218 protein-coding genes, 7 tRNA genes and 1 other RNA gene (2 of these 226 cut by a window edge) are annotated in these 226,525 nt (G+C 70.3%); 132 read left to right on the top strand and 94 right to left on the bottom strand.

Features of this window, described 5'->3' with window-relative positions:
* On the top strand, positions 1–612 hold the 3' portion of the coding sequence (locus tag KV394_RS14555) for a helix-turn-helix transcriptional regulator (RefSeq protein ID WP_136030234.1). 225 nt of this gene lie to the left of the window's left edge; only the last 612 of its 837 coding nucleotides appear in the window; its start codon lies beyond the left edge, outside the window; the stop codon is at positions 610–612.
* Between the two features lie 12 nt (positions 613–624).
* Here the strand turns inward: KV394_RS14555 and KV394_RS14550 are convergent, their stop codons facing one another.
* Positions 625–1,464: an aldo/keto reductase gene (locus tag KV394_RS14550; RefSeq protein WP_136036160.1), complete on the bottom strand. Its 840-nt coding sequence runs from the start codon at positions 1,462–1,464 to the stop codon at positions 625–627.
* 71 nt (positions 1,465–1,535) lie between these two features.
* Here KV394_RS14550 and KV394_RS14545 point away from each other — a divergent pair, with 71 nt between their 5' ends.
* From KV394_RS14545 to rnpB, 6 genes are all read left to right on the top strand, one after another.
* Positions 1,536–2,060 carry a PadR family transcriptional regulator gene (locus KV394_RS14545; protein ID WP_247981756.1) on the top strand — a complete coding sequence of 175 codons (525 nt, stop codon included), beginning with the start codon at positions 1,536–1,538 and terminating at the stop codon, positions 2,058–2,060.
* A gap of 25 nt (positions 2,061–2,085) precedes the next feature.
* The gene (locus tag KV394_RS14540) at positions 2,086–2,463 is read left to right on the top strand and encodes a hypothetical protein (RefSeq protein WP_136036158.1); all 378 of its coding nucleotides are present in this window, start codon (positions 2,086–2,088) and stop codon (positions 2,461–2,463) included.
* Positions 2,463–2,843, top strand: a complete 381-nt coding sequence (locus KV394_RS14535) for a YchJ family protein (RefSeq protein WP_247981755.1) — start codon at positions 2,463–2,465, stop codon at positions 2,841–2,843. Before KV394_RS14540 ends, KV394_RS14535 begins: the two co-directional genes overlap by 1 nt.
* Positions 2,844–2,879: 36 nt before the next feature.
* The gene (locus KV394_RS14530; RefSeq protein ID WP_136030244.1) at positions 2,880–3,614 is read left to right on the top strand and encodes a zinc ribbon domain-containing protein; all 735 of its coding nucleotides are present in this window, start codon (positions 2,880–2,882) and stop codon (positions 3,612–3,614) included.
* 22 nt (positions 3,615–3,636) lie between these two features.
* Complete coding sequence (locus KV394_RS14525) at positions 3,637–5,337, top strand: bifunctional 3'-5' exonuclease/DNA polymerase (protein ID WP_247981754.1); 1,701 nt, start codon at positions 3,637–3,639, stop codon at positions 5,335–5,337.
* A gap of 23 nt (positions 5,338–5,360) precedes the next feature.
* Positions 5,361–5,727: RNase P RNA component class A (gene rnpB, locus KV394_RS14520), an RNA gene on the top strand.
* A 56-nt stretch (positions 5,728–5,783) separates the two neighbouring features.
* On the opposite strand, the gene ppgK is transcribed toward rnpB, so the two are convergent.
* Positions 5,784–6,530: a polyphosphate--glucose phosphotransferase gene (ppgK, locus tag KV394_RS14515; RefSeq protein ID WP_136036155.1), complete on the bottom strand. Its 747-nt coding sequence runs from the start codon at positions 6,528–6,530 to the stop codon at positions 5,784–5,786.
* A gap of 81 nt (positions 6,531–6,611) precedes the next feature.
* Between ppgK and KV394_RS14510 the strand changes: the two genes are divergently transcribed.
* Genes KV394_RS14510 through KV394_RS14495 form a run of 4 tightly spaced genes read left to right on the top strand, consistent with a single transcriptional unit; the run spans position 6,612 to position 12,146 of the window.
* Complete coding sequence (locus KV394_RS14510; protein WP_136030250.1) at positions 6,612–6,854, top strand: SPOR domain-containing protein; 243 nt, start codon at positions 6,612–6,614, stop codon at positions 6,852–6,854.
* Between the two features lie 2 nt (positions 6,855–6,856).
* Positions 6,857–8,194: a type I glutamate--ammonia ligase gene (gene glnA / locus KV394_RS14505; protein ID WP_136030252.1), complete on the top strand. Its 1,338-nt coding sequence runs from the start codon at positions 6,857–6,859 to the stop codon at positions 8,192–8,194.
* An 8-nt stretch (positions 8,195–8,202) separates the two neighbouring features.
* Entirely contained in the window at positions 8,203–11,178 is a 2,976-nt protein-coding gene (locus KV394_RS14500; protein WP_247981753.1) for a bifunctional [glutamine synthetase] adenylyltransferase/[glutamine synthetase]-adenylyl-L-tyrosine phosphorylase, read from the top strand.
* Positions 11,179–11,225: 47 nt separating this feature from the next.
* Complete coding sequence (locus tag KV394_RS14495; RefSeq protein WP_247981752.1) at positions 11,226–12,146, top strand: diacylglycerol/lipid kinase family protein; 921 nt, start codon at positions 11,226–11,228, stop codon at positions 12,144–12,146.
* On the opposite strand, the gene KV394_RS14490 is transcribed toward KV394_RS14495, so the two are convergent.
* The 3 genes from KV394_RS14490 to glnA (KV394_RS14480) all read right to left on the bottom strand — a co-directional run bounded on the left by KV394_RS14490 (position 12,147) and on the right by glnA (KV394_RS14480) (position 16,582).
* A complete protein-coding gene (locus KV394_RS14490; protein ID WP_247981751.1) occupies positions 12,147–13,292 on the bottom strand; it encodes an AI-2E family transporter in 1,146 nt (381 codons plus the stop codon).
* Positions 13,293–13,388: 96 nt separating this feature from the next.
* Positions 13,389–14,978, bottom strand: a complete 1,590-nt coding sequence (locus KV394_RS14485; RefSeq protein WP_247981750.1) for a serine/threonine-protein kinase — start codon at positions 14,976–14,978, stop codon at positions 13,389–13,391.
* A gap of 179 nt (positions 14,979–15,157) precedes the next feature.
* Entirely contained in the window at positions 15,158–16,582 is a 1,425-nt protein-coding gene (gene glnA, locus KV394_RS14480; RefSeq protein ID WP_136030300.1) for a type I glutamate--ammonia ligase, read from the bottom strand.
* Positions 16,583–16,730: 148 nt separating this feature from the next.
* Between glnA (KV394_RS14480) and KV394_RS14475 the strand changes: the two genes are divergently transcribed.
* Positions 16,731–17,159 carry an RDD family protein gene (locus tag KV394_RS14475; protein WP_407665448.1) on the top strand — a complete coding sequence of 143 codons (429 nt, stop codon included), beginning with the start codon at positions 16,731–16,733 and terminating at the stop codon, positions 17,157–17,159.
* A gap of 24 nt (positions 17,160–17,183) precedes the next feature.
* Here the strand turns inward: KV394_RS14475 and KV394_RS14470 are convergent, their stop codons facing one another.
* Entirely contained in the window at positions 17,184–17,672 is a 489-nt protein-coding gene (locus tag KV394_RS14470; protein ID WP_136030302.1) for an ATP-dependent zinc protease family protein, read from the bottom strand.
* 18 nt (positions 17,673–17,690) lie between these two features.
* Between KV394_RS14470 and KV394_RS14465 the strand changes: the two genes are divergently transcribed.
* Entirely contained in the window at positions 17,691–18,878 is a 1,188-nt protein-coding gene (locus KV394_RS14465; RefSeq protein WP_247981748.1) for a RimK family alpha-L-glutamate ligase, read from the top strand.
* A gap of 57 nt (positions 18,879–18,935) precedes the next feature.
* Here the strand turns inward: KV394_RS14465 and KV394_RS14460 are convergent, their stop codons facing one another.
* A complete protein-coding gene (locus KV394_RS14460) occupies positions 18,936–19,646 on the bottom strand; it encodes a DUF4191 domain-containing protein (RefSeq protein ID WP_136030306.1) in 711 nt (236 codons plus the stop codon).
* Between the two features lie 160 nt (positions 19,647–19,806).
* Here KV394_RS14460 and KV394_RS14455 point away from each other — a divergent pair, with 160 nt between their 5' ends.
* A complete protein-coding gene (locus tag KV394_RS14455; RefSeq protein ID WP_247981747.1) occupies positions 19,807–21,243 on the top strand; it encodes a hypothetical protein in 1,437 nt (478 codons plus the stop codon).
* An 8-nt stretch (positions 21,244–21,251) separates the two neighbouring features.
* Here KV394_RS14455 and sucB read toward each other — a convergent pair whose 3' ends face one another.
* The 3 genes from sucB to KV394_RS14440 all read right to left on the bottom strand — a co-directional run bounded on the left by sucB (position 21,252) and on the right by KV394_RS14440 (position 25,948).
* Positions 21,252–23,027: a 2-oxoglutarate dehydrogenase, E2 component, dihydrolipoamide succinyltransferase gene (sucB, locus tag KV394_RS14450; RefSeq protein WP_247981746.1), complete on the bottom strand. Its 1,776-nt coding sequence runs from the start codon at positions 23,025–23,027 to the stop codon at positions 21,252–21,254.
* A 66-nt stretch (positions 23,028–23,093) separates the two neighbouring features.
* A complete protein-coding gene (gene lpdA, locus KV394_RS14445; protein WP_247981745.1) occupies positions 23,094–24,467 on the bottom strand; it encodes a dihydrolipoyl dehydrogenase in 1,374 nt (457 codons plus the stop codon).
* A 5-nt stretch (positions 24,468–24,472) separates the two neighbouring features.
* Positions 24,473–25,948, bottom strand: a complete 1,476-nt coding sequence (locus KV394_RS14440; protein ID WP_136036090.1) for a leucyl aminopeptidase — start codon at positions 25,946–25,948, stop codon at positions 24,473–24,475.
* 114 nt (positions 25,949–26,062) lie between these two features.
* On the opposite strand from KV394_RS14440, the gene KV394_RS14435 reads away from it, so the two are divergent.
* The 3 genes from KV394_RS14435 to KV394_RS14425 all read left to right on the top strand — a co-directional run bounded on the left by KV394_RS14435 (position 26,063) and on the right by KV394_RS14425 (position 29,103).
* Positions 26,063–27,004, top strand: a complete 942-nt coding sequence (locus KV394_RS14435) for a proteasome assembly chaperone family protein (RefSeq protein ID WP_247981744.1) — start codon at positions 26,063–26,065, stop codon at positions 27,002–27,004.
* A 168-nt stretch (positions 27,005–27,172) separates the two neighbouring features.
* On the top strand, positions 27,173–28,411 hold the full coding sequence (locus tag KV394_RS14430) for an RNA polymerase sigma factor (RefSeq protein WP_136036091.1): 1,239 nt from the start codon (positions 27,173–27,175) through the stop codon (positions 28,409–28,411).
* The gene (locus tag KV394_RS14425; protein WP_205812673.1) at positions 28,411–29,103 is read left to right on the top strand and encodes a coenzyme F420-0:L-glutamate ligase; all 693 of its coding nucleotides are present in this window, start codon (positions 28,411–28,413) and stop codon (positions 29,101–29,103) included. Before KV394_RS14430 ends, KV394_RS14425 begins: the two co-directional genes overlap by 1 nt.
* Positions 29,104–29,160: 57 nt before the next feature.
* Here the strand turns inward: KV394_RS14425 and KV394_RS14420 are convergent, their stop codons facing one another.
* Positions 29,161–30,177, bottom strand: a complete 1,017-nt coding sequence (locus KV394_RS14420) for a sugar-transfer associated ATP-grasp domain-containing protein (protein ID WP_247981743.1) — start codon at positions 30,175–30,177, stop codon at positions 29,161–29,163.
* An 82-nt stretch (positions 30,178–30,259) separates the two neighbouring features.
* Here KV394_RS14420 and KV394_RS14415 point away from each other — a divergent pair, with 82 nt between their 5' ends.
* Together KV394_RS14415 and KV394_RS14410 are read left to right on the top strand one after the other, a co-directional pair.
* Positions 30,260–30,958 (top strand): alanine racemase, encoded by a 699-nt coding sequence (locus tag KV394_RS14415; protein WP_247981742.1) that lies wholly within the window; start codon positions 30,260–30,262, stop codon positions 30,956–30,958.
* A complete protein-coding gene (locus tag KV394_RS14410; protein WP_247981741.1) occupies positions 30,955–31,995 on the top strand; it encodes an alanine racemase in 1,041 nt (346 codons plus the stop codon). Before KV394_RS14415 ends, KV394_RS14410 begins: the two co-directional genes overlap by 4 nt.
* Before the next feature lie 32 nt (positions 31,996–32,027).
* On the opposite strand, the gene KV394_RS14405 is transcribed toward KV394_RS14410, so the two are convergent.
* Positions 32,028–32,246 (bottom strand): DUF7455 domain-containing protein, encoded by a 219-nt coding sequence (locus tag KV394_RS14405; RefSeq protein ID WP_136033021.1) that lies wholly within the window; start codon positions 32,244–32,246, stop codon positions 32,028–32,030.
* A 180-nt stretch (positions 32,247–32,426) separates the two neighbouring features.
* Between KV394_RS14405 and KV394_RS14400 the strand changes: the two genes are divergently transcribed.
* Positions 32,427–34,538 (top strand): DNA gyrase/topoisomerase IV subunit B, encoded by a 2,112-nt coding sequence (locus KV394_RS14400; protein ID WP_372490596.1) that lies wholly within the window; start codon positions 32,427–32,429, stop codon positions 34,536–34,538.
* A gap of 54 nt (positions 34,539–34,592) precedes the next feature.
* Here the strand turns inward: KV394_RS14400 and KV394_RS14395 are convergent, their stop codons facing one another.
* Complete coding sequence (locus tag KV394_RS14395) at positions 34,593–37,034, bottom strand: DNA gyrase/topoisomerase IV subunit A (protein WP_247981740.1); 2,442 nt, start codon at positions 37,032–37,034, stop codon at positions 34,593–34,595.
* A 44-nt stretch (positions 37,035–37,078) separates the two neighbouring features.
* On the opposite strand from KV394_RS14395, the gene KV394_RS14390 reads away from it, so the two are divergent.
* Entirely contained in the window at positions 37,079–38,200 is a 1,122-nt protein-coding gene (locus tag KV394_RS14390) for an alkaline phosphatase family protein (RefSeq protein ID WP_247981739.1), read from the top strand.
* Positions 38,201–38,227: 27 nt separating this feature from the next.
* On the opposite strand, the gene sepH is transcribed toward KV394_RS14390, so the two are convergent.
* The gene (gene sepH, locus KV394_RS14385; RefSeq protein ID WP_247981738.1) at positions 38,228–39,271 is read right to left on the bottom strand and encodes a septation protein SepH; all 1,044 of its coding nucleotides are present in this window, start codon (positions 39,269–39,271) and stop codon (positions 38,228–38,230) included.
* 199 nt (positions 39,272–39,470) lie between these two features.
* Here sepH and KV394_RS14380 point away from each other — a divergent pair, with 199 nt between their 5' ends.
* A complete protein-coding gene (locus KV394_RS14380) occupies positions 39,471–39,764 on the top strand; it encodes a DUF4193 domain-containing protein (RefSeq protein WP_025103572.1) in 294 nt (97 codons plus the stop codon).
* A gap of 71 nt (positions 39,765–39,835) precedes the next feature.
* Here KV394_RS14380 and KV394_RS14375 read toward each other — a convergent pair whose 3' ends face one another.
* Positions 39,836–40,300 (bottom strand): DUF3093 domain-containing protein, encoded by a 465-nt coding sequence (locus tag KV394_RS14375; protein WP_136036097.1) that lies wholly within the window; start codon positions 40,298–40,300, stop codon positions 39,836–39,838.
* Positions 40,301–40,312: 12 nt separating this feature from the next.
* Between KV394_RS14375 and dut the strand changes: the two genes are divergently transcribed.
* The 5 genes from dut to dxs all read left to right on the top strand — a co-directional run bounded on the left by dut (position 40,313) and on the right by dxs (position 47,186).
* The gene (gene dut / locus KV394_RS14370) at positions 40,313–40,783 is read left to right on the top strand and encodes a dUTP diphosphatase (protein WP_136033032.1); all 471 of its coding nucleotides are present in this window, start codon (positions 40,313–40,315) and stop codon (positions 40,781–40,783) included.
* Entirely contained in the window at positions 40,780–41,367 is a 588-nt protein-coding gene (locus tag KV394_RS14365; protein ID WP_136033035.1) for a DUF3710 domain-containing protein, read from the top strand. The genes dut and KV394_RS14365 overlap by 4 nt, the downstream gene beginning before the upstream one ends.
* On the top strand, positions 41,364–42,101 hold the full coding sequence (locus KV394_RS14360) for a DUF3159 domain-containing protein (protein ID WP_247981737.1): 738 nt from the start codon (positions 41,364–41,366) through the stop codon (positions 42,099–42,101). The genes KV394_RS14365 and KV394_RS14360 overlap by 4 nt, the downstream gene beginning before the upstream one ends.
* 153 nt (positions 42,102–42,254) lie before the next feature.
* Positions 42,255–45,089 carry an aconitate hydratase gene (locus KV394_RS14355; protein WP_407665447.1) on the top strand — a complete coding sequence of 945 codons (2,835 nt, stop codon included), beginning with the start codon at positions 42,255–42,257 and terminating at the stop codon, positions 45,087–45,089.
* 156 nt (positions 45,090–45,245) lie between these two features.
* Positions 45,246–47,186, top strand: a complete 1,941-nt coding sequence (dxs, locus tag KV394_RS14350) for a 1-deoxy-D-xylulose-5-phosphate synthase (RefSeq protein WP_247981735.1) — start codon at positions 45,246–45,248, stop codon at positions 47,184–47,186.
* A 19-nt stretch (positions 47,187–47,205) separates the two neighbouring features.
* Here the strand turns inward: dxs and KV394_RS14345 are convergent, their stop codons facing one another.
* A complete protein-coding gene (locus KV394_RS14345) occupies positions 47,206–48,663 on the bottom strand; it encodes a glycerol-3-phosphate dehydrogenase/oxidase (RefSeq protein ID WP_247981734.1) in 1,458 nt (485 codons plus the stop codon).
* Complete coding sequence (locus tag KV394_RS14340; protein ID WP_247638827.1) at positions 48,660–49,220, bottom strand: TetR/AcrR family transcriptional regulator; 561 nt, start codon at positions 49,218–49,220, stop codon at positions 48,660–48,662. The genes KV394_RS14345 and KV394_RS14340 overlap by 4 nt, the downstream gene beginning before the upstream one ends.
* A 53-nt stretch (positions 49,221–49,273) precedes the next feature.
* Between KV394_RS14340 and KV394_RS14335 the strand changes: the two genes are divergently transcribed.
* The 3 genes from KV394_RS14335 to KV394_RS14325 are packed head-to-tail and all read left to right on the top strand — an operon-like array spanning position 49,274 to position 53,472.
* On the top strand, positions 49,274–50,902 hold the full coding sequence (locus KV394_RS14335) for an FAD-binding oxidoreductase (protein ID WP_247981733.1): 1,629 nt from the start codon (positions 49,274–49,276) through the stop codon (positions 50,900–50,902).
* A gap of 1 nt (position 50,903) precedes the next feature.
* Positions 50,904–51,818 carry a diacylglycerol/lipid kinase family protein gene (locus tag KV394_RS14330; RefSeq protein ID WP_247981732.1) on the top strand — a complete coding sequence of 305 codons (915 nt, stop codon included), beginning with the start codon at positions 50,904–50,906 and terminating at the stop codon, positions 51,816–51,818.
* Positions 51,808–53,472, top strand: a complete 1,665-nt coding sequence (locus KV394_RS14325; protein WP_247981731.1) for a GMC oxidoreductase — start codon at positions 51,808–51,810, stop codon at positions 53,470–53,472. The genes KV394_RS14330 and KV394_RS14325 overlap by 11 nt, the downstream gene beginning before the upstream one ends.
* Here the strand turns inward: KV394_RS14325 and KV394_RS14320 are convergent, their stop codons facing one another.
* From KV394_RS14320 to KV394_RS14305, 4 genes are all read right to left on the bottom strand, one after another.
* Positions 53,473–55,614 carry a 3-hydroxyacyl-CoA dehydrogenase NAD-binding domain-containing protein gene (locus tag KV394_RS14320; RefSeq protein ID WP_247981730.1) on the bottom strand — a complete coding sequence of 714 codons (2,142 nt, stop codon included), beginning with the start codon at positions 55,612–55,614 and terminating at the stop codon, positions 53,473–53,475.
* Entirely contained in the window at positions 55,611–56,816 is a 1,206-nt protein-coding gene (locus KV394_RS14315) for a thiolase family protein (protein WP_136036104.1), read from the bottom strand. The genes KV394_RS14320 and KV394_RS14315 overlap by 4 nt, the downstream gene beginning before the upstream one ends.
* Positions 56,817–56,891: 75 nt before the next feature.
* Positions 56,892–58,085 (bottom strand): ribonuclease D, encoded by a 1,194-nt coding sequence (locus KV394_RS14310; protein ID WP_136033058.1) that lies wholly within the window; start codon positions 58,083–58,085, stop codon positions 56,892–56,894.
* Entirely contained in the window at positions 58,078–58,659 is a 582-nt protein-coding gene (locus tag KV394_RS14305; RefSeq protein ID WP_136033060.1) for a DUF3000 domain-containing protein, read from the bottom strand. The genes KV394_RS14310 and KV394_RS14305 overlap by 8 nt, the downstream gene beginning before the upstream one ends.
* 25 nt (positions 58,660–58,684) lie before the next feature.
* On the opposite strand from KV394_RS14305, the gene KV394_RS14300 reads away from it, so the two are divergent.
* A complete protein-coding gene (locus KV394_RS14300) occupies positions 58,685–59,839 on the top strand; it encodes an alpha/beta hydrolase family protein (protein WP_247981729.1) in 1,155 nt (384 codons plus the stop codon).
* Here the strand turns inward: KV394_RS14300 and KV394_RS14295 are convergent.
* Positions 59,823–60,254, bottom strand: coding sequence for a SufE family protein (locus KV394_RS14295; protein ID WP_136033064.1), 432 nt, complete (start codon positions 60,252–60,254; stop codon positions 59,823–59,825). The genes KV394_RS14300 and KV394_RS14295 overlap by 17 nt on opposite strands.
* A gap of 19 nt (positions 60,255–60,273) precedes the next feature.
* Positions 60,274–61,167: a sulfurtransferase gene (locus KV394_RS14290; RefSeq protein WP_247638821.1), complete on the bottom strand. Its 894-nt coding sequence runs from the start codon at positions 61,165–61,167 to the stop codon at positions 60,274–60,276.
* Positions 61,168–61,313: 146 nt separating this feature from the next.
* Between KV394_RS14290 and zapE the strand changes: the two genes are divergently transcribed.
* The 4 genes from zapE to KV394_RS14270 all read left to right on the top strand — a co-directional run bounded on the left by zapE (position 61,314) and on the right by KV394_RS14270 (position 64,819).
* The gene (zapE, locus tag KV394_RS14285; protein WP_136045995.1) at positions 61,314–62,345 is read left to right on the top strand and encodes a cell division protein ZapE; all 1,032 of its coding nucleotides are present in this window, start codon (positions 61,314–61,316) and stop codon (positions 62,343–62,345) included.
* A gap of 135 nt (positions 62,346–62,480) precedes the next feature.
* The gene (locus tag KV394_RS14280; RefSeq protein ID WP_136033071.1) at positions 62,481–63,719 is read left to right on the top strand and encodes an ammonium transporter; all 1,239 of its coding nucleotides are present in this window, start codon (positions 62,481–62,483) and stop codon (positions 63,717–63,719) included.
* Between the two features lie 19 nt (positions 63,720–63,738).
* Positions 63,739–64,338, top strand: coding sequence for a type II toxin-antitoxin system PemK/MazF family toxin (locus tag KV394_RS14275; protein WP_136033073.1), 600 nt, complete (start codon positions 63,739–63,741; stop codon positions 64,336–64,338).
* A gap of 94 nt (positions 64,339–64,432) precedes the next feature.
* The gene (locus KV394_RS14270) at positions 64,433–64,819 is read left to right on the top strand and encodes an SPW repeat domain-containing protein (RefSeq protein WP_136045997.1); all 387 of its coding nucleotides are present in this window, start codon (positions 64,433–64,435) and stop codon (positions 64,817–64,819) included.
* 74 nt (positions 64,820–64,893) lie between these two features.
* Here KV394_RS14270 and KV394_RS14265 read toward each other — a convergent pair whose 3' ends face one another.
* From KV394_RS14265 to KV394_RS14255, 3 genes are all read right to left on the bottom strand, one after another.
* On the bottom strand, positions 64,894–65,451 hold the full coding sequence (locus KV394_RS14265; protein WP_136045998.1) for a dihydrofolate reductase family protein: 558 nt from the start codon (positions 65,449–65,451) through the stop codon (positions 64,894–64,896).
* 17 nt (positions 65,452–65,468) lie between these two features.
* Positions 65,469–65,642 (bottom strand): hypothetical protein, encoded by a 174-nt coding sequence (locus KV394_RS14260; protein WP_168387310.1) that lies wholly within the window; start codon positions 65,640–65,642, stop codon positions 65,469–65,471.
* A 110-nt stretch (positions 65,643–65,752) separates the two neighbouring features.
* Complete coding sequence (locus tag KV394_RS14255; protein WP_136033078.1) at positions 65,753–66,178, bottom strand: GIY-YIG nuclease family protein; 426 nt, start codon at positions 66,176–66,178, stop codon at positions 65,753–65,755.
* Positions 66,179–66,319: 141 nt separating this feature from the next.
* On the opposite strand from KV394_RS14255, the gene KV394_RS14250 reads away from it, so the two are divergent.
* Both KV394_RS14250 and KV394_RS14245 read left to right on the top strand, forming a co-directional pair.
* The gene (locus KV394_RS14250) at positions 66,320–67,285 is read left to right on the top strand and encodes a TIGR03885 family FMN-dependent LLM class oxidoreductase (RefSeq protein WP_247981728.1); all 966 of its coding nucleotides are present in this window, start codon (positions 66,320–66,322) and stop codon (positions 67,283–67,285) included.
* Positions 67,282–68,946: an alpha-amylase family protein gene (locus tag KV394_RS14245; protein WP_247981727.1), complete on the top strand. Its 1,665-nt coding sequence runs from the start codon at positions 67,282–67,284 to the stop codon at positions 68,944–68,946. The genes KV394_RS14250 and KV394_RS14245 overlap by 4 nt, the downstream gene beginning before the upstream one ends.
* 27 nt (positions 68,947–68,973) lie before the next feature.
* Here the strand turns inward: KV394_RS14245 and KV394_RS14240 are convergent.
* Positions 68,974–69,049: transfer RNA gene (locus tag KV394_RS14240), tRNA-Val, on the bottom strand.
* Positions 69,050–69,200: 151 nt separating this feature from the next.
* Between KV394_RS14240 and KV394_RS14235 the strand changes: the two genes are divergently transcribed.
* The 3 genes from KV394_RS14235 (at position 69,201) to KV394_RS14225 (ending at position 69,494) form a co-directional block, all read left to right on the top strand.
* Positions 69,201–69,273: transfer RNA gene (locus tag KV394_RS14235), tRNA-Gly, on the top strand.
* 52 nt (positions 69,274–69,325) lie between these two features.
* A tRNA-Cys gene (locus tag KV394_RS14230) sits at positions 69,326–69,396 on the top strand.
* Positions 69,397–69,422: 26 nt separating this feature from the next.
* Positions 69,423–69,494, top strand: a tRNA-Val gene (locus KV394_RS14225).
* Between the two features lie 126 nt (positions 69,495–69,620).
* Here the strand turns inward: KV394_RS14225 and KV394_RS14220 are convergent.
* From KV394_RS14220 to KV394_RS14170, 11 genes are all read right to left on the bottom strand, one after another.
* A complete protein-coding gene (locus tag KV394_RS14220; protein WP_247981726.1) occupies positions 69,621–70,076 on the bottom strand; it encodes a hypothetical protein in 456 nt (151 codons plus the stop codon).
* Between the two features lie 46 nt (positions 70,077–70,122).
* Complete coding sequence (locus tag KV394_RS14215; RefSeq protein ID WP_247981725.1) at positions 70,123–70,278, bottom strand: hypothetical protein; 156 nt, start codon at positions 70,276–70,278, stop codon at positions 70,123–70,125.
* Positions 70,279–70,324: 46 nt separating this feature from the next.
* Complete coding sequence (locus KV394_RS14210; protein ID WP_247981724.1) at positions 70,325–71,203, bottom strand: hypothetical protein; 879 nt, start codon at positions 71,201–71,203, stop codon at positions 70,325–70,327.
* Positions 71,187–71,483: a hypothetical protein gene (locus tag KV394_RS14205; protein WP_247981723.1), complete on the bottom strand. Its 297-nt coding sequence runs from the start codon at positions 71,481–71,483 to the stop codon at positions 71,187–71,189. Before KV394_RS14205 ends, KV394_RS14210 begins: the two co-directional genes overlap by 17 nt.
* Entirely contained in the window at positions 71,480–71,821 is a 342-nt protein-coding gene (locus KV394_RS14200) for a hypothetical protein (RefSeq protein WP_247981722.1), read from the bottom strand. The genes KV394_RS14205 and KV394_RS14200 overlap by 4 nt, the downstream gene beginning before the upstream one ends.
* A complete protein-coding gene (locus tag KV394_RS14195; RefSeq protein WP_247981721.1) occupies positions 71,818–72,129 on the bottom strand; it encodes a hypothetical protein in 312 nt (103 codons plus the stop codon). The genes KV394_RS14200 and KV394_RS14195 overlap by 4 nt, the downstream gene beginning before the upstream one ends.
* On the bottom strand, positions 72,122–72,592 hold the full coding sequence (locus KV394_RS14190) for a helix-turn-helix domain-containing protein (RefSeq protein ID WP_247981720.1): 471 nt from the start codon (positions 72,590–72,592) through the stop codon (positions 72,122–72,124). Before KV394_RS14190 ends, KV394_RS14195 begins: the two co-directional genes overlap by 8 nt.
* Positions 72,589–72,852 (bottom strand): hypothetical protein, encoded by a 264-nt coding sequence (locus KV394_RS14185; protein WP_247981719.1) that lies wholly within the window; start codon positions 72,850–72,852, stop codon positions 72,589–72,591. Before KV394_RS14185 ends, KV394_RS14190 begins: the two co-directional genes overlap by 4 nt.
* Complete coding sequence (locus KV394_RS14180; RefSeq protein ID WP_247981718.1) at positions 72,830–73,216, bottom strand: hypothetical protein; 387 nt, start codon at positions 73,214–73,216, stop codon at positions 72,830–72,832. The genes KV394_RS14185 and KV394_RS14180 overlap by 23 nt, the downstream gene beginning before the upstream one ends.
* Positions 73,217–73,540: 324 nt before the next feature.
* Complete coding sequence (locus KV394_RS14175; protein ID WP_247981717.1) at positions 73,541–73,978, bottom strand: hypothetical protein; 438 nt, start codon at positions 73,976–73,978, stop codon at positions 73,541–73,543.
* Between the two features lie 326 nt (positions 73,979–74,304).
* The gene (locus KV394_RS14170) at positions 74,305–75,000 is read right to left on the bottom strand and encodes a hypothetical protein (RefSeq protein WP_247981716.1); all 696 of its coding nucleotides are present in this window, start codon (positions 74,998–75,000) and stop codon (positions 74,305–74,307) included.
* 226 nt (positions 75,001–75,226) lie between these two features.
* On the opposite strand from KV394_RS14170, the gene KV394_RS14165 reads away from it, so the two are divergent.
* Positions 75,227–75,700, top strand: a complete 474-nt coding sequence (locus KV394_RS14165) for a hypothetical protein (protein ID WP_247981715.1) — start codon at positions 75,227–75,229, stop codon at positions 75,698–75,700.
* A gap of 8 nt (positions 75,701–75,708) precedes the next feature.
* Positions 75,709–76,275, top strand: coding sequence for a hypothetical protein (locus tag KV394_RS14160; protein ID WP_247981714.1), 567 nt, complete (start codon positions 75,709–75,711; stop codon positions 76,273–76,275).
* A 282-nt stretch (positions 76,276–76,557) separates the two neighbouring features.
* On the opposite strand, the gene KV394_RS14155 is transcribed toward KV394_RS14160, so the two are convergent.
* From KV394_RS14155 to KV394_RS14120, 8 genes are all read right to left on the bottom strand, one after another.
* On the bottom strand, positions 76,558–77,382 hold the full coding sequence (locus KV394_RS14155) for a hypothetical protein (RefSeq protein WP_247981713.1): 825 nt from the start codon (positions 77,380–77,382) through the stop codon (positions 76,558–76,560).
* Positions 77,383–77,709: 327 nt separating this feature from the next.
* Positions 77,710–78,426: a hypothetical protein gene (locus KV394_RS14150; RefSeq protein ID WP_247981712.1), complete on the bottom strand. Its 717-nt coding sequence runs from the start codon at positions 78,424–78,426 to the stop codon at positions 77,710–77,712.
* On the bottom strand, positions 78,423–78,650 hold the full coding sequence (locus KV394_RS14145) for a helix-turn-helix domain-containing protein (protein ID WP_247981711.1): 228 nt from the start codon (positions 78,648–78,650) through the stop codon (positions 78,423–78,425). Before KV394_RS14145 ends, KV394_RS14150 begins: the two co-directional genes overlap by 4 nt.
* A 201-nt stretch (positions 78,651–78,851) precedes the next feature.
* Positions 78,852–80,015 carry a tyrosine-type recombinase/integrase gene (locus KV394_RS14140; protein ID WP_247981710.1) on the bottom strand — a complete coding sequence of 388 codons (1,164 nt, stop codon included), beginning with the start codon at positions 80,013–80,015 and terminating at the stop codon, positions 78,852–78,854.
* Between the two features lie 376 nt (positions 80,016–80,391).
* Positions 80,392–80,958 (bottom strand): hypothetical protein, encoded by a 567-nt coding sequence (locus tag KV394_RS14135; RefSeq protein ID WP_247981709.1) that lies wholly within the window; start codon positions 80,956–80,958, stop codon positions 80,392–80,394.
* A gap of 3 nt (positions 80,959–80,961) precedes the next feature.
* Complete coding sequence (locus tag KV394_RS14130; protein WP_247981708.1) at positions 80,962–82,110, bottom strand: zinc-dependent alcohol dehydrogenase; 1,149 nt, start codon at positions 82,108–82,110, stop codon at positions 80,962–80,964.
* A gap of 174 nt (positions 82,111–82,284) precedes the next feature.
* Positions 82,285–83,625 carry a cryptochrome/photolyase family protein gene (locus KV394_RS14125; protein ID WP_247981707.1) on the bottom strand — a complete coding sequence of 447 codons (1,341 nt, stop codon included), beginning with the start codon at positions 83,623–83,625 and terminating at the stop codon, positions 82,285–82,287.
* Positions 83,622–83,999 carry a DoxX family protein gene (locus KV394_RS14120; RefSeq protein ID WP_136033611.1) on the bottom strand — a complete coding sequence of 126 codons (378 nt, stop codon included), beginning with the start codon at positions 83,997–83,999 and terminating at the stop codon, positions 83,622–83,624. Before KV394_RS14120 ends, KV394_RS14125 begins: the two co-directional genes overlap by 4 nt.
* 82 nt (positions 84,000–84,081) lie before the next feature.
* Between KV394_RS14120 and KV394_RS14115 the strand changes: the two genes are divergently transcribed.
* The 3 genes from KV394_RS14115 to KV394_RS14105 all read left to right on the top strand — a co-directional run bounded on the left by KV394_RS14115 (position 84,082) and on the right by KV394_RS14105 (position 87,030).
* Positions 84,082–84,441: a YnfA family protein gene (locus KV394_RS14115; protein ID WP_247981706.1), complete on the top strand. Its 360-nt coding sequence runs from the start codon at positions 84,082–84,084 to the stop codon at positions 84,439–84,441.
* A 121-nt stretch (positions 84,442–84,562) separates the two neighbouring features.
* Complete coding sequence (gene thrS, locus KV394_RS14110) at positions 84,563–86,488, top strand: threonine--tRNA ligase (RefSeq protein WP_240744640.1); 1,926 nt, start codon at positions 84,563–84,565, stop codon at positions 86,486–86,488.
* Positions 86,485–87,030, top strand: a complete 546-nt coding sequence (locus tag KV394_RS14105) for an HIT family protein (RefSeq protein ID WP_247981705.1) — start codon at positions 86,485–86,487, stop codon at positions 87,028–87,030. The genes thrS and KV394_RS14105 overlap by 4 nt, the downstream gene beginning before the upstream one ends.
* Before the next feature lie 3 nt (positions 87,031–87,033).
* Here KV394_RS14105 and pdxY read toward each other — a convergent pair whose 3' ends face one another.
* Positions 87,034–87,885: a pyridoxal kinase PdxY gene (gene pdxY, locus KV394_RS14100; protein ID WP_136033620.1), complete on the bottom strand. Its 852-nt coding sequence runs from the start codon at positions 87,883–87,885 to the stop codon at positions 87,034–87,036.
* A gap of 46 nt (positions 87,886–87,931) precedes the next feature.
* The gene (locus KV394_RS14095) at positions 87,932–89,239 is read right to left on the bottom strand and encodes an aminotransferase class I/II-fold pyridoxal phosphate-dependent enzyme (RefSeq protein WP_168387311.1); all 1,308 of its coding nucleotides are present in this window, start codon (positions 89,237–89,239) and stop codon (positions 87,932–87,934) included.
* Positions 89,240–89,329: 90 nt separating this feature from the next.
* On the opposite strand from KV394_RS14095, the gene pdxS reads away from it, so the two are divergent.
* Complete coding sequence (gene pdxS / locus KV394_RS14090; protein ID WP_247981704.1) at positions 89,330–90,223, top strand: pyridoxal 5'-phosphate synthase lyase subunit PdxS; 894 nt, start codon at positions 89,330–89,332, stop codon at positions 90,221–90,223.
* Positions 90,213–90,824, top strand: coding sequence for a pyridoxal 5'-phosphate synthase glutaminase subunit PdxT (pdxT, locus tag KV394_RS14085; RefSeq protein ID WP_136033626.1), 612 nt, complete (start codon positions 90,213–90,215; stop codon positions 90,822–90,824). Before pdxS ends, pdxT begins: the two co-directional genes overlap by 11 nt.
* 15 nt (positions 90,825–90,839) lie before the next feature.
* On the opposite strand, the gene KV394_RS14080 is transcribed toward pdxT, so the two are convergent.
* Entirely contained in the window at positions 90,840–91,763 is a 924-nt protein-coding gene (locus KV394_RS14080) for a phosphotransferase (RefSeq protein ID WP_247981703.1), read from the bottom strand.
* 61 nt (positions 91,764–91,824) lie between these two features.
* Entirely contained in the window at positions 91,825–93,186 is a 1,362-nt protein-coding gene (locus KV394_RS14075; RefSeq protein WP_247981702.1) for a pyridoxal phosphate-dependent decarboxylase family protein, read from the bottom strand.
* A 125-nt stretch (positions 93,187–93,311) separates the two neighbouring features.
* On the opposite strand from KV394_RS14075, the gene KV394_RS14070 reads away from it, so the two are divergent.
* From KV394_RS14070 to KV394_RS14035, 8 genes are all read left to right on the top strand, one after another.
* Complete coding sequence (locus KV394_RS14070) at positions 93,312–94,073, top strand: YebC/PmpR family DNA-binding transcriptional regulator (RefSeq protein WP_136033632.1); 762 nt, start codon at positions 93,312–93,314, stop codon at positions 94,071–94,073.
* Positions 94,074–94,118: 45 nt separating this feature from the next.
* On the top strand, positions 94,119–94,703 hold the full coding sequence (ruvC, locus tag KV394_RS14065) for a crossover junction endodeoxyribonuclease RuvC (RefSeq protein ID WP_247981701.1): 585 nt from the start codon (positions 94,119–94,121) through the stop codon (positions 94,701–94,703).
* Positions 94,704–94,712: 9 nt separating this feature from the next.
* On the top strand, positions 94,713–95,333 hold the full coding sequence (ruvA, locus tag KV394_RS14060) for a Holliday junction branch migration protein RuvA (RefSeq protein ID WP_136033636.1): 621 nt from the start codon (positions 94,713–94,715) through the stop codon (positions 95,331–95,333).
* Positions 95,326–96,351, top strand: a complete 1,026-nt coding sequence (gene ruvB, locus KV394_RS14055; RefSeq protein WP_136033639.1) for a Holliday junction branch migration DNA helicase RuvB — start codon at positions 95,326–95,328, stop codon at positions 96,349–96,351. The genes ruvA and ruvB overlap by 8 nt, the downstream gene beginning before the upstream one ends.
* Positions 96,352–96,429: 78 nt before the next feature.
* Positions 96,430–96,825, top strand: a complete 396-nt coding sequence (locus KV394_RS14050; protein ID WP_136035854.1) for a preprotein translocase subunit YajC — start codon at positions 96,430–96,432, stop codon at positions 96,823–96,825.
* A 55-nt stretch (positions 96,826–96,880) separates the two neighbouring features.
* On the top strand, positions 96,881–98,611 hold the full coding sequence (gene secD, locus KV394_RS14045; RefSeq protein ID WP_136033641.1) for a protein translocase subunit SecD: 1,731 nt from the start codon (positions 96,881–96,883) through the stop codon (positions 98,609–98,611).
* Complete coding sequence (secF, locus tag KV394_RS14040) at positions 98,611–99,600, top strand: protein translocase subunit SecF (protein ID WP_136033643.1); 990 nt, start codon at positions 98,611–98,613, stop codon at positions 99,598–99,600. The genes secD and secF overlap by 1 nt, the downstream gene beginning before the upstream one ends.
* Before the next feature lie 67 nt (positions 99,601–99,667).
* The gene (locus KV394_RS14035; protein ID WP_136033645.1) at positions 99,668–101,920 is read left to right on the top strand and encodes a RelA/SpoT family protein; all 2,253 of its coding nucleotides are present in this window, start codon (positions 99,668–99,670) and stop codon (positions 101,918–101,920) included.
* Here KV394_RS14035 and KV394_RS14030 read toward each other — a convergent pair.
* Together KV394_RS14030 and KV394_RS14025 are read right to left on the bottom strand one after the other, a co-directional pair.
* Positions 101,907–102,458, bottom strand: a complete 552-nt coding sequence (locus KV394_RS14030) for a type IV toxin-antitoxin system AbiEi family antitoxin (protein WP_136033647.1) — start codon at positions 102,456–102,458, stop codon at positions 101,907–101,909. The genes KV394_RS14035 and KV394_RS14030 overlap by 14 nt on opposite strands.
* A 61-nt stretch (positions 102,459–102,519) precedes the next feature.
* Positions 102,520–103,875, bottom strand: coding sequence for a DUF349 domain-containing protein (locus tag KV394_RS14025; protein WP_247981700.1), 1,356 nt, complete (start codon positions 103,873–103,875; stop codon positions 102,520–102,522).
* A 204-nt stretch (positions 103,876–104,079) separates the two neighbouring features.
* On the opposite strand from KV394_RS14025, the gene KV394_RS14020 reads away from it, so the two are divergent.
* Together KV394_RS14020 and KV394_RS14015 are read left to right on the top strand one after the other, a co-directional pair.
* Positions 104,080–105,822: an NAD(P)/FAD-dependent oxidoreductase gene (locus KV394_RS14020; protein ID WP_247981699.1), complete on the top strand. Its 1,743-nt coding sequence runs from the start codon at positions 104,080–104,082 to the stop codon at positions 105,820–105,822.
* Entirely contained in the window at positions 105,819–106,580 is a 762-nt protein-coding gene (locus KV394_RS14015; protein ID WP_247981698.1) for a winged helix-turn-helix domain-containing protein, read from the top strand. Before KV394_RS14020 ends, KV394_RS14015 begins: the two co-directional genes overlap by 4 nt.
* A gap of 15 nt (positions 106,581–106,595) precedes the next feature.
* Here the strand turns inward: KV394_RS14015 and KV394_RS14010 are convergent, their stop codons facing one another.
* Positions 106,596–106,916, bottom strand: a complete 321-nt coding sequence (locus KV394_RS14010) for a hypothetical protein (RefSeq protein WP_206251221.1) — start codon at positions 106,914–106,916, stop codon at positions 106,596–106,598.
* Between the two features lie 110 nt (positions 106,917–107,026).
* On the opposite strand from KV394_RS14010, the gene KV394_RS14005 reads away from it, so the two are divergent.
* The 45 genes from KV394_RS14005 (at position 107,027) to KV394_RS13785 (ending at position 157,187) form a co-directional block, all read left to right on the top strand.
* A complete protein-coding gene (locus KV394_RS14005) occupies positions 107,027–108,385 on the top strand; it encodes a replication-associated recombination protein A (protein WP_247981697.1) in 1,359 nt (452 codons plus the stop codon).
* A 181-nt stretch (positions 108,386–108,566) separates the two neighbouring features.
* The gene (rpsD, locus tag KV394_RS14000; protein WP_136033656.1) at positions 108,567–109,196 is read left to right on the top strand and encodes a 30S ribosomal protein S4; all 630 of its coding nucleotides are present in this window, start codon (positions 108,567–108,569) and stop codon (positions 109,194–109,196) included.
* 111 nt (positions 109,197–109,307) lie between these two features.
* Positions 109,308–109,496, top strand: coding sequence for a hypothetical protein (locus tag KV394_RS13995; RefSeq protein WP_136033658.1), 189 nt, complete (start codon positions 109,308–109,310; stop codon positions 109,494–109,496).
* A gap of 53 nt (positions 109,497–109,549) precedes the next feature.
* Positions 109,550–112,210 carry an alanine--tRNA ligase gene (alaS, locus tag KV394_RS13990; RefSeq protein WP_247981696.1) on the top strand — a complete coding sequence of 887 codons (2,661 nt, stop codon included), beginning with the start codon at positions 109,550–109,552 and terminating at the stop codon, positions 112,208–112,210.
* Entirely contained in the window at positions 112,207–112,680 is a 474-nt protein-coding gene (gene ruvX / locus KV394_RS13985; RefSeq protein ID WP_136033661.1) for a Holliday junction resolvase RuvX, read from the top strand. The genes alaS and ruvX overlap by 4 nt, the downstream gene beginning before the upstream one ends.
* Before the next feature lie 2 nt (positions 112,681–112,682).
* The gene (gene mltG / locus KV394_RS13980; RefSeq protein ID WP_247981695.1) at positions 112,683–114,302 is read left to right on the top strand and encodes an endolytic transglycosylase MltG; all 1,620 of its coding nucleotides are present in this window, start codon (positions 112,683–112,685) and stop codon (positions 114,300–114,302) included.
* A gap of 4 nt (positions 114,303–114,306) precedes the next feature.
* The gene (locus KV394_RS13975) at positions 114,307–115,134 is read left to right on the top strand and encodes a shikimate dehydrogenase family protein (RefSeq protein WP_247981694.1); all 828 of its coding nucleotides are present in this window, start codon (positions 114,307–114,309) and stop codon (positions 115,132–115,134) included.
* Positions 115,135–115,186: 52 nt separating this feature from the next.
* Positions 115,187–116,416: a chorismate synthase gene (aroC, locus tag KV394_RS13970; RefSeq protein ID WP_247981693.1), complete on the top strand. Its 1,230-nt coding sequence runs from the start codon at positions 115,187–115,189 to the stop codon at positions 116,414–116,416.
* The gene (locus KV394_RS13965) at positions 116,400–116,918 is read left to right on the top strand and encodes a shikimate kinase (RefSeq protein ID WP_247981692.1); all 519 of its coding nucleotides are present in this window, start codon (positions 116,400–116,402) and stop codon (positions 116,916–116,918) included. The genes aroC and KV394_RS13965 overlap by 17 nt, the downstream gene beginning before the upstream one ends.
* Entirely contained in the window at positions 116,915–118,003 is a 1,089-nt protein-coding gene (aroB, locus tag KV394_RS13960; RefSeq protein ID WP_136044808.1) for a 3-dehydroquinate synthase, read from the top strand. Before KV394_RS13965 ends, aroB begins: the two co-directional genes overlap by 4 nt.
* Positions 118,000–118,524, top strand: coding sequence for a GNAT family N-acetyltransferase (locus KV394_RS13955; protein WP_247981691.1), 525 nt, complete (start codon positions 118,000–118,002; stop codon positions 118,522–118,524). Before aroB ends, KV394_RS13955 begins: the two co-directional genes overlap by 4 nt.
* A complete protein-coding gene (locus KV394_RS13950) occupies positions 118,521–118,961 on the top strand; it encodes a type II 3-dehydroquinate dehydratase (RefSeq protein ID WP_247981690.1) in 441 nt (146 codons plus the stop codon). Before KV394_RS13955 ends, KV394_RS13950 begins: the two co-directional genes overlap by 4 nt.
* Before the next feature lie 104 nt (positions 118,962–119,065).
* Positions 119,066–119,626, top strand: coding sequence for an elongation factor P (gene efp / locus KV394_RS13945; RefSeq protein ID WP_136033676.1), 561 nt, complete (start codon positions 119,066–119,068; stop codon positions 119,624–119,626).
* Between the two features lie 3 nt (positions 119,627–119,629).
* Positions 119,630–120,040 (top strand): transcription antitermination factor NusB, encoded by a 411-nt coding sequence (gene nusB, locus KV394_RS13940; protein WP_136033679.1) that lies wholly within the window; start codon positions 119,630–119,632, stop codon positions 120,038–120,040.
* A 43-nt stretch (positions 120,041–120,083) separates the two neighbouring features.
* On the top strand, positions 120,084–123,044 hold the full coding sequence (locus KV394_RS13935; protein ID WP_247981689.1) for a DEAD/DEAH box helicase: 2,961 nt from the start codon (positions 120,084–120,086) through the stop codon (positions 123,042–123,044).
* 79 nt (positions 123,045–123,123) lie between these two features.
* Positions 123,124–124,701: a Rieske 2Fe-2S domain-containing protein gene (locus tag KV394_RS13930; RefSeq protein ID WP_136033683.1), complete on the top strand. Its 1,578-nt coding sequence runs from the start codon at positions 123,124–123,126 to the stop codon at positions 124,699–124,701.
* Positions 124,702–124,784: 83 nt separating this feature from the next.
* The gene (gene pyrR / locus KV394_RS13925) at positions 124,785–125,315 is read left to right on the top strand and encodes a bifunctional pyr operon transcriptional regulator/uracil phosphoribosyltransferase PyrR (RefSeq protein WP_136036228.1); all 531 of its coding nucleotides are present in this window, start codon (positions 124,785–124,787) and stop codon (positions 125,313–125,315) included.
* The gene (locus tag KV394_RS13920; RefSeq protein WP_136033687.1) at positions 125,312–126,277 is read left to right on the top strand and encodes an aspartate carbamoyltransferase catalytic subunit; all 966 of its coding nucleotides are present in this window, start codon (positions 125,312–125,314) and stop codon (positions 126,275–126,277) included. The genes pyrR and KV394_RS13920 overlap by 4 nt, the downstream gene beginning before the upstream one ends.
* Entirely contained in the window at positions 126,274–127,578 is a 1,305-nt protein-coding gene (locus tag KV394_RS13915; protein WP_247981688.1) for a dihydroorotase, read from the top strand. The genes KV394_RS13920 and KV394_RS13915 overlap by 4 nt, the downstream gene beginning before the upstream one ends.
* Positions 127,575–128,087 (top strand): PH-like domain-containing protein, encoded by a 513-nt coding sequence (locus KV394_RS13910; protein WP_136033690.1) that lies wholly within the window; start codon positions 127,575–127,577, stop codon positions 128,085–128,087. Before KV394_RS13915 ends, KV394_RS13910 begins: the two co-directional genes overlap by 4 nt.
* Positions 128,084–129,262: a glutamine-hydrolyzing carbamoyl-phosphate synthase small subunit gene (gene carA, locus KV394_RS13905; protein WP_136033692.1), complete on the top strand. Its 1,179-nt coding sequence runs from the start codon at positions 128,084–128,086 to the stop codon at positions 129,260–129,262. The genes KV394_RS13910 and carA overlap by 4 nt, the downstream gene beginning before the upstream one ends.
* Positions 129,262–132,549: a carbamoyl-phosphate synthase large subunit gene (gene carB / locus KV394_RS13900; protein WP_247981687.1), complete on the top strand. Its 3,288-nt coding sequence runs from the start codon at positions 129,262–129,264 to the stop codon at positions 132,547–132,549. Before carA ends, carB begins: the two co-directional genes overlap by 1 nt.
* Positions 132,546–133,391, top strand: coding sequence for an orotidine-5'-phosphate decarboxylase (gene pyrF / locus KV394_RS13895; protein ID WP_206251229.1), 846 nt, complete (start codon positions 132,546–132,548; stop codon positions 133,389–133,391). Before carB ends, pyrF begins: the two co-directional genes overlap by 4 nt.
* Positions 133,384–134,295 (top strand): guanylate kinase, encoded by a 912-nt coding sequence (gmk, locus tag KV394_RS13890; protein ID WP_247981686.1) that lies wholly within the window; start codon positions 133,384–133,386, stop codon positions 134,293–134,295. The genes pyrF and gmk overlap by 8 nt, the downstream gene beginning before the upstream one ends.
* Positions 134,296–134,363: 68 nt before the next feature.
* On the top strand, positions 134,364–134,618 hold the full coding sequence (gene rpoZ, locus KV394_RS13885; protein WP_025103490.1) for a DNA-directed RNA polymerase subunit omega: 255 nt from the start codon (positions 134,364–134,366) through the stop codon (positions 134,616–134,618).
* 89 nt (positions 134,619–134,707) lie between these two features.
* Positions 134,708–135,901: a methionine adenosyltransferase gene (metK, locus tag KV394_RS13880; protein WP_136033699.1), complete on the top strand. Its 1,194-nt coding sequence runs from the start codon at positions 134,708–134,710 to the stop codon at positions 135,899–135,901.
* A 16-nt stretch (positions 135,902–135,917) separates the two neighbouring features.
* Positions 135,918–137,876, top strand: a complete 1,959-nt coding sequence (locus KV394_RS13875; protein ID WP_247981685.1) for a primosomal protein N' family DNA-binding protein — start codon at positions 135,918–135,920, stop codon at positions 137,874–137,876.
* A gap of 19 nt (positions 137,877–137,895) precedes the next feature.
* A complete protein-coding gene (gene fmt, locus KV394_RS13870) occupies positions 137,896–138,813 on the top strand; it encodes a methionyl-tRNA formyltransferase (RefSeq protein WP_247981684.1) in 918 nt (305 codons plus the stop codon).
* 83 nt (positions 138,814–138,896) lie between these two features.
* On the top strand, positions 138,897–140,267 hold the full coding sequence (locus tag KV394_RS13865) for an RsmB/NOP family class I SAM-dependent RNA methyltransferase (RefSeq protein ID WP_247982873.1): 1,371 nt from the start codon (positions 138,897–138,899) through the stop codon (positions 140,265–140,267).
* A 10-nt stretch (positions 140,268–140,277) separates the two neighbouring features.
* Positions 140,278–140,958 (top strand): ribulose-phosphate 3-epimerase, encoded by a 681-nt coding sequence (rpe, locus tag KV394_RS13860; RefSeq protein ID WP_136037333.1) that lies wholly within the window; start codon positions 140,278–140,280, stop codon positions 140,956–140,958.
* Positions 140,955–141,218 (top strand): phosphoribosyl-ATP diphosphatase, encoded by a 264-nt coding sequence (locus KV394_RS13855; protein WP_136032435.1) that lies wholly within the window; start codon positions 140,955–140,957, stop codon positions 141,216–141,218. Before rpe ends, KV394_RS13855 begins: the two co-directional genes overlap by 4 nt.
* A 38-nt stretch (positions 141,219–141,256) precedes the next feature.
* Positions 141,257–142,096, top strand: coding sequence for an ATP phosphoribosyltransferase (gene hisG, locus KV394_RS13850; protein WP_136032433.1), 840 nt, complete (start codon positions 141,257–141,259; stop codon positions 142,094–142,096).
* Positions 142,096–142,857, top strand: a complete 762-nt coding sequence (gene hisF, locus KV394_RS13845) for an imidazole glycerol phosphate synthase subunit HisF (protein ID WP_136032431.1) — start codon at positions 142,096–142,098, stop codon at positions 142,855–142,857. Before hisG ends, hisF begins: the two co-directional genes overlap by 1 nt.
* Positions 142,854–143,240: a phosphoribosyl-AMP cyclohydrolase gene (gene hisI, locus KV394_RS13840; RefSeq protein WP_136037335.1), complete on the top strand. Its 387-nt coding sequence runs from the start codon at positions 142,854–142,856 to the stop codon at positions 143,238–143,240. Before hisF ends, hisI begins: the two co-directional genes overlap by 4 nt.
* Positions 143,237–143,827 (top strand): Trp biosynthesis-associated membrane protein, encoded by a 591-nt coding sequence (locus KV394_RS13835; protein ID WP_136032427.1) that lies wholly within the window; start codon positions 143,237–143,239, stop codon positions 143,825–143,827. Before hisI ends, KV394_RS13835 begins: the two co-directional genes overlap by 4 nt.
* Before the next feature lie 44 nt (positions 143,828–143,871).
* Positions 143,872–144,102: an HGxxPAAW family protein gene (locus KV394_RS13830; RefSeq protein WP_136032424.1), complete on the top strand. Its 231-nt coding sequence runs from the start codon at positions 143,872–143,874 to the stop codon at positions 144,100–144,102.
* On the top strand, positions 144,102–144,878 hold the full coding sequence (trpC, locus tag KV394_RS13825) for an indole-3-glycerol phosphate synthase TrpC (RefSeq protein WP_247981683.1): 777 nt from the start codon (positions 144,102–144,104) through the stop codon (positions 144,876–144,878). Before KV394_RS13830 ends, trpC begins: the two co-directional genes overlap by 1 nt.
* The gene (trpB, locus tag KV394_RS13820) at positions 144,875–146,143 is read left to right on the top strand and encodes a tryptophan synthase subunit beta (protein ID WP_247981682.1); all 1,269 of its coding nucleotides are present in this window, start codon (positions 144,875–144,877) and stop codon (positions 146,141–146,143) included. Before trpC ends, trpB begins: the two co-directional genes overlap by 4 nt.
* Complete coding sequence (gene trpA, locus KV394_RS13815; RefSeq protein WP_247981681.1) at positions 146,140–146,943, top strand: tryptophan synthase subunit alpha; 804 nt, start codon at positions 146,140–146,142, stop codon at positions 146,941–146,943. The genes trpB and trpA overlap by 4 nt, the downstream gene beginning before the upstream one ends.
* Positions 146,944–146,953: 10 nt before the next feature.
* On the top strand, positions 146,954–147,979 hold the full coding sequence (lgt, locus tag KV394_RS13810) for a prolipoprotein diacylglyceryl transferase (protein WP_136032416.1): 1,026 nt from the start codon (positions 146,954–146,956) through the stop codon (positions 147,977–147,979).
* Positions 147,980–148,123: 144 nt separating this feature from the next.
* Positions 148,124–152,647 carry a glutamate synthase large subunit gene (gltB, locus tag KV394_RS13805; RefSeq protein WP_247982872.1) on the top strand — a complete coding sequence of 1,508 codons (4,524 nt, stop codon included), beginning with the start codon at positions 148,124–148,126 and terminating at the stop codon, positions 152,645–152,647.
* A complete protein-coding gene (locus tag KV394_RS13800) occupies positions 152,640–154,106 on the top strand; it encodes a glutamate synthase subunit beta (protein ID WP_136032414.1) in 1,467 nt (488 codons plus the stop codon). The genes gltB and KV394_RS13800 overlap by 8 nt, the downstream gene beginning before the upstream one ends.
* Positions 154,107–154,164: 58 nt before the next feature.
* Complete coding sequence (gene pyk, locus KV394_RS13795; protein WP_136032411.1) at positions 154,165–155,613, top strand: pyruvate kinase; 1,449 nt, start codon at positions 154,165–154,167, stop codon at positions 155,611–155,613.
* Positions 155,614–155,721: 108 nt separating this feature from the next.
* On the top strand, positions 155,722–156,534 hold the full coding sequence (locus KV394_RS13790; protein WP_247981680.1) for an alpha/beta fold hydrolase: 813 nt from the start codon (positions 155,722–155,724) through the stop codon (positions 156,532–156,534).
* Complete coding sequence (locus KV394_RS13785; RefSeq protein ID WP_247981679.1) at positions 156,531–157,187, top strand: esterase/lipase family protein; 657 nt, start codon at positions 156,531–156,533, stop codon at positions 157,185–157,187. Before KV394_RS13790 ends, KV394_RS13785 begins: the two co-directional genes overlap by 4 nt.
* Positions 157,188–157,191: 4 nt before the next feature.
* Here the strand turns inward: KV394_RS13785 and KV394_RS13780 are convergent, their stop codons facing one another.
* Positions 157,192–158,448 (bottom strand): alpha/beta fold hydrolase, encoded by a 1,257-nt coding sequence (locus tag KV394_RS13780; protein WP_247981678.1) that lies wholly within the window; start codon positions 158,446–158,448, stop codon positions 157,192–157,194.
* 22 nt (positions 158,449–158,470) lie between these two features.
* A tRNA-Leu gene (locus KV394_RS13775) sits at positions 158,471–158,553 on the bottom strand.
* Between the two features lie 92 nt (positions 158,554–158,645).
* On the opposite strand from KV394_RS13775, the gene KV394_RS13770 reads away from it, so the two are divergent.
* Both KV394_RS13770 and KV394_RS13765 read left to right on the top strand, forming a co-directional pair.
* Positions 158,646–159,272 (top strand): ANTAR domain-containing response regulator, encoded by a 627-nt coding sequence (locus KV394_RS13770; RefSeq protein WP_206253382.1) that lies wholly within the window; start codon positions 158,646–158,648, stop codon positions 159,270–159,272.
* A gap of 8 nt (positions 159,273–159,280) precedes the next feature.
* The gene (locus KV394_RS13765; protein ID WP_136032404.1) at positions 159,281–159,844 is read left to right on the top strand and encodes a GNAT family N-acetyltransferase; all 564 of its coding nucleotides are present in this window, start codon (positions 159,281–159,283) and stop codon (positions 159,842–159,844) included.
* Here the strand turns inward: KV394_RS13765 and KV394_RS13760 are convergent.
* The gene (locus tag KV394_RS13760) at positions 159,819–160,247 is read right to left on the bottom strand and encodes a hotdog fold thioesterase (protein WP_136044694.1); all 429 of its coding nucleotides are present in this window, start codon (positions 160,245–160,247) and stop codon (positions 159,819–159,821) included. The genes KV394_RS13765 and KV394_RS13760 overlap by 26 nt on opposite strands.
* Before the next feature lie 45 nt (positions 160,248–160,292).
* On the opposite strand from KV394_RS13760, the gene polA reads away from it, so the two are divergent.
* The 7 genes from polA to KV394_RS13725 are packed head-to-tail and all read left to right on the top strand — an operon-like array spanning position 160,293 to position 169,524.
* Positions 160,293–162,926, top strand: coding sequence for a DNA polymerase I (gene polA / locus KV394_RS13755; RefSeq protein WP_247981677.1), 2,634 nt, complete (start codon positions 160,293–160,295; stop codon positions 162,924–162,926).
* A 37-nt stretch (positions 162,927–162,963) separates the two neighbouring features.
* Positions 162,964–164,640 (top strand): DUF885 domain-containing protein, encoded by a 1,677-nt coding sequence (locus KV394_RS13750; protein ID WP_136032400.1) that lies wholly within the window; start codon positions 162,964–162,966, stop codon positions 164,638–164,640.
* 59 nt (positions 164,641–164,699) lie between these two features.
* On the top strand, positions 164,700–165,734 hold the full coding sequence (locus KV394_RS13745) for an LLM class flavin-dependent oxidoreductase (protein ID WP_241115011.1): 1,035 nt from the start codon (positions 164,700–164,702) through the stop codon (positions 165,732–165,734).
* Between the two features lie 50 nt (positions 165,735–165,784).
* Positions 165,785–167,137, top strand: coding sequence for an MFS transporter (locus KV394_RS13740; protein ID WP_247981676.1), 1,353 nt, complete (start codon positions 165,785–165,787; stop codon positions 167,135–167,137).
* A gap of 43 nt (positions 167,138–167,180) precedes the next feature.
* On the top strand, positions 167,181–167,927 hold the full coding sequence (locus KV394_RS13735; RefSeq protein WP_136037408.1) for an SGNH/GDSL hydrolase family protein: 747 nt from the start codon (positions 167,181–167,183) through the stop codon (positions 167,925–167,927).
* A complete protein-coding gene (locus tag KV394_RS13730) occupies positions 167,924–168,670 on the top strand; it encodes a formylglycine-generating enzyme family protein (RefSeq protein WP_247981675.1) in 747 nt (248 codons plus the stop codon). Before KV394_RS13735 ends, KV394_RS13730 begins: the two co-directional genes overlap by 4 nt.
* Before the next feature lie 41 nt (positions 168,671–168,711).
* Positions 168,712–169,524 (top strand): arginase family protein, encoded by an 813-nt coding sequence (locus KV394_RS13725; RefSeq protein ID WP_136045223.1) that lies wholly within the window; start codon positions 168,712–168,714, stop codon positions 169,522–169,524.
* Positions 169,525–169,542: 18 nt separating this feature from the next.
* Here the strand turns inward: KV394_RS13725 and KV394_RS13720 are convergent, their stop codons facing one another.
* On the bottom strand, positions 169,543–170,721 hold the full coding sequence (locus KV394_RS13720) for a DUF4232 domain-containing protein (protein WP_247981674.1): 1,179 nt from the start codon (positions 170,719–170,721) through the stop codon (positions 169,543–169,545).
* Positions 170,722–170,725: 4 nt separating this feature from the next.
* Entirely contained in the window at positions 170,726–172,063 is a 1,338-nt protein-coding gene (locus KV394_RS13715) for an MFS transporter (protein ID WP_136045225.1), read from the bottom strand.
* Between the two features lie 73 nt (positions 172,064–172,136).
* On the opposite strand from KV394_RS13715, the gene KV394_RS13710 reads away from it, so the two are divergent.
* Positions 172,137–172,505, top strand: coding sequence for a VOC family protein (locus KV394_RS13710; RefSeq protein ID WP_136037347.1), 369 nt, complete (start codon positions 172,137–172,139; stop codon positions 172,503–172,505).
* 30 nt (positions 172,506–172,535) lie between these two features.
* Positions 172,536–172,964 carry a pyridoxamine 5'-phosphate oxidase family protein gene (locus tag KV394_RS13705; RefSeq protein ID WP_247981673.1) on the top strand — a complete coding sequence of 143 codons (429 nt, stop codon included), beginning with the start codon at positions 172,536–172,538 and terminating at the stop codon, positions 172,962–172,964.
* Between the two features lie 535 nt (positions 172,965–173,499).
* On the opposite strand, the gene KV394_RS13700 is transcribed toward KV394_RS13705, so the two are convergent.
* From KV394_RS13700 to KV394_RS13690, 3 genes are read right to left on the bottom strand one after another with little or no spacing between them, the layout of a single operon-like run.
* Positions 173,500–175,860, bottom strand: coding sequence for an ATP-binding cassette domain-containing protein (locus KV394_RS13700; RefSeq protein ID WP_247981672.1), 2,361 nt, complete (start codon positions 175,858–175,860; stop codon positions 173,500–173,502).
* Positions 175,861–175,897: 37 nt separating this feature from the next.
* Positions 175,898–176,308 (bottom strand): VOC family protein, encoded by a 411-nt coding sequence (locus KV394_RS13695; RefSeq protein WP_136032376.1) that lies wholly within the window; start codon positions 176,306–176,308, stop codon positions 175,898–175,900.
* Positions 176,309–176,313: 5 nt separating this feature from the next.
* The gene (locus KV394_RS13690; RefSeq protein WP_136032445.1) at positions 176,314–176,751 is read right to left on the bottom strand and encodes a helix-turn-helix transcriptional regulator; all 438 of its coding nucleotides are present in this window, start codon (positions 176,749–176,751) and stop codon (positions 176,314–176,316) included.
* Positions 176,752–176,891: 140 nt separating this feature from the next.
* Here KV394_RS13690 and KV394_RS13685 point away from each other — a divergent pair, with 140 nt between their 5' ends.
* The gene (locus KV394_RS13685) at positions 176,892–177,488 is read left to right on the top strand and encodes an HdeD family acid-resistance protein (RefSeq protein WP_136032374.1); all 597 of its coding nucleotides are present in this window, start codon (positions 176,892–176,894) and stop codon (positions 177,486–177,488) included.
* Positions 177,489–177,551: 63 nt separating this feature from the next.
* Here the strand turns inward: KV394_RS13685 and KV394_RS13680 are convergent, their stop codons facing one another.
* Positions 177,552–178,316 carry an SDR family oxidoreductase gene (locus KV394_RS13680; RefSeq protein ID WP_136032372.1) on the bottom strand — a complete coding sequence of 255 codons (765 nt, stop codon included), beginning with the start codon at positions 178,314–178,316 and terminating at the stop codon, positions 177,552–177,554.
* Between the two features lie 121 nt (positions 178,317–178,437).
* Between KV394_RS13680 and KV394_RS13675 the strand changes: the two genes are divergently transcribed.
* From KV394_RS13675 to KV394_RS13660, 4 genes are all read left to right on the top strand, one after another.
* Complete coding sequence (locus KV394_RS13675; RefSeq protein ID WP_136032370.1) at positions 178,438–178,911, top strand: NfeD family protein; 474 nt, start codon at positions 178,438–178,440, stop codon at positions 178,909–178,911.
* A gap of 8 nt (positions 178,912–178,919) precedes the next feature.
* Positions 178,920–179,849, top strand: coding sequence for an SPFH domain-containing protein (locus tag KV394_RS13670; protein WP_247981671.1), 930 nt, complete (start codon positions 178,920–178,922; stop codon positions 179,847–179,849).
* Entirely contained in the window at positions 179,846–180,622 is a 777-nt protein-coding gene (locus tag KV394_RS13665; protein WP_247981670.1) for a glycerophosphodiester phosphodiesterase family protein, read from the top strand. Before KV394_RS13670 ends, KV394_RS13665 begins: the two co-directional genes overlap by 4 nt.
* Before the next feature lie 119 nt (positions 180,623–180,741).
* Positions 180,742–181,125: an RNA polymerase-binding protein RbpA gene (locus KV394_RS13660; protein WP_136032364.1), complete on the top strand. Its 384-nt coding sequence runs from the start codon at positions 180,742–180,744 to the stop codon at positions 181,123–181,125.
* Here the strand turns inward: KV394_RS13660 and lnt are convergent.
* The 9 genes from lnt to KV394_RS13615 form a co-directional block, all read right to left on the bottom strand.
* Positions 181,122–182,564, bottom strand: coding sequence for an apolipoprotein N-acyltransferase (gene lnt / locus KV394_RS13655; protein ID WP_407665469.1), 1,443 nt, complete (start codon positions 182,562–182,564; stop codon positions 181,122–181,124). The two genes, KV394_RS13660 and lnt, sit on opposite strands and share 4 nt — an antisense overlap.
* A 98-nt stretch (positions 182,565–182,662) precedes the next feature.
* Positions 182,663–185,137: a DEAD/DEAH box helicase gene (locus KV394_RS13650; RefSeq protein WP_247981668.1), complete on the bottom strand. Its 2,475-nt coding sequence runs from the start codon at positions 185,135–185,137 to the stop codon at positions 182,663–182,665.
* Positions 185,134–185,892: a twin-arginine translocase subunit TatC gene (tatC, locus tag KV394_RS13645; protein WP_136032443.1), complete on the bottom strand. Its 759-nt coding sequence runs from the start codon at positions 185,890–185,892 to the stop codon at positions 185,134–185,136. Before tatC ends, KV394_RS13650 begins: the two co-directional genes overlap by 4 nt.
* A gap of 57 nt (positions 185,893–185,949) precedes the next feature.
* The gene (gene tatA / locus KV394_RS13640; RefSeq protein ID WP_136032358.1) at positions 185,950–186,186 is read right to left on the bottom strand and encodes a Sec-independent protein translocase subunit TatA; all 237 of its coding nucleotides are present in this window, start codon (positions 186,184–186,186) and stop codon (positions 185,950–185,952) included.
* 45 nt (positions 186,187–186,231) lie between these two features.
* Positions 186,232–187,215 carry a helix-turn-helix transcriptional regulator gene (locus KV394_RS13635; protein WP_136045232.1) on the bottom strand — a complete coding sequence of 328 codons (984 nt, stop codon included), beginning with the start codon at positions 187,213–187,215 and terminating at the stop codon, positions 186,232–186,234.
* Positions 187,212–188,204: a helix-turn-helix transcriptional regulator gene (locus tag KV394_RS13630; RefSeq protein ID WP_136037354.1), complete on the bottom strand. Its 993-nt coding sequence runs from the start codon at positions 188,202–188,204 to the stop codon at positions 187,212–187,214. Before KV394_RS13630 ends, KV394_RS13635 begins: the two co-directional genes overlap by 4 nt.
* Complete coding sequence (locus KV394_RS13625; RefSeq protein ID WP_247981667.1) at positions 188,204–189,136, bottom strand: FKBP-type peptidyl-prolyl cis-trans isomerase; 933 nt, start codon at positions 189,134–189,136, stop codon at positions 188,204–188,206. The genes KV394_RS13630 and KV394_RS13625 overlap by 1 nt, the downstream gene beginning before the upstream one ends.
* A 10-nt stretch (positions 189,137–189,146) precedes the next feature.
* Complete coding sequence (locus KV394_RS13620) at positions 189,147–190,160, bottom strand: tRNA (adenine-N1)-methyltransferase (protein ID WP_247981666.1); 1,014 nt, start codon at positions 190,158–190,160, stop codon at positions 189,147–189,149.
* Positions 190,157–190,837: an HAD family hydrolase gene (locus tag KV394_RS13615; protein WP_206251255.1), complete on the bottom strand. Its 681-nt coding sequence runs from the start codon at positions 190,835–190,837 to the stop codon at positions 190,157–190,159. The genes KV394_RS13620 and KV394_RS13615 overlap by 4 nt, the downstream gene beginning before the upstream one ends.
* An 89-nt stretch (positions 190,838–190,926) precedes the next feature.
* Between KV394_RS13615 and KV394_RS13610 the strand changes: the two genes are divergently transcribed.
* Positions 190,927–191,775 carry a PAC2 family protein gene (locus KV394_RS13610; protein ID WP_136032441.1) on the top strand — a complete coding sequence of 283 codons (849 nt, stop codon included), beginning with the start codon at positions 190,927–190,929 and terminating at the stop codon, positions 191,773–191,775.
* A 16-nt stretch (positions 191,776–191,791) separates the two neighbouring features.
* Here the strand turns inward: KV394_RS13610 and KV394_RS13605 are convergent, their stop codons facing one another.
* Both KV394_RS13605 and KV394_RS13600 read right to left on the bottom strand, forming a co-directional pair.
* Positions 191,792–192,616, bottom strand: coding sequence for an undecaprenyl-diphosphate phosphatase (locus KV394_RS13605; RefSeq protein WP_136032346.1), 825 nt, complete (start codon positions 192,614–192,616; stop codon positions 191,792–191,794).
* 47 nt (positions 192,617–192,663) lie between these two features.
* Complete coding sequence (locus tag KV394_RS13600; protein ID WP_247981665.1) at positions 192,664–193,959, bottom strand: M20/M25/M40 family metallo-hydrolase; 1,296 nt, start codon at positions 193,957–193,959, stop codon at positions 192,664–192,666.
* A gap of 113 nt (positions 193,960–194,072) precedes the next feature.
* Here KV394_RS13600 and KV394_RS13595 point away from each other — a divergent pair.
* Positions 194,073–194,155, top strand: a tRNA-Leu gene (locus KV394_RS13595).
* A gap of 58 nt (positions 194,156–194,213) precedes the next feature.
* Here KV394_RS13595 and KV394_RS13590 read toward each other — a convergent pair.
* Both KV394_RS13590 and KV394_RS13585 read right to left on the bottom strand, forming a co-directional pair.
* Positions 194,214–195,311, bottom strand: a complete 1,098-nt coding sequence (locus tag KV394_RS13590) for a VIT1/CCC1 transporter family protein (protein WP_136045237.1) — start codon at positions 195,309–195,311, stop codon at positions 194,214–194,216.
* A 134-nt stretch (positions 195,312–195,445) separates the two neighbouring features.
* Positions 195,446–197,188, bottom strand: a complete 1,743-nt coding sequence (locus KV394_RS13585; protein ID WP_136032340.1) for a DEAD/DEAH box helicase — start codon at positions 197,186–197,188, stop codon at positions 195,446–195,448.
* Between the two features lie 146 nt (positions 197,189–197,334).
* Between KV394_RS13585 and KV394_RS13580 the strand changes: the two genes are divergently transcribed.
* Complete coding sequence (locus KV394_RS13580) at positions 197,335–198,162, top strand: SGNH/GDSL hydrolase family protein (protein WP_136032337.1); 828 nt, start codon at positions 197,335–197,337, stop codon at positions 198,160–198,162.
* Between the two features lie 4 nt (positions 198,163–198,166).
* Here KV394_RS13580 and KV394_RS13575 read toward each other — a convergent pair whose 3' ends face one another.
* Positions 198,167–198,967 (bottom strand): TrmH family RNA methyltransferase, encoded by an 801-nt coding sequence (locus tag KV394_RS13575; protein ID WP_247981664.1) that lies wholly within the window; start codon positions 198,965–198,967, stop codon positions 198,167–198,169.
* 65 nt (positions 198,968–199,032) lie between these two features.
* On the opposite strand from KV394_RS13575, the gene KV394_RS13570 reads away from it, so the two are divergent.
* Together KV394_RS13570 and KV394_RS13565 are read left to right on the top strand one after the other, a co-directional pair.
* Entirely contained in the window at positions 199,033–199,872 is an 840-nt protein-coding gene (locus tag KV394_RS13570; protein ID WP_136032333.1) for a Sir2 family NAD-dependent protein deacetylase, read from the top strand.
* Positions 199,869–200,456 carry a histidine phosphatase family protein gene (locus KV394_RS13565; protein ID WP_247981663.1) on the top strand — a complete coding sequence of 196 codons (588 nt, stop codon included), beginning with the start codon at positions 199,869–199,871 and terminating at the stop codon, positions 200,454–200,456. Before KV394_RS13570 ends, KV394_RS13565 begins: the two co-directional genes overlap by 4 nt.
* 38 nt (positions 200,457–200,494) lie before the next feature.
* Here the strand turns inward: KV394_RS13565 and KV394_RS13560 are convergent, their stop codons facing one another.
* The 5 genes from KV394_RS13560 to KV394_RS13540 are packed head-to-tail and all read right to left on the bottom strand — an operon-like array spanning position 200,495 to position 206,425.
* Positions 200,495–201,301 (bottom strand): HpcH/HpaI aldolase/citrate lyase family protein, encoded by an 807-nt coding sequence (locus KV394_RS13560; protein ID WP_247981662.1) that lies wholly within the window; start codon positions 201,299–201,301, stop codon positions 200,495–200,497.
* Positions 201,298–201,783, bottom strand: coding sequence for a MaoC family dehydratase (locus KV394_RS13555; protein WP_136045241.1), 486 nt, complete (start codon positions 201,781–201,783; stop codon positions 201,298–201,300). The genes KV394_RS13560 and KV394_RS13555 overlap by 4 nt, the downstream gene beginning before the upstream one ends.
* 9 nt (positions 201,784–201,792) lie before the next feature.
* Positions 201,793–202,944 carry an acyl-CoA dehydrogenase family protein gene (locus KV394_RS13550; RefSeq protein ID WP_136045242.1) on the bottom strand — a complete coding sequence of 384 codons (1,152 nt, stop codon included), beginning with the start codon at positions 202,942–202,944 and terminating at the stop codon, positions 201,793–201,795.
* Complete coding sequence (locus KV394_RS13545) at positions 202,941–204,866, bottom strand: acetyl/propionyl/methylcrotonyl-CoA carboxylase subunit alpha (RefSeq protein ID WP_247981661.1); 1,926 nt, start codon at positions 204,864–204,866, stop codon at positions 202,941–202,943. The genes KV394_RS13550 and KV394_RS13545 overlap by 4 nt, the downstream gene beginning before the upstream one ends.
* Positions 204,867–204,871: 5 nt before the next feature.
* A complete protein-coding gene (locus tag KV394_RS13540) occupies positions 204,872–206,425 on the bottom strand; it encodes a carboxyl transferase domain-containing protein (protein ID WP_247981660.1) in 1,554 nt (517 codons plus the stop codon).
* Positions 206,426–206,537: 112 nt separating this feature from the next.
* Between KV394_RS13540 and KV394_RS13535 the strand changes: the two genes are divergently transcribed.
* Positions 206,538–207,140 carry a TetR/AcrR family transcriptional regulator gene (locus KV394_RS13535; protein WP_247981659.1) on the top strand — a complete coding sequence of 201 codons (603 nt, stop codon included), beginning with the start codon at positions 206,538–206,540 and terminating at the stop codon, positions 207,138–207,140.
* On the opposite strand, the gene KV394_RS13530 is transcribed toward KV394_RS13535, so the two are convergent.
* Genes KV394_RS13530 through pdhA form a run of 3 tightly spaced genes read right to left on the bottom strand, consistent with a single transcriptional unit; the run spans position 207,133 to position 210,627 of the window.
* The gene (locus KV394_RS13530; protein ID WP_247981658.1) at positions 207,133–208,503 is read right to left on the bottom strand and encodes a dihydrolipoamide acetyltransferase family protein; all 1,371 of its coding nucleotides are present in this window, start codon (positions 208,501–208,503) and stop codon (positions 207,133–207,135) included. The two genes, KV394_RS13535 and KV394_RS13530, sit on opposite strands and share 8 nt — an antisense overlap.
* The gene (locus KV394_RS13525) at positions 208,500–209,510 is read right to left on the bottom strand and encodes an alpha-ketoacid dehydrogenase subunit beta (RefSeq protein WP_247981657.1); all 1,011 of its coding nucleotides are present in this window, start codon (positions 209,508–209,510) and stop codon (positions 208,500–208,502) included. The genes KV394_RS13530 and KV394_RS13525 overlap by 4 nt, the downstream gene beginning before the upstream one ends.
* Position 209,511: 1 nt before the next feature.
* Positions 209,512–210,627: a pyruvate dehydrogenase (acetyl-transferring) E1 component subunit alpha gene (gene pdhA, locus KV394_RS13520; RefSeq protein ID WP_247981656.1), complete on the bottom strand. Its 1,116-nt coding sequence runs from the start codon at positions 210,625–210,627 to the stop codon at positions 209,512–209,514.
* Between the two features lie 169 nt (positions 210,628–210,796).
* On the opposite strand from pdhA, the gene KV394_RS13515 reads away from it, so the two are divergent.
* A complete protein-coding gene (locus KV394_RS13515) occupies positions 210,797–211,282 on the top strand; it encodes an Lrp/AsnC family transcriptional regulator (protein WP_136032312.1) in 486 nt (161 codons plus the stop codon).
* Here KV394_RS13515 and KV394_RS13510 read toward each other — a convergent pair.
* Complete coding sequence (locus KV394_RS13510) at positions 211,242–212,141, bottom strand: alpha/beta fold hydrolase (protein WP_206251279.1); 900 nt, start codon at positions 212,139–212,141, stop codon at positions 211,242–211,244. The genes KV394_RS13515 and KV394_RS13510 overlap by 41 nt on opposite strands.
* Before the next feature lie 111 nt (positions 212,142–212,252).
* On the opposite strand from KV394_RS13510, the gene KV394_RS13505 reads away from it, so the two are divergent.
* Positions 212,253–213,170 (top strand): helix-turn-helix transcriptional regulator, encoded by a 918-nt coding sequence (locus KV394_RS13505; RefSeq protein WP_247981655.1) that lies wholly within the window; start codon positions 212,253–212,255, stop codon positions 213,168–213,170.
* 172 nt (positions 213,171–213,342) lie between these two features.
* The gene (locus KV394_RS13500; RefSeq protein ID WP_136037366.1) at positions 213,343–213,660 is read left to right on the top strand and encodes a DUF7882 family protein; all 318 of its coding nucleotides are present in this window, start codon (positions 213,343–213,345) and stop codon (positions 213,658–213,660) included.
* 50 nt (positions 213,661–213,710) lie between these two features.
* Here KV394_RS13500 and KV394_RS13495 read toward each other — a convergent pair whose 3' ends face one another.
* The 4 genes from KV394_RS13495 to KV394_RS13480 form a co-directional block, all read right to left on the bottom strand.
* Positions 213,711–213,971, bottom strand: coding sequence for a DUF6458 family protein (locus tag KV394_RS13495; protein ID WP_136031905.1), 261 nt, complete (start codon positions 213,969–213,971; stop codon positions 213,711–213,713).
* 143 nt (positions 213,972–214,114) lie between these two features.
* The gene (locus KV394_RS13490; protein ID WP_407665446.1) at positions 214,115–215,377 is read right to left on the bottom strand and encodes a globin domain-containing protein; all 1,263 of its coding nucleotides are present in this window, start codon (positions 215,375–215,377) and stop codon (positions 214,115–214,117) included.
* A gap of 45 nt (positions 215,378–215,422) precedes the next feature.
* Positions 215,423–215,496: transfer RNA gene (locus tag KV394_RS13485), tRNA-Ile, on the bottom strand.
* A 13-nt stretch (positions 215,497–215,509) separates the two neighbouring features.
* Positions 215,510–216,076 carry a gamma carbonic anhydrase family protein gene (locus tag KV394_RS13480; RefSeq protein WP_247981653.1) on the bottom strand — a complete coding sequence of 189 codons (567 nt, stop codon included), beginning with the start codon at positions 216,074–216,076 and terminating at the stop codon, positions 215,510–215,512.
* 132 nt (positions 216,077–216,208) lie between these two features.
* Between KV394_RS13480 and KV394_RS13475 the strand changes: the two genes are divergently transcribed.
* Positions 216,209–216,694, top strand: a complete 486-nt coding sequence (locus KV394_RS13475) for a Dps family protein (RefSeq protein WP_136031899.1) — start codon at positions 216,209–216,211, stop codon at positions 216,692–216,694.
* Positions 216,695–216,760: 66 nt separating this feature from the next.
* On the opposite strand, the gene KV394_RS13470 is transcribed toward KV394_RS13475, so the two are convergent.
* The 5 genes from KV394_RS13470 to KV394_RS13450 are packed head-to-tail and all read right to left on the bottom strand — an operon-like array spanning position 216,761 to position 221,644.
* Positions 216,761–218,257 (bottom strand): amidohydrolase, encoded by a 1,497-nt coding sequence (locus KV394_RS13470; RefSeq protein WP_247981652.1) that lies wholly within the window; start codon positions 218,255–218,257, stop codon positions 216,761–216,763.
* Positions 218,254–218,895, bottom strand: a complete 642-nt coding sequence (locus KV394_RS13465) for an FMN-binding negative transcriptional regulator (protein WP_136031895.1) — start codon at positions 218,893–218,895, stop codon at positions 218,254–218,256. The genes KV394_RS13470 and KV394_RS13465 overlap by 4 nt, the downstream gene beginning before the upstream one ends.
* Before the next feature lie 39 nt (positions 218,896–218,934).
* Positions 218,935–219,933: an Fpg/Nei family DNA glycosylase gene (locus KV394_RS13460; RefSeq protein WP_247981651.1), complete on the bottom strand. Its 999-nt coding sequence runs from the start codon at positions 219,931–219,933 to the stop codon at positions 218,935–218,937.
* Between the two features lies 1 nt (position 219,934).
* Positions 219,935–220,420, bottom strand: a complete 486-nt coding sequence (locus tag KV394_RS13455) for a ribose-5-phosphate isomerase (RefSeq protein ID WP_136037371.1) — start codon at positions 220,418–220,420, stop codon at positions 219,935–219,937.
* Between the two features lie 39 nt (positions 220,421–220,459).
* Entirely contained in the window at positions 220,460–221,644 is a 1,185-nt protein-coding gene (locus KV394_RS13450) for a ferrochelatase (RefSeq protein ID WP_136037372.1), read from the bottom strand.
* A 164-nt stretch (positions 221,645–221,808) separates the two neighbouring features.
* Here KV394_RS13450 and pepN point away from each other — a divergent pair, with 164 nt between their 5' ends.
* The 4 genes from pepN to KV394_RS13430 all read left to right on the top strand — a co-directional run.
* Complete coding sequence (gene pepN / locus KV394_RS13445) at positions 221,809–224,361, top strand: aminopeptidase N (protein WP_247981650.1); 2,553 nt, start codon at positions 221,809–221,811, stop codon at positions 224,359–224,361.
* 78 nt (positions 224,362–224,439) lie between these two features.
* Positions 224,440–225,513: a mechanosensitive ion channel family protein gene (locus tag KV394_RS13440; protein WP_247981649.1), complete on the top strand. Its 1,074-nt coding sequence runs from the start codon at positions 224,440–224,442 to the stop codon at positions 225,511–225,513.
* Complete coding sequence (locus KV394_RS13435; protein WP_136037375.1) at positions 225,510–225,959, top strand: globin; 450 nt, start codon at positions 225,510–225,512, stop codon at positions 225,957–225,959. The genes KV394_RS13440 and KV394_RS13435 overlap by 4 nt, the downstream gene beginning before the upstream one ends.
* Positions 225,956–226,525, top strand: partial view of an FAD-binding dehydrogenase gene (locus KV394_RS13430; RefSeq protein ID WP_247981648.1) — the beginning only. Its footprint extends 1,098 nt past the window's final position; only the first 570 of its 1,668 coding nucleotides appear in the window; the start codon lies at positions 225,956–225,958; its stop codon lies off the right edge, out of view. Before KV394_RS13435 ends, KV394_RS13430 begins: the two co-directional genes overlap by 4 nt.

Here is a 226,525-nt window from a genome sequence, read left to right as displayed (position 1 = left end):
CTGACCGAGGACGAGCGCGACTACCTGTTCCGGTTGAGCGGCCACAGCGCCCCGGATCGCGTCACGGCGACCGACTACGTGCGGCCGGGGATCCTCCGGGTGCTGGACCGGCTGCACGACACGCCGGCGTTCGTGGTGTCGGTGCTCGACGAGGTGCTCGTGCAGAACGACGCCTCCCGGGCGCTGATCGGCGATGCGGGAAGCCTGACCGGGATGGATCGCAGCGGGATCTACCGCTGGTTCGCCTCCCCGGAGACGGAGCGCCTCCGCTATCGGGAGGTCGATCACGTGCGGCAGTCGCGGTCTCTCGTGGCGACGCTCAGGGCCGCGCACGCGGTCCCCGGTGCGCGCTCCCGCGCCTGCGAGATGGTCACGGCCCTCTCGGCCATGAGCGACGAGTTCGTGCGGTTGTGGGAGGCGCACGAGGTGAGCCGTCGCTTCGAGCAGCACAAGGTGATGGTGCACCCGGAGCTCGGCGAGATCGAGGTCGACTGCCAGGCGCTGTTCACGGAGGACGAGTCGCAGGCGCTGATCGTGCTGACCGCGCCGCGGGGGAGCGAGGCGGCCGGCAAGCTGGAGTTCCTGCGGGTGCTGGGGACGCAGACCGTCTGAGCGCTCCCGCGGTCAGGACTCCTCGTGGACGGCGGGGTCCGCGTCGAAGAGCCGTCCGTCGGGGCGACCGAGCGCGGTGATCGCGGCCACCTCGGCGTCGTCGAGCACGATCTCCGCCGCGGCGAGGTTGTCGAGCTGGTGAGCGAGCGACGAGGCCTTGGGGATCGCCACGGTCCCCCGGGCGACGTGCCAGGCCAGCACCGCCTGCGCCGGTGCGATGTCGTGTGCGGCGGCGACCTCCCTGATCACGGGCTCGTCGAGCAGCGCCTTCGCCCGACCGATCGGACTCCACGCCTCGGTGATGATCCCCTGGGCGCGGTGGTGGGCGAGCTGCTCCTCCTGCGGGAAGTACGGGTGCACCTCGATCTGGTTGACCACGGGGCGGACGCCGGTCTCCCTCTCGATGCGCTCCAGGTGCTCCGGCAGGAAGTTCGACACGCCGATCTGCCGCACGACGCCGCGGGACTGGGCCTCGACGAGCGCGGTCCATGCGGGGACGTACTCGTCCTGGTGCGGGTTCGGCCAGTGGATCAGATGGAGATCGGTCGCATCGAGCCCGAGCCGGGAGCGGCTCTCCTCGATGCTGATCCGCGCCCGGTCGGCGGGGTGGTGTCGGCCGGGCAGCTTGGTGGTGACGATGATCTCGGCGCGGTCGACGTCGGCGGCGGCGACACCGCGCCCGACGGACCCCTCGTTCTCGTAGTTGAAGGCCGTGTCGATGAGGCGGTAGCCCGCGCCGATGGCCGCGGCGACGGCGTCGGCTCCCGCATCGCCGTCGAGGCGATAGGTGCCCAGCCCGATCGCGGGGAGGGTGAAGCCGTTGTGGGCGGTGACGGTGGGGATGGCGGGCATCGGTGCTCCTTCGGTGGCTTGTGTTCAGCGTAGGCCTTGTCCGCAATATCCCTAAGGGGTATATCTGGAGCATGCAGTTCCTCATCCTCGGGATCCTTCTGGACGCTCCGCTCACGCTCTACGACGTGCACAAGCGGTTCCGCGCCGGGATCTCGCTCTTCTACGCCGCGAGCTTCGGAAGCATCCAGCGCGCCCTCCGTCAGCTCGAGTCGCAGGGCTGGGCACGCGTGGACGAGGCGGCCGCGAACGGTCGGGGAAGGAAGCTGTACCGCGTGACGGCGGAGGGGCGTCGGTCCTGGCACACGTGGATGACGTCGCCGCTCACCGGATCCGACCCCGAGCCCCTGATGCTCGCGCGGATCCACCTCCTGGGACACCTTCCGCCCGCGGAGCGTGCGCTGTGCGTCGAGGTCATCCGCACACGGATCGCGGAGGACCAGTCCCGGCTCGCCGCCCTGGCGGAGGAGCTCGATGCGACCGACGTGCCTGAGGCCGTGCGCGAGCTGTACCGCTTCCGTCGCGCGACCCTCGACTACGGTCTCCGCTCGCACGGGCTCGCGCTCTCCTGGCTCGACGATCTCGACCTGTCCGCATGACTCCCGACACCCTGGAGGTCTCCGCATGCTCGCCGTCGCTCTGACGGGCGCCCTCGTCCTTCTCGCGGCTCTGACGCTGTTCCAGGTCGCCCTCATCTTCGGCGCGCCGCTCGGCCGCTTCGCCTGGGGCGGTGCGCACCGCGTTCTGCCCGTGCGGCTCCGCGTCGGCAGCATCGTCTCGGTCGTCCTCTACGCCGGGTTCGCCGCACTGCTGCTGAGCCGTGCGGGAGTCATCGCCGGGGGTGAGCTGCCCGTCGTCGTCGTGTTGTGCTGGGTGCTGTTCGCGTACTTCGTGATCGGGATCCTGCTCAATGCGATCTCGCGGAGTCCCGCGGAACGGTGGACCATGACCCCGGTGTGCGTGATGCTGGCAGGCATGACCCTGATCGTCGCGCTCTCGTGATGTCGTCCGCACGCTGCCCCTGCGGCTCCGGCAACCCGTTCGACGAGTGCTGCGCGCCCCTTCTCGGAGGTGCGCCCGCTCCGACCGCTGAGCGGCTCATGCGCTCCCGCTACACCGCTTTCTCCCGGGAGGACGCCGCGTACCTGCTGCGCACCTGGCATCCGAGCACGCGGCCCCGCGACGTCGAGTTCGACCGGGGTCTGGAGTGGCGTCGGCTGCTGATCGTCGACCGCGTGGCCGGGGGACCGCTCGACCGCGACGGCGTCGTGGAGTTCGAGGCGTTCTGGCGGCACGGCGCCGAGCGCGGCTCCCTGCGCGAGCGCAGCCGATTCGTCCGCGAGGGCCGCACGTGGCTCTACGTCGACGGCGTCATCGGCTGAGGCCCGGACGACGGCCGACCGACTAGATTTGAGAGCGTGAACGCCACCCCGGAGAACCAGCGCACCCTGCTCGACATCGCGGACCTCGACCGGCGCATCGCGCAGGCCGAGCGCGCCCGCACCCAGCCGAGTCAGGCGGCGCGGATCACCGAGCTCGTCGCCGTCCGCCAGGAGCAGCTCCGCGAGCTCACGGTTCTCACCGGCGCGCGGGACGATGCGCGGGCCGAGCTCGCGCGGCTGGAGTCCGACGTGTCCCTGGCCGAACAGCGCCGGGACCGCGACACCGCGCGTCTGGCGGCGGCGACCAACGCGAAGGAGGCGCAGGCGCTCGAGCACGAGCTCGCCAGCCTGGCCAAGCGCCTGAGCGATCTGGAAGACGCGGAGCTCGACGTGATGGGGCGCGTGGAAGAGGCCGATGCCGCCGTCGCCGCTCAGCAGGCGCTGCTCGACACGACCACGACCGAGGGCACGGCCCTGACCGCGCAGGCGAAGGCCGACGTGGCGGCGGCCACCGAGCTCGGCGCTCAGCTGACGCGTGACCGGGAGGCCGTCGCCGGCTCGATCCCCGCCCCGCTGCTGGCGGAGTACGACCGCCGCGCGCAGAACAGCGCGGGGGCGGCGCTCCTCACCCGCGGCACCTGCGAGGGCTGCCGCATGATGCTCCCTGGCACCGACCTCAACGAGATCCGCCGAGCCCCGGAGGACGCCGTGGTCTCCTGCCCCGAGTGCGGCTGCATCCTCGTCCGCACCGAGGAGTCGGGGCTCTCGTGAGCGCATCCGTCGTGCACCGCCGATGACGGTGCCGGCGTCGGGCACGGAGCGCCGCATCGCCCTGATCGCGCTCGGGGCGGCCGAGTACGCGGCGGTCGAGCTCGACGAGCACGACCGGGAGAGCGGTCGGACGCTCGTGCCCGCGGGCGAACTCGCCTCCTGGGTCGCCGCGACGGAGGCGGAGGACGGCCCCCGGTGGATCCTGCGCTCGGCCGCCGAGGTGTACGCACTGCTGCTGCGGGAGGGAGTCCGCATCGGCCGCAGTCACGACCTGGTCCTGTGCCATGCGATCTTGCGGGACACCGCGACGGTGCCCGCGCCGCTGCCTCCGTCTGCCGCCTGGGAGCCGCGGCAGCCCGCCGACGCGACGCCCTCCCTGTTCGACGTGTTCGACGAGGAATCGGGGGAGCCCGCGGTCGTCGCGGCCCTGGAGCAGTACCGCGCGCAACGCCGGGTGATCGCCGCCGCGCGGGACGGGCGGCTGACGCTCCTGTGCGCCGCCGAGTCCGCAGGTGGCCTGATCGCCGAGGAGATGCGCGCCGCCGGGTTGCCCTGGGACACGGCGGTGCACGACGCGATCCTCACCGAGACCCTCGGCGCCCGGCCCGCGGGCGGCGGTCTTCCCCGGCACATGGTGGAGCGTGCGGACGAGGTGCGAGCGCTCCTCGGCGATGCGACTCTCCACCTGGACAGCCAGCCCAAGCTGCTGCGCGCCCTGCATCGCGTCGGAGTGCAGGTCGAGTCCACGAGCAAGTGGGAGCTGTCGACGCAGGACCATCCCGTCGTCGAGCCGCTGCTGGCGTACAAGAAGCTGTCCCGGCTGCTGAGCGCGAACGGGTGGACGTGGCTGTCCGAGTGGGTGCACGAGGGGCGGTTCCGTCCGGTCTACATCCCCGGTGGCGTGGTCACGGGGCGCTGGGCCTCGGCCGGCGGGGGAGCGCTGCAGCTGCCGCGGAACCTGCGACCCGCCGTGCGGGCCGACCCCGGATGGACGCTGGTGGTCGCGGATGTCGCGCAGCTGGAGCCGCGGATGCTGGCGGCCATGGCGGCGGATGAAGCGATGGCCGAGGCGGCGCGCGGTGGCGACCTCTACGCGGGTGTCGTGGCGTCGGGCGCGGTCGCGACCCGTGAAGAGGCGAAGTACGCGGTGCTCGGGGCCATGTACGGCGCGACGAGCGGCGACAGCGGCCGTCTGGTGCCACGGTTGCGCCGCGTCTACCCGCGCGCCATGGCCCTCGTCGACGAGGCGGCGCGCACGGGCGAGGACGGCGGGATCGTCTCGACGTGGCTGGGCCGGTCCTCGCCGCGGCCGTCGGACGAGTGGATGCGGTTGCAGTCGGATGCGACGGCCGCGGAGGCTGATCCCGCCGTGGTGGCCCTCGCTCGTCGGCGAGCCCGGGACTGGGGACGCTTCACCCGCAACTTCGTGGTGCAGGGCACGGCGGCCGAGTGGTCGCTCATCTGGCTCGCCGAGATCCGACACCGGCTGCAGCAGCTGCCGCCCGTGTTCGGGGCCGCCGAGGCCTCCGGCCCGTTCGCCCGCGAGCCGCATCTGGCGTTCTTCCTGCACGACGAGATCATCGTGCATACCCCGCGCGAGCACGCCGAGGCTGCTGCGGCTGCGGTGCGGGAGGCGGCGGAGGTCGCGACGACCCGCCTGTTCGGCACGTTCCCGATCGAGGTGCCGCTCGACCTGCGCATCGCGGATTCCGCGGAGAAGTGAGCGCCGTAGACTGGTGGGGCGAATGGGTCGGCTGGACGGTCGCGTGGCGGGTGACCGCACCGAGGAACGTCCGGGCTCCACAGGGCAGGGCGGTGGGTAACACCCACCCGGAGTGATCCGCGAGAAAGTGCCACAGAGAGCAGACCGCCCGTGATCCTCGGATCGCGGGTAAGGGTGAAAGGGTGGTGTAAGAGACCACCGGGGGCCGTGGTGACACGGCCCGCCAGGTAAACCTCGCCCGGAGCAAGGTCAGACAGAGGATGTTGACGCGGCCCGCCGAGTCCTCGGGTAGACCGCTGGAGCGGCACGGCAACGTGTCGCCGAGAGAGATGGCCGTCGAAGGGGCGAAGAACCCCGGAACAGAACCCGGCGTACAGGCCGGCCCATTCGCCCCACGAGGAAAGGCCCCGCAGATGCTCTGCGGGGCCTTCCACGTGTCGCTGGTGTCAGTCGCCGGCGAGTGACGCGGCGCCGATGATGCCCGAGTTGTTGCGGTGGATCGCCGGGACGATCGGGGTCTTGAGGTCGAGCAGCGGGAGGAAGTCGCCCGCGTTCTTCGACACCCCGCCGCCGACCACGAAGAGGTCGGGGCTGAAGATGAACTCGATGTGGGAGTAGAACTCCTGCAGCCGCTCCGCCCACTCGGCCCAGCTGAGCCCTTCGCGCTCGCGGGCGGAGGTGGCCGCCCAGGTCTCCACCGACTCGAAGCCGCGGAAGTTGAGGTGGCCGAGCTCGGTGTTGGGCAGCAGCACGCCGTCGTAGAGGAAGGCCGAGCCGATCCCGGTTCCGAGAGTGGTGAGCAGCGTGAAGCCGATCACGTCGCGCGCGGCACCGTGGCGAGCCTCGGCCACACCCGCCGCGTCGGCGTCGTTCACGAACACGATGTTGCGGCCGAGCCCGTCGCGGAAGAACCGCTCCGCGTCGAAGTCGATCCACTTCTTCGACACGTTGGCGGCGGACAGGGTCTTGCCGCGCTTGACGATCGCCGGGAAGGCCACGCCGAGGGGGAGCGTCGACTCGTGCACGTCGAGGGTCTTGAGCACGGTCTGCACGGCGAGGAGCACGTCCTCCGGCGCCGCACCCTCCGGGGTGGGCACGCGTACCCGATCCGAGGCCATGGTGCCGTGTTCGAGGTCGACGATTCCCGCTTTGATACCCGTGCCGCCGATGTCGACGCCGATCGCTTTTGCCATGGCCGATAGCTTAGCGACCGCTGTGTGCGCCAGTAGGATCGATGACATCACCCGAACGACTCGCGGGAAGAAGGAGAAGCCATGACCGACGGCGATCACAAGTACTGGTACAACTCCGCCACGGGCGAGGTCGAGTTCGGCATGCTGTCGCCCTCGATCGACCGCGTCGGCCCCTTCGACACCGAGGCCGAGGCGCGTCGTGCTCCCGAGGTCCTCCAGGAGCGGTCGCGTGCCTGGGCCGAGGAGGAGGCCGCGGAGCAGGGCTGGGACGCGAAGCCGTCGAGCGGCTTCGGCTCCGACGCGAAGGGCCAGGGCGCAGAGTAGCCATGGACAAGCAGAGGGACTTCGTGCTTCGCACGATCGAGGAGCGCGGCGTCAAGTTCGTGCGGCTGTGGTTCACCGACGTGATCGGCACGCTGAAGTCGGTCGCGATCGCGCCGGCCGAGGTCGAGGGGGCGTTCGCCGAGGGCATCGGCTTCGACGGCTCGGCCATCGAGGGCCTCACCCGCACGTACGAGTCCGATCTGCTGGCGCAGCCCGACCCGACCACGTTCCAGACGCTGCCGTGGCGCGGGGAGATCGACCCGACGGCGCGCATGTTCTGCGACCTCACCACCCCGGACGGGCAGCCGGCGGTGGCGGATCCGCGTCACGTGCTCAAGCGCGCGCTCGCGAAGGCCGCTGACGCGGGCTTCACGTTCTACACGCACCCGGAGATCGAGTTCTACCTGCTCAAGTCCTCGTCGTTCGGGCCGGAGGGTCCGGTCCCGGTCGACTCCGCCGGGTACTTCGACAACGTGCCGGGCGGTACAGCCCATGACTTCCGGCGCCGCTCGGTGCGCATGCTCGAAGACCTCGGCATCTCGGTGGAGTTCAGCCACCACGAGGGCGGTCCCGGTCAGAACGAGATCGACCTGCGCTACGCCGACGCCCTCACCACGGCCGACAATGTCATGACGTTCCGCACCGTGATCAAGGAGGTGGCCATCGAGCAGGGCGTGTACGCCACGTTCATGCCGAAGCCGCTCAGCGGTCAGCCCGGCAGCGGCATGCACACGCACATGTCGCTGTTCGAGGGCGATCAGAACGCGTTCTACGAGGAGGGGGCGAAGTACCAGCTGTCCAAGACCGGCCGTCACTTCATCGCCGGGCTCCTGCGGCACGCGAACGAGATCTCCGCCGTGACCAACCAGTTCGTCAACTCGTACAAGCGGCTGTGGGGCGGCGACGAGGCCCCCAGCTTCATCACGTGGGGTCACAACAACCGTTCGGCGCTCGTCCGGGTGCCGATGTACAAGCCGAACAAGGGGCAGTCGTCGCGCGTGGAGTACCGCGCGCTCGACTCGGCCGCGAACCCCTACCTGGCTTACGCGCTCATGCTCGCCGCCGGCCTCAAGGGCATCGAGGAGGGGTACGAGCTGCCGCCGGAGGCCGAGGACAACGTGTGGGCGCTGAGCGACGCCGAGCGCCGTGCGCTGGGCTACTCCGCCCTGCCCGCCAGCCTCGACCACGCGCTGGAGTACATGGAGGAGTCCGAGCTCGTGGCCGAGACGCTGGGCGAGCAGGTGTTCAACTACGTGCTGCTCAACAAGCGCAAGGAGTGGGAGGCGTACCGCGGGCAGGTCACGCCGCTGGAGCTGAAGAACAACCTCGAGCTCCTCTGAGGCGCGGCATGGCCCGACCCGACGCCTCCGTCTCGCTCTCCGCGCTCGCACGGATCGGTTTCTCCGAGCTGTCCGAGGCCGCCGCGTCGCTGGCAGAGCTGGAGTCGTTGCTGGGCCGACCCCGTGCGGGGCTGCTCGACGGCATGGGCGCCGCAGACCCGGATGCCGCGGTGCGCGGTCTGCTCCGGGTGGCGCGCCGTGACCCGGAGGCGGTGCGGCCGCTCGTCGACGATGCGGAGGCCCGCCCCACGGTGTGGCGGGTGTTCGGCGCCTCGACCGGGCTCGCCGAGTTCTTCCTGCGCCACCCCGCACAGCTCTCCGTGCTCAGCGAGCCCGTGTCGGCGCTGTCATCGGCCGACGCGCTGCGCAGCCGCCTCCTCGCCGCCGTGGACGCCAGCGACGGTGTCGCGGCGGCGGGCGACGACGACGCGGTCGTGGCGGTGCGCGTGGCGTATCGGCGTGAGCTCGCCGCGATCGCCGCGTTCGACCTCGCGCACGAGCGCCCGGAGGACGCGGTGCCCGCGGTCGCCGCGGCGCTTGCCGACCTCGCCGGTGCGGCGCTGGAGGCGGCGCTGGCGGTAGCGCGGGCGCGGCTGCGCGCGAGCACCGGCCACGACGAGCTCGCCGCGACCCGGCTCGCGATCATCGGCATGGGCAAGGCCGGCGCGCGGGAGCTGAACTACGTCAGCGACGTCGACGTCATCTTCGTCGCGGGAACCGCCGATGACGCGGTCGTGTCGGAGGCACGGGCCATCGACATCGCGACGCGACTGGCGCGCGAGACGATGCGTGCCCTCAGCGCGATCGAGGTCGAGCCGCCCCTGTGGGAGGTCGATGCGGCGCTGCGGCCCGAGGGCAAGCAGGGGGCCCTGGTGCGCTCACTCGCCTCGCACGCCGCCTACTACGACCGCTGGGCGAAGGGGTGGGAGTTCCAGGCGCTGCTGAAGGCACGGCCGCTCGCGGGCGACCCCGTGCTGGGTGCGGAGTACATCGCGGCCGTGCAGCCCCTCGTGTGGTCGAGCGCCGCGCGCGAGGAGTTCGTCGAGAACGTGCAGCGCATGCGCGAACGGGTCATGGAGCACATCGATCCGGAGGACGCGCCGTACCAGCTCAAGCTCGGCGCGGGCGGTCTGCGCGACATCGAGTTCACGGTGCAGCTCCTGCAGCTCGTGCACGGGCTGACCGACGAGACGCTGCGCACCCGCGGCACGCTGGAGAGCCTCGACGCCCTCGTCGACGGCGGGTACATCGGCCGGGCGGACGCGGCGACCTTCGCCGCCGACTACCGCGTGCTGCGGCTCATGGAGCACCGGCTGCAGCTGCGCGAGCTCTCCCGCACGCACCTGATGCCCCGCACGCCGGCCGGACGACGGTTCCTCGCCCGCGCGACCGGACTGGCCGACAGCGGCGACGCCATCTGGGCGCGCTGGGAGGCCGTGCGCCGCGAGGTGCGCGAGATCCACACGCGCCTGTTCTACCGCCCGCTGCTGAGCGCGGTCGCCGGTCTGCCGGAGGAGGAGCGCACGCTGTCGCTGGAGCAGGCGCACGACCGGCTCGCGGCGATCGGGTTCCGCGACCCGGCCGGGGCGCTGCGCCACATCGGTGCCCTGACGCGGGGGTTGAGCCGCAAGGCCACGATCCAGCGGCACCTGATGCCGATCATGGTGCGCTGGTTCGCCGACGGCAGCGACCCGGACTACGCGCTCCTGGCGTTCCGTCGCATCAGCGAGCGGCTGGGCGACACCTCGTGGTTCCTGCGGATGCTGCGGGATTCCTCCGGCGCGGCCGAGAGTCTCACGCGGCTGCTGTCGTCGTCGCGCTACATCGGGGAGCTGCTCGAGTGGATCCCGGAGTCCGTGGCCTGGCTCGACAGCACGGAGCGCCTGCGACCACGTGGCGCGGAGGCGCTGGACGAGGAGGCGCGGGCGATCCAGACGCGGCACGAGACGGTCGCGGACGCGCTGCGGGCGGTCAGGGCCCTGCGGCGGCGCGAGCTGCTGCGCACGGCCATGGGCGCGGTGCTCGACGTGCTCACGATCGAGGAGGTGGCGACGGCCCTCACCGACATCACCGCCGCGACGATCCAGGCCGGGCTGCGCGCGGTGATGCGTGAGGTCGTGCCGCCGGAGGACGCGCCGCTCGACTTCGCCGTGATCGCGATGGGCCGGTTCGGCGGTGGCGAGCTCGGGTTCGGCTCCGACGCGGACGTGCTGTACGTGTACGACGCGAACGGCGTGGATCCGCAGCGCGCCGAGAAGCTCGCCACGAAGATCGTGGCGGGTCTGCGCGAGCACCTCACCGACCACCGGCTGCCGCTGGAGCTCGACGCCGGACTGCGTCCGGAGGGGCGCAACGGTCCGCTGGTGCGCTCGTTCGACGCGTACACGGCGTACTACCGTCGCTGGTCGCTGTCGTGGGAGGCGCAGGCGCTGCTGCGCGCGCAGGGCGTCGCGGGGAGCGTCAAGCTGATCGCGCGGTTCACGGAGCTCGCCGATTCGATCCGCTACCCCGACACGGTCGACCTCCAGGGGCTGAGGGAGATCAAGCGCATCAAGGCGCGGGTCGAGGGGGAGCGGCTGCCGCAGGGCACGGATCCGCGACGGCACCTCAAGCTCGGGCCGGGAACCCTGAGCGACGTGGAGTGGCTCGTGCAACTGCTGCAGTTGCAGCATGCGGCGGAGGTGCCGGGACTCCGCACCACCTCGACACTGCGGGCGCTGGACGCCGCGGTGGCTGCCGGGCTCGTGGAGGAGGAGGACGCGGAGCGTCTGCGCGCCGCCTGGCTGCTGTCGAGCCGGCTCCGGTCGGCCATCACCCTGCTCACCGGACAGACCAGCGACGTGCTCCCGGCCGACCGCCGGCAGCTCGACGCGCTGGCGCGGCTGCTGGGCTACCCGAACCGCGCGGCCACGCAGCTCGAGGAGGACTACCTGGGTGTCACGCGCCGGGCTCGGCGGACCTTCGAGCACCTGTTCTACGGGTGACTGTCAACCGAGTTGCGGGAACGGCTCCGGTCGCCCAGGCTGAGCGCATGACGTCTTCTCCTCTGGCAGTGATCTGGAACCCCACGAAGTCGGACAGGGCGGTTCTCGAGGAGGCCGTCCGGCTCGCGTTCGGCGATGATGCGGAGGTCCGCTGGTGGGAGACCACCCCGGAGGACGCGGGCCGTGGCATGGCGGCGGAGGCGGTCGCGAAGGGCTGTGACCCGGTCATCGCGGTGGGCGGAGACGGGACCATCCGAGCGGTCGCGGAGGCCCTCGCGGAGACCGGGGTCGCCCTCGGCATCGTGCCGCAGGGCACCGGCAACCTCCTGGCCCGCAACCTCGGCATCCCCCTGGAGGGCGTCCTTCCCGCGCTGGAGCACGTCCGCGACAGCGAGCCGCGGAACATCGACCTCGGATGGGTCGAGATCGACGGGGAGGAGCACGCGTTCTCGGTCATGGTGGGCTTCGGCGTCGATGCCCAGATGCTGGTGGAGACCAATGACGACCTCAAGGACCGCGCGGGATGGCTCGCGTACGTCGAGGCGATGGGCCGGGCACTCGCCGGCACGGAGATGACCGACATCACGCTGCAGTTGGACGACGGTGAGCCGCAGGAGCTGCGTGGGCACACCCTCCTGATCGGAAACTGCGGCATGTTGCAGGGCGGTATCCGGCTGCTGCCCGACGCCCTCGTCGACGACGGGCTCCTCGACATGCTGCTGATCAGCGCCGACGGACCCCTCCAGTGGCTCGACACCGTCCGCTCCGTGGTGTGGGACAACGGCATCCGACGGATTCTCGGGAGTGTCGATCAGGCGGTGAGCACGGACTCCACCACGCACGTCTCCGCCGAGCGCATCGAGGTGCGCCTTGCGGCTCCGCAGATGTTCGAGATCGACGGCGAGGAGGTCGGGGAGATCTCGTCGTTCGCGGTGCGCGTGCAGGCGGGCGCCGTCACCGTCCGCTGATCACGCGACCGTCACGGCCGGTGGTGCCTTCTTCCGGTCCTGTGTCGGGAACACCACCTTCTGCATGATGATGATGATGCTCGCCGCGATCGGGATGGCCACCAGCGCGCCGAGGATCCCGCCGAGCGCACCACCCGCGACGGCCGCGATCACCACGAGAGCCCCCGGAACGGCGACCGCGCGGCTCATGATGCGGGGCGACAGCACGTATGCCTCGATCTGCATGTACACGAGGTAGTAGATGATCGCGATGAGCGCGGTCGTGGGCGACTCGAACAGGCAGATCAGCGAGATGATGATCGATGCCGACAGGGTTCCGACGAGCGGGATCATCGAGCCGATGAAGGCGATGAGGGCCAGCAGCGCCGGCACCGGTGCGCCGATGATGCTGAGGAAGATCAGGCTGAGCACGCCGTTGGTCAGGGCGAGGCTCGCCTGACCGATCACGTAGCGACCGACCGCGCTCGAGACGTCCTCCAGGAGTTCGCTGAACGTGTCGCGCTGGTAGGCGGGCACGAAGCGAGCGGCGACACGCTTCATGCTGCGCAGCGACGCCATGAAGTACAGCGTCAGGATCAGGACGATGGTGACGCCGGTGATGCCTCCGGCGATCCCGGCGCCGACCGCGAAGACACCGCCGCCGATGTCGAAGAAGTTGTCGGGGTCCTGCACGAAGCCGAGCACGCCGTTGACGGCATCGGTGATGGTCGAGCCGAACTGGGCGCTCATGTCCTTGTACCAGTCCGTCTTCATGAAGTCCTCGATCATCTTCGGACCGTCTTTGATCAGGTTGGTGATCTGTTCGACGAGGATCGGGACGATGGCGAGGATGATCCCGGCGAACGCGAGGACGACGCCGGCGACGACGATCGCGACGGCGGCGGGACGGGGGAGCTTGCGCTCGATGCTGGTGACGATGGGGTCGAGTCCGAGCGCGAGGAAGATCGCGACGCCGATGTAGACCAGTACGGTCGCGAGCTGATTGACGATGCCGCCGATCGCGAGAGCGACCAGGACGCCCAGGGCTCCCAGCAGCCCGAACATGAACGGGTTCGCTCTCGCCCCTGCGACCACCGAGGTGGGGGAGCGGCGCTGGGCCGATACGGTCTGCGCCTCGTCGGTCGCGATGATTCTCCTGCGGCGCATGTCCCCTCCAACTGTGCGTGCTCGCACTCGATCTTGCTCCACACCGGGGCCCGGCGCGCTCAGCGACACCCGAGGGCGTGCGGCTGAACGCCGGGCCTAGTCGTCCGAGCCCTTGCCCTGCGAGCCCTTGCCCTTGTCACCCTTGCCCGGCGTCTCGACCGCGGCTCCATCATCCGTGGCCGGTGAGGCGGGCTGCTCGACAACCGTCGACGTGTCGACCTTCGTCTGGCTTGCGGAGCCCGGCTTTCCACCCGGGCCCGTCTCCTCGCCCTTGCCCTTCGCGCCCTCGTTCTGGTTACCCTTGCCCTTGTTCTGCTTCTCCGCCCCGTTCTGCGTCTCCTTGTCCGCTTGCTCGGTCGAGTGCTCGTCGTCGACAGACTCGACGGTGACGGACTCGGCGGGGGCCGGGGCGACAGCGGCGGGCATTTCGACCACGGAAGGCGGGGTGCTCTCCGTCGCGGTGGGCGCTTCGAAGGACGAGGCCCCGCGCAGCACGGCGCCGGAGCTCGCCACGGCTTGCGTGCCCTGGCCCGACAGCGACACCGCGATCGTGGTGACGGCTCCGATGGCGACGACGGCGGCGAAGAGCAGACTGTCGCGTCGCCGCGGTGTCCGGCGCGGTGCAGCGACCGCACGGGCGGCGAGCCGCCGCCGGGCCTGGGCACGGGTGAGCGGCCGAGCCGGAGCCGCGGGGGCGGGGAGCGGCGGCACGGGAGGGATGACCAGCGGGGCCACGGGCGCCGAGGATGCGGCGGGCGAGGGGATGCCGGGAACGGGCAGGACGCGCGTGGCGGCGGGCGCGACGACGGCTGGAAGGGGAGCGGTGGCGCGCTCGTCGGCCTCCGCGAGTGCTGCGCTCAACCGCCGCAGCTCGACCGCGACCTCGGCGGCGTGCGGCCGTTCGGCCGGATCGATGCTCGTCATCGCGGTGAGCAGCCGCCCCCAGTCCTGTCCGAGCGACGCGGGAACGTCCGGCGCCAGGTGCAGGCGGGCGAGGGCGGTCTCGACGCTCAGGGTGGGCGCGAAGCCGGGTGTGCCGGTCAGTGCCTCCAGGAGCACAAGGCCCAGCGCGTAGATGTCGACCGACGGCCGTACCTCGCCGTTGCGCAGCTGCTCGGGCGCCATGTACGTGAGGGTGCCGAGGACGATGCCCGGCGCGGTGACCCGCGACGTGTCGATCATGCACGCGATCCCGAAATCCGCGAGCTTCGCCGTCCACCGGTCACTGCCCGACGCCGGCGGGGTGAGGAGAACGTTGGAGGGCTTGACGTCACGGTGCACGATGCCCGCCGCGTGAGCGGCATGGAGGGCGGAGGCGACGTCGGCACCGATGGTCGCGACCTCCTGGGGGGTCACGGCGGAGCGGGAGAGGCGGCTGCTGAGCGTGGGGCCGGGAACGAACTCCATCACCAGGTACATCGCCCGGCCGGGGTCGAGGCGGGCGTCGAGGAGCGTGACCAGGTTGGGGTGGTTGAGGGAGGCGAGCAGCGCCTTCTCGGAGTGCGCACGGTCCGTCGAGGTCACGGCATCGTCCGAGGTGCGGAAGATCTTGACCGCGACCGCGCGCTCCAGCGCGATGTCCTCGGCGCGGTACACGGTCGCCATGCCGCCGACGCCCACGGCATCGCCCAGCCGGTATCGGCTGTCGAGCAGAGCCTCGGTCGGCGTCGCCTCCTGCGTCCACATGGTGCAGCCTCCCCGTCGCCGGGTCGGGTAGCCCGGCGACTTTCTCACGCTAGGGCCCTGCACGATTCCCGTCTTCGGGCTTGACTCCGGGGCAGGGACCTGCAAGAGGGTGTGTGGAATGACCCCCGGACACGCGGAAGCGCCCGCCAGGAATCCCGGCGGGCGCTTCGCGGTGCGGGTCAGACCCCGAAGTACAGCTCGTACTCGAACGGGTGCGGACGCTGCGCGATCGGCAGGATCTCGTTCTCGTACTTGTAGGAGATCCAGGTCTCGATGAGCTCCTCGGTGAACACGCCGCCCTCGAGGAGGAACTGGTGGTCGTTGCGGAGCGCCTCGAGCGAGTCGAGCAGCGAGTTCGGCACCTGCGGGATGTTCTTGGCCTCCTCGGGCGGAAGCTCGTAGAGGTCCTTATCGACCGGCTCGTGCGGCTCGATGCGGTTCTTGATGCCGTCGAGACCCGCCATGAGCTGCGCCGCGAAGGCGAGGTACGGGTTGCCGGAGGCGTCGGGAGCGCGGAACTCGATGCGCTTGGCCTTCGGGTTGGAGCCCGTGATCGGGATGCGGATCGCGGCGGAGCGGTTGCCGGCCGAGTACACCAGGTTGACCGGAGCCTCGAAGCCCTTCACCAGACGGTGGTAGCTGTTCAGCGTCGGGTTCGTGAAGGCGAGCAGCGCGGGAGCGTGCGCCAGGATGCCGCCGATGTACCAGCGGGCGATGTCGCTGAGCTGGCCGTAGCCGGCCTCGTCGTAGAACAGCGGCTTGCCGTCGTTCCACAGCGACTGGTGCGTGTGCATGCCGGAGCCGTTGTCACCGTAGAGCGGCTTGGGCATGAAGGTGGCGACCTTGCCCCACTCCTCGGCCGTGTTCTTCACGATGTACTTGAACTTCAGGATGTCGTCCGCCGAGTGCACCATCGTGTCGAAGCGGTAGTTGATCTCCTGCTGGCCCGCCGTGCCGACCTCGTGGTGCGAGCGCTCGAGGATGAAGCCGGCCTCGATCAGCTTGAGCGTGATGTCGTCGCGCAGGTCGGCCGTCTTGTCGACCGGGCTCACGGGGAAGTAGCCGCCCTTGTACGGGGTCTTGTTGGCGAGGTTGCCGCCCTCCTCCTCGCGACCGGTGTTCCACGCGGCCTCCTCGGAGTCGACCTTGTAGAAGCTCTCGCCCGCCGTGACGGAGTAGCGCACGTCGTCGAAGATGTAGAACTCGGCCTCGGGCGCGAAGTACGCGGTGTCGGCGATGCCGGTCGACGCGAGGTACTTCTCGGCCTTCTTGGCGACCTGACGCGGGTCCTTCGAGTAGATCTCGCCGGTGCGCGGGTTGTAGATGTCGAAGATCATCACGAGGGTGCTCGCCTCGCGGAACGGGTCCATGTAGGCCGTCGTCACGTCGGGGATGAGCTGCATGTCCGACTCGTGGATGCTCGCGAAGCCGCGGATCGAGGAGCCGTCGAACAGCTGCCCGTCCGTGAAGAAGGCCTCGTCGACCGTCGCCGCAGGGATGTTGAAGTGCTGCTGCACGCCAGGGAGATCGGTGAACCGGATGTCAAGGAATTTGACGTCGTTCTCCTTGATGTAGGCCAGTACCTCGGACGAATCTTTGAACATGTAACGACTCCTGTGATGCGGATCGATGGCTTCGGGGCCACTCTGCACAGTACGGACGGGGGATTTCTCCACGGTATCCGCTTTGTTTCGAGCGTGTTACAGCGTGAGGGCGGAAGGGGCTGTTCCGACGGCTCGGTAGGCTGGTGTGGTGACGGATGCGGTGAACAGGTACCCCGGTGAACGACTCGGACTCCCGGAGTCGGGAACGGGAAGCATCGCCCGTCCCGGACGACGCATCGGCGCTCTCGTGATCGACTACGCGGCCGCCACGATCATCGCCACCGGCTTCCTCGGCTTCGACCAGTTCGCGCTGCCGTCCGAGGCGGGTCTGACGCAGTTCGCCCCGCTGCTGGTGTTCGCGGTCCTGCAGATCCTGTTCATCCCCACCGCGGGGGGTAGCCCGGGTCACCGCATCCTCGGCATGCGCCTGGTGCGTCTCGACGGCGCCTGGATCGGGCTGTGGCGGCCGGTCGTTCGCGCGCTGCTGCTGCTCGTCGTGATCCCGGCGGTCGTCTGGGACGCGGATCAGCGCGGCCTGCACGACAAGGCGGTCGGCACCGTCCTCATCCGCGCCTGAGCCGCGTCGGGTCGCCCGCTTCCCTCAGGCGCGTCCCCGGTTGCGGCGGCGTGCCTCGCGCGGTGCCCTTCCACCGAGGAACGAGCGCGCGGGGTCCACGACGTAGCCGTGACGCAGGGCCTCGCGACCGATGAGCATGCGGAACCCCATCTCGTCCCGGTTGCTGAGGGTGACCTCGGCCAGCACCTCGCGGTCGACCAGGCGGATGATCAGTTGCACCACCAGACGCTCCTGCGCGTGCCCGGACGAGCTGCGCACGGCGCGGCGATCGTGCACAGGGCACTCGACGACGACCGCGTCGTCCTGGCTGTCCTGCCACGGGTTCACTCGGAAGCGGACCCACGCCTCGCCCTCGCGCTCGAACTCGTGCACGTCGAACGCGTGCAGCGATGAGGTGCGCGCGCCGGTGTCGATCTTCGCCTTGATCCAGTCGACGCCGAGATCGGGCAGGCTGACCCACTCTCGCCACCCCGTGAGGGTGTTTGAATGGGTAGACCTACTCACCTGATACATCCTGGCAGGAAATCCCCCGTGAAGATCGCAGTGCTGTCCCGTGCGCCGCAGGCGTACTCCACCCAGCGCCTCCGGGCCGCCGCGCTGCAGCGGGGGCACAACGTCAAGGTGCTGAACACCCTTCGCTTCGCGATCGACCTCACCTCCGATGAACCCGACCTGCACTACCGGGGACGCCAGCTGAGCGACTACGACGCGATCCTGCCGCGCATCGGGAACTCGATCACCTACTTCGGTACGGCGGTGGTCCGCCAGTTCGAGCAGATGGACGTGTACACCCCGAACACCGCCAACGGCATCTCGAGCGCGCGCGACAAGCTCCGCGCCAACCAGATCCTCTCCCGGCACAACATCGCGATGCCGCCCACCGCTTTCGTGCGCAACCGCGCCGATGTGCGCCCGGCGATCGAGCGCGTCGGCGGTGCCCCCGTCGTGATCAAGCTGCTCGAAGGCACGCAGGGGATCGGCGTGATCCTCGCCCCACAGGTCAAGGTCGCCGAGGCGATCATCGAGACCCTGCACTCCACGAAGCAGAACGTGCTGATCCAGAAGTTCATCTCCGAGAGTCGTGGGCGCGACATCCGTGCGCTGGTCGTGGGCGACCGCGTCGTCGCGGCGATGCGGCGCTCGGCGGCCGGCGACGAGTTCCGCTCGAACGTGCACCGCGGCGGATCGGTGGAGGCGATCGAGCTCGACCCGGTGTACGAGCGGGCGGCCGTCCGTTCGGCGCAGATCATGGGGCTGCGGGTGGCGGGAGTGGACATGCTCGAGGGCGACGAGGGACCGCTCGTCATGGAGGTGAACTCCTCGCCGGGACTGCAGGGCATCGAGACGGCCACGAAGCTCGACGTCGCCGGCGCCATCATCGACTACATCGCCGGGCAGGTGGCGTTCCCCGAGATCGACGTGCGACAGCGTCTGACGGTGTCGACGGGGTACGGCGTGGCGGAGCTGATGGTGCACGGCGCCGCCGACCTGGTGGGGAAGACCCTGGGTGACGCCGGACTGTGGGAGCGTGACATCACCGTGCTCACGCTGCACCGCGGGGTGAGCGTGATCCCGAACCCGCGCAAGCACGTCGTGCTGGAGGCGGACGACCGGTTGTTCTGCTTCGGCAAGCTCGAAGAGATGCGCTCGATGATCCCGGAGCGTCGTCGTCGCCGGGCGAAGGTGCGGCGCCTGCCGAAGCAGCCGCTGTCGGAGTGACGACGCGCGGCCGCCCTCCGAGGAGGACGGCCGCGCGTCGATCGTGCGGTGTGCGGGTCAGCGCGGACGCTGCGGGCGCACCTTGGTGGGGTCGATGCCCTTCGGGATCGGCAGCGACGAGAGCGACTGCGACACGGAGTCGACGCGACGGATCACCGCGGCCATGGTGGCCTTGTCGATGGCCTTGGGAAGCTTCTTGATGGTCTTGGCGAGGTCGGCGATGGGTACCTCGTCCTCGCCGTGCCCGACGTAGAGCACGGTCACGGGGACACCGTGCGCGACGCGCTGCGCCTTGCTCCGCTCCTCGTTGACCAGGCGCGTGAGGCGGCCGCGGGCACCTTCGCCGACCACCACGATGCCGCCGCGACCGATCGTTCGGTACACGGCCTCCTGGGTCTTCGGGTTGATCCCCACCGGGGTCTCCGATGCCTGCCAGCGACGCCCGAGACTGGTGCTCAGCACGTGACCGGTCGCGCCGGGCATGCCGTCGATCTTGGTGTACATCGCCGAGGTCGACAGTCGCGTCATGAGGAACAGAGCGCCGAGCACGCCCAGCATGAGGCCGGTGATGCCCCAGAGCACGAGGGTCCACACCTGGAACGGCGGGATGAGGTAGCCGGCGACGAGGCCGAGCAGGATGCCGCCGACGAGGATGCCGGCCTGCGCCCAGGGGAGCCACGGGTAGGCCTCGCGCGTGAACCGGAAGAGGGACTTGATCTGGGAGAAGAACCCAGGACGCTTCTCGGGTTCGGGAGCACGCTTTGCCATGACATCCAGCCTACCGAGTCCCAGACCCTGACGATGTCGTCGTTCGCGCGGAGCGGAGCAGCACGAGGACTCGCTCTGCACAGCCAGCCGCAGCCTGCGGACCTTTCCGCTCACGCCGTGGATGGCTCCGGGCGCACGGTCCCTCGGGTGAGATGGGCGCATGACCGACGCCCAGACGATCGAGACGGCTCCACCGCCCCTGCTGGCACGAGCGCACCGCACGCTGCGGATGCTGTCATCACCGGACACCCCCTTCGCGGGGGCGCTCGTCACCAGCGGCGACGGCGTGGCGGTGCGGTGTCCGAGCGAGGAGCTCGCGGGATGGGCGGGCTGGCACTTCGCGGGCGCACAGCACGTCGCCGGACCGCTGGACATCGTCCGACGTGCGGACGGCCACGATGTGCTGCTGCCCTGGTGCACCGATCGGTTGCAGGCGTTCATCGACCGACGGTCCGCCTCGGGGCAGCGGTTGCGTCAGGGTGAGGTGTGCACGGTGGCGGTGAGTCTGCTGCGCGGCATCGGTGAACTGGCGCGCGTGGGCAGCGGCGTCGAGGGTACGTGGTGGCTCACCGACGGCGGGCGACCCCTGTTCGTCATCGGTGAGGGGAGTGGGATCCGGTCCGCGGCGGCGTCGATCGTCGAGACGCTCAGGGACGGCGAGACCGATCGAGCGCTGAGGCGTGTTCTCGACCGGGTGGGGGATGGACTGCGCGAACGACTGGAGCACCCCCGGGTCCCGCGGCGGCTTCTCGACGAGTGGGAGTGCGAGCTTCTCGCCCTCGTGTCCCCACGTCCCCTGGAGCATCAGACGACGAAGCCGGTGCGGGCGCGAGACCTCTCCCGCGTCGTCGAGCCCGCTGTGGGCGGCGTCGCCCCGACCCGGAGGAGCCTCGCGACGCGGAGGTCCGCCGTTCGTACCCCACGGACCACCCGGGCGAGAGTCCGCAGCGCCGTGCGGATGCTGCGGGAGGACATCGCGTCGCGGATCGCCGACGCCAGGGAGGCCGTCCGCGTGCGGCGGGCGACGAGCGGTAGGGGGCGGGATCGGGCCGCGGCTCCCCGCGCACCCCGTCGCCGACTGCTGTTGATCGCGGCAGCGGGTGCGGCCGTCGTGCTCGTGGGCGGGCTGATGTGGCCGAGCGGCGACGGCGAGAGCAACGCCCGAGGTGCCTCCACCGCCGCGGGGACAGCGCCGACGCCGACGTCGACCGCGGATGGTCGGGCGAAAGGCGGGTCATCGACGACAGGAGCCGAGCACGCGTCTGCTGCCCCCACGCCGCCCGTCGCGGAGGCGGGCGACCCCGCCGCCGCCGTCCCGACGCTCGTCTCCGCCGCTGAAGCCTGTCACTCCGCCGGGGACACGGAGTGCGTCGCCGCGATCGCGCCCGGTTCCGCAGGAACCGTCGACGCCGTGCGCGCGCTCAGCGGTGAGCTCACGGTCGAGCTGGTCGACGAGTACGGCGACGTCGCGGTCACCCGCGTCGCTCGGCCGGCGGAGGCGGACGCCGCGAGTCCCACCGCGATGGTCGTACTCGTGCGGCAGGACGACAAATGGCTGGTCCGCGACGTGTACGACGTCGCGGACCAGCCAGAATGATCGTTCGGTCAGGCGCCCAGCTGCGGGGCGAACTGCGCCGCTTCGAGGCGCGCCTTCACCGCACCGAGGAAGCGCGCCGCGTCGGCGCCGTCGATGATGCGGTGATCGTACGACAGAGCGAGGTACACATACGAACGGACCGCGATCGCGTCGGTTCCGCCGACCTTGACGAGACCCGGACGCTTGACGACCGTGCCGGTGCCGAGGATGGCGGACTGCGGAAGGAACACGACGGGCGTGTCGAACAGCGCACCGCGGGAACCGGTGTTGGTCAGCGTGAAGGTCCCGCCGGCCAGCTCGTCCGGCTTCAGCTTGTTGTCGCGCGTGCGGGCCGCGAGGTCGGCGATCTCGTGAGCGATCTGAGCGATGTTCTTCGACGCGGCGTCGCGCAGCACCGGAGTCAGCAGCCCGCGCTCGGTGTCGACCGCGATCGAGACGTTCTCGGTGGCCGGGTAGACGATCTGCTCACCGTCGACCGTCGCGTTCACGATCGGGAAGGCCTGCAGCGCCTCGGCGGCGGCCAGCGCGAAGAACGGCAGGAACGAGAGCTTGTCGCCGGTCTTCTCGAGGAACGAGCCCTTGACGCTGTCGCGGTACTCCGCCAGCGCGGTGACGTCGACCTCCACAACCGTGGTGAGCTGCGCCGTCTGCTGCATGGACTCGACCGCGCGCTTGGCGAGCACCTTGCGCAGACGCGACATCGGCTGGGTCGTACCCCGCAGCGGGGAGACCTCGAGCGGTGCGGGAGCCGGAGCCGCATTCGTGGCGGCCGGAGCCTGCGATGCGGACTCGGCAGCCTTGAGCACATCCTCCTTGCGGATGCGCCCGCCGACACCGGTACCCGTCACGGAAGCGAGATCCACGCCCTGCTGTGCGGCCAGACGGCGCACCAGCGGGGTGACGTAGAGGTTGTCGTTCTCCGTCGGCAGCGAGAGCTTCGGAGCGGGCGCCTCGGTCGCTGCGGGAGCCGGTGCGGCCTGCGCCGGAGCAGGGGCAGCCGGTGCAGGGGCCGCGGCCGGAGCCTGGGGCTGGGCGGGAGCCGCCTGCGGTGCGGCCGGAGCCTCAGCGGGTGCCGGGGTGGCGGGCGCCTCGGGCGCGGCCTGCGGCGCGGCAGGTGCCTCGGTGGCGGCAGGCTGGGCAGCGCCGGAACCGACGCGGGCCAGGACGGCGCCGACCGCGATGGTCTCGTCCTCGGCCGCGACGATCTCCTGGAGCACGCCGGCGACGGGCGAGGGGATCTCCGTGTCGACCTTGTCCGTCGAGATCTCCAGAAGAGCCTCGTCGACCTCGACCGAGTCACCGACCTGCTTGAGCCAGCGGGTGACCGTTCCCTCGGTGACGCTCTCGCCGAGCTCGGGGAGCACGATGTCGGTGGCGTCACCGGACGGCGCAGCCTCGGCGGCGGGAGCGGGAGTCTCGGCCGCAGGAGCCTCGGCCGGAGCCGGCGCTTCAGCAGGAGTCTCGGTCGCGGCAGGGGCCTCGGCAGGGGCGGCCTCCGCTTCGGGGGTGGCCGCAGCGGGCGCGTCGCCCGCCGGGGCTGCGGCGCTGCCGTCGCCGATGCGAGCGAGCAGGGCACCGACCTCGACGGTCTCGTCCTCGGCGACGAGGATCTCCTCGATCACGCCGGTGACCGGGGAGGGGATCTCGGTGTCGACCTTGTCGGTCGAGATCTCGAGCAGGCCCTCGTCCGCCTGGACGGTGTCTCCCACCTGCTTGAGCCAGCGGGTGACCGTACCCTCTGTGACGCTCTCACCGAGAGCGGGGAGGACCACGGATGTGCTCATGACTGAGTCTCCTTCAGAAGTTGTATGACGCTTGTCTAGCTTAGTGACTCAGGCACCGGTTGGTGCTCAGAGGGCGTGCAGGGGCTTTCCGGCCAGCGCGAGGAAGGCCTCGCCGAGCGCTTCGCTCTGCGTGGGGTGCGCATGGATGAGCGGAGCGATGTCCTCGGGGTGCGCCTCCCAGGCCACAGCGAGCTGACCCTCGGTGATGAGCTCGCCGACGCGGTCACCGATCAGATGCACGCCGAGCACCGGGCCGTTTTTCTGGCGGACGACCTTGACGAGGCCGCCCGTTCCGATGATCTCGCTCTTGCCGTTGCCGGCGAGGTTGTACTCGTAGGACGACACCGCGTCGGCGCCGTGCGCGGCCACGGCCGCCTCCTCGGTCAGCCCGACCGAGGCGACCTCGGGGCTGGAGTACGTGACCTTCGGGATCTGCACGTCGGGGACCGTCGCGGGGGAGAGGCCGGCGATGCGCTCGGCCACCGCGATGCCCTGCTGGAAGCCCCGGTGGGCGAGCTGGAGTCCTGGGATGATGTCGCCGACGGCCCACACCCCGGGAACCCCGGTGCGCAGTTCCTCGTCGACCGTGACGAATCCGCGGTCGAGGACGACGCCCGCCTCCTCGAAGCCCAGATCGGCCGTGGCGGGACCGCGACCGACTGCGACGAGCAGGTAGTCCGCGGTGAGCTCCGTGCCGTTCTCGAGGGTCACGCTGACGGACGTGTCGTCCTGGGTGGCCTGCTGGAACCGCACTCCGAGCGAGTACTGAATGCCGCGGCGCCGGAACGCGCGCTCGAGCCCCTTGCTCATCGCGATGTCCTCGTTCGGCACGAGGTGCGGCAGCGCCTCGACGATCGTGACCTCGACACCGAAGGAGCGCCAGACGCTCGCGAACTCCACGCCGATCACACCGCCGCCGAGCACGATGACGCGCTCGGGGATCACATCGAGCGCGAGCGCCTGCTCGCTGGTCAGGATGCGGCCGCCGATGTCGAGCCCTGGAAGCGTGCGGCTGTACGAGCCGGTGGCGAGCACGACGTCCGTCCCGACGTACACGTCGTCGCCGACGCTGACGCTCCGGTCTGCGTTGAGCCGTCCCGTCCCGGTGACCGTGGTGATGCCACGCGCCTTGACGAGGCCCTCGAGCCCCTTGTACTTCTTCGCGACGATGCCCTCGCGGTATGCCCGCACGCCCGCCGCGTCGATGCCGTCGAGGGTGGCCGAGATCCCCACCGCTGCGGCGTCGCGCACATGCTCCGCCACCTCCGCCGCGTGCAGCAGCGCTTTGGTCGGGATGCAGCCGCGGTGCAGACAGGTGCCTCCGACCTTGTCCTTCTCGATCAGCGCGACCGACTTGCCGAGTTCGCTGGCGCGCAGCGCGGCCGCGTAGCCGCCGCTGCCACCGCCGAGCACGACGATGTCGAAGGTGTGGGTTGTCATCGGTGTTATGCCTCCGTGTGGGATGCTGCTTCGGCGAAGGCGACGATCGATCGGACCATCGCCCCCGTTGGACCCTTCTCCGTGAAGCCGTACGGCGCACCGGCGTGTTCGCCAGAGCCCGCGATGTCGAGGTGCACCCAGGGGATGCGGGCGGCGTCCTCGGCGTCCGAGACCGGTCCGACGAAGCGTCGCAGGAACAGACCGGCGAACGAGGCGCCGCCCATCCGGTCGCCCATGTTCGCGTTCTGCAGGTCGGCGATCGGCGACTCGAGGGACTCCTCCATGTACGAGGGCAGCGGCATGTGCCAGGCGGGCTCTCCGGTCTGCTCCGCCGCGGCGAGGAACCGCGTCACCGTCTCGTCGTCGCCGAACACGCCCGTGTGCCGGTGTCCGAGGGCGGCGACGATCGCACCGGTCAGCGTCGCGACGTCGATGATGACGTCGGGGTGCTCTCGGCTGGCGGCGACCAGGCCGTCGGCGAGGACCAGGCGCCCCTCGGCGTCGGTGTTCTGCACCTCGACCGTCGTGCCGTCGAGGATGCGGATGACATCACCGGGGCGCAGGGCCCGGCCGGACGGCATGTTGTCGGTGATGCAGAGCCAGGCGGTGACGCGCACCGGGAGCCCGAGCCGGGCGATGGCGCGAAGGGCGGCCAGGGACGTCGCGGCCCCGGCCATGTCGAACTTCATGCCCACCATCGAGGCGGCCGGCTTGAGGGAGAGGCCACCGGTGTCGAACGTGATGCCCTTGCCGACCAGGGCGAGGTGCCGCACGGCGTCTGCGGGGGAGTAGTCGAGGCGGACCAGACGCGGCGGCCGGTCGGACCCCTGCCCGACCCCGAGGATTCCGCCGAAGCCCTGCTCCGCCAGCGCGGCCTCGTCGAAGATGTCGACGGTGACGTCGAGCTCGGCGACGCTGTCGGCCGCGCTCTGCGCGAGCTGCGCGGGGCTCTGCCACTCCGCGGGGACGTTCACCAGATCCTTGATCAGCGCGACGGCTTCGCCCAGGGTCTGCGCTCGGGTGATCGTCTCGTCGTCGAGGTCGGCGTGGACGGTGATCCGTTCGGCGCGCGCCTTGCCCTTCTCGGTGCGGTAGCCGTCGAAGCGGTGACCGCCGAGCACGGCCCCCTCGGCGGCGGCGGCGGCGTGGCCGTCGAGGCCGGAGGCGAGCCCGAGCGCGACGTGCGGGAACCCGGTCAGCGAGCGGAGGGCGACACCGGCGGCGCTGCGGATCGCGGCGTCGTCGATGCTCTTCCCTGCACCGACGACGGCGAACGGCAGGGTGGAGACGTCGGGCGCGTACACGCGGGCGAACGATCCGGCGGCACCGGTGAACCCGATGCCTTCGAGGACCTCGGCGAGGCCGGGGTAGGCCCCCAGCGACTCGGCCGAATCCGAGAGATCGGGAACGACGAGCACTGCGGCATCGGCAGCGCTTCCGGGGAACTGATCGGTGGTGTGCGAGAGCACGGGAAGCGTCATGCTCTCCATCCTAGGAGGACCTCTGCGACCGGGCGGCCCCGCGTGCCCCCGCGTGTTCGCTCTCAGCGAGACGGCCCGGGGCCCCTCGTCGGGACCTGCTCGTAGCATGGAGTCATGCCCTTCTCCGGAGAGATCCACGAACGCGTCGCGAACGCGCCGACGGTGTCGCACGGACTGCCCCTCGTCGTGCTCCTGACCGGCTTCACGGATGCCGGGAGCGCGGTGTCCGGACTGATCGACCACCTCCGCGAGTCCACATCGCCGCAGCCGCTCGTGATCTTCGACAACGATGTGCTCCTCGACTACCGGGCCCGCCGTCCGGTGATCTCCTTCGATCAGGACCACCTCACCGAGTTCCGGCCGCCTCGGCTGGAGCTCTCGCTCGCGACGGACGCCCTCGGTCGCCCGTTCCTCCTCCTCGCGGGCTACGAACCGGACTTCGCGTGGAACGCCTTCGCCGAGACCGTGCTCGACCTCGCCGCGGAGTACGAGGCATCCGGACTGCACTGGGTGCATTCGATCGCCATGCCCGTGCCGCATACCCGCCCCATCGGCACGACGGTGAGCGGCAACCGTCGTGACCTCGTGGTCTCGCACTCGGTGTGGCGCCCGCGTACGCAGGTGCCGGCGACCGCGGGGCATCTGCTGGAGTTCCGTTTCGCCGAGCGCGGCGAACGAGTGGTGGGCTTCGTGCTGCTCGTGCCTCATTACCTCGCCGAGACGGAGAACCCCGACGCGGTCAGCGCCGCGGCCGAGAAGCTCATGGCATCCACGGGACTGGTGCTCATGCTCGACGCCGTGCGCGAGCGCCGGGAGGACTACATCGCCAGGGTGGACGAGCAGGTCGCGGCGAACGACGAGCTGCAGCAGATGGTCCACAACCTGGAGCGCCGCTACGACGCCTACATGGCAGGCCGCGACCCCGAGGACGACAGCTACGACGAGGGCGGGTTCAGCGAGCGCGACCTGCCGAGCGCGGACGAGCTGGCGGCGGAGCTCGAGCGCTACCTGGCCACGCGACCGTCGGGCGACGAGGACAAGCCCGGCCGCGGCTGAGCCGGATCGACGCGAACTTCGCCGGATTGCATCCGGAGCGCCACACGTGTGCGATACTAGGAGTCCGACCCGTTGTCAATCGGCGTTTTCGAACTCCGGACTTGACAAGGGTCTTACTAGTGTCCGAAATGTCCCGGGGCCCGTGATCGGCTCCGTGAAAGGCGAAACGTGACTCCTGCCACGACGAAGAACACACGGACGAAGAAGGCCGCCGAAGAACCCACGCCCGACGAGGAGATCGAGGTCGAGAACCTCGACGAGGCAGCGCCCGCCAAGCGCGGTGCCGCCAAGCGCGGCGCGGCGAAGAAGAAGAAGTCGGAGGAGGTCGTCGAGGAAGACGACGCCGCGACCGATTCCGCCGAGGAGAGCGCGGGGGACGACGAGGAGGAGGACGCCAAGCCGGCGTTCACCGAGCCGCTGCCCACCGGCGCGATCGTCATCTCGTCGAACGACGACGAGGACGTCCCCGTCTACTCGACGCAGATCACCGGCGCCACGGCCGACCCCGTCAAGGACTACCTGAAGCAGATCGGAAAGGTCGCGCTGCTGAACGCGGCCGAAGAGGTCGAGCTCGCGATGCGCATCGAGGCGGGTCTGTTCGCCGAGGAGAAGCTGTCCGCGATGACCCCGGCCGAGAAGTCGAGTCAGCTGGGTCTCGACCTCCAGTGGGTCGCCCGCGACGGCCAGCGAGCCAAGAGCCACCTGCTCGGCGCGAACCTGCGGCTCGTCGTCTCGCTCGCCAAGCGGTACACCGGTCGCGGCATGCAGTTCCTCGACCTGATCCAGGAGGGCAACCTCGGTCTGATCCGCGCCGTCGAGAAGTTCGACTACACCAAGGGCTTCAAGTTCTCGACCTATGCGACCTGGTGGATCCGTCAGGCGATCACGCGCGCCATGGCCGACCAGGCCCGCACGATCCGCATCCCCGTGCACATGGTCGAGGTCATCAACAAGCTCGCCCGCGTGCAGCGGCAGATGCTGCAGGACCTGGGTCGTGAGCCCACCCCGGAGGAGCTGAGCCGCGAGCTCGACATGACCCCGGAGAAGGTCGTGGAGGTGCAGAAGTACGGCCGTGAGCCCATCTCCCTGCACACTCCGCTCGGTGAAGACGGCGACAGCGAGTTCGGTGACCTGATCGAGGACACCGAGGCGGTCGTCCCCGCCGATGCCGTGGGCTTCACGATGCTGCAGCGCCAGCTCGAGCAGCTGCTCGACTCGCTCTCGGAGCGGGAGGCGGGCGTGATCCGCATGCGCTTCGGCCTGGGCGACGGTCAGCCCAAGACGCTCGACCAGATCGGTGACACGTTCGGCGTGACGCGTGAGCGGATCCGTCAGATCGAGTCGAAGACGATGGCCAAGCTGCGCCACCCGAGCCGCTCGCAGTCGCTGCGGGACTACCTCGAGTGATGCAGGCGAACGAGGGCAAGGCGCTCGAGACCAGCGTCGACGGCACGAGCTACGCGCGCATCCCGTTGCGCACCCGCGTGGTGATGCCGGACGACGACCTCGACGCGGTCATCACCGAATACGCGAAGGACGCCGTGCAGCCGGGAGACCTGCTGTTCGTCACGGAGAAGATCGTGGCGATCACGCAGGGTCGGTCGTACCGCCTGGACGAGATCACGCCGCGCAAGCTCGCGCTGTTCCTCTCGAAGTACGTCACGCGCACGCCCTACGGCATCGGGCTCGGCATGCCCGAGACCATGGAGATGGCCCTGCGGGAGTGCGGCACGCCGCGTATCCTGTTCGCCGCCGCCGTCTCGGCGGTCACCAAGGCGTTCGGACGAAAGGGTGACTTCTATCGCATCGCCGGGGACAAGGCGCGCGCGATCGATGGCCCCACCAAGCACACGATCCCGCCATACAACCAGGCCGTGGTGCTCGGCCCGAAGGACCCGGACGGCGTCGCAGCACGGCTCAAGGGCCTGCTCGGTGGGCAGGTGGAGGTCGCGGTGGTGGACATCAACGACCTCGGCGGCAACATCCTCGGATCGACGCTCGACAAGGCCGGCGAAGCCCGGCTGGTGAAGATCCTCGGCGACAATCCGCTCGGCCAGGGACTGGAGTCCACGCCGCTCGGCATCGTCCGCGCGGTCTGATCCGCTGGTTCGACGAGAACGCCCCCGGAGGAATCCGGGGGCGTTCTGTCGTGGTGGTCAGAACCCGATGACCTCGCGGTAGCGCGGCTTGTGGCCGGTGCGGATCCCGGTGACGCTGGGCTTGTTCTCGTACACGCCGGCGCCCCAGTTGCCCTCGACGAGCACGGGACCGTCCGGCGTGACGACGACGTCCCAGCCGACGTACTGCACCTCGGGCACGACCCTGGCCACGCGGTCGATGAAGGCTCGCACCTCGTCCATGAAGGGCAGCTGGAAGTCCGCGATGCGGAAGCCCGAGTCCGGGTGCGTCTCGTGCACGTGGCCGTGCGAGTCGTACCCCGCGCCGACCGCGTGTCCGTTCTCGTCGAGCATCGTGTAGAAGCCCCCGAAAGTCATCTGATCACTCACGGCGCCCCGCCCGAACTTCTGAGCCATCGCGAGGATGTGCGCCTTCTCGCCGTCGAAGAACGCGGTGATGCGGGTCGTGTTCACGGTGCCAGGGCAGACGGCGGCGAGGTCGTCGTGCTGTCGGATGACCTCTTCGATGAGGAGCTCGCCGCGACTCAGCAGCCCGCGGTGGAAGGCATCCCAGTCGTCGATATCGGCCGCGTGGTACCGGTGCACACCGGTGCCCGCCTGACCGATCGGCTCCTTGGTGACGATGGTCCCCAGGCGTTCCGTGAGCGCGCGCACCTCGGCGGCGTTGCCCTCTTCGACCACCAGCCACTCGCGATGGAGGTGCTCGGAGAACTTCCGGTTGAACTCGATCTTGTCCTGGAAGATCCACCGGAAGTCCGGGCGGTCGTACTTCTGGGAGAGCTGGTTCGACACGGGGTGCGTCATGTAGGTGTCGCGCTCGGCACGGGTGAGCATCGCGAAGTCGTAGTCGATGTAGTCCTGGAACCCCACGTTGTGCCGCGCGGCGGACCACAGCATGTCCACGACGATCGTCGGGACGGGCTTGTGGTGCTGTGCAGAGGCCTCCTTCGCTCGCTCGACGACGGAGCCGACGTCGATGCGACGGGCGCGGCCGAGGAGGTAGCGGATGCGGGGCGCGAGAGAAAGACGAGTCATGGAGCTCCGGGGGTTGGGGATGCCGTCCAGTCTACGGGGGAGTCACACCGGGATCCCGGAACACGAAGCTAGGCTGGATCACGTGTGTGACACGACCTCGAGTGCGCTTCCGCGGGCGCTGATCTCCCGCTCCGCCCTCACCGCCGCAGCGGTTGCGGCCGTCCGCGAGGGGGGAGTGCGAGCAGACCTGCGCCGCGACGCCTGGGGTCACGGGCTGCTCGCCGTGGCCCACGCCGTGACGGTGGCCGGTGCCCGCGAGGTGCGCGTGGACAGCGAGGGCGAGGTGGAGATGCTGCGGCTGGAGGGCATCGCGGGGGTCACCACGGGGGAACCGGACATCGACCCGTCGATCCTCTACGGCCTCCCCGGCAGCAATCACGACGCGACACCGGTCCTGCGGCTGACGGGACGCGTGATGTCGACCAAGCCGCTGCGCGCGGGCGACGCCGTCTCTTACGGCTACACGTTCCGCGCGTCGGGCGACACCACGGTCGCGCTCGTGACCGGAGGGTACGCCCAGGGCATCGTGCGCGCGCTCGGCAACATCGCCCTGGTCGAGGTGGACGGCATCCTCCGCCCGATCGTCGGCCGCGTGGCCATGGACGTCTGCGTCGTCGATCTGGAGGGCACGGAGGCCCCGGTCGGCGCCGAGGTGACGTACTTCGGTGGCACCGGACCCGCCCGAGACGAGATCGTCCGATGGTCCTCGGCGACGGACATGTCCGCCGCGGAGCTGGTCGCGGTCGCCGGTTCGCATGCCGTGCGGGGGTGGGAGGCATGAGCCGCCCCGAGCTGCGGCTGAGCGCGCGGACGCTCCGCGACAACATCGCGGCGGTCACCTCCCGCCTCGACGGATGCGAGCTCATGCTCGTGCTCAAGGACGACGCCTACGGCCACGGCCTCACCTGGACCGTGGAGACGGCCGTACAGGCGGGGGTGACGTCGTTCGGAAGCTACGACGTGCGGGGCGGCCTCGACGTGCGACGGCTCGTGGGCCCTGAGGCGAGGGTGTTCGCGTGGGCCACCTCGACGGATGCGGAGATCGACGAGGCGCTGCTCCAGGGGATCGACCTCGGCGTGGGCACTGTGGAGTACCTGCACCGCATCATCGCGCGCGCCGAGGCGCTCGGGGCTGTTGCGCGCGTGCACCTGAAGATCGACACGGGCCTGCACCGCAACGGCGTGCTCCCGGAGGACTGGCCCGGGGCGATCGCGCAGGCTCGGGCTGCAGAGGCTGCCGGACACCTGTCCCTGGAGGGGATCTGGAGCCACATCGCGGAGGCGAGCGATCGCGAGGACGATGACGCGCAGGCCGTGTTCCTCGATGCGGTCCGCGCCGCCGGGGGGACGGGCCCGACACCGGCCGCCCTTCACCTCACCGCGTCCGCCGCGTCGTGGTGGCGTCCCGAGCTGCGGGGCACCGTCGCCCGCATCGGTGCGTTCTGCTACGGGATCCGCTCCGCGGACGGGCCCGAGCTGGAGGGTGTGCGCCCGGTCGCGCGACTGGTGGCGCCGGTCGCACGCGTGGAGGAGGGCCGCGCGGTGATCGAGGTCGGCGCCTTCGACGGATTGCCATCGACGCTCGTCGGGGCCCGGGTCGGCACGCCGGCCGGAGCACGCGTGCTCGAAAGGATCGAACCGTTCTTCGCGCAGATCGAGGGATGGGCGGGACTGTCCGTCGGGGACGAGGTGACGATTTTCGGTCCCGGAGAGGCGGGCGAGTCCTCGGCCACGACGCTCGCGGAACGGATCGACACGGTCGGAGAGGAGATCCTCACGCGGCTGAGCCCGCGGATCCGTCGCGTGCCGGTGGACTGAGCCGGCGGGTCCGGCTCACTCCACCCGCGCGATCAGACCGTCTCGACGAGGCGAGCGGTCTCGTCGTGCCAGCTGGTGGCGACGCTGCGGAGCTTCTCCTCGTACTTGCGGCCGTGGTGGGCGCAGAACAGGAGCTCGGAGCCGTTGACCTCGGCGGCGATGTAGGCCTGCGCACCGCAGGAGTCGCACCGGTCCATCGCGGTCAGCCGGAACTCGACAGCGGAGGTCTCACGTTCGGTCGTTGCATTCATCTCGGGGCCTCCTCGGGTGTCGGCGTCCTTGTTGGTCGTGCTCAATACAACCACGCCCCGCCTGTGGGCATGCCCGGTTGTCGGCGTGTTTCGCTCAGCGCGTACGGGCCCGCGCCGACTGCCGACGCGTGGGGAGTGTCGGCCGAGTCCACGGCGCCCGCGCGAATAGACTCGGAGATTGTGAATGCCGAGTACTCCGCCCATCATCTCCAGGTGCTCGAAGGACTCGAGGCGGTCCGCAAACGACCGGGCATGTACATCGGCTCGAACGGTTCGCCCGGGCTCATGCACTGCCTGTGGGAGATCATCGACAACTCCGTCGACGAGGCCGTCGCCGGCAACGGGTCGCGCATCGACATCATCCTGCACGAGGACGGCAGCGTCGAGGTGCACGACCGAGGCCGCGGCATCCCGGTCGACGTCGAACCGCGCACCGGGCTGTCCGGCGTCGAGGTCGTCTACACCAAGCTGCACGCCGGCGGGAAGTTCGGCGGCGGCTCGTACGCCGCGTCCGGTGGACTGCACGGCGTCGGCGCCTCGGTGGTCAACGCCCTCTCCGAGCGTCTCGACGTCGAGGTCGATCGCGGCGGCAAGACCTATGCGATGTCGTTCCACCGCGGCGAGCCTGGCGTGTTCCGCGACTCCGGCGAGAAGCGGCCCGACGCGCCGTTCACGCCGTTCGAGGAGAAGAGCGAGCTGCGGGTGATCGGCAAGGCGCCGCGCGGCGTCACCGGCACGCGCGTGCGCTACTGGGCCGACCGGCAGATCTTCACGAAGGATGCCGCGTTCCAGCTGGCGGAGCTGGAGACGCGTGCGCGACAGACGGCGTTCCTGGTCCCGGGCCTCGAGATCGTGGTGCGCGACGAGCGCGCCGGCACGGCGCCCGTCGGCGACGACGGCGCTCCCGCCGGGCCGATCGAGACGTCGTACCTGTACGAGGGCGGCATCTCCGAGTTCGTCGACTACCTCGCCATCGATCCGCCGGTGACGGACACGTGGCGCATCCAGGGCGAGGGCACGTTCCGCGAGACGGTGCCCGTGCTGCAGGCGGACGGCCACATGGTCGCGACCGAGGTGGAGCGCGTCTGCGAAGTAGATGTCGCGCTGCGCTGGGGCACGGGCTACGACACCCGCATCCGCTCGTTCGTCAACATCATCTCCACGCCCAAGGGCGGCACGCACCAGCAGGGCTTCGAGCAGGAGCTGCTGAAGGTTCTCCGCGCGCAGGTCGAGCAGAACGCCCGCCGGCTGAAGGTCGGCAACGACAAGCTGGAGAAGGACGACGTGCTGGCCGGGCTCACGGCCGTGCTCACCGTCAACGTGCCCGAGCCGCAGTTCGAGGGCCAGACCAAGGAGGTGCTCGGCACGCCGGCGGTGCGGCAGATCGTCGCCCAGGTCATGCGCAAGGAGCTCCTGCAGCGCTTCACGTCGACCAAGCGCGACGACAAGAGCCAGGCCACGCAGCTCCTCGACAAGATCGTGTCCGAGATGAAGGCCAGGGTGTCCGCGCGGGCGCACAAGGAGACACAGCGTCGCAAGAACGCGCTGGAGTCGTCCACGCTCCCCACGAAGCTCGTCGACTGCCGCACCAACGACGTCGAACGCAGCGAGCTGTTCATCGTGGAGGGCGACTCCGCTCTCGGCACGGCCAAGAACGCGCGCAACAGCGAGTTCCAGGCACTCCTGCCCATCCGCGGAAAGATCCTCAACGTGCAGAAGGCCTCGGTCGGGGACATGCTCTCCAATGCGGAGTGCGCGTCGATCATCCAGGTGATCGGAGCGGGCTCCGGTCGCACGTTCGACATCGAGGCGGCGCGCTACGGGAAGATCATCCTGATGAGCGACGCCGACGTCGACGGCGCCCACATCCGCACCCTGCTGCTCACGCTGTTCTTCCGGTACATGCGACCACTGATCGAGCACGGCCGCGTGTTCGCCGCCGTTCCTCCGCTGCACCGCATCATCGTGATCAACCCGGGGTCCAAGCCGAACGAGACGATCTACACGTACACCGAGCAGGAGATGCACGCGCTGCTGGCGAAGCTCCGCAAGGCGGGCAAGCGGTGGCACGAGCCGATCCAGCGCTATAAGGGTCTCGGGGAGATGGACGCCGAGCAGCTGGCGAACACGACCATGGACCGCTCCGGGCGTCTGCTCCGTCGCGTCCGCATGGAGGACGCGGAGGCCGCCGGTCGCGTGTTCGAGCTGCTGATGGGCAACGAGGTCGCTCCTCGGCGCGAGTTCATCATCGACTCGGCCGACCGGCTGTCGCGCGAGTCCATCGACGCCTGACACGCAGCGGGGAGCCCGAAGCCCGGGCACCCCGCTCGACGGCTCTCCGCGCGCTCAGACGATCGTGCGCCCGATGCTGCCGATCACGCCGTCGATGGGCTGACCGGAGGCATCGCGACGTGCGCCGGACTCCGGAAGCTTGCGGACGGCGCCGGTCGGGTCGACCGCGAGCGGCGGGTTCGGGCCGACCCACGCGACCGTCAGCCGGTCCTCGCCCTTCAGGAAGGCGTGGGCGCGCACCCCGCCGGTCGCTCGTCCCTTCGCGGGGTACTCCGCGAACGACGAGACCTTCGCGCGTCCTGGATCGGTTCCGGGCAGAATGCTCTCGGCGCCCGACACGGTCGCCACCACCGCGTCGACCCCCGGTGCGACCGCCCCGAAGAACAGCACCGTGGCGCCGGCCCCGAGCTTGATGCCGGCCATACCTCCGGCGGCAGCGCCCTGCGGTCGCACGCTCGCGGCCGCGAAGCGGAGCAGCTGCGCATCGGAGGTGAGGAACACGAGCTCGGCGTCGTCGGGGGACTCCGCCGCACCCACGACCGTGTCGCCGGGCTTGAGGCCGATCACCTCGAGCTCCGGGCGGACGGGGAGCGTCGACGGCACGATGCGCTTCACCACCCCCTGCGCGGTGCCCAGGGCGATCGGCGTGTCGCTGTCGAAGCGGACGAACCCGAGGATGCGCTCGCCCTTCGTGGTGATGCCGAGGTAATCGCGCAGCGGGGCGCCGGCCGCCAGCTGGACCGAGCTCGCCGGAACCGACGGAAGGTCGACGGGGGAGAAGCGCACGACCCGTCCGCTGCTCGTGAGCGCACCGAGCTCTGCGCGCACCGTGGTCTCGACCGTGGCGAGGATGGCGTCGTGTTTGCTCCGGCGGGTGGGGGCCGTGAGCTCCTGGCCGTCGCCCAGGTCGACCCGGACGGCACGACCGGTGGTGGACAGCACGAGCGTGGTCGGCGCGTCGGCGATCTGCAGGTCAGCGGCCCCCTTGGCGGCGCGGGGCTTCGGCGGAGCCGCGTTGAGCAGCAGCGTGCGTCGCGGGGTCCCGTATGCGTCGGCCACGGCGTCGAGCTCGCGGGCGACGGCGGCGCGGAGCAGCGCTGGACTGCCGAGCAGCTCTCGCAGGTCCGCGATCTCGGCGAGCAGCGCGTCGCGCTCGGTCTCCAGCTCGATGCGGGAGAACTTGGTCAGGCGCCGTAGCCGCAGCTCGAGGATGTACTCGGCCTGCGGCTCGCTGAGATCGAAGACCGAGCGCAGGCGGGTGCGCGCCTGTTCCGAGTCGTCGGAGGAGCGGATGACCTGGATGACCTCGTCGATGTCGAGGATCGCGATGAGGAGGCCCTCGACGAGGTGCAGTCGCTCCTCGCGCCGGGCGAGGCGGTAGCGGCTGCGGCGGGTGATGACCTCGATGCGATGCCCGACGTAGACGCTCAGCATCTCCTTGAGGCCGAGGGTTCGCGGCTGCCCGTCCACCAGGGCGACGTTGTTGATGCTGAACGAGTCTTCCAGCGGTGTCAGCCGATACAGCTGTTCCAGGACCGCGTTCGGATCGAACCCGGTCTTCACGCCGATGGCCACGCGCAGTCCGTGGTTGCGGTCGGTGAGGTCGGTGACGTCGCTGATGCCCTGCAGCTTCTTGGCCTGGACGGCGTCGCGGATCTTCTCGATCAGTCGCTCGGGGCCGACCATGTAGGGCAGCTCGGAGACGATGATGCCCGTGCGGCGGGGGCCGAGCGGCTCGATCGATGTCTTGCCGCGGACCTTCAGGGCGCCGCGACCCGTGGTGTACGCGTCCTTCACGCCGTCGAGGCCCATCAGGATGCCGCCCGAGGGGAAGTCGGGGCCGGGCACGTACTCCATCAGCTCTTCCGTGGTGGCGTCCGGGTGCTCGAGGAGGTGCACGGCTGCGGCGACGACCTCGATGAGGTTGTGCGGGGCCATGTTCGTCGCCATGCCGACGGCGATACCGCTGGCGCCGTTCACCAGCAGGTTCGGGAAGGCCGCGGGCAGCACGGCGGGCTGCTGGAATTGGCCGTCGTAGTTGGGGATGAAGTCGACGACGTCCTCGTCGAGGTTCTCCGTGAGGGAGAGTGCGGCGGCCGCGAGTCGCGCCTCGGTGTACCGGGCGGCCGCCGGGCCGTCGTCGAGTGAGCCGAAGTTGCCATGCCCGTCGACGAGCGGCACGCGCAGCGCCCACTCCTGGGCGAGCCGCACGAGCGCGTCGTAGATGGCCGAGTCGCCGTGGGGGTGCAGCTTTCCCATCACCTCGCCGACGACGCGCGCGCTCTTGACGTGACCGCGGTCGGGGCGCAGACCCATCTCGGCCATCTGGAACAGAATGCGGCGCTGCACCGGCTTGAGCCCGTCCCGCGCGTCCGGAAGGGCGCGGGAGTAGATGACGGAGTACGCGTATTCGAGGAAGGAGCCCTGCATCTCGTGAGAGAGATCGATGTCCTGGATGCGTTCGTCGACGGGCTCGGACGGCGGGGTTTTCGGCATGGACTTCCTGGGGGCGTACGGGAGCCTGTGTCAGACTGGCTCGGATGTCCCTCATGCTACCGTCCGCCTCGCCCAGCGCCCGGAGCGTCGTCGGGGTGGCGGGCGACCTGAGCGCCGCTCTCCGCGGCGAGTCGGAGCTGCTCCCGCGCGCGGAGTCGGTCGTGCTGGTGGTGGTCGACGGGCTGGGGGCGCTCGGTCTCCGCGGCCACTCCGGTCATGCGCGTACGCTCAGCGGGGCGATGACGAAGCGGGATGTCGCGCACAGCGTGTTCCCGTCGACGACGGCTGCCGCGCTGACCAGCATCGTGACGGGCGCCTGGCCCGGCGAGCACGGGCTGGTGGGGTACCGCGTCCTCGACCGCGAGCGTGACGTGCTCGTGAACCAGCTCAGCGGGTGGGAGAGCGACGGGCTCGACCCGCTCGCGTGGCAGCCGGTGCCGACCGTCTTCGAGGGGGAGGCTGCCGCGGGCCGAGAGACGTTCGCCGTGGGGCTCGCCGCGTACGCCACGAGCGGGTTCACGCGCGCGACGCTGCGCGGCGCGACCTTCGTCCCCGCGCTGACCCCGGAGGATCGGGTCGAGGCGGCCTTCGCTCTCGCCCACGACCATCCGGGCTCCTTCGTCTACTGCTATCTGCCCGAGGTCGACAAGGCGGGGCACCGCTACGGGATCGCCTCCGCGGAGTGGGTCGCGGCGCTGGAGCGCATCGATGCCGCCCTGAGCGTTCGTGTGCCTGCGGGCGTCGGCGTCCTGGTGACCTCCGACCACGGCATGGTCGATGTCCCCGTCCATCGGCAGGCGGTCCTCGATGAATCGCACCTGCGCGGGGTGCGGCACCTGGGCGGCGAGCCGCGCATGCTGCACGTGTACCTGGAGCCGGCCGCCGACGAGAGCGCGGTGCTCTCCCGGCTGCGCACCGACCTGGAGGGCGCCGCCGATGTCGTGACGCGCGACGACGCCATCAGGGCCGGCCTGTTCGGTCCCGCGGTGACGGAGGCCGCGGCTGCCCGGGTGGGGGACGTGCTCGTGATCGCGCGCGCGTCCTGGGCGGTGTACGACGGCACCGCAGCGGATCAGCGCAATCGCGGCATGATCGGACAGCACGGTGCCATGACCGATGAGGAGACGCGGGTGCCGCTCATCCGTCTCGGTGCCTTCGCGCGGTGACGCCGACGCCACCGCGGAGAGCGCGACTCACTCGTCGGTGCGCGCTCCGAAGACGATCTCGTCCCACGACGGCATGGCGTTGCGCCGACGACGACGGCCGCCGCTCTCCGCCGGTTCGGCAGGGCTGCGCGGCGACTCCGGTTCCGTCGTCTCCGGCTCGCTGACATCGTCGAAGGCCTCGAAGAGAGAGATCGGGCTCGACTCCTCGCGGCTCTCCTCGTGCTCCTCGAGCAGCGGTGACGACTCACGCTGACCCCGACGCCGTCGCAGGGCCTCCAGCAGGTCGGCGGTCTCGGCGCTCGGGGCGCTGGAGTCGGGGGCGCGGTTGATCGCCGCGTCCTGGACGGCGGGGGCGGAGCGCTCCGGCAGCGACGGCTCTTCGACCTCCGCCTCCGGGGTGGGCACGAGGCGCGGTCCGAAGGCACCGGAGTCGAAACGGCTGTCGTCCTTGTACGGCGACGTCGTCCGGTCGGCTTCCACCGCGCGGAGCCGGGGGATCAGTCCCTCGGGGAGCGAGCCCTGGCGGGAGAGCTGAGTGGCGTCGGCGTTGAGGGGCGAGAGCGCGCTGCGCCGGGGGTCGAAGCTCCACCGGGCGTCGTGATCGACGTCGTTGGCTGTGAACTCGAGCTTCACGATCCAGCCGGTGTCCTCCTTCCAGCTCGCCCAGCGCTCGGATGTCGCCGCGACCTCTGCGAGCTTGGCGCGCACGGCCGCGCCGAACGTCGGCTGGGCGTCCGGTTCGACCTCGCTGCCGATGAGCACGGGCACGGCGAGAGCCTGGCCGATGATGTGCTCGCGCTCGGCGAGCACCGGCCCCTCGAAGCGGACCACGTCGTCGACCGCGATAGCGAGCAGCTCGGCGACCTCCGGTGCGGTGAGACCGGCGCGGATCTGCGCCTGGATGTCGCGCGGGCTCGCGGCGAGCTTCTGGGCGGTCGGTTCGGCCTGTCGGGTGGCGCGGCGGATCTCCCGCTGCAGCACGTCGTCGATGGGCAGCGCGAAGCGTTCGCCCGACTCGGTCGCGAGCACGAGGACTCCTGCTTCAGTGCCGACGATGGTGACGTTTTCCATGCGAATGCCCCTCTGATGGGTGTGCGTTCATGGTGTCACGGGGGAGGGGGCGGAACAGGGAATATCGCGGGCGTGCCGTGAGTTTGCCCTGTCGCATGCGGAGGCATTTGCGAAATGCCCCACCGTCATGCAAACTATGGCCGCCGATTACCCGACGGCACACCCGCCCACTCGCACCATGAAAGTGGAGATTCACCGCATGGCAACCGATTACGACGCTCCCCGAAAGAGTGAAGACGACTCCGAGTCGATCGAAGCCCTGAAGGAGCGTGTGCCGGACAAGCTGTCCGGCACGACGGGGGACGAGGACTCCGACAACCCCTCGAACTTCGACCTGCCGGGCGCGGACCTCTCCGACCTCGAGCTCGACGTCGTCGTGCTGCCCGCGCAGCAGGACGAGTTCACGTGCATGAGCTGCTTCCTCGTGAAGCACCGTTCGCAGCTCGACCACGAGGGACCCGACGGCCCCATCTGCAAGGAGTGCGCTGCCTGAGCAGTCCTCCGAGCGACGCATGACGCGCCCCCGACCATCCGGTCAGGGGCGCGCTGTCGTTGGCGGGTGGCTCAGCCTTTCGCGGCGCGGATCGCCGCAGCGAGGCGGTCGGGGGTGCGGGTCGAGATGGTCCACGCCACGACCGGATCCGCGTCGTCGAGGTTGGGCACCACGACCAGGCCGTCGATGCCGCCGCGGATGAGGTGCCACCCGCGGGCGGGGAGTCCGGGTCCTCTGGCGTGACGTGCGTCTGCTCCATCGAGCGCGAGCGGCTCGCCGAGGTGGGTCACGTCGATGTGCGCGCGACCGGCGCGGAGCACGCCGTCCTCGACCGAGACGACCGGGGCAAGACCGATGACCGCGAGGACGAGCGCGGCGGAGACCAGCGCGCCGAGGACGAGGGCGACCGTCGATCCGACCGGGACGAAGATGAGCGAGACCATCGGTCCGGCGAGAGCGACGGTGACGAGGAGCCAGAGGCTCGGTGCGAGCCGCTCCCGGTAGCGGGGACGTGCGGCGGTGGCGGGGTTCTGCATTAGCCTCATGGGGTGACCGATTCCGTTGATGTCCCCATTATCGCCGCAGTGGTCCCCGGCTATGCGCACCCGGGTGACGCGGGCGCCGATCTGGTCGCCGCGGAGGCCGTGCACCTGGAGCCGGGGGAGCGGGCTCTCGTCCCGACCGGCGTGCGCATCGCCCTCCCGGACGGCTACGCGGCCTTCGTCGTTCCGCGCAGTGGTCTCGCGGCGAAGCACGGGATCTCCATCGTCAATGCACCGGGCACCGTCGACGCCGGCTACCGGGGTGAGATCAAGGTGAGCCTGATCAACACGGACATCCACAGCGCGTACGATGTGGCCGTCGGCGATCGCATCGCCCAGCTCATCGTGATGCCCGTGACCCGCGCCCGGTTCCTGCCGGTCGAGGAGCTCCCGGACAGCGTCAGGGGCGACGGGGGATTCGGATCGACCGGCTACCAGGCACAGGCCACCGCGAACGAAGCAGGACAGGCGAGATGAGCGACAACAACGCGACCCCCTCCAAGTCGGCGCCGGAGAACCGCGCCACGGAGGGTCCTTTCGACGACTCCGAGGCGAACCCGGTCCGCCCGTACATCGACCTCGGCGGGATCAAGATCCTTCCGCGCGAGGGTCTGAACCTGCGCCTCGAGGTCGAGGAGCAGTCCAAGCGCATCGTCGCCGTCGGACTCGACTACGCGGAGTCCTCGTTGCAGGTGCAGCCGTTCGCGGCACCCCGGTCGGGCGGTCTGTGGGACGAGACCCGCGTGCAGCTACGTGATCAGGTGAAGGCGCAGGGCGGACGGGTCGAGGAGCGGGAGGGCCCGCTGGGCAAGGAGCTGCTCGCCGAGGTCCCGGCCACGGCGGCCGAGGGCTCCGGCCTGCGTCTGGCACGCTTCATCGGCATCGACGGCCCGCGGTGGTTCCTGCGCGGTGTGATCGGCGGGGCGGCGGCGTCCGATCCCGAGGCGGCCGCGAAGGTGGAGGACCTGTTCCGTTCCATCGTCGTCGTGCGTGGCGGCGCCCCCATGCCCCCGCGTGACCTCATCCCCCTGAAGATGCCGGCGACCCCGGGCTCGGCGTGAGCTCCCCGGTTCCCGAGGAGCCGGAGCGCCCGCAGACCGCGTCGGAGATCCTGGGTGCCGCGCTGGGGGGAGCGGCCAGGAAGGCGGGCCTCGATCCCGCGCAGAGCGCGAGCACGCACACGGTCGTGTGGTCGGCGATGGGCGGCTGGCGCGGCATCGTCGAATCGGTGCTCCCGAGCCTTGCGTTCGTCATCCTCTTCACCCTCCGCCCGCAGCCGCTGATCCTTCCGCTCGGTGTCTCCGTCGGGCTTGCCGCGATGTTCACGATCGTGCGCCTGGTCCAGAAGTCGCCACCGTCCGCGGCGCTCGGCGGCCTGATCGCCGCGGTCGCCGCCGCAGGACTGGCGCTCTGGACCGGGCGCGGCGAGGACAACTTCGTCCCCGGGCTCATCACCAACGCCGTGTACGGGTCGGCCATCCTCGTGTCGGCGCTCATCGGGTGGTCGGTCATCGGTCTGGCCGCCGGCTTCCTCATGGGCGAGGGCACCGCGTGGCGGACGGACCGCCGCAAGCGTCGCGCCTTCTTCTGGCTCGGCATCGCGTGGGCGGCCCTCTTCTTCGCGCGACTGGCCGTGCAGTTCCCCCTGTATCTCGCGGGCGACGTGACAGCGCTCGGAACGTTCAAGCTGGTGATGGGGCTGCCGTTGTTCGCGCCGCTCATCGCGGTCACCTGGCTGGTGGTCCGAGCGCTCTATCCCCGCGCGCCTTCGCGCGAGGATGCCGCCGCGGCGTGATAGATTTATCTCGACATCAAGATAAATCGCAGGCTTTCGCCCACGTGTCGCGGGGAGCAGACTGGTTAGGTCCGCCTTCCTAGCCGCCGGGGTGCGCGGGCGAGCAAGATGGAGGCGCCTGTCGCTCCCATCCGAATAGAAGGAGACGGATTCGTGTCCACGGTGAACAGCTTCGGTGCAAAGAGCACCCTGACGGTCGGCAGCACCGACTACGAGATCTTCCGCATCGACACGGTGCCCGGTTTCGACAAGCTTCCCTTCAGCCTCAAGGTCCTGCTGGAGAACCTGCTTCGCACCGAGGATGGCGCGAACGTGACGAAGGCGCAGATCGAGGCGCTCGGCTCGTGGGATGCCACCGCCGAGCCGAACACCGAGATCCAGTTCACGCCGGCGCGCGTGGTCATGCAGGACTTCACCGGCGTGCCCTGCATCGTTGACCTCGCCACGATGCGCGAGGCAGTCACGGCGCTCGGCGGCGACGCCAACAAGATCAACCCGCTCTCGCCCGCCGAGATGGTGATCGACCACTCCGTCATCGCCGACCTCTTCGGGACCGAGAACGCGCTCGAGCGCAACGTCGAGATCGAGTACGAGCGCAACGGCGAGCGGTACCAGTTCCTGCGCTGGGGCCAGACGGCGTTCAGCGACTTCAAGGTCGTCCCGCCCGGCACCGGCATCGTCCACCAGGTGAACATCGAGCACCTGGCCAAGGTCATCTACGACCGCGAGGTCGGCGGCGTGCTGCGCGCGTACCCCGACACCTGCGTCGGCACCGATTCGCACACCACGATGGTGAACGGTCTCGGCGTGCTCGGCTGGGGCGTCGGCGGCATCGAGGCCGAGGCCGCGATGCTCGGCCAGCCCGTGTCGATGCTCATCCCGCGCGTCGTGGGCTTCAAGCTCTCGGGCGAGATCCCCGCCGGTGTGACCGCGACCGACGTCGTGCTCACCATCACCGACATGCTGCGCAAGCACGGCGTGGTCGGCAAGTTCGTCGAGTTCTACGGCGAGGGCGTCGCCTCGGTGCCGCTCGCGAACCGCGCCACGATCGGCAACATGTCGCCGGAGTTCGGCTCCACCGCCGCGATCTTCCCGATCGACGACGTCACGCTCGACTACCTGCGCCTCACCGGCCGCAGCGAGGAAGCCGTCGCGCTCGTCGAGGCGTACGCCAAGGAGCAGCAGCTCTGGCACGACGCGTCGCGCGAGCCCGTGTTCAGCGAGTACCTCGAGCTGGACCTCGGCACGGTCGTCCCGTCGATCGCCGGCCCGAAGCGTCCGCAGGACCGCATCCTGCTGTCCGAGGCCAAGTCGCAGTTCGAGCAGGACATCCTGGCCTACGCCTCGCCCTCGACCAGCGAGGACATCGTCGACCTCGAGTCGAAGCACTCGTTCCCCGCGTCCGACCCCGGGCAGGTCCCCGGCGAGGAGGAGCCGACCACGCGTCCGGTGCACATCAGCAGCGGCGCCCCGGTCAACGCCTCCAACCCGGTGCCGGTCACCACCCCGGACGGCGAGAAGTACATCCTCGACAACGGCGCTGTGACCCTCGCCGCCATCACGTCGTGCACGAACACGTCGAACCCGTCGGTCATGATCGCGGCCGGTCTGCTCGCACGCAAGGCGCGCGAGAAGGGCCTGAAGCAGAAGCCCTGGGTCAAGACGACGCTCGGCCCCGGATCGAAGGTCGTCACCGACTACTACGAGAAGTCCGGCCTCGACAAGGATCTCGAGGGCCTCGGCTTCTACACCGTCGGCTACGGCTGCACGATCTGCATCGGAAACTCCGGCCCGCTGATCGAGGAGGTGTCGGAGGCGATCAACTCGCACGACCTCGCCGTGACGGCCGTCCTCTCCGGCAACCGCAACTTCGAGGGCCGGATCAGCCCCGACGTGAAGATGAACTACCTGGCCAGCCCGCCGCTGGTCATCGCGTACGCCCTCGCCGGATCGATGCACTTCGACTTCGACACCGACGCGCTGGGTCAGGACGCCGACGGCAACGACGTGTACCTCAAGGACATCTGGCCGTCGCCGGAGGAGGTGCAGGAGATCGTCGACTCGTCGATCTCGCGCGACCAGTTCATCAAGCAGTACGCCACGGTGTTCGACGGCGACGAGCGCTGGCGCAACCTGCCGACGCCCGACGACGACACGTTCCAGTGGGACGAGAACTCGACCTACGTGCGCAAGGCGCCGTACTTCGACGGCATGACGATGGAGCTCACCCCGGTGCAGGACATCCAGGGCGCGCGCGTCATGGCGACCCTGGGCGACTCGGTCACGACCGACCACATCTCGCCCGCCGGCAACATCAAGCCGGGCACCCCGGCGGCGCAGTACCTCACCGAGCACGGCGTGGACCGCAAGGACTTCAACTCCTTCGGCTCGCGCCGAGGCAACCACGAGGTGATGATCCGCGGCACGTTCGCGAACATCCGCCTGAAGAACCTCATGGTCTCGGCCGTCAACGACGGCCAGGTCGTCGAGGGCGGGTTCACGCGCGACTTCACCCAGCCGGGCGGTCCGCAGTCGTACATCTACGACGCGTGCATGAACTACGCCGAGCAGGGCACCCCGCTCGTCGTGTTCGGCGGCAAGGAGTACGGCTCCGGCTCGTCGCGCGACTGGGCGGCCAAGGGCACGAGCCTGCTGGGCGTCAAGGCCGTGATCACGGAGAGCTTCGAGCGCATCCACCGCTCCAACCTCATCGGCATGGGCGTCGTCCCGCTGCAGTTCCCGGCCGGCGAGAGCTGGGAGTCGCTGGGCCTCGACGGTACCGAGATCGTCTCGATCACGGGCCTCGAGGAGCTCAACAACGGCGTCACCCCGAAGACGGTCAAGGTCACCGCCACCCCGAGCGAGCACTCGCCCGAGGGCAAGCAGCCGATCGAGTTCGACGCGGTCGTCCGCATCGACACCCCCGGTGAGGCGGACTACTACCGCAACGGCGGCATCCTGCAGTACGTGCTGCGCTCGCTCGTCTGACGCGTCTCACGGAGGGGCCCGGGTCTACGGACACGGGCCCCTTCGCCGTGTCAAGGGGGCGTCGTCCTCGGCAGCTTCTCCGACTCCGCGAGGTAGGATCGGTAGGCGCTCGCACCCGTGACGGGCGTCTCTGTCGAAGCCTGTGAGGAGGCGCAGATGCCCATTCTTCCGAGCATCTCTGGACCCCGCGACCTGGACCGCCTGTCGCCAGAGCAACTGGAAGAACTCGCCTCCGAGATCCGCACGTTCCTCGTCGAGAACGTTTCGCGTACCGGGGGTCACCTGGGGCCGAACCTCGGCGTCGTGGAGCTCACCATCGCCCTCCACCGCGTGTTCTCGTCTCCCGACGACCCCTTCATCTTCGACACCGGGCATCAGTCCTACGTGCACAAACTGCTCACAGGGCGCCAGGACTTCTCCGGACTGCGCGTGCGCGGCGGTCTGGCCGGCTACCCGCAGCGCGGCGAGAGTCCGCACGACGTGGTCGAGTCCTCCCACGCCTCGAGCTCGCTGAGCTGGGCAGACGGCGTGTCCCGCGCCCTCACCGCGACCGGACGCGCCGACCGGCATGTGGTCGCGGTCGTGGGCGACGGTGCGCTCACCGGCGGCATGACCTGGGAGGCGCTGAACAACATCTCCGACGACAACGACCGCAACCTGGTGATCGTCGTCAACGACAACGGCCGCTCCTACGCACCCACGATCGGCGGGATGTCGCGGTACCTGAACCGGGTCCGCACGGCGGCCGCGTACAAGGACCTCCACCACAAGTCGGACCGTCTGTTCCGCGCGTTCGGCCCCGTCGGCAGGGCCGTGTTCCGTGGGGTGCGGGGTGGCACGCACGGCTTCCTCTCCCGCTTCACGAACAACGAGGCCCTCTACTCGAACCTCGACATCAAGTACCTCGGCCCGGTGGACGGCCACGACCTCCCGGCCCTGCTGGAGACCCTGGAGCTCGCGAAGTCGTACGGCGCGCCCGTCATCGTGCACGCCATCACCGAGAAGGGGCGCGGGTACCAGCCCGCGCGCGACGACGACGCCGATCAGTTCCACGCGGTCGGGCGCATCGACCCCACGACCGGGGAGACGCTGTCCTCCGGCGGGCGCGGATGGACCGACGTGTTCTCCGACGCGCTGGTCGACGTGGGCGAACGGCGCTCCGACGTGATCGCGATCACCGCGGCGATGCTGCGGCCGACCGGCCTGGCCCCCTTCGCCGAGCGCTTCCCGGATCGGGTCTACGACGTGGGCATCGCCGAGCAGCACGCCGTGGCCTCGGCGGCCGGACTCGCCTACGGCGGACTGCACCCGGTGGTCGCGGTGTACGCGACCTTCATGGGCCGCGCCTTCGATCAGGTGCTCATGGACGTCGCGCTGCACCGTGCCGGCGTCACCTTCGTGCTCGACCGGGCCGGGGTCACCGGTCCCGACGGTCCGAGCCATCACGGCATGTGGGACCTCGCGATGCTGCAGATCGTGCCGCACATCCGCATCGCCGCGCCGCGCGACGGCGTGCGACTCACCGAGGCGCTGGACGAGGCGGTCGCCGTCGAGGACGCGCCCACCGTGATCCGGTTCCCGAAGGGGGAGGTCGCGTCCGACCTCCCGGCGATCGAGCGCCTCGCTGACGGCGTCGACGTGCTGGCCAGGGGGGAGAGCGAGGACGTGCTCATCGTCGCGATCGGCCCGTTCGCCGAGCTCGCCCTCGATGTGGCGGACCGCCTCCGCGCGCAGGGCATCGGTGCGACGGTGCTCGACCCGCGGTGGGCGATCCCGGTGCAGCCGTCGGTCGTCGAGCACGCCGCTCGTCATCGCCTGGTCATCACCCTGGAGGACGGCATCCGCGTCGGCGGCATCGGCACGCGCGTGCGCCAGGTCCTGCGCGAGGCCGGGATCGACACCGCCGTGGACGAGCTGGGGCTGCCCGACGAGTTCCTCGACCACGCGTCGCGCGACCAGATCCTCGCGGATGCGGGGCTCACCGCGTCGAAGATCGCCCAGGACGTGGTGGCGCAGGTGCTCGGGACGCGCATCCCCAAGGCGCGCCACGCGGGGGAGACCGGTACGATCGACCTCCCGCTGCACGAGCGCCACTGATCCGGGGCCCGCGGCGGGATCAGTCCAGATCGGCGAGGGTCTCCGCGACGATGCGCTCGACGGTCGGTCGTGCGCGCTCCGCGTCGGCGGCGACCAGCGCGAGGCGGCTGCGTCGTTCCAGGACGTCGTCCGCGGTCAGAGCGCCCTCGCACCGCACGGCGAACTCGACCGCGGCGCGTGAGAGTGCGGGCGGATCCGACGTGTCGTCCGGTGCACCCCACCGCGCGCCCGTGTCCTCCACGAGCCGCAGAGCCGCGGTGCTGCTGGGCGGTGCGTCGATCCCGCGGTGACGCAGGGCGAGGTCGACCGCGTCCTCGGCCATCCGACGGTAGGTCGTGAGCTTCCCGCCGAGCACCGACACGAACCCGCCGGGGGAGATGTGCACCAGGTGCCGCCGGGACACGTCCGCGGAGGACGCGGCACCATTGTCCACCAGGGGCCGCAGTCCGGCGAACGCCCCGCGGACGTGGTCTCGCGTGAGGGGGGTCGCCAGCAGTCGGTTCAGCGTGGCGAGCAGCGACGCGATCTCGGGCTCGGTGGGCGCGGCGACGCGCGGGACCGGCCCGGGGGCGTCCTCGTCGGTCAGCCCCACGATCACCCGCCCGTGGCGCTGCGGCAGCGCGAACACGTAGCGGCTGATCGAGCCCTCCCGGGGAACGGTCAACGCCGCGGTCGGGCGGCCCAGGTCGTCCGCGTCGAGCACGAGGTGCGTGCCGCGGCTCGGGCGCACGCGGATGCTGTCGTCGAGCGTTCCCGCCCAGACGCCGGTGGCGTTCACGACGGCCCGGGCGCGCAGCTCGAGCCGCTCGCCCGTGAGCGTGTCGACGACGGTCGCTCCACCGTCGTGCAGCTCCTCGGCCCGCACCCGTGTGAGGATGCGCGCGCCCCGCCCCGCCGCCGTCCGTGCGACAGCGACCACGAGCGCGGCGTCATCGACCAGTTGCCCGTCGAAGCCGAGCACGCCGCCGCGCAGGTCACGGCGACGCAGAGCGGGGAACAGCCGCTGGGCCTCGCGCGGCCCCACCAGTCGCGGCGGTGGCAGCACCCGACGCGGCGTCCTGGCGCGCAGTCGCAGCGCGTCGCCCATGGCCATGCCCATCGAACCGGCGGAGCGCTGGCGGAGCGTCACCCCTGCGGCGAACGGCAGCAGCTGCGGCAGCGGACGGATGAGGTGCGGCGCGATCACCGTCATCAGCAGGTGTCGTTCGAGCGCACTCTCGTTCGCGGTGGCGACATCCCCGGTGGCGAGATAGCGCAGTCCGCCGTGTACGAGCTTCGAGCTGAAGCGGCTCGTGCCGAACGCGAGGTCTTCGGCCTCGATCAGTGTGACGCGGAGTCCGCGTGAGGCGGCGTCGAGAGCCGCACCGACACCGGTGATGCCTCCGCCGACCACCAGCACGTCGCAGGTCTCCTCCGCTCCCGCGGCGAGATCGCGTCGGCGGCGGGCGGCGTGAAGGGCGGTGGCGGGGTCGGTCACGGTCGCAGGTGCCCGTCCACGGCGGCGCGGAGCTCGCGCTCCCATGCGTCCTCGTCGATCAGGTCGGCCACGGTCGCGTGCGACAGCACGGCCGACTGGGCGATCAGGAGCAGCATCACGGCGATCTCCTCGGGCGCTCCGGCCCGCACGGACCCGTGCCTCTGGCCCCGTCCGATGGCCGCGGCGAGCCAGCCGAGGATGAGCCGTTGGCTCGACCCGACGCGCTGCAGCGTGTAGCGCGTGAAGGCCTCCGGCTCCTCGTCGAGCAGCCGGGCGTAGACGTCGTCGGCGCGGAACAGGGCCGTGAACGTCAGGATGTCGTCGACCAGGGCGGCTCGGGTGTCCGCGACCGCGGAGAAGCGTCCGATGAGGGTGCCGACGCGCCGCAGCAGAGCGGCGCGCACCACGTCGTCGGCATCGCTCCAGGTGCGGTAGATCGTCGGACGGCTGAGTCCGGAGCGGCGCGCGAGCGCGGCGATCGTGACCCCGTGGATGCCGGTGCGCACGATGAGCTCGTCGGCCGCGTCGAGGACCCGCGTCTGCGTCGGTTCCCACACGGGTGGGACTCCGACAGGTTGACGTTCTTCCATGATGTGTCACACTGTAACGCATGCAGGACGAGATCGGCAGGGCCGCCGAACAGGAGCCCATGCGGTGGAACGGCTGGGGTGATCCGGCGAAGGCGAAGGAGCTTCCGCGCGCCGTGCGAGCCCTGATCCCGCTGCTGCTGGGGCGAGTGCGTCGCCCTGCGCCGCCGCCGTCGCTCGCGGAGGTGCGCGTCCGACCGAGCGCGCTCACCGACGACGACCGGGCGGCGTTCGCGGCCGTCGTCGGCGTCGACGGAGTGGACCACGCGGACGAGGCGAGGATCCGTCACGCCGGCGGGCGCTCCACCCCGGACCTGCTGCGGCGCCGCGAGCACGAGCAACGCGTGCCGGACGGGGTCGTGCTCCCCGCCGACCACGCTCAGGTCATGGCATGCCTCGCCGTGGCCGGGGAGCGCGACATCGCGGTGATCCCCTACGGCGGGGGCACGAGCGTGGTCGGCGCGCTCGATCCGGAGCGCGGGCCGCACCGCGCCGTGATCAGCCTGGATCTGCGCCGCCTGCGCGGCCTGCTGCGCGTCGATGCGCTCAGCGGCGAGGCGGTGTTCGCGGCCGGGACGACCGGCCCCGACGCCGAGGCGCAGCTGGCAGCGCACGGGCTCGAGCTGGGACACTACCCGCAGAGCTTCCGCTATGCGACCATCGGCGGCTTCGCGGCCGCGCGTTCGTCGGGCCAGAACTCCGCAGGGTACGGACGCTTCGACACCATGGTCACCGGGCTCCGGGTCGCGACACCGACGGGCGACCTCGAGGTCGGCCGGGCTCCCGGATCCGCCGCGGGACCCGACCTGATCCGGCTGTTCCTGGGGTCGGAGGGCATCTTCGGCGTCATCACCGAGGTCCGCGTGCGCGTGCACCCCGTGCCGGCCGAGCGGGTGTTCGAGTCATGGTCGTTCCCCGACTTCGCGCACGGGGTCGACGGACTCCGCCGCGTCGCGCAGCACGGCAGGGGTCCCACCGTGATCCGTCTGTCCGACGAGGCCGAGACCGCCGTCGGTCTCGCGCAGGTCGGCCGGATCGGGAAGGCGATCGCGCGCGGCGCCAGCGTCGTGACCGTGTACGAGGGCGATGACATCGACGCGCGGCGCGCCCGGACGACCGCGCTGCTGCGCGCGGCGGGCGGGACGTCGTCGGGCGCAGGGGATGCGGAGGAGTGGGCGGCCGGCCGATTCGACGGGCCCTACCTGCGCGACTCCCTGCTCGACGCCGGTGTGTTCTGCGAGACCCTCGAGACCGCCACCACCTGGACGGGGCTCGCGACGCTGAAGGCCGCGGTCGAGACCGCCCTGCGCGAGGGCTTCCGCGACGCGGGGGCCCGGTCGACCGTGATGTGCCACGTCTCGCACGTGTACCCCACGGGGGCGTCGCTGTACTTCACCGTCCTGGCCGGGATCCGCAGCGATCCGCTCCCGGTGTGGACGACCGTCAAGGCACGCGTGAACGACGCGATCCTCGCGCACGGGGGCACCATCAGCCACCATCACGCGGTCGGACGGGATCACGCGCCCTGGCTGGCGCGGGAGCTCGGGCCGGCCGGGATGCGGATCCTCGCAGCGATCAAGCGCGAGCTCGACCCGCAGGCGCTCCTGAACCCGGGCGCCGTGATCCCCGCTGCCCTCCCGGCGGGGGACTGACGTGGGCCACATCGCGGTGCTGTCGAACCCCCGCGCGGGCAAGGGGCGAGGCCGCCGTCTGACCGAGCTCGCGGTGGCACACCTTCGACAGCGCGGCGCGAGCGTCAGACTCTACGTCGGGGACTCGGCGGCGGACACGACGGCGCTGGCGTCTGAAGCCCTCGTGGGCGGGCCGGACGGGCTCGTGGTGGTCGGCGGGGACGGCACGCTGTCGGGGATCCTCGATGTCGTGTGCGCCGCCGCCGTCCCGATCACCCTGGTGCCCGCGGGGACGGGCAACGACCTCGCCCGCGCGCTCGGCCTGCCGCGACACGACGCCGCCGCAGCCGTCGAACTCGCCCTCACCGGCACGCCCCGGGCGATCGACGTGGGTGAGGTCGAGACGCGCGCGGGTCGTGCCGCCTTCCTCACGGTCGTGGCGTTGGGCTTCGACGCGAGGGTGAGCGACCGCACCAACCGTCTGCGCTGGCCCTCCGGCGCCCTCCGGTACTACCTGGCCCTGCTCATCGAGCTCGTCCGGCTGCGGCCGCTCGACTTCACCGTCACGGTCGACGACGAACGGCCGATCACCGCCCGGGGGACTCTGGTGGCCATCGGGAACACGGCCAGCTACGGCGGAGGCATGCCGGTGTGCGTCGGCGCCCTGCCCGACGACGGGCGGCTCGACGTCGTCCGCGTGGCACCGCTCGGCCGCGCCCGACTGGTGCGGCTGTTCCCCCTCCTGCTGCGCGGGGCCCACCTGGCCCGCCCCGAGGTGCAGCACACGGCAGCGCGCCGTGTCACGGTCGCCGCGCCCGGACTCGTGGTGTACGCCGACGGCGAGCGCCTGGGCGAGGACGTCTGCACCATCTCCGTGCGGACGGGTGCGCTGACGATGATGACCCCACCGAGCGAGGGAGACGCCCGTGTTCGATGAGGACGTCGTGGTCGTGGGGTCGGGTTTCGGCGGCTCGGTCGCGGCGCTGCGGCTGAGCGAGAAGGGCTACCGTGTCCGCGTGTTCGAGGCCGGGCGGCGCTTCGCCGACGACGACTTCGCGAAGACGAGCTGGAACGTGCGCCGGTACCTGTGGGCGCCCGCGCTCGGGTGCTTCGGCGTGCAGCGCATCCACCGCCTCCCGCACGTCATGATCCTCGCGGGAGCCGGTGTGGGCGGAGGCTCGCTCAACTACGCCAACACGCTCTACGAGCCGGGCCCCGCGTTCTTCGCCGACCCGCAGTGGGGCTCGATCCGTGACTGGCGGGCGGCGCTCGCTCCGCACTACGCCACCGCGAAGCGCATGCTCGGCGTGGTCGATGCGTATCCGCACAGCGGGCCGGTCGAACGGATCATGGCGGGCGCCGCGGACGACCTCGGCGTGGGGGAGAGCTTCCGCCGGGCACCCGTCGGGGTGTGGTTCGGCGAGCCGGGGCGCCGCGTGCCCGATCCGTACTTCGGCGGGGAGGGTCCCGACCGCACGGGGTGCACGCTCTGCGGCAACTGCATGGTGGGGTGCCGCGTCGGTGCGAAGAACACCCTGGTGAAGAACTACCTCGCGCTGGCGGAGCGACGCGGGGTCGCGATCGAGCCCCTTCGCACGGTCACCGAGGTGCGGGAGCTGGCGACGGGCGGCTTCGCGATCACGACCGTGCGCAGCGGGGCCTGGCTGCGGCGCCGGGCCCGCACCGTGACGGCGCGGGAGGTCGTGCTCGCCGCCGGCACCTGGGGCACGCAGCAGCTGCTGCACCGGATGAAGCACACCGGCGCGCTCCCTCGGATACCCGACGCCGTGGGGCGCCTGACCCGCACGAACTCCGAGGCGCTCGACGGCGCCGTGGCCGTGCGCGTTCCGGAGCAGCTTCAGCTCGCGCGGGGTGTGGCGATCACGACGTCCTTCCACGTGGACGAGCGCACCCACGTCGAGAACGTCCGCTACGGTCCGGGGTCGAACCTGATGGGAGCTCTGGCCACCGTGCTCGTGCCGGGGGAGAGGTCGCTGCCCGGACGCCTGGCAGCGCTCGTGCGGGGAATCCTCCGCGCACCGGTCACCGCGGTCCGGCTCGGGTCGCTCCGGCGGTGGAGCGAGCGCGGGATCATCGCCCTCGTCATGCAGACCGCCGACAACTCCCTCACGCTGTCGCTGCGGCGGCGGTTCGGGCGCTGGCGTCTGACCAGCGCGCAGGGGCACGGTGCGCCGAACCCGAGTCACCTGCCGGAGGCACACCGCGCGGCGCAGGCGATCGCGGCGCGGCTCGAGCAGGAGAGCGGGATCCGTGCCGAGGCGCGCGGGTCGTGGCCGGAGGTGTTCGGTATCCCGCTGACGGCGCACTTCCTCGGCGGGGCGGTCATCTCCTCGGCCCCCGAGACCGGCGTCGTGGACGAGTACCACCGCGTCTGGGGTCATCCCGGGCTGCACGTCGTGGACGGTGCTGCAGTCCCCGCGAACCCCGGTGTCAACCCGTCGCTCACCATCACCGCCCTGGCGGAACGGGCGATGTCGCACTGGCCGCGCCGCGGGGAGCCCGACGAGCGCCCTGCCCAGGACGCGACGACGGGGGCCGCGCGCTCGGCACGGCCCCCGTCGTCGGACTGATCAGCGGTTCTCGATGCCGCGGATCTGCGGCGTGTGGAACGAGCCGCCGAAGGTGCGTTCCGAAGCGCCCTCGCGGTCGAGGTAGGGCGAGGCGCCGCCGTCGATGAACGGCCAGCCTGCGCCGAGGATGAGGCACAGGTCGATGTCCTCCACCTCGGGCACGACGCCCTCGTCCAGCATCAGCTTGATCTCCGTCGCCAGGCCATCCTGCACGCGCTGCAGGATGGTCGCCGCAGAGGCCGGACTCTTGCCGAGTGCGGGCTTGATGACCTTCTCGGCCTGCTTGCTCCAGCCGACCACCCGGCCGCCCTTGTCCTTCTCCACGACCTGGTCGAGCGCGGCGAGGGCGTGGAAGTTCTCGTTCGCGTAGAACCGGTCGGGGAAGGCGTGCACCATCGTGTCCTGCACGTGGGCGGCGACCTTCCATCCGACCAGGTCGATCAGCTGGAACGGCCCCATCGGCAGGCCGAGCGGCGCGAACGCCTTCTCCACCTCGGCGATCGGGGTGCCCTCGTAGACCGCGCGCGCAGCCTCGCCCATGACCTTGGCCAGCAGACGGTTCACCACGAAGCCGGGTGCGTCGGCGGTCAGGACCGCGTTCTTGCCCAGGTTCTTCGCGACCACGAACGCCGTGGACAGCGCGGCCTCGGAGGTGCTCGGCGTCTTGACGATCTCGATCAGCGGCATGACGGCGACCGGGTTGAAGAAGTGGAACCCGACCAGGCGCTCCGGGTGAGCGAGCGTCGCGCCGATCTCCTGGACCGAGAGCGAGGAGGTGTTCGTGGCGAGGATGGTGTCCTCCGCCACGATCTTCTCGATCTCGCCGAAGACCTGCTGCTTGACGCCGACCTCTTCGAAGACCGCCTCGATCACGAAGTCGCAGTCGGCGTACAGGCTCTTGTCGGTCGTGCCCGTGACCAGCGCGCGCAGCTTGTTGGCGGTGTCGGCGTCGAGGCGCCCCTTGCCCTCCAGCTTCCCGATCTCGTCGTGGATGTACGCCACGCCCTTGTCGACCCGCGCCTGATCGAGGTCGGTGATGAGGACGGGGACCTGGAGCTTGCGCACGAAGAGCAGCGCGAACTGGCTCGCCATGAGTCCGGCGCCGATGATGCCGACCTTGGTGACCTTCTTCGCGAGCGCCTTGTCGGGCGCGCCGACCGGGCGCTTGGCCCGCTTCTGCACGAGATCGAAGGCGTACATCGAGGCGGCGAACTGATCGCCGGTCACGAGCTCGGCCAGTGCCTCGTCCTCGCGGGCGAAGCCCTCGGCCTTGGTGCCGCTCTTGGCCTTGTCGAGCAGGTCGAGCGCCGCGTACGGCGACTTCGGCACGGTGCCGATCTTCGACTCGAGCATGCCGCGCGCCATCTTGATCGCGATCGGCCACTTGGTGAGCCGCTCGATCTTGCCCGGCTCGTTCTTGCGCTCCACCTTCTTGCCGCCGAGGACCGCGTCGGCCCAGGTCAGCGAGTTCTCGAGGTAGTTCGCGGCGGGGAAGATCGCGTCGAAGATGCCCAGGTCGAACGCCTGCTGCGGCTTCAGCATGCGGTTCTGCTTGAGCGGGTTCGAGATGACGACCTCGAGCGCGTTCTCGATGCCGATGAGGTTCGGCAGCAGGTAGGCGCCGCCCCAGCCGGGGATGATGCCGAGGAACACCTCGGGGAGCGCCACGGCGGCGGCCGAGGCGTCGACGGTGCGGTAGCTGGAGTTCAGCGCGATCTCCAGCCCTCCACCGAGCGCCAGACCGTTCACGAACGCGAACGACGGCACGCCGAGCTCACCGAGCTTGCCGAGCACCCGGTGCCCGAGCTGCGCGATGAGGCGGGCGTTGTCGCGCGAGCCGACCTTGCTGATGTCGGACAGGTCGGCGCCGGCGGCCAGGATGTACTGCTTGCCCGTGATGCCGACGGCCTGGATCTCCCCGGACGCCGCCCGTGCCTTCAGCGCGTCCAGCGTCTCGCCGAGCTCGGTGAGCGTGGCCGGCCCGAGCGTGTTCGGGCGCGTGTGGTCGCGGCCGTTGTCGAGGGTGATGAGGGCGAGGACCTTGCCGGAGGGGAGGCGGATGTCGCGCACGGGGGAGTGCGTGATCACCTCGCCCTCCGTCAGCGCCTGGATGGGCGAGAAGTCGACGTCGTCGTAGCTCACTTCTTCTTCTTTCCGTCGTAGTGCGGGTTCTCCCAGATGACCGAGCCGCCCTGACCGAGGCCGACGCACATCGCGGTCAGGCCGTAGCGGACGTCGGGACGCTCGGCGAACTGTGCGGCGAGCTGGATCATCAGTCGGACGCCGGAGGCCGCGAGGGGGTGTCCGAGCGCGATCGCCCCGCCCCACTGGTTGACGCGGGGGTCGTCGTCGGCGATGCCGAAGTGGTCGAGGAGCGAGATCACCTGGATCGCGAACGCCTCATTCAGCTCGAACAGCCCGATGTCGGAGATGTCGAGTCCGGCCTTCTTGAGCGCCTTCTCCGTGGACGGGATCGGGCCGATGCCCATGATCTCCGGCTGCACGCCCGCGAAGGCGAACGACACCATGCGCATCTTCGGCGCGAGACCGAGCTCCTTCACCGCACCCCCACCGGCGAGCAGCGACATGGTCGCGCCGTCGGTCAACGGCGAGGACGTGCCCGCCGTGACGCGTCCGTGCGGACGGAACGGCGTCTTGAGCCCGGCGAGGTCCTCCATCGTGGTCTGCGGGCGACGGCCCTCGTCCTCGGTGGCCAGACCCCATGCGCCGTCGGCGCCCTTGATCGCGACGGGAACCAGGTCGGGCTGGATCTTGCCGGCGTCGTACGCCGCCTGCACCTTGTGCTGGCTCAGCATGCCGAAGCGGTCGGAGCGCTCCTTGGTGAGGTGCGGGAACCGGTCGAAGATGCGCTCCGCCGTGACACCCATGTTGAGCGCGCCAGGGTCGACCATCTTCTCGGCGACGAAGCGCGGGTTGGGGTCGGCGTTGGAGCCGATCGGGTGGTGGCCCATGTGCTCGACGCCACCCGCGAGGGCGAGGTCGTACATGCCGACGCCGATCGACGCGCCCATCGTGGTGACGCTGGTCATCGCGCCCGCGCACATGCGCTCCACCGCGAGTCCGGGCACCGTCTGGGGGAGACCGGCCAGGATCGCGACGGACCGGCCGAGCGTGAGCCCCTGGTCACCGGTCTGGCTGGTCGCCGCGATGGCGACATCGTCGATGCGGTCGGCCGGCACGGCGGCGTTGCGCTCCATCAGCCCGATGGTCGCCTTGACGGCGAGGTCATCCGCGCGGGTGTTCCAGTACATGCCTTTTTCGCCGGCGCGCCCGAACGGGGTGCGCACGCCATCGACGAAGAAGACGTCCGAGATCTCGGCCACTCTGCCTCCAGGTTTCTTGGGGTTGACCTCAGTCTAGGAAGCCGTGAAAACCGGGAGGAATCGGTTGGATCGAACCTACGAAGCGGTCGGGGAGGTGGTGTCGGGCGCTTGCGCCGCCTCTACAAAGGCGTCCGCGATCTTCTGTGCGGTCTGTTCAATCTGCCAGGGACGCGCACCGAGCGCGGCGAGGGCGTCGCCGATCTCCGCCGCGGTGGTGCCGGGGGAGTCCCAGCACACGCGGCGCAGGTAGTCGGGCGTGAGGAGATTCTCGGTGGGCATGCCCAGCTCCTCCGCCACCGCCTCGACCGCGGGTCGTGCGGCCTTCAACCGTGCGTCCGCCTCGGGGTTCCGGTCGGACCAGGCGCGCGGCGGGGGAAGGGTGTCGCTGGGGACGCGCTCGCGCGGCAGCTGCTCGGCCGCGCGACCGTCGACGATGGCCTGCCACCAGCGGTCGAGCTGGGTGCGGCTCGCGCGACCCTGGAACTCCTTGATGCCGGCCAGCGCCTGCTTCGACGCGGGGTTGGCGAGCACGGCCGCCACGAGCGAGCGGTCGGGGACGAGCCGGCCGGGGGAGATGTCCTGCTGCTGCGCGTACATCTCCCGCGCCTCCCACAGGGCGCGGGCGACGGCGAGGTTACGGGCGCCGCGCACCTGGTGCAACCCGCTGAGGCGCCGCCACGGATCTTCGCGCGGGGCCTTGGGCGTGCGCGCCAGCGTGGCCGCGAACTCCTGGGCGGCGAAGTCGGTCTTGCCCTGCTCCTCGAGCTCGGCGACCAGGGCGTCGCGCACGTCCACCAGGTGCAGCACGTCGAGCGCGGCGTACTCGAGCCAGGCGGCGGGGAGCGGACGGGTCGACCAGTCTGCCGCCGAGTGCTCCTTCTTCAGCGTGATGCCCAGCGTGTCCTCCACCACCGCCGCGAGCCCGACGCGGTCGTGACCGAGCAGCCGCGCCGCCAGCTCCGTGTCGAAGATCGTGCGCGGCTCGAGGTGCAGCTCCCGCAGCGACGGCAGGTCCTGACTCGCGGCGTGCAGCACCCACTCCACATCGCCGATCGCGGTCTGCAGTGCGCCCATGTCACCGATCGCCGGAGGATCGAACAGGAAGACGCCGCTGTCGCGACGGAACACCTGCACCAGGTAGGCCCGCTGTGAGTAGCGGAAACCGGACGCCCGCTCGACGTCGACCGCCACGGGGCCGGAGCCCGCCACGAGCGCCGCGCACGCCGCCAGGAACTCCTCGGTGTCGGAGATCACGGAGTATTCAGTCACGTACAGCCTTTCGCGCGCCGATCACGGCGATGCCCTCGGAGCCCGGCGGAAGTCCCGCCAGCATGCCGACCAGCTCGGCCCACGCTTCGACGTGCGGTCGGAAGGGGCCATCCGGTGTCCAGGACGCCCGCAATTCTATCTGTGCCCCGTCGCCCTCGTCGGCCAGGCCGCCGAAACCCTTGGACAGCGTCTTGGTCGAGGTGCCCGACGGCGCGCGATAGACCGCGCCGCGCGAGTCGAGCGCGTCCACCAGCCACGACCACGTCACGTCGGCCAGCAGCGGGTCGGTGCCGATCTCCGTCTCCAGCGGCGCCTGCGCGAAGATCACGATGCGCCAGGCGCCGCCCCAGGCATCGGGCTCGTCGGGATCGTGGAGCAGGATGAACCGGCCGGTGCCGTACACGGAGTCGCCGTCCTCGCCGGGCCGCACATCGGCGGAGAGCGCGATCGCGAACGGGGCGAGGCCCTGCGGCGTCGGGATCTCGCGCACCGTGATGTCATCGCGGAACGCGGTCTCACGCAGTTCGGCGACGGCGCTGTCGAAGGGCGTCCCGGCCTCGGGATGTGCGGTCACGGCAACAGGCTAGAGTCGGAAGGCGATGAAGAGTCTCAGGCACGCCGCCCAGTTCATTGTCCCCGCGCTCCTCGCGCTGGGAGCCGCCGCCGGATTCCTGGTGCTCGCCGTCGCGCGACGCGTGGTCACCCCGATGCGCAAGGTGCCAGACACGGAGATCCTCGCGATCGACACCGGTGCGCAGACCATCGAGCTCGGTCGCACTCTCGACACCGAGCTGCCGGGGCGCTACGGGCTCTTCACCACGGGGACCTACGGCTACGTGAAGCTGGGGGCCGTGCTGAGCGCGGACAGCACGACGGTGCGTCGCAAGCTGCTCACCAAGATCGAGCCGGGCGCCAGCGTCGACCGCGGCGCCTCCTTCAGCGGTTCCTACTACACCTCTCCCAGCGAGCTGCACCTGCGGTGGGAGAACGTGCTGATCGGCTCGCCCGCCGGGCCGTGCCCCGCCTGGTTCTTCCCGGCGTCGTCGTCCACCTGGGTGATCCAGGTGCACGGCCGCGGCACGACCAGGTCGGAGTGCCTCCGCGCGGTGCCCGTGCTGCACGCCGCCGGGCTGCCGAACCTCGTGGTGTCGTACCGCAACGACGGCGAGGCACCGCGCACGCGGGCCGGCGCCTACGCCCTCGGGGCGTCCGAGTGGCGCGATGTCGACGCCGCCATCGCCTACGCGCTGCGCCACGGCGCCGAGCGTGTCGTGCTGATGGGCTGGTCCATGGGCGGCGCGGTGTCGCTGCAGGCCTCGGTGAGCTCGGGCAACCGGCACCGGATCGCCGGTGTCATCCTCGAGTCCCCGGTGGTCGACTGGCGCACGGTGCTGCGCTTCCAGGCGAAGCTCCTCCGCGTCCGGCCCCCGCTGCCCGACCTGGCGATGAGCGCCCTGCAGCTGCCGCTCACGGCGCGGTTGAGCGGCGCCGACGAGCCGATCCTGTTCGACCGGCTGGACATGGTCGCGCGCGCCGACGAGCTCGCCGCACCGATCCTGATCCTGCACAGCGACGACGACGGCTTCGTGCCCGTCGACGCGTCACGGGCGTTGCAGGAGGCGCGACCCGATCTGGTCACCATGCCGCGGTTCACCGTCGCCCGCCACACGAAGCTGTGGAACTACGATGAGCGGGGCTGGAGCACCGCGATCACGTCGTGGCTGGCGGACCAGAGTCTCAGCGCTTCTGCCTGACCTGGTTCTTGGCGCGCATGAGCATTCCCGTCATCCCGCCGATGCGCAGCGGCGACACCGCTCTCGTGAGCCCGATCGACTGCGGGTAGTCCTCGGGGATCGCCAGCACCTGGTCGGACGTGAGGCCCGTGATGCCCTGCACGAGGATGCTCGCGAAGCCGCGCGTGGTCGGCGCCTCCTCCGGTGCGGTCGCGTGCATCGTCACGATGTCGTCGTTCACCTCGACGTAGATGTACACGGGCGACTGGCACTCGGCGACGCGCTCGCACATCTCGGGGTGGTTCGCGACCTCCTCCGAGACGGGAGGCAGCTCGTCGGCGAACTCGAGGAGCAGCAGGAGACGGTCGGCCTCGGGAGTCTCCAGGAACCCGTCGCGGATCTCGGCGAGGGTGTCGGGCAGGTCGGTGGCGCTCATCCCCGCCATTGTCCCACGGTCAGACCGTGCCGGGCTCGGCTCCGGTGACGATCGGAACGCGCACCGCGCTGCCCCACTCGGTCCAGGAACCGTCGTAGTTGCGCACGTTCTCGAAGCCGAGGAGGTGCTTCAGCACGAACCAGGTGTGGCTCGACCGCTCTCCGATCCGGCAGTAGGCCACCACGTCGTCGCCGTCCTTCAGCCCGGCGCCGTCGCGGTAGATCGCCTCGAGCTCGGCGCGGCTCTTGAAGCCGCCGTCCTCCGCGACCGCCTTGGCCCACGGCACGCTCTGCGCGGTCGGGATGTGACCGGCGCGCAGCGTGCCCTCCTCCGGGTAGGCCGGGGCGGTGGTCCGCTCGCCGCTGTACTCCTCGGGGGAGCGGACGTCGATGAGCGGGTTGCCGAGGTGGGCGAGAACGTCCTCCTTGTAGGCGCGGATCACGGAGTCGTCGCGCTCCACCACCGGGTACTCGGTGGTCGGGCGCTCGGTGACCTCGCGGGTCAGCTCGCGACCCTCCGCGATCCAGCGGTCACGGCCTCCGTCGAGCAGTCGCACGTCCTCGTGCCCGAAGAGCGAGAACACCCACAGCGCGTACGCCGCCCACCAGTTGTTCTTGTCGCCGTAGATCACGACCGTGTCGTCGCGGGCGATGCCCTTGCGGCTCAGCAGCGCCGCGAAGCCCTCGCCGTCGACGTAGTCCCTGACCACGGGGTCGTTCAGCTCCGTGTGCCAGTCGACCTTCACGGCACCGGGGATGTGGCCGGTCTCGTAGAGCAGCACATCCTCGTCCGACTCCACCACGACGAGCCCGGGAGCGCCGAGCCGCTCCGCCAGCCACTGCGTCGTCACGAGCCGTCCGGGCTCGGCATACTCGGCGAACTTGGAGGAGGAGGAGTCGAACTCGATGGCCATGGGGTCTCCGTAGCGGGTGAGCGGGCGAGCGGTCGGGTAAGACGGCGTAGTGTTGATCCGTCTCTTTCGACGATAGATGCTCCCCGTGCCCCCGGCACCGGATCCGTAAGACTTCGACACAGGCCGCCGCCTGATTCAGGACCGTGATGACCGACCCGACCACCCGCACCGGCACCGTGCACCTCACCGACCGCACGCCCACCGTCACCGGGCCCGAGATGCTCGCGAGCCTGGTGCCGCCGCCCCAGTTCGACGAGGCCACGTTCGACAGCTACCGCGCCGACCCCGCGTATCCCTCGCAGGAGGAGGCGAAGCAGACGCTGCTGCGCTTCTCGGGCCGCGGCGCCCCGGTCAAGCGCGGGGGACTGTTCAGCAGGGCGAAGAAGGAGCCGGAGCTCAAGCCGGGCGTCTACCTCGACGGTGGCTTCGGTGTCGGCAAGACGCACCTGCTCGCGTCGATCTACCACGCGATGCCCGCCCGCCGGAAGTACTTCGGGTCGTTCATCGAGTACACGGCGCTCGTCGGGGCCCTCGGCTACAAGAACACGGTCGACCTGCTCAAGGGCGCCGATCTGCTGTGCATCGACGAGTTCGAGCTCGACGACCCGGGCGACACCATGGTCATGACGCGGCTGCTGGGCGAGCTGGTGCCCACCGGGACCAAGCTCGCCGCGACGTCGAACACGCCGCCGAATGCGCTGGGCGAGGGGCGCTTCGCCGCGCAGGACTTCCTGCGCGAGATCCACGCGATGTCCGACAGCTTCCAGACGCTGCGCATCGACGGCGTGGACTTCCGTCAGCGGGCGATCGACGGCCACGCGGTCGTCCGGGATGATGCGGCCTACGCGGCAGCGATCGACGGGGCCGAGGGGCCCGCGTCCGACGACGCGTTCGACGACCTGATCCGGCACCTCGCCCAGGTGCACCCCTCGCGGTACATCCGCCTCATCGACGGCCTCGCGCTGGTGGGCCTCCGCGGCGTTCGCCAGCTGACCGATCAGTCCGAGGCGCTGCGCTTCGTGGCGTTCGTCGACCGGGTGTACGACGCGCAGCTCCCCATCGTCGCGACCGGCCTGGGCCTGGACGCGGTGTTCTCCGACGAGATGCTGGCCGGCGGATATCGCAAGAAGTACCTGCGCGCCATCTCCCGCCTCAACGCCCTCACGCATTCTGCGTAAGCCCGAAGGGCCGCGTAACGCGATGTTCACACCGGAGCGCACGCTGTAACAGCGGGGAAACAAACCTCACGCATGGGCGAAACCGTGCGTGGTCACACTGAAGCTCTCAATTACTTCGGATGTGAGGTTTTCCTTATGGATGCTCCCGGCAACATCTCGTGGGCGATCACCGCGACGGCGCTCGTTCTGCTCATGACGCCCGGCGTCGCCTTCTTCTACGGCGGTCTCGTCAAGGCGAAGAGCGTCGTCAGCATGATGATGATGAGCTTCGGCTCCATCGGACTCGTCGCCGTGCTGTGGATTCTCTTCGGCTTCTCCATGAGCGCCGTCGACAGCCCGACCGCGTTCGCGGGCAACCCGTTCGCCGACTTCGGCCTCTCGAACCTGGCATCGGGCGAGGGATCGAACGTCGCGCTCCTGGGCGTCGCCTACGGCGCCACGTTCGCGATCATCACGGTCGCGCTGATCTCGGGCGCCATCGCCGACCGCGCCAAGTTCGGCAGCTGGCTGATCTTCGCTGGCGTGTTCGCCACGGTCGGCTACTTCCCGGTGGCGGCCTGGGTCTGGGGTGGCGGTTGGATCATGAACCTCGGCACGACGCTGTTCGGGGAGGATAGCGGCATCGGCGTCATCGACTACGCCGGTGGGACCGCGGTGCACATCAACGCGGGTGCGGCTGCTCTCGCCCTGGCGCTCGTGCTCGGCAAGCGCATCGGCTTCCAGAAGGGCATCCTCAAGCCGCACAACGTGCCGCTGACGCTGCTGGGCGCCGCGCTGCTGTGGTTCGGCTGGTTCGGCTTCAACGCCGGTGCCGAGTGGCTCGCGGAGGACATGGGCGGCGTCGGGCTCATCGGCCTGAACACGCTCGGTGCGACGGCGGCGGCGATCCTCGGCTGGATCCTGATCGAGCGCATCAAGGACGGCAAGGCGACCTCGGTCGGCGCCGCCTCGGGTGCCGTGGCGGGTCTGGTCGCGATCACCCCGGCCTGCGCCAACCTCACGCCCGGCTGGTCGCTGCTGCTGGGCGCGGTCGCCGGTGTGGTGTGCGCGCTGGCCGTCGAGCTGAAGTTCCGCCTGGGCTTCGACGACTCGCTCGACGTCGTGGGCATCCACCTCGTCGGCGGCCTCATCGGCACCGTGTACCTCGGCTTCTTCGCCACCGGCACCGGCCTGTTCGTGGGCGGCGACGCCCGTCAGCTCGCGGTCCAGGTGATCGCCGCGCTCGGCGTGCTGATCTACTCCTTCGTGGTGGCCTTCGTGATCGGCTTCGCGATCCAGAAGACGATCGGCTTCCGGATCACGAGCGAGGACGAGATCGCCGGCGTCGACCAGGTCGTCCACGGCGAGGAGGGCTACGCGCTCGCGGACGCGTGATCGCGGTTAGGGTGACCGTGTGGGCAAGACCAACGGCATCCTGACGACACTCGCGGAGATCCTGCTCAAGGCGGTGAACTCCGGTCGGGCGTCTCGGACCACCTCCGGTCCGAGGCGCCCGACCGCGCGTCTGCGCACACCTGAGGAGCAGGCCGCCCGCCACGGCTCACCGCGACAGGCGGACACGCTCGATGCCGGGCGGACCGCCGGGACCGAGACGATCAGGATCGACCCCGCGCGGATCCGCGCGCTCCGCGTCGCCTACGCCCCGGCACGGGACGGGGCCCCCGACGCCGGCGAGGTCGTGTGGACGTGGGTGCCGTACGAGGAGGGGGACGGGCGGGGGAAGGACCGGCCGGTGCTCGTGATCGGGCGGCAGTCCGACGACCGTGTGTACGCCGTACGGATGACCAGCCGTCCGCATGACGGCGACCGCGACTACCTCTCGATCGGCTCCGGCGCCTGGGACGCCCAGGGTCGCGAGTCGTGGGTGGACATCGAACAGTTGTACAGCGTGCACGAGCGCGGGTTGCGGAGGGAGGCGGCTGCGCTCGACCGCCAGCGCTACGCCAGGGTCGCCTCGGCCCTGGCCGCCCGCTACGGGTGGGCGCGGGCCTGACGCGCGCGCACCGATCCGCGACATCCAATCCGATCGGGCGATGGCTGCGAACCCTTGGTGAGTCGCGCACAGCGGCGCCACACAAGGAGGAATCATGCGTTTCATCCCCACCAAGGTCCACGGAATCCTCGACTACGTCGTCGGGATCGCCCTGATCGCCGCGCCCTGGCTGTTCGGCTTTGCGAGTGTCGGCGGTGCCGCCGTCGTCATCCCGATCGTCCTCGGCGTCGGGCTCATCGTCTACAGCCTGTTCACGAAGTACGAATGGGGTCCGTTCGGGCTCATCCCGATGCCCGTGCACCTGGTGTTCGACATTGTCGCGAGCCTGTTCCTGGCGCTCTCGCCGTGGCTGTTCGGTTTCGCCGACCAGCCCCTGAACGTCTGGCTTCCGCACGTGGTCGTGGGCGCGGCCGTGATCGTGGTCGTGCTGTTCTCGCAGCCGCAGCCGCAGACCGTCCGGGGGCGCGCGGCGACCGCGTGACATCCCCGCGGAACGGCGGCGGGTGGTCAGCCAGACAGCGGCCGCCCGCCGTCTCCGTGCGCGCGGGACGCCGGTCAGCTCGCCGGCCGGTACCGGGTGACGACGGCGCCCGAGCGCAACTCCCGGCGCTCCACGAGCTCGAGGCGCAACTGCCCCGTGAGCCCGCCGAGCAGCGGCGGTCCGTGTCCGGCGACGACCGGGTGCACCACGAACTCGTACTCGTCGATGAGTCCGTGCTGAGCCAGGGTCACGGGGAGGGTCACGCCGCCGACCGACAGTCGGGCGTGCTCGGTCTTCAGCCGTGCGACCTGCTGGACGAGGTCGCCGCGGAGCAGTTCGGCGTTCCAGTCGACCGCGTCGAGGCCGCTCGAGACCACGTACTTGCGGGCGCGGTCGATGGCCGTGGCGAACGGCACCTCCCACGGGCGCATCCACTCCGGCCACGTGCCGGAGGCGGGGCGGCGCCACGCGGACTCCATGAGCTCGTACGTCACCCGGCCGAACAGCATGGCGTCGGCCTCACGCACCTGCGCGGTCCAGTAGCGCATCGACTCCTCGTCGGGCGGCAGCCCGGCCTCGTGGTGGCACGAGCCGTCGAGCGTCACGTTGATCGAGTAGCGCAGCGTCCCCATGGCTCCTCCGTCCGCGGTCAGGCGTCTTCGTCGTCGTCCGCGGCGTGCTCGGCGACCTGCTCGGTGTCGACCTGCGCGGGCGGCAGATCCTGCAGGAACTCCCGGTCGGTGTTCGGGTCGCCGCTGCCGTCGCCCGCGAGGGGGTCCTGAGCGCTCAGGTCGTCGGCGGGGGTGTTCTCTCGTCCGGTCATGTCGGCTCCTCTCGTGCACGGGTCGCCGGTCGCGCCCCGTTCTGGCATGCTCTCGCGATCGCCGCCCGGCGACCAGGCCCTGGTGCGGGAGCCGAGGCGGTGGTACGGGATCAGGCGCGGAGTGCCGTGCTCAGCCAGCGTGCGTAGAGCAGCCACGGCTCGCCCGCGTCGCGCAGCCCGGCGATGTGTGCGCGCACGCGAGGGGTGAGCGTGAACCACTCTCCGCCCTCGCGTTCCGCGGCGAACTCGCGGTGGCGCTGCTGCTCGAGGGCACGCCCGCCCTGCTCGAAGGCCAGCAGCTCGTGGTGCCGGATGCTCGCCAGGCGCTGCCGTGGCCGGCGGCTGGTGCCGATCTTGACCCGCTCGTCGAAGCGGAGGTAGTAGACGACGTCGATGCGGGGGAACGGGAGGTCGGGGTCAGGCGCATCACCGTAGCGCCATCCGCAGGCCGCGCAATGCAGGGCCCCGTCGATGCGGACTCCCGTGGGGTGACCGCAGAGGCCGCACGGGGAGGGGAGGGGACCGGGGGTGGGCACAGCGGCATCCTACGGAGGGTGGCCGACACGCGGTCCACGGTCGCCCTCGGGCGCACCGACCGAGAACGAACGCTCCTGCCATCACCGAGCGTTCATGTCAAGCACGGCGCCCGGCGCGGCCGGAGTTGCCACACTCGCGATATGGCCTTCATCGGATTCCACGCGTCACACGAGCAGATCCCCCCGAGCGCGCTTCTCGACGCCGTCGTCGCCGCGGAAGCCGCAGGGTTCGACGGCGCGATGTGCTCCGACCATCTCGCGCCGTGGCTGCCGGAGCAGGGCGAGTCGGGATTCGCGCTGAGCTGGATCGCGGCGGCGCTGGCACGCACGAGCTTCTCGATCGGGATGGTGAACGCGCCGGGACAGCGGTATCACCCGGTGGTGATGGCGCAGGCGTTCGCGACGCTGGAGGAGATGTTCCCCTGGCGGTTCTGGGCGGCGCTGGGCAGCGGGGAGGCGATGAACGAGCACGTCACGGGCGACCCGTGGCCGAGCAAGGAGGTCCGCAACCTGCGGCTGCGGGAGAGCGTCGACGTGATCCGCCGGCTGCTGGACGGCGAGGAGGTCACGCGCGACGGGCTCGTGCGCGTGCATCGGGCGCGGGTGTGGAGCCGTCCCACGCAGCCGCCGCCCCTGCTCGCAACCGCGGTGAGCGCGGAGACGGCGCGGTGGGCGGCATCGTGGGCTCAGGGCCTGGCGACCGTGGCGCAGGAGCCCGCGGCGCTCGCCCGCGTGGTGGACGCGTACCGGTCGGCGGGCGGAGAGGGGCCGTGCGTCCTGCAGGTGCACGTCAGCTCGGCCGATACCGACGCCGAGGCGCTCGACCTCGCCCGCACGCAGTGGCGACAGGGGGTGCTGACGCCGCCGCTCGCGTGGAACATCGAGCAGCCGGAGGACTTCGACGCCGCGGTGGGCGCGGTCGACGAGAAGGCGCTGCGGTCGGCGGTGCTGGTCGAGCACGATCCCGTGGCGCTCGCGGAGCGGGTCGCCGCACTCGCCGGGATCGGCTTCGACCGCGTGTACCTCCACCACGTCGGACAGGAGCAGTCCGGCTTTCTGGCCGCCGCGGCCGATGCGGTGCTGCCCCGGATGACGGAGCTGCTGTGAAGATCACCGACACGAGCGACCTCTGGTGGAAGACCGCCGTCGTCTACTGCCTCGACGTGGAGACGTTCCTCGACACGAGCGGCGACGGCGTGGGCGACCTCCGGGGCCTCGCGCAGCGCATCGACTACCTCGCCCAGTTGGGGGTGACGTGCCTGTGGCTCATGCCGTTCTATCCCACGCCCGACCGCGACGACGGCTACGACGTGAGCGACTTCTACGGCGTCGATCCGCGCCTGGGCACCCACGGCGACCTCGTGGAGGTGATCCGCACCGCACGTGACCGTGGCATGCGCGTGATCGTCGACCTGGTCATCAACCACACCTCCGATCGGCATCCATGGTTCCGCGCCGCGATCCGCAGCGTGGACTCGCCGTACCGCGACTACTACGTGTGGCGAGACGACGCACCGCCGAAGGACCAGAAGAACGCGGTGTTCCCCGGACAGGCCGACGGGATCTGGACGAAGGACGAGAAGTCGGGGCAGTGGTACCAGCACAGCTTCTACGAGCATCAGCCGGATCTGAACGTGGCCAATCCCCGCGTGCGGGACGAGATCGCGAAGGTGATCGGCTTCTGGTTGCAGCTCGGCATCTCCGGGTTCCGGGTCGACGCGGTGCCCTTCTTCCTGGAGATCCCGGCCGGAGCCGACATCCCCGACCCGCACGAACTCCTGCGGGATATGCGCCGCTTCCTCCAGCGGCGTTCGAGCGAGGCGATCCTGCTCGGCGAGGTGAACCTGCCCTACGACCAGCAGGTCGAGTACTTCGGCGGCACGGACGGCGACGAGCTCACGATGCAGTTCGACTTCGTGGCGATGCAGGCGCTGTACCTGTCGTTGGCGCGGCGCGATCCGGCGCCGCTCGTCGAGGCGCTCTCCTCGCGGCCGGCGTTGGGTCCCGAGGTGCAGTGGGCGAACTTCCTGCGCAACCACGACGAGCTCACGCTCGACAAGCTGAGCGACGCCGAGCGCCAGGAGGTGTTCGAGGCGTTCGCCCCGGACGAGCGGCAGCGGGTGTTCGGGCGTGGCATCACCCGCCGTCTGCCCCCGATGCTCGAGGGTGATCCCCGCCGGATCCGCATGGCGTACAGCCTGCTGTTCACGCTCCCCGGGACCCCCGTGCTGTTCTACGGGGAGGAGATCGGGATGGGGGAGAACATCGACATCGCCGGGCGGGAGTCCGTGCGCACCCCCATGCAGTGGTCGGCGGACCGGAACGGCGGGTTCTCGGACGCCGCCCCGTCCCGACTGGTGTCGAAGCCACCCGCAGACGGCTACGCGCCCGAGCACGTGAACGTCGCCGCGCAGCTGGAGGACCGCGGTTCGCTGCTGTACTTCCTCCGCGAGCTCACGTCGCGGTACCGGGTGTCACCGGAGCTGGGCTGGGGCGAGTTCGCGGTGGTCGAGCAGCCGGTGGACGCGCTCCTCGTGCACTCGCTGCGGGCCGACGTCGGCCGGATGATCGCGGTGCATAACTTCGCCGAGCGTCCAGCCACGACGCGGTTCCGCCTCGCGGATGAACCCGCGGGGACGGCGCTGGTCGACCTGTTGGAGGCGCAGCGCATCACGCTCGACGACGATGGAGCCGTGGAGCTCGAGGTGCCGGCTTACGGCTACCGCTGGCTGCGCGTATCGCGACCGGGAGACGGACGAATCCTCTGACGGGCAGTGAGCCTGCGAAGGAGAATGTGGTGGGCGATACCGGACTCGAACCGATGACCTCTTCCGTGTGAAGGAAGCGCGCTACCAACTGCGCCAATCGCCCATACCCGCGGGGTACGTCAACCGATACTACCGGACGCTCGGAGCCTCCGATGACCACTCCGCGAGACACGCGCGAGATTCGGTCCGGGTTTGGCAGGCGGGGATTCATCGGCTAATGTTTCATGAGTGCCCGGGACAACCGGGAACGAAATGCGGATGTAGCGCAGTTGGTAGCGCACAACCTTGCCAAGGTTGGGGTCGCGAGTTCGAGTCTCGTCATCCGCTCGAGTGCAGTAGGTCTTCTCGAAGATCGGCAGCACGTGGGGTCAATCCACACGGTGGCGTGGCCGAGCGGCTAGGCACCGGCCTGCAAAGCCGTTTACACGGGTTCGAATCCCGTCGCCACCTCACCTGAAACTGAATAGCCCCAACGGGCGCGATTGGCGCAGCGGTAGCGCGCTTCCCTGACACGGAAGAGGTCACTGGTTCGATCCCAGTATCGCGCACAGATAAAAACCCCGGTCTGCCGGGGTTTTTGCTTTGGCGGAGCACGACGCGTGCGTTATGCGTGCCTCATCGTTTTCTGTGAGTGCCTGCCTTTCTGTGACTCACGGCGTGTCGTTCACGGGGGCTCAGCGGGTGCCGACTCGATCTTTCGCGCGTTCGATGAAGCTTGCGCGAGCGTCCGCGTAGGCGTCGCGTGCGGCGGTAACCACGGCTTGATTCTCCGGGTCGGCGCCACCGCGCCACACCTCGAAGACACTTTGGGCCATACGCATGCCCGAGGCAATCTTCTCGGCCGTCGCCTGCACGTCGGGCGAACCAACCAGTTCAATCGCCCCGAACCCGCGGTTCGCTTCTGCCACCGCGGCCTGGGATACCTTCGAATCGTTCTCGTCTGTCGCGCGCCAGTACTCGTCTGTCGCCGCAATGTACTCCGCATACACGCGGAGCCGCTGATCGCGGAGCCACTTGGAATGCTCGCGGCGGTGCTGGATGAGCGCGCCGATGCCACCAGCGATGATCGTCAGGAGCACGCCGCCGAAGATCGACAGCAAGGCGAGGACGGTGGGATCGAGAGGCGGCACGAGCCACAGTCTCGCGCTCCGCGGCGTGCTGACGAGCGCGACACGCTCAGCGGGGCCGACGCACCGTGCCGCGGGCGAGCCGTTCGCCGCCGAACGTGCCGGTGCCGCGCACAGCGCGCCCAAGGTCGCCGCACTCAGCCACGACGGTCGTCGCGCCGCCGTTCGGCGCGACGGCCTGGGGGTCGTTGGTGGGAGTGCTCATGGTGTGTCCTTCCGTGGGTGGTGAGCGGGGTCTGGGGTGCTGGCGATCACGGAACTGTGATGCCGACGAGGTGGGCGACGTGCTGACGGAGCGCGTTGCGGTCGCCGCTGTGGCTCCATGCGGTGCCGGTGCCGCCGTGAGACTGCGACCAGGGGCGGATGCCGTCGAGGTCGAGCGTGCCGGGGATGTGGCGGCGGATCGCGCGGTCGGGGTCGATGTAGGCCACGAAGGCGTCGTACCAGCCGCCGCCGTCGCGCTTGGTGAGCCAGCACGTCACGCAGAGCCCGTCACCGGGCCACGCCTCCGACGTGCGGCGTCCGTAGGCGCTCCTCGCACCGCACCAGGAGCACGGCCCGCCGTCGAGCGCGCGAGCGGGCCGCATGTCCACCGTCACGTCCGCGATGCCGCGCTGGCAGTCGCTGAGCACGAACGGATCGACCGCTGACCAGCGTTCGCGTGCTGACCGCTTGGTCGTCGCGCCAGGGAGCCATGTGGGCGAGAAGCGGCGCGAGTACGGCGCGAGCGCTCCGGGCATGCCGAGGCGGTTCACGAGCGCCCAGAGCCGCTCCGGCTTGATGTCCGGGCCTGAGATCGGGTGACCGAGCACCGACAGCGCGTAGAGCGCGGACTGCACGCGCCACGTCGCGACGGAGCCGAGCGAGTGCCGCAGGTGCGGATGCGCCGTGACGATGGCCTCGGCGGTGCTGGCGAGCGCGCGGCAGTCATCGCACGTCGGGAGGTCTACGGTTGCACCGTCCTTCACGTCTTCGGCGCGCTCGCCGTGCGGCATCGCGACGATGCGGCTGAGGACAGAGTGCGGCGTGAGACGGTCCGGCGTCGTCGCGATGCCGCATGCACCGCACGGCAGGAGCCCTTCGGGCGTCTCGCGGAGCCCGAACGGGCTGAGGTCAGTTGTCGTGGTCATGCGTGTCTTCCTCCAGGACTGAGTAGAACGAGGCCGGATCGACGTAGCGCAGGCGGCGCTGTCGTGGTGGCTCGGGTGGTGCGGATTGTGCGGGTGGCTCGGGACGGATGACGTGCTCGGCGGCGACGAGCACGGGCGCGGCTGGGCGGCGTTCAGCAGCGCGAACGCGGGCGGCGCGCTTCCGCTCAGCGTCGGCCTGTTCGGCGTCGCGGCGCGCGTGTGCGGCGGCGAGGTCGCGGCGTGTGTTCTCGCTCTGCCAGGACTCGCCCGGGTACGTCATGGCGTCGCCTCCGCTCGGAGCCGCACCGCGATGTGCACACGCGAACCGCACGCGGCGACCATGGCACGAGCGCACGACGCGCCAGGCTCAGCGCCGCAGTCGGGACACCGCCTCGTGAGCGCGAGCGGCACGAGGGCATCGCGGGCGAGTTCGACAGCGACGCGGGCGACGGCGGCAGGGTCGGCCTCGGGATGCCGGTTCCAGGCCTCGGCGTCACGCTCGCGCGGTTCGACCGTGCGGTACTCGCGGTTCATCACGCGGTCAGCCGTCTCGCCGTCGAGCCTGGGAGCGTGTGCGCGTCGGACGCGCTCAGGGATGGTGTCGGTGCGGTGGGTCATGTCGTGCTCCAGTCGTAGGCGTCGTGGCTGTCGGGGGTCGCGGCGAGGAGGTCGGCGCGTCGCGTCGCCTCGAAGCGCTCCACGTCGGCGCGGTACGGCGCGCGGCGGCGCTCGCGTTCAGCGGCGGCGGCGAGCGGGTCGATGCGGACGGCTTCGACGCGCGTGTCGAGGGCGTCGAGGCGTGCCGCGAAGGCGTCGAGGCGAGCCCGCGCGCTGTCAGCCACCGCGCGGGCGTGTGCGGCTGTCTCGTGACGCTTGCGGCGCTCGGTGGCCTGGCGCATGCCGCGCAGGATCGCGGCCTTACTCATGGCGATCATGTCGGGGCTCCAGTGCTCGAAGGCCGGTCGGCTCTGGTGGCTGAGGTCTGCGAGGCTTCGGTGCTGGGACAGCGAGGCCAGCTAGGAACGTCTCGACCTGCTCGCGGTACGCCTCGCGCATCTCGCGCTCCACCTCGGTTTCCGCTTCGATGTCGAGCCCGAACATGCGAGCACGGCGCGCCGAGAGCCTGATGTACACGTCCACGGCCCGCACGTCGCCGCTGACGACAGCGGGCCACAGCGCGCGCTGAGCGTCGTCCAGCCGCTCGCCTTCGATCTGGCGCAGGCGCTCGGTGCCGTCCACGAGCACGAGCCGCAGAGCGTCGTCCACGAGCCGCCACGCGGTGCTGGGACTGACGCCGAGCGACCGCGCGATGCTCCGGTAGTCAGCGCCCGCGCGGCGCAGGTTGACGGCGCGGATGCGGCGCTCCTGGAGGCTCAGGTTGTCGCTCACGTTCCGCTCCCTGGTTCCGTCATTCCAGGCGAACGGAGGTAGGCCTGCACGTCGCGCATGAACGCCCCGCGCGGCTTCTTGGCATAGGCGGCGAGTGCGGCCTGGAGGCGTGGCACAGCCTCGGGGTCGGGGTTGGGCTTGGTTGGCACGGGGACTCCGGCGCGGGCGCATGCGGTGCGCTGGAGGGTGAGCAGGACGGCGGTCAGGTTCTCGCGGTCGGCCTGCTCGCGTGCTCGGTCAGCGGGTGTACGTCGGGGCATGGTTCTCCTCGGGCATGTCGAACAGCGCGGGCGGCTGTGAGGTTGGTGCCGCCAACGTCACGCGGCGGGGCTCGGAGCGCTTCGGGAGCGGCGACAGCGCCAGGTGTGCAGCGGCGCGACGCACGGCGGTGTGCTCGCGGTCGGTCGCGGCACGGCACGAGTCACACGCGGCGGCGTAGTCGCTGAGGTCGCGGCTGAACGTCACAGTGCGGCCCTCGGCGTTGCGGCCTGGCACACGGTCGGCGGCGGATGCTGTGCACGCCCAGCCGCTCGCACGCTTGCCGCATCGGAAGCACGGCAGGCCGACCGCTGAGCCGCGAGAGCGACGGAGCGCGGCGTGCGTGGCGGCGTAGGACGCACTCATGCTGACTCGCTGAGGCGCACACGGTGCCCGCCGTTGGGTGAAGGCTCCACGATGATGCGCGGCGAAGTCGTCACGACATCCCACAGGTGGCGACGCTGTGGCGCGCTGAGCGCGGTGGACAGGTCGGTGTACCGCATCGTGCCGCCCGAGGCGAGCACAGCGATAGCGCGAGCCTCGACAGACTCGGGAGTGGCGCGAATGGCGGGCACGGGAACCTCCTGGGTTCCTCAGCCCGACCGCCTCATGCGATCTGACCCGCCGCGGGAGGCGAGCACCTTCAACACGACCAGGCTAGTGCCAATCGGTGCCGTGCGGTACCGCGAATCAGTCGATGTAGAGCGTGCTCGCGTACTCCTTGCGGCGGAAGCGCCCCTGTGGACGACCCTCTCGCCATGTGACGCGGACAACGGTCGGCCAGGGGTCGGCAAGCGAGCGCGAGTGGGTGAACGGCATGAATGCTCCAGGCTCCACGACGGCGGGCAGGTCGAGTTCGCCTCGGAGGGCGGCGCTATCCTCGCCGACGCTCTCGAACGACGTGACCTTGGCTTTCACGCCCGACGAGGTGTTTACGAGCCGCCACACGTCGGATCGCCGCCCATCAGGCTTGCGCTCGTTGGTGAGTTGCCACTCCACGTGACGCCGATCTGCGCGGATCGCCAGCCACAGGGCGTAGGCCGCGATCAGGACCGAAAGGATGCCTCCGACAGCGCCAAGCCATGCTGCGAGCGTGTCCTGCATGGGGTCGAACGCGAGAGGCACCATGCCGCGAAGTCTATGTCGAGCGGCAGGCTGAGCCAGCGACCGACACTCAGACGTCAGGTGAGCGGCGGCGTGCGCCCGACTGTGGCGCGAATGAGGCGGCTCGGCTGTTTATGGACTGGTACGGTGCTCTATCGCCTCAGATCGGCGCACAGTGCCTCGTCTCCATCTTCGACGGATGCAGGGCTCAGCCGTACCTGACGCACGTGTGAGGCACGCGCCGCCCGACAGAGCGCCGGCTCGGGCGTCGTTTCGCGGAACGGAGCCGGGGGCGAGTGCTGCTCGGGTAGTTGTATCCGCCGCAAGCGTGGTCGGTCAGAAGGATGAGCTCAGGCTCGCCTGGCACGCCGCGGGCCGCCCGTCTGCGGCACCACCTCGACCGTGACGACGTACTCTGCCAGTTGTGACACGGCAACGACAACGGACTGTGTGCGCAGGTCAGCGGGCAGACCCGCTTCGGCTTCGGCTCGTGTCTCGGGCGGGATAAGCGTGTCGAGCGCTTCCTGAACCCGCTTGGCCGGGAGTTCGGCGTCGTCGTCCGAGCCATCGGGCAACTCTTCGAACGCCGACAGGAACTCCAGCGATCCGAGCCGCCACACGTACCGCGCCTTCACGACCTGCTCGGCAGCTGCGCGCTCGCGACGACGTGCTAGCCGCTCATCCCGTTTGCCTTTGCGCTCTTCGTTCTTGAGGCGCGCCGCGGCGATGATGTCGATGCTCTTGGCGATGGTCAGCCACACGCCTGCGACGACGCCGACTGGCACCGCACCCTGCGCGACGACGCCGAGCACGACCATGAAGTCGCTGCCGTACTGCACCTTCTGCACGACGGATGGCGCGACGGTGCGCAGGTCGGCGTTGAAGAACTCGGCCTCGGGCGAGTTGCGCACGCTCGTCACGACCGCATCGTCCAGCGCGCTGACAGCGTCCACGAGTGCGGCGAACTCGTCGGCCCCGAGGTCGTCGGGAAGTTTGGCGGAGAAGGTGATGGTGGCAGGGGAGTTTGACTCTGGCGGCGGCGTCACGCGACCAGACTACTGATGGGGCTGGCCGCTGGTCGACCCGCCATGCCCGCAGGAGAGCGAGTTCCGCACCCTCGTTCACGTTGAGGTCGAGGTGGGCCCAGGTTTGCGCGTCGAGGCCGGTTGCATGCGTCGTCGCGGCATCGCTCCTCCCCGCTCGGGCTGTCGAGGGTACGCCTCGCCGGAGTCGCTCAACAGTTCACGCGCGTCCCGGCTCTAGGCTCACGACGTGTCTCCAGAGGAAATCGCCGCCACGGCAACCGTTAACGCCGCATGGATCGCCCTCGCGGGTGGTCTCGTGGGCGTCGCCGTGACGGTCCTCGCCGGGTTCATCGGCGCGGGCATCCAGTCGCGGCGCGAGCATAAGAAGTGGGTTCGCGAGAAGCAGTACGAGGCGACGGTGAGCATGTACGCGCTCATCAAGGCGTTCCAGTTCAACCGCACGAAGATGGACAGGGTTGCGCGGGACGAAGGTATGACGCCCGAGAGCCCTGAGGTGGTCGCCTTGGTAGCGCGCGACGATGCGCTGTACGACAGCGTGGCAGAGGCGATGGCTCCGCTCGCCATCCTCGGCCCAACGCCGGTCGGCATCGCGGCGGCAGAGATGCAGGTGGCGTTGGAGGCGCGTGACAGGAGCAAGGCCGAAGCCGCGCAGGAGCGCTTGATCGTGGCCGCGCGACGGTCACTGAAGGTGCGTCGGTAGGGACTGGCGTGATGGATGCGCTCGTACCTGTCGTCGTCGGTGGTCTGCTGGCGCTCGTCGGCGGACTCTTCGGAGCCTGGATTCAGGGTCGGCGCGAGCACCGCAGATGGGTGCGCGAACAGCGCTTCGAGGCGTACCAACGCGCGCTCCGGTTCATCGAGCGCATTCGGGCGCTCGGCTACGATCCGGTGGACAACGTGATCGAGGAGTTGATCGCTGAAGACATGTCGGATGCCCCCGAGGCTGAGAAGGACGAGATGCGGGAGCGCATGCGTCGCAGGCTCGGCGAGGATGACCGTCGCGCTGAGAAGTTCCGCGCGATGCGAGCGATGGACGAAGAGCGCGCGGATGTGATGTCGCTCCTTGCGCTTGTCGGGCCCAGTGAGGTCGCCGTGCACCTGTCAGAGACGATTGCGGCGAACACGAGCGAGGACGACGACCGCTACCACGCCGCGCTCGAAAACCTGATGGGCGCGATGTGGAGGCCGCTCGGGATCATGAAGCCGCACCAGCTCACGCTCTCGACCACAGCCCGCCAACCTCGACAGCCAGACCGCGACGACGAAGCGCGCTGAGCACGGAGCCCGCCGTTGCTCGCGACCAGCCGCAGGTGTCCGCCACCTCGGGCGTCAGACGAGGCCCAGCGGTCAGCACGACCATCGCGGCGCGCTGTGGGCCGCTGAGGCTCGGCCACGGCTCGGACAGGGGCTCCGGGGAGTCGTCGCACGAGGACGACGTCTTGGTCTTCACGTAGCCCTCTAGCGCGCTCAGCACGTTCGGCACCGCGTGGTCGCCCCAGCGCTCCACGTAGGCCCAGACGGCGGTGGCCATCTCTGCCCAGTCGCTCGCGTGCGTCATCAGCCCCACCTCTCCACGTCGTCTGCTGTGATGAGGCGCAGGCCGACCGGGAGGCTGTCGGGCGATGCCCGGAGCGCAGCGGCGACGACGGCGGCTGTCGAGCCGCCGAGGCGCCGACGGGTGGCCTCGATTGCCTCGGCGTGCGCACTGGGGTCGGTCAGCGCGGCGGCTCGTGCTCGTCGCGCGTCGGCGGCACGCTCAGCCTCAGAGGCGTCGTACGCCTCAGCGGCCAGGCGAGCATCGCGGCATGCTCCGCACGGCGGCGCGTCAGCCCGCCCAGCATGTCGAGAGCATTGGGCGGCGGGGCGCGCGCTCGCGCGCTCCTCCTCATGTTCTCCTCTGTCCTCATTGGCCCGGCGCTGAGCGCTGACCTTTCCAAGCGCTGAGCGCTGACCTTTCGAGCGCTGAGCGCCGGGCTTTCGCGGTTCAAAGGTGGGCGCTGAGCGCTGATCTTTCTCGGAGTTATCCGCAGGCCGCACGTGGAGCGCGTACCTGGCCGCACCCGAGCGGTTGCCACCTTCCAGGAGCGTGATGAGGCCCGCCTTCACGAGTGCCTTCGTCGCGCGTTCGACTGCCCAGCGTCCCGCCTGATCGTTGTCCCGACCGAGCGCCGCGCACCGCTCGTCCATGCTCAGCCGCGACCACGGCTGAGCGTCGGCATCGATCGCATGGAGAGCCATGTATCCGAGGAGCCGCATCGGCACGTCACCAAGACCTGCGCGCATGGCCGCGGCGTAGGCCGCGCCGATGAGCCCCGCACCGTAGGTGGTCGCATCGTCGGTCGCGAAGCGGCGACGGCCCGGCGTCACGATGACGCCGTCCATCACGCCCGCTCCACTTCCGGGAGCATGCGGACGTGGACGTCCAAGTCCGTGTTGAGCGAACGGCCCCCAGATGTCCCCTCGGAGGCCGTTGCTCCTGATGTCGCACGCATGAGGCACGGCACGGGCGTGGACAGCACGACTCCTGCGTGTTGCCGCGCGATCCCGCCGACCGGCCTGCACCTGGACAAGTTGTACCGCCTCACGACGTGCCCGCCGTAGCCGCGCCTGTGCGGCGATGAGCATCAGGATCTGCACGCTGACACGGAGCTGGTGACGATCTGCGGCGAGTGGGCGGCGTGAGGCCGCTGTGCCCCACGAGCGCGGTGGTCATGCTTGGCTTTCCCTACAGTTCGGGTCGGATTCGATGGGCGGGAGCAGCGCGGCGGCTCTCGCGTCCGCGATGAGGTGATGGAGCGCGGCGGCTTGTGCCAAGCGCTCAGCATCGGGAATTTCGGGGTGTCGTCCGCCGACCTCATCCACGATGCGGACATCTGCGTCCGCATACGGCGCGATGAGCCATTCATCCTCGCCGCGTGTGCCCTCACCGTGGATGCGTGCGAGCACGTCAGAGGCGGGCACGTTGCGGGCTTCGAGCAGAGCAGACGGCCATCCGAAACGGTCGCGATTCCGACGATGGAACCACTCGGCGCGCTTGCGGTTGTCCGTCCACGACAGGCCGGGCGGAGTGCTGTCGTCGTGCCAACCGTCGAGCGGCGGCACTGTCGCACGCCACAGCGTCGGCACGCGCTCGGGGAGCGGGGCAGGCTCGCCGTTCACTGTGAAGCCCACTTCGCGGAGGAAGAACTCCCAGGTTGTCGAGTCCAACAGCCTGGCGGGGAACTCGGCAGCGCTATAGGCCGACGCGGCGGCGACGCCGAGCAGATCGGAGCGTCCGTCGAACTCACCCGCCTCCCAGGCGTCATACAGAGCGGCGGGCTGATCATTCCGCCCGTGCACCTCTCCGGCGTAGCGCGCGCACAGCTCGAACCATTCGGCCTGTAGGGGCGTCAGGCCGCTCTCGGCCATCGGACTGTCGCCGTTCATCGCTTGCCGCCGAGGTCAGGGCGGAGCGGCTGGGCGAGCGCGGCCACGCTGTCGAGGTCAATGACCACGCGACGCGGGCCGAGGCGGCTCGCCGTGATCTTGCCGCTGGAAGCCCATCGACGAATCGTCTCGACGCTGACGCGAGCGAGATCGGCGGCTTCCTGCTGAGTGCCCCAGCGGGGGAGCGGTGCTCGTGGTTCGGGCGTGGTCTTGGTGCTGGGCATGCGTGCCTCCTCGTGTCGTTGCGTGTGGCGCTATGTGCGTGCAACGACGTTACGTGATTTACCGTCTGACCTGGGTTTAGTTGTACATCTCACGCACACAACTCACGGCGTGTCGCTGTTGTCGTCACGCACACAAGCCGCAACTGAAAACGCAGGTCAGGAGCGCGTTCGCTCCCAACCTGCGTATTCGCTGTGAATGAGTCAGTCAGCCACGCGGCGAACCATCTTGGCGACAAGTTCCGACGAGCGGCCTGTCTCGTGCTGGTACCGCATCGCCGCGCCAGTCGAGGAATGGCCGAGTCGTGCCATCGTGTCGCGGAGCGTCGCACCCGTCGCCGCGTACCGCGTGCCTGCGAAGTGACGGAGCGCGTGGAACGGCATGTCCTCGCGTCCAGCCGCCTTGCGCGCCGGGTACCAGTAGCGCGTGAACGACGACTGCATTAGGTGGCTCGCACCGTCAGCGCCTGGGAACAGCAAAGACTCACCGAAGCGGCCCGTGTGCTCCTCAAGGTGCGCGAGCACGTCAGCGAACACGAACGACGGGAGTTCCACCACGCGCACGCCGCTGTCCGACTTCGGCGGGCCGACCTTGAAGCCCTGGCCCGTGATGTGCACGACAGCGCGCTCCACGCTCAGCGCGATGGACACGACCTCACCAGCGCGGCGCTTCACGTGCACGTCTTTCCGCCGCAGTTCGGTTGCCTCGCCATAGCGGAGCCCACCCCACGCGGCGACGAGCACGAGCGCACGGAACCGAGGCGTGATGCTCGCGACGATGACATCGAGCTCGTCGTCGGTGGGCGGCGCGACCTTCCGGCCCGTGACCGTCGTGGCTCCGCCCTTGATCGTGCACGGCGTCGCCGTGATGAGTTCGTTCTCCAGCGCGCTCGCGTAGATCGACTTGAGCAGGCCGTAGGCGCTGGCCGTCTGCGTGCGCCGTCCCGTCGCCAACAGCGACGCGCGCCACGCCTCGACCTCGGCGCGCGTGACGGCTGAGAGCGGACGCTGTGCGAACGGCGCGAGCGGAGCGGCGAGCAGTCGCCGGTACTCCTGCATGGTCGTAGCCCTCAGCGGCTCGCCCTTGCTGTTGAAGCGCGTCCCGAGCCATGTCTCCGCATACGCGGCGAACGTCAGGCCGTCGCGCTGTCGAGCCGCCGTCTCATCGGCGGGTGACTGCCATGTGCTCAGCGCGATCCGATCCTGCACCGAGCGCAGAAACGCGCGAGCATCAGTCATCGTCGTGAATGTGCTGGGCGCGTTGTGCCGTACCCCGTCAGGCCCGACATAGGTGGCCTGGTAGCGCCCACTGGGCAACTTGCGCAGGGAGCCGAACGTCTCGCGGCGCTTTCGCTTGGGCGCGCTCATCGCTCGTCGTCCCGTGCGCGGTCGTCCTCGACGGCCAGCATTGCGCGGGCTGTAGTGTCGTCCATGATTCGCTCCTTCTCAGCGAGTCGAGACGCCCTGGGCCTAGCCGCCTGGGGCGTCGTCGTTGAGATGAGGTGCGCGTGCATTACACGTGCGTTCCAGCATCCCGACTTATGTGCGCTTCTGCGCGCTCATGACGATAAGGCACGGACAGTCGTTGCCAGGCAGGACAAGACATATTGCGTGCGCGTGCCCGCGCATGACCGCCTACGAGGATTTCGCGGCCAGACAAATTCGATCCCAGTATCGCGCACCACCAAAAACCCCCGGGATCCCGGGGGTTTTTCGCGTTTCAGGGAAGCGCTCGACCGTCTGGTCAACCGCGGCGGAACACCGTGCGTACGAGGGACACCGTCATGACGACGGCGACGACCCAGGGCCCTGCCACGATGATCGGGTCGAGCCAGGTGTGCCGGACGTCGACCCGTCCCCGCCCGAACCGCGAGGTGAGCGGACGGTGTCGCGGCTCTGCGAGGATCCCGGTCTGCGTGATCGGGTTGTCGGGGCGCGGAGTGGCCAGCGAGCGCACATGGGCTCCGACGGCCTCGATGCGGTCGCCGGCCACGAGCAGCAGCCACCGGGTGTTCTTCGTCTCGCTGAAGTGGTCATAGGCGAAGCGGCGCACTCTCCCGGAGACGCCGTGCAGCGGTTGCGCCGTACCGAACACCGGAGGCACCATCGCGTGCTCGATGGAGTGTTCCCGTCCCTCCCTGCCGGGCTGCGGATCCGGGCGCGTCCAGTGCGCACCCGTGTCGCCGTAGTCCTCGAGCTGCTGCCACGTGCGGCGGTGCTCGGGGGGAAGGTCGGTGCCCCAGCCCGGGATGCGGTCGCGGAGCTCGTCCGCTGTCGGTGCCAGCGTCGGCTTGTGCGCTTCGTACGGCATGGCTCAGTCCTCTCCGATCGTGATGACGGGTTTGATGCAGTCGTCCAGCTTGCTGGAGAACACGTGGTAGGCCTCGGCGATGTGCTCGAGCGGGAAGCGGTGCGTCAGGAGCTCGCTCGGCCGCACGTGACCAGCCTGGATGTGCTCGAGCAACCGCGGCCACTGCCGCAGGACGGGTGCCTGGTTGCCGCGGATCGTGAGGCCCTTGTTCATCGCGTCGCCGAGGCGCACGGCGGATACCAGTGGGCCGTACGCGCCGATCATCGATACGGTCCCGCCTTTGCGCACGGAGTCGATCGCCCAGTTCACGGCCACGGGGGACCCGCCCTGCAGCTTGAGCTTGGCCGCCGTTACGTGCTGGAGGAGGTTGCCGTCGGCCTCCGCGCCCACGGCGTCGATCGCCACGTCGGCACCCAGGTATCCGGTCGCCTTCTTCATGGCGAGCACGGGGTCGCCGACCTCGCCGATGTGCATCGTCTCGGCGAACGCGAAGTCCCTGGCCTTGTCGAGCCGGTAATCCAGGTGGTCGAGGACGATCACCCGGCCTGCGCCGAGGAACCAGGCCGAGCGGGCGGCGGCCAGACCCACGGGTCCGGCACCGAAGACCGCGACGGTGTCGCCCTCCGCGATGTCGCCGAGCTGCGCGCCGAAGTACCCGGTGGAGAACGCGTCGGTGAGCAGTAGCGCATCCTCCGACGAGAGCCAGTCCGGCACGACGGAGGGTCCCACGTCGGCGAAGGGCACGCGCACGAACTCCGCCTGCCCGCCGTCGTAGCCGCCCGTCGTGTGGGAGTAGCCGTAGATGCCTCCTACGGCCGTCGCGTTCGGGTTCACGTTGTGGCAGTTCGAGAAGAGACCGCGGGTGCAGAAGTAGCAGGACCCGCACGCGATGTTGAACGGCACCATCACCCGGTCTCCGACCGAGAGGCTCTGCACCGAGGATCCGACGTCGTGCACGATGCCGACGATCTCGTGGCCGAACGTGTGGCCGATCCGGGTGTCCGGCATCATGCCGTGGTAAAGGTGCAGATCCGACCCGCAGATCGCGGCGTGCGTGACACGCACGATCGCGTCGTTCGGGTGCTCGATCCGCGGGTCCGGTTTCTCAGCGACCTGGACCTTGTAGGGTCCGCGGTACGTCATGGCGCGCATAACTGTTCCTCTCGTTCGACGATCGGTGGGGTGCAGGCGGCCGGACGAGCGTCGTGCCGTGATGTCACCGGAGTGACGAGCATGGGGACCTCCGAGCTGCGGTGAGGTGCCGACGCTAGGTCGGCGGTTCTCACCGACGCAGACCGTTGACGATCGTGCGAGCGAGGAGTAGCTTCACGCCCCCGCGCGCTTGACCTCGTCGTACGCCGCGAGTGCGGCCTTGCGGGTCTCGGCCAGGTCGACGATCGGCGCGGTCGGGGCATCGGGGGCCCACCGCGCGACGTACTCTCCGTCCCCGTCGAACTTCTTCGCCTGCAGCTCCGGGTTGAACACACGGAAGTACGGGGCCGCGTCCGCCCCGGACCCCGCGACCCACTGCCAGTTGAACGCGTTGTTGGCGCCGTCTGCATCGACCAGCGTGTCCCAGAACCACTCCTCGCCGAGCCGCCAGTCGATTAGCAGGTTCTTGATGAGGAAGGACGCGGTCACCATCCGCACCCGGTTGTGCATGTACCCGGTGTGCCACAGCTCGCGCATCCCCGCGTCGACGAGGGGGATCCCGGTCTCGCCGTGCTGCCAGGCATCCAGCTGCCGCGGGTCGAGTCCCGGCCAGGGGAACGCATCGAACTCGGGCCGGAGGTTCTTCGTGGCCAGATCGGGGAAGTGGTAGAGCGTGTGCCAGGCGAACTCGCGCCAGCCGAGCTCGGACAGGAACCGTGCAGAGCCCTCGACCCGGGTCGCCTCGGCCCACACGGTGAACGGGCTCAGCTCGCCCCAGCGCAGCCGGGGGGAGAGCAGGGAGGTCGCACCGGCGGCCGGCGCGTCCCTGGCCGCGTCGTACGCCGGGAGATCGTGGTCGAGGAAGTGTCGCAGCCGCCGTCGTGCTGCCGGCTCGCCCGGCTCCCAGGTGTCGCGGAGACCGCCCGCCCAATCCGGTGTCGTGGGCAGCAGCTCCCAATCACCCGGGGCATCGGAGCGCGGCGGTCGCGCCACCCCGTCGAGTTCGCGCGGCTCCGGCAGGGGAGCACGGGGCGCGGGCAGTGCGCGGCAGGCGCGCCAGAACGGGGTGAAGACGGAGTAGTGCGTGCCGCTGCCCGTGGTGACGGTCCACGGCTCGTGCAGCAGGGAGCCCGCGAATGACTCCACCGTCAGGCCCTGATCGCGCAGCGAGCTCTTCAGCGCCGCGTCGATCTCCCGCTCCGGTCGCCCGTATCGACGGTTCCAGTAGACGGCGCCCGCCCCGCTCTCCGCGACGACCTCGTGCACCACGCGCTCGGCCGGGCCGCGCCGCAGCACGAGCCGGGCGCCCTTATCCCGCAGCCGCTCGTCGAGGGAGAGCAGCGAGTGATGCAGCCACCACTTCGCAGCACCTCCGAGCGGGCGGATCCCCGGCGACTCCTCGTCGAGCACGAACATCGCGATCACGGGCGCGTCCCGATCCATCGCGGCACGCAGCGCCGGATGGTCGGCGAGGCGGAGGTCGTCGCGGAACCAGACGATCGAGGGGGAGGTCATCGCGTCGCCCACAGAGCCCAGGCGATCAGGGCCGGTTGCAGGAAGAGACGGCCGAACCGACGCGCGTCCGTGTCGAGCCCCGGAGTGGAGCGTCCGGTGCGCCACTGATGCCAGTTGCCGGGGAAGACCGCGGCGAAGAACCCCGCCGTCGCCCAGCCGATCCGGCGGCGCTCCCGCGGCAGCGCGATCAGTCCCGCGGCGAGCGCGACCTCGACGGCGCCCGACGCGATCACGATGGCATCCTTGTCCATCCGCGTCGCCTCGGTCGCCCAGTCGGGCACCACCACCCGGAAGCCGCGCGTCTGCGTGAAGTGCAGCACGCCGACGGCGCCGAGGGCGAGAGCGAGGATCCAGCGGGCGATCGTCCGGGTCATGGGGCCACGCTACCGTCCGGTCCGGCGGTTGCGGCGCCCCGTCGTTCGCGAAGCCGTCCTCGTGTCCTGACACACTGAGGTGGTGACCGTCTTCCGCATCGTCGTGCTGTTCGTCCTCGCCGCCGTCGCCGAGATCGGCGGTGCCTGGCTCATCTGGCAGGCCGTCAAGGAGGACCGCGGTTGGCTCTTCGCGGTCCTGGGGGTCATGGCGCTGGGGGCGTACGGCTTCGTCGCGGCGCTCCAGCCCGACGTGAACTTCGGCAGGGTGCTCGCCGCGTACGGTGGGATCTTCATCGCCGGATCCCTCGCCTGGGGCATCATCGTCGACGGTTTCCGTCCCACGGTCTGGGACTGGGTCGGGTCGGCGGTCGCGCTCGTGGGCGCGGCGATCATCATCCTCGCCCCGGCGGCCGCGTCCTCCTCGGCCGAGCCGGTGGCCTGACGGTCGGCGGCCCCCGGCCATACGAGTAGCCTAGATCCAGACCCAGATGGAGTGATCAGTGCCTGAAAACGCCCAGCCGACCGACGGCTTCGCCCTGTTCTCTGACCGAAACGTCGTCGCGATGCGCGTCAACGGCGAGCTCAAGGACCTCGCCACGACCCTGACCGGCACCGAGCAGGTCGAGCCGGTCACGATCGACAGCCCCGACGGCCTGAACATCCTGCGCCACTCGGCCGCGCACGTGCTCGCGCAGGCCGTGCAGCGCATCAACCCGCAGGCGAACCTCGGCATCGGCCCGCCCATCACCGACGGGTTCTACTACGACTTCGGCGTCGACACCCCGTTCACGCCGGAGGACATCAAGGCCATCACGAAGGAGATGCAGCGCATCGTCCGCGAGGGCCAGCGCTTCGTGCGTCGTGTCGTGACCGATGACGAGGCGCGCGCGGAGCTCGCCGACGAGCCGTTCAAGCTCGAGCTGATCGGGCTCAAGGGCGGCAAGGAGGCGGCCGAGGGCGCGTCGGTCGAGGTGGGCGAGGGCGAGCTCACGATCTACGACAACACGACCCGCGACGGCGAGGTCGTCTGGAAGGACCTCTGCCGCGGGCCGCATCTGCCCAACACGCGCATGATCGGCAACGGCTGGGACCTCACGCGCATCGCCGCCGCCTACTGGCGCGGCAGCGAGAAGAACCCGCAGCTGCAGCGCATCTACGGCACCGCCTGGCCCACGAAGGACGAGCTGCGCGCGTACCAGCACCGGCTGGAGGAGGCCGCCAAGCGCGACCACCGGCGACTCGGCAAGGAGCTCGACCTGTTCTCCTTCCCCGAGGAGATCGGGTCGGGCCTGAGCGTCTGGCATCCGCGCGGCGGCGTGGTGCGCGGCGAGATGGAGCAGCACGCGCGCAAGCGGCACATCGAGGGCGGCTACACCTACGTGTACACGCCGCACATCTCCAAGGAAGACCTCTTCCTCACCTCGAACCACCTCGTCACCTACAAGGACGGCATGTTCCCGCCCATCGTCATGGACGAGGAGCGCGACGAGAACGGCGAGATCACCAAGCAGGGCCAGGACTACTACCTGAAGCCCATGAACTGCCCGATGCACATCCTCATCTACAAGGAGCGCGCGCGCAGCTATCGCGACCTCCCGCTGCGGTTCGCGGAGAACGGCACGGTCTACCGCAACGAACTCTCCGGGGCCCTGCACGGCCTCACGCGGGTGCGCGGCTTCACGCAGGACGACTCGCACCTGTTCGTCACACCCGAGCAGCTGGAGGAGGAGGTCGGCAAGGTCCTCGAGTTCATCCTCTCGATGCTCCGCGACTTCGGCCTCACCGACTTCGAGCTCGAGCTGTCGATGAAGGACGACGAGAAGTCGAAGTGGATCGGCTCGGACGAGTTCTGGGAGTCGTCCACCGACGCCCTGCGCCGCGTGGCCGTGGCCTCCGGTCTCAAGCTCACCGAGGTGCCGGGCGAGGCGGCGTTCTACGGGCCGAAGATCGACCTGAAGACGCGCGATGCGATCGGCCGCACGTGGCAGCTGTCCACGGTGCAGGTCGACCCCAACCTGCCCGAGCGCTTCGACCTCGAGTTCATGGACAAGGACGGCCAGAAGAAGCGTCCGATCATGATCCACCGGGCGCTGTTCGGCTCGATCGAGCGGTTCTTCGCGATCCTCCTCGAGCACTATGCGGGCGACTTCCCGGTATGGCTCTCGCCGGTACAGGTCGTGGGGATCCCGGTCGCGGACGACTTCGCCGACTATCTGGGTGAGGTGATCGACACGCTCCGCTCCCGCGGTGTGCGTGCCGAGCTCGACACCTCCGACGACCGCATGCAGAAGAAGATCCGCACGCACACGACCGGCAAGGTCCCGCTGCTGCTGATCGCCGGGGAGCAGGACCGGGCCGCTGGCACCGTCTCCTTCCGCTACCGCGACGGCTCGCAGGAGAACGGCGTGCCGATCGCGCAGGCGGTCGACCGCATCCGCGCTGCCATCGACAGCCACGCCCTGGTGCAGACGGCCGGGGACCTGGCATGACCGAGGGGGAGCAGTCGCTGGAGGATGCAGGTCGCCTCGCCGGCGTGCCCGACGAGTTCCAGCGGCTGTGGACCCCCCACCGGATGGCCTACATCCAGGCGGGACCGGAGCCCCTGCGCGAGGAGTGCCCGTTCTGCGAGGCGCCGAAGTACCCCGACGCCGAGCGGCTCATCGTGGCACGGGGCACGACCGCGTACGTGCTGCTGAACCTGTTCCCGTACAACTCGGGGCACCTGCTGGTGTGCCCGTACCGTCACATCGCGACGTACGACCAGGCGAGTCCGGAAGAGGTGGCCGAGATCGGCGTGCTCACCCAGACGGCCATGCGGGTGCTGCGCGAGGTCTCCGGATGCGACGGCTTCAACCTGGGAATGAACCAGGGGGCGGTGGCGGGAGCCGGCGTGGACGCGCATCTGCACCAGCACGTGGTGCCGCGGTGGCGCTCCGACGCGAACTTCTTCCCGATCATCGCGAAGACGAAGGCGCTCCCGCAGCTCCTCGGCGAAGTGCGGGAGGCCGTCGCCCACGCGTGGCCGGAGTGACCGTCAGCGCACCTGCCGTGCGGTGAACTGCATGCGCGGGTGCGCGTAGAACTCCTGCGCCTCGATGAGCTGCAGCTCGCGCTCACCCGAGTCGAGCGTCGCCTGCAGCAGGTCGTACACGCTGGAGGCGGTGCGCTCGAGCGCGGTCTTGGCGCTGCCGGTCTCGACGTAGTGCGCCGTGAACAGGGCGGCGGTCACGTCACCGGAGCCGTTCGCCTTCATGGGGAGGTGCGGCGTCTGGACGAGCCAGGCACCGTCGCCGTCGACCGCGAGCATCTCGATGGTCCCCTCCTCGCGGTCGGGCCGCTCGACGCTCGTCACGAGCACCGTGCGGGGGCCCATGGCGCGGGCGAGGTCGACCGAGGCGAGCGTGGACTCGAGCGTGTCGGGTTCGGTCTCGGTGAGGAACCCGAGCTCGAACTGGTTGGGGGTGATGATGTCCGCCACCGGGACGACGCGCTCGCGCAGCAGGATCGGGATCGCGGGGGCGACGAAGCAGCCCGACTTCGCGTTGCCCATGACCGGGTCGCACGCGTAGACCGCGTCGGGGTTGGCGGCCTTGACGCGCGCGACCGCATCGATGATCACGTCACCGATGCCCTCGCCTCCCTGGTAGCCGCTCAGGACGGCGTCGATCTGCCCGAACACTCCGCGGTCCTCGATGCCGGTGATGACCTCGCGCACGTCGGCGGGGTCGATCAGCGGTCCGCGCCAGGCGCCGTAGCCGGTGTGGTTGGAGAAGTTCACGGTGTAGACGGGCAGCACCTCGACGCCGATGCGCTGCAGCGGGAACACCGCGGCGGAGTTGCCCACGTGCCCGTATGCCACGGCGGACTGGATGGAGAGGATCTTCATGAGCGAGCGCTTTCGGTCAGGGCGGGCAGGTGCCCGCGACGGGTGGTCATCGCGCGGCCGCGACGAGGTCGGCGACGAGCGTGTCGGCTTCCGCGTCGGTGAGGTCGTGGACGGTGAGACGGAGGTGGTGGGACGGATCGGCGCGGTCGTCGAGGGAGAACTCGTCACCGGTGCGGGCAAGCCACCCCCGCCGCATCAGGTGCTCGGCGACCTCGCGCGCGGGCCGGGGGAGTCGCACCCAGAGGCTCAGCCCGTCTGGCGCGGCGACGTCGATGCCGTGCGCGCGCAGGCGTGCCGCGAACGCGGCGTTGCGCTCCGCGTAGTGCGCACCGGCGGTCGCGACGGTCGTCATCGCATCCTCGTCGGTCAGCTGTGCCAGGGCGAGGCGCTGCAGCAGGTGGCTCACCCACGTGGTGCCGGGGCTGAGTCGCATCGCGAGACGTTCTGCGGTGTCGGGGTCGGTCGCCGCGATCGCGAGGCACATGTCGGGTCCGAGGAACTTCGACACCGAGCGCACGAGGGCGAAGCGCCGATGGTCCTCGCTGATCAAGGACTCGTACGGGCGCTGCGACAGCAGCGAGAAGTGGTCGTCCTCGATGATCAGGACGTACGGGTGATCGGCGAGGACACCGCGCAGCTCGGCGGCGCGCTGGGCCGTGAGACCCACGCCGGTGGGGTTCTGCGCCCGCGGTGTGCAGATCACGGCCCGCACGCCGGCGTCGAGAGCCGCCCGCAGTCCGTCGACCGTCATTCCCTGGTCGTCGACGGGGACCGGGACGGCCCGATAGCCGCCGAGCCGCACCGTGTGGATGCTGGCGAGGAAGCACGGATCCTCGAGCGCCACGGCGTCGTCGCGCATGAGCGCTTGGGCGAGCAGCCGCTCCACCGCATCGACCGCTCCGCTCGTCACAGTGATCCGGAAGTCCGCGTCCGGAAGGTCGGCCGCCATCCACCGGCGCGCCCACTCCTCCAGCCCCGGGTCGATCACGGGTTCGCCGTAGAGCACGGGACGGCTCGCGATCGTCATCAGCGCGGCCGACGGGTCGGGGATGCGTGCGGGGTCGGGGTTGCCGGTGCCGATGTCGCGGAGCACGGTGTCGGCCGCGTAGCCCTCCTGTGCCACGGCCTCGATCCCCGCGACCGTGGTGCCGGCGCGTCCGCGCGACAGGACGAGTCCCGCCTGGGCGAGCTGGCGGTAGGCGGCGACGGCGGTGTTGCGGTTGACGCCGAGGGTGGCGGCGAGCTCGCGCACCGGCGGGAGGAGGGCTCCGGGAAGCAGGATCCCGCGGTCGCGCAGGGCGCGCACGCTGTCGGCGATCTCCGCCGCCGTGCTGCCTGTGATCCGGTCGCTCATGATCCTCCTCCGCGATTCTAGGTGGGATCGGACAGTGCTACGTTTGATCTAGATCAAACCCGATTACGGATCATCCGACAGGAGCTCCCCATGTCCGAGCAGAACACCACCGGATCGTCGCGCGTCAAGCGCGGTCTCGCCGAGATGCTCAAGGGCGGCGTCGTCATGGACGTCGTGACCGCCGAGCAGGCGAAGATCGCCGAGGACGCGGGCGCCGTCGCCGTCATGGCGCTCGAGCGCGTGCCGGCCGACATCCGCGCGCAGGGCGGCGTCTCGCGCATGAGCGACCCGGACATGATCGACAGCATCATCGATGCCGTGTCGATCCCGGTGATGGCGAAGGCGCGCATCGGTCACTTCGTCGAGGCGCAGGTGCTGCAGGAGCTCGGTGTCGACTACATCGACGAGTCCGAGGTGCTCTCGCCGGCCGACTACGTGAACCACATCGACAAGTTCGGCTTCACGGTGCCCTTCGTGTGCGGCGCCACGAACCTCGGCGAAGCGCTGCGACGCATCAACGAGGGGGCGGCGATGATCCGCTCGAAGGGCGAGGCCGGAACGGGCGACGTGTCCGAGGCGATGAAGCACATCCGCAAGATCCGCGGGGAGATCGCTGCGCTCACGGCTCTCCCGAAGGACGAGCTGTTCGTCGCCGCGAAGGAGCTGCAGGCGCCGTACGAGCTGGTCGCCGAGATCGCCGAGACGGGCACGCTCCCCGTCGTGCTGTTCGTGGCCGGCGGCGTCGCGACCCCCGCGGACGCCGCGATGATGATGCAGCTCGGAGCGGACGGCGTGTTCGTCGGCTCCGGCATCTTCAAGTCGGGCAACCCGGCCGAGCGCGCGAAGGCGATCGTGAAGGCCACGACGTTCTTCGACGACCCGAAGGTGATCGCCGAGGTGTCCCGCGGGCTCGGCGAGGCGATGGTCGGCATCAACGTCAGCGACCTGCCGGCGCCGCACCGGCTCGCCGAGCGTGGCTGGTAGCCCGCGGGTCGGCGTGCTCGCGCTGCAGGGCGATGTGCGCGAGCACGCCGCCCTGCTCACCCGGCTCGGCGCCCAGGTGGAGCTCGTCCGGCGCCCGGAGGAGCTGGCCGCCGTGAACGGCCTGGTGATCCCGGGTGGCGAGTCCACCGTGATCGACAAGCTGTCGCGCACGTTCGGGATGCAGGAGCCGATCCGCGACGCGATCGCCGCCGGGCTCCCGGTGCTCGGCACGTGCGCGGGGCTGATCATGCTGGCCGACACGGTCGTCGACGCGATCGAGGGCCAGCAGTCGTTCGGAGGGCTCGACGCGGTGGTCAGGCGGAACGCGTTCGGCCGTCAGGTGGAGTCGTTCGAGGCGCAGCTCGACGTGGCGGCCTTCGGTGCACCGCCGGTGTCGGCGGCGTTCATCCGCGGACCGGTCGTCGAGTCGATCGGTCCTCGTGCGACCCCGCTCGCGGCGCTACCGGACGGCCGCGTGGTGGCGGTGGAGCAGGGAGCGCTGCTGGGCCTGAGCTTCCACCCGGAGATCTCCGGCGAGACCCGCTTCCACGAGCGCTTCCTCGCCCGCGTCGAAGGCGGCCACTCCGTCGCCGCCGCCTGACCGCCCGAGGCGTCGTCACACCAGGGCGGCCAGCCACCGCAGCGCGGGACCGGCTTGCGCCCGCTGGAAGGCGCGCAAGCCGGGGAGCTGCGGAATCTCCGGCCTGCTCTGTTCGGCCCAGAGGTACGAGGCGAAGCCCGCGATGACCGGCAGCAGGTCCCTCGGAGGGGGAGCGCCGTGCTCCTCGAACACCGGGTAGGCCTGCGTGCAGGTCGGTCCGCCGCTCGCCTCGATGCTCGGCAGCACGCAGGGGAGGTCGACCCATGCGGCCCCGCGGCGCGCATGCGGCCAGTCGAGCAGGTGGGCGCGACCGTCGGCGATGAGGATGTTGTCGGCCCGGACGTCGTCGTGGACGAGGACATCTCCGCGCACGGCCCCCGCGAACTCCGCCTCCAGTTCACGCAGTCGGGGCAGCGAATCCCGGACCGACGGGGGCAGAGCGCCGCGGAGGTCGGGGGTGGCGGCGATCTCCTGCCAGCGCGTGAAACCCGGCACCATGCTCTCGTCCGCGGCCGTCAGGGTTCTCGGTGCCGGCGTGGTGCCGACGACGGCGAGGGCGTCCGCCACCGCGTGCAGGTCATCCGCTGTCCACGGGCGCCCCGGATGGCGGCCGTCGATCGCCTCGACGACCAGCACCGCACCGATGTCGTCCTGCACCGTCCCCAGCACTCGGGGCGCGACGCCCGAGGGGAGGGTCGACAGCGTGACGATCTCCTGGCGGAGCAGGCGCACCGAGTCGGCGTGCCAGTCCGCGCCCGCGGCCTTCACGAAAGCCCGACCGCCGGTCGTGACCACGGTGCCCGCGTACGTGGCGCTGAAGCCGCCGTGCGCGGGGGCGTCGGAGATGTACTCTCCGCCGATCACGTCCAGCGCCGCGGCGCGGAGGCTCTCGGGCAGGGAGGTCCACGCGGGGCGGAGGCGGTCGGCTCCTGCGGTCACACCCTGCTCCTCTCGCGCGCGATCAACGGCGGCCTCGACCGTAGCAGGCGGGCGAGTCGGGTCAGGGGAGAAGGGCACGGATGGCGTGCACCGTGCGGTCGATGTCGTCCGCGGTCGTCGCCCACGACGACATCGAGCAGCGCAGCGCGGCTCGCCCCCGCCATTCCGCTCCGGTGACGACGGCCGTGCCGTCGACCAGGATCGCGGCACCGAGCTCGCGGGTCGCCTCGTCCGTGCCGAGCCGGAACATCACCTGGGTGTAGTCGACGTCGTTGATCACCTCGATCGCGTCGAGCCCGCGCAGGCCGGAGGCCATGCGTACGGCGTTGTCGTGGAGGCGGTCGACGAGATCGGCTACCCCGGAACGCCCGAGGCTGCGCAGCGCCGCGTACGCCGGCACCCCGCGGGCGCGGCGCGACAGCTCCGGCGTCACATCCCACGGGTCGAGGCCGGAGTACACGAGGTAGTCGCCGCCGGTGCGGAACGCCGCGATCGAATCGGCGGGATCGCGGACGATCGCCATGCCGCAGTCGTACGGCACGTTCAGCGTCTTGTGTGCGTCGGTCGCCCAGGAGTCCGCGTCCTCCATGCCGGCGGTCAGATGTCGCAGCGCGGGGGAGGCAGCCGCCCACAGACCGAAGGCGCCGTCCACGTGCACCCAGGCGCCGTGTCGGCGTGCGATCGCGATCAGCGCGCGGAAATCGTCGAACGCTCCGGTATGGACCTCTCCCGCCTGCAGGCACACGATGAGCGGGCCGGATCCGCCGTCGAGGACGCGCTCGAGCTCGGCGGGGTGCATCCTGCCCTGCGCGTCGGCATCCACCACGTCGACCTCGGCGCAACCGATCCCGAGGAACCGTGCCGCGCGGTCGATCGATCCATGACGATCGGCACCCACCACGAACCGCACCGGCGGCGAGGAGCGCAGCCCCCGTTCGGCGAGGTCCCACCCCGCCCGCGCGAGCACGGCGTTCCGTGCGGACGCGAGGCAGGTGAAGTTCGCGAGCTGACCGCCCGTGACGAAGCCGACGCTGCTCGCGGACGGGAGGCCGAGCAGCTCGAGCAGCCACTGTCCTGCCACCCGCTCCATCGCGACGGTCGCCGGGGTGAGCAGGGAGGAGCCGGAGTTCTGATCCCACGCGGACACGAGCCAGTCCGCGGCGAGAGCGGCCGGATGAGTGCCGCCGATCACGAATCCGAAGAACCGTCCGCCGGGGATGGCCACGAGTCCGGGCTCGGCCTTCGCCGCGATGTCCTCGACAACGGCCGCGGGGTCCTCCGCCCGCTCCGGGAGAGGCGTGCCGAACACCTGCAGCATCTCGTCGAGGCTCGCGCGCGGCCACACCGGTCGATCGTCGAGGGTGCCCAGGAACGCCTCGGCTCGACGGCGAGCGGCGTCGAGAGCACGCTCCCGGTCGCCCATGCGGTCAGTCTCCCACCGCCGCAGCGCCCCGACAAGGCACTGTGCCGCCGGGTGTTCCGCGGTGTTCCTTTAGAATGGACGACGCCCTGGACACGCGCCGGGGCCCTGACGACGAGCGGAGACTTATGTCCGGGCATTCCAAGTGGGCCACGACCAAACACAAGAAGGCCGTCATCGACGCGCGCCGTGCCAAGTCCTGGGCCAAGCTCATCAAGAACATCGAGGTCGCGGCCAAGCTCGGCGGCGCCGACCTGCAGGGCAACCCGACCCTGTTCGACGCGGTCCTCAAGGCCAAGAAGACGTCCGTCCCGAAGGACAACATCGACCGGGCCATCAAGCGCGGTGCGGGCATCGGCGGCGAGGCCGTCGAATACACCTCGATCATGTACGAGGGCTACGGCCCCAACGGTGTGGCGCTCATGATCGAGTGTCTGACCGACAACAAGAACCGTGCCGCCGCCGAGGTGCGCACCGCGCTGAGCCGCAACGGGGGCACGCTCGCCGACCCTGGCAGCGTCGCGTACAACTTCAGTCGCAAGGGCGTCATCGTGGTCGGGTCGGAGGGCACGACCGAGGACGACGTGATGATGGCCGCGCTCGAGGCGGGGGCCGAGGAGATCGAGCCGCACGCCGAGGGCTTCGAGGTCATCACCGAGGCGAGCGACCTGGTCGCCGTGCGCAGTGCGCTGCAGGAGGCGGGCATCGAGTACGAGTCGGCCGACGTCGAGTTCGTGCCGAACCTCAAGGTCGAGATCGACGCCGACACGGCCCGCAAGGTGTTCCGACTGATCGACGCGCTGGAGGACAGCGAGGACGTGCAGAACGTCTTCAGCAACTTCGACCTGTCGGCCGAGGTCCAGGCGGAGCTCGAGAACGACGACGCGTAGGCGCGGCTGACCTCGATGGGCACGTTCCGCGCCTAGCCTGGGACGGTGACGTCGACCATCCGCGTGCTGGGCATCGACCCGGGACTCACCCGCTGCGGTGTCGGGATCGTCGACGTCGACCGGACCCGCCGGGGCACCCTCGTGCACGTCGGTGTGATCCGCTCGGCGATCGATGCACCGATCGGCGAGCGACTCGCGGTCGTCGCCGCCGGGATCCGCGAGGCGATCGCCCAGCACCGCCCTGACGCGGTCGCGGTCGAGCGCGTCTTCGCGCAACAGAACAGCCATACGGTGATGGGCACGGCGCAGGCGAGCGGGGTCGCGCTCCTCATCGCCGCCGAGTCAGGGCTTCCCGCGGCGACCCACACGCCCAGCGAGGTCAAGGCGGCCGTCACGGGCTACGGCTCCGCCGACAAGAGGCAGGTGCAGGCGATGATCGCCCGCATCCTGCGTCTGGATGCGCCGCCGCAGCCGGCGGACGCCGCGGACGCTCTCGCGATCGCCCTATGTCACGCCTGGCGCCGCGGGGCGCCCCGAGCCGGCGGTGCGGCGGGCGGACTGACCCCCGCGCAGCGGGCCTGGGCGGACGCGGAGCGTGTCGCTCGAACATATGTGCGAGCGACCTCCTAGGCTGGGAGGATGATCTCCTCTCTGCACGGCACCGTGCTGCACACGACGCCGGACCAGGTCGTCATCGACGTGGGTGGCGTGGGCTTCGCGGTCGCTGTCCCCGCCGATGTCGCGCACACGGCGACGGTGGGGGAGAAGCTGCGCCTGCACACGAGCCTGATCGTGCGCGAGGACGCCCTCTCGCTCTTCGGCTTCGCCGATCGGGCGGAGCTGGAGATCTTCACGCTGCTGCTCAGCGTGACGGGCGTGGGGCCGAAGTCGGCGCTGGGCGTGCTGTCGCATCTGACGACGGACCAGATCGCCGAGGCCGTCACCGCCGAGGACGACGCCCCGTTCCGGCGTGTGTCCGGCATCGGGCCTAAGACGGCCAAGCTCATCGTGGTGCAGCTCGCGGGGAAGGTGCACGCCGTTGCCGCCCCGGCCGCGACGCAGGCCTCGGGGGGGAGTGACATCGTGTCGCAGGTCGCCGCCGCGCTCGTGGGTCTCGGGTGGTCGGAGAAGGTGGCCGCCGAGGCGGCGACCGAGACCGCTGCCGCGGCGACCGAAGCCGAGCGGGCGTCGGTCGCGTCGCTGCTGCGGCGCACGCTCGCCCTGCTCGGCCCGGCGCAGGGAGGATCGGCGCGTGTCTGACCCGCTCGACCCGACCGAGCCCACCGACGAGTCGGAGCTCGCGATCGAGGGCGCGCTGCGCCCCTCCAGCCTCGGCGACTTCGTGGGCCAGCAGAAGGTGCGCGGCCAACTCCAGCTGCTGCTCGAGGCCGCGCGCCTGCAGTCCCGACCCGCCGATCACATCCTGCTCGCGGGTCCTCCGGGACTCGGCAAGACCACGCTCGCGATGATCGTCGCCCACGAGAGCGAGCGTCCGCTCCGTATGTCCAGCGGCCCCGCGATCCAGCACGCGGGAGATCTCGCAGCTCTGCTGTCGAGCCTGATGCCGGGCGAGGTGCTGTTCATCGACGAGATCCATCGCATGGCCCGCTCCGCGGAGGAGATGCTCTACCTCGCGATGGAGGACTACCGCATCGACATCATGGTGGGCAAGGGTGCGGGCGCCACGAGCATCCCCCTGGAGCTGTCGCCGTTCACCCTGGTCGGGGCGACGACGCGCTCGGGCCTGCTGCCCAATCCGCTCCGCGACCGCTTCGGGTTCACCGGCCATCTCGAGTTCTACGAGGAGGGCGAGCTCGAGCAGGTCATCGCGCGTTCCGCGTCGGTGTTGGGGGTCGGGCTCCCGACCGACGCCCTCTCCGAGATCGCGCGCCGATCTCGAGGAACCCCCCGAATCGCCAACCGCCTGCTGCGCCGCGTGCGCGACTACGCGCTGGTGCACGGCGACGGTGCGGCGACGCTGCACGACGTGCGGGCGGCGCTGGAGCTCTATGACGTCGACGCGATCGGTCTCGACCGGCTGGACCGAGCGGTGCTCGACGCGCTCGTCCGGCGTTTCCGCGGGGGACCGGTGGGTCTCAGCACCCTCGCGGTCGCGGTGGGCGAGGAGGCCGAGACCGTGGAGAGCGTGGTCGAGCCGTACCTCGTCCGCATCGGATTCCTGGGGCGCACGCCGCGCGGACGGGTCGCGACACCCGAGGCGTATGCGCACCTCGGGGTGGCGCACCCCGACGGGATGCTCACGCTGGATGACCTATAATCGCTGAAGGCTTCCCCCGATACCTCTGTGCGCCCAATGGCTGGTGCGTGCACCTGAGAAAGGCGCTTCCCCATGCCCATGGAATTCGTGCTCTTCGGCCTTCTGGCCGTGCTCCTGATCTTCATGATCTTCAACACGCGCAAGCGGACGAGGCAGATGAAGGCCGAGCAGGAGGAGAAGGCCACCAAGACGGTTCCCGGCGCCAAGGTCCTGCTGCAGGGCGGCATCTACGGCACGATCGTGGCGTTCGACCCGGACGACCTGGACGCGCCGGCCCTCGTGGAGATCGCCCCGGGCACCGTCATCGAGGTGCACAGCCAGGCGATCCTGCGCATCGTCGAGCCGAAGGACGCTATCGTTGAGGCGCCCGTGGACGGCGTGGATGACCACATCGTCGACGAGCCCGCCGCCCCCACGGCGGAGACGCCGGAGGAGACCCGCGCCCGTCTCGAGCGGGACGCCGACGACAAGTAAGACAGCGGCCCTCGTGGTCGCTCGGATCATCGTCCTCCCAGAAAGCTGAACACACGTGGCTTCATCTTCACCTGTCCGTCACGCCTGGCGGGTCCTCCTCGGCCTGCTCCTCGTGACGGGCGTGCTCTTCGGCATCAACGCGCTGGGTGTGTACGTCTTCAAGCAGAGTTCGTGGGCGCCGGAACTGGCGCTCGACCTGCAGGGCGGCACGCAGATCATCCTCAGCGCCGAGACCGAGGACGGCGCAGCGCCGTCACAGGAGCAGCTCGACCAGGCCGCGGCGATCATCCGCCAGCGCGTGGATGCTTCGGGTGTCGCCGAGGCCGACATCACCACGGAGGGCGGCCGCAACATCGTCGTCCAGATCCCGGGTGAGGCCGACGAGCAGACCAGGGAGCGCATCCAGTCCAGCGCACAGCTCGAGTTCCGTCCGGTCCTGTACACGACGGCCGCGAGCACCGAGTTCGTGGGCGACGACGGCAACTCCACGCCGTTCCCGAGCCCCGACCCCGGCCTGAACGCCACTCCGACGGCGGAGCCGACCGACGCGAGCGATCTGTCGTGGGTGACCGAGAAGCTGGCCGCGGAGTTCCAGGCGTACGACTGCGCCAACCCCGACAACGATCCGTCGCGTGCGCCGAAGGACGAGCCGGTCATCGCCTGCTCCCCGGACGACACCCAGAAGTTCCTCCTCGGCCCGATGGAGCTCGACGGACGCGCGATCACCGACGCGTCGGCAGGCCGCGACCCCAAGAGCGGCGCCTGGATCGTGCAGCTCACGATGAACGGCGATGGCGCGGACGCGTTCGGCAAGGTCAGCACGCGCCTCAACCAGAACCGCATCGACGGTCTGTCGCCGCGCGACCAGTTCGCGTTCGTGCTCGACGGCGACGTGATCAGTGCGCCGCGGATGAACGGCGTGATCCTCGACGGCCGTCCCAGCATCTCCGGCAGCTTCACTCAGGAGAGCGCGACGACGCTCGCGGATCAGCTCAAGTTCGGTGCGCTGCCGTTGAGCTTCGAGGTGCAGAGCTCCGACACGATCTCCGCGACCCTCGGCACCCAGCAGCTCCAGATCGGGCTCATCGCGGGTCTGATCGGCCTGGCGCTGGTCGCGGTCTACTCCTTGCTGTCGTACCGCGCTCTCGGGACGGTGATCATCGCGTCGATCGCGGTGATGGCGGTGCTGACGTACATCGTGATCTGCATCCTCGCGTGGCGCATCGGGTTCCGCCTGTCGCTCGCGGGCGTCGCGGGTCTGATCGTGTCGATCGGTTTCACGGCCGACTCGTTCATCGTCTACTTCGAGCGGATCCGAGACGAGCTGCGCGACGGCAAGTCGATCACGGCGGCGGTCGAGGACGGATGGGGTCGCGCGAAGCGCACGATCTACATCTCGAAGTCGATCAACATCCTCGCGGCCGTCGTGCTCTACATCCTCGCGGACTCCACGGTGAAGGGCTTCGCGTTCACGCTCGGCCTGACCACCGTCATCGACGTGATGATCTTCGTCATCTTCACTCACCCGGTGATGCAGCTCCTCGCGCGGACGCGCTTCTTCGGCGGCGGCCACAAGCTCTCCGGGCTCGACCCGGCGGCACTCGGCGCCGTGTACCGGAGCCGGTCGCAGTACCGCGAGGTGGCGACGGCATCGGCAGGTCGCGGCGCGAAGAACGCGCGCTCACGCGGTGAGGCGGACCGCCGTCAGACCATCGCCGAGCGCAAGCGTGCCGAGGCCCTCGCCGCGGAGAAACAGACCAAGGGCGGAAGCGAGGGAGACGCCTGATGGCTTCCATGAACGAGTTCGGTAACAACCTCTACACGGGAAAGACCTCCTTCCCGTTCGTCGGACGCCGTCGGCTGTGGTTCATCATCGCGATCGCGCTGGTCGTGGGGTCCGCGCTCGTGCCGCTGTTCCGTCCCATCCAGTTCTCGATCGAGTTCACGGGCGGGTCGCAGTTCACGGTGAACGCCCCGGCCACGCTGAATCAGGACACCGCGAGCGAGGCCGTGCAGTCCGTGGTGCCCGGCGCCGCGACCAAGGTCGTCATCGTGAACGACCAGGACATCCGAGTCCAGACCGACCAGATGACGGCGGCGGAGACGCAGCAGGTCGCCGGCGCTCTCGCCGACGCGTACGAGGTGGAGCCCGACGCGGTGACCTCCTCGTTCATCGGTCCCGCGTGGGGTGAGAGCGTGACGCGGCAGTCCCTGTGGGGTCTGGCGATCTTCCTCGCGCTGACCTTCCTGATCCTGGCGATCTACTTCCGCACCTGGAAGATGTCGGCCGCAGCGATCATCGGGCTGCTCGACGTGCTCGTGATCACGGTGGGCGTGTACGCCCTGGCCGGTTTCGAGATCTCCCCGGCGGCGGTGATCGGGTTCCTCACGATCCTGGCGTACTCGCTCTACGACACCACCGTGGTGTTCGACAAGATCCGGGAGAACACGACGGAGGACGGGGAGAAGACCGCGCGCCTATTCGGCGAGTCGGTCAACCTTGCGGTGAACCAGACGCTGATCCGATCGATCAACACCTCGGTCGTGGCGGCGCTCCCGGTGGGCGCGATCCTGTTCATCGGTGCGTTCTGGCTGGGCGCGGAGACGCTGACCGACATCTCGCTCTCGATCTTCGTCGGCATCCTCGTGGCGACCTACTCGACGCTGTTCGTCGCGGCACCCCTCTACTCGCTGTTCCGCGAGAACGAGCCGCAGATCAAGGAGCGCGACGCCCGCATCCGTGCGGCGCGCGAGAAGGCGGCCGTCGAGGCCTGACGCCCCCGCTGCGCGGGGCTCGCCCCCTCTCAGCACGCGTAGGATTGTCTGATTCGGAGGTGAGTGGATGGCGGAGCCGCAGACGGCGTCGCAGGGTTCGAGTCTGCGACGGCTCGTGCCCCGCATCTTCTCTCGCGCGTCCCGCATCAACGATCTCGACAACCTGATCCGCACGGTCAGGGCGAATCATCCCAAGGGCGACTTCTCCGTCATCTCCCGGGCCTACGCGGTCGCGAAGGAGAAGCACGAGGGGCAGAAGCGGCAGAGCGGCGAGCCGTACATCACGCACCCGCTGGCCGTCGCGCAGATCCTCGCCGAGCTCGGCCTGGGCCCGCGCGCGATCGCCGCGGCCCTCCTGCACGACACCGTCGAGGACACCGGCTACGCGCTGACCGACCTGACCGCTGAATTCGGCGACGAGGTCGCGATGCTGGTCGACGGCGTCACCAAGCTCGACAAGGTCAAGTACGGCGAGAGTGCGCAAGCGGAGACGGTCCGCAAGATGATCGTGGCGATGTCGAAGGACATCCGCGTGCTGCTGATCAAGCTCGCCGACCGCCTGCACAACGCCCGCACGTGGGGCTTCGTACCGCCCGAGAAGGCGGCGAAGAAGGCGAAGGAGACGCTGGAGATCTATGCGCCTCTGGCCAACCGCCTCGGTATCCAGGCCATCAAGTCGGAGCTGGAAGACCTCTCGTTCGCGGTGCTGCACCCGAAGATCTACAACGAGATCCACAGCCTGATCGCCCAGCGCACACCGCAGCGGGAGAAGTACCTCGGCCAGGTGATCGAGGAGATCGACGAGGACCTGCGGGATCTGCGGATCCGTGGCAAGGTCGTCGGCCGGCCGAAGCAGCTCTACTCCGTGTACCAGAAGATGGTGATCCGGGGGCGCGAGTTCGACGACATCTACGACCTCATCGGCATCCGCGTGCTGGTGTCGTCCGTGCGCGACTGCTACGCCGTGCTCGGCGCGATCCACGCGCGCTGGACGCCGTTGCCCGGCCGCTTCAAGGACTACATCGCCACCCCGAAGTTCAACCTCTATCAGTCCCTGCACACGACCGTGATCGGCCCGGCAGGTCGCACGGTGGAGATCCAGATCCGCACGCACGAGATGCACCAGCAGGCGGAGTACGGCGTCGCGGCGCACTGGATGTACAAGGAGCGGATGAACGGCGGCGGCAAGGCCGAGGTCCGCGCCTCCGACACCGACATGGCGTGGCTCGCGCACATCTCCGACTGGCAGGCCGAGACCGCGGACCCCGGCGAGTTCCTCGACTCGCTGCGCTTCGAGATCGGAGCCAAGGAGGTCTACGTCTTCACGCCGAAGGGACGGGTCATCGGCCTTCCCGCCGGCGCGACGCCCGTCGACTTCGCCTACGCCGTGCACACCGAGATCGGCCATCGCACGATGGGCGCCAAGGTCAACGGCCGCCTCGTGCCGCTCGAGTCGGAGCTCAAGAGCGGCGACGTCGTCGAGGTGTTCACGTCGAAGAACCCCGACGCCGGCCCCAGCCAGGACTGGCTCGGCTTCGTCAAGAGCACGCGGGCGCGGAACAAGATCCGCGGCTGGTTCACGAAGGAGCGTCGCGAGGAGGCGATCGAGCAGGGCAAGGAGGCGATCGCCCGGGCGATGCGCCGACAGAACCTGCCGCTGCAGCGCCTGATGAATCAGGACTCGTTCACCGAGGTCGCGCATCAGCTGCACTACGAAGACGTGTCCGGGCTCTACGCGGCTGTCGGCGAGGGACACGTGTCCACGCAGTCCGTGCTCGAGAAGGTCACCGCCCTGGTGGCGGCGAACGACACGACGACCGGGGCGATCGATCTGCCGGGCAGCGTGCAGACCAGGGAGCCGCGCGGCGGCGACTCCGGGGTGCTCGTGCGCGGTGCGAACGACATCCTCGTCAAGCTCGCCAAGTGCTGCACCCCCGTGCCGGGCGACCCGATCGTGGGCTTCGTCACGCGGGGGAGCGGCGTCTCGGTCCACCGTGCCGACTGCGTCAACGTCAAGGCGCTGAGCGGCGAGCAGGACCGCTTCGTCGAGGTCTCCTGGGCACCGACCACCAAGAGCGTCTTCCGCGTGCAGATCCAGGTCGAGGCGCTCGACCGGTCCGGGCTCCTGTCGGATGTCACTCGAGTGCTGAGCGAGCACCACGTCAACATCCTGTCCGCCACGGTCAGCACGACCGATGAGCGCCTGGCGCTGAGCCGCTTCGTGTTCGAGATGGGCGACGCCGTGCACCTGGACCGCGTGCTGAACGCCGTGCGGCGCATCGACGCGGTGTACGACGTCTACCGCGTCACCTCGTCCTGAGCGCGACCCGCTCGAGGGCGGCGATGCCGACGCGGCTCCCCGGGACACGGCTGGTCCCGCGCAGCTCGACGAGGGCTTGTGCGGTCACCGCCGGGCAGGCGACGGCGAGGGCATCCATCCAGGGAAGCACGCGGGGGTCGCGATGCAGGCTCGTCGCCAGGTCGACCATCGTCCGCGCGGGCGTCGACACGGCGACGCCACCGATCACGACGACGTCCGCGGCGGCGAGCACGGTGTCGTGGAAGACCAGGCGGGCACTCGTACGCGGGCGCACGCGACGCTCGACGCACCGCTTCACGTGATGCACGGGCGGCGGTGCGTCTCCGGCGCCGTGGATCCATGCGGCAGTCGGGCCGCAGGCCGCGGCGCCGTCCTGCACGAGAGGCCCGATCGACGCGGCACGCACGTCCGCACCCTCGATGAGGTCGGCCGGGATGTACGCCTCGCCGAGGTCGACGACGTGGCCGTCGAGTCGAGCGGCGGCGAGCTCCGGCAGACTCAGCCGCGCGCCGGGCAGATACAGAAGAGCGGGATGCATCACGCCAGTGTGGCGCAGCGCATCCCGCTCCTGTGGCGGTCGTCGCGGGTTGTGGATAGCGTCAGCCGCCCAGGGCGTTGAGCCAGGCGCGGCGGGCTTCGAGCGCGTCAGCCGCGGTCTGGGCGGCCTTGGTGTCGCCCGACTTCTCCGCGGCGGCCAGCTCGGCCTCGAGCTTCTCGATGGCCTCGTGCAGCTGCGAGCTCATGTCGTTCGCGCGCGCCTTGGTCTCGGGGTTGTTCTTCTTCCAGTCGACGTCCTCGCGGGCCTTGAGCGCCTGCTCGATCACCCGGAGCTTGTCGTCGAGAGCGCGCTCCTTCTCGCGCGGGAAGATGCGGCCCACCTCGTCCCACTCGCGCTGGATGCGGGTGAGCAGTGCCCGCGCACGCTTGATGTTCGACTCGTCGGCCACGGCCTTCGCCTGCTCCAGAAGAGCCTGCCGTGCCTCGATCCGGGGCGCGGAGTCTGCCTCTTCCGCGGCGGCCTGCTCAGCCCGCGCGGCGTACAGCGCATCGCCGGCCGCCTTGAACCGCGCCCAGAGCGCGTCGTCGGCCTTGCGCCCGGCACGGCCGGCGGCCTTCCACTCGTCGAGCAGGGTGCGGTACGCGGGGATGCCGTCGACGCCGCGGGGAGCGAGCGCCTCGGCGCGCTCGACCAGCCGCGACTTGGCGTCGCGTGCGGCCTTGTGCGTCTCGTCGAGCTCGGAGTAGAAGGCGCGCCGGTGCTTGTCGACCACCGAGCGGGCGTCACGGAACCGCTTCCAGAGCTGTTGCGACACGCTCTTCGACAGGCGCGGACCGTTCTGCTGCTGTGCCTGCCACGACTCGAACAGCTCGTTGAGCTCGGCCGTGACCTGCTTCCACTGCACCTTGCTGAGGTCGCGGGCGGCGATGGCCTCGGCGCGCTCCACCAGGGCCGTGCGCTCCGCGACCGCCTGCTCCACGAGCGCCCTGGCCTGCTGAGCCTCCTGCTCCGTCGCCTCCGAGAGCGAGGCGGTCAGGGCGTTCAGCCGGTCGCGCAGTCCCGCGAGGTCGCCGACCGCTGCGGCATCCGTCGCCTCGGCGATGAGGTGCGAGGCCTGCTTCGCGAGGTCGCTCGCCGAGGCGCCGCCGGCCTGATGGCGCTGCTCGAGCGCGTGCACCTTGAAGGCGATGTCGTCGTACTTGCGCACGAAGTAGGCGAGGGCCTCTTCCGGGGTGCCGTCGGGGTACTGGCCGACCACCCGCCACGACTCGCCCTCGCGGACCTCGACCGTGCCATCGTGGGAGACGCGACCCCATTCGAGCGCCGAGGCGGAGGGCGCGGGCGTCGCCGGTGCGGCGGGCGCGACCGCGGCGGGCGTCGGGGCCTTCCGGGGCATGGGCACGGCGGGCGGTGCGGGGATGGGCGGGGTCGGCTTCGAGGGCTCGGTGGCAGACACGGTGATTCTCCTTGCGCGGTCGGGCCGCGGGAGGCGGAAAGGACGAGGCTCAGCCTAGTACGACCCGCGCTGCGGGGTGAGGCCGAAGGCGCGTTATCGATTTGTGAGGAGAACGTTCGACGCGCGAAACACGCGACGTCATCTCCGGGTAACACGGCGCTCCTATCGTCGTCCCACGACGGTCCGCAGGTCGACAGGAGGTCCATGGACGACAGCGCATCCCGGAGGACGGAGGTCCTGATCGTCGGCGCGGGGCCCGCGGCGCACGCGTTCGTGGCGCACCTCCTGGGCGATCCCTGCGACGACGTGCGGGTCACGGTGATCGGCGACGAGGGGCGCCTGCCGTACGACCGCACCCGGTTGTATCGACTGGTCCGGGGGGACGACCCCGCTGACCTGGACCTCGACCGAGGGGTGTTCCGCGACGACCGCGTGCGCCTGATCCGGGATGATCGGGTGCGGAAGATCGACCGGAAGCTCCGCCGCGTCCGCACCCGCTCCGGACGCGTGTACATGTACGACGTGCTCGTCCTCGCGACCGGGCGGCACCCGGTTCGTCCGACGCTCGACGGGGCCGGACTGCCCGGGTGCTTCACGTTCCAGTCCGCAGCGGATGCGTCGGCGCTGCGAGCCCATGTGCACGCGCCGCGCGGCGAGCAGTGGCGGCGTCCGCGCGCGACGGTCGTCGGTGACGGGCCGGGCGGGTTCGCCGCCGCGCTCGCGCTCGCGGAGAGCGGAGTCGAGGTCGCGGTCGTGCACGAACGAGGGGACCACGCGGATCCGGGTCGTCGCACCTCGGCGGCAGTCGACGCACTCCTGCGGGAGCGCGGGATCGCGGTGCGGAGGTCGACGCGCGTCACCCGCATCGATGCGGACGAGTCCGGCGCGGTCGCGAGCATCGAATTCCACGACGGTTCCTTCGCCCGGACGGATGCGGTCGTGTTCGCGCCCGCGGTGCGCCCGCGTGACGAGCTCGCGCGGAACGCGGGGCTCACCGTGGTGCCGGGCGGCGGCGTGCTCGTCGACGCCGACGGTCGCACGAGTGATCCGCACATCCTGGCTGTGGGGAGCGTCGCTGTCGCGGCGGACGACGAGCCGGGCCCGCGGGCACCGGGCGGTGGCGGGCGCGTGGCGGACAGGATGCGGGAGGCCGTGGCGACGACACGGACGCGGTGGCTGACGACGATCGTGCGTGCGGGAGGCGTCGAGTTCACGGATCTCCGGTCGTCGCCGGACGGCGAAACCGTCGGAGTCGTCGTCCCCCTGGCGGACGCGCCGGGACGGATCGCGGGCGACCTCCTCCTCTCCGAGGACGGACGAGTCCTGCTCGGTGCGACGGTGCTCGGCGACGAGGACCGGCTCGCGACCCTCCGCGCGGCCGCGGATGACGGCGCTAGGGCGCGGGCGGTGTCCGAGCTGCTTCGCGAGCACGAGAGCGATGTGACCTGCGGTCATGCGTTGCTCACGGGGCCATCCCCGGTCACGGCGGTGACGGAGCGACGAGAGCACGGCCTGAGCGGCCTTGCGGAGTTCCCCGAAAGCGCGGAGTGCGCGTTCTGCGCACGGGCGGTCGCGCGGCGCCTCATCGCGCGCGCCGGAGCGGTTGCGATCGGCTCAGGGCGACGGGGTGTCCCCGAGCGGGGCCCGGTCGGACGCCCCCGTACCAGGGAGACCGTGCTCGGCGTGACCCTCGCTGTCGCGGGGGAGCTGTCCGGCGCCCAGCTCGTCCTCATCGGACGGCTGGCGGAGGAGCACGGGTTGCGGGTGCGGCCGTCCGATGGCGGAGTGCTGGAGCTGCGTGGCGCATCCGCCGCAGAAGTCCCCGCCGTGCTGGGCAGGTTGCGTGCCGCCGGACTGGAGGCTGCGACGCGCGACGGGGGTGGACGTTTCGTCGAGGCGCGGACCACGGGATCCGTCACGCGGCGACGCGAGGAGAGTCCGGCATGAGCATTCCGACGAGCGTGGGCCGGCCGCTGACCGGGTGCCGGATAGCGATCGCCGATGACCCGTCCGCGGGTACTGCGCACGGAGCGGTGGCGTCGCCGACGCCGGTCGACCTCGGTGCGCTTCTCGCCGCGGCGGGAGCCGAGGTCGTCCGCGTGCCGTCGGTACGCGCGGATCATTCCGTGCCGGCCGGTGTTCGACGGTCGGTGCACCGCGTCGCGACCGGGCGCATCGACGGCGTGCTGCTCTTCTCGGTCGAGGGCGCGCGTTCCTGGTGGCGCACCGTCGAGCGCCTCGGTCTGGGGGACGCGATCCGAGCCAGGGCGCGGGCGTCGCGTCTGCTGCTCGTCGCCTCGGGTGCGGAGGCGGCCCGGTCACTCGCCGATGCGGACATCCCCGCCACGACGGTCGACGGGGCGCTCCCGGACGACCTCGCACGCGCCGTCGTCGGGTTCTTCTCGGAGCAGGCGCCGATGCAGCGGACGGACGCCGGAGAGCTCGTCGTGCGCAGCGGCGGGGTGCTGCTCGATGAGCGGTTCCTCCCGCTCTCGGCGGGCGCCGCGGAAGTCCTGGAGGCACTGTTCCTCGCGGAGGGGCGGGTGCTCTCCCGGGAGGAGCTCGGGCGGATGCTCGCCGGACGACGACGCAGTGCACGGGCCGTGGAGGTGGCGGTCGCACGGTTGCGCGAGGCTCTGGGCGACGCGGAGCTGGTGCAGACGGTGGTGAAGCGCGGCTACCGTCTCGCTGTCGCCGATCGCTGAGCCGGCGCCGCGGGGTCAGCCCGCCGGTGTGTCCGTCGGAACGGGCGACGGGGAGGGAACGGGAGAGTCGGAGGGAAGGGGGGACTCGGACGGCACCGGGGAGTCGGAGGGGGAGATCGTGGGACTCGGCGTCGGTTCGGGGGCGGTCACCTGCGCGTGCACGACCTGGCTCCCGATCGCGGCGACGACGATGAGACCGCCGACGATCACCGCGACGGTGTTGTCGCGGCGACGGCGGCGGATCTGGTCCTCGTGCCAGCGCGTGCGCGCGGCATGCAGTCGTGCGCGCTCCGCCTCGGTGCGCGACTGTGCCTTCTTGGAACCGCGTGCCGCCATGCCCGATATCTCCATCCCGACGCCCGTCCGCGGCGTCGCCTGAGAGCCTACCGTCGCCCACGGGCGGGTTCCGTCGCCACGGTGTCGGCGCCCGCCGTTAGCCTGGAGGGGTGACTTCTCCTGCCGCGCTGCTCTCCGGGCAGACGCCTCTCGCCGTGCGCATGCGCCCGGTCTCGCTCGATGAGGTCGCGGGACAGCGTCACCTGCTGCGGGCGGGATCCCCGATCGTGGCTCTCGCCGATCCCGAGGCGGCAGCGCCCGGGGCCGTGTCGATCATCCTGTGGGGGCCTCCCGGCACGGGGAAGACCACGCTGGCGCAGGCCATCGCGCGCTCCTCCGGTCGACGGTTCGTCGAACTGTCGGCGATCACGGCCGGGGTGAAGGACGTGCGCGAGGTGATGCAGGAGGCGATCACGCAGCGTGACCTGTACGGCCAGACGACCATCCTCTTCCTCGACGAGATCCACCGCTTCACGAAGGCGCAGCAGGATGCCCTGCTGCCCGGAGTGGAGAACGGCTGGGTCATCCTGATCGCGGCGACCACCGAGAATCCGTCGTTCTCCGTGATCTCCCCGCTGCTGTCGCGGTCGCTGCTGCTCACGCTGCAGCCGCTGACCGACGACGACATCGGTCTGCTCGTCGACCGCGCCGTGACGGATGCGCGCGGGCTCAAGGGTGCCGTGGTGCTCGACGACGAGGCGCGCACGGCTCTCGTGCGACTGGCGTCGGGCGATGCGCGGCGCGCGCTCACGGGGCTCGAGGCCGCGGCCGCGGTCGCGCTGTCCCATGCCGCCGCGGTCGAGGACGACGGCGACAGCGCATCGGACGGTGTCCCCGCGGTGACGGCGGATGATGTGGCGCAGGCGGTGGACAAGGCGCTGCTCCGCTACGACCGTCAGGGCGACGAGCACTACGACGTGATCAGCGCGTTCATCAAGTCGATCCGCGGGTCCGATCCCGACGCCGCACTCCACTACCTGGCGCGCATGATCGAGGCGGGGGAGGACCCGCGTTTCATCGCTCGGCGCCTGGTGATCTCGGCGTCGGAGGACGTGGGTCTCGCCGATCCCCAGGCGCTCGGCATCGCAGTCGCTGCTGCGGACGCCGTCGCCTTCATCGGCATGCCGGAGGGGCGCATCCCGCTCGCCGAGGCCACGGTGTACCTCGCCACGACGGCGAAGTCCAATGCCGCGTACGTCGGCATCGACGCCGCGATCGCCGACATCCGCGCGGGCGGCTTCGGCCGGGTGCCGCTCCACCTCCGCGACGCCCACTACCCGGGGGCGAAGAGGCTCGGCCACGGCCGCGGTTACATCTACTCGCACGACAGCGAATACGGGATCGTGCCGCAGCAGTACCTGCCGGACGAGTTGGACGGACGTCACTACTACGAGCCGAAGAACCTCGGTGCGGAACGCGACATCGGTGCGCGGCTGGAGCGCATCCGACGCATCCTCGGCGACCGCTGACAGACCGGTCGGTCGGCGCAGCGTCGTCTGTTAGACTTGAGCGGCTCGAAACCGAGTTTTCGGGCATCTCCGCGTTCACACCACACCTCGACGGCGCCCCGGCGTGCGCTCCGAGGCAGAGCGCGGACGATACGTCCGTCGGACGTGAAATCCACGTCCACGTCATCGGAAGGAACACTTCGTGACCACGAAGTCCCAGGACCGCCGCAAGGTGCGTCTCAGCCGTGCCCTCGGCATCCCGCTCACCCCGAAGGCCGCCCGCTACCTCGAGAAGCGTCCCTACGCTCCGGGCGAGCACGGCCGCACCAAGCGCAAGGCCGACAGCGACTACGCCGTCCGTCTGCGCGAGAAGCAGCGTCTGCGCGAGCAGTACGGCATCCGCGAGAAGCAGATGCGCAACACGTTCAACGAGGCTCGTCGTCAGGACGGCCTGACCGGTGAGAACCTGGTCGAGCTCCTCGAGATGCGTCTCGACGCTCTCGTGCTGCGGTCGGGTTTCGCCCGCACCACGGCTCAGGCTCGCCAGCTCGTCGTGCACCGTCACATCCTCGTCGACGGCCAGCTCGTCGACCGCCCGTCGTTCCGCGTGAAGCCGGGTCAGCTCATCCACGTCAAGGCCAAGAGCGAGGGCACCGAGCCCTTCCAGGTGGCGGCAGCCGGCGGTCACGCCGAGGTGCTTCCTCCCGTTCCCGGCTACCTCGAGGTCGAGCTCGACAAGCTCCAGGCCCGCCTGGTCCGTCGCCCGAAGCGCGCCGAGGTCCCCGTGACCTGTGAAGTGCAGCTCGTCGTCGAGTACTACGCGGCTCGCTGATCCAGCGATCGAGCATCAGGCAGGAGGCGTCGGGGATTCCCGACGCCTCCTGTCGTTTCCGCCTACGATGGAGAGACCGCGCCTTCGCGGCTCTCAGGCAAGGATGACGACATGAAGACTGTGCTGTGGTTCCTCATCGGCGTGATCGGCGGCTTCGTCGCGGCTCACTTCATGAACAAGGACCCGCGCGGCCATGACATCCTCGCCGACGTCGACGCCCGCATCAACGGCTTCACCGCCGCGCTCGGCGACGCGTATCGCGCCCAGGAGGCGCGGCTCACCGAGCCGGGCGAGAACTGAACCACCGCAGCCGCGCATCGACGCGCTCCCTCACACAAGGACAACCGGGACCTATGAACACTGCGGAAATCGCGCAGCGCTATCTCTCCTACTTCGAGAAGAACGATCACCTCATCGTCCCCTCGGCCTCCCTCGTCAGCGACGACCCGTCGCTGCTGTTCACGGTCGCCGGCATGGTCCCGATGATCCCGTACCTCACGGGCGTGGTCCCCGCTCCGCATCCGCGCATCGCCGATGTGCAGAAGTGCATCCGCACCAACGACATCGAGGAGGTCGGACGCACGGCGCGTCACGGCACGTTCTTCCAGATGCTCGGCAACTGGTCGTTCGGCGACTACTTCAAAGAGGGCGCGATCCGCTACGCGTGGGAGCTGCTCACGACCTCCGAATCCGACGGCGGGCTGGGCTTCGACGAGAAGGACCTGTGGGTCACGGTCTACGAGACCGACGATGAGGCGGAGTCCATCTGGCGCGACATCATCGGGCTGAAGCCGGAGCGCATCCAGCGCCTCGGCCGCGCGGACAACTACTGGAACACCGGGCAGCCCGGCCCCGGCGGACCCGACTCCGAGATCTTCTTCGACCGTGGCCCGTCCTACGGCAAGGACGGCGGTCCGGCGGCGGACGACAACCGGTTCATGGAGCTGTGGAACCTCGTGTTCATGCAGGACTTCCTCGAGAACATCCGGAGCAAGACCGAGTTCGACATCGTGGGCGAGCTGCCGATGAAGAACATCGACACCGGCATGGGCCTCGAGCGCGTCGCCTTCCTCAAGCAGGGCGTCGAGAACATGTACGAGATCGACCAGGTGCGGCCCGTGCTGGACCGCGCCGTCGAGCTCTCCGGACGCCGTTACGGAGCCGTGCACGAGGACGATGTGCGCTTCCGCGTGATCGCCGATCACGTGCGCTCCTCGCTGATGCTGCTGTCCGACGGCGTGCGTCCGTCGAACGAGGGCCGCGGGTACATCCTGCGCCGCCTGATGCGGCGGACCGTGCGGGCGATGCGTCTGCTGGGCGTCGACGAGCCGGCCTTCCCCGAGCTCTTCTCCGCGTCGCGGGACGCCATGAAGTCGGCCTACCCCGAGCTCGAGCGCGACTGGTCGGTGCTGTCCTCGGCCGCCTTCGCCGAGGAGGAGACCTTCCGGCGCACCCTCGCCCAGGGCTCGACCATCCTCGACCTCGCCGTGGACGACACGAAGAAGAGCGGCGGGACGACCCTGAGCGGCTCCGAGGCCTTCCTGCTGCACGACACATACGGCTTCCCGATCGACCTCACCCTCGAGGTCGCCGCGGAGGCCGGGCTCGACGTCGACCGTGCCGCGTTCGACGCGCTCATGCAGGAGCAGCGTCAGCGCGCCAAGGACGACGCGCGCAACCGCAAGCGGCAGCTCGCCGACGTGTCGGTCTACCGCGACCTGCGGGCGCTCGGCGAGACCGGTTTCGACGGCTACACGGCCCTCGAGGTCGACTCGCGGGTGCTCGGCATCCTGGTCGACGGTGCCTCCGTGCGCAGCGCCGCGGAGGGACAGATCGCCGAGGTCGTGCTGGCGGAGACGACGCTGTATGCGGAGTCCGGCGGCCAGGTCGCCGACAAGGGCACGATCGTGGGCCCTGGCTACGAGCTCGAGGTGCTCGATGTGCAGCGCCCCGTCCCCGGGCTGATCAGTCACACCGTCGAGGTGACGCGGGGGAGCGTGGCGGTGGATGACGCGGCCACGACCATCGTCGACGCGGCCAACCGTCGTGCGGCGCGGCAGGCGCACTCGGCGACCCACCTGGTGCACGCCGCTCTGCGCGACACGCTGGGCCCGACCGCGACCCAGTCGGGCTCGCTGAACCGTGCGGGCTATATGCGATTCGACTTCGCGTGGTCGCAGGCGCTGTCGGGAGAGACGCGCTCGGAGATCGAGGAGATCACGAACCGCGCCGTGCAGGACGCCCTCGAGGTGACGACGCGCATCGTGACGCTCGACGAGGCCAAGGAGGCCGGGGCGATGGCTCTGTTCGGCGAGAAGTACGGCGACGTCGTGCGCATGGTCGACATCGGCGGCCCCTGGTCGCGTGAGCTCTGCGCGGGCACGCACGTGTCGACGAGCGCCGAGATCGGGCTGGTCAGCGTGGTCGGCGAGTCGTCCGTCGGGGCATCGAACCGCCGTATCGAGGCTCTCGTCGGTGCCGACGCGTTCCGCGAGCTGGCCGCCGAGCGCGCGCTGGTCTCGCAGCTGACCGCGTCGCTCAAGACTCCGCGCGAGCAGCTGCCGGAGCGGATCGCCGATCTCGCCGCGAGCCTCAAGGCCGCCGAGAAGCGCATCGCGCAGTTCGAGGCCAAGGAGCGGGCGGGGCAGATCCCCGCGATCGCGGAGGCCGCGTCCCGCATCGGCGCGTTCCGGGTGGCTGCACAGTCGCTCGGTGAGGTGGCCTCGGCGGACGACGTGCGCGATCTGGTCAACGGCGTCCGTGAGCGGCTGGGGTCGGAGGCGGCAGTGGTCGCCCTCGGCGCGATCGTCAATGGCCGGCCGGTCGTGGTCGTCGCCACGAACGAGGCGGCGCGTTCGGCGGGCGCGAAGGCGGGTGCGCTCGCGAAGCGCGCAGCCGGCGTGCTCGGCGGTGGCGGCGGCGGGCGCGACGACCTCGCCCAGGGCGGCGGCACCGACGGTGCGGCGCTTCCGGCAGCGCTGGAGGCCATCGCACAGGAGCTCCGCGGAGCGTGACCGGCTTCCGTCGCGGAGTGCGGCTCGGCGTCGACGTGGGACGCGCCAGGGTGGGCGTGGCACGGTGCGATCCGGACGGCATGCTGGCCGTCCCGGTCGAGACCGTGCCGCGCGACGACGCGGCGATCACGCGACTCGTGGCGATCGCCGCGGAGTACGAACCGCTGGAGTTCGTGGTCGGGCTGCCGGTGAATCTGCAGGGCGCGGACACCCCGTCCACCACGGATGCGCGCGAGTTCGCAGCGCTGTTGCAGCGCGAGAGCGGTGTGCCGGTGCGGCTCATCGACGAGCGTCTGAGCACGGTGTCCGCACACGCGGCATTGCGGAGTTCCGGGCGTTCCCAGAAGAACTCTCGTAGCATTGTGGATCAGGTCGCCGCGGTGGTTCTGCTGCAGCAGGCGATCGACACGGAGAAGAGCACCGGAAACCCGGCCGGTGCACCGGTCCCCGTCGATGAGGAGCCCGCCTGATCATGTCCGAACGCGATAGCGCTTCGCCACCGCACGACACCGACGCGCGCTTGGGCGACCTCTTCGAGAACCTGCCGGCTCCGGCGCCGCAGGTCCCGACGGCCGACACGAGCGGCCCCGTGCCAGGCTCGCGCCGCGCCGCTCGTGAGGCCGCGCGGCGAGCCGCTCGTCAGCAGCAGGCGGGGGAGCCGTCGCTCGACCAGTCCGGTACCGCGCCCGCGCCCGCTGCGTCCGGGTCCGCTGACTCCGCGTCGGACGCGCGCCCCGCACGGGTCGCGCCGCGCGCGGAGGATCGGGCATCGGCCGCCGCCGAACCCGTGTCCGCGGCAGAGCCGTCCCGTGCTCCGGAGACGACGGCCGTCCCCATCGCCCGTGGCTCGCGTGAGACGTTCATCGAGCACGACGCGGATGCGACGCGGCCGCTGCCCCGTGTCTCCGCACCGGCAGCCGCCTCGACCGCGCGGACCTCTCCCGTCGAGCCCGCCGTCGGCGGCGGGCTCGACGACCTGTTCGTGTCGGGTGACGACGACCACCGCGGGCCGGGCGCGCCGAAGAAGAAGCGCCGCAAGGGCTGCCTGATCGCCCTCATCGTCGTCCTCGCCATCATCGGCGGCATCGTGGCCGGCGGCGCCTGGGCGTGGAGCACCTACGGTGAGCGGATCAGCGACGCCATGGGCTGGGGAGACGCGAAGGACTGGGAGCCGGGGCTCGCGACCGGCGAGGTGTATGTCACCATCAAGTCGGGCGACACCGGCCAGCCGGTCTCGGCAGCGCTCCACGAGGCGGGCGTGACCAAGACCGCCGATGTCTTCTACGACTACCTCATCGACGAGGGCATCGCCGTCACGTTCTATCCCGGCGTCTACCGCCTGCAGAAGAAGATGACGGCCGAGGCTGCCCTCGCCGCCCTCCAGGACAAGGAGAACAAGCTCGAGAACACCGTCTCGGTGTCGGAGGGCGGCACGATCAAGTCCTCGCTCCCGGCGATGGCGGAGACGCTCGGGCTGCCGCTCGCGGACTTCGAGGCCGCGGTCGCCGATCCGTCCGTCTACGGCGTCCAGGCGCAGAGCCTGGAGGGGTGGCTGTTCCCCGCCGTGTACACGTTCGATCCCGGCGTCACGGCGACGCAGGCCATCCAGCAGATGGTGGATCGTACGCGGGAGGCGCTCGACGCGGCCGGCGTGCCCGCGGACGACGCGCAGCGCGTGCTGACGATCGCCTCGATCATCCAGCGCGAGGGTCGCACGGACGACTTCGCCAAGGTGTCGCGTGTGATCGAGAACCGCCTGGCGATCGACATGAAGCTGCAGATGGACTCGACTGCGCAGTATGGCTACGGCTCGCTGCACGAGGGCGTGGTGTCGAGCTCCGCAGAAGCGCTCGAGGACCCGAACCCCTGGAACACCTACGTGAACACCGGGCTGCCGGTCACACCGATCGCGAGTCCGAGCGAGGCGGCCATCAAGGCGGCCATGCAGCCCGCCGACGGTCCATGGCTGTACTTCGTCACGGTGAACCTCTCCACCGGGGAGACGCAGTTCTCGGAGACGCTCGCCGAACACGAGCAGGGCGTGGAGAAGTGGCGCGAGTGGTGCAGGGCGAACCCCGACGGGGGCTGCTGAGGCCGTGACGTCGACCCGACTCGCGGTCTGGGGCGACCCGATCGCGCACTCCCGGTCGCCCGAGCTGCATGCCGCGGCCTACCGCGTGCTGGGCCTGGACTGGGAGTATGGACGCCGGCGGGTGGCGGCCGACGACTTCGCGGCTGCCGTGCGTGGTCTCGACCCCTCGTGGCGTGGGCTGTCGCTCACGATGCCCCTGAAGGAGGAGGCGTACCGGTTCGCCGCGGCGCGCGACGGGCACGCGGAACTCACGGGCGCGGTCAACACCCTCCTCCTCGGCTCCACCCCGGCGGGCTTCAACACGGATGTGGGGGGCATCGTCGACGCGCTGGCGGAGGCGGGGATCACCACCGCGGACACCGCGCGGCTCCTGGGAGCAGGAGCCACGGCAGCCTCGGCACTCGTGGCCCTCGCCGACATGGGGGTGTCGCGCGTGGACGTCCGGGCTCGTCGACCCGAGCGGGCATCGGCTCTGGTGGCGCTGGGGGAGCGTCTCTCGGTGGTCGTCTCCGCGCACCCGCTCGCGGACGCCGATGCCGGGTCGCGGCCGGGCCGGGTGGACCTGACCGTGGCGACGCTGCCGTCCGGCACGATCCTGCCCTCCGCGGTGACAGAACCCCTGGCCGCTCGGGGCGGTGCGCTGTTCGATGCCGCGTACGCGCCGTGGCCATCGTCGCTCGCCGCGGCGTGGGGCGACGGCACGGTCGTGTCGGGGCTGGGGATGCTGCTGCACCAGGCTGTGCGACAGATCCGCATCTTCCACCACGGCGATCCGGCCGCGCCCCTCCCGGCCGAGACGGACGTGATCGCCGCCATGCGCGCAGCGCTCTGACCCGCGACGACACGCGGCGCGGCGGACGCGAAACGCATGGGAGACTGGAGCAATGCTCCGCGTGCTCACGGCCGGCGAATCACACGGCCCAGAACTCATCGCCGTCATGGAGGGTCTGCCTTCCGGCGTCCCGGTGTCGTCCGAGGCCATCCAGGCCGATCTCGCGCGTCGCAAGCTGGGCTACGGCCGCGGCTCGCGCATGAAGTTCGAGCAGGACGAGCTCACGATCTCGGGCGGGGTCCGGCACGGCAAGACGCTCGGCAGCCCCATCGCGCTCCGCATCGGCAACACGGAGTGGCCGAAGTGGATCGAGGTCATGAACCCGGAGCCCGTCGAGCTCACCGACCGGTCGCGCGGTCGCGGTGCACCTCTGACCCGCCCGCGGCCCGGCCACGCGGATCTGGTCGGGATGCAGAAGTACGACTTCGACGAGGCTCGTCCGATCCTCGAGCGTGCGAGCGCGCGGGAGACCGCGGCACGGGTCGCGCTCGGCGCGATCGCGCGGTCGTTCCTGTCCGAACTGGGCATCCGCCTGGTCAGCCACACGCTGTCGATCGGCCCGGTCCGGGTGCCGGACGGGGCACCGCTTCCCACGCCGGATGACGTCGCCGCACTCGACGCCGATCCGCTGCGCTGCTTCGACCGGGCGACGTCCGCACTGATGGTCGCCGAGGTCGACGATGCGAAGAAGGACGGCGACACCCTGGGCGGCATCGTCGAGGTGCTGGCGTACGGCCTTCCGCCCGGGCTCGGGTCCCACGTGCACTGGGACCGGCGCCTCGACGCCCGTCTCGCGCAGGCGCTCATGAGCATCCAGGCCATCAAGGGGGTCGAGGTCGGCGACGGCTTCGAGACCACTCGGCGTCGCGGGTCGGCAGCCCACGACGAGCTCTTCGCCGCCGCCGGGGGCATCACCCGCGGTTCGGACCGCGCGGGCGGCACCGAGGGCGGGATGTCCACGGGCACGGTGCTGCGCGTCAGGGCCGGCATGAAGCCGATCGCGACCGTCCCGCATGCGCTCCGCACGATCGACGTGGCGACGGGGGAGGACGCGACAGCGCACCACCAGCGCTCCGACGTGTGCGCCGTGCCGGCCGCCGGTGTGGTGGCCGAGGCGATGGTCGCGATCGAGCTCGCCCGGGCCGTGCTGGAGAAGTTCGGCGGAGACAGCATCCGCGAGACACGGCGCAACCTGGCGGGATACCTCGACGGCATCCCCGATGAGCTGCGCACAGCACCCGCGTCCGAGGCGGCGCTCGTCGCGCATGACGAACGCGGCTGATCCGCTGTCGGTGGTACTGGTCGGCCCGATGGCGTCGGGCAAGACCAGCGTCGGTCGACGGGTCGCTCGACGACTCGGGGTGGGTTTCATCGACACCGACAAGCGGATCGTCGCGGCGCACGGCCCCATCCCCGCCCTGTTCGCCGAGCACGGGGAGGCGCACTTCCGCGACCTCGAGCGGGCGGCGGTCGCGCAGGCGCTGAGCGAGGGCGGCGTGATCTCCCTCGGCGGCGGCGCCGTGACGGACGCCGACACCCGGCGCCTGCTGCACGGCCACCCGGTGGTGTTCCTCACGGTGAGCGAGGACGCGGTGGCCGACCGGCTCCGCGGCGGCACGAGGCCGCTGCTGGCCGGCGACGACCCCGTCGAGCGGTGGAAGCGGATCTTCGCGGAGCGGCGCGAGTGGTACGAGGAGGTCGCGTCGATCTCGTTCGACACCTCGCGACGGCCGATGCAGCGCATCGCGGACGAGATCGTGGCATGGAGGAGAGAACAGAGATGAGCACGACCACCATCGGCGTCACCGGCGCCGACCCCTACGACATCGCGATCGGGCGCGGCATCCTCGACAGCGTCTCGGCAGCCCTCGCCCCCGGCGTGCGGAAGGTGCTCGTGGTGCACCCGCCGACCCTCGCGAACCGTGCGGCGGAGCTTCGTGACCGCCTCCTCGCCGACACCGCCGACGGCCCGCGCGAGGTGCTGCTGGCCGAGATCCCCGATGCCGAGCAGGGCAAGCGCATCGAGGTGGCCGCCTTCTGCTGGCAGATCATGGGCCAGGCCGACTTCACCAGGACCGACGCGGTCGTCGGCTACGGCGGAGGGGCCGTGACGGACCTCGCCGGGTTCGTGGCGGCGACCTGGCTGCGCGGCGTGCAGGTGGTGCACGTGCCCACGACGGTCCTCGGGCTCGTGGATGCCGCGGTGGGAGGCAAGACCGGCGTGAACACGGCCGAGGGCAAGAACCTCGTCGGCGCGTTCTGGGCGCCCCGTGCGGTGATCGGAGACCTCGACGAGCTCGGCAGCCTGAGCCCGAACGAGGCGACGGCCGGTTTCGCCGAGGTCGTGAAGGCCGGCTTCATCTGGGCACCGGAGATCCTGGACATCGTGGAGGCGGATCCGGCGCGGGCGGTCGACACGACCACGGATGAGTTCCGCCGGGCCGTGGAGCTCGCGGTCGGCATGAAGGCGCAGGTCGTGTCGGACGACTTCCGTGAGTCGGGTCTGCGGGAGATCCTCAACTACGGGCACACGCTGGGCCACGCGATCGAGCACGCCGAGCGCTACCGCTGGCGGCACGGCGCGGCGATCTCGGTGGGCATGCTGTACGCCGCGGAGCTGTCGCGGCTGGCCGGCAGGCTCTCGGATGCGGCTGCCGAGAGGCACCGGTCGATCCTGGAGTCCCTGGGCCTTCCCACGTCGTATCGCGCCGGCGCGTGGCCGCAGCTGCTGGCGACGATGCAGCGCGACAAGAAGAGCCGCGGCGGGATGCTGCGCTTCATCCTGCTCGACGACATCGCGAAGCCCACCGTGCTGCAGGCACCCGACGAGTCGCTGCTGTTCGCCGCCTACCAGGAGGTGGGCGAGTGAGCGTCCACGTGCGTCGCGTCGAAGCCGGGGAATGGCCGCAGGTGAAGGCGCTGCGGTTGCGCGCCCTGGCCGATCCGGCCGCCCCGATCGCGTTCCTCGACACCGTGGTACATGCGAGCGGCCAGCCCGACCGTTTCTGGCAGGAGCGCACCGTGAACGCGGCCGAGCCGTCGTCGGCTGCGCAGTTCGTCGCGGTGACCGATGCGGGGGAGTGGGTGGGCACCGCCACCGTGCTGCCGCACCGCGAGCGACCCGAGGCCGGACTCGTCGTCGGCGTCTACGTCGCGGACGAGCACCGGGGCTCCGGCGTGATCGACGCTCTGCTCGACACGGCGGCGGCCTGGGCCCTCGAGCAGGGTCTGGCCGCGCTCGAGCTGGAGGTGCACGTCGACAACGACCGGGCGCAGGCCGTGTACGCGCGCGCCGGGTTCGCACGGACCGGGGAGATCGAGACGACGGGCTTCGGTCGGGAGTGGGTTCTGCGGCGTGAGCTCGCCGGGTCGGAGGGCGTGAGGGCATGAGCATCGAGCGTCGGCTGCTGCTGGTCAACGGCCCCAACCTCAACCTCCTCGGGACGCGGGAGCCCGACATCTACGGCACCGCGACCCTCACGGACGTCGAGCGGATCACGACCGAGACCGCGGTCGAGGCCGGTTTCGCGGTGCGGGCGGTGCAGAGCAACCATGAGGGCGTGCTCATCGACGCCATCCAGGCCGCGCGCGCCGACTGCATCGGGATCATCATCAACCCGGGCGGCCTGACGCACACCTCGGTGGTGCTGCGCGATGCGCTGACCGGGGTGGGCTTGCCATTCGCGGAGGTGCACATCTCCGACGTGTACGCGCGGGAGGAGTTCCGCCATCACTCGTTCCTGCACGATGTGGCCGCGGTGCGCGTGATCGGGCGCGGTGTCGACGGCTATGCCGACGCGGTGCGGGAGCTGGCCGCTCTTCTCTGACCCCCGGCCAGAGGCGGGCGCACGCGGGGCGTGCGTGATCATCCCGTAGAATCGACTGTCGGCCGACTCCGGCCCCACGGACTCACGAACGGAACCTTCAGCGCATGGCATCCACCGCAGACATCAAGAACGGCGTCGTCCTCAGCATCGACGGGCAGCTCTGGAGCGTCATCGAGTTCCAGCACGTGAAGCCCGGCAAGGGTGGCGCGTTCGTCCGCACCAAGCTGAAGAACGTCGTGTCGGGCAAGGTCGTCGACCGCACGTACAACGCGGGCGCGAAGATCGAGATCGAGAACGTCGACCGCCGTGACTACACCTACCTGTACACCGACGGCGACGGCTTCGTGTTCATGGACCAGACCGACTTCGACCAGATCACGCTTCCGGCGGCGACGGTCGGCGACGCGAAGAACTTCCTGCTCGAGAACCAGCAGGTCACGATCGCCCTCAACAACGGCAACCCTCTCTACATCGATCTGCCGGCGTCCGTGATCCTCGAGGTCACATACACCGAGCCCGGCCTGCAGGGCGACCGCTCGTCGGCCGGCACCAAGCCCGCGACCCTCGAGACCGGGTATGAGATCCAGGTGCCTCTGTTCCTGGAGACCGGCACGAAGGTCAAGGTCGACACCCGCACGGGTGACTACCTCGGCCGCGAGAAGTAAGGCGTGAGCGCCCGCACGAAGGCGCGCAAGCGCGCTCTCGACATCCTGTTCTCCGCCGACGTCCGCGGCGACGACCTCGCGATCGCGCTGGCGGCCGAGGCCAAGCGCGCGGCGAGCGAGCCCGCTCGCGAGGCCTCCTGGCTGTACGCCAGGGAGATCGTCGACGGCATCATCGACCAGCGCGACGAGATCGACGAGCAGATCACCACGCACAGCCGCGACTGGAAGCTCGAGCGGATGCCTGCGGTCGACCGGGCGCTGCTGCGCATCGGCGTCTGGGAGATCCTGTACAACGACGAGGTGCCCACCGCCGTCGCGATCGACGAGGCCGTGGAGCTGGCGAAGGAGTTCTCGACCGACGACTCCGGTCCGTTCGTGCACGGCGTGCTCGCCCGGGTGGCTCGCGCCGCCTGAGCGCACCGGCGCCGGTGTCCGTGGCCTCGGAGAGGATCGGGGTATGACCGTTCCCTCCGATGCCGCGCGCGACGACGGCGCGCCGTCCGACTGGCGGTCGATCCTCGGTGCGGCGATCCCGGCCGAGCCGCGGACCGCGCTCGCGCTGGGCGTCGAGCTCCGGGTGCGCGATTCCCGTGGTGCGAACCCCTGGGCCGCGCGACCCCAGCGCACCGCGACGCCGCGCGACGTGGCGAAAGGGACCGGTGAGCTGCTGCTCGGCATCCGTCCCCTCCAGCGCAGCGCCGCGACCGGCGCGTGGGTGCTCGGCGCCGCCACCTGGGACGCGGTTCGTCGCGCGCCGGACGAATACGGACGTGAGCGCTCTCGATGGTTCGCCGATCTGCTCAGCATCGCCAGAGACAGTCTGCTGTCCGGCACGGCGGGCGACTGGCTGGTCGCGGACCTGATCGAGTCGAGCCTGCTGTGGGGGCACCTCAGGGTGGCCGGCGCACTCGGCATCCCCCTGGTCGCGACGCAGAAGTCCACGACCGTGGCGATCGCGGAGTCCGCGTCGGTCGAGGCCACCGTGGCTCGGGCCGACGACGGGACGCTGGTGGTGCGTCCTGCCATTACGCTCGACGGACGCGCGGTCGAGCCCGACTCCGTGCATCCGATCGGTCGAACGGGGCTCTACGCGGTCGACCAGTCGGGGGCGCGGCTGCACGTGACGCTCGCGGAGTCTCCGGTGGCCGAACCGCTGCGACCCCTCCTCCTCGCGCCGGGCGGCCTCACCGTGGCGGCGGCCGACGAGGAGGTGTTCCTCCGCGACGCCTACCCGGTGCTGGCACGGCGGGTACCGACCCGTGGGCTCGGACGGGTGCGGCTTCCGGAGCTGCCCGCGCCGCAGCCCGTGCTGCGCCTCTCGTTCCGCCGCGGGGACACGGTGGCCTACGCGTTCGAGTGGGACTACCGCGGCTTCGGGCGCGTGCCGTTCGCCCCCGGACCGCAGGCGGTGCGGGATCTGCGGGCGGAGAGTGCGGCGGGGCACGACCTCGCCGCGCGGTGGGCCGAGCTGATCGGGGAGCCGTTCGCCGCGGAGGGGGCCTTCCACGACGTCGAGGCGGCGGAGTTCGTCACCAGGGCCGTGCCGGCGCTGGAGGCGCAGGGCGTGACCGTGGTCGTCGACGGTCGCCGGAAGACGTATCGCGAACTGTCGGGCGAGCCCGAGATCACCGTGAGCACGGTCGAGTCCACCGATCCGGACTGGTTCGACCTGGGCGTGCTGGTGCGCATCGACGGGCGCACGATCCCGTTCGAGCCGCTGTTCACCGCGATGAGCAGGGGTCGCAGGAAGCTCCTGCTCGTCGACGGCACCTACTTCTCGCTGAACCATCCGGCGCTCGATCGACTCCGTGAGCTGATCGACGAGGCGGGCGACCTCGACGAATGGGAGACGGGGCCGCGCCTCAGCCGCCACCAGATCGACCTGTGGGAGGAGTTCGAGGACCTCGCGGACGAGGCCGTGCCCGCCGTGAGCTGGCGCGCGACGGCCGACGGCCTGCGCGGCGCGGCGGGGGTGCCCCCGGTCCCGGTGCCGTCCGGCGTCCGGGCGCAGTTGCGGCCGTATCAGCAGCAGGGGCTCGACTGGCTGGCGTTCCTGTGGGGGCACCGGCTGGGCGGCATCCTCGCCGACGACATGGGCCTCGGCAAGACGCTGCAGCTGCTCGCGCTCGTCGCTCACACCCGCGAGGCGGGAGCGACGCGCCCCTTCCTCGTGGTCGTCCCGACCTCGGTGCTGCCGACGTGGCTGAGCGAGGCCGCGAAGTTCACCCCGGGGCTCCGCGTCGCCGCCAGGTCCACCTCGTCCGGGCCGTCGCTGTCGACGGTCGCCGCGGGCGCGGACCTGGTGGTCACCACGTACGCGGTCGCGCGGATCGACGCGGAGGCCTTCGCCGGGGTGACCTGGGCCGGCCTGATCCTCGACGAGGCGCAGTTCGTGAAGAACCCGGCCACCAAGCTGCACCGCGCCGTCGCGAGGTTTCCCGCCGATGTGACGTTCGCGGTGACGGGCACCCCGCTCGAGAACAGTCTCAGCGAGCTGTGGGCGCTGCTGAAGCTCACCGCTCCCGGGCTCTTCGCGTCGGCGCGGAAGTTCCGGGAGCAGTACATCCAGCCGATCGAGCAGGGCAAGGTCCCGGAGAACGCGGAGGGCGGCGAGTACCGCGCGCGTCGCCTGGCCCGCCTCCGCCGGCGGATCCGGCCGCTGCTGCTGCGGCGCACGAAGGAGCTGGTGGCGGCCGACCTCCCTCCGAAGCAGGAGCAGGTGCTCGAGGTGGAGCTCAGCGCGGCGCACCGGTCGCTGTACGAGACGGTGCTGCAGCGGGAGCGCCAGAAGGTGCTGGGGCTCCTCGAGGACCTCGACCGCAACCGTTTCATCGTGTTCCGTTCGCTCACGCTGCTGCGGATGCTCAGCCTCGCACCAGGACTGGTCGACCCCGCCGACGCCCGGATCGGCTCGCGCAAGCTCGACGTGCTGCTGGAACGCGTGGTCGAGCTCCAGGCGGAGGGCCACCGCGCCCTGGTGTTCAGCCAGTTCACGTCCTTCCTCGACCTCGCGGCGGAGCGACTCGCGGCTGCCGGGATCCCCTACGCCCACCTCGACGGTGCGACGCGGCGACGGGATGCCGTGGTCGAGGGCTTCCGGACGGGCGAGCAGCCGGTCTTCCTGATCAGCCTGAAGGCGGGCGGGTTCGGTCTGACGCTCACCGAGGCCGACTACGTGTTCCTCCTCGACCCGTGGTGGAACCCGGCCGCCGAGGCGCAGGCCGTCGACCGCACGCATCGCATCGGCCAGCCGAGCCAGGTGTTCGTCTACCGGATGATCGCGACCGGCACGATCGAGGAGAAAGTGCTCGCCCTGCAGCGGCGCAAGGCCCGGCTCTTCACCGCCGTGCTCGACGACGATGCCCTGTTCGCGCAGTCGCTCTCGGCCGACGACATCCGCGGGCTCTTCGAGGCCTGAGGGTTATCTCCGGCTCGTCCGACCGGTCGCCCAGGGACACCTCGGTACAATCGAACGGTTCATCTTCGAGAGGAATGCAATGCGGATCACGGGACTCGGCCACGCCGGGATGTTCATCGAGACGGTCGGCGGGAACATCATCTGCGACCCGGTCCTCGGGCCCTCGTTCTTCGGCTCCTGGTTCCCGTTCCCCGACAACCGCGCGCTCGACTGGGAGCGATTCGGCCGCGAGGCGGACTTCCTGTACATCTCGCACCGGCACCGCGACCACTTCGACCCCGCCCTCCTGGAGCGGTACATCCGCAAGGACATCGAGGTGCTGCTGCCGGAGTATCCGATCGACGACCTGGAGCAGGACATCCGGGCGCTCGGGTACACGAACATCACCTACGCGCCCGCGGGCGAGATCATCCAGCGCGGTGATCTCAAGCTGATGATCACGCCATTGCGGGCGCCGAGCGACGGCCCGATCGGCGACTCCTCGCTGAGCGTCGACGACGGCACGGGCTCGATGCTCAACCAGAACGACTCGCACCCTCTCGACCTCGAGAAGCTGCTGCACTTCGGCAAGCCGGATGCCTATTTCACGCAGGTCTCCGGCGCGATCTGGTGGCCGATGGTGTACGACCTGCCGCTCGACGCGAAGCAGAACTTCGCCCGGCTCAAGCGCGAGGCCCAGAACAAGCGGGCGATGTACTACATCGACAAGGTCGACGCCCCGCACGTGTTCCCGATGGCCGGTCCGCCGATGTTCCTGCGCGACGACCTGTTCGACTTCAACGGCACGGGCCGCAACGGCGAGTCGATCTTCACGGATCAGAAGCAGTTCCTGGCGCATATGAAGGAGCTGTCGCCGCAGTACGACGGCCAGCTGTTCATCCCCGGCACGGTCGTCACGATCGACGGCGGCGAGGTCACGACCGCGCAGACCCTGTACACCGAGGCCGAGATCAGCCGCATGTTCGACGACAAGTGGGACTACCTGGAGGAGCAGCGGGCGTCGCGACAGCAAGAGATCCGCGACGAGGAGGCTTCCCGCGCGGAGATCATCCCGCCCGCCGAGATGCTCGAGGCCCTCAAGAACTGGTGGGAGCCGCTGCTGAAGAAGTCGCGCACGATCCGACTCGGCGTGGGCGGCCACGTGCGGTTCCGCATCGGCGAGCTCGACATGGTGGTGGACTTCCCGCGTGCCAAGGTCCGCGAGTACGCGGGGGAGGAGTGCGTCTACTGGTACACGATCCCCGCCGACCTCGTCTCGACCAACATCCGCGATCACGAGATCGACTGGTCGAACTCGATCTTCCTGTCGATGCAGTTCTCCGTGGGCCGCAGCGGCAAGTTCAACGAGTTCCTCACCACGTTCCTCAAGTGCCTGTCGGTGGACCGCATCGAGTACGTCGAGAACTGGTACCAGGAGCAGACCGACCAGACCGAAGACGCCGAGGTGGGCGACTGGGTGGTGCAGCGCCGGTGTCCGCACCTGCGCGCCGACCTGACCCGCACCGGCTCGGTCGACGAGGACGGCGTCCTGACGTGCAGCATGCACGACTGGAAGTGGGATCTGAAGACGGGGCGGTGCCTCTCCACGAGCGGCCACCCGATCCGCGCCCGCAAGATCGACGACGTCACCGACGCCGTGCTCCAGGAGGCGAGCTGAGCGGACGCGGTCTCCCGCTCCGATAGACTGACATCGCAAGCAACCTTTAACACCGTCCTGTGAGGCGGAGAAGGGAGCGGCTGATGAGCGTGCGCACTGTGCTGCACCAAGCCGACATCTCACGAGCGCTGACCCGGATCGCGCACGAGATCCTCGAGTCGAATCGAGGCGCCGACGGCCTCGTCCTCCTCGGGATCCCGACCCGCGGCGTCACCCTGGGGCATCGCCTCGGCACCCTGATCAGTGAGATCGCGCAGGTCTCCGTCCCCGTCGGCTCGCTCGACGTCACGCTCTTCCGTGACGATCTGGCCAAGCACCCTACGCGGTCCCCGCAGCCGACCGAGATCCCGGCCGGCGGCATCGATGGGAAGACCGTGGTGCTGGTCGACGACGTCCTCTTCTCCGGTCGCAGCATCCGTGCCGCGCTGGACGCCATCCAGTCGATCGGCCGCCCGAGCGCCGTGCGCCTGGCGATCCTCGTCGACCGCGGTCACCGCGAACTCCCGATCCGACCCGACTTCGTCGGCAAGAACATCCCGTCCGCCCGCACCGAGCGCGTGAACGTCCGTCTGTTCGAGACGGACGGCGCCGAGGAGGTGACCATCGGCGAATGAGGCACCTCCTGGACACCCGCACCCTCGACCGCGCCACGGCGCTGCGCATCCTCGATGTCGCGGAGGACATGTCGGACACGCAGTCGCGCGAGGTCAAGAAGCTCCCGACGCTGCGTGGCAAGACGGTCGTCAACCTCTTCTTCGAGGACTCGACCCGCACCCGGATCTCGTTCGAGGCCGCGGCCAAGCGGCTCTCCGCCGACGTGATCAACTTCGCCGCGAAGGGCTCCAGCGTCTCCAAGGGCGAGAGCCTCAAGGACACGGCGCAGACCCTGGAGGCGATCGGCGCCGATGCGGTCGTCGTCCGTCACCCCGGCTCGGGCGCCCCGCAGACCCTCGCGACGAGCGGTTGGATCTCTGCGGGCGTCGTCAACGCGGGTGATGGCACGCACGAGCACCCGACGCAGGCGCTGCTTGACGCGTTCACGATCCGCAAGCGCCGCTATGGCGCGGACAGCCGTGGACGCGACCTGACCGGGCTCCGCGTCACGATCGTCGGCGACGTGCTGCACTCGCGGGTCGCGCGCTCGAACGTGTGGCTGCTGACGACCCTGGGCGCCGAGGTCACGTTGGTCTCGCCGCCGACGCTGGTGCCGCAGAACGTGTCGCTCTGGCCGGTCCGGGTCGTCTACGACCTCGACGAGGCGCTGGCGGCCGGGCCGGACGCGGTCATGATGCTGCGGATCCAGCTGGAGCGCATGAACGCCGCGTATTTCCCGACTGAGCGGGAGTATTCGCGCCGGTGGGGGCTGGACGCACGGCGTGTGGCCGCTCTTCCGGCCGGTAGCATTGTGATGCACCCCGGACCCATGAACCGGGGACTGGAGATCTCCTCCGAAGCAGCCGATTCCCCCCGCTCGACGGTGCTGGAACAGGTCTCGAACGGGGTCTCCGTGCGGATGGCTGTGCTGTACCTGCTGCTGGCGGGCGAACGAGACGACGAACGAGGGGGAGACCTGTGAGCGAGACCCTCGTCATCACCGGTGCACGGCTGCTCGGCGCGGAGAGCGCCGACCTGATCATCGAGGACGGCCGGATCGCCGAGATCGGCTCCGGGCTCAGCCGTGGCGGCGCGCGCGTGATCGATGCCGCCGGCCTCATCGCCCTGCCGGGGCTGGTCGACCTGCACACGCATCTGCGCGAGCCCGGATACGAGGCGTCGGAGACGATCCTCAGCGGCACGCGCGCGGCGGCGGCCGGTGGCTTCACGGCCGTCTTCGCGATGCCGAACACGTCGCCCGTGGCCGACACGGCCGGCGTCGTCGAGCAGGAGCTGGCCCTCGGCGAGGCTGCGGGTTACGCCACGGTGCAGCCGATCGGCGCGGTCACGGTGGGCCAGAAGGGCGAGCGCCTCGCCGAGCTCGGCGCCATGGCGACCTCGCGTGCGCAGGTGCGGGTGTTCAGCGATGACGGCTTCTGCGTGTGGGACCCGCTGATCATGCGCCGCGCATTGGAGTACGTGAAGTCGTTCGGCGGTGTGATCGCCCAGCATGCCCAGGACCCCCGCCTGACCGAGGGCGCCCAGATGAACGAGGGCACCGTCTCGGCGGAGCTCGGCCTCACGGGCTGGCCCGCGGTCGCCGAGGAGTCGATCATCGCGCGTGACGTGCTTCTCGCCGAGCACGTCGGCTCGCGCCTGCATGTGTGCCACCTGTCGACGGCCGGCTCGGTCGACATCATCCGCTGGGCCAAGAAGCGCGGCGTGAACGTGACGGCGGAGGTCACTCCGCACCACCTACTGCTCACCGACGAACTCGTCCGCGGTTATGACGCGCGGTTCAAGGTCAACCCGCCGCTGCGCCGCGAGGAGGATGTCCTCGCGGTGCGGGAGGGCCTCGCCGACGGCACGATCGACATCGTCGCGACCGATCACGCCCCGCACCCGAGCGAGCACAAGGCGTGCGAATGGCCGGCGGCCGCGAACGGCATGGTGGGGCTCGAGAGCGCACTGCGCGTCGTGCACCAGGCCATGGTGCAGACGGGCCTGCTCGACTGGTCGGACGTGGCCCGCGTGATGAGCGCGGCACCCGCGCGCATCGGCGGTCTGGCCGGGCACGGCACCCCGCTCGAGGTCGGGCAGCCGGCGCAGCTCGCGCTGTACGACGCGGCGGTCGACGGCGTGTTCACCGAGGCGGACCTGCGCGGACGCAGCACGAACTCGCCGTACCTCGGCCGCGAACTGCCGGGCCGCGTGCAGTACACCCTGCACGGCGGCGTGCTGACCGTCGACGGCGGAGCTGTCGTCGAGGAGCTCGGCGCATGAGCGCACGGGACCTCGCGGTCGCGATCCTGATCGCCCTCGCGCTGCTGGTGCTGCTCGCGATGCTGTTCGCCTGGCGACGACGAGTGCGGCGCGATGCCGCGTTCACCGCGCCCCTCGGTGTGCCGGAGCACGCGGAGGTGATGCGCCGCGACGAGGTGCTGTACGTGTCGACGACGACGCACGAGCAGCCCCTCGAACGCGTGGCCATCACGCCGCTCGCCTTCCGGGCCCGTGGGGAGCTGGCGGTGACCGACCGCGGTGTCGCGCTGGCCCTCGACGGCGCCCCCACGGTCTTCCTCGCGCGCGACCAGCTCGTCGCGGTCGACCGGGCCACCGTCACGATCGACCGCGTGGTCGAACCGGGCGGCCTCGTCCGCATCGCGTGGCGCGTCGCCGACACGACGATCGTGGACAGCTACCTCCGGCTCACCGGCGGCGATCCCCAGAACCTCATCTCCGACCTGCAGCGGCTCGTCCCCGCTGCACCCGACACAGGAGCAACGTCATGACCAACCAGACATCCTCCCCGGCGGACTCCCCGTCCCGCCTGCCCGATCCCGCCGTGCTCGTCCTCGAGGACGGCACCCGTCACGCCGGTCGCGCGTACGGCGCCCGCGGCCGCACCCTCGGCGAGGTCGTGTTCGCCACCGGCATGTCGGGATATCAAGAGACCATCACCGACCCCTCGTACGCGGGTCAGATCGTGCTGCAGACGGCGCCGCACATCGGCAACACCGGCATGAACGACGAGGACACTGAGTCGCGCCGCATCTGGGTCGCCGGCTACATCGTCCGCGACCCCTCGCGCGTGGTCTCGAACTGGCGGGCCAACGCCTCCCTCGACGACGTCCTGGTGGAGGACGGCATCGTCGGCATCAGCGGCATCGACACCCGCGCGGTCACGCGCCACATCCGGTCCGCCGGATCCATGCGCGGCGGCATCTTCTCGGGCGACGACGCCGCTCTCGACGCGGAAGAGCAGCTGCGCATCGTGCGGGAGGCCCCCGAGATGACCGGACTCAACCTGTCGGCGCAGGTCTCGGTCGAGAGCGCGACCGTGACCCCGGCGGTGGGGGAGCGCATCGGCAACCTCGCCGTGCTCGACCTCGGCGTGAAGCAGGCGACGATCGACAACCTCGCCGCCCGCGGGTTCGACGTGCACGTGCTCCCGCAGGACGTGAGCATCGACGACATCCGGGCGATCGAGCCGGTGGCGGTGTTCTACTCCAACGGCCCGGGCGACCCGGCCGCCTCGGGCGACCACGTGGAGCTGCTGCGCGCCGTGCTGGACGACGGACTGCCCTTCTTCGGGATCTGCTTCGGCAACCAGCTGCTCGGCCGTGCCCTCGGACTCGGCACCTACAAGCTGCCGTTCGGCCACCGCGGCATCAACCAGCCCGTGCTCGACAAGCAGACGGGCAAGGTCGAGATCACGGCCCACAACCACGGCTTCGCGGTCGAGGCGCCCCTGGAGGGCTCCTTCGACAGCCCGCACGGCTACGGCAAGGTCGAGGTCAGCCACGTCGGCCTCAACGACAACGTCGTGGAGGGTCTGCGCGCCCTCGACATCCCGGCGTTCTCGGTGCAGTACCACCCCGAGGCCGCGGCCGGTCCGCACGACGCCAACTACCTCTTCGACCGCTTCCGCGACATGGTCATCGCGAACAAGAAGGACGCCCAGTAATGCCCAAGCGCGACGACATCTCCTCCGTCCTCGTCATCGGCTCCGGCCCGATCGTCATCGGCCAGGCCTGCGAGTTCGACTACTCCGGCACCCAGGCGTGCCGCGTGCTGCGCGAAGAGGGGGTCAGGGTCATCCTGGTCAACTCCAACCCGGCCACCATCATGACCGACCCCGACTTCGCCGACGCGACCTACATCGAGCCGATCACCCCGGCCGTGATCGAGACGATCATCGCCAAGGAGAAGCCCGACGCGATCCTGCCGACCCTCGGCGGCCAGACCGCCCTCAACGCGGCCATGGCGCTGCACGAGCAGGGGATCCTCGAGAAGTACGGCGTCGAGTTGATCGGCGCCAAGGTCGACGCCATCCGCAAGGGCGAGGACCGCCAGATCTTCAAGGAGCTCGTGCTGGAGGCCGGCGCCGACGTCGCCCGCAGCGTGATCGCGCACACCATGGACGACCTGCTCGCCGGCGCCGCAGAGCTCGGCTATCCGCTCGTCGTGCGGCCGTCGTTCACGATGGGCGGCCTGGGTTCCGGCTTCGCGTACGACGAAGAGGACCTGCGGCGCATCGGCGGTGCGGGTCTGCGCGACTCGCCCACCACCGAGGTGCTCCTGGAGGAGTCGATCCTCGGGTGGAAGGAGTACGAGCTCGAGCTCATGCGCGACACCGCCGACAACACGGTGGTCGTGTGCTCGATCGAGAACGTCGACCCGGTCGGCGTGCACACGGGCGACTCCATCACGGTCGCGCCCGCGCTGACCCTCACCGACCGCGAATACCAGAAGCTGCGCGACATCGGCATCGACATCATCCGCGCGGTCGGCGTCGACACCGGCGGGTGCAACATCCAGTTCGCGGTGAACCCGGAGAACGGGCGCATCATCGTCATCGAGATGAACCCGCGCGTGTCGCGGTCCAGCGCCCTGGCGTCGAAGGCCACCGGCTTCCCGATCGCCAAGCTGGCCGCCAAGCTCGCCCTCGGCTACCGCCTCGCCGAGATCCCGAACGACATCACCGGCGTCACCCCGGCCAGCTTCGAGCCCACGCTCGACTACGTCGTCGTCAAGGTGCCGCGCTTCGCGTTCGAGAAGTTCCCGGCCGCCGACGCCACCCTCACCACCACCATGAAGTCGGTGGGCGAGGCGATGGCGATCGGCCGCAACTACGCGACCGCGCTGCAGAAGGCGCTGCGTTCGCTCGAGAAGCGCGGCTCCAGCTTCCACTGGGGCGACGAGCCGCGCAGCGTCGAAGAGCTGCTGGAGGTCGCCAAGACCCCGACCGACGGCCGCATCGTGACGCTGCAGCAGGCGCTGCGCAAGGGTGCGACCATCGAGCAGGCGTTCGAGGCGACGGCGATGGACCCGTGGTTCCTCGACCAGATCGTGCTCATCAACGAGGTCGCCGAGGTGGTGCGCACGGCCCCCGAGCTCGACGCGGCGACCCTGCGCTACGCGAAGGAGCACGGCTTCTCCGACGCGCAGCTCGCCCAGCTGCGCGGCGAGACCGAGGCGGAGATCCGCGGCGTGCGCCACGGCCTCGGTATCCGGCCGGTGTACAAGACGGTCGACACGTGCGCCGGGGAATTCCCCGCGCTCACGCCGTACCACTACTCCAGCTACGACGCGGAGACCGAGGTGGAGCCCTCCGACCGCACCAAGGTCGTGATCATCGGCTCGGGCCCGAACCGCATCGGGCAGGGCGTCGAGTTCGACTACTCGTGCGTGCACGCCTCGTTCGCGCTGTCGGACGCCGGGTTCGAGACCGTCATGGTCAACTGCAACCCCGAGACCGTCTCCACCGACTACGACACGTCCGACCGGCTCTACTTCGAGCCGCTGACCCTGGAGGACGTCCTGGAGGTGCTCGACGCGGAGGCCGCGAGCGGCACCATTCTCGGCGTGGTCTGCCAGCTCGGCGGCCAGACGCCGCTCGGGCTCGCGAAGGGCATCGAAGCCGCGGGATACACCGTGCTCGGCACCAGCCCCGAGGCGATCGACCTGGCGGAGGAGCGCGAGCTCTTCTCGCGCCTGCTCGACGACGCCGGGCTGCTCGCGCCGCGCAACGGCACGGCGATCGACGTCGAGGGCGCCGTGCGCATCGCGGAGGAGATCGGCTACCCGGTGCTCGTGCGCCCCAGCTTCGTGCTCGGCGGACGCGGCATGGAGATCGTCTACGGCACCGACGCGCTGCGCGACTACTTCGTCCGCACGGCCGGGGAGGTCGTGATCGAGGAGGGCAAGCCCCTCCTGGTCGACCGCTTCCTGGACGACGCGATCGAGCTCGACGTGGATGCGCTCTACGACGGCACCGACCTGTTCATCGGCGGGGTCATGGAGCACCTGGAGGAGGCCGGCATCCACTCCGGTGACTCCAGCTGCACGCTGCCGCCGGTTTCGCTCGGCCGCAGCGACGTCGACCGGGTGCGCGAGGCCACGCTCAAGATCGCCGAGGGCGTCGGCGTCCGGGGCCTGCTGAACGTGCAGTTCGCGATCAGCGCCGGCGTGCTCTACGTGATCGAGGCCAACCCGCGCGCGAGCCGCACCGTTCCGTTCGTGTCGAAGGCGCTCGGCATCCCGATGGCGAAGGCCGCGAGCCGCATCATGGCCGGCTCCACCATCGCCGAGCTGCGGGCCGAGGGCATGCTGCCGGAGCAGGACGGCTCCCGGGTGCCGCTGGACGCCCCGGTCTCGGTCAAGGAGGCCGTGCTGCCGTTCAAGCGGTTCCGCACGGCCGACGGCAAGACGGTCGACTCGGTCCTGGGCCCGGAGATGCGCTCGACCGGTGAGGTCATGGGCATCGATCGCGACTTCCCGACCGCGTTCGCGAAGAGCCAGGCCGCGGCGTACGGCGGGATGCCGACCTCCGGCACCGTCTTCATCTCGGTCGCCGACTCCGACAAGCGTGCGGTGATCCTCCCGGCCCACCGGCTGCAGCAGCTCGGCTTCACGATCGTGGCGACCGAGGGCACGGCGGAGATCCTGTCGCGCAACGGCATCGCGGTGACCGTGGTCGAGAAGTACAGCGAGACGCAGGAGTCCGGAGCGCGCAACATCGTCGACCTGATCAACGACGGGGAGATCGACATCGTCGTGAACACGCCGTCCGGTGGGGCGGCGCGCGCGGACGGCTACGAGATCCGCGCGGCCGCCGTCGCCGCCGACAAGGCGCTGTTCACCACCATCGCGGTGCTGGGTGCCGCGGTGAGCGGCATGGACGCGGCCGACGAGGGCTTCCAGGTGAAGAGCCTGCAGGAGTACGCGCTCGACCGGGCGGCCGCGGTATGACCGCACGCTTCGGAGAGCGGGTCCGCGCGGCGCTGGACGCGCACGGACCGCTCTGCGTCGGCATCGACCCCCACGCCGCCCTGCTCGCGGCGTGGGGGCTCTCCGCCGACGCCGCCGGGGTGCGGGAGTTCGGGCTGCGTACCGTCGCCGCCGCGCAGGATCACGTCGGCGTCGTGAAGCCGCAGGTGTCGTTCTTCGAGCGCTACGGATCCGCCGGGATCGCCGCACTGGAGGACGTGGTCTCCGCGGCGCGGACGGCGGGGCTGCTGGTGATCGCCGACGCCAAGCGCGGAGACATCGGGTCGACGATGGACGACTACGCGCAGGCGTGGCTCGCTCCGGGGACGCCGCTGGAGGCCGACGCGCTCACCGTGAGTCCCTACCTCGGCGTGGGCGCTCTCGGCGGCGCGTTCGCGCTGGCGGACGAGCACGGCAAGGGCCTGTTCGTCCTCGCGGCGACGAGCAACCCGGAGGCCGCCGACCTCCAGCGCGCGCGGACCGCGTCGGGCGAGACCGTGTCGGCGGCGGTCGTCGCCGAGGTCTCGGCGCGCAACGCGACGAGCACCCCGGCGGGGGAGTGGGGCAGCTTCGGCTTCGTGATCGGTGCCACGCTCGACCTCGCCGCGACCGGGATCGACGCGATCAGCCCGGCGGCGCCGATCCTCGCGCCCGGCTTCGGTGCGCAGGGGGCCGAGCCGGCGGACCTCGGGCGGCGCTTCGGCTCGCTGTCGCCCACCGTGCTCGCGAGCGAGAGCCGCAGCATCCTCTCCGCGGGTCCCGACGACCTGGCCGAGACCATCGCCCGACGTGCCGCCCAGTACCGCGAGGTGACCCGTGCCTGACACCAACCGCACCGTTCCCGAGGTCGACAGGGCGGCCGCCGCCCGCCGTGCGGTCGAGCGCCGCCGGGCCCGCGCCTCGCTCAAGCGCGACCTGACGATGCGTGTCGTGACGCCGCAGGCCGTGCTGCGACGCGCGACCGCCGACCCGGACTCCGTCGAGGGCTCGCTGCGCATCACCGACTTCCTCCTGGCCCTCCCGGCCATCGGTGCCGGCAAGCGCGACCGCGTGCTGGAGGAGCTGCGTATCTCCCCGGTGAAGCGGCTCGGCGGCCTCGGAGCGCGTCAACGACGTGTCCTGGAGGAGTGGCTCGACGGCCGGTTCCCGCCGGCCACGCCGCGCGAGGCCCGCAGTCGCCTGCTGGTGCTGGCCGGGCCGACCGCGGTGGGCAAGGGCACCGTCGCGGCGCACATCCGGGACAACAACCCCGAGATCCACCTGTCGGTGTCGGCGACGACCAGGGCGCCGCGTCCCGGCGAGATCGACGGCGTGCACTATTACTTCGTCGACGACGCGGAGTTCGACCGCCTGATCGCCGACGGCGAGCTGCTGGAGTACGCCGTGGTGCACAACCGCTCGCGCTACGGCACCCCGCGCGCTCCGATCGATGCGGCGCTGGCCGAGGGCAAGACGGTGCTGCTCGAGATCGACCTGCAGGGCGCACGGCAGGTGCGCGCCGCGGAGCCCTCGGCGACGCTCATCTTCCTGCTGCCCCCGAGCTGGGACGAGCTGGTGCACCGGCTGGTCGGCCGCGGCACGGAGGACGCGGAGGAGCGGGCGCGGCGACTGCGCACCGCGAAGGTCGAGCTGGCCGCGCAGAACGAGTTCGACCACCTCGTCGTGAACGAGGACGTCGCCACCGCCGCTCGCGAGGTCGTAGACTTGTCTACAAGCTCTGCGCGCTGACGCTTTCCTCGCGCGCCCGCAGCACCGTCTTCGCGACGAACCCCGTCGCCTGATCAGGAGGTCCCCCCATGGCCGGACGCAACAACGGCATCATCGATCCCCCCATCGACAACCTGCTGGAGCGCGTCGACTCCAAGTACGAGCTCGTGATCTACGCGGCCAAGCGCGCACGCCAGATCAACGACTACTACTCCGACCTCCACGAGGGCAACCTGTTCGACAACGTCGGTCCGCTCGTGGACTCGTCCGTCGAGGACAAGCCGCTGACCATCGCGCTGCACGAGATCAACGAGGACAAGCTCCGCCTGCGTCACGCGGAGTGACTCGACGACCGCGCCGCCGCTTCGACGGTGGCGCGGTCCAGAATGGGTGCCACACCCTCCCCCCCGTCCGTCCCCGTTCTGGAGCATCGATGAGCGCGCTGCGTCTGTTCACGTCCGAGTCCGTCACCGAAGGGCACCCGGACAAGATCTGCGACCAGATCTCGGACAGCATCCTCGACGGCCTGCTCGCGAAGGACCCGGGGTCCCGTGTCGCCGTCGAGACGCTCGTCACGACCGGGCTGGTGCACGTCGCCGGAGAGATCCGCACCGACGCCTACGTCGACATCCCGACGATCGTGCGCCAGGTGGTCAACGGCATCGGCTACACGTCGTCCGACACCGGATTCGACGGGGACTCCTGCGGCGTGAGCGTCTCCGTCGGGGAGCAGTCCACCGACATCGCCCACGGCGTCGACAACGCCCAGGAGCACCGTGACGGCACGTCGGTCGATCCGCTCGACGGCCTCGGAGCCGGCGATCAGGGCATCATGTTCGGCTTCGCGACGAACGAGACGCCACAGCTCATGCCGATGGCCGCGTGGACGGCGCACCGCATCGCCGAACGCCTGACCGAGGTGCGCCGCAGCGGCCTGCTGCCGTATCTCCGCCCCGACGGCAAGACCCAGGTCACGCTCGGGTACGACGGCTTCACCCCGAAGACGATCGACGCGGTCGTGCTCTCCACGCAGCATCACCCCGACATCTCGCAGGACGAGCTCAAGGCGCAGGTGCGCGAGCACGTGATCGACCCCGTCCTGGCGACCACGGGCCTCGCGCTCGACGACGTGACCTACTACATCAACCCCGCCGGTCCGTTCGTGACGGGCGGGCCGAAGGGCGACGCGGGCCTCACCGGACGCAAGATCATCATCGACACGTACGGCGGTGCCGCGCGTCACGGTGGCGGCGCGTTCAGCGGCAAGGACCCGTCCAAGGTCGACCGTTCCGGCGCCTACGCCACACGCTGGGTGGCCAAGAACGCCGTGGCGGCGGGACTGGCCGACCGCCTCGAGGTGCAGGTCGCCTATGCGATCGGTGTCGCGCGCCCCGTGGGGCTCTACGTCGAGACGTTCGGCACCGGCCGGGTGTCGGACGAGGTCATCACGCGCGCGATCGAGGAGGTGTTCGACCTGCGCCCGCAGGCGATCATCGAGCAGCTCGACCTGCTGCGCCCGATCTACGCGCAGACCGCGGCGTACGGCCACTTCGGGCGCGAGCTCCCCGACTTCACCTGGGAGCGCACCGACCGCGCCGACGAGCTGCGCCGCGCTGCCGGGCTCTGAGGGGGCCGAGGTCCTGATGTCGCCCGAGAGCCGTCGCATCGCGCGCGTGCTCCTCGACTCGCCGCTGCCGCAGCTCGACCGGCTCTTCGACTACGCCCTTCCCGCCGAGCTCGGGCCCGTCGAGCCCGGCGTGCGGGTGAAGGTGCCGCTGCGCACCGCCGGCCGCGTGGTGGACGGCTATGTGGTGGAGGTCGACGTCGAGAGCGACGCGGAACGACCCCTGTCCGAGGTGGAGACCGTGGTGTCGGCGGTCCCGGTGCTGCCCGACCGCCTGTACCGCCTGGCGCGGCGGGTCGCCGACCGTGCCGCGGGCTCGGCGTCCGACGTACTGCGGCTCGTGATCCCGAAGCGACAGGTGCGCGCGGAGAAGGCCTGGCGCGCCGACGCCCCGGTCGTGGCGCCCGACGCCGAGCAGTCGGCCGAGGCGGAGCGTGTGCTGGCGGCGTACGACGGTCTCGATGTCGTGCTCGACGAGGGAGGCCGCGCCGCGGTCGAGGCCATCCCGCAGCTGGACGACGGCGCACAGGGCTGGGCGCGACTGCTCGCGGCCGCGGCGGCGCGCACTCTCGCCGCGGGACGCTCGACGATCCTCGTGATGCCCGACCATCGCGACCTCGACCGTCTGCTCACGGCGCTCGAGGCCGTGGTGCCCCCGGAGGCCGTGGTGCGGCACGACTCGCGCCAGGCGAACCCCGACCGCTACCGGGCGTTCCTGCGGACCCTCGAGGACGCCCCGTGCATCGTGGTGGGCAACCGCTCGGCCGTGTACGCCCCGGTGACGGCGGGCCTGGTGGTCGTGTGGGACGACGGGGACCCGCTGCTCGGCGAGCCGCTCGCCCCCTATGTGCACGCGCGTGATGCGGCGCTGCTGCGGCAGGAGTCGGAGGGCTCCGCGCTGCTGTTCGCCGGGCACACCCGCACGACGGAGGTCGAGCGGCTCGTGGCGCGCGGCTGGCTGCGCGACGTGCGGGCCGGGCGCCGGGTGCTGCCGCGCGTGCTGCTGAGCACACCGCAGGAGCTGGAGCGTCCCGCCGCCCAGAGGCTGCCGTCGTCGGCGTTCCTCGCGGCGAGGGCGGCGGCCGCGGAGGGGCCCGTGCTGGTGCAGGTGTCGCGCCCGGGGTTCTCGCCGTCGCTCGTGTGCGCGGACTGCCGGACCCCCGCGCGCTGCGCCCACTGCGGCGGGCCGCTCGGCGCGCGGCATCGCGGTGCCGTTCCGGTGTGCGGCTGGTGCGGGCGCGGCGCGAGTGCGTGGACCTGTCCGGCGTGCTCGTCCCCGCGGCTGCGGCTGGCGTCGTCGGGCAGTGAGCGCACCGCGGAGGAGCTCGGCAGGGCGTTTCCCGGCGTGCGCGTGATCGTGGCGGACGGCAGCCACCCCGTGGAGCGGGTGGACGCCCGCCCCGCGCTCGTCGTGGCGACCCGCGGCGCCGAGCCCCTCGCGGAAGGCGGGTACCGCGCGGTCGTGCTGCTGGACGGGCCGCGCATGCTGCAGTCGCCCGACCTGCGGATCGGCGAGGCGTGTCTGCGCTGGTGGTCGAACGCTGCCGCCCTGGCCGCCCCCGGAGCTCCGGTGCATCTGGTGGGGGTGGACGGCGCGGTCGCCAAGGCCCTCGCGACGTGGAACCAGGCGGGCTACGCGCGCTCGGAGCTGGAGAACCGCGCCCCGCTGCACATGCCGCCCACCGCGCGCGTCGCGCTCGTGGAGGGCACGTCGGCCGCGGTCGCCCGCGCTCTTGCCGCGCTCGGGGAGCTGTCGCTGCCGTCCGACGCCGTGCTCGGCCCCGTCCCCGTCGAGGGCGACGACGACCCTCCGCGCGTGCGCGCCCTGGTCCGCTTCGACTACGGCGCCGGGGTGCGGGTGGCGACCGTCCTGCGCGCAGCCGTGGTGGCGGAGGCCGTGAACGGACGGCGGGGCCGAGCGCGCGCGGCCCGGAGCGCGCTCACGGTGCGCCTCGATATCCTCGATCCAGAGCTCTGACCCCTTCCGGAGAACCTTCATGCGCCTCGTCTTCGCCGGCACGCCCTCCGCTGCCGTGCCCACACTCCATCGCCTCGCTGCGGAGCATGACATCGCCGCGGTGGTGACGAGACCGGATGCGCCGCTCGGCCGCAAGCGCGTGCTGACGCCGTCGCCCGTCGCCCAGGCTGCCGCAGAACGGGGCCTCCCGGTCATCCGGGCGGCGCGTCTGGATGACGCGGTGACCGCGGAGATCGCCGCGCTCGAGCCCGAGCTGGGCGTGATCGTCGCCTACGGCGGGCTCGTGCGCGAGCCGTTGCTGTCGACGCCGGACGCCGGATGGATCAACCTGCACTTCTCCCTGCTGCCCGCCTGGCGTGGCGCGGCGCCGGTGCAGCGCGCGCTGATCGCGGGCGACGAGGTGCTGGGCGCCAGCGTCTTCCAGCTCGTGCCGGAGCTCGACGCGGGCGACGTGTTCGCACGGCGCACCGTGGCGGTGCCGTCGTCGGCGACGGCCGGCGAGGCGCTGGAGGCGCTCGCGAGCGACGGCGCCGACCTGACCGCGGAGGTGGTCGCGGCGATCGCGGCGGGAGAGGCGCGGGCGGTGCCGCAGGAGGGCGAGCCGACGTTCGCGGCGAAGCTGAGCCTGGCGGACGGACTCCTCGACTTCACGCAGCCCGTGTCGTCGGTGTTCGCACGGTTCCGCGGGGTGACGCCCGAGCCCGGCGCCCACACGACGGTGGACGGACAGCGCCTGAAGATCCTCGCCGCCGAGCCCGCGGTCGGGGAGGAGCAGTTGCCTCCCGGCGTGCTCTCGGGCACCAGGACGGCGCTGCTGATCGGCACCGCGACCGCGCCCCTCGCGGTGACCCGCGTGCAGCCGGCAGGCAAGGGGGCGATGAACGCCGCCGACTGGTGGCGGGGCCTGCAGGGCGGCGAGCGGCGGGCGGGATCGTGAGCAGGCAGGAGCGACACCAGCAGCAGGGGGTCCGCCGTCCCCGACCCGCAGCGCGCACCGACGAGCGCGGGCCCCGGCGGACGGTGCAGCCGGCGCGGCTCGTCGCCTACGAGGTGCTGCGGGCGGTGTCCGACTCAGACGCGTACGCCAACCTCGTGCTTCCCCCGGCGATCGCGGAGGCCGGGCTGGACGCGCAGGACGCGGCCCTCGCCACCGAGCTCACCTACGGGACGCTGCGCCGCCGAGGCACGTACGACGCGGTGATCGCGGCGGCCGCGGATCGCAGCACCTCCTCGATCGATCCGGCCGTGCTGGATGCACTGCGGCTCGCGGTCCATCAGCTCCTGGCGACCAGGGTCGCCTCGCACGCGGCCGTGAACGAGTCGGTGAACCTCGTGGCGACGCGGGCGGGCCGTGGCGCGGCCAGTTTCGCGAACGCGGTGCTGCGTCGCGTGGCGCGCGAGTCGCCCGGGCAGTGGATGGAGCGCATCGAGGCCGAGGCGCGCTCCGACGATGAGCGTCTCGCCCTCCGCGCGGCGCATCCGGTGTGGGTCATCCGGGCACTGCGGCGCGCACTGGCGGCCGAGGGCAGGGTCGACGAGCTCGACGCCCTGCTCGAGGCCGACAACGCGTCGCCCGAGGTGACGCTGGTGGCCCTCCCCGGGCTCGCGCAGCCGGGTGAGCCCCGTCGCCCGTTCGCGCCAACCGCGTTCGCGTCACCCGGGGGCGACCCTCGTCGTCCGGTCGCGGAGTCCGCCGGCACGGTGCGCGTCCAGGACGAGGGGTCGCAGCTCGTCGCCCTCGCGCTGGCCGCCGCGGCACCGGTCCGGGCGGGGGAGCGGTGGCTCGACCTGTGCGCCGGGCCGGGCGGCAAGACGGCGCTGCTGGCCGCGATCGCCCGCGAGCACGAGGTCGCGTTGGAGGCCAACGAGGTCGTGCCGACGCGCGCTCGACTGGTGCGGAAGGCGCTGCGGGCCGTCCCCGGAGACGTGACCGTGCACGAGCGCGACGGCAGAGAGCTGGCGCGCGAGAACCCGGGCGGGTTCGACCGCATCCTCGTGGACGCGCCGTGCACCGGGCTGGGAGCACTGCGGCGTCGTCCGGAGGCGCGCTGGCGCAAGACGCCCGCCCATGTGGCCGAGCTCGTGCCGCTGCAGGTGGACCTGCTGTCCGCCGCTCTCGACGCACTCGCTCCGGGCGGCGTCGTGGCCTACGTCACGTGCTCGCCGCACCTGGCCGAGACCACCGGGGTCGTGCGGGAGGTGCTGCGGGACCGCGCCGACGTGGTGGAGCTGGATGCGCGGCGCGTGGTGCGCGACGTCTCCCGCTCGCCGATCGACCTCGCCGACGACGGTCGTGCCGCCACGGGCAGCGCCCAGCTGTGGCCGCACCGCCACGGCACCGACGCCATGTTCCTCGCGCTCCTGCAGCGCACCGACGACACCGAAGGGTAGGACAGAGACCGTGGAGCTTCCTCGCGCACCGCGCATCAACCCGAGCATCCTCGCCGCCGACTTCGTCAACATGCAGACGGAGCTCGCCCGCATCGCGACGGCCGACTTCGCCCACGTCGACGTGATGGACAACCATTTCGTGCCCAACCTCACGTTCGGGCCGCAGATGGTGCAGCGCATCCAGGAGACCAGTCCCGTCCCGCTCGACGTGCACCTCATGATCACGGACCCCGAGCGCTGGGCACCCGGGTACGCGGAGCTGGGCGCGGCGAGCGTCACCTTCCACCTGGAGGCCGCGGTCGACCCGGTGTCGCTCGCGCGGCGGTTGCGCGACATCGGTGCCAGAGCCGGTGTCGCGGTCAAGCCGGACACTCCGGTCGACGGACTGTTCCCGGTCCTCGACGAGTTCGACCAGATCCTGGTGATGACGGTGGAGCCCGGGTTCGGCGGTCAGGGGTTCATGCCGGAGACGATGCCGAAGCTGCGCGCGCTGTCGGAGGAGGCACGACGTCGAGGGTCGCAGGTGTGGCTCCAGGTCGACGGAGGGATCTCCGACGACACGATCGCGCAGGCGGCGGCCGCGGGGGCGGACACCTTCGTCGCGGGCTCGGCCGTGTACGGGCAGGACGACGTGGAGGCGGCGGTCTCGCGGCTCAGGCACCTCGCGCGAGCCGCTAGCCTGGAATCGTGAAGACTTTCGACGAGCTGTTCGCCGAGCTCAGCGTCAAGGCCGAGACCCGACCGGAAGGGTCGGGCACGGTCGCGGAGCTCGACGGCGGCGTGCACACGATCGGCAAGAAGATCGTGGAGGAGGCCGCCGAGGTGTGGATGGCGGCCGAGTACGAGTCCGACGAGGCGGCGGCGGAGGAGATCTCGCAGCTGCTGTACCACCTGCAGGTGATGATGCTCGCGAAGGGCCTCACCCTGCAGGACGTCTATCGACATCTGTGATGCGCTCCGCCCCCACTCCTTCGAACTGAAAGCCGTTCATGCTGCGCATCGCCGTTCCCAACAAGGGCTCGCTGTCCGAGACCGCCGCCGAGATGCTCGCGGAGGCGGGCTACGCCGGCCGCCGCGACCCCAAGACCCTGCACGTCGTCGACACCGAGAACGACGTCGAGTTCTTCTTCCTGCGTCCGCGTGACATCGCCACGTACGTCGCCTCCGGCGCTCTCGACGTCGGCATCACCGGACGCGACCTGCTGCTCGACGTGCAGCAGCCGGCGCGCGAGATCGAGCAGCTCGGCTTCGGCGCGTCGACGTTCCGCTTCGCCGGCCCTCCCGGACGCTTCACGTCGATCGACGACCTCGACGGCGTGCGCGTGGCCTCGGCCTACCCCGGACTGGTGGGCTCGTTCCTCCGGGAGCACGGCGTGAACGCCGAGCTGGTGCAGCTCGACGGTGCGGTGGAGTCGGCCGTGCGCCTCGGCGTCGCCGATGCCGTCGCCGACGTGGTCTCCACGGGGACCACGCTGCGACAGGCGGGGCTGGAGATCTTCGGCCCCGTCATCCTGGAGTCCGAGGCCGTGCTGATCAGCCGCCCGGGTGACGCGGATGGCGTCGACACGCTGCTGCGCCGTCTCCGAGGCGTCATGGTGGCCCGCCGGTACGTGCTCCTCGACTACGACCTGCCGACCGAGCTGGTCGACCAGGCGGTCGCGATCGCTCCCGGCCGGGAGTCGGCCACCATCTCCCCGCTGCGCGACCCGGCCTGGGTGGCCGTGCGCGTGATGATCCCGCGTCGCCGGGTCAACCAGGTGATGGACGACCTGTACGCATTGGGGGCCAGGGCGATCCTCGTCACGGCGATCCACGCGGCGAGGCTCTGATGACTCTCGCGAGCAGGGTCATCCCGTGCCTCGATGTGGCCGACGGCCGCGTCGTGAAGGGCGTGAACTTCGAGAACCTGCGCGACATGGGGGATCCGGTCGAGCTCGCCCGGCACTATGCGGCGCAGGGCGCGGACGAGATCACCTTCCTCGATGTGACCGCGACCGTCGACGCGCGGGCCACGACCTACGACGTCGTGCAGCGCACCGCCGAGCAGGTGTTCGTGCCGCTGACGGTCGGCGGGGGAGTGCGCAGCGTGGAGGACGTGGCCCGGCTGCTGTCCGTCGGCGCCGACAAGGTGGGGGTGAACTCCGCCGCGATCGCCCGGCCCGAGCTGATCGGCGAGATCGCGGACCGCTTCGGCGCTCAGGTGCTCGTGCTCTCGCTCGACGTGAAGCGCGCCGACACGACGCATTCCGGTTTCGTCGTCACGACGCACGGCGGTCGCACGCAGACCACCCTGGACGCTCTCGACTGGGCCAGGGAGGCCGCGGAGCGCGGGGCGGGTGAGCTGCTGGTGAACTCGATCGACGCGGACGGTACGCGCGACGGGTTCGACCTGGAACTCGTCCGGCTCATGCGCGAGGCGGCGCCGGTGCCCGTGATCGCCTCCGGCGGCGCCGGACGAGCGACCGATTTCGCCCCGGCCATCAAGGCGGGTGCCGACGCCGTGCTCGCGGCGAGCGTCTTCCACACGGGAGCGCTCACGGTCGGCGACGTGAAGGACGCGCTGCGCGCGGAGGGGGTGCTGGTTCGATGACGGAGGCGCAGCAGGGGCAGAGCGAGCCGGATGTCGAGGCGCGCATCGCCCAGGTGGCTTTCACGGCCGAGGGCCTGGCGCCCGCGATCGTGCAGCAGTGGGACACGCGCGAGGTGCTGATGCTCGCATGGGTCGATGCGGAGGCGCTGCGGCGCACGCTCACGTCGGGTCGTGCGACGTACTGGTCGCGGTCCCGGCAGGAGTACTGGCGCAAGGGCGACACCTCCGGGAACATCCAGGTGGTGCGCGAGGCCCGACTCGACTGCGACGGCGACGCGATCCTGCTGCTGGTCGACCAGACCGGCCCGGCGTGCCACACGGGGACCCGCACGTGCTTCGACACGACCGACCTGGGTGCCGTCGACGGATCGGCGTCGTCGTGAGCCTCGCCCGGCGGGGGCGCTCGCTCGCGGTCTCCGGCTTCCTGCTCGCCGGCGCCCTCGGCATCATCTCCTCCACGCAGACCTGGTTCACGGTCGAGCGCGCCGATGCGGGAGAGGCGATCCTCGTGCCGGGGGCCGCGGCGATGGTGCTGCTCGCGCCGCTGAGCCTCGCGGTGCTGGCGCTCGGCGCGGCCCTGTCGATCGCCGGTCGCGCGGTGCGACTGGTCTTCGGGGTGCTCGCCGCGGTCGCGGCGGTGTTCCTCGGCTGGTCGACCGTGCAGCTGCTGGTCGCTGAGCCCTTCGACGCCGTCGCCGCGACCGTGACCGAGACCACGGGGCTCGCGGGCGACACCGCCGTGCACGAGGTGGCGGCGCACATCGTGGCGTCCGCGTGGCCGTGGGTCGCACTCGTCGGCTGGGTGATCCTGCTGCTCGCGGCCGTGCTGGTACTGGTCACCTGGCGTCAGTGGAAGTCGGGCGGCCGCCGTTACCGCACCGAGACCGCGCACCCCGCGACGCACGAGGGCCCGGTCGACGCGGTCGACTCGTGGGACGACCTGTCCCGCGGGACGGATCCCACGCGCTGACCCCGATAGACTGAAGACATCCGCACGTCGTCCCCGGAGGAAACATGACCAACCCGATCGCCGACCCTGGCCACGGACACTCGCCTGCGGCCTGGACCGCCGTCGTGATCATGCTCGTCGGCTTCACCGCCGCGACCGTCGCGTTCTGCTTCGAGCAGCCGACCCTGGTCTGGATCTCCGCCGCGCTGATCCCGATCGGGGCCATCGTGGGTTGGGCGCTCGCGAAGGCGGGCTACGGCGTGAAGGGCCCCAAGTACTCCCCGAAGGCGCACTAGTGGTCCTCGCCGACCTGACGGCCGGCGCTGTCGCAGACGCCGAGCGTCGCTCCCTCTCCCGGCCGATCGAGGTCGTCGAGCGCGAGGCTCTCGCGCGCCCGGCGGCGAAGGACGCCCTTGCGTTCCTCGCTCCCGCCGAGCGGGTCAAGATCATCGCCGAGGTCAAGCGGGCGAGCCCGTCCCGTGGTGCACTCGCCGAGATCCCGGATCCCGCCCACCAGGCGTCGCTGTACGAGCAGGGCGGCGCCTCGGCGATCAGCGTCCTGACCGAGGAGCGCCGTTTCGGGGGCAGTCTGGCGGATCTCGAGGCCGTGACCGCGCGGGTGTCGCTGCCGGTGCTGCGCAAGGACTTCATCGCCACGCGGTATCAGGTGCTGGAGGCGCGGGCGGCGGGTGCTGATCTCGTCCTGCTGATCGTCGCCGGGCTCGAGCCGGAGGTGCTGCGCGACCTGTACGCGTTCACCCTGGAGCTCGGCATGACCCCGCTCGTCGAGACGCACTCGGCGGAGGAGCTCGACGTGGCGATCGATCTCGGCGCCGCGCTCATCGGCGTGAACGCGCGCGACCTGAAGACTCTCGAGCTCGACCGTGACCTCTTCGGTCGGCTCGTCGACCGCATCCCGGACACGGCGATCAAGATCGCGGAGTCCGCGGTGCTCACCCCCGCCGATGTCGCGCACTACCGTTCGGCCGGTGCCGACGTCGTGCTGATCGGTGAGGCCCTGGTGACCGGGGATCCGGTCGCCACGCTCGAGAGCTTCCTGGAGGCGAAGTGAGTCTGCGTGACCAGCACGGCCCGTACTTCGGTGACTTCGGCGGCCGGTTCATGCCGGAGTCGCTGATCGCCGCGATCGACGAGCTGACGGTCGCGTACGAGGTGGCGATCGCCGATCCGGAGTTCCGTGCCGAGCTGGCCCACCTGCTGTCCTCCTACGCCGGACGCCCCTCGGCGCTGACCGAGGTGCCGCGGTTCGCCGAGCACGCCGGGGGCGCGCGGGTGTTCCTCAAGCGCGAGGACCTCAACCACACCGGCTCGCACAAGATCAACAACGTGCTGGGCCAGGCGCTGCTCACCAAGCGCCTCGGCAAGACCAGGGTGATCGCCGAGACGGGTGCAGGACAGCACGGTGTCGCGACGGCCACCGCGGCGGCCCTGTTCGGCCTGGACTGCACGATCTACATGGGCGAGGTCGACACCGAGCGCCAGGCGCTGAACGTCGCCCGCATGCGCCTGCTGGGCGCCGAGGTCGTGCCGGTGACCTCGGGCTCGCGCACGCTGAAGGACGCGATCAACGACGCGTACCGCGACTGGGTCGCCTCGGTCGAGACCACGAACTACATCTTCGGCACCGCCGCGGGGCCGCATCCGTTCCCGGCGATGGTCCGCGATTTCCAGAAGATCATCGGCGAGGAGGCGCGCGCCCAGCTGCTCGATGAGGTGGGCCGGCTGCCCGACGCGGTGTTCGCGTGCGTGGGCGGCGGCTCGAACGCGATCGGCATGTTCGACGCGTTCCTCGACGACGAGGGCGTGCGCCTGTACGGCGTCGAGGCGGCCGGCGACGGAGTGGACACCCCGCGGCACGCGGCGTCGATCGAGCGCGGTCGTCCCGGTGTGCTGCACGGCGCGAAGACCTATGTCCTGCAGGACGAGGACGGCCAGACGGTCGAGTCGCACTCGATCTCCGCCGGGCTCGACTATCCCGGCGTCGGCCCGGAGCACTCGTGGCTGGCCGACATCGGCCGCGCGGACTACATCCCGGCGACCGACGACGAGGCGATGCAGGCCCTGCGGCTGCTGAGCCGCACCGAGGGCATCATCCCGGCGATCGAGTCCGCGCACGCCCTCGCGGGAGCCCTGCGGATCGGCCGCGAGCTCGGACCGGACGCCGTCCTGGCGATCTGCCTCTCCGGCCGGGGCGACAAGGACATGGACACGGCCGCCCGGTACTTCGAGCTCTACGACGAGGCGGCGCTCGCGCACGACGCGACCGAGGAGAGCTCCGCCGAAGAAGCCGCCTCGAAGGGAGAGCCGCAGCTGTGAGCCGCGTCGAACAGGCCATCCAGCGCGCGCACGACGCCGGCCGCAGCGCCTTCGTCGGCTACCTGCCCGTCGGCTTCCCCGACCTGGAGACGAGCATCCAGGCGGCGATCGCCCTCGCCGAGAACGGCGTGGACATCATCGAGCTCGGGCCGCCCTACAGCGACCCCGTGATGGACGGCGCGATCATCCAGGAGGCGACGACCGCCGCCCTCGCCGCCGGCTTCCGGATGAAGGACCTCTTCACCGCGATCCGCGCCATCACTGCCGCGACCGACGTCCCGGTGCTCGTGATGACCTACTGGAACCCGGTGCTGCAGTACGGCGTCGATCGCTACGCCGACGACCTGCTGGCGGCGGGCGGCGCCGGGCTGATCACGCCCGACATCACGCCGGACGCGGCGGCGGAGTGGATCGCGGCGAGCGAGCGGACCGGGCTCGACCGGGTGTTCCTGGCCGCGCCGACCTCGTCGGACGAGCGCCTCGAGCTCGTGGTGAAGTCGTCGACCGGTTTCGTGTACACCGTCTCCACGATGGGCATCACGGGGGAGCGGGCCGAGCTCGACCGCGGCGCACGCACCCTCGTCGCCCGCCTGCGCGAGCACGGCGCCCGGCGCGCCTGCGTCGGAATCGGCATCTCCACCGCCGAGCAGATCGCCGGTGTCTCCGAGTACGCCGACGGCGCCATCGTCGGCACCGCGCTCGTGCGCGCCCTGCGCGACGGCGGCGTCCCCGCCCTCGCGGCCGTCGCCCGAACCCTCGCCACCGGCACGTCGTCGGTGCGCTCCGTCCCCGAGAACTAGAATCGCACTCATGTCCCTCGCGCTCCCCAGCAGCTTCACCGGCGTGCTCGCCAGCATCCCGAGTCCTCCCGTCGCGTACTTCGACCTGGGCCCGGTGCGGATCCACTTCTACGCGCTCTGCATCATCGCCGGCATCATCGTCGCGGTGCTGCTGACCAACCACCGCCTCACGAAGCGCGGTGCGGAGCCGTGGGTCGTGATCGACATCTCGATCCTCGCGGTGCCGCTGGCCATCATCGGCGCCCGCATCTTCCACGTGCTGACCCACCCGAACTTCTACTTCGGCGAGGGCAAGAACACCTGGAACCCCTTCGAGCCCGGCTCGGTGTGGGCGATCTGGGAGGGCGGCATCGCCATCTTCGGCGCGCTGATCGGCGGCGCCATCGGCGCGTACCTCGGCTGCCGCTGGACCGGTATCCGCTTCTGGACGTTCGCCGACGCACTCGCTCCCGGGCTGCTGCTCGCGCAGGCCATGGGCCGGTTCGGCAACTGGTTCAACCACGAGCTCTTCGGCCTGCCGACCGACCTGCCGTGGGGCCTCGAGATCGAGTCCACCAACTCGGCCTTCCCTCCCGGGCTCCCCGAGGGCACGCTGTTCCACCCGACGTTCCTGTACGAGGTGCTGTGGAACGGGCTCGGCGTGATCGTGCTGCTGTGGCTGAGCCGCAAGCTCTTCTTCCAGTGGGGCCGGCTGTTCGCGATCTACCTCATCTGGTATAGCGCTGGTCGCATCGTGTGGGAGTCGATCCGCATCGACCCGAGCGAGATCATCCTGGGTCTGCGCAGCAACGTCTGGGCGGCGATCATCGGCGTCGTCGTCGGCCTCGTCATCCTCGTGGTGCAGACGCGCCGTCACCCGGGTCTGGAGCCTTCGCCGTATCAGCCCGGCCGCGGCCGGAAGGACCTGGACGCTGATGTACAATCGCAAGACAATCCCTCTGATTTCGTGGACGTGAGCGAGCCTCCGACCGACGAGGTCACCGCAGGAGCCACCGCCACAAGCACTGCTCCCACGAGCGAGGACGGCTCCCGATAACGCCGCGTCCCGCGGCGGGAGAACCATTGCACTGAACGAGCGGGCCGACGACGTCCCCGGGTTTCACTGAAGATCTGAGGACGGTAACTGGTGTACTTCCAGCCCCCTTACGGCGCCTCCGGCGCATACCCCCCGAAGCAGGGCATGTACAACCCGGCGTTCGAGAAGGACGCCTGCGGCCTGGCCATGGTCGCAACGCTGCGCGGCGAAGCCGGGCACGACATCATCGCGCTGGCCCTCGAGGCCCTGCGCAACCTGGAGCACCGCGGGGCCATCGGGTCCGACGCGGGCACGGGAGACGGGGCCGGCATCCTCACGCAGATGCCAGACGCCTTCCTCCGCGCGGTCACCGGCTTCGAACTGCCGCCCGTGGGGGAGTACGCCGCAGGACTCGCGTTCCTGCCTCGCGACTCGAGCGAGCGCCGCCAGCAGAAGGCCGGCATCGAGAAGATCGCGCGCGCCGAGGGCCTCCGCGTCCTCGGGTGGCGTGAGGTCCCCACCGCGAACGAGAACCTCGGCAAGCTCGCCGACGAGGCCCGCCCCGCGTTCGAGCAGCTCTTCGTGAGCGCCGGCGGGGCCACGCACGCCGACGCGCCGCTCACCGGTATCGCCCTCGACCGCGTCGCCTACCGCCTGCGCAAGCGGGCCGGCCACGAGCTCGGCGCCTACTTCGTGTCGCTGTCCAGCCGCACCCTCGGCTACAAGGGCATGGTCACCACGCTGCAGCTGGAGCCGTTCTACCCCGACCTGCAGGATGAGCGGTTCGCGTCCGAGCTCGCGGTCGTGCACTCCCGCTACTCCACCAACACATTCCCGTCGTGGCCGCTCGCGCAGCCGCTGCGCATGCTGGCGCACAACGGCGAGATCAACACGGTCGGCGGCAACCGCAACTGGATGCGCGCCCGCCAGTCGCAGCTCGAATCCGAGCTGCTCGGCGACATCTCACCGCTGCTGCCCATCTGCACCGACGGCGCGAGCGACTCGGCCTCGTTCGACGAGGTGCTCGAGCTGCTCACCCTGACCGGTCGCAGCCTGCCGCACGCGATCATGATGATGGTGCCGGAGGCGTACGAGAAGCAGGCCGACATCACGCCGGAGCTGCGCGCGTTCTACGAGTACCACTCCAACCAGATGGAGCCGTGGGACGGCCCGGCCGCGCTCATCTTCACCGACGGCACGCTGGTCGGCGCGACGCTCGACCGCAACGGACTGCGCCCGGGGCGCTGGACCGAGACCACCGACGGACTGGTCGTGATCGGCTCGGAGACGGGCGTGCTGCACTTCGAGCCCGAGCGCATCAAGCGCCGCGGGCGTCTGCAGCCCGGCAAGATGTTCCTCGTCGACACGGCACAGCGCCGCATCGTCGAAGATCGCGAGATCAAGCAGGAGCTTGCGACGCTGCACCCGTGGCAGGAGTGGCTCGACGCGGGGGCCGTGCGCCTGGCCGACCTGCCCGAGCGCGAGCACATCGTGCACCCGCCGGCGTCGATCACCCGCCGCCAGCGCACCTTCGGGTACACCGAGGAAGAAGTGCGCATCCTGCTGACCCCCATGGGCCAGACCGGCGTCGAGCCGCTCGGTGCCATGGGCTCGGACACCCCGATCGCGGTGCTCAGCAAGCGACCGCGACTGCTGTTCGACTACTTCACGCAGCAGTTCGCCCAGGTCACGAACCCGCCGCTGGACTCGATCAGGGAAGAGGTCGTCACGAGCCTCAAGCTCGGCCTCGGTCCCGAGTCGAACCTGCTCAGCTGGGGTCCGGAGCACACCCGCACGGTGTCGCTCGACTTCCCCGTGATCGACAACGACGAACTGGCGAAGATCCGCCACATCGACAAGGCGCTGCCCGGCCGGTCGAGCGCGACGATCCGCGGCCTGTACCACTTCGACTCCGGCCCGCACTCGCTCGCCGAGCGCCTGACGGAGATGTGCGCCGAGGTCGACCAGGCCATCGCGGACGGCGCGGAGTTCCTCATCCTGTCCGACCGCGACTCCAACAAGGACCTCACGCCCATCCCGTCGCTGCTCATGGTGTCGGCGATCCACCACCACCTCATCCGGCGCGAGAACCGCATGAAGGTGGGCCTGATCGTCGAGGCCGGAGACGTGCGCGAGGTGCACCACGTCGCGACGCTGATCGGCTACGGCGCGTCGGCGATCAACCCGTACCTGGCGATGGAGACGGTCGAGCACCTCGTCCGCACCGGCTACATCACCGGCATCACGCCCGAGAAGGCGGTCAAGAACCTGATCTACGCGCTCGGCAAGGGCGTGCTGAAGATCATGTCCAAGATGGGCATCTCCACCGTGTCGTCGTACGCCGGCGCCCAGGTGTTCGAGGCCGTCGGTCTCAGCCAGGAGTTCATCGACGCCTACTTCACCCGCACGGAGTCGAAGCTGGGCGGCATCGGGATCGAGGAGATCTTCGCAGAGAACCAGGCGCGGCACGACTACGCGTACCCCGAGGATGCCGCAGCCCGCGCGCACGAGCGCCTGTGGACGGGCGGCGAGTACCAGTGGCGTCGCGACGGCTCCCCGCACCTGTTCAACCCGGAGACGGTGTTCAAGCTGCAGCACTCCACCCGGACGCGGCGGTACGACATCTTCCGCGAGTACACGAAGCTCGTGGACGAGCAGGCCGCCGAGCTCAAGACCCTCCGCGGACTCTTCACGCTGCGCACCGGCACCCGCAAGCCGGTCCCGCTCGACGAGGTCGAGCCGGTGTCCGCGATCGTGAAGCGCTTCTCGACCGGGGCGATGAGCTACGGCTCCATCTCCAAGGAGGCGCACGAGACCCTGGCGATCGCGATGAACCGGATCGGCGGCAAGTCGAACACCGGTGAGGGCGGCGAGGACCCCGACCGTCTGGTCGACCCCGAGCGGCGCAGTGCGATCAAGCAGGTGGCCTCCGGCCGCTTCGGCGTCACGAGCCTGTACCTCACCGAGGCGGACGACATCCAGATCAAGCTCGCCCAGGGCGCGAAGCCCGGCGAGGGCGGTCAGCTGCCGCCCACGAAGGTGTACCCGTGGGTCGCGCGCACGCGTCACGCCACCGCCGGCGTCGGGCTCATCTCGCCGCCGCCGCACCACGACATCTACTCGATCGAAGACCTCAAGCAGCTCATCTTCGACCTGAAGCGCGCGAACCCCGAGGCGCGCATCCACACGAAGCTGGTGAGCCAGTCCGGTATCGGTGCGGTGTCGGCGGGTGTGGCGAAGGCGCTGAGCGACGTCATCCTGGTGTCCGGCCATGACGGCGGCACGGGTGCGAGCCCGCTGAACTCCCTCAAGCACGCGGGTACCCCCTGGGAGCTGGGGCTCGCCGAGACGCAGCAGACGCTGATGCTCAACGGCATGCGCGACCGCGTGGTGGTGCAGGTCGATGGCCAGCTCAAGACCGGGCGCGACGTCGTGATCGGCGCGCTGCTCGGCGCGGAGGAGTTCGGCTTCGCGACGGCTCCGCTCGTGGTGAGCGGCTGCATCATGATGCGCGTCTGCCACCTGGACACCTGCCCGGTCGGCGTCGCCACGCAGAACCCGGTGCTGCGCGATCGGTTCACGGGCAAGCCCGAGTTCGTCGTCAACTTCATGGAGTTCATCGCGGAAGAGGTGCGCGAGCTCCTCGCCGAGCTGGGCTACCGCTCGATCGACGAGATCGTCGGACGCACCGAGCTCCTGGAGACGAATGTGGCCGTCGAGCACTGGAAGGCCGAGGGTCTCGACCTGAGCCCCGTGCTGGAGGGCCCGGCGTTCCCGGCCGGCGAGCCGCGCCGCAGCGGTCGCGCGCAGGACCACGAGCTCGACAAGCACTTCGACGTGCAGCTCATCGACATCGCGAAGGGGGCGCTGCTCAACGGCGAGCCCGTCGTGGTGGAGCTGCCGATCGCCAACACGGAGCGCGCGGTGGGCACGATGCTCGGCCATCAGGTGACGTCGCGGCACGGTGCTACCGGGCTGCCGAAGGAGACGATCGACGTCACCCTCACAGGGACTGCGGGGCAGTCGCTCGGCGCGTTCCTCCCGCCGGGCATCATCCTCCGCCTCGAGGGCGACGCGAACGACTACGTCGGCAAGGGCCTCTCGGGCGGAGACATCACGATCCGTCCGCCGCGCGGGGCGTCGATCGCACCGCACGAGAATGTGATCGCGGGCAACGTGATCGGCTACGGCGCGACCTCGGGCACGATGTTCATCTCCGGTGTCGTCGGCGAGCGGTTCCTGGTGCGCAACTCCGGGGCGACCGCGGTCGTCGAAGGCGTGGGCGACCACGCCCTGGAGTACATGACCGGCGGGCTCGCGGTGATCCTCGGGCCGACCGGGCGCAACTTCGGCGCCGGCATGTCCGGGGGAGTGGCCTATGTGCACGCTCTCGACACCGCGAAGGTGAACGCGCAGTCGCTCGGCAGCGGAGAGCTGCGGCTGGAGCCGCTGGACCGCGCCGACCTGGAGGTGCTGCGCGGACTGCTCGTCGAGCACGTCGAACGTACGGCGTCCCCGCGCGCGACCGAGCTGCTGGACGACTTCGACGCGCGCGCGGCGGAGTTCGTGAAGGTGCTTCCCCGTGACTTCGCCGCCGTGCGGAGCATGCGCGAGGAGGCTCTGGCCGAGGGGATCGACCCCGACGGCGACATCGTGTGGAACCGCATCCTGGAGGTGACCGGTGGCTGACCCCAAAGGCTTTCTGAAGGTGACCGAGCGGGAACTTCCCGCTCGCCGTCCGGTGCCGGTGCGCATCATGGACTGGAAAGAGGTCTACGAGCCGGGCGACAAGGCCGTCCTGCGCCGTCAGGCCGGTCGCTGCATGGACTGCGGTGTGCCGTTCTGCCACTCGGGCTGCCCGCTCGGCAACCTCATCCCCGAGTGGAACGACCTCACGTGGCGCGGTGAGGGCCGGGCCGCGATCGAGCGCCTGCACGCCACGAACAACTTCCCGGAGTTCACCGGTCGCCTGTGCCCGGCGCCCTGCGAGAGCTCGTGCGTGCTGGGCATCAACCAGCCGGCGGTCACGATCAAGCAGATCGAGGTCTCCATCATCGACGAGGCCTTCGCGAAGGGCTGGGTCGAGCCCGAGCCGCCGCAGCGCCTCACCGGCAAGACGGTGGCCGTCGTCGGCTCGGGGCCCGCGGGCCTCGCCGCCGCCCAGCAGCTGACGCGCGCGGGGCACACGGTCGCGGTGTTCGAGCGCGACGATCGCATCGGCGGGCTGCTGCGCTACGGCATCCCCGACTTCAAGATGGAGAAGACGCAGCTCGAGACGCGTCTGCGCCAGATGCAGGAGGAGGGGACCCGGTTCCGTGCGGGTGTCGAGATCGGCAAGGACATCTCCTGGGCCGACCTCCGCGCGCGGTACGACGCGGTCGTGATCGCGACCGGTGCCACGGTTCCCCGCGACCTGCCCATCCCCGGGCGCGACCTCGACGGCGTGCACTTCGCGATGGAGTACCTCGTGGAGTCCAACCACGCGGTCGCCGGCGACGCGGTCCCAGGGCAGATCACGGCCGAGGGCAAGCACGTCATCGTGATCGGCGGCGGCGACACCGGTGCGGACTGCATCGGCACGGCGCACCGTCAGGGAGCGCTGAGCGTGACGAACCTGGCGATCGGCAAGCAGCCCGGCGACACGCGCCCCGACCACCAGCCGTGGCCGATGATGCCGACCGTGTTCGAGGTGTCGTCCGCGCACGAGGAGGGCGGGGAGCGCGTGTTCCTCGCCTCCACGGTGGAGTTCCTGTCGAACGAGGTCGGCGAGGTGCGCGCGCTGCGGGTGGCCGAGACCGAATACATCGACGGACGCCGGGTTCCCAAGAGCGGCACCGAGCGGGAGATCCCCGCCGATCTCGTGCTCATCGCGATGGGCTTCACGGGTCCGGAGCAGGACGGCTACACGGAGGACACCCGTCCGCAGGTGACCGACCGCGGCTCCTTCCACCGCGACGCGTCGTACGAGTCGTCGGTGCCCGGCGTGTTCGTGGCCGGTGATGCCGGACGCGGGCAGTCGCTCATCGTGTGGGCCATCGCGGAGGGTCGTGCGGCGGCGGCGAACGTCGATCGCTACCTCATGGGCACCACGGTGCTGCCCGAGCCGGTGCGTCCGAGCGATGTCGCGATCGGTCTCCAGCCCGCGTAGGCTGGGGCAGGCACCGTCGCCCGAACGTTCATCCCCCACTTCTATCCTGGAGAGTTCTTTGAGACGCGCGAAAATCGTCGCCACTTTGGGTCCGGCCACCTCGACGTATGAGACGGTGCGTGCACTGATCGATGCGGGTGTGGACGTGGCACGTCTGAACCTCAGCCACGGCGACTACTCCGTGCACGAGAACAACTACGCGAACGTGCGTCGCGCGGCGGAGGACTCCGGCCGCGCCGTGGCGATCCTCGTCGACCTGCAGGGACCGAAGATCCGTCTCGGCCGTTTCGAGGACGGGCCGTACGAGCTCGCCAAGGGCGACATCTTCAAGATCACCACCGAAGACATCATCGGCAACAAGGAGATCTGCGGTACCACGTTCAAGGGGCTGCCCCAGGACGTGAAGCCCGGTGACTTCCTGCTGATCGACGACGGCAAGGTCCGCGTCGAGGTGGTCGAGACCGACGGCGTCACCGTCACCACGCGCGTGGTCGTCGCCGGCGCCGTGTCGAACAACAAGGGCATCAACCTGCCCGGTGTCGCCGTGAACGTCCCCGCTCTGAGCGAGAAGGACGAAGACGACCTGCGCTGGGGTCTGCGCACGGGTGCCGACCTCATCGCCCTGTCCTTCGTGCGCAACGCGGAAGACGTGTCGCGCGTGCACGAGATCATGGCGGAGGAGGGCGTGCGCGTCCCCGTGATCGCCAAGATCGAGAAGCCGCAGGCGGTCGATGCGCTGGAGGAGATCGTCGACGCGTTCGACGGCATCATGGTCGCCCGTGGCGACCTAGGTGTCGAGCTGCCTCTGGAGGCCGTGCCGATCGTGCAGAAGCGCGCGGTGGAGCTCGCCCGGCGCAACGCGAAGCCGGTGATCGTGGCGACGCAGATGCTCGAGTCGATGATCAACAGCCCGGTGCCCACGCGCGCGGAGACCTCCGACGTCGCGAACGCGGTGCTCGACGGCGCCGACGCGGTGATGCTCTCGGGCGAGACCAGCGTGGGCGACTACCCGGTCGTCGTGGTGGAGACCATGGCCCGCATCATCGAGTCCACCGAGGAGCACGGCCTGGAGCGGATCCTCCCGCTGACGACCAAGCCCCGCACGCAGGGTGGTGCCATCACGCTGGCCGCCCTCGAGGTCGCGGAGTTCGTCGACGCGAAGTTCCTCTGCGTCTTCACCCAGTCGGGCGACTCCGCCCGCCGCCTGTCGCGTCTGCGCTCGCGCATCCCGATGCTGGCGTTCACCCCGGAGCCGGCGATCCGTCGTCGGATGGCGCTCACGTGGGGCCTGCGCTCCACGCTGGTCGACATGGTCCAGCACACCGACCTGATGTACCACCAGGTCGACGAGTACCTGCTCGAGAACGGCCTGGCGGTCGAGGGCGACAAGGTCGTCGTGATCTCCGGTTCCCCTCCCGGGATCGTGGGCTCGACGAACGACCTCCGCGTGCACAAGGTGGGCGACGCGATGCGTGGTGCTGCGCCGATCTACAAGGCCGGCGTCTGACGCACGAGGTGTCCGGAAGGGGCGGGGCTACGGCCCCGCCCCTTCCGTATGTCCCGGGCCCGCGTCAACCCTCTGCGACCGCGCGGGCGGGGCGGATAGCGTGGGCGCATGGTCGTTCGTACGCGCCTCGTGCTCACGTCGGGGTTGATGTTCCGCCTTCGGGAGACTCCGCGACCGGCGGGATCCGTCGTCCCCACGATGGTGCTGGTGCATGGCATCGGCATGTCGCACCGCTACCTGTCCCGCCTGCACGATGCGCTCGCGGAGCACACCCGTGTGGTGTCGGTGGATCTTCCGGGTTTCGGCGGACTGCCCAAGCCCTCCGTCGACGTCGGGGTGGAGCGGATGGGCAGCGCACTGGCCGAGGTGATCGGAACGCTCGGCGATGACCGCGTGGTGCTCGTCGGACACTCGATGGGCGCGCAATGGACCGTGGAGGCTGCTCTGCACCGCCCGGAGTACGTGCGCGCCGTGGTCGCGATCGGCCCGGTCGTGGACGAGCGGTGGCGCACGATTCCGGCACAGGCGCGTGCCCTCGCGATCGACACCGTGGGGGAGACACCCGCGATCAACACGATCGTCTTCACCGACTACCTCCGCTGCGGCGTGCGTTGGTATCTGCGGCAGGCGCGACACATGATCGGCTATCGGCTTCAGGAGCGGGTGGCGGAGCTGACCGTGCCGCTCCTGGTGATCCGCGGGGGAGCGGATCCGATCGCGGGTCGCGCGTGGTGCCGCCGGCTGCGGGACAGCGCCCGCGTCTCGCGTCTCGTCGAGATCCCCGGTCACCACCACGTGGCCCAGCAGTCCGCGCCCCGCGCCGTCGCGTCGGCGATCCTGGCGCACACGGCCGGTGCGTGGCCGCACGCTGCCACGTCGAGGAGCATGGACGAGAAGCGGAGCGCGCCATCGGCGCCGTGAGGCGGCTGGGCTGGTGGGCCGCCGACTACGCGTATGCGGGGTTCTGGCAGGTGCGCTCCTTCTTCGGACGAGATGACGCGAGGGCGTTCACCGACGGCGATGGCGTGCCGATCGTGGTGCTCGCCGGGGTGTACGAGACGTGGCGGTTCCTGGAGCCGCTCATCGTCGCGCTGCACCAGCGGGGTCATCCGGTCCACGTGGTGGATGCGCTGCGGCGCAACCGGTTCCCGGTCGCGGACGAGGCGGAGCAGATCGCGGAGCATCTGCGTGCGCGCGACCTCACCGGGGTGATCCTCGTCGCGCACAGCAAGGGAGGTCTGGCGGGCAAGCTCGCCATGACCGGACCGGAGGGGCACCGCATCCGGGCGATGCTGGCGGTCGCGACGCCGTTCGGAGGTTCCCGGTACGCCCGGCGCATGCCGGGACGGGTGCTGCGCGCCTTCTCTCCGGACGACCCGTCCATCCTGGCGCTCGCGCGCGAGGTCCAGGTCAACGCCCGGATCGTGTCGGTCTATGCGGAGTTCGACCCGCACATCCCCGAGGGCAGCGCGTTGCCGGGAGCGAAGAACGTCGTGCTCGACACCGGCGGCCATTTCCGCATCCTCGCCCACCCCCGGGTGCTCGCCGAACTCGCGGCACTGGCGGAATCCTGAGCGCTCACCCGCAGGTATCGTGGGGCTCCCGTGGCGAGTCCAGCGTCGGGAGCCACAGGAGGAGCTCGGGCAGGGTCGCGTACGCCGCATAGCCGTGGTCGACCGCCGGGAACCGGTGGTAGGCGACATCGGTCCCCGCCGCGCAGAGGCGGGCGACGTACCCGTCGGTCGCGGCGGGACGCACGAGCTCGTCCGCCTCGCCCTGGCCGACGAGCACGGGGACCGTGATGGGCTGGCCGCCCGCGCTGTTCTCGGCGAGCATCGTCCGCCAGGGCTCGGTCGTGGCGGGATCGGCGGTGACGTAGGAGCCGACCAGGGGCTCGGCGATCGCGTGGATCTCCTCGGTGTGGGTCAGCAGGCAGAGCGCGGCCATGTCGGGAGTCGCAGCCGCGCCCTCCGGGGTCAGGATCGACAGGATGGCCTCCTCGCCGAACCGTTCGGCGTAGGCATCCCGGTAGGCGGCGATGGCGAACGAGGCGATGGTGATCCCGGAGACGTCGACGATGTCGTCGGTCATCAGGGCGTTGAGATCGGCCGCCGGCGCCGCCACCGCCACCCCGCGCACCGACAGCTCGGGCGCGTACGTCTCGGCGCGCTCGGCGGCGAAGAGCGCCGCCTGACCGCCCTGGGAGTGCCCCCACAGCACGACGCGAGCGCTCGTCCCCGCCCCGTCGAGGCGGCCGGCCGCACGCACGATGTCCAGCACGCTGTTCGCCTCCGGGACGCCCAGCAGATAGGACGACGCGCCCTCCACACCGAGGCCCGGATAGTCGGTGGCCACGACGGCGTATCCCTCGGCGAGCAGCTCGTGCATCCCGGCGATGAGCTCGAACGGATCGAGCGCGAGCGACGGGGCGCACGCCGTCGCCGCTCCCGTGGTCGGGTGCGCCCAGGAGACGACCGTGCGTCCGTTCTCCGGCGCCGGCCCCTCGGGCACGACGACCAGGCCGGACACGGCGATGTCCGAACCGGCCAGGTCGCGGGAGTGGTACAGCACGCGCCACGCTCTCGTGCCGACGGGAGCACTGTCGATCTCCTCGGAGCGGATGAGCGAGCCCGGGGCTCCGGAGGGCAGCGGGGTCGGGGCGGTGACGAAGGCCGGATCGCTCGCGCGCTCCGCCTCCTCCGCGCTCGTGCGCCTGAACACCTCTGCGGCGATCAGGAGCAGGATGACGAGCGCGACCGCCAGGACGACGAGAGTGGCCCGCGCGGTGCGATGCGACCTCCGGGCATGAGCTGCCGGTGCGTCCCCGCTGTGCATAGAGCATGTATAGCGCACCGTGTGCCGGCGGTGGGACTCGAACCCACACGCCCTTTCGGACAAAGCATTTTGAGTGCTCCGCGTCTGCCATTCCGCCACGCCGGCCCGTGTGTCGCGTCTTCGACTGTAGCGCAGGGCGAGCCGATCACCCGGCGCCGATGAGCGCTTCGGCCGAGCGCCGCGCCCTCTCCAGTAGGATGGAGTCCGTGACCGAGCAAGAACAGGCTGAGCAGCCCACGGCATCCGCACCCCGACGCGTCGTCGTCGCCGAAGACGAGTCGCTGATCCGTCTCGACATCGTCGAGATCCTTCGCGACAACGGCTTCGATGTCGTCGGCGAAGCCGGTGACGGGGAGACGGCCGTCGCCCTCGCGACCGAGTTGCGCCCCGACCTGGTCATCATGGACGTCAAGATGCCCCAGCTCGATGGCATCAGCGCGGCCGAGAAGCTGCACAAGGGCAACATCGCCCCGGTCGTGCTGCTGACGGCCTTCAGCCAGAAGGAGCTCGTGGAGCGGGCGAGCGAGGCGGGCGCCCTGGCGTACGTCGTCAAGCCGTTCACCCCGAACGACCTGCTTCCGGCCATCGAGATCGCGCTCGCGCGTCACGAGCAGATCATCACGCTCGAGGCCGAGGTCGCCGACATGGTCGAGCGCTTCGAGACCCGCAAGCTGGTCGACCGCGCCAAGGGACTGCTGAACGAGAAGATGGGCCTGAGCGAGCCCGAGGCGTTCCGCTGGATCCAGAAGGCCTCGATGGATCGCCGCCTCACGATGCAGGACGTCGCGAAGGCCATCATCGAGCAGCTCGCCCCGAAGAAGTAGCCGGTCCGGTGCTCCGCCTCGACGCCGAGCACCTGCTGCGGCCCGTGCGTGCGGGCGACGGCCCCGGCATCGCCGCGGCCTACCGCGCGAATCGTGCACACCTGGCTCCGTGGGAGCCCGAGCGCGACGCCGCCTTCTTCACCGACGAGTGGCAGGAGCGGCACGTCGCGCAGTGCCTGGCGGAAGCCGAGGCGGGACGGAGCCTGCGGTTCGTCGTGGTCGGGGATGATGGTTCGATCCGCGGCCGCGTCAACCTGAACTCGATCGTCCGCGGCGCGTTCTGGAGCGCGGACCTCGGCTACTGGATCGACGCCTCACGGCTGCGGCGCGGGCTGGCCGGGCGTGCGGTGACCCTCGTCGCGGAGCACGCGAGGACGGAGCTCCACCTGCATCGGCTGCAGGCTGCCACGCTGCTCCACAACCTGGCTTCGCAGCGCGTGCTGGCGGGATGCGGTTTCGAGCGCATCGGCCTCGCGCCGAAGTACCTGCGCATCGCGGGGGAGTGGCAGGATCACCTGCTGTTCCAGCTTCTGCTGGAGGAGCCTCTCAGCGCACCGCGGGAACGTCCTTGATCATGTTGGTGATGCGGATCGTCGAGCAGCGTCGGCCCTGATCATCCGTGACGACGATCTCGTGCACCGTGATGCTGCGTCCGAGGTGCACCGGCGTGCATACCCCCGTGACGGTCCCGGAGGTCGCGGAGCGGGTGTGGGTCGCGTTGATGTCGACGCCGACCGCGAGGCGCCCCTCTCCGGCGTGGAGGTTCGCCGCCATCGAGCCGAGGGACTCGCCGAGCACGACATACGCGCCGCCGTGCATCAGGCCGACGGGCTGGGTGTTGCCGGCGACCGGCATGGTCGCGACGCACCGGTCGACGCCGAACTCCACGAACTCCATGCCCATCTTCTCGGCCAGTGCGCCCATGCCGCGGGCGGCTGCCCACTCGAGCCCTTCGCTGGTCGCGACCTCGCCCATGCATCCTCCTCTGCGGGTGTCCGTGCTCCTCGTTAGGCTGACAGGGTGACGGACTCCGCAAAGCCTACCCTCATGGTCGTCGACGGCCATTCGCTCGCCTACCGCGCTTTCTTCGCCCTCCCGGTCGACAACTTCACGACCAAGGACAACCAGCACACGAACGCCATCTACGGCTTCCTGTCGATGCTGGTGAACCTCATCAAGGCCGAGCAGCCGACGCACCTCGCCATCGCCTTCGACACGTCACGGCACTCGTTCCGCACCGACGAGTACCCCGAGTACAAGGCCACCCGCTCCGAGACCCCCTCCGAGTTCAAGGGCCAGATCCCGCTGCTGCAGGACTGCCTCGCGGCCATGTCCATCCCCGTCCTGACGCAGGAGGGCATCGAGGCCGACGACATCCTCGCCACGCTGTCGACCCAGGGCGCCGCGCAGGGCTACGACGTGCTCGTGGTGTCGGGCGACCGCGACACCATCCAGCTGGTCACCGACGACATCACCCTGCTGTACCCGTCCGTGCAGGGCGTGTCCCAGCTCAAGCGCTACGACCCCACGACCGTGCAGGAGCGCTACGGCGTCCGCCCGGAACAGTACCCCGACATCGCGGCGCTCGTGGGCGAGACCAGTGACAACCTGCCCGGCGTCCCGAAGGTGGGGGAGAAGACCGCGGTCAAGTGGCTCACCCAGTTCGGCTCTCTCGACGAGCTCCTCGATCGCGCCGACGAGATCAAGGGCGTCGTGGGCGGCAACCTGCGCGACCACATCGACGACGTGCGTCGCAACCGCAAGCTGAACCGTCTCCTGACCGACGTCGAGCTGCCGGTGGCCCCGGGAGACCTCGCGGTCACGCCCATCGACGCCCAGGCCGTGCGCGACATCTTCGCCCGCCTGGAGTTCCGCACGCTGCTGCCGCGGGTGTTCGAGGCGGTGGGCGCGGGCGAGGTGGCCGACGACCCGGCGGCCGTGGTCGAGATGCCCGTTCCCGCGCAGGTGAGCGGCGCCGAGCTCGCCTCGTGGGCTGCCGCGCAGGAGAGCGATGTGGCACTGCGCGTGACGATCGCGGCGGGGGCTCCCGTGCGCCTGGGGGCCGCCACCGAGACGGAGCTGCGCGAGCTCGACTGGTCCGACGACGCGGCCGCGGCTCTTCGCGAGTGGCTCGAGTCCTCTGCCCCGAAGGTGCTGCACGACGCGAAGCCGCAGGTGAAGGCGCTGCGGCGCCACGGCATCCGGCTCGGCGGACTGGCGTACGACACGAGTCTCGCGGGCTGGCTCCTGCGCCCGAGCTTCCCCGACAAGACGCTGTCCGACCTGGTGCAGCGTTACCTCGGAGAGAAGCTGCCCGAGGCCGACCCCTCGCAGCTGGTTCCCGAGACCGAAGGGGCGACACCGTCGCAGGAGGCCTGGTTCGTCCTGCGCGTGGCCGAGGCGCTGCGCGGCGACCTGCCGGAGCCGGTCGCCGCCGTGCTCACCGACATCGAGCTGCCGACCCTGCTCACCCTCGCCGACATGGAGCTCGCGGGGGTCGCCGTCTCACACGAGGTGCTGTCCACGTTCTCGAGCGAGCTGGCGGCACGAGCGGATGTGCTCGCGCAGGAGGCGTTCTCGGTGGTCGGGCGCGAGTTCAACCTCGGCTCGCCCAAGCAGCTGCAGGAGGTGCTGTTCGAAGACCTGCAGCTGCCGAAGACGCGCAAGACCAAGACGGGCTATTCGACCGACGCCGCGGTGCTGGCCGATCTGCAGGAGTCCCACCCGCACCCGTTCCTGAGCCTGCTGCTGCAGCACCGCGAGGCGACCAAGCTGCGGCAGATCATCGAGTCGCTGGACGGGGCGATCGGACCGGACCATCGGGTGCACACCACGTACGTGCAGACGGGGAGCCAGACCGGCCGACTGTCGAGCACCGACCCCAATCTGCAGAACATCCCGGTGCGCACCGAGGAGTCACGTCGGATCCGCAGTGCGTTCGAGGTGGGCGAGGGGTACGAGACGCTGCTGACCGCGGACTACTCGCAGATCGAGATGCGCATCATGGCGCACCTGTCGGGCGACGAGGGGCTCATCGAGGCGTTCAACAGCGGCGAAGACCTGCACCGGTTCGTGGGTGCGCGGGTGTTCGGCGTCGAGCCGGGCGATGTCACCCCGGCGATGCGCACCAAGGTCAAAGCCATGTCGTACGGTCTGGTCTACGGGCTGTCGGCGTTCGGTCTGTCGAAGCAGCTGCGCATCGAGCAGGCCGAGGCCAAGCAGCTCATGATCGAGTACTTCGCCCGCTTCGGCGCGGTGCGCGACTACCTGCGCGCGTCGGTCATGAAGGCGAAGGAAGACGGCTACACCGAGACGATCTTCGGTCGGCGCCGCCCGTTCCCCGACCTCGCGAGCCCGAACCGGGTGCTGCGCGAGAACGCCGAGCGTGCCGCGCTCAACGCCCCGATCCAGGGCAGTGCGGCGGACATCATGAAGATCGCGCTGTTCCACATCCACGACGACCTGCAGGCCGCGGAGCTCTCGTCCCGGGTGCTCCTCCAGATCCACGATGAACTCGTGGTGGAGGTCGCGTCGGGGGAGTGGGATCGGGTCGAGCAGATCGTCCGCACCCGCATGGGCGATGCCGCGCAGCTCTCGGTCCCTCTCGACGTGCAGGTCGGTCGCGGTCGAGACTGGAACGAGGCCGCGCACTGACCTCACTGGCGAGGGGTCGGGGATTAGGCTGGAAACCATGACTTCCGCACCCCGCACCCCCTCCGCCATCGACAAGGTCGCCGATGACTGGGTCGACACCATCGCCGTGCTCGCCCCGACCCTGGGCACCTACATCGGTCGTTCGGAGGTCAACGATCGATTCGGCGACCTGAGCCCGGAAGGCCACGAAGAGGTCGCCGCGGCGACCAGGGCGACGCTCGACAAGCTGTCCGCGCTCGAACCCGTCGACGCGATCGACGAAGTCACGAAGACCGACCTGAGCGCCGAGCTGCGCCTGGACCTCGAACTGCACGACGCGAAGTGGCATCTGCGCGACCTCAACGTGATCGCCTCCGCGGCGCAGGACGTCCGCGCCGTGTTCGACCTGATGCCGACGTCGACGGTCGACGACTGGGAGGTCATCTCGACCCGTCTCGCGGCGGTCCCGGGTGCCCTGCGCGGGTACGTCGAGACGCTGCGCACGGGGATCGCCGAGGGGGTCACGCCCGCACGGCGCCAGGTCGCAGAGGTCGCGACGCAGATCGACCGCTACATCGCCGACGACGGGTTCTTCGCGGCCTTCGTCGCGCACGCCGACCCGGACGAGGGGCAGCTGCCCGCGTCGCTCGCGCGCACGCTCGCCGACAACTCCGCCGCCGCGCGCGTGGCCTACGGCGAACTGCGCCGCTTCCTCGCCGAGGAGCTCGCCCCCGAGGCGGGGGAGCAGGATGCGGTCGGACGCGAGCTCTACGCCCTCAACTCGCGTCGGTTCCTCGGGGCGACGATCGACCTCGACGAGACGTACGAGTGGGGCCGCGAGGAACTCGCGCGGATGGTCGCCGAGCAGACGGCGATCGCGAACGAGATCCTCCCGGGAGCATCGGTCGAGGAGGCCGTCGCTCACCTCGAGGGCGATCCCGCACGCAAGCTCGTGGGCACGGAGGCACTGCAGGCGTGGATGCAGGAGACCAGCGACCGCGCGGTCGCGGAGCTCGGCGCCTCGCACTTCGACATCCCGGAGGCGATCCGCACGCTCGAGTGCATGATCGCCCCGACGCAGGAGGGCGGGATCTACTACACCGCTCCCACGGACGACTTCTCCCGCCCCGGTCGCATGTGGTGGTCGGTTCCCGAGGGCGTGACCGAGTTCGACACCTGGCGTGAGCTCACGACGGTGTACCACGAGGGTGTTCCCGGTCACCATCTGCAGATCGCCCAGGCCGTGTACAACCGCGCCGAGCTGAACTCCTGGCGCCGGCTGCTGGCGGGTACGTCCGGTCATGCGGAGGGCTGGGCGCTGTACGCCGAGCGTCTGATGGAGCAGCTCGGGTATCTGGACGACCCCGCCGACCGCCTCGGCATGCTCGACGGACAGCGCATGCGCGCCGCTCGGGTGGTGCTCGACATCGGAGTGCACCTCGGCAAGCCCCGCCTCGACGGCGAAGGTGTCTGGGACGCGGATTATGCACTCGACTTCCTGCGCCGCAACGTGAACATGTCGGACCAGTTCGTGCAGTTCGAGGTGAACCGCTACCTCGGTTGGCCGGGGCAGGCGCCGTCCTACAAGGTCGGTCAGCGCATCTGGGAGCAGGTGCGGGACGCGGTCGAGCAGGCGGAGGGCGACGCGTTCTCCTTCAAGGACTTCCATAAGCGCGCACTCGACCTGGGCGGCGTCGGTCTCGACACGCTGCGCAGCGCTCTGCTTCCGCGCTGAGACCACGGGAATGCCCCTTCGGCGTCCGCTGTTCATTCAGCTGAATAGAGAGGCATGACATGGACATCGAATTCGGGCTGGACACCTTCGGGGACATCACACGGGACCAGGACGGCGAGCTGCTGACGGCCGCGCAGACGATCCGCAATGTCGTCGCTCAGGCGGAACTGGCGGATGCGGTCGGTGTCGACTTCTTCGGCGTGGGGGAGCACCACCGTCGCGAGTTCGCGGTGTCGTCTCCGGAGATGGTGCTCGCGGCGATCGCGGGCCGGACGAAGAGCATCCGTCTCGGCACCGCCGTGACCGTGCTGTCCTCCGATGATCCCGTCCGGGTGTTCGAGCGGTTCGCCACGCTCGACGCGCTGTCCGACGGTCGCGCCGAGGTCGTGCTCGGTCGCGGCTCCTTCATCGAGTCGTTCCCGCTCTTCGGCTACGACCTGCGCGACTACGACACGCTGTTCGAGGAGAAGCTCGACCTGTTCGTGCACCTCCTGGAGGAGAAGCCGGTGACCTGGTCGGGCACCATGCGGGCATCGCTGGAGAACGCCGACGTCTTCCCGAAGACCGAGAAGGGTCTGCGGACGTGGGTCGGCGTCGGCGGCAGTCCGGAGTCGGTCGTGCGCGTGGCACGCCATGGTCTGGGATTGATGCTCGCGATCATCGGCGGACCGGCCGCGCGGTTCCGGCCCTTCGTCGACCTGTACCACCGCTCCGTCGCCTCGTTCGGCACGACATCGCACCCCGTCGCGGTGCACTCGCCGGGACACATCGCCGACACGGACGCCGAGGCCTGGGACGCCGCGTACTCGGGCTTCGAGGCGATGAACAACACCATCGGACGCGAGCGTGGATGGCCGCCGTACAGCCGTGCGCGCTTCCAGAACGACGTGGGGCCGGAGGGCGCGCTCTATGCCGGTTCGCCCGATCGCGTGGCGACGAAGATCGCCGACACGGTGACGACCCTCGGCCTCGGCCGCTTCGACCTCAAGTACGCCACCGGCACCCTGTCGCACGAGGCGATGATGCGCAGCATCGAGCTGTACGGCACCGAGGTGATTCCGCGCGTGCGGCGCTTGCTGGCCGACCGCGACTGACGACGGCGGGCGGGCGGGCACCGCGCCCGCCCGCCTCTACGATGAGTGGCATGGCCAACACCGCCCTGCCGAGCCGCACCTCGCTCGCCCAGCGCCTCGATGTCCTTCCGTTCACGCGCCGGCACCTGCGAGTGCTCTCCGGCTCCGGGGTGGGGTGGGCGCTGGACGCGATGGACGTCGGTCTCATCTCGTTCATCATCGCGGCGCTCACGCAGCAGTGGGACCTGTCGAAGGGCGAAGCGGGGCTCATCGCATCGATCGGCTTCGTCGGCATGGCTCTGGGGGCGACGCTCGGGGGACTGCTCGCCGACCGGTTCGGCCGTCGTCAGGTGTTCGCCCTGACGCTCCTCGTGTACGGCGTCGCCACCGGAGCGAGCGCCCTCGTCGGGGGAGTGGCGGCCCTGCTGGTGCTGCGCTTCTTCGTCGGCCTCGGACTGGGCGCCGAGCTTCCGGTGGCCTCGACGTACGTCAGCGAGTTCGCCCCGGCACGCATCAGGGGACGCCTGATCGTGATCCTCGAAGCGTTCTGGGCCGTGGGCTGGACCGCCTCCGCGCTGATCGGCTTCCTCGTGATCCCGGCGTCGGAGTCCGGGTGGCGCTGGGCGTTCGCGGTGGGTGCGATCCCCGCCGTCTATGCGCTCATCGTGCGGTGGGGCCTTCCGGAGTCGCCGCGCTGGCTCGCCTCGCGCGGCAGGATCGCGGAGGCCGACCGGATCGTGTCCGCCTTCGAGGCCGAGGCGGGGATGACGGCGGCCCCCGCGATCCGCAAGGAGCCGGCCTCGCGGGCGATCGCCGCCACGGCCGGGGCGAGGCTCGCGACGCTGTGGAACCGGGAGTTCCGCGTGCGCACGCTCTGTCTGTGGCTGGTGTGGCTGTCCGTGAACTTCGCGTACTACGGAGCGTTCATCTGGATTCCGAGCATCCTCGTCGACGCGGGTTTCGACCTCGTGCGGTCGTTCGGCTTCACGCTCATCATCACGCTCGCGCAACTGCCGGGGTACGCGGTGGCCGCGTGGCTGATCGAGGTGTGGGGGCGCCGCGTCACGCTGTCGGTGTTCCTCCTCGGCTCGGCCGTCTCCGCCGTGCTCTTCGGCACCGCGAGCACCGAGGCCGCGATCATCGCGACCGGTATGGCGCTGTCGTTCTTCAACCTCGGCGCCTGGGGGGCACTGTACGCGGTGACACCGGAGATCTATCCGACCTCGCTGCGGGGGACGGGCGCCGGATGGGCCGCGGGCATCGGCCGCATCGCCTCGGTCGTGGCACCGATCGCGGCCCCGGTGCTGCTCCTCGCGGGTGGTGCGCCGGTGCTGTTCGTCGTCTTCGCCGCCTGTTTCCTCCTCGCGGCGGGGGCGTCGTGGGGGCTCGTGGATCGACGCGGTGCAGCCCTCGACGACCGCTGACGCCGCTGTCCGGGCACGGCAATAGGCTGGGTCCGTGACCGATGTGCGATTCGTGGCGATAGGCGACTCCTTCACGGAGGGCGTGGGGGATGTGCTGCCCGACGGGCGCGAGCGCGGATGGGCGGACATCGCGGCACAGGGGTGGGCCGACGCTGCCGGTCACCCGATCCAGTACGCCAACCTCGCGATCCGCGGCAAGCTCGCCTGGCCGATCGTGGAGCAGCAGCTCGAGCCCGCGCTGGCGCTGCGCCCCACCCATCTGTCGTTCAACGGGGGCGGTAACGACATGCTCCGTCCGCGGGCCGATCCCGAGCACATCGCCGACGCGTTCAGCCGCGTGCTCCGGCGCTGCGACGAGGAGGGCGTCACCATGATCCTGCTCTCCGGAGCGAACCCGAGCGGCCAGCTGCCCATGGGGTCGCTCGTGCAACGCCGGGGCGACCTGCTGTCGGAGGCCGTGCTGCGCCGCATCGAGGATCGCCCTGATGTGATCCGCGCCCTGAACTGGCCGGACCGCGAGCTCTCGAAGCCGCCGTACTGGTCGGAGGACCGCCTGCACATGAACGCCGCCGGACATCACCGGGTGGCTGCGCGGGTGCTCCACGCACTGGGTTTCGAACCCCCGGAGGCCTGGTGGGCGCCACTCGACCGCCCGGGTCTCGGCCCGTCGGGTCTCGCGTACTATCGCGAGTTCGTGGGTCCCTGGGTGCGTCGCCGGGTCACCCGCACCTCCTCGGGTGACGGTCGCACGGCGAAGTACCCGACCTGGATCGAGTGCACGCCCGCGTGAGCGACATCGAGCTGACGCGCCTTCCCGCCGGAGAGGTCACACTGCACGATGCACGGACGCGTTCGACGCGGCAGGTAACCCTGGAGCCGTTCCTGCTCGGCGTCTTCCCGGTGACGGAGGAGCAACTGGCCGACGTGCTGGGCGTCGCCGTGCGACATCCCCGCCGCCCGGCCGCCGACGTGAGCTGGCTGCGAGCCGTGCACTTCTGCAATGCGGCGTCGGAGTGGGAGGGCTTCGACCCCGTGTACCGCTTCGACGGCGAGGACGTGACCTGGGACACGACGGCGGACGGGTACCGGTTGCCGACCGAGGCGGAGTGGGAGTTCGCGTGCCGTGCCGGTTCCGCGGGCCCGCACTATGCACCACTCGCCGATGCGGCGTGGACAGCGGCTGATCACGTCTCCGCGCCGCAGGACGTCGGCGGGAAGCTGCCCAACCTCCACGGGCTGTTCGACACGCTCGGCAACGTGTGGGAGTGGTGCTGGGACCTGCTCGACCCTGCGCGGTACGACGACTATCGCGTCTTCCGCGGGGGCGGGTTCGCCGACGAGGCGTGGAGCGTGCGTGCGTCCGTCCGCCGCGGGGGAGCGCCCCGGATGCACCATGACGACGTGGGCTTCCGCGTCGCTCGCGGCGGCTTCGATCGCGAGGAAGAGGCCCAGGGGTGGTCGGCCGCCGGCGACCGCGCGCGCGCCACCGTCGACGGGCCGCTGCCGGGCGGCTGGACGCCCCGCCGCCGCTGAGTCGTCGCGGCCGTGCCGGACGAGGATGGGAGACTGGGGGGATGTCCTCCCCGTTCTCGCTCATCCTGTCCCAGGGCCGTGTGGCCGACCGCACCGACGGGGCCCTGGTGGGCGCCCGGCTCGTGGCCGACGCCCTGTCCGCGCTCCTCGGCACTGACGCGCAGGTGGTGGGCACTCCCGACGCTTCACGCCAGGACGACTGGAGCGAGGCGCTGCCGGCCGCGGCGACGACGCTCACGGGCCTGCGTCACGCCGTCGATACCGCGATCTCCTCGGGCGCGACCCCGCTGCTCGTGACGAACACCTGCGCCGCGAGCCTCGGCACCCTCCCGGCCGTCGCGGAGCATCACCCCGATGCGGTCGTGCTGTGGATCGACGCGCACGGCGACTTCAACACACCGGACACGACCGGATCGGGCTACCTCGGCGGCATGGTGCTCGCGGCCGCCTGCGGGCTCTGGGACAGCGGTCACGGTGCCGGGGTGGATCCGCGCCAGGTGGTCGTGGTGGGCGGGCGCGACATCGACCCTGCGGAGGCCGAGCTGCTGGCGGCCAACGGCGTCACGGTGCTCAGCCCGGGGGAGAGCACCCCGGAGCGACTCCGGGAGCTGGTCGCCGGACGACCCGTGTGGATCCACGTGGACTGGGACGTGCTCGAGCCCGGGTACATCCCCGCCGCGTACCGCGTGGGCGACGGGCTGCTCCCGCACCAGATCGCCGCGCTGTTCGCCTCGCTCCCGGCTGAGAGCGTCCGCGGTGTCGAGCTGGCGGAGTTCGAAGCGGGCGACGCCGAGGTCCCGGAGCGCGTCAGCGTGGAGCTCGTCCTCGAGACCGTCCAGCACCTGCTGCGCTGAAGACAGGGAGCGTACCGGCTACGGGGCTGCCCCGGCGGACGTGTCGAGCTTCCACGCCGTGACCTCGACGGTGGATCCCGCGACGATGTCGAGCTCGACCGGCCACGAACCGCGCTCCAGCCCCGGAAGGCGAGCTGCGTAGAGCTGCCGTGCCACGAGCGCCCCCGCGGTCGCGTTGGCGTCCCAGCCGAGCACCGCGGTGGCCTGTCCCTGCGGGGGAACGGTGATCGTGGCGCTCCCGTCGTCCGTGGCGAGGAACGACGATCCCGGAACCACCTCGACGTCGAGCGCGTGTCCGTTCTGGTCGGCGAAGGCGATGTCCGGATAGCCCTCGATCACGCACGGCTGCTCGCTCACGTTGACCAGGTGGATCGCCTGGGCCCGGTGTCCTGTGGCTCCGTCCGCTGCACCGAGGAGCAGCGTGGCGCGGTCAACGGTGCAGGCGTCGGTCTGGAGGGTCGGTGCACCGACGCCCGGAGCGGTCTCGGCGACGGGATCGCCGACGGCGGTCGGATCGATGAGCGCGCCGGTGTCGTCCGTCGTCGCCTGTTGTGCGGCGTTCTCGCGGATGATGTCCTGCTGTCGCGCGTCGTCGGCGAGCCCGCCGCCGACGACGAACAGCGCGACGCTGACGAGCGCACTGATCAGCGCGGTGCGCGCTCGAACCGGCGGAGCCGCCTGCCCGTCACGACGGCCGAGGAGGACGGCCGGGATCCAGCCGCTCATCACCGCCCAGTACGTCGTCATGGGGGCGCTTTCCACGACGGCCACGGTGAGTCCGCGCAGGCCGAAGTCCTGCAGGTACGAGATCGCCCGGATCGCGTCCAGCCCGAGCCCGAGCACGGCCCCCGCGATGACGGCGGCGAACCACAGAGCCCAGATGCCGCGACCGGATGGAGCGACGCGGTCGGACACGAACCAGGTGACCGAAGCAAGCACCGCCGCCACGAGCACGAGCATGACGGGCGTCCATGCCGCCGGGAGGCCCCAGGTGTTGGCCTGAACGGGACCGACGCCGAAGAAGCTGAGGAGTCGGGTGACCATGATGTCGGAGCCCCAGAGCCTCGCGGCACCTCCGGTGAGCAGCCACAGCGCGGCGAGGATCAGACCGGCCGTGACGCCACGGGGGAGGCGAGCGATCCGCCGCCGGTCCGACTCGTCGAGACGGGAAGGAGCCGAGGGGGGAGCGGAGGCCATGCGCTCATCCTAGGGGCGAGCGTCGGCGTCGCTCGGGATCCAGACCCATGCGGATGCGTGTGCGCTTGCGTTCGACCAGGATGAAGGTCACACCCAGCGCCCAGAGGGGGAGGGGCGCGAGGAACGCCAGCCGGAATGCGTCGAGGGAGTAGGTCTCGGGCGTGCCTGCGCCCTGCACGTCGAGGAGCAGCCCGATCAGGAAGATCGCGAGGAGTGCGGCGATGAAGCCCCCCGCGTTGGTGACGCCGGTGGCGGTGCTCAGCCGGTGGCTCGGGTTGTGGGTGCGGGCGTGGTCGAACGCGATCATCGATGCCGGGCCCCCGGTGGCCAGGGCGACGGCGAGCACGGTGAGCAGCCACGCCGGAGCCGGCCCGGGGAGGGCGATCACCGCGATCCATGCCGCCGCCTGCACCCCGACAGCCGGGAGCACGAGGGCGAGGGAACGGTGGTTCGGAAGGCGCCGCGACAGATCGCCGATCACCGGCCCCAGGACCATTCCGGCGACCACGTAGATCGAGATGATCCCAGCGGCAGCCGCGGGCCGAAGCCCTTCGCCGACGGTGAGGAACGGCATGCCCCAGAGGAGGACGAAGGCCGTGCCGGCGAACGGTGTGGTGAAGTGGGACCAGAACGCGAGGCGGGTTCCCGGGTGCGCCCACGCCGCCCGGATTCCGACGCCGGTGTCGATGGCGGACGTGACGACGCGGACGACGCCGGTGTCCGTGTTCACCGTCACGTCCGCGCCCCGCTCCGGCGGATGGTTGCGGATGACGAGCCAGACCAGCACCGTGAACAGCAGTCCGAGCCCGGCGATGCTGCCGAACGTGATGCTCCAGCTGGTCGCGTGCAACAGTGCAGCGACGGGTACCAGGGCGATGAGCTGCCCCGCCTGACCGATGATCCCGGTGAACTGCACCATGAGCGGTCCGCGTTGCGCGGGGAACCAGGTCGCCACGAGGCGCAGCACGGCGGGGAATACCGCGGCGTCGCCCGCGCCCAGGAGCACACGCGCGACGATGGCGATGCCGACGCTGGGGGACAGCGCCATGGTGAGCTGCCCGGCCGCCATGAGCAGCATCCCGATCGTGATGATGGGCCGCGACCCGTAGCGGTCGAGGAGCACGCCGATCGGGATCTGCATCCCGCCATAGACCGCCAGCTGGACGACGGCGAACAGCGCGAGGGTGGATGCGTCGGCCTGGAAGCGATCCGCCGCCTCGACACCCACGGCCCCCAGCGAGGTGCGGTTGGTGATCGCGAGCACGTAGGCGGCGACACCGACCGACCAGATGGTCCACGCGCGCCACCCCGGAGAGGCGGATGCGGGGGAGAGGGGCGGCACCGTTCCACGCTACTCCTGCCCGCCGACGCGCCGGACGAGCGCGATGTCGGTGCCCGCCGGTAGCGTGCGCCGCATGACAGGAACCTCGCAGCACCACACCATCGACTATGTCGAGCTCGTCGTCACCGACCTCGCCGCAGCGAAGCAGTTCTATGCGTCGGCGTTCGGGTGGGAGTTCGTCGACTACGGCCCCACGTACGCCGGGATCGCTTCGGGCAGGGGAGACGGCAGCGAGGTCGGGGGACTGCTCCTCGCCGAGGAGCCGCGGCCCGTCGGAGGCCCCCTCGTGCTGCTCTACTCCGACGACCTCGATGCCACGCGCGACGCGATCGAACCCGCCGGCGGGCGCATCCTGCAGGAGCCGTACGACTTCCCGGGCGGACGGCGACTGCACTTCGCGGACCCGTCGGGCAACGAGCTGGGAGTCTGGTCGGCCGCGTGAGTCCGGGGCGACGGCGCTAGTCTCGTGAGCATGGCCATCGATCCCCACGACAGAGTTTCGGTGGTCATGTTCATCCGTGAGCACGGGCGCGGCGTCGCGGCGACCGTGTCAGCGGGCGGCGAGCCGGAGGCCGCGCTCGTTGGAATGGTGGCTCTCGACGATGGGACGATCCTGTTCACGAGCCGCTCCGAGTCCCGCAAGGTCGCGAACCTCGTGGGCAACGGGGCGATGGCGCTCGTGGTGGGCACAGAGGGAGCGGTGACCCTGCAGCTCGAGGGGAGCGCCGAGGTGGCTTCGGCCGCGCGGGCGAAGGAGCTGGAGCCGGTGTTCGTGCGGCACGCTCCGGGATCGCGCGTGACCGATCCTGGATTCTCGCTCGTCATCGTGCGACCGCGGTGGGTTCGTTCCTACGACGTCTCCGATGCCGTACCCGTGGTCGTCGAAGCCCTCTGGAGCTGAGCGGCCGCGTCAAGACAGCGCGAATCCCTACCGGTCGACCGACGGTACTGCGAGACGCACCGCCTGGGCGCTCGTGCAGCGGTGGCGGGGAAGGGCGGCAGGGAGAGGCGGCAGGGTCGACGGCCCCACCCGCTTCTTGTCTGACCTGACATAATGTGCATTATCGGTTAATGCACGAGGGGCACCGCCGAGCCACGTCGCCCACACGCTGTCATGATCGAACCCATGAAGGCTGCACACGAACGCCCGATCGAGTTGTGTTGCCTGCTCTGGGGCGCGTCCCGGGCTGGCCGCGGAGCTGAGCCGCTATGAAGACGTGGTACTGGCGTTCCTTCCAGACCACGGCGGCGTTCTCCTGCAGCGTGCGATCTCCACATCCGGTGACGACGCGCCCCACGAGGTCCAGTTGTATCGATTCCCGAACGGTGCGGCGCTGGACGCCTCTCTCGCCGATCCGCGTCGACGTGAACGCTCCGCCGAACGGGACCGCGTCGTCGCACGCACGACGCGGTCCCGTGGGATCACGTCTGCGTGATCAGCGTCCGCTCACGTACTCCGCCAGGTGCTCCCCCGTGAGCGTCGATTTTTGGGATACCAAATCTTCGGGCGTCCCTTCGAACACGATTCGGCCGCCGTCGTGCCCGGCGCCGGGTCCGACATCGACGATCCAGTCGGCGTGCGCCATGACCGCCTGATGGTGCTCGATGACGATCACGGTCTTGCCCGCGTCCACGAGGCGGTCGAGCAGCCCCAGGAGCGTGTCGACGTCCGCGAGGTGCAGCCCCGTCGTGGGCTCGTCGAGCACGTAGATGTCGCCCTTCTCCCCCATCTGGATCGCCAGCTTGATGCGCTGACGTTCTCCGCCCGACAGCGTCGACAGCGGCTGGCCCAGCGACAGGTAGCCCAGACCGACGTCTTCGAGGCGGCCCAGGATCGCGGCGGCCGCGGGAAGCTTCGCCTCGCCCTCACTGAAGAAGGCCCGGGCCTCCGCGACGGGCAGATCGAGCACCTCGGTGATGTCCTTGCCGCCGAGGGTGTACTCGAGCACCGCCGCCTGGAAGCGCTTACCGCCGCAGTCCTCGCACGGTGTCTCGATCGTGTCCATGAACCCGAGCTCCGTGATGATGACGCCGGCGCCCTTGCACGTGGGGCACGCGCCCTCGGAGTTCGCGCTGAACAGAGCGGGCTTCACGCCGTTGGCTTTCGCGAAGGCCTTGCGGATGGGCTCCAGCAGACCGGTGTAGGTTGCGGGGTTGCTGCGTCGCGACCCCTTGATCGCGGACTGATCGATCGCCACGACGCCCTCGCGACCGGACACCGAGCCGTGGATGAGGGAGCTCTTGCCGGATCCGGCCACACCCGTGACGACCGTCAGCACGCCCGTCGGGATGTCGACATCGACGTTCTGCAGATTGTTGGTCGAGGCGCCGCGGACTTCGATGCGCCCCGCGCCCGTGCGCACGGCGGGCTTGAGCTTCGCGCGGTCGTCCAGGTGCTCTCCCGTGCGGGTGCCGCTGGCCTTCAATCCGTCGACCGTGCCTTCGAAGCAGATCTCGCCGCCCGCGCTCCCCGCTCCTGGACCGAGGTCGACCACGTGATCGGCGATCGCGATCGTCTCGGGCTTGTGCTCCACGACCAGGACCGTGTTCCCCTTGTCCCGGAGTTGCAGCAGCAGCCTGTTCATGCGCTGGATGTCGTGCGGATGCAGGCCGATCGTCGGCTCGTCGAACACGTACGTGACGTCGGTGAGCGCGGACCCGAGGTGCCTCAGCATCTTGATGCGCTGCGCCTCACCCCCCGACAGCGTGCCGGACGGGCGTTCCAGGCTGAGGTAGCCGAGGCCCAGCGTGACGAACGCGTCGAGGTTCGCGCTGAGGGCCTCCAGCAGAGGCGCGGCACCGGGAAGCGTCAGGCCCCGCACCCAGGCGGCGAGATCGGTCACCTGCATGCGGCACGCGTCGGCGATGCTGATCCCCTCGATCTTCGACGACCGCGCGCCCTCGGTGAGGCGGGTCCCGTCGCACTCCGGGCATACCGCGAACGTGGCGACGCGCTCCACGAACGCACGGACGTGCGGCTGCAGCGCGTCGAGGTCTTTGGAGAGCATCGACTTCGTGATCTTGGGGATCAGGCCCTCGTAGGTCATGTTGATGCCCGAGATCTTCACCTTGGTGACCTCGCCGTAGAGGAAGAGGTGCCGCTGCTTCTCGGTGAACTCCGCGATGGGCTTGTCCGCGGGGTAGAAGCCGGACTGCGAGAAGCCTTTCACCATCCAGCCGTCTGCCGTGTACCCGGGCACCATGATGGCGCCCTCGTCGAGCGACCGGGACTCGTCGACGATCTGCGACAGGTCGAGGTCCGACACCGCTCCCCTGCCCTCGCAGCGCGGGCACATGCCGCCGAGGTAGATCGCGTCCTTCACGATCTTCTTCTCGCCGCCCGGCCCGGTCATGACGCCGCTGGCTTTCTGCGTCGGGATGTTGAACGAGAACGCGGTCGGTCCCCCGATGTACGGCTGCCCGAGCTTGCTGAACAGGATGCGCAACATAGCGTTCGCGTCGGTCACGGTCCCGACGGTCGAGCGCGGGTTGGCGCCCAGCCGCTCCTGGTCCACGATGATCGCGGTGGTCAGACCCTCCAGGACATCGACGTCGGGGCGCGGCACCGACGGCATGAATCCCTGCACGAACGCGCTGTACGTCTCGTCGATCATGCGGCGGGACTCCGCGGCGATCGTGTCGAAGACCAGCGAGCTCTTGCCCGAGCCGGACACACCGGTGAACACCGTGAGCCGTCGCTTCGGGATGTCGGCGCTGACGTCCTTCAGGTTGTTCTCGCGCGCACCCTGCACGCGGATCAGGTCGTGGGTGTCCGCGGGGTGCGGTGCAGCGGTCATCGGTGTCCTTCTGTTCGGGGCGGCGTCGCCGGTGGCGTCAGCCGGCCTGGTTGATACGGAGGAGGTTGCCCGCCGGGTCGCGGAACGCGCAGTCGCGCACGCCGTACGGCTGATCCATCGGCTCCTGCACGACATCGGCCCCCGCCTCCACGAGACGCTCGAACACGGCGTCGAGGTCATCGCTCGCGAGGGTGAGCGCGCCGTAGCTTCCTTTCGCGATCAGCTCGAGGATGGTCTGCCGCTCGGTGTCGGTGATGCCCGGGTCCGTCGCCGGCGGATGCAGCACGAGGGAGGTCTCCGGTTGGTCCGTCGGGCCGACGGTCAGCCAACGCAGCCCGTCGTAGCCGACATCGTTGCGCACCTCGAAGCCGAGGGCGTCGCGGTAGAACCCGAGCGCCGCCTCGGCGTCGGTGTGCGGGAGGAACGCGTAGTGGATGCTGATGTTCATGATGCTCACGTTAGGTCCGCGTCGGGACGCGGCGCTTCTCGATTCCTGATCGGTCGGATGACCTGCTTCGCCTGGAACGACGGGATCCCCTCGACGGTGGCGGCGCGTTCACGGTACACGCTGGGTGGGACACCGACCAGCTCCGAGAACCGCGTGCTGAACGTTCCGAGCGATGAGCAGCCCACCGCGAAGCAGACCTCGGTCACGCTGAGATCTCCGCGACGCAGCAGCGCCATCGCACGTTCGATCCGGCGCGTCATGAGGTACGCGTACGGCGACTCGCCGTATGTCTCACGGAACCGACGACTCAGGTGCCCCGCCGACATGTGCACGCCGCGGGCCAACGCCTCGACATCGAGCGGTCTGGCGTATTCGCGATCGATCCGATCCCGCACCTTGCGCATCAGGACGAGCTCACGCAGCCGGGCATCATCCACCGCCATCACGAGACGATCCTGCCATGACGTGGGGTGTCGCGTGGTGTCGGAGTGCGACGCGTTCCGGCGGTCCTCCCCCGCGAACGCCTGCCGAGCGCTACCCTGGGGGCATCCTCACAGGATCTTCTCAGAAAGGGTCCCCAACCATGTCTGAAGCAATCAACGAGACGAAGTCGTTCTTCTCCTCCATCCGCATCGCCCTCGCCGTGTCCGGCGTGCTCGCCCTGCTCGCAGGTATCGTCCTGCTCGTCTGGCCGGTCAAGTCGGCCGTCATCGTCACGGCGATCTTCGCGTCGTACCTCGTCGTCGCCGGCATCGTCTACATCGGGCTCGGCATCTTCTCGCAGGCGAAGGGCGGCTGGGCACGGGTCGGCCACATCGTCCTCGGCCTGCTGTACATCGCGGCCGGAGTCATCGCGTTCTTCAACCTCAACGTGGCGGCGGCGACGCTCGCCCTGGTCGTGGTCATCTTCATCGGCGTGAGCTGGATCGTCGACGGTGTCGTGGCCCTCTCGCTCCTCGGCAGCGACGGGTCCCGCGTCTGGACCGTGCTCTACGCGATCCTCAGCATCGTCGCCGGAATCATCGTGCTGTTCTCGCCGGCCATCGCGGGCTTCGCGTTCTGGCTGCTCCTCGGCATCTCGCTGATCGTGCTCGGCATCGTCCAGATCGTCCGGGCCATCACGCTGGGCAAGGACGAGAAGAACGTGATCGCCGACGTGCAGGGCTCCCCCGCCGTCTGACCTCACGAGACGACTCCGCCCCGGTGCCGCACAAGCGGGCCGGGGCGGAGTCGTATCCGAGGATCAGGAGGCGGTGAAGGCGCTCACGTCGCCGACGAGCCGCGTGTTGTCCTCGGGGACCGGATCGATGACCGCCTTCGCGACCTCGGCCGCGAACTCGGACACGTTGTACAGGCGCCCGGCCGACTCGCGGCGCTCCGCAATGGCCCCGGGGTTCGCACGCTCCAGGAGCGTGGCCGTGATGGTGCCCTCGATCATGTCGCCGGAGACCACGGTGAAACCGACGCCCTTCTCGGCGAGACCGGGGATGAGCTCGCGCAGCGCATCCTCACCGGCGCGCTTGGAGAGGGCGACCGGCTCGTACTCCGGCATCGTCGGGGTGGTGCGGATGAAGTGGGCCTGGTGGCTCGTCACGAAGACGACACGGGCGCCGTCGTCGAGCAACGGGGTGGCCGCGTTCAGCACGTTCAGCTGCGCGTCGCGGTTCAGCGTGAGGGCGTAGTCCTCCGCCATCCCGGACTCCATACCGCCCGAGGCGTTGAGCACGAGCACGTCGAGGCGGCCGAACTCCGCGCGCACCGCGTCGAACATGGCGTCCACCGACGCCGTGTCAGTCAGATCCGCGCCGACGACGAGGACCCTCCGACCGAGTTCGCGCAGTTCTGCAGCGAGCTTCTCCGCGCGCGGAGCCTTGTTGCGGAAGTTGATCACGACGTCGGCGCCCGCCTCGGCGAGGTAGCGGACGGTGTCGGCGCCGATCCCCCGGGACGAGCCGGTCACGAGGGCGACCTTGCCGTCGAGGGATCCTGCGGGAAGAACGTCGGTCACGGTGACTCCTCATGATGCGTGAAACGCCGTGAGCGCACGGCTCTCTCACATTACCAAGCGGTCGCGAGGGCACCCCGATCGCCGGGGCAGCGCGTGATACGTTGACCACAAAGGAGGCCGAATGGACAACTTCTCGACTTTCGTCGTGTTCATCGACCAGTGGGCGTGGATCGGATGGCTGGTCCTCATCGCCGTCTTCCTCGTGATCGAGATGCTCTCGCTGGACTTCACGTTCCTCATGCTCAGCTTCGGCGGCCTGGTCGGACTCGTCACGGACTTCCTCGGCGTGCCGGTGTGGATCCAGATCATCATCGCCGGCATCGCTGCCGCCCTCTTCATCCTGTTCCTCCGGCCTCCGCTGCTGCGGCGGCTGCATCGCGGCGCCGACCCGGCCCGGTCGAACGTGGATGCTCTGGTCGATCTGCGCGGCTTCGCACTGAGCGACATCACGCAGGTGTCCGGGCAAGCCAAGCTCGCCAACGGCGACACCTGGACGGCCCGCTCGTCCTCCCCCGTGCCCATCCCCCAGGGCGCTCCGATCGCCGTCACCGCCATCAACGGCGCCACGGCGATCGTCCGTCCCCTCAACGACTAGGAGAACACGTGGACGACGCATCGTTCATCCCCACGGTGATCATCTGGATCCTGGTGATCGCGGTCATCATCTTCGTGATCGTCACCATCGCCAGGGCCATCCGCATCATCCCCCAGGCGACCGCGGGTGTCGTCGAGCGGCTCGGGCGCTACCACAAGACCCTCTCCCCCGGGCTGAACATCCTGGTGCCCTTCATCGATCGCCTCCGCCCGCTGATCGACATGCGCGAGCAGGTCGTCTCCTTCCCGCCCCAGCCGGTGATCACGGAGGACAACCTGGTCGTGTCGATCGACACCGTCGTCTATTTCCAAGTGACGGACGCGCGCGCGGCGACATACGAGATCGCCAACTACCTCGGCGCCGTCGAGCAGCTCACCACGACCACGCTGCGCAACGTCGTCGGCGGTCTCAACCTCGAAGAGGCACTGACCAGCCGCGACAACATCAACGGGCAGCTCCGCGTGGTGCTGGACGAGGCCACCGGCAAGTGGGGCATCCGCGTCGGTCGCGTCGAGCTGAAGGCCATCGACCCGCCCGTCTCGATCCAGGACTCCATGGAGAAGCAGATGCGCGCCGAGCGGGACCGTCGTGCCGCCATCCTCACGGCGGAGGGCACCAAGCAGTCCGCCATCCTCGAGGCGGAGGGTCTGCGGCAGGCGGAGATCCTGCGGGCGGAGGGCGACAAGCAGGCGGCCGTGCTCCGTGCCCAGGGCGAGGCGGAGGCGATCCAGAACGTCTTCAGCGCGATCCATCAGGGCGCTCCCGACGACAAGCTCCTTGCGTATCAGTACCTCCAGATGCTGCCGAAGATCAGCGAGGGCCCGTCCAACAAGCTGTGGATCGTGCCCAGCGAACTGACGGAGGCACTGAAGGGCATCGGCAGCGCCTTCACCCCGAAGTCGGGCCAGGGGCCCACGGACCCCGCACCCCGCGTGTGACGCACCCGTTCTTCTCGAACGCCCGCTCCCCGCGGATCTTCGCGCATCGCGGTCTGGTGACCGCCGCAGGCGAGGAATCCGGGGTGTGGGAGAACACGGCGGGGGCCTTCGCCGCCGCGCACGCGGCCGGCGTCGAGTACATCGAGACCGACTGCCAGGTGACCGCCGACGGGGACGTCGTCCTGGTGCACGACCCCGACCTGCGCCGCCTCGCTGACGACTCGCGCGCGGTGAGCGAGGTCCGCACCCGTGAGCTGCGTGCACTCTTCGCCGATCACGGCGGGCTGCTCACCGTCGGTGATGCGCTCTCGTCCTTCCCCGACGTGCGCTTCAACATCGACGTCAAGACGCCGGCTGCGGCCGGACTCCTCGGCCCCGTCCTCGCCCCGCACACCGAGCGCGTCCTGATCACGAGCTTCTCCGACGCGAGCCGTCGAGCGACGGTCGAGGAAGTGAGACGCGCCGGGGCCGCGCAGCGCCCCGCCACGTCGGGCGGACGCCGCACGATCGCCTCGGCCCGCGCGCTGTCGGCCCTCCGCCTCTCCCCCGCGCGTGCCCTGCGTGACATCGACGCGCTCCAGATACCGGAGCGTCGTGGCGCCCTGACCGTCCTCACCCCCGCGCTCCTGCGGGCGGCGCATCGGGCCGGGATCGAGGTGCACGTCTGGACGGTCAACGACCCGGATGAGATGCGTCGCCTCCACCGGATGGGGGTGGACGGGATCGTGTCGGACCGCGCCGACCTCGCGGTCTCGGTCCTCGCTCCAGAGTAGGGCGAGCTCTTTACCCGCCGGCGCTGGGATTCCACTGTGAATACCGCCGAGATCGCGGTCACGTGGATGAAGCCCACAGGCTCGAGCGTTATACCTGACAGCGACGAGAGGACCACACAATGGCAGATCGCAGCCTGCGCGGCATCCGACTCGGCGCCCAGAGCCTACAGAGCGAAGAGGGCGTCGTTTTCATGGAGCGCCGTGAGACCACCTACACCTGTGACACGTGCGGACACGACACCACCCTGATGTTCGCGGCCGACGCCGAACCCCCGCAGACCTGGGAGTGCCGCGCCTGCGGTGCTGAGGCCCGCCTGCAGGTCGACGGTCAGTCCGTCACCATCGAGGCGAGCGACGAGAAGTCCGCCCGCACGCACTGGGACATGCTGATGGAGCGCCGCACCCGCGCCGAGCTCGAGGAGCTCCTCGAAGAGCGGCTCGCCTTCATCCGTGCCCGCCGCGGCGCGGGAGAAGATCCCACCAGGGAGAAGATCGGCGCCTAACGCCGACGGGCGCGCCACCACCCGACCACGAGCGCGCCCACCCCGCCCCACAGCAGCACCTGCTGCACCCAGGGGCCCAGGACGACACCCGCCGTGAGGCCGGAGCGCAGCTCGACATCCTCGAGCATCGCTCCGGCCTCATCCGCGTCCAGGCTGGTGATGGTCCGGCCATCGTGGCGGATCACCTGACTCGTGCCGACCGTGGAGATGTTCACCACACTCCGGCCCGTCTCGATCGCCCGCATGCGCGCGAATGCGAGCTGCTGGAGGTTCTCGTCGGTACCGCGGAAGTCCGCGTTGTTGGTCTGGAACACCAGCACCTGCGCGCCGTCGCCGATGCCCTCGAGGATCACGTCGTCGTAGATCACGTCGAAGCAGATCGCGAGACCCACCTTCACACCGTCGACCTCGACGATGGGAGCGTTCGTGCCCGGCGTGTACTCGCGCTGGATGAGCCCGATCAGATCAGGGACCAGCGCATTGAAGAAGGCGCGGTCGGGAACGTACTCACCGAACGGCACGGGGTGGCGCTTGTCGTGCGACTGCGACGCCTCACCGCTCTGGGTCCACAGCATCGACGTGTTGTAGAAGCGGTCGCCTCGCGCGGTCGCCGCGTTGGCGAGCAACGGGGCATCCACCCGATTGGCGACCAAGGTCATCCGGCGGGCGAGAGCCGAGCTCTCGGCGGGATCGGCGTCGAGGGATCCCTCCGGCCACACGAGCAGATCGAGATCTTCGCCGTAGAGGGGCGCAGTCGCCTCGGTCTGGGCCTGGATCACGGAGAACGGTTCGCGCGAGTCGAAGTAGCCCGTCGGTCCGTTCCCCTGCACGGCTCCGATGCGCATCGTCCCCGTGGCTGCCGTCGGGAACAGCGGGGTGAACACCAGCACCACCACGACTGCTGCGGGAACGACCAGCCGCAGTGGACGCCGCCAGGACCCGGTCCGGATCAGCTCGATCACCATGGCCGTCAGCAGCACCATCAGGAAGCTCAGCCCGCTGACCCCCAGCCACGAGGTGACCGGAGCGAGCGGACTCTCGGCCTGACTCATGCCCAGGCGCGCCCACGGGAATCCGCCGTAGGGCCACCAGCCCAGGAAGAGCTCCCGCCCGACCCACAGTGCGGCGACCACCGTCGGCAGGACGAACAGGCGGCCAGCCGTGCCGGGGAATGCCCGCGGAAGCCAGCGGTAGGCCAGGGCGATGGGGACGAGCGCGACCGCGGTCAGCGCACCCTCGACAACGCTGAGCGCCGCCCAGGGCAAAGGCCCGAGGTAGCGGGAGGTCCAGGACACCAGCAGACCGAAGAAGACGACGCCGTACACGAGGCCGACGAGCAGGGCGCCGCCCGCCCGTCGCCCGATCAACGCCAGCAGCAGGAGCCCGGTGGCCGGGAACGCGAGGATCCAGACCGCGGCCTCGGGGAACGCGAGATCCATGAGCACCGCCGCCCCGACAGCAGCGAGCACCGCGCCCCACAGCGGCAGGAGGGCACGCGGGCGGACGGGAACGGACGGATCGGTCACGGCGCTCACCCTCACATCGACGAGTAGGCGACGATGCCCCGCCGCACGCCGTCGAGGGCGAGCCGAGCGGTGCGCGCGAGAGCGGGGTCTTCGGCGACGATCGAGAGCTGGTCCAGCAGGTCGATCGTCTGCTTCGCCCAGCGGACGAAGTCTCCGGCGGCCATGTCGGCGTCGATCAGGACGCGGTCGAGCGTACCCCCACGCGCCCAGGTGTGCATCGCCCCCGCAAGGCCGGCGGCCAGGGGCTCGCTGCCGGGCAGCTGGTGATCCCGCTCGAGGTCGTCCAGCTCGGCCCAGAGGGCTGTCGTCCGGTCGTACGCGGCGCGGAACGGCCCCCGGGGCAGACCTCGCTCCCCCGTGTTCGACTCGTCCCGCCGCGGCTCGTACACGAGGCAGCAGGCCATGGCGGCGAGAGACGGAGCGTCCAGGCTCTTCCAGAGGTCCTGACGCAGCGACTCGGCGACCAGGAGGTCACGCTCCCCGTAGATCCGCCGCATGGTGCGGCCGGCCTCCGTCAGCAGGGTCTCGTCGTCGTCTCGGCGGAGGTAGTCGAGTGTCTCCAGCACCTCCACCACGCGATCGAACACCCGCGCGACGGTCCCGGTGCGGTTCTCGATCTGGCGGCGCGTGCGATCGGTCTGCCTCTTGAGCTTCCAGTAGCGTTCGGCCCACCGCGCGTGCGCCTCGCGATCCGGACAGCGGTGGCAGGGATGTCGCTGCATCTGCGTGCGCAACGACTGGATGCGTTTCATCCGCTTGTCCCGTGCGGCGCGCGGCGCGTTCGCGTCCTGCCGGTTCTTCTTCTCCAGGTCGCTGAGCTCACGGCGGATCGCGGCGTACTCGGGGAAGTCGCCGTGTTCGCAGGCCATGGCGGAGCGATAACCGGCAAGAGACTCCTCCGCCTCACGCACCTGGCGCGCCAGGCCGACGACGGCGCGATCGGCCTGGAACTGCGCGAACGACGACTCCAGGATCTGCCGCGCCCTGCCCTTCCCGAACATGTCGATCAGGTTGACGGCCATGTTGTAGGTCGGCCGGAAGCTGGAGTTCAACGGATACGTGCGTCGGGAGGCGAGGGCGGCCACGGCCTGCGGATCCATGCCCTCGGTCCACTGCACGACCGCGTGGCCCTCCACGTCGATCCCCCGGCGACCCGCCCGCCCGGTGAGCTGCGTGTACTCGCCGGACGTGATCGCGACACGCGCCTCGCCGTTGAACTTCTCCATCTTCTCCAGCACGACGGTCCGGGCCGGCATGTTGATGCCGAGAGCGAGCGTCTCGGTCGCGAACACGACCTTCACGAGCTTGCGCTGGAACAGCTCCTCGACGACCTCCTTGAACGCCGGAAGCAGACCAGCGTGATGGGCGGCCACGCCGCGCTCGAGGTTGTCGAGCCACTCCCAGTAGCCGAGCACACCGAGATCTTCGTCCTGCAGGGTGCGCGTGCGCTCCTCGACGATGGCGCGGATCTCGGCCCGCTCCTCGTTCGAGGTGAGGCGGATGCCCGCGCGCCGGACCTGCTGCACGGCGGCATCGCAGCCGACACGGCTGAAGATGAAGAAGATGGCGGGCAGGAGACTCGACCGCTCCAGGAGCTCGACCACATCCGGGCGATCCATCCGCTCGATGCGACGCGCGTTGGCCGAGCGCACCGGGCGTCGTCCGCCGCGAGGCGGGCGCTGCGCCTGCCGCCCAGCGTGACGGTTGCTGCGATACGACTGCGCCTGCCGATTCGCCTCGTACGTCGAGCCCGTGAAGGAGCGGATCCGCATGAGCTCCTGGTTGACCTGGGCCGTCGCGAGACCCGCCCTGTCGTCGAACAGCGGAAGCAGGTCGTCGCGCACGAGCACGTGCTGCTCCAGGGGCACCGGCCGCACCTCGGACACGATCACCTCCGTGTCGCCCCGGACCGTGTCGAGCCAGTCGCCGAACTCCTCCGCATTCGACACCGTCGCGCTGAGGGAGACCAGACGCACGCGCGGGGGCAGGTGGATGATCACTTCCTCCCACACGGCTCCGCGGAACCGGTCGGCCAGGTAGTGCACCTCATCCATCACGACGTAGCGCAGGTCGCGGAGCGCGGCGGAGTCCGCGTAGATCATGTTCCGCAGCACCTCGGTCGTCATCACGACGATGCGGGCGTTGCCGTTGATGTTCGTGTCGCCGGTGAGCAACCCGACCTCGTCGGGGCCGTAGACGTCGACGAGCTCGCGGAACTTCTGGTTCGACAGGGCCTTCATCGGCGTCGTGTAGAACGCCTTGTCCGTCGGGCTCTGCATCGCGAGGTGGATCGCGAACTCACCGACGATCGTCTTGCCCGCCCCGGTCGGCGCCGCGACCAGCACGCTGCGCCCGTTCTCCAGGGCGTGACACCCGGCCACCTGGAACGGATCGAGCTGGAATCGCTGGCGCGCGGCGAAGGCGACGGTCTGCGGATGGCTCGCCGCGTCCTGCGCCTGCGCGTAACGGTCGGACGGAGAACTCATACGGCGTCAGGGACGATGCCGGCGGCCGCATCCCTCTTCCGTTTGCGCCGATCGAAGAGCAGAGAGAGTCCCGCGGCGGCGAAGAACAGCACGATGAGGATCCCGGCGAGCATCAGCATGCTCACGACGTCGGCGGCGGGAGTCGCGAGGGCGGCGAAGATCGTCGCGATGAGGACCGCGACTCGCCAACCCTTGAGGATGGCGCGACCCGACATGACGCCGGCCAGGTTCAGCGCGACCAGGAACACCGGGAGCACGAACGACACCCCGATCACGATCATCAGCTTGAAGACGAAGTCGTAGTACTCCTGCGCGTAGTAGAAGTTCGTCCCGCCCTCGGGGGTGAAGCTCCACATGAGTTCGATCACGTGCGGCATGATCATGACGCCGAGGTAGCACCCGGCGAAGAAGAGCGGAACCGCGGCGAGCACGAAGCCGACCGTGTACTTGATCTCCTTGCGCGTGAGCCCCGGCATGATGAACGCCCAGACCTGCCACAGCCAGATGGGCGCGGACAGGAACAGCCCGATCGAGAAGGCGATGCGCATGCGCATGTCGAAGGCCGCGGTCACCGTGCCGAAGTTCAGCGCGCTGAAATCGTCGCCGCGTTTCTCGGTGATGATCCGGATGGGCTCCGTGATGAAGTGGATGACCGGGTCCGCGACGATGAACGCGATCACCATGCCGACCACCAGCGCGAGGGCAGCGTACATGAGACGCTTCCGCAGCTCGACGAGATGCGCGCCGAGCGACATCCGCCGATCCCGGTCGGCCTTCGCCTTCACGGTCGGTTCGATGGCTGCCACGGCCGGTCAGGCGCGAGGCGGAGTCTCAGGTTCGGCGCCCGTGTCCTTCACCGAGGTGGGCTCAGCGACGGCGGACTCGGCGCGCGTCGCATCTTCTTCCTTCATCGCCTTCATCTCACCCTTGAACACGCGGGCGGACTGCCCCATGCTCTTCGCGAGCGCCGGCAGCTTGGCAGCGCCGAAGAGAAGGAGGATGACGGCGAGCACGATCAGCAGGTGCCAGCCTTGCATTCCAGCGAACATATCGACATTCCCGTCGTCGGGGGGCTTTCGTCCCCAGTCTACAGATCAATCCTGCGTATCGGGCTGGTGGTACAGCGCGAGTCCCGCCTCCGCCCACTCACGCGTCGCCGACCGAGCGACTCCCGGCTCCCGGACTTCCATCGCTCCGCCGAACCTGGCCGCGAGGCGCTTGATGCCGCGCGGGTCCGCCAGATGCAGACGGGCCGTCACGACGCCGTTCGCGGGCTCCATCGCTTCCGCCGGCAGGAACCCGCTGAGCAGCGGGGCGAGCCGCTCCGGCACGCGCACCGTGACCTCGCCTTCGTCCTCCAGGCCGGCGAACGCCTCGGGAACCTGGTCACCGCCGTGGGTACTGGGGATGTCGGTCAGCGTCGGCTCGCTCACCCGATCCAGGTGAAAGGTACGCATCGCTTCGCGCATGTGGCACCATCCCTGCAGGTACCACTGCCCGTTCGTGATCAGGATCTGGACGGGATCGACGGTGCGCGTGGTCGGAGCCGAGTCAGGCGCCTGGTAGGTGAACGAGACGGCGACGCCCTGCTGCAGCCCGCGCGACACCACGGAACGGACCTCGTCGACGGCGCTCGGCGCCACGACGACATCGGCGGGGGCATCGGCCGCACCGCGGGAGAGCTTCGAGATCAGACCGGCGACGAGACCCGAGTCGGAGACCGCCGGAACGGCCGCCACCATCTGCAGCCCGGCCAGGAGCGCGGCGGCCTCCCGGGCGGTGAACCGCGGAACCCGGCGCAGCGCGACGTCGTTCGTGATCTCGATGACGTCCTCCAGCTCGAGCAGGTCCCAGTTGATGTCGAACATCTCCTGAGGCTGCTGCCAGAATCCGGCCTCGCCCGGCAATCCGATCACGGTGAGCTTCTCGACCATCGCGCGCATCTCGCGCGGCGTGACGCCGAACTCCTCCGCGGCCTCCGCGAGAGATACCTGCCCGTGCTCGAGCAGGTAGGGAACGAGTGTCAGGTACAGGCGTACGCGATCAGCGGCAAGGAGCGGCTTCTGCTGCGGGCTCATGCGCGTGCCCCCGTGTCGGTGTGCGCATCCACGACAGCGGACAACCGGGCGACCACGGCGTCGCGCAGCGGGGCAGGCTCGACCACCCGTACCTCGGGACCGTACGAGGCCAGCTCGTCGGCGAGGATGTGCAGGTCCACGAATGGCACGCGGATGCCCTGCGCGGCCGCGGTCGCGCGTCGTCCGAGCCTCAGCGCGGCCTCGGTGCCCGGAGTCACCTCCAGAAGCGCGGAGTTCGCCGCCGCGACCTGCTCGAGTCCGCTCAGCGCGCGCTCCCCCGCTCCCTCGCGCAGGGCGGGGTCGAACGACGTCGCGCTCACCGCCACGTCGCCCACGATGCGGCTCAGCAGGAAGGTGCGGTCCTCCTCCACATCCACATCGACCCCGTAGACGTGCCAGCGCGCCTCATAGTCCACCAGTGCCAGCGGCCGGACGCGGCGACGACGCGGCGCATCCTCTCCGGGCTTCAGATAGTCGAACGACACCACACGGCTGCGCTCGATCGCGTCCTGCAGCGGAGAGAAGGCCGCGTCCCGCGCGGTGATGCGCGGAGCGAAGCCGATGATCGGCTCATCGCCGTCGATACCGAGAGCGCGGATCTTGCGCACGCCCGACTGGGCGTCGCCCGAGACCGACTCCGCACTCCACACGCTTCCCGCCAGGCGCAGCACCGCGAGCTCCGCCGCGGTGAACTCGATGTCGCTCGGCAGGTCGTACTCCGCTTGGGGGATGCGGTACCGCGCCTCCCGGAGATCGTTCGGGTCGGCAGCATCGCCGATCGTCTCGATCGGCACGCCGAGCGACCGGAGCTCGTCCTTATCGCGCTCGAACATCTTCTCCAGGGCATCGGAGCGCGTACCCGCGTCCGCCCGCTGCCGATACCCCGAGACGTTGTCGAGGATCTGCTGCTTCGTCAGCCCGATCTCCGTCGCCATCAGCGCCACGACGAGGTTCGTCAGGCGCTCTTCGGCAGGGATCCGGGCGGCCATCACGGAGCGGCTGAGGGGGCGATGCCGAGGATGTCCACCACGACGGCCATCGCGACGGAGTTCTCGGTCTTCGGGAGCACGACGAGCACCTGCGAGCCGACCGGGTGCCCCACCAGGGCCTCAGCCACGGGGGGTGCGATCTGCGCCATCTGGTCGACGGCCTGCTGGCCCCAGGAGCTCTGGATGACCTTCTTGTCGTCCCAGCCCACGGCCGTGAAGTGAACGAGCGGAGAGTCGTCCTTCGTGACCTTCTCTCCGTCACCGAGGATGAGCGTCTGCACGACCTGCTTCTTCGGTGCGGCGCTGTCCGGGATGATCACGCCGGGAGTGCCGTCGGGAGCACGGACCACGGTCGGCATGCCCTGCGCGTCGTTGAACTGCAGCGAGCCCTCGGCGCGCGGGTGGAACGCATCAACGACGTCGACCACGAAGACGGCGACGTCGTCTTCCGCCATGCCGAAGCCCTTGAGATTCGCGGCACCGAAGTCGTCGGGCGTGAGCCCCGCCACGACGCGGCTTCCGGCGGTCGCGCACTCGAGGACGTCGGCAAGGCCGGGCGCCTGCGAGGCCCACGAATCGATGCTGGACGCGCGCGTGCTGTCGCTGTCGTAGGACGTGGCGAACACCTTCTCACCCGTCTCGCCGCTGTAGATCGAGAGCTGCACGATGATCGGCTGCGCGTCGTCGACGATGCGACGGCCGTCTCCGGTCACCGCGTCGGTGAACGACGTCTGGGTCAGGCGGAGGGGACTGAAGATGTCGACGTCGGGCGTGGAGCCGACCTCTCCGTCGACAGTCACGGCGTCGCCGATGCCGTTCGCGTGGCCCGTGCGATCGCACGAGGCGTCGGCGGAAGACGCGGTCACGCTGCACCCGGTCAGAGCGAGGGCGGCGAGACTGAGGGTGGCCAGAACGGCGGACGTTTTACGCACGCGCTCCAGTCTATTCCGTCGACTGCCCGGATTCGCGCGACGCGGCGGCCTGGCGCGCGCCTTCGGCGGCCTTTCCCGCCTCGCGAGCCCGCTTGCGGAGGTTCTTGTCCGTGATCTCGCGGTCGCCGACGGCCCCCGGCGTCCACAGCTCGACGTCGGCGTCGCTGTAGCTGCTCTTCGACGCGCGCCGCTTGACCGACGGCGCGACCGCGCCGGGCGCGAGCCGGCGGGCCGTGAGGAGGAAGCCGGTGTGCGCCACCATCCGGTGATCCGGTCGCACCGCGAGCCCCTCGACGTGCCAACCGCGCACCATGGTCTCCGACGCATCGGGATCGGTGAACAGACCGGTTCCGCGGATGTACTCCGCAACCCTCGAGAGCTGGGTCGCGGTCGCGATGTAGCAGAGCACCACGCCGCCCGGTGTGAGCGCGTCGGCCACCGCGTCGATGCACTCCCACGGAGCGAGCATGTCGAGGACGACCCGGTCGACGGAACCGGCCTCGACCTCGGCGGGCAGGACCTCGACGAGATCGCCCACCACCACTCGCCAGGTGTCGGGGGTCTCGCCGAAGAACGTCTCCACATTGCTGCGGGCCACGTCGGCGAACTCCTCGCGCCGCTCGAACGAGATCAGGGTCCCGGCGGGTCCGATCGCGCGCAACAGCGACAGGGACAGCGCGCCGGAGCCGACGCCCGCCTCGACCACCGTCGCCCCGGGGAAGACGTCCGCCTGCATCACGATCTGCGCTGCATCCTTCGGGTAGACGATCGCCGCACCGCGCGGCATCGACATCGCGAAGTCGCGCAGCAGGGGGCGCAGGGCCAGATACTCGTGCCCGGAGCTGTTCGCCACGACGGAGCCGTCAGGAAGCCCGATCAGGTCGCGGTGCCGCAGCACGCCGTGGTGCGTATGCAGCTCGCCGTCCTCGCGCAGCGTGACCGTGTGCAGGCGCCCCTTCGGGCCGGTGAGCTGAACGCGGTCGCCCTCGCGGAACGGACCGCTCGGTCGCTGGGTCGCCGTCATCGGGTCGCCTCCGTGGTCGTGTGCGCGCCGAACAGCTCGGCGATGTCCGCGGCACCGCGGAGGTGCAATGTGGGCCAGAGTTGGTGGGCGCCGAGGCCGTCGAGCGGCACGATGTGCGGCACACCCAGCGTGAGCGCCCCCGACGCGAGACCCGCTCGCAGCCCCGTCGGGGAGTCCTCGATCACCACGACCTCCGCGATGTCGACATCCAGCAGCGCAGCGGCCTGCAGATACGGCTCAGGGTGGGGCTTGGGATTGTCCACGTCGTCGCCGGCGACGACGACGTCGAAGGCCTCGAAGTCGATCAGGTCCACCACGTCCAGGGCCATCCGGCGCAGCGACATCGTGACCAGGCCCGTGCGGATGTCGGCGGCGCGCAGGTCGCGCAGCAGCTCGCGAGCCCCGGGGCGGAACGGCACCCCCTGCGTGCGCAACGCCTGCTGCACGGCGTCGGTGAGGTGCGAGACGATCGCCTCCGGCTCCATGTCGACGCCCGCGTCCTGCAGGATGATCGCACTGTCGAGGAGCCCGCTGCCGACGAGCCGCAGGGCGTCTTCGTGCGTCCAGGTCCCTCCGAACGACTCGACCAGCGCGGTCTCGGCCGCCATCCAGTAGGGCTCGGTGTCGACGAGTGTTCCATCCATGTCCCAGAGGACCGCGCGGGGCTTGCTGCTCACTGAACCCATGCTAGCCGGGCGCGGCCCACATCCCGCCGTCGCGGGCTAGCCTGGGGTGACCGGAACCGCGAACCCGATGGGAGCACATGGTGGATGTCCTCGGTCCCCGCATCGTCATCGCCGCGTTCGACGGCTGGAACGATGCGGGCGAAGCGGCCAGCGGCGCGATCGCGGCGCTGCAGTCGTCCGGCGACTACGACCTCGTGCATTCCGTCGACCCCGAGCTGTACTTCGACTACCAGTACACGCGTCCCGCCACTCGCATGGATGCGGAGGGGCGCCGTCAGCTCACCTGGCCGGAGGCCGGGCTCTGGCGTCCGCGGAACCCCGGGCCCGGCCCGGAGTTCTGGCTGCTCACCGGCGCCGAGCCCGCCCGCACCTGGCAGGCGTTCGCCTCGGAGTTCATCGACGTCGCGCTGCGCGACGACGTCACCGGTTTCGTGACCCTCGGCGCGATGCTGTCGGACGTGCCGCACACCCGACCCATCTCGATCTTCGCCTCGAGCCAGAACGACCAGGTGCGTGAGGCGCACGGCCTCGAGCGATCGGTGTACGAAGGTCCCGTCGGCATCCTCACGGTGTTCGAGCACTTCGCGGAGAACGCCGGTATCCCCTCGGTCAGCCTCTGGGCCAGCGTGCCCCACTACGTCGCCTCTGCCGCCCCCTCGCCGAAGGTGACGCTCGCCCTCCTCGACCGACTCGAGGAGCTCACCGGTGTCGACGTCGACCGCCGGCACCTGCGCACCGAGGCAGCCGCATGGGAGGCGTCGATCGACGCTGCGGCATCCGAGGACGAGGAGATGGCCGAGTACATCCGTCAGCTGGAACGCACGCGCGACACCTGGGACTCGCCCGATGCCTCCGGCGACGCGATCGCCCAGGCGTTCGAACGCTACCTGCGCCGCCGCGACGACGGTCCGGGCGACCGCAAGCGCTGACGGTGACGCGCCGCGCTCAGGCGGGGATGACGCCCATACCCAGCAGCACGAGCAGCACGGTGCCGAGCAGGATGCGGTAGATCACGAACGGCAGGAAGCTGCGCTTCGAGATCCAGCTCATGAAGAACGCGATCACTCCGAGCGCCACCACGAAGGCGACACCGGTGGCCGCGAGCGTGTCGCCGAAGGAGAAGAACGACGGCTCGCCCCAGCTCTTGAACACCTGGTAGAAGCCGCTGCCGAAGACGGCGGGGATCGCGAGCAGGAAGGCATAGCGCGCAGCAGCCGCCCTCTCGTAGCCCAGGAACAGCCCCATCGTGATCGTGCCGCCCGACCGCGAGACGCCGGGGATCAGCGCGAGAGCCTGCGCGAAACCGAACGCGATGCCGTGCGGATACGTCAGATCTCCGAGCTTGCGCCGCTTGGCGCCCACGTAGTCGGCGATTCCGAGCAGGATGCCGAACAGGATGAGCATGATCGCCACGAGCCACAGCGAACGGAACACCGTCTCGATCTGGTCCTGGAACAGCAGACCGAGCACGACGATCGGAACGCTGCCGATGATGATCAGCCACCCCATGCGCGCATCCGGGTCGTTGCGCGGCACCGCGCCGGTGAGCGAGCGGAACCACTGGGACACGATGCGGACGATGTCGCGCCAGAAGAACACGACGACGGCGGCCTCGGTGCCGATCTGCGTGATGGCGGTGAACGCCGCACCCGGGTCCTCCCCCGACGGCAGGAAGGTCCCGAGGATGCGCAGATGCGCACTCGATGAGATCGGGAGGAACTCGGTCAGTCCCTGGACGATCCCCAGGATGAGCGCTTCGAACAGATGCATGGCAGGGCCTTCAGATCTCGGGAGGGCACGGAGGGCGCGAGCGTCACTCAGTACGTGCGCAGCAGATCGGTCAGCACCCGCTGACCGAAGACAAGAGAGTCTACGGGCACCCGCTCGTCGACTCCATGGAACATGCCCGTGAAATCCAGGTCGGCGGGCAGTCGCAGCGGTGCGAAGCCGTACCCGGTGATGCCGAGAGCCGCCAGCGCTTTGTTGTCGGTCCCGGCGCCGAGCAGGTAGGGGATGACGGGAACGCCCGGATCGTGGCGTCCGAGAGCCGCGACCATCGCGTCGACCAGGTCGCCGGAGAACGCCGTCTCCATGCCGATGTCCCGCACCACCGTCTCGATGCGGATGTCGTCGCCCACGATCTGCTGGAGCTCGGCGAGCACGTCGTCCTCGGTGCCGGGGATCACGCGCACGTCGATCAGCGCCTCCGCACGCTCGGGGATCACGTTGTGCTTGTATCCCGCGGCGAGCACGGTGGGATTTGTGGTGGTGCGGAACGTGGAGCGCAGGAACGCCTCCGCCGGGCCCGCGGCCGCCGCCAGCGCGTCCGGGTCGTCGACGCTGCGCCCGCTGAGCGCGCTGAGGCCCTCCAGGAGCGCCGTCGTGGTGGGCGTCAGTCGGATGGGCCAGCGCGTGCGGCCGATCGCGGCGACGGCCTCGGCGAGCCTGGTCACCGCGTTCTCCTCATGCAGACGACTGCCGTGGCCCGCGCGACCGGTGGCGACCAGCCGGATCCAGATCAGCGCCTTCTCGCCCACCTGCAGGAGATAGGCCCGGCGATCGTCGACCGAGATGGAGTACCCGCCCACCTCGCTGATCGCGTCGGTCGCCCCGGCGAACCACTCCGGGCGATCCTTGACCACGAGCGCCGACCCCTCGACACCACCGTTCTCCTCGTCGGCGAAGAACGCGAGCACGAGATCGCGCTCCGGCTGCTCCCCCGCGCGGAGGATGTCGGCGACCGACGTGAGGATCATCGCGTCCATGTTCTTCATGTCGACCGCGCCTCGGCCCCACAGCATGCCGTCGCGCACGATCCCGGCGAACGGATCGACGCTCCAGTCCTCGGCGACCGCCGGTACGACGTCGAGGTGACCGTGGACCACGAGGGCGGGCTTGCTCGCATCGCGTCCCCGCACCCTCGCCATGACGTTCGTGCGTCGCGGCACCGGCTCGTAGTACTCGACCGGCAGCCCGAGCGCCTCCAGAAAGGCGCCGACGTACTCCGCGGCCTCCCGCTCCCCCTTCGCGTTTCCGCCTCCGTAGTTGGATGTGTCGAAGCGGATGAGGTCGCTCGCGACGCGCGCGACCTCGGGCAGCGAGGGTTCGGTCATGCGTCCCAGGCTATCGAAACAGCGAGCCACGCCCGGGCGTCGCGCCCAGTTCGATCGCCCCTTCAGAACGTGCTAATGTCATTCTTCGGTCGGCAACGACACATCCCACACCTGCGCGGGTGGCGGAATGGTAGACGCGCTAGCTTGAGGTGCTAGTGCCCGATAGGGCGTGGGGGTTCAAGTCCCCCTCCGCGCACAGACACGAAGGCCCCGGATCCCCACGGATCCGGGGCCTTTGTCGTACCGCCTCGCCGTCAGACGGCACCCACGCCGAACAGCAGGCCCAGCGCATAGGTGATCGCCGCGGCTCCGAAGCCGATCGCGAGCTGACGCAGGGCGCGGCGCAGGGGCGGCCCGCCCGACAGCACCCCGACCATGGCTCCCGTGCTCAGCAGCGCGACGCCGACCAGGACGAGGGCGACGATGATCGCCGTCGGCCCCTCGAGCCCGAAGATCCACGGGAGGACGGGCACGATCGCTCCGGACGCGAACAGCAGGAAGCTCGAGATGGCCGCCGTCCAGTCGCTGCCGACGATCTCGTGGTCGTCGGCCCCCTGGACCGCGACCGGACCCGTGGCCGCCCGACGCACGCCCTCCTGGGCGGCCGACACGATCCGACGAGCCCGGGCGAGCGACTCCGTCTGATCCATCCCGCGGGCGCGGTACACGAGGGCCAGTTCGTTCTCGTCGATGTCGAGGTCGGCGGCGGCGGCCGCGGCGTCCTCATTGGCCTCCGTCGCCGCGAGCAGCTCGCGCTGCGACCGCACCGACACGAACTCGCCCGCACCCATCGACAGCGCCCCGGCCAGCAGGCCGGCGATCCCGCTGAACAGGACGAAGCCCGAGCTCACCCCGGTCGCCCCGATGCCGAGCACGAGGGCGAGATTGCTCACGAGACCGTCGTTGGCGCCGAACACCGCCGCACGGAAGGAGCCGGAAAGCCGTCGCCGTCCGCGCGCCGCCAGGCCGCGCACGACCTCGTGGTGGACCTTCTCGTCAGCGCGCATCGCAGGGGTCGCCCAGCGCTCGGCATCGTACGGCGACCGAGCCTCGGCACTCTGCGCCAGCGCGAGGACGAAGATCGACCCGAACCGTCCCGCCATCCAGCCGAGAAGACGCGAGCGCAGGCCCGCCCTCGGAAGCCGCCGCGGTTCACCGCCGAGCAGATCGAGCCAGTGCTTCTCGTGCCGGCGTTCGGCCTCGGCCAGTCCCAGCAGGATCGCGCGCTCCTCCCCCGTCCGACGGGCGGCGAGGCGGCTGTACACGGCTCCCTCGGCGCGCTCCTCCACGAGGTAGCGGGCCCATCGGCGGCGGTCAGAGGCCGTCGAATCCGCGGCGGCAGGGGCAGTCATGGGTCCTCCAGGAATCAGCGTGCCCGATGCGCGGGCAACCGTTCCACGCTATCCGCGAGCGGAGCGCGCAACCGCGTCCTGGCACCGATTGCCAGCATTTCGGGGATCCGAAGCAGACGCGGTGGTGATCCCGGTCAGGAGCGGACGCGCTTGCGGAGGACCTCGATGCGCGACTGCAGCTGAGTGACCGTGGCCTGCGCGACCGCCGGCCCCCCGCAGATGCGCCGGAGCTCGGCGTGCACGGCGCCGTGCGGTTGTCCCGACTGGCGCGCGTACAACCCGACCAGGCTGTTCAGCAGCTGCCTCTGCTCGCGGAGGGTGCGGTGGAGCGGCGCGGGAAGCGTCGTGGTGGCCGTCGCCGGCTCCGCGGCCTCGCGCACCTCCCGGTGCCGGGACTGCCGCGCCTGGCGCTGCATCAGGAGCTCGTGCACGTGCTCGGGCTCGAGCAGACCGGGGAAGCCGATGAACTCCTCCTCCTCCGGCGTGTTCGGCTCCGCGAGCTGACCGAACTCCTTGCCCTCGAACACGACGCGATCGAAGTGCGCGACGGACGAGATGGCCTGGTAGCTGAACTCCTGGGTGAGTGCGTCGGAGGTCTCCTCCTCGCGGTTCGCACTCTCCAGGAGCGAGTCGTCGAGACCGTCCTCGTCTTTCGAGCCGCGGTCGAGCGCGTGATCGCGCTGCTTCTCCATCTCGTTCGCGAGCTTCATCAGCACGGGCACGTGGGGCAGGAACACGCTCGCCGCCTCGCCCCGGCGTCGGGCCCGCACGAACCGGCCGATCGCCTGCGCGAAGAACAGCGGGGTCGACGACGAGGTGGCGTACACGCCCACCGCGAGCCGCGGCACGTCCACGCCCTCGGACACCATGCGCACGGCGACCATCCAGCGCTGGGTGCCGGCGGAGAACTTCTCGATGCGCTCCGACGCCGTGGCATCGTCGGACAGCACGATCGTGGGCTGCTCGCGCGTGATGCTGTGGAGGATCTTCGCGTACGCCCTGGCCACGGTCTGATCGGTCGCCAGCACGAGCCCGCCCGCGTCCGGCACGTGATGGCGGATCTCGGTGAGGCGACGGTCGGCGGCGGAGAGCACGGCCGGCATCCAGTCGCCCTCGGGGTCGAGGGCCGTGCGCCATGCCTGCGACGTGACGTCTTTCGTGTTGTCCTGACCGAGATGGGTCTCCAGCTCGTCGCCCGCGCTCGTGCGCCAGCGCATCTTGCCCGCGTACATGTGGAACAGGACCGGACGGACGACGCCGTCGGCGAGAGCACGCCCATAGCCGTACGCGTAGTCGGTGCTGGACACGCGGGCACCCGTCTCGTCGGGCAGGTACTCCACGAACGGGATCGGCGCGGTGTCGCTGCGGAACGGGGTACCCGAGAGCAGCAGCCGCCGCTTCGCCGGGCCGTACGCGTCGCGGATCGCATCGCCCCAGCTCAGCGCGTCGCCGCCGTGGTGCACCTCGTCGAGAATGACCAGGGTCTTCGCGTCTTCCGTGAGGTGGCGATGGATCGACGACTTCGCGGCGACCTGCGCATACGTGACGACGACGCCGTGATAGTGCCGCGCGGGGGCCCAGTGGCTGTTGCGGAACCGCGGGTCGAGCCGGATGTGCACCCGAGCCGCCGCATCGGCCCACTGCGTCTTCAGGTGCTCCGTCGGGGCCACCACGATCACCCGGTCGACCTCGCCCATCCGCATGAGCTCCACCGCGAGCGTCAGCGCGAACGTGGTCTTGCCGGCGCCCGGGGTCGCAGCGACGAGGAAGTCGCGCTGGTCGGCCTGGAAGTAGGCGTCGAGGGCCTCCTGCTGCCACGCGCGCAGCTTGCTCGCCGTTCCCCACGGGGCGCGCTGAGGAAAGGAGGGAGAGAGCATCGACTCCACGATAATCGCTGCCGGGGACACCACGGCATCCGCCGCGATCGCCGCGCGCGTCCGCCCCCGCGGAACCCCCGACGGGTAGGCTCGGTCACTGCGCAGCGGCCGACCGCCGCCCGCAAGCCCCCGCGAAGGAGAGCTGGATGAGCGACCAGGAATCGACCAGGAGCCCCTACGTCCCGAACGAGACTCCGCATCCGTGGCGACGGTTCGTCGCCATCGGCGACTCCTTCACCGAGGGCATCGGCGACCCCGACCCCGTGAACCCCGGCGCCCACCGCGGCTGGGCCGACCGCGTCGCCGAGGTCCTCGCACAGCAGGTCGACGACTTCGCGTACGCCAACCTCGCCGTGCGCGGCAAGCTCATCGCCCAGATCGTCGCCGACCAGGTGGAGCCGGCCGTGGCGCTGCGACCCGACCTGATCTCGATCTGCGCGGGTGGCAACGACGTCATCCGCCCCGGCACCGACCCGGACGCGATCGCCGCCCAGCTCGAGGACGCCGTGTCGCGCCTGTCGTCCACGGGCGCCGCCGTCATCCTGTTCACCGGGATCGACACCGGGTTCACCCCGGTGTTCCGACCCTTCCGCGGCAAGGTCGCGATCTACAACGAGAACGTGCGCGCGATCGCGGAGCGGCACGACTGCATCGTCGCCGACCAGTGGGCGCTCAAGGTCGTGCAGGACGCGCGATTCTTCGACGACGACCGTCTGCACTACAACGCGCTCGGGCATCACGAGGTGGCCCGCATGGTGCTGCGCGCCCTCAACGTCCCGAACGATCTGGAGGCCATGCAGCCCGAGCCGCTCCCCCTCCGTACGTGGCGGGCGGCCAGGGCCGAAGACCTGGGCTGGGCGCGGGAGCACCTCGTGCCGTGGGTGCTGCGGCGGCTGCGGCATCAGTCCTCGGGCGACAACATCGCCGCCAAGCGGCCGGAGCCCGGACCGGTGATCCTCCCCGGCCGCGACTGATCGGTCAGTTCTGCAGCGCCCACAGCGCGACGGCAGCGGCGGAGGCGACGTTGAGCGAGTCGACGCCGCCCGACATGGGGATCGTCACCACGGTGTCTGCCGCTGCCAGCGCCTCCCGCGACAGACCGTCCCCCTCCGAGCCCATCAGCAGGGCGACCCGCTCCGGGCGCTCCGCAGCGTAGACATCCAGCGGTACCGCGCCGTCGTCGAGGGCGAGAGCGGCGACGTCGAACCCCTGCGCGGTGAGGTCGCGCATCCCCGCACCCAGGTCGGCCATGCGGGTCCACGGCACCTGGAACACCGTTCCCATGCTCACCCGCACGCTCCGGCGGTACAGCGGATCGGCACAGCGCGCCGAGACCAGCACCGCGTCGGCCCCCAGCCCGGCGGCCGCCCGGAACGCGGCGCCCACGTTCGCATGGTCACCCAACCCCTCCAGCACCAGCACCAGCCGGGCCCCGCGGATCACGTCGGCGACCGGGGCGAGGGCGGGGCGCTGCATCGACGCGAGGGCTCCGCGGTGCACGGCGTAGCCCGTGACGCGTTCGGCCAGTTCGTCGGAAACGACCAGCACCGGGACCGGCAGCTCTCCGAGCACACGCGCCATCTCCTCGACCCGACGTTCGGCGACGAGCACGGAGCGCGGGCGGTGACCGGCCGCCACCGCGCGCTCGATCACCGTCGTCGTCTCCGCGATGTAGAGCCCCTCGGCCGGCTCGGTGACGGCCCGCAGCGCCGTATCCGTCAACCCGCGGTAGTCGTCGAGCCGCGGGTCGTCGAGGTCGGTCACGGACATCAGGTGCATCCCTCCACTCTGCCAGCGCGAGACCGGCCCCGTCGCCGCGCCGTAGACTCGCACGGGGAGGTCCTGTGAGCGCGTCGAACACCGCCGAGTCATCGGCCACCCTCGGCAGGGTCGCCGACCTGCTCCGCGGCCGGCGCATCGCCTTCCTCACCGGAGCCGGGATCTCGACCGACTCGGGCATCCCCGCCTATCGCGGCGAAGGCGCGCGCACGCGCAGCGACCCCATGACGATCCAGACGTACCTCGGTGACGAGGCCGCCCGACGGCGGTACTGGGTGGGCGGGCACCTCGGCTGGCGCGCGTTCGCACAGGCCGCCCCCAACCCGGGACACCTGGCCGTCGCTGCGATGGAAACCGCCGGGACCGTGTCCGGTGTCATCACCCAGAACGTCGACGGCCTGCACCTGCGGGCCGGCAGCTCGCACGTGATCGAGGTCCACGGCACCATGCGCCGCGTCCTGTGCCTGCACTGCGGACAGGTGTTCGACCGACGCGACATCGCCGTGCAGATCGAGGAGCTCAACCCCTGGATCACCGTGCCCGAGAACGTGGCCCTCGCACCGGATGGCGATGTGCTGCCCGAGAGCACGGACGGCTTCGTGATCCCCGCGTGCACGGTGTGCGGCGGGATGCTCAAGCCCGACGTGGTGTTCTTCGGCGAGTACGTGCCCCAGGACCGATTCCGCGCGGCCGAATCCCTGCTGCGCTCCAGCACGGCCCTGATCGTCGCTGGCTCGTCCCTGGTCGTCAACTCCGGCGTGCGGCTCGTCGACCGCGCCCGACGCCGGGGGATCCCGCTCATCATCGTCAACCGCGAACCGACACGCGCCGACGCCTGGGCGGACGCCACGCTCGCCGCAGGCACCAGCGACGTCCTTCCCGCCCTCCAGGAGCTGCTGCAGTGACCCACCTCACCCTCATCCGCCACGGACAGACCGACTGGAACCTCGCGAGGCGCATCCAGGGCTCCACGGACATCCCCCTCAACGACACCGGGCGCGAGGACGCACGCTGGGCCGCGGAGAAGCTCGCCGGGACCGCGCACCACGCCGTGTACACGAGCCCGCTCTCCCGCGCCAGGGAGACCGCGGAGATCATCGCGCACCGTCTCGGGCTCGACATCGCCGGTGTCGTCCCCGACCTGCGCGAGCGGGAGTTCGGCGAGGGCGAGGGACTCCTGGTCCCCGACTACATCTCGACGTACGGCGACTGGCACGCGGAAGTTCCCGGCGCCGAGTCGCTGCCCGACGTCGGGGTGAGGGCGATCGCGGCCCTGCACCGCATCGCCAGGGAGGCGCGACGGCGTTCGGCCCCGCAGGCGGAGTCGGTGCTCGTGGTCACGCACGGCGGAGTGATCCGCGCCGTGATCGATCACGTCTCCGGCGGCACGCTCCCCCGCGAGGGCACCGTTCTGGGCAACGGCTCGGCGCACCGCTTCGTCGCGGCACCGGGGTACCTGCGACTGCTCGACGAGTCGCCCGTGCTCTGACGCCCCGGCACTCCGGTCACGCGGTGGATGACGCGGCCTCAGCGGGCGCGGGAGACCACGAAGCGCGCGTGCCGGAGCACGGGCTCGTCGACCATGCGACCGTCGAACCGGAAGACACCGCGCTCCGTGGCGGCTGCCTCCAGCACGGCCCTCGCCCACGCGACGGTCTCGGCGTCTGGGCGGTAGGCCTCTCGCACGATGGACACCTGGCTCGGGTGGATGCACGCCGTGGCGCGGAAGCCGGATGCCGCAGCGTCGGTGGCCTCCTGCTGCAGCCCTTCCAGGTCGCCGATGTCGACGTGCACGGCATCGATGGCTGCCTTGCCGTGCGCGCCCGCCTCCAGCAGCACGCGCGAGCGGGCGTAGCGGGCGACGTCGCGGTAGAGGCCGGCCGCGGTCCGCGAGGACGTGCCGCCGAGTGAGGCGACCAGATCCTCCGCTCCCCACATCAGGGCGACCACCCGCGGGTGCGCCGCGATGTCGGGCGCCGCGTGGACACCGCGCGCCGTCTCGCACAGCGCGATCAGGTCGTACGCGTCGCCGAGACGGTCGAGATCGGACGCGCTCTCGCTCTTCGCGACCATGACCGTCCGGAAGCCCGTCTCCGCCAGGGCCGCGAGGTCGGCGTCGAACTCGGCGGAGCTCGGCGCGTTCACCCGCACGATCACGCGCGCCGGGTCGAGCGCGGCCGATCGCACGTTCGCTCTGGCCTCGGCCTTCGCCGCCGGAAGCACCGCGTCCTCCAGGTCGAGGATGACCGCGTCGGCGCGGTCGACCGCCTTCGCGAAGCGCTCCGGGCGATCCGCCGGGCAGAACAGCAGCGCGGGGCCGAGGTCGAAGCTCATGCGGACGCCTCCGGGCGGCAGCGGACCAGTACCGTGCGCGTGGCCGTGGCGACCACGGTGCCGTCCTGGTTCCGCCCCGTGTGCGCGAGTCGCACGACCCCCGTCCCCGGGCGGGAGGATGACAGGCGCTTCTCCTCCACGACGGTCTCCGTGGTGAGGGTGTCGCCCGCGAACAGCGGGTGCGGGAACGCGATGTCGCCCATGCCGAGCTGCGCCACGAGCGTGCCCTGCGTGAGCTGCGCCACCGAGGTCCCGACCATCGTGGACAGGGTCCACATCGAGTTGATCAGTCGCGCGTGGAACGGCTCGCTGGCGTCGGCGAAGGCGGCGTCGAGGTGCAGCGCCTGCGTGTTCATGGTGAGCGTCGTGAAGAGCACGTTGTCGGCCTCGGTCGCCGTGCGCCCCGGTCGATGCAGGTACCGCACGCCCGTGTCGAACTCCTCGAAGTACAGTCCGCGCTGCTCGATGTCGCGCATGCTCATCCCTCCACGCTACCCGGCGAGCCCCAGGGCCCTGGCGATCACCAGCAGCTGGACCTCCGTCGTGCCCTCGCCGATCTCGAGGATCTTGGAGTCGCGGTAGTGGCGTGCCACGGGGAACTCGTTCATGAAGCCGTTGCCGCCGAAGATCTGCGTCGCATCCCGCGCGTTGTCCATCGCGGCCTCTCCCGCCACGAGCTTCGCGATGGCCGCGGCCTCCGCGAACGGGGAGCCCGCGTCGCGCAACCGGGCGGCATGGTGCCACGCGAGTCGCGCGGTGTGCACACGCGCACGCATGCGGGCGAGCGTGAACTGGGCGTTCTGCCGGGTGCTGAGCGCGCTGCCGAAGATCGTGCGACTCTTCGCGTAGGCGACCGCCGCCTCCAGGCACCCCTCGGCCGCACCGGTGGAGAGGGCGGCGATCGCGATGCGACCCTCGTCGAGGATGCTCAGGAAGTTGCGGAACCCGCTGCCACGCGCCCCCAGCAGGTTGCCGGCGGGCACCCTCGCCCCGTCGAACGTGAGCGGGTGGGTGTCCGAGGCGTTCCAGCCGACCTTGTCGTAGGGCGGCTCGACCGTGAACCCCGGGGTGCCGTTGGGCACGATGATCGTCGAGATCTCCTTGCGTCCCTCGGTCGCGCCGGTCACGGCGGTCACCGTCACGAAGCGCGTGATCGGCGTGCCGGAGTTGGTGATGAACTGCTTGGACCCGTCGATCACCCAGTCGTCGCCGTCGAGCCGTGCGGTGGTTCGCGTGGCGCCGGCGTCGCTTCCCGCCTCCGGCTCCGTCAGCCCGAACCCGGCGAGAGCGCGTCCGGCGAGCAGGTCAGGCAGCAGTTCGCGCTTCTGCTCGTCCGAGCCGAACCGGTAGATCGGCATCGCGCCCAGGCTGACCCCCGCCTCCAACGTGATCGCGATCGACTGGTCGACCCGGCCCAGCGCCTCGATCGCGATGCCGAGCGCCATATAGTCGCCGCCCTGTCCCCCGTACTCCTCGGGGAAGGGAAGGCCGAACAGCCCGAGCTCGCCCATCTGCGCAACCACGTCCATCGAGAGCGTGTGCGTGCGGTCGGCCTCGTAGGACTGCGGGGCGACCACGGTGTCGGCGAACTCCCGCACCATCCCCGCGAGCTCGCGCTCCTCGTCGGTCAGGCTCTCGATCATCGGTCGTCCTCCATCGTCGTCACCCGGGCGACCGGTTGGTCGCGCCGTACCTGGTCGCCGGTCGCGACCAACAGGTGCACCACCCCGTCGTGCGGGGCGAGCACCTGGTGCTCCATCTTCATGGCCTCGATCGCGACGAGCGGCTCGCCGGCCGCGACGACCGCGCCGTCCGCGACGTGCACGGCCACCACGCTCCCCGGCATCGGGGCTCGTCCCTCCGGCTCGCTCGCGCGACCACCGTCGCCGGTCGCGGCCAGCCGACGCTGGAGGCGCGCGCGCCGATCCACGGGCAGAAGCCTCATGGTGGCCCCGTCTTCGACGACCCACACCGCCCCGTCGGCATCCACGGCCGCGCGCACCGTCGAACGTCCGGGATCGGCGTCGTGCAGCTCGACCACCGCGTCGTCATCGGTGAGCACGGTGAGGGGCGCGACCGGAGCGGGATCGGCGCCGAGCCGCCACCCGGCGAGTCGTCCCCACAGCGGGTCGGCGGCTCGCGGCGATGCCCCGACGGGCTGGAGAGCGGCGGCTGCAGCGGCGAGCTGCGATGCGGAGGGTCGGCTCGGCTCCAGCGGGAGCAGCGTCTCGATCAGCCCCGTGTCGAGGTCGCCCGCGACGACACGCTCGTCGTGCAGCAGCCGCCTCAGGAACCCGATGTTCGTGTCGACCCCCAGCACCACGGTGCGCGCCAGGGCGTCGTCCAGGCGGCGGAGGGCGGTCGCCCGGTCGTCGGCGTGAGCGATCACCTTCGCGATCATCGGATCGTAGTAGCCCGTCACCACGCTGCCCGTCTCGACAGCCGCGTCGACCCGGACCCCGTCCGGGGCCTCGAACAGCAGCACGGTCCCGGTGGACGGCAGGAAGCCGCGCTCCGGAGCCTCGGCGTACACGCGCGCCTCGACGGCATGACCCCGCCCGCGTGGCTCGACCTCGAGGGGACGACCGTCGGCGACCTGCAGCTGCAGCGCCACGAGGTCGAGCCCTGTCACCTCCTCCGTCACCGGGTGCTCGACCTGGAGGCGCGTGTTCATCTCGATGAAGAACACGTTCTCCGGGGCGTCCGCATCGACCAGGAACTCCACGGTGCCGGCCCCGACGTAGGCGACGCTCTCCGCTGCGCGCACCGCCGCCGTCCGGAGCCGGTCGCGCGTGTCCTCGGGGATGCCGGCCGACGGCGCCTCCTCGATGACCTTCTGATGCCGTCGCTGCAGCGTGCACTCGCGCTCGCCCAGCGCCACCACCCGGCCGTGTGCATCGCCGAAGACCTGCACCTCGATGTGCCGCGGCCGGGCGATGAGCCGTTCGAGGATGAGCGCGTCGTCGCCGAAGGCCGCGGCGGCGACCCGTCGCGCGGAGGACAGGGCGGGGCGCAGTGCGGCCGCGTCCGCGACGACCTCCATGCCCTTGCCGCCTCCGCCCGCGCTCGGCTTCACCAGGAGGGGGAACCCAACCGCGTCCGCCTCCTCCTCGATCTCCGCGTCGGACAGCCCACGTGCGTCGAACCCCGGCACGACCGGCACCCCGCTCCGCGCGACGTGCTCCCGCGCCCTGGCCTTGTCGCCCATGACCTGCAGCGCCGTCACGGAGGGGCCGACGAACACGATTCCGCTCTCGGCGCACGCCTCCGCCAGCCCGACGCTCTCGGACAGGAAGCCGTAGCCGGGGTGGATCGCCTGCGCGCCGGTGGCCCGCGCGGCCGCGACGACGGCATCGATGTCGAGATAGGACTCGGCCGCCGGAGCCGGCCCGATGCGGACCGCCACGTCGGCCTCGCGCACATGGGGTGCCCCCGCGTCGGCATCGCTGTAGACCGCGACACTGCGGATACCCAGAGCGCGGAGCGTGCGGATGATGCGTCGGGCGATCTCGCCGCGGTTCGCGACGAGGACGGTGGTGAACGAGAGAGAGGGTGACGAAGACATGGGGCTCACATCCGGAAGACGCCGAAGCGCGGTTCGGGCAGCGGGGTGCGGGAGACGACATCGAGCGCCAGCCCGAGCAGGTCGCGGGTCTGCGCGGGGTCGACGATGCCGTCGTCCCACAGGCGCGCCGTGGCGTAGTACGGCTCGCCCTGCCGCTCGTACTGCTCGCGGATCGGCTCCTCGAACGCCGCACGGTCGTCGGGCGCCCAGGTCTCACCGCGCGCGGCCAACTGGTCTTCCTTCACCGTGGCCAGGACGGATGCGGCCTGAGCACCGCCCATGACCGAGATGCGGCTCGCCGGCCACGTCCACAGGAACCGCGGGGAGTAGGCGCGTCCGCACATCGAGTAGTTGCCCGCCCCGAACGACCCGCCGATGATCACGGTGAGCTTCGGGACACGGGTGGTCGCGACCGCGGTGACCATCTTGGCCCCGTCCTTCGCGATCCCTCCGGCCTCCGCGTCCGACCCGACCATGAAGCCGGTGATGTTCTGCAGGAACAGCAGCGGGATGCCGCGCTGGTCGCACAGCTCGATGAAGTGGGCGCCCTTGAGCGCCGACTCGCTGAACAGCACGCCGTTGTTCGCGACGATGCCGACCGGGTGTCCGTGGAGGCGCGCGAAGCCGGTGACGAGGGTGGTGCCGTATTCGGCCTTGAACTCCCGAAAGCTATCGCCGTCGACGAGCCGGTCGATCACGACGTGCACGTCGTAGGACGCGTTCACGTCCACCGGGACCACGTCGTACAGTGAGCCCGTCTCGGACGGCGGTCTGCTCTCGACGACCTCCCAGGCGGGCGGGGCGGGCGCGGGAAGCGTCGCGACGATGTCCCGCAGGATCTCCAGTGCGTGCTCGTCATCTTCCGCGAGGTGGTCGACGACGCCGCTGCGCTTCGCGTGGAGCGCTCCACCCCCGAGCTCCTCCGCGGAGACGACCTCGCCGATCGCGGCTTTCACGAGCGGAGGTCCGCCCAGGAAGATGGTGCCCTGATCGCGCACGATCACCGTCTCGTCGCTCATCGCCGGGACGTACGCTCCCCCGGCGGTGCACGACCCGAGCACGGCGGCGAGCTGCGGAACACCCGCGGCCGAGAGGCGCGCCTGGTGGAAGAAGATGCGCCCGAAGTGGTCGCGATCGGGGAAGACCTCGTCCTGTCGCGGCAGGAACGCCCCGCCCGAGTCGACGAGATACAGGCACGGGAGGCGGTTCTCGAGCGCGATCTCCTGTGCCCGCAGGTGCTTCTTGACCGTGAGCGGGTAGTAGGTGCCGCCCTTCACGGTCGCGTCGTTGCAGACGACCATGACGTGGCGGCCGTGCACGAGTCCGATACCCGCGATGACGCCGGCCCCCGGCGCCTCTCCCCCGTACAGGCCGTCCGCCGCCAGCGGAGCGATCTCCATGAAGGGGCTGCCCTCGTCGAGCACCCGCGCGACTCGGTCGCGCGGAAGCAGCTTGCCGCGCGCGACATGACGTTCGCGCGACGCCTCCGGACCGCCGAGGGCGGCGGTCGCGATCCGAGCACGCAGCTCGTGCGCCAGATCTTCCTGGGTTGCCGGCATCGTGATGTCCTCCTCGACCCACGACCGCGCCACGGACTGCCCTGGCGCGGTGCACGCATTCTCGGTTAGTGTTCACTAACCCGATGATTCAGGTTAGCGAGGATTAACTGAGATGACAAGCCCGCTCACCGCCAGGGACCGTGCGAAAGCCGAACGGTCCGACGCGCTGCTGCACGCTGCCGCCCGGCTGTTCGCCGATCGCGGCTACACCGGCGTGAGCCTCGAGGAGATCGGTGCCGCGGTCGGCGTCTCCGGCCCCGCCGTCTATCGACACTTCGCGGGGAAACAGGCGCTGCTCGGCGCCGTGCTCGTCAAGGTCAGCCACGACCTGGTCGACGGGGGTGACCGCGTGGCGACCGCCGCCGCGGACCCCCAGGAGCGCATGCGCGCGCTCATCCGGTTCCACGTGGACTTCGCTCTCGGCAACGCCGAGGTCATCCAGGTGCAGGACCGCGACGTCGCGCATCTGGCCGACGGCGATCGCGCCGAGGTCCGCCGGCTCCAGCGTGCCTACATCGAGCTCTGGATGGACGCGCTCGCGGCGATCGATCCCCGCGACGACGTCGCCCGCGACGAACTCCGGCTGCGCGTCCAGGCGTGCTTCGGGCTGATCAACTCGACGCCCCACAGCACGCGCGCCGCGATGAGGCGGCACTCCGCCACCGCGACCGTGCTGGTCACGATGGCGGAGGCGGCGCTGCGCGCCCTCATCTGAGCAGCATCGCCCTGCCGGGCTCCTCGAGTACGTCGGCCACGGCCTTCAGGAACGCGGCGCCCTCCGCGCCGTCCACGATCCGGTGGTCGAACGAGAGGCTCAGCGTCATCACCTGACGCAGCGCGATCTCCCCGGCGTGTTCCCACGGCTGCCGCCTGACCGCGCCGACCGCGAGGATGCCCGACTGACCCGGCGGCAGGATCGGCGTCCCGGCATCCACGCCGAACACTCCGATGTTCGAGATCGAGAACGTGCCACCGGACAGCTCCGCGGGCGACGTCTTGCCCGCGCGGGCCGTCTCCGCGAGCGACGCGATGGCATCCGCGAGTTCGACCAGGGTCATCCGCTCCGCATCGCGGATCATCGGCACGATCAGGCCCCGGTCGGTCGCCGCGGCGATCCCGAGGTCGACGTAGCCGTGCTGGACGATCTCGCCCGCCTCTTCATCCCACCGCGCGTTCAGGCCCGGCGCTCCGCCGAGGGCAAGGCACACCGCCTTCGCGACGACGGCGAGCGGACCGATCCGGTGGCCACTGAGTGCGCGGTCCTCGCGCAGTCGTGCCAGCAGGTCCATCGTCGCGGTGACGTCGACCGTGTGGAACACGGTGACGTGCGGCGCCGTGAACGCGCTCTGCACCATCGCCGCCGCGGTGTGCTTGCGCACTCCCCGGATCGGGATGCGGGTCTCGCGGTCGGGCTGGTGGCCGGTCGGACGAGCGGCACTCCCCGGCACGGGCGCGGGCGTGCGCGTCGCGTCCGAGCGGGCCGCGAGCCGCTCGGCGTACGCGTCGACATCCTGACGTGTGATCAGCCGGTCGCCGACCTCCGCCGCGACCAGCACCAGGTCGACGCCGAGGCGCTTCGCGTGCGCCCGCACGGGCGGCGTCGAGCGCGGCCGTTCGATCACGGTCTCCACGGACGCCGAGGGCGAGGCGTCGTGGGGGGCGGCCTCCAGCACCGCGGTGTCCGCCGCCGGACTCGCGCCACCGATCCGACGGGCACGCCGCGCGGGCCGGCCCGCCGTCGTGGGAGCAGCACCGTAGCCGACGAGGTTCGGCTGCGTCTTCTCGCTGCCTTCGGCCTCGGCACCCTCGACCGCGGGGGTCGGAGTCTGCGGTTCCTCACCGGCGACGTCGAAGGCGATGAGCGGTGCCCCCACCGCCACGGTCTCGCCCGCCTCGGCATGCAGGCTGGACACGGTGCCCTCGTAGGGCGAGGGCAGTTCCACCACGGCCTTCGCGGTCTCGACCTCGGCGAGGGTCTGGTTCAGCGCCACCTTCTCGCCGGGCGAGACGAGCCACTGCACGACCTCCGCCTCGGTGAGCCCTTCCCCCAGGTCGGGCAGACGGAACTCGGCGATCATGCGTCCGCTCCCGTCAGGCTGTTCGGGCGGTCCATCACGCGATCCACGGCGTCGAGGATGCGGTCGAGGTCGGGCAGATGGTACTTCTCGAGCTTCGCGGGCGGATACGGCACGTCGTGTCCGGTCACGCGCAGCGGCGCGTGCTCGAGGTACTCGAAGCAGCGCTCGGTGATGCTGGCGATGACCTCGGCACCGAGCCCGGCTTCCCTGGAGGCTTCATGCGCGACCACGACCCGGCCCGTCTTGCGCACCGAGGAGGCGACCGAGTCGTAGTCCACGGGCGAGAGCGAGCGGAGATCGACGACCTCCAACGACAGCCCCTCGTCTTCAGCGGCGTCGGCGGCCTGCAGCGCCGTCGTCACCATCGCACCGTAGGCGATCACCGTCGCGTCCGTGCCCGCACGGACCACACGGGCGAGTCCCATCGGCGGCGCGTCGGCGAGCGGTGCCTCCAGGTCGACCTCGCCCTTGTGGTGGTAGAGGCGCTTGGGCTCGAAGAAGACGACAGGGTCGTCCGAGGCGATCGCCTGGCGCAGGCTGCGGTACGCGTCCTCCGGGTTCGACACCGCGACGACGCGCAGCCCCGCGGTGTGCGCGAAGTAGGCCTCCGGCGACTCGGAGTGGTGCTCCGCGGCTCCGATGCCCCCGGCCCACGGGATGCGGATCGTGAGGGGCATCTTCACCCGGCCCTGAGTCCGATAGTGCAGCTTCGCCACCTGCGACACGATCTGATCGAATGCCGGGTACACGAAGCCGTCGAACTGGATCTCGACCACCGGGCGGTAGCCGCGGAACGCGAGCCCGACCGCCGTGCCGACGATGCCCGACTCGGCGAGCGGGGTGTCGATCACGCGCGCGGCGCCGAACTCGTCGAGCAGCCCATCGGTGATGCGGAACACCCCTCCGAGCTTGCCGATGTCCTCGCCGAGGAGCACGACCTTGTCGTCGTCGCGCATGGCCTGACGCAGTCCGGCGCCGAGGGCCTTGCCGAGCGTGAGCTGGGTCATGTCACACCTCGCTCTCGAACGACGCGAGATACGCGGCGTATTCGTCGCGCTGACGCTCCAGCCCCGTGTGCGGCTCGGCGTACACGCCGTCGAACACGGCCAGCGGCGGACGCGTGACCATTCCGAGACAGGCCGCCCGCATCTCCTTCGCCACCGCGTCAGCCGCCGCCTGCGTGTCCGCCACGTGGTCGTCGTCGAACTCCCCCACACTGCGCAGGTACGCCTCGAGCCGAGCGATCGGATCCCGCCGACGCCAGGCCTCCAGCTCCGCGTCGTCGCGGTACCGGGTGGGGTCGTCCGCGGTGGTGTGCGGGCCCATGCGGTAGGTCACGGCCTCGATGTACGCGGGTCCACGGCCGGAACGCGCATGGTCGAGGGCCCACCGCATCGCCGCCAGGCACGCAAGCACGTCGTTGCCGTCGACCCGCAGGCTGGGGATCCCGAATCCGGGCGCCCGTCCCGCGATCGGGTACTGCGACTGCACCGCGACCGGCTCCGAGATCGCCCAGTGGTTGTTCTGACACACGAACACGACGGGGGCCTGGTACGAGGCGGCGAAGATCATCGCCTCGTTCACGTCACCCTGACTCGTCGCACCGTCCCCGAAATAGGTGACCGCCACTTCCGGCGCCTTCTCGTGCTGGATCCCCAGTGCGTAGCCGACGGCGTGGAGCGTCTGCGCGCCGATGATGATCTGCAGCGGCGCGACACCGAGAGCGGCGGGGTCGTACGCCGCCCCCTCCTCCCCGCGCCACATGCGCACGTAATCGCCCGGCTGGGCGCCGCGCGCGTAGATCACGCCGGTCTCGCGGTAGCTGGGGAACACGAAGTCGCGGGGGTCGAGAGCTCGAGCGGTGCCGATCTGCGTCGCCTCCTGGCCCTGACACGGCGCCCACAGTCCGAGCTGACCCTGACGCTGCAGCGCCACGCCCTCCGCGTCGATGCGACGGAGTACGACCATGTCGCGGTGGAGCGCGCGGAGCTGCGCGGCGTCCACGTCCACGACGAACGGGTCGAGGCGCGGGTTCTGAACGCGGGACCCGTCCGGGGCGAGAAGGCGCTCCGAGAGTTCCAGATCCTGGGCGGTGTCTGCGATCGGTGTGGCCTGCGGTGACATCGTCGTCCTCCTCGTCCGGCGGCCCTCGTGGGGCTCCGCGCAACGGTGCCGGCGTCATCACCGGCATGGTCTGAGGGTACGTCTGCTCAACACCTCGCTCAAGCAATCGTCCACCACTTGAGCATGTTGCTCATTTTTCGCCAGTTCGAGCCTGCTAGGGTTTGGCACTATGCCTGGACTGGACCGAATCGATCTCGAGCTGCTCGCGTCGCTCGCCGACGATCCGCGGATCACGATCGTCGCGCTCGCGGAGAAGATGGGGCTGTCTCGCAACACGATCCAGGCGCGGATGGCCCGCCTGGATCAGACCGGCGTCTTCCTCTCCTACGAGCGCGCCTTCTCTCCCGACGTCCTGGGCTTCCCGCTGCAGGCCTTCGTGAGCATCGGCGTTCGTCAGACCGAGTTGCCCCGCATCATCACCGAGCTCGCGCGCATCCCTGAGGTCGTCCAGGCGCACGGACTCAGCGGATCGATCGACTTGCTCGCCCGGGTCGCCTGCCGCGATGCCAGACACCTGTTCGACACCGACGCGCGCATCCTGTCGATCGACGGGGTCGAGCGCACCGAGACCTCCCTGGCCATGGGCGAGGTGATCCCGTTCCGGGTGGCGGGGCTCATCGGCCTCGCGCGACGGGAATCCTCAGGAAGCGCCTGATCGCCCCGGCTGCTTCGACCGGGGTCTCGTAGTGGATCAGATGACCGACGTGGGCGATCTCGACGAGTTCCGCGTCGGCGAACAGGGTCGCCAGCCGCCGCTCCGCCTCGATGGGCGTGATGTCATCGCGCTGCGCCGCGACCAGCAGCGTCGGCACGTCGATGCGCGGCGCGAACTCGCGCACGTCGTGCGACACGCTCGCGACGAACGCATCGTGCAGCACATCGCGGTCGGAGAACCGGGAGAAGTAGGTGTCGTGCTGATCGTGGATGAAGCGGCGCAGCCCCGGGTCGCGGGTCTTCGCCATCGTGATGCTCATCACGCGCACGATGACCCGGTTTCGCAGCACCGCGGTACCGAGCCGGTCGGGCAGCTTCGCGCCGAGGGCGTAGTAGAGCACCGCCAGCCGGGTCATCAGCCCCTTCGGCCCCTCCAGTGCCGGCGCGCCAATGGGGTTGAGGAGGATCAGGCGCGGCGTCGCGAGACCTCCCGCGACGGCGGCCGCCGCGACGATGGAGCCGAAGGAGTGGCCGAGGATCACCGCTCCGGGGGCGGTGGCTGCGACGAAGTCCGACAACCACGCGGCGTATTCGTCCAGGTCGTGGCGCCGTCCGGGGAGCGGCGCGGTCTCCCCGAAGCCCGGGAGATCCGGGACCAGCACCCGCACCTCCGGAAGGTACGCGAGCACCGGCTCGAGGCCGTGGTGCTCGCCGCGGAACCCGTGCACGGCGACGATGGTCGTGTCGGCGTCGCGCGGACCGTACTCCCAGTACGCCGTGACACCGCCGCGGACGGCGACCTCGTGGCGCTCCACGGGCAGGGTGCTCAGGCGGTCCGCGTAGGGGGAAGGCACGGTCATACCCCGAGTCTACGAGCGACCGTCAACACCCTCTGCCTCGGTGTCAGCATCATGGGTTATCGTCCCAAGTGGCCTTCCTCTTCGGGTCGGTCACGCAACGAGGGGCCGAAGGTGCAGTTCACATCCAGGGATGTCGCGCAGGTGGAGCCCACCTGGAAGCAGTTCGTGCCGTCCGCCACGCTCGAAGACGTCGACCCCCATCGCTTCCGCTTCGATTGGCGTTCGATGGAGCTCGGGGCCACCACGGTCCTCCGTTACGACCTCGCCGCACAGGTGCACGCCAGAACGCAGCCGGACGATCAACTGCTGGTGTGCCGCGTGGATGCTCCGGACGCGCAGGTGTGGTCGCATCGTCAAACGCTACACGGCGGTGTGCCGTGGATCACCGACGGAGCACAGGTGGACGCGACGTGGGAGCGTGGCGCTCGCGTGCGCGCGATCGTGTTCGATCGGACGCACGCCGAGACGGCCCTGCGTCAGGTGACCGGTGACGACCGGGTCCAGCTCAAAGCCACCGGGCTCTCCCCCCACTCGCCCGCCGATGCCGAACGATGGGGATCGATGTTCTCCTACCTCGACGGCACTCTCGTCGAAGGCGAGGCCCTCGACCCGCTGGTGATGAAGGAGTTGGAGCGCCACGCGCTCATGCTCACCATGACCAGCTTCTCGACGACCTTCAGCGATGCGTTGCGCCGGCCGAGCCAGCGGTCGGGCGCCCCTGCGTCGGTGCGGCGCGCCCTCGCGTACATCGACGACAACGCCCATCTCCCGATCACGATCGATGACGTGGCAGCCGCCGCGTACATGTCCACGCGGGGACTTCAGTACGCCTTCCGTCGGGCGCTCGACATCACCCCCACCGAGGCACTGCGTCGGGCCCGCCTCGACGGAGCCCATAGAGACCTGCTGGCCCGCAACGGGGCCTCCGTGGCGACGATCGCGCGGCGGTGGGGGTTCAGCAACTCCTCGCGCTTCGCCGCGGCCTATCGTGAGGCGTACTCCATGCCGCCAACGTTGCCCCGGACCTGACACCGCGCGCACACTTGTTTCGTGCGTGACGGCGAGTTGCGCGCCCTCTCGGGCTCTATCGGCTGAGCCGATTAGAGTCCGAAGTATCCGGATCACCCCGTCCGGCCCCCAGCATGTTTCGAGGAGCCCCCATGAACACCGCAGTCCTCTGCAGCACCAAGGTCGGTTGACGATGGGAAGCCTCTACTACGGAGACACTCAGACCCCGATCCAGATCGACGACAGGGCGCTCGCCCACCTCAAGGTCGTCATCGCCACCAAGCTTCGTCGCAATGAGAGCTTCACGCTCTCCTGGCGGCACCCCGAGGGCGACGCACCCGGCCGTTCGACGCTGTGGCTGCACCCCTCCATCCCGCTGCGCTTCGTGTTCGACGCTCCCGAGCCGCCGGAACTGAGTCGACGGTGGATCGAGGAGCTCGCCCATTCCGCGAACTCGAGCGGCGGCATCACCCTCGTCGAGGAGCATCTCGAGGGCGCCGACATCAGCTGACACGCAGACGGCTCGCGGGGCCCAGGGTCCCCGCGAGCCGTCCGTGTCGCTCAGAGCCCGTCGTCGGAACTCGAGCTCACCGACCGTCGGGTGGTGGGTTCCCCCGTGGCGGGATCGACATACGTGCGCGAGACGGTCTCGGTCCGACGGCGACGTGCCAGGAGCACGATGCCGATCAAGAAGACGACGACTCCGGCTCCCATGAGGATGTATCCGACCATGTCGAGATTCACCCAGGTCACCTCGACGTTCACCGCGAAGACGAGGATCGCCCCGATCACGAAGAGCACGATTCCAGTGCCGATGCTCATGTTGCCTCCCGTTCAGCGGCGGACGCCGCACAGAAAGAGGGTGGCGCGTCCAGAAGGTCGACAGGAGGGGCTTGACACGGCCCTCTCCTGGCGTTCCGCTGTCGGAAGGCCCCGGTGAACCGGAGTCCGCGACCGGTCGCTGCTCACGCCGCCGACGCGTCCGCTGGATGGCGCATCCAGGTGTCGGGGCCGAACACCTCGTAGTCGATCCGCTCCGCGGGGACGCCGCGCCCGAGCAGTGACGCGCGCATGTCGCGCATGAAGCCGAGGGGGCCGCACAGGAGCACCCGTGCCCCGGCGGGAAGCTCGACATCCGTCAGGTCCATCCGCCCGGCGCGCACGCCGTCGAGGACAGGAGCGTCCGTCGGGGCCGACGAGTACCAGCGCACCGCCGTCGCATCCTCCAGGCCGCTGAGGTTCTCCTGCACGGGGCCGACCAGCGCGTGCGACGACGGTGTGCGATCGGCATGGAAGAGCCGCACAGTGCGCTCGGGCTGCGTGCGTCGAACGCCGTCCAGCATCGCCGCGACCGGGGTGATGCCGATCCCTGCCGAGACCAGCACCAGCGGGTCGTGCGACTCATCGAGGACGACGTCACCGGCGGGCTGTGAGACGTCGAGGATCGTGCCGGGCATCGCGTTGTCGTGCAGCCACGTGGACACCTGGCCGTCGGGCGTACCATCGACCCCGCGCACCCGCTTCACGGTCACCCGCAGTGCTCCGCCCCCGGGCGCAGACGACAGCGTGTACTGACGCGGCTGCCGTGAGCCGTCCGGCAGATCCACGGCGACGGCCACGTACTGCCCCGCGCGGTGATCGGCGACCGCACCGTCGAGGGGTTCGAGCACGAGGGTGATCACGTCGTCGGCCTCCGCGATCCGCTCGACCACGCGGTGCTTGCGCCACGGGTGTTCGGGGTCGGTGCCGGCCAACGCATACAGTCGAGCCTCTTCCGCGATGAGTGAGCACCCGAACAGCCAGTACACCTCGTCCCAGGCAGCACGGACCTCCGGGGTCACCGCGTCGCCCAGCACGATCCCCACGGCGTCGAGCAGATGGTGTCCCACGATCGTGTACTGACGCGCGCGGATCCCGAGCGAGACGTGCTTGTGAGCGATACGCCGCATCACGGGCGTGAAATCGGGCGCCTCGGGATCGATCAGGGACACGGCAAATGCGACGACCGAGGCGGCGAGTGCCCTCGGCTGCTCACCGTGCGCCTGGTGCGCCCGGTTGAAGACCCTGAGAAGCTCGGGGTGCGCCGCGAACATCCGCGGATAGAACAGTCGAGTGATCTCCTCGGCGTGCTCGGCGACCACACCGGCGGTGGCGCGAACGACGGTCTCGGATTCTGGTGAGAGCTGCATGACTTCCCTTCGGAGTGCGGATGCTCTCAGCCTCCTCATCCGGTGCGCCCCATGGCGGCATGGATCCCGTGCAAATCCGAGTCGTAGGGCGGGCGGGACTTGAACCCGCGATCGTTGGGTTATGAGCCCACTGCCTTAACCAGCTTGGCCACCGCCCCCTGCCCTCCGAGACTACCTCCCGTCCGAACCGCTCTCCTCCCCGGACGCGTCGGCGTGCGCCGCACCACGATGGGTCTCGACGTGTGCGCGATAGATCCGAGCGTTCTCCCGTAACCCGGCACGCTCCTCGTCGCTCAGCGCGCGACGAACGCGGGCCGGGACGCCCGCCACCAGCGAGCCGTCCGGCACCTCCGCGGCGCCGAGCACGAGCGCGCCGCCGGCGATGAGGCACTCCGAGCCGATACGGGCGCCTGACAGCACCACGGCTCCCATTCCGATGAGCGAACCGTCGCCGATCCGACAGCCGTGCACGACGGCGTTGTGCCCGATCGAGACATCGTCTCCGATCACGACCGGGTGTCCGCTGTCGACATGGATCGACACGTTGTCCTGCGCGTTGCTGCCGGCGCCCATCGTGATCGCAGCGGAGTCCGCCCGGAGGACCGCGTTGTACCAGACGCTGGACCCTTCCCCGATGGTCACCTCCCCGATCACCCTGGCGCCCGCAGCGAGGAACACCGAGTCGTCGAGATCGGGAGTGCGGCCGGGCAGAGACAGGATGGTCGCGTCGTCGCTCATGCAGCGACTCTAGCCGTCGCCCGTCCCGCGCCGATTCGCGGCGGTAAGCGATGCCTCATCTTGCTTGCGGAACATTTTCAGCTGAGTAGCGTTGTTCCCATCAGACACGAGAATCTCCCGGAGGAGCACAAGATGAGCAAGGCACAGACCGTTTCCCCCACCGCCATCGACCCCACCGTCGCCGCCGGCGCCGCGCAGTTCCTCTCCCCCGTCGTCCTCGGCCTTCAGGCCCTGACCATCAACGGCAAGCAGGCGCACTGGCACGTGCGCGGGGCGAACTTCGTCGGCGTCCACGAACTCCTCGACACCATCGTCGCCCACGCCGGCGACTTCGCCGACACCGCCGCAGAGCGGATCGTCGCCCTCGGACTCCCGATCGACGCGCGCGTCTCGGCCGTCGCAGAGAAGGCCGGTTCGACGTCGGTCGCCGCCGGCTTCGCGCAGTCGGATGAACTCATCCGCGCGGTCATCGCCGATATCGACGCCATCCTCGTCGACGTCAAGGCGGCCGTCGAGGGCCTCGACGAGGTCGACCTGACCAGCCAGGACGTCGCGATCGAGATCCAGCGCGGACTGGAGAAGGACCGCTGGTTCCTCGTTTCGCACATCGCGGCCTGACCAGTCAGCACCTTCGGAGAGGGCGGCCCCGGGATACCGGGGCCGCCCTCTCCGCGTGCGCGGGGCTCAGCCGACGTGGGTCACGCGGCCCGCGAGAAGGGTGGCGGCCACGGGCATCGCGCGCAACGCGGCGGCATCTGCGGTGCGCGGATCCGCGGACGTGAGCGCGATATCGGCGATCTCCCCGGGGCGGAGCGTGGAGCGCACGCTGGCGCTCAACGCCTGGTCGACCGTGAGGCGTTCCTCCGGGTGCCACGATTCCCGCTCATCATCCGTGCGCCAGACCGCCGCCGACAGAGCCTGCCACGGGTCGAGGGGCGCCACCGGGGCGTCGGAACCGAACCGTACCTCGGCACCAGCGGCGAACAGAGACGACAGCGGGTAGCCGAGAGAGGTCTGCCCTGCCCAGTGGTGCTCGACGAAGTCACGGTCGTCGACGGCGTGCTGCGGCTGCACGCTGGCGATCACACCGAGGCGCGCGAACCGCGCCAGGTCGGCATGACGCACGAGCTGGGCATGCTCCAGGGAACCGGTCGCCCCGGTGACCATGAAGGCGTCGAGGGCGGACGTGACAGCGCGGTCGCCGATGGCGTGCACGGCCGCCGTGATGCCCGCGCCGGTCGCGGTGGTCAGCAGGGCGACGAGCTCATCGCCCGGTACCGTCAGGACCCCGTAGTTGCCGGGGTCGTCCGGATAGGCGTGAGAGCACGCGGCGGTGCGGGTTCCCAGCGACCCGTCCGTGATGATCTTGAGCGAGCCGACACGGATCAGACCGCGCGCCTCGGCGGGAGTGTCCGGTTCCTCGTGCGGCTCGCCGCTACGCAGCCCTTCGGTAACGGCACGATCGAGGTCTGTGGGATAGAACGCGAACTCCACGCGGTGCGAGGCGAAGCCCGCACGGATGCGGCGCGGCCAGGCAGCGGCGTTCCACGCCATGTCGAAATCGACCAGTCCGGTGACGCCTCGCGCCGCTGCGGCCTCACCGGCGCGGAGCACGGCCTCGTCGCTGTGCGCCGGGTCGACCGCGTTGAGGCGGCGCGAGATCTCGAAGGCGTCCTCTTCGCGCAGGACCCCGTCGTCAGCACGGAAGCCTTCGCGGGCGAGAGCAGCGGTGTTCAGCCACACGCTGTGCACGTCGGCGTTGATGAGGTAGGTGGGCGCCGCTCCCGTCGTCGCGTCCAGCAGCTCCAGGCTCGGCCGATCCGGCCACAGGGCGTCGCGGAATCCCGTACCGACGCGGCGTCCGTCGGGGAGCGTCGGCGCCTCGCCCATCCGCAGCGCGGCTTCCGCCGCCGAGGTCGTGTCATGCAACGGGACCCGCTCCGCCGCCAGCGCCCACTGGACCGTGTGCACGTGGTTGTCCCACAAGCCGGGGACCGCCCAGAGACCATCGGCGTCGAGCACCTGTCCACGCGGTCGCAGGGCGCCGGTCGGCGCGATGTCGACGATGACGCCGCCGTCGAGGTGAAGGTCCACCGGCTCGTCGTCGATGAGGAACTCCCGGCCGGGACCGGCCAGACGAACGGCGCGCACCGTACCGACGGTGTCGTTCCGCGCCGTCATGCCCGGTTCCCCTCGCGCGCCACCTGAGCGCGCCGCATCTCCGCCGCCAGAGGACGGTTGGTGTACGGGCCTTCGCTCTCGAGTGCCGCGATCACCGACTCGATCGTCTCGACGGGCTTGTTCTGGCTGAGCTTGCGCTTTGCGACGACGCGCGCGGGGGTGAGGCGGAATCCCACTGTCCCTGCGGCGAGCCGTTCCACGAACGCGGCGTCGTTGGGACGCTGCCACATCAGCCGCGGCTCGGGCATGCCGTTCTCGAACCGCTCCACGAGGCGGTCGAGCACCCGCAGGTTCTCGTCCGGCGTCAGGATCTCGGGTGTGCCCGCCAGGTGCACGGCGGTGTAGTTCCATGTGGGCACCGCGGGGACATCGCCGTACCAGCCGGGCGACACGTAGCCGTGCGGGCCCTGGAAGACCACCAGCAGTTCCCGCTCCCCCAGCCCGTGGATGAGGTCGTCGGGACGCCCGACGTGCGCCACGATCGTCAGGTCGTCGCGGTCGTCGTCGAGCAGCACGGCATAGTGCGAGGCGACGAGCCCGTCGTCGGTCGAACTCACGATGGTGGCCCAGGGGTTGGCCTCGATCACGCGCCGGATCTCGGTCACGTCGGCGAGCGTGAAGCTCGGATTCTGTCGCATGGATTCAGCCTAGGGGCGCCCGCACACGCCAGCGCGGACTCACGCCTGGCAGCGGGGGCACCAGTAGAGCTTGCGCGCGCCGATCTCCTCGAGCGCGATCTCGGTGCCGCAGACCCGGCACGGGAGTCCGGCGCGGTGGTACACCCAATGCCGGTCGTCGCGGCTCGCCATCGCAGCACGGTACTCGTCGGGCGACAGGTCGTCCATCGTCATCATCTGCCCCGTCTCGACACCGATCGCCAGCAGGCGCACCCAGTCGTGCCAGAGGGCGCGCACCACATCCTCCGGCACGTCTCGTCCGGGCGTGTGCGGATTGAGCCGCTGCCGGTAGAGCATCTCCGCGCGATACACATTGCCGATGCCGCTCACCACCGCCTGGTCCATCAGCAGCAGCGCGATGGGCGTCGACTTCTTGCGCACCGCACGGACGAAGCGCTCCTCGTTCTCGGCCGGATCGCCGACGAGCGGATCCGGACCGAGCTTGGCGACCGTCGCGAGCATCTCCTCGGGCGTCTGCAGGACGCACGCCGTAGGGCCGCGCAGGTCGGCGGCCGTGATGTCGGTCATGAGCCGCAGACGCACCTGCCCCACCACGGGCGGCGGCCATTCCACCCCCTCGTCCGCGAGACCCTTCGTCTGCTCGGACATGCGCACGTGCACCCGCGTGCGTCGCGGGGCGCCGATCGAGGCGAGAGAGTTCTCTCCGGCGTCGTCCAGGATCGGGTCCTCCAGCACGGTGCCTCGCTGGTTCGTCTGACCCATACGACCATTCGCAGACGCGATCGTGGGGTCGACGAGGATCTCGCCAGCGAAGTCCCAGGCACCGTAGAGCCCGAGGTGCACGCGAAGCCACAGGTCGCCCTCGGTCTCCAGGAACATCTGCTTGCCGACCGCCTGCACGCTCGTCGCCGTGCGCCCGTCGAGGATCGCCGCGCCCTCGGCGAAGCGTCCCTGGGGGCTGGAGGCGCAGAGCACCTTGCCGACGAAGTTGCGGTCGAACTGCCGGGCGATGCGGTGGACGGAGTGACCCTCGGGCATGTCAGCCCCGCGGATCCGGGAGCAGCGAGCCGTCGCGCTCGAAGTCGGCGATCTGTCCGATGCGGCGCACATGACGCTCATCGCCCGAGAACGGGGTCGAGATGAACCGGTCGATGAAGGAGGTCACCTCGTCGTACGTGTGCTGCCGCGCGCCGATGGAGATCACGTTGGCGTCGTTGTGCTCCCGTGCGAGCTCGGCCGTGGAGAGGTTCCACACCAGGGCCGCGCGGACACCGCGCACCTTGTTCGCCGCGATCTGCTCGCCGTTGCCGGATCCGCCGAACACGACACCCAGCGCCTCGACGCCCGCCTCCTGATCGGCGACCACCGCCTGAGCAGCCCGGATGCAGAACGCCGGGTAGTCGTCGAGCGCGTCGTACTCCACCGGACCGTGGTCGACGACCTCGTGCCCCGCCGCCCGCAGGTGCTCCTGCAGCTGCGTGGAGAAATCGAGTCCAGCGTGATCGGTGGCGATGTGGATGCGCATGGCTTCCATCCTAGAAGCGGCCGCCGACACCCGTTCCGGTCACGGGGCGACGCCGGCGGCCGCCGGCTTGAACCCCGCCCTGACGTTCTCGCAGCAGCCGGGCCGGCAGACGTCGAAGCCGCCGGGGAGCGACGTGACGTGAGCGCGCTCCTCGTTCGGACGCCCCTGCAGCCGCTCTTCGATCAGGTCGACGATCCCCTCGACGAACGTCGGCGACACGCCAGGCGTCGGCGTGCGCGTGAACGCGAGTCCCGCGTCCTCCGCCGCCTCCGCCGCCTCGGTGTCGAGATCCCAGAGCACCTCCATGTGGTCGCTCATGAATCCCACCGGCACGACCGCGACCGCGCGCCGCCCTCGCGCGGGAAGCTCACCGATCACGTCGCACACGTCCGGCTCGAGCCACGGCTGCGACGCGGGCCCCGAGCGCGACTGGTAGACGAGCTCCCAGGCCACGTCGGCCGCCGCCGGCACGGACTGCCGTACCCGGTCCATCACCCAGGCCGCGACGGCCAGGTGCTGCGCGGCATAGGCGCCGCCCTCGCCCCAGTCGATGTCGCGCGCGCCGGACCGCTCGGCGTCGGCCGTCGGGATGCTGTGCGTCGAGAACAGGATCTGGATGTCCGGCGCGGCGATGCCCTGCGCCAGGAAGCCCTCGATGGCCTCCCGCACTCCCGACTCGAAGGCCTCGACGAAACCCGGGTGGTCGTAGAACGGGCGGATCTTGTCGATCGTGACGGTCTCCCCGAGGCCGGTCTCCTCCAGCACGCGCGCGAAGTCCTCGCGGTACTGGCGGCAGCTGGAGAACGAGCTGTAGGCGCTCGTGGCGAACGCGAGCAGCGTGGTGTGCCCGTTGCGCGCCGCCTCGGGCACGACCTCCTCGAGGTAGGGGGCCCAGTTGCGGTTGCCCCAGTACACGGGCAGCTCGATGCCGCGCGCGACGAGCGCCTGCTCGAGCGCCTCCTTGAGCACGCGGTTCTGCCCGTTGATGGGGCTCACTCCGCCGAAGTGACGATAGTGGTGCGCGACCTCCTCCAACCGCTCATCGGGGATGCCGCGGCCGCGCGTGACGTTGCGGAGGAACGGGATCACGTCCTCCTGACCCTCCGGGCCACCGAAGCCGGCGAGGAGGATCGCATCGTACGCGACGGGCGTGGTCACGAAGGGCGCACCGCTGGCGGCGGCAGGCGAGGCAAAGGGGACGACATTCGGCTCGATCGCAGTCACCCCTCCATCCTCCCACCTCGTCGAGGCACCGGTGTCCGCTCGCCGCCGGGAGAATGCGCACAGAGCGTGAGCCCGCCTCGCGCACTGGCGTAGGCTGTCATGGTTGCCGTCGGCGCCAACTGCGCCGACCCCGGTGACATCCCCTCACCCCTGGGAGTACAGCTGTGCCTGGAGAGAACCTCACCCGAATCGAAGCGCAGGAGCGCCGCGATGTCATCGACACGCACTCCTATGAGGTCGCCCTCGATCTGACGAAGGGCGCCGAGGTCTTCGGTTCCCGCAGCGTCGTGCGCTTCTCCGCGACGCCCGACGGTTTCACCTTCATCGATCTGATCGCCCGCGACGTGCGCGAGATCTCTCTCAACGGCGAGCAGCTCGACCCGCAGGAGGTCTTCGCCGACTCTCGCATCGCGCTGTCCGGGTTGCAGGCCGAGAACGTGCTCGTCGTCGACGCGGACTGCCTCTACACCAACACGGGCGAGGGCCTGCACCGATTCGTCGACCCCGTCGACGGCGAGGTCTACCTGTACTCGCAGTTCGAGGTGCCGGACTCGCGCCGCGTCTTCGCGGTCTTCGAGCAGCCCGACCTCAAGGCGACGTTCCAGTTCACGGTCACGGCGCCCGCGGCGTGGAAGGTCGTGTCCAACTCCCCCACGCCCGAGCCCATCGTGCACGACGACGACGTCACCGCCACCTGGGGCTTCGAGCCGACGCCGCGCATCTCCTCGTACATCACCGCCCTCGTCGCGGGACCCTACGAGTCCACGTTCTCCGAGCTCACCAGCGCCTCCGGCCGCGTGATCCCGCTCGGCGTCTACGGCCGCAAGAGCCTGTGGCAGCACCTCGACGCCGACTACATCTTCGACAAGACCCGTGAGGGCTTCGCGTACTTCGAATCGAAGTTCGGCGTCCCCTACCCGTTCGCGAAGTACGACCAGCTGTTCGTGCCCGAGTTCAACGCCGGGGCGATGGAGAACGCGGGTGCGGTCACGTTCACCGAGACCTACGTCTTCCGCAGCAAGGTCACCGACGCCGTCAAGGAGCGCCGGGTCGTCACGATCCTGCACGAGCTCGCGCACATGTGGTTCGGCGACCTGGTCACCATGAAGTGGTGGAACGACCTGTGGCTCAACGAGTCGTTCGCGGAGTGGGCCTCCACCATCGCGACGGCCGAGGCCACCGAATGGACCGAGGCCTGGACCACGTTCAACGCGATGGAGAAGACCTGGGCCTATCGCCAGGATCAGCTCCCCTCTACGCACCCGATCGTCGCGGAGATCAACGACCTGGAAGACGTGCAGGTCAACTTCGACGGCATCACCTACGCCAAGGGCGGCTCGGTGCTGAAGCAGCTCGCCGCGTGGGTCGGCATCGAGGCGTTCTTCGCCGGGGTGTCGCAGTACTTCCAGAAGCACTCGTGGGGCAACACCGAGCTCAGCGACCTGCTGTCGGAGCTCGAGGCCACGAGTGGACGCGACCTGGGCACCTGGTCGAAGAAGTGGCTGGAGACGGCCGGCGTCAACACGCTCGAGCCCGTGGTGGCCGAGGGCGACGACGGCAAGATCTCGCGTTTCGCGATCACCCAGACCGCCCCGGCGGACTACCCGACCATCCGTCCGCACCGCCTGGGCATCGGCTTCTACTCGCTGCAGGACGGCACGCTCACGCGCGTCCACCACGTCGAGGTCGATGTCGACGGCGACCGCACCGAGGTCCCCGAACTGCAGGGCCTCGCGCGCCCCGACCTGATCCTGCTGAACGACGACGACCTCGCCTACGCCAAGATCCGTCTCGACGAGAAGTCGCTGGCGACGGCGATCGCACACCTCGCCGACATCCACGACCCGCTTGCGCGCTCCCTCGTGTGGGGCGCCGCCTGGGACCAGACGCGCGACGCGGAGACGGCGGCCTCGGACTACATCGACCTCGTGCTGGGCAACATCGGCCGCGAGACCGAGTCGACCACGGTCCGCACGACACTCGCCCAGCTGCGCACGGCCGCCACGCTGTACGTGCGACCCGAGGAGCGCCAGGCGGCGCGGCTCAAGGTCGCGGACGGCCTGTGGGCCCTCGCCGAAGCCGCAGAGGCGGGCAGCGACAGCCAGCTCCAGTTCGTCACGGCGTTCGCGAACGCCCTGGTCACCCCTGAGCACGCCGGCATCGTCGGGCGCCTGCGCTCCGGCGAGGAGACCCTCCCCGGTCTCGAGATCGACGCCGACCTGAACTGGCAGCTGCTCGTCGGACTCGCGACCATCGGAGCGACGGACGCCGCGACGATCGACGCCGCTCTCGCCGCCGACAACACCGCCAAGGGCGCGGAGTTCGCCGCACAGGCACGAGCCGCTCTTCCCGACGCCGCCTCGAAGCAGGCCGCGTGGGCCTCTCTGATCGAGCGGGATGACGCGCCGAACACGATCGTCCGGTCGGCAGCCCTCGGCTTCGTGCACCCCGCAGGCGCCGAAGTGCTCGGCGAGTTCGTGCCGAAGTACTTCGAGATGCTGCTGCCGGTGTGGGAGTCGCGCACCTACCAGATCGCCCAGTACCTCATCGTCGGACTGTTCCCCACGGCTCTGGCCGACGTGGCGCTGCGCGACGCGACGCGCTCGTGGCTGTCCTCGCACCAGGACGCTCCGCCGGCGCTCCGTCGCCTCGTGCTGGAGAACCTCGCCGACGTCGAGCGCGCGCTGGCGGCGCAGTCCCGCGACGCCGAGGACTGATCGGCGCCACTGTCCGTCCGGGCCTCTGCCGCCGCGCTTCCAGCCGGGGCAGAGGCCCGCTCGGTAAACTCGGCAGTGATGATCCTCCCCCTCGAGACCACGCCAGACCCCACTCCCACCCCGCTTCCCGACTGGGTCCAGGATCTGCTGACCCTGCTCGGACACATCGGCGGCAAAGCGCTCGTCGTCGCGATCATCATCGCCTCCTGCGTGGTGATCGCTTTCGTGCTGCGGGGCGTGATCAGGCGCGTCGTGCACCGGATCGTGGACAGCGCGAAGAACAAGGCGTCGGTCGACGACACCCAGGCGCTCGAACGCTCTCCGCTCGCCGATATGCGTCTGGTCCAGCGCACGAGGACCCTGGGCACGATCCTCCAGAACATCGTCAACGTGATGCTGGTGGTCATCGCGATCGTGCTGGTCGTGAACGCTCTCAGTCCCAGCCTGCTCGGGTCGCTCACGCTGCTGACCGCCGCCGTGGGCGCTGGTCTCGGTTTCGGCGCCCAGAACATCGTCAAAGATGTGCTCAACGGGATGTTCCTCGTCGCGGAGGACCAGATCGGCATCGGTGACGTGGTCGACCTTGGTCTGGCGAGCGGCGTGGTCGAGTACGTGAGCGTGCGCATTACCCAGGTCCGCGACGTGAACGGCACGCTCTGGTACGTCCGCAACGGCGAGGTCACGCGCATCGGCAACATGTCGCAGGGCTGGGCGCGCGCGATCGTCGACACCGGCGTCGCGCCGGACGCCGACCTCGACCAGGTCGAGCACATCATGCTCGAGACGGCACAGGGCCTCGCGAAGGACCCCAAGTGGCGGACGCGCATCGTCGAGAAGCCCGAGCTGTGGGGCCTGGAATCCATCGACGGCGACGCCCTCGTGGTCCGCGTCGTCATCAAGACCAGGGCGAACGCCAGAGACGACGTCGCACAGGAGCTGCGGCGCCGGCTGCGGGCCGCTCTGCTGGAGAAGGAGATCGCGGTGCCGCGCATGTCCGATGTCGTGCCGACGGGGCTCGAAGGCGCACGGCGCGTACGCGGGGCGAACCCGCCGAAGACCCGGCCGAACGCCGTCACGGGCGTGCCGGTCATCCCGGACCGCGGCATCTGGCGCCGCAAGAAGCCGTCGACCGAAGGGAGTGGCGACAGATGACGTTCTACGACGAGGTCGGGGGCGCAGAGACGTTCCGGAAGATCGTCTCCGTGTTCTACCGCGAGGTCGCCCTCGATCCGGTGCTCAAGCCGATGTATCCCGAGGAGGATCTGGGTCCCGCCGAGGACCGCCTGCGGATGTTCCTGGAACAGTACTGGGGCGGTCCGACCACGTACGGCGAGACCCGCGGACACCCGCGCCTGCGCATGCGTCACATGCCGTTCCACATCGACCCCGACGCGCGTGATCGTTGGCTTCGTCACATGCGCACCGCCGTCGACGAGGCTCGATTGTCTCCGCTGCACGAATCCACGCTCTGGGACTACCTGGAGCGCGCCGCCTATGCCATGGTGAACACATTCGAGCCGTCCGGCATCGGCACGACTCCCCACGGGCGCCCGACGCTCGAGACCCGCGCACGTCAGGAATCAACGGAGAACACATGACGACGAAGCCCCCGACCACGGACGTCCTGGTGATCGGTTGGGGGCTGGCCGGACTGGTCGCCGCCCGCGAAGCACTGGCGGCCGGGCGCCGGGTCATCGTCGTCGACCAGGAGCCGCGGACGAACCTCGGCGGCCAGGCGTGGTGGTCGTTCGGCGGACTCTTCTTCGTGGACTCCCCCGAGCAGCGCCGATTCGGCATCAAGGACTCGCTCGAGCTCGCCACCCAGGACTGGTTCGGCAACGCGGGCTTCGACCGCCCGGAGGACGAGTGGCCGCGCCGCTGGGCCGAGGCGTATCTGCAGTTCGCCGCCGGAGAGAAGCGCTCATGGCTGCGCAGCCTCGGCGTGGGCTTCTTCCCCGTGGTCGGCTGGGCGGAGCGCGGCGGCTACGGCGCGATCGGACCGGGCAACTCGGTGCCGCGATTCCACATCACCTGGGGCACCGGCCCCGGGATCGTCGCCCCCTTCGCCGCGGCCGTCGAGGAGGGCGAGCGCAGCGGTCGGCTCACCGTGCTCGCGCGGCACCGCGTGGAGAGCCTCATCGTCACGGATGGACGTGTCACCGGC

Origin of the sequence: Microbacterium sufflavum (assembly GCF_023101165.1) — a bacterium.
GTDB lineage: Bacteria > Actinomycetota > Actinomycetes > Actinomycetales > Microbacteriaceae > Microbacterium > Microbacterium sufflavum.
Note: the sequence above shows the minus strand (reverse complement) of the source record. Positions and strands in the feature narration are given on the sequence as shown.

Coding starts and splice junctions, on each gene's coding strand:
- KV394_RS14550 (WP_136036160.1), bottom strand. CDS start 1,464: ATGCCCGCCATCCCCACCGTCACCGCCCACAACGGCTTCACCCTCCCC.
- KV394_RS14545 (WP_247981756.1), top strand. CDS start 1,536: ATGCAGTTCCTCATCCTCGGGATCCTTCTGGACGCTCCGCTCACGCTC.
- KV394_RS14540 (WP_136036158.1), top strand. CDS start 2,086: ATGCTCGCCGTCGCTCTGACGGGCGCCCTCGTCCTTCTCGCGGCTCTG.
- KV394_RS14535 (WP_247981755.1), top strand. CDS start 2,463: ATGTCGTCCGCACGCTGCCCCTGCGGCTCCGGCAACCCGTTCGACGAG.
- KV394_RS14525 (WP_247981754.1), top strand. CDS start 3,637: ATGACGGTGCCGGCGTCGGGCACGGAGCGCCGCATCGCCCTGATCGCG.
- ppgK (WP_136036155.1), bottom strand. CDS start 6,530: ATGGCAAAAGCGATCGGCGTCGACATCGGCGGCACGGGTATCAAAGCG.
- KV394_RS14510 (WP_136030250.1), top strand. CDS start 6,612: ATGACCGACGGCGATCACAAGTACTGGTACAACTCCGCCACGGGCGAG.
- glnA (WP_136030252.1), top strand. CDS start 6,857: ATGGACAAGCAGAGGGACTTCGTGCTTCGCACGATCGAGGAGCGCGGC.
- KV394_RS14500 (WP_247981753.1), top strand. CDS start 8,203: ATGGCCCGACCCGACGCCTCCGTCTCGCTCTCCGCGCTCGCACGGATC.
- KV394_RS14495 (WP_247981752.1), top strand. CDS start 11,226: ATGACGTCTTCTCCTCTGGCAGTGATCTGGAACCCCACGAAGTCGGAC.
- KV394_RS14490 (WP_247981751.1), bottom strand. CDS start 13,292: ATGCGCCGCAGGAGAATCATCGCGACCGACGAGGCGCAGACCGTATCG.
- KV394_RS14485 (WP_247981750.1), bottom strand. CDS start 14,978: ATGTGGACGCAGGAGGCGACGCCGACCGAGGCTCTGCTCGACAGCCGA.
- glnA (WP_136030300.1), bottom strand. CDS start 16,582: ATGTTCAAAGATTCGTCCGAGGTACTGGCCTACATCAAGGAGAACGAC.
- KV394_RS14470 (WP_136030302.1), bottom strand. CDS start 17,672: ATGTATCAGGTGAGTAGGTCTACCCATTCAAACACCCTCACGGGGTGG.
- KV394_RS14460 (WP_136030306.1), bottom strand. CDS start 19,646: ATGGCAAAGCGTGCTCCCGAACCCGAGAAGCGTCCTGGGTTCTTCTCC.
- KV394_RS14455 (WP_247981747.1), top strand. CDS start 19,807: ATGACCGACGCCCAGACGATCGAGACGGCTCCACCGCCCCTGCTGGCA.
- sucB (WP_247981746.1), bottom strand. CDS start 23,027: ATGAGCACATCCGTGGTCCTCCCCGCTCTCGGTGAGAGCGTCACAGAG.
- lpdA (WP_247981745.1), bottom strand. CDS start 24,467: ATGACAACCCACACCTTCGACATCGTCGTGCTCGGCGGTGGCAGCGGC.
- KV394_RS14440 (WP_136036090.1), bottom strand. CDS start 25,948: ATGACGCTTCCCGTGCTCTCGCACACCACCGATCAGTTCCCCGGAAGC.
- KV394_RS14435 (WP_247981744.1), top strand. CDS start 26,063: ATGCCCTTCTCCGGAGAGATCCACGAACGCGTCGCGAACGCGCCGACG.
- KV394_RS14425 (WP_205812673.1), top strand. CDS start 28,411: ATGCAGGCGAACGAGGGCAAGGCGCTCGAGACCAGCGTCGACGGCACG.
- KV394_RS14420 (WP_247981743.1), bottom strand. CDS start 30,177: ATGACTCGTCTTTCTCTCGCGCCCCGCATCCGCTACCTCCTCGGCCGC.
- KV394_RS14410 (WP_247981741.1), top strand. CDS start 30,955: ATGAGCCGCCCCGAGCTGCGGCTGAGCGCGCGGACGCTCCGCGACAAC.
- KV394_RS14405 (WP_136033021.1), bottom strand. CDS start 32,246: ATGAATGCAACGACCGAACGTGAGACCTCCGCTGTCGAGTTCCGGCTG.
- KV394_RS14395 (WP_247981740.1), bottom strand. CDS start 37,034: ATGCCGAAAACCCCGCCGTCCGAGCCCGTCGACGAACGCATCCAGGAC.
- KV394_RS14390 (WP_247981739.1), top strand. CDS start 37,079: ATGTCCCTCATGCTACCGTCCGCCTCGCCCAGCGCCCGGAGCGTCGTC.
- sepH (WP_247981738.1), bottom strand. CDS start 39,271: ATGGAAAACGTCACCATCGTCGGCACTGAAGCAGGAGTCCTCGTGCTC.
- KV394_RS14380 (WP_025103572.1), top strand. CDS start 39,471: ATGGCAACCGATTACGACGCTCCCCGAAAGAGTGAAGACGACTCCGAG.
- KV394_RS14375 (WP_136036097.1), bottom strand. CDS start 40,300: ATGCAGAACCCCGCCACCGCCGCACGTCCCCGCTACCGGGAGCGGCTC.
- KV394_RS14365 (WP_136033035.1), top strand. CDS start 40,780: ATGAGCGACAACAACGCGACCCCCTCCAAGTCGGCGCCGGAGAACCGC.
- dxs (WP_247981735.1), top strand. CDS start 45,246: ATGCCCATTCTTCCGAGCATCTCTGGACCCCGCGACCTGGACCGCCTG.
- KV394_RS14335 (WP_247981733.1), top strand. CDS start 49,274: ATGCAGGACGAGATCGGCAGGGCCGCCGAACAGGAGCCCATGCGGTGG.
- KV394_RS14300 (WP_247981729.1), top strand. CDS start 58,685: ATGAAGAGTCTCAGGCACGCCGCCCAGTTCATTGTCCCCGCGCTCCTC.
- KV394_RS14295 (WP_136033064.1), bottom strand. CDS start 60,254: ATGAGCGCCACCGACCTGCCCGACACCCTCGCCGAGATCCGCGACGGG.
- KV394_RS14290 (WP_247638821.1), bottom strand. CDS start 61,167: ATGGCCATCGAGTTCGACTCCTCCTCCTCCAAGTTCGCCGAGTATGCC.
- zapE (WP_136045995.1), top strand. CDS start 61,314: ATGACCGACCCGACCACCCGCACCGGCACCGTGCACCTCACCGACCGC.
- KV394_RS14280 (WP_136033071.1), top strand. CDS start 62,481: ATGGATGCTCCCGGCAACATCTCGTGGGCGATCACCGCGACGGCGCTC.
- KV394_RS14270 (WP_136045997.1), top strand. CDS start 64,433: ATGCGTTTCATCCCCACCAAGGTCCACGGAATCCTCGACTACGTCGTC.
- KV394_RS14265 (WP_136045998.1), bottom strand. CDS start 65,451: ATGGGGACGCTGCGCTACTCGATCAACGTGACGCTCGACGGCTCGTGC.
- KV394_RS14260 (WP_168387310.1), bottom strand. CDS start 65,642: ATGACCGGACGAGAGAACACCCCCGCCGACGACCTGAGCGCTCAGGAC.
- KV394_RS14250 (WP_247981728.1), top strand. CDS start 66,320: ATGGCCTTCATCGGATTCCACGCGTCACACGAGCAGATCCCCCCGAGC.
- KV394_RS14215 (WP_247981725.1), bottom strand. CDS start 70,278: ATGAGCACTCCCACCAACGACCCCCAGGCCGTCGCGCCGAACGGCGGC.
- KV394_RS14210 (WP_247981724.1), bottom strand. CDS start 71,203: ATGACCACGACAACTGACCTCAGCCCGTTCGGGCTCCGCGAGACGCCC.
- KV394_RS14205 (WP_247981723.1), bottom strand. CDS start 71,483: ATGACGTACCCGGGCGAGTCCTGGCAGAGCGAGAACACACGCCGCGAC.
- KV394_RS14200 (WP_247981722.1), bottom strand. CDS start 71,821: ATGACCCACCGCACCGACACCATCCCTGAGCGCGTCCGACGCGCACAC.
- KV394_RS14195 (WP_247981721.1), bottom strand. CDS start 72,129: ATGAGTAAGGCCGCGATCCTGCGCGGCATGCGCCAGGCCACCGAGCGC.
- KV394_RS14185 (WP_247981719.1), bottom strand. CDS start 72,852: ATGCCCCGACGTACACCCGCTGACCGAGCACGCGAGCAGGCCGACCGC.
- KV394_RS14180 (WP_247981718.1), bottom strand. CDS start 73,216: ATGAGTGCGTCCTACGCCGCCACGCACGCCGCGCTCCGTCGCTCTCGC.
- KV394_RS14175 (WP_247981717.1), bottom strand. CDS start 73,978: ATGGTGCCTCTCGCGTTCGACCCCATGCAGGACACGCTCGCAGCATGG.
- KV394_RS14155 (WP_247981713.1), bottom strand. CDS start 77,382: ATGGACGGCGTCATCGTGACGCCGGGCCGTCGCCGCTTCGCGACCGAC.
- KV394_RS14150 (WP_247981712.1), bottom strand. CDS start 78,426: ATGAACGGCGACAGTCCGATGGCCGAGAGCGGCCTGACGCCCCTACAG.
- KV394_RS14145 (WP_247981711.1), bottom strand. CDS start 78,650: ATGCCCAGCACCAAGACCACGCCCGAACCACGAGCACCGCTCCCCCGC.
- KV394_RS14140 (WP_247981710.1), bottom strand. CDS start 80,015: ATGAGCGCGCCCAAGCGAAAGCGCCGCGAGACGTTCGGCTCCCTGCGC.
- KV394_RS14135 (WP_247981709.1), bottom strand. CDS start 80,958: ATGCCGTACGAAGCGCACAAGCCGACGCTGGCACCGACAGCGGACGAG.
- KV394_RS14130 (WP_247981708.1), bottom strand. CDS start 82,110: ATGCGCGCCATGACGTACCGCGGACCCTACAAGGTCCAGGTCGCTGAG.
- KV394_RS14125 (WP_247981707.1), bottom strand. CDS start 83,625: ATGACCTCCCCCTCGATCGTCTGGTTCCGCGACGACCTCCGCCTCGCC.
- KV394_RS14120 (WP_136033611.1), bottom strand. CDS start 83,999: ATGACCCGGACGATCGCCCGCTGGATCCTCGCTCTCGCCCTCGGCGCC.
- thrS (WP_240744640.1), top strand. CDS start 84,563: ATGCGCGTCAACGGCGAGCTCAAGGACCTCGCCACGACCCTGACCGGC.
- KV394_RS14105 (WP_247981705.1), top strand. CDS start 86,485: ATGACCGAGGGGGAGCAGTCGCTGGAGGATGCAGGTCGCCTCGCCGGC.
- pdxY (WP_136033620.1), bottom strand. CDS start 87,885: ATGAAGATCCTCTCCATCCAGTCCGCCGTGGCATACGGGCACGTGGGC.
- KV394_RS14095 (WP_168387311.1), bottom strand. CDS start 89,239: ATGAGCGACCGGATCACAGGCAGCACGGCGGCGGAGATCGCCGACAGC.
- pdxS (WP_247981704.1), top strand. CDS start 89,330: ATGTCCGAGCAGAACACCACCGGATCGTCGCGCGTCAAGCGCGGTCTC.
- KV394_RS14075 (WP_247981702.1), bottom strand. CDS start 93,186: ATGGGCGACCGGGAGCGTGCTCTCGACGCCGCTCGCCGTCGAGCCGAG.
- KV394_RS14070 (WP_136033632.1), top strand. CDS start 93,312: ATGTCCGGGCATTCCAAGTGGGCCACGACCAAACACAAGAAGGCCGTC.
- ruvA (WP_136033636.1), top strand. CDS start 94,713: ATGATCTCCTCTCTGCACGGCACCGTGCTGCACACGACGCCGGACCAG.
- KV394_RS14050 (WP_136035854.1), top strand. CDS start 96,430: ATGGAATTCGTGCTCTTCGGCCTTCTGGCCGTGCTCCTGATCTTCATG.
- secF (WP_136033643.1), top strand. CDS start 98,611: ATGGCTTCCATGAACGAGTTCGGTAACAACCTCTACACGGGAAAGACC.
- KV394_RS14035 (WP_136033645.1), top strand. CDS start 99,668: ATGGCGGAGCCGCAGACGGCGTCGCAGGGTTCGAGTCTGCGACGGCTC.
- KV394_RS14030 (WP_136033647.1), bottom strand. CDS start 102,458: ATGCATCCCGCTCTTCTGTATCTGCCCGGCGCGCGGCTGAGTCTGCCG.
- KV394_RS14020 (WP_247981699.1), top strand. CDS start 104,080: ATGGACGACAGCGCATCCCGGAGGACGGAGGTCCTGATCGTCGGCGCG.
- KV394_RS14015 (WP_247981698.1), top strand. CDS start 105,819: ATGAGCATTCCGACGAGCGTGGGCCGGCCGCTGACCGGGTGCCGGATA.
- KV394_RS14010 (WP_206251221.1), bottom strand. CDS start 106,916: ATGGCGGCACGCGGTTCCAAGAAGGCACAGTCGCGCACCGAGGCGGAG.
- KV394_RS13995 (WP_136033658.1), top strand. CDS start 109,308: ATGAAGACTGTGCTGTGGTTCCTCATCGGCGTGATCGGCGGCTTCGTC.
- alaS (WP_247981696.1), top strand. CDS start 109,550: ATGAACACTGCGGAAATCGCGCAGCGCTATCTCTCCTACTTCGAGAAG.
- mltG (WP_247981695.1), top strand. CDS start 112,683: ATGTCCGAACGCGATAGCGCTTCGCCACCGCACGACACCGACGCGCGC.
- aroC (WP_247981693.1), top strand. CDS start 115,187: ATGCTCCGCGTGCTCACGGCCGGCGAATCACACGGCCCAGAACTCATC.
- KV394_RS13965 (WP_247981692.1), top strand. CDS start 116,400: ATGACGAACGCGGCTGATCCGCTGTCGGTGGTACTGGTCGGCCCGATG.
- aroB (WP_136044808.1), top strand. CDS start 116,915: ATGAGCACGACCACCATCGGCGTCACCGGCGCCGACCCCTACGACATC.
- KV394_RS13950 (WP_247981690.1), top strand. CDS start 118,521: ATGAGCATCGAGCGTCGGCTGCTGCTGGTCAACGGCCCCAACCTCAAC.
- efp (WP_136033676.1), top strand. CDS start 119,066: ATGGCATCCACCGCAGACATCAAGAACGGCGTCGTCCTCAGCATCGAC.
- KV394_RS13935 (WP_247981689.1), top strand. CDS start 120,084: ATGACCGTTCCCTCCGATGCCGCGCGCGACGACGGCGCGCCGTCCGAC.
- KV394_RS13930 (WP_136033683.1), top strand. CDS start 123,124: ATGCGGATCACGGGACTCGGCCACGCCGGGATGTTCATCGAGACGGTC.
- pyrR (WP_136036228.1), top strand. CDS start 124,785: ATGAGCGTGCGCACTGTGCTGCACCAAGCCGACATCTCACGAGCGCTG.
- KV394_RS13920 (WP_136033687.1), top strand. CDS start 125,312: ATGAGGCACCTCCTGGACACCCGCACCCTCGACCGCGCCACGGCGCTG.
- KV394_RS13910 (WP_136033690.1), top strand. CDS start 127,575: ATGAGCGCACGGGACCTCGCGGTCGCGATCCTGATCGCCCTCGCGCTG.
- carA (WP_136033692.1), top strand. CDS start 128,084: ATGACCAACCAGACATCCTCCCCGGCGGACTCCCCGTCCCGCCTGCCC.
- carB (WP_247981687.1), top strand. CDS start 129,262: ATGCCCAAGCGCGACGACATCTCCTCCGTCCTCGTCATCGGCTCCGGC.
- pyrF (WP_206251229.1), top strand. CDS start 132,546: ATGACCGCACGCTTCGGAGAGCGGGTCCGCGCGGCGCTGGACGCGCAC.
- rpoZ (WP_025103490.1), top strand. CDS start 134,364: ATGGCCGGACGCAACAACGGCATCATCGATCCCCCCATCGACAACCTG.
- metK (WP_136033699.1), top strand. CDS start 134,708: ATGAGCGCGCTGCGTCTGTTCACGTCCGAGTCCGTCACCGAAGGGCAC.
- KV394_RS13875 (WP_247981685.1), top strand. CDS start 135,918: ATGTCGCCCGAGAGCCGTCGCATCGCGCGCGTGCTCCTCGACTCGCCG.
- fmt (WP_247981684.1), top strand. CDS start 137,896: ATGCGCCTCGTCTTCGCCGGCACGCCCTCCGCTGCCGTGCCCACACTC.
- hisG (WP_136032433.1), top strand. CDS start 141,257: ATGCTGCGCATCGCCGTTCCCAACAAGGGCTCGCTGTCCGAGACCGCC.
- hisF (WP_136032431.1), top strand. CDS start 142,096: ATGACTCTCGCGAGCAGGGTCATCCCGTGCCTCGATGTGGCCGACGGC.
- hisI (WP_136037335.1), top strand. CDS start 142,854: ATGACGGAGGCGCAGCAGGGGCAGAGCGAGCCGGATGTCGAGGCGCGC.
- KV394_RS13830 (WP_136032424.1), top strand. CDS start 143,872: ATGACCAACCCGATCGCCGACCCTGGCCACGGACACTCGCCTGCGGCC.
- lgt (WP_136032416.1), top strand. CDS start 146,954: ATGTCCCTCGCGCTCCCCAGCAGCTTCACCGGCGTGCTCGCCAGCATC.
- gltB (WP_247982872.1), top strand. CDS start 148,124: ATGTACAACCCGGCGTTCGAGAAGGACGCCTGCGGCCTGGCCATGGTC.
- KV394_RS13790 (WP_247981680.1), top strand. CDS start 155,722: ATGGTCGTTCGTACGCGCCTCGTGCTCACGTCGGGGTTGATGTTCCGC.
- KV394_RS13780 (WP_247981678.1), bottom strand. CDS start 158,448: ATGCACAGCGGGGACGCACCGGCAGCTCATGCCCGGAGGTCGCATCGC.
- KV394_RS13770 (WP_206253382.1), top strand. CDS start 158,646: ATGGAGTCCGTGACCGAGCAAGAACAGGCTGAGCAGCCCACGGCATCC.
- KV394_RS13760 (WP_136044694.1), bottom strand. CDS start 160,247: ATGGGCGAGGTCGCGACCAGCGAAGGGCTCGAGTGGGCAGCCGCCCGC.
- KV394_RS13750 (WP_136032400.1), top strand. CDS start 162,964: ATGACTTCCGCACCCCGCACCCCCTCCGCCATCGACAAGGTCGCCGAT.
- KV394_RS13745 (WP_241115011.1), top strand. CDS start 164,700: ATGGACATCGAATTCGGGCTGGACACCTTCGGGGACATCACACGGGAC.
- KV394_RS13740 (WP_247981676.1), top strand. CDS start 165,785: ATGGCCAACACCGCCCTGCCGAGCCGCACCTCGCTCGCCCAGCGCCTC.
- KV394_RS13725 (WP_136045223.1), top strand. CDS start 168,712: ATGTCCTCCCCGTTCTCGCTCATCCTGTCCCAGGGCCGTGTGGCCGAC.
- KV394_RS13720 (WP_247981674.1), bottom strand. CDS start 170,721: ATGGCCTCCGCTCCCCCCTCGGCTCCTTCCCGTCTCGACGAGTCGGAC.
- KV394_RS13710 (WP_136037347.1), top strand. CDS start 172,137: ATGACAGGAACCTCGCAGCACCACACCATCGACTATGTCGAGCTCGTC.
- KV394_RS13705 (WP_247981673.1), top strand. CDS start 172,536: ATGGCCATCGATCCCCACGACAGAGTTTCGGTGGTCATGTTCATCCGT.
- KV394_RS13700 (WP_247981672.1), bottom strand. CDS start 175,860: ATGACCGCTGCACCGCACCCCGCGGACACCCACGACCTGATCCGCGTG.
- KV394_RS13695 (WP_136032376.1), bottom strand. CDS start 176,308: ATGAACATCAGCATCCACTACGCGTTCCTCCCGCACACCGACGCCGAG.
- KV394_RS13690 (WP_136032445.1), bottom strand. CDS start 176,751: ATGGCGGTGGATGATGCCCGGCTGCGTGAGCTCGTCCTGATGCGCAAG.
- KV394_RS13685 (WP_136032374.1), top strand. CDS start 176,892: ATGTCTGAAGCAATCAACGAGACGAAGTCGTTCTTCTCCTCCATCCGC.
- KV394_RS13675 (WP_136032370.1), top strand. CDS start 178,438: ATGGACAACTTCTCGACTTTCGTCGTGTTCATCGACCAGTGGGCGTGG.
- KV394_RS13660 (WP_136032364.1), top strand. CDS start 180,742: ATGGCAGATCGCAGCCTGCGCGGCATCCGACTCGGCGCCCAGAGCCTA.
- lnt (WP_407665469.1), bottom strand. CDS start 182,564: ATGGATCTCGCGTTCCCCGAGGCCGCGGTCTGGATCCTCGCGTTCCCG.
- KV394_RS13650 (WP_247981668.1), bottom strand. CDS start 185,137: ATGAGTTCTCCGTCCGACCGTTACGCGCAGGCGCAGGACGCGGCGAGC.
- tatC (WP_136032443.1), bottom strand. CDS start 185,892: ATGTCGCTCGGCGCGCATCTCGTCGAGCTGCGGAAGCGTCTCATGTAC.
- tatA (WP_136032358.1), bottom strand. CDS start 186,186: ATGTTCGCTGGAATGCAAGGCTGGCACCTGCTGATCGTGCTCGCCGTC.
- KV394_RS13635 (WP_136045232.1), bottom strand. CDS start 187,215: ATGAGCCCGCAGCAGAAGCCGCTCCTTGCCGCTGATCGCGTACGCCTG.
- KV394_RS13630 (WP_136037354.1), bottom strand. CDS start 188,204: ATGGCCGCCCGGATCCCTGCCGAAGAGCGCCTGACGAACCTCGTCGTG.
- KV394_RS13620 (WP_247981666.1), bottom strand. CDS start 190,160: ATGACGGCGACCCAGCGACCGAGCGGTCCGTTCCGCGAGGGCGACCGC.
- KV394_RS13605 (WP_136032346.1), bottom strand. CDS start 192,616: ATGCATCTGTTCGAAGCGCTCATCCTGGGGATCGTCCAGGGACTGACC.
- KV394_RS13600 (WP_247981665.1), bottom strand. CDS start 193,959: ATGACCGAACCCTCGCTGCCCGAGGTCGCGCGCGTCGCGAGCGACCTC.
- KV394_RS13590 (WP_136045237.1), bottom strand. CDS start 195,311: ATGACTGCCCCTGCCGCCGCGGATTCGACGGCCTCTGACCGCCGCCGA.
- KV394_RS13585 (WP_136032340.1), bottom strand. CDS start 197,188: ATGCTCTCTCCCTCCTTTCCTCAGCGCGCCCCGTGGGGAACGGCGAGC.
- KV394_RS13580 (WP_136032337.1), top strand. CDS start 197,335: ATGAGCGACCAGGAATCGACCAGGAGCCCCTACGTCCCGAACGAGACT.
- KV394_RS13575 (WP_247981664.1), bottom strand. CDS start 198,967: ATGCACCTGATGTCCGTGACCGACCTCGACGACCCGCGGCTCGACGAC.
- KV394_RS13560 (WP_247981662.1), bottom strand. CDS start 201,301: ATGAGCTTCGACCTCGGCCCCGCGCTGCTGTTCTGCCCGGCGGATCGC.
- KV394_RS13555 (WP_136045241.1), bottom strand. CDS start 201,783: ATGAGCATGCGCGACATCGAGCAGCGCGGACTGTACTTCGAGGAGTTC.
- KV394_RS13550 (WP_136045242.1), bottom strand. CDS start 202,944: ATGATCGAGAGCCTGACCGACGAGGAGCGCGAGCTCGCGGGGATGGTG.
- KV394_RS13545 (WP_247981661.1), bottom strand. CDS start 204,866: ATGTCTTCGTCACCCTCTCTCTCGTTCACCACCGTCCTCGTCGCGAAC.
- KV394_RS13540 (WP_247981660.1), bottom strand. CDS start 206,425: ATGCCGGCAACCCAGGAAGATCTGGCGCACGAGCTGCGTGCTCGGATC.
- KV394_RS13535 (WP_247981659.1), top strand. CDS start 206,538: ATGACAAGCCCGCTCACCGCCAGGGACCGTGCGAAAGCCGAACGGTCC.
- KV394_RS13530 (WP_247981658.1), bottom strand. CDS start 208,503: ATGATCGCCGAGTTCCGTCTGCCCGACCTGGGGGAAGGGCTCACCGAG.
- KV394_RS13525 (WP_247981657.1), bottom strand. CDS start 209,510: ATGACCCAGCTCACGCTCGGCAAGGCCCTCGGCGCCGGACTGCGTCAG.
- pdhA (WP_247981656.1), bottom strand. CDS start 210,627: ATGTCACCGCAGGCCACACCGATCGCAGACACCGCCCAGGATCTGGAA.
- KV394_RS13515 (WP_136032312.1), top strand. CDS start 210,797: ATGCCTGGACTGGACCGAATCGATCTCGAGCTGCTCGCGTCGCTCGCC.
- KV394_RS13510 (WP_206251279.1), bottom strand. CDS start 212,141: ATGACCGTGCCTTCCCCCTACGCGGACCGCCTGAGCACCCTGCCCGTG.
- KV394_RS13500 (WP_136037366.1), top strand. CDS start 213,343: ATGGGAAGCCTCTACTACGGAGACACTCAGACCCCGATCCAGATCGAC.
- KV394_RS13495 (WP_136031905.1), bottom strand. CDS start 213,971: ATGAGCATCGGCACTGGAATCGTGCTCTTCGTGATCGGGGCGATCCTC.
- KV394_RS13490 (WP_407665446.1), bottom strand. CDS start 215,377: ATGAGGAGGCTGAGAGCATCCGCACTCCGAAGGGAAGTCATGCAGCTC.
- KV394_RS13480 (WP_247981653.1), bottom strand. CDS start 216,076: ATGAGCGACGACGCGACCATCCTGTCTCTGCCCGGCCGCACTCCCGAT.
- KV394_RS13475 (WP_136031899.1), top strand. CDS start 216,209: ATGAGCAAGGCACAGACCGTTTCCCCCACCGCCATCGACCCCACCGTC.
- KV394_RS13470 (WP_247981652.1), bottom strand. CDS start 218,257: ATGACGGCGCGGAACGACACCGTCGGTACGGTGCGCGCCGTTCGTCTG.
- KV394_RS13465 (WP_136031895.1), bottom strand. CDS start 218,895: ATGCGACAGAATCCGAGCTTCACGCTCGCCGACGTGACCGAGATCCGG.
- KV394_RS13460 (WP_247981651.1), bottom strand. CDS start 219,933: ATGCCCGAGGGTCACTCCGTCCACCGCATCGCCCGGCAGTTCGACCGC.
- KV394_RS13455 (WP_136037371.1), bottom strand. CDS start 220,420: ATGCGCATCCACATCGCCACCGATCACGCTGGACTCGATTTCTCCACG.
- KV394_RS13440 (WP_247981649.1), top strand. CDS start 224,440: ATGATCCTCCCCCTCGAGACCACGCCAGACCCCACTCCCACCCCGCTT.
- KV394_RS13435 (WP_136037375.1), top strand. CDS start 225,510: ATGACGTTCTACGACGAGGTCGGGGGCGCAGAGACGTTCCGGAAGATC.